This window comes from Novosphingobium sp. Fuku2-ISO-50 (assembly GCF_001519055.1).
GTDB lineage: Bacteria > Pseudomonadota > Alphaproteobacteria > Sphingomonadales > Sphingomonadaceae > Novosphingobium.
The window spans coordinates 169,409-398,902 of sequence record NZ_KQ954285.1 but is presented as its reverse complement, the minus strand read 5'-3'; the positions used below and the strand labels follow the sequence as shown (position 1 = coordinate 398,902).

Below are 229,494 nucleotides of genomic sequence, written 5' to 3'. Positions count from 1 at the left end.
AATCGTCGGCTCGATGAAAAAACCGCCGCTGTCCTTGCGCGCCTGCTCTCCGCCGAGCACCAGGTCGGCGCCCTCGCGCCGGGCATCGGCAATGCGCGACAAGACGCCGTTCATCTGCTTTTCGCTGATGATCGCGCCCAGCCGCGTCGCCGGATCGAGCGGATCGCCGGGACGGATGGTCGCGGCGACCTTGATCAGCCGTTCGACAAATTCGGCATGGATCGAGCGTTGCACCAAAAGGCGCGATCCCGCCGTGCAGACCTGACCCTGATTGTAGAAAATGCCCCAGGCGGCGGCTTCGGCGGCGCGGTCGAGATCGGGCCAGTCGGCAAACACGATGTGCGGCGACTTGCCGCCCAGTTCGAGGCTGACGCGCTTCAGATTGCTGTCTGCCGAATAGCGCAGCAATTGCCGCCCGACCGGGCCGGAGCCGGTGAACGTGATCATGTCGACATCCATGTGGCTCGCCAGCGCCGCGCCCGCCGCCGCGCCGGTGCCGGGCACGACATTGAGCACGCCATCGGGCAGGCCCGCCTCAAGCGCGACTTCGGCAAAGCGCAGCGCGGTCAGCGAGGTCAGCTCCGACGGCTTGACCACCACTGAATTGCCCATGGCGATGGCGGGCGCGATTTTCCACATCGCCATGTGCAGAGGGAAATTCCACGGCACGATCGCGCCGATCACGCCCAAAGGATCATGCAGCGCCCAGGACAGCCGGTCGGGGCCCGAGGGGCCGACTTCGCCGTGGATCTTGTCGATCGCTTCGGCATAATAGCGCAGCGTGCCGAGCGCGAGCGGCACATCGACCGCGCGGGTGTCGCCGATCGGCTTTCCGGCATCGAGCGTTTCGAGCAGGGCGAATTCCTCGGCACGCGCGGCCACCGCGTCGGCGACGCGCAGCAGGATGGCCTTGCGCTGGCGCGGCGCCATCGCCGCCCAGCTGCCCGCTTCGAATCGCGCCCTGGCCGCCGCCACGGCGGCATCGATTTCCGCCGGGCCGCAGGCCGGAAGATCGGTCAGCACTGTGCCTGTCGCGGGGTTTATGCTGGCCAGAACGGCACCGTCGGCGGCGCCCATGCGGCGGCTGCCGATCACGGCAAGCGGCGAAATGTCGGCGGGAAGTGTCGGCATGCGCTCGATAAACTCCGAATCTAAACTGTGATCTTAGCTGGGGCTGTGTCATAATGGTCACGGCCAGAGACGCAATTGCCTTGATGGCACACCGCGCCCGGCGCTTGGCAAAACCGGACGGATTTGCGTCCTTTGGGCCGGTAACAAGGATGTCTGCCCGACTGGACAGCGCGGTGGGCATGACTTATGTGATCACACCATGTCATCGATTGAACAGGCATCGCTGTCCGCGTTTTTGGAAGCGCATCCCGAAGTAGATGGGGTCGAGGCTTTCGTATTCGACCTGGCCGGCGCGCCAAAAGGCAAATGGCTGGCGCGCGACAAGGCGATGAGCGTCGATGCCAAAGGATTGCCGATCCCGCTGTCGATCTTTGCGCAGGATGCCTGGGGCTGCGATGTCGCCGAAGCGGGGCTGGCCTTCGGCACGGGCGATCCCGATGGCGTGGGCTATCCGGTGTCGGGGCGGTTTGCCCTGGTGCCGTGGCTCGAAGGGGCGATGGCGCAGGCCTTCCTGACTTTGCGCGACGGCAGCGGCGCCCCGGCGGACGCCGATCCGCGCGGCGCGCTCGAAGCGATCCTCGGCCGCTATGCCGCGCGCGGGCTGACCCCGGTGGTCGCGGTCGAGCTCGAATTCTATCTCTATCGGCTTGAGCAGGGGGTGCCGGTGCCGCCCGACGGGGCGGGCGCTGCGAGCTGGCGGCGCAACGAGACCTTGTCGACCAGCACGCTGGCCACGCACAAGCGGCTGATCGATGAAATCCTGCATTGCGCGCATGCGATCGGCATTCCCGCCGACGGCGTGATCAGCGAGGCCGGGCCGGGGCAGTTCGAATTGAACATTCTCCATCGCCCCGATGCGCTGGCGATGGCCGACGATGCCATGCTGCTGCGCCGGATCGTGCGCGGTCTTGCGCAAAAACACGGGTTTGGCGCGACCTTCATGGCCAAGCCTTATGGCGAGGCTTCGGGCAGCGGGATGCATATCCATGCCAGCGTGAACGATGCCTCGGGCGCCAATGTGCTGGCCGATGCGATGACCGGCGGCCCCGCGCCGACGCTGTTTCACGCCGTGGCCGGGCTGGTCGCGGCGATGCCCGAAACGATGCTGGCCTTTGCGCCCAATGCCAATTCGTTTCGCCGCTTCCGCCCCGATGCCCATGCCCCCGTTTCGGCGGGATGGGGCCATGACGACCGCTCCGCCGCGATCCGCGTGATCGACGGCAGCAAGGTCGGCGGCGGCGCAAAAGCGACGCGCATCGAACACCGCATTTCCGGCGCGGATGCCAATGCCTATCTCGCGCTCGGCGCGATGCTCGGCGCGATGCTTCAGGGGATCGAGGCAGGGGCCATGCCGCCGCCGCCGCAAGATCCGCTGAATCCGGGCGCGGGCGAGCCGCTTCCGATCGAATGGGGCGCGGCGATCGAACGCTTTGCCGCATCGGACAAGGCCGCCGGAATTTTCGGATCGCGGCTGGTCGACATCATCGTCGCCTGCAAGCGGCAGGACCGCGCTGCTTTCCTTTCGCATATCGACCGTTTCGAGTACGACACTTACCTGGCGCTGTTATAAGGCGCTCTCCCTGGAGACTTTTTCATGAAGATGATTGCAATTGCCGCGCTTGCTCTGCTCGCCCCGGTCGCCGCCCACGCCGAAGACGTTGCTGCCGGTGAGGCCGTGTTTCACCAGTGCACCGCGTGCCACACCATCAAGGCGGGCCAGCCCGGCGTTGCGGCGCCCAATCTGCGCGGCGTTGTGGGGCGCAAGGCCGCTTCGACCGGCTTTGCCTATTCGACCGCGCTCAAGGCTTCGAAGCTGACCTGGGACAAGGCCACGCTCAGCACGTTCCTCAAGGCGCCGCAAAAGCTGGTTCCGGGCACGCGCATGGTGATTGCCGTCACCGACGATGCCAAGCGCGCCAATCTGATCGCCTATCTCGCCACGCTGAAATGATCATCTGACGGGGCCGGGCAGTGACAAAGCTGAGCGAACCGGCTCCGATCAGGCAAGACAATGACGGGCGCGCGCTGCCGCCCTTTGCGGCGCTGCGCGCGTTCGAAGTCCTGGGGCGGGTCGGCGGCATTCGCCGCACCGCCTTGGCACTGGGCATCGATCATACCGTGGTCAGCAGGCACTTGCGCGCGCTGGAGGATTGGCTCGGCGTGCCGCTGGTCGATCGTGCCGGTGGGCGGCTGATGCTGACCGAGGCCGGCCGCGCCTATCATGTGCGGGTTTCGGCGGCGGTGCATGACCTTCTCTCCGCGACGCGCGACGCCATGGCTGCAGGGGCCAGCGAAGGGGTGCGGCTATGGGCGGTGCCCGGCTTTGCCACGCAATGGCTGTCCGACCAACTGGCCGATTTCGAACGCAGCGATCCCGGCTTTGCCGTCGAATTGCGCCCGACCGATGCTTGCGCAAACCTTGCCCAATTCGAAGCCGATGCCGACATCCGTTTTTACGGCGATGACTGGCCGCCGCGACCGGGCGGGCCGGGGCTGCAGGCGCTCGAACTGGCGCGCCCGCCGTTGATGATCGTTGCCAGCCCGGCGCTCGCCGCAACGCTTCGTCTGGATGGGCCCGATGACTTGTTGTCCGCGCCCTTGCTGCACGAGGAACACCATGAACAATGGCGCGCCTGGCTCACGCATAACGGCGTGGCGCCGGAACGGACGCTGACGGGGCCATTGCTGTGGCACGCGCATCTTGCCATTGCCGCCGCGCGGCAGGGGCGGGGACTGGCGCTGGCCAACCGCTATCTCGTCGGGCGCGATCTTGCCGCCGGTGCGCTGGTCGAACTGACCGTGCCGGGAACCAGCCCGGTCACGATCGGCAGTTATTGGTTCGTCGCGCGCGCCGACCGCTGGAGCAGCCCGGCGATTTCCCGCCTGCGCACGTTTCTGCGCCAAAAGGCCCGCGATCAGGGCGCTGTGTTGCCGCTTGCGGTATGACGGCATTGCGGGAATTGCATTGCGCGAAAATTCGGTCTAGGGGCGCGGCCATGTTCGCAAAGCCGATCATTACCATTACCCCGAAACCGGCGCGCGGTGCGTGGTCGGTGTCGGGGGCGTGCACGATCTGACGGCACCCCACCCGGACATCGACCCCGCACACGGACAGGCGGGGTTCTTCTGAAACGAAACGAACCTCGCGCTGCTCCTCACCAGGACAGGAGATAGACGCATGGTTCAAAAGTTTGCCCCCGGACAGCAGCTCAATGTCGGCATCGTCGGCGCGACCGGCCTTGTCGGCACGATGATTCGCGAAATTCTGGCGGAGCGCAAATTTCCGATCGCCACTTTGCGTTTGTTTGCCTCGGCGCGTTCGGCGGGTCGCGTGCTTGACGGCGTGGTGGTCGAAGATGCGGCAACCGCCGATTTTGCCGGGCTCGATGTCGTGCTGTTTTCTGCCGGCGGATCAACCTCGCGCGAGCTTGCGCCCAAGGCGGCGGCGGCGGGCGCGATTGTCATCGACAACAGTTCGGCCTGGCGCTCCGACGACCGCGTGCCGCTGGTCGTGGCCGAAGTGAACCCGCACGCGCTTGCCGATCTGCCGCTCGGGATCGTGGCCAATCCCAATTGCACGACGATGGCGGCCATGCCGGTGCTGCGCCCGCTGCACGATGAAGCCGGGCTCAAGCGGCTGGTGGTTTCGACCTATCAGGCGGTGTCGGGCGGCGGCATTGCCGGGATCGACGTTTTGGCGCGTCAGCTTGCCCATGTCGGCGACAAGGCGCGCGAATTGGCTACCGGCGGGCACGAAGACTTGCTGCCGCAGGCGGAAAAGTGGGCGGTGCCGATGGCGCACAATGTCGTGCCGCTGAACTACGTCCTGGCCGAAGACGGCTATACCGAGGAAGAAATCAAGCTGCGCGATGAAAGCCGCAAGATCCTCGAAATCCCCGAACTGCCCGTTTCGGGGACGTGCGTGCGCGTGCCGGTGTTCACCGGGCATTCGCTGTCGATCAATGCCGAATTCGACCGCCCGATCAGCCCTGAACGCGCGCTCGAACTGCTTGCCGCAGCGCCCGGCGTGGTGATCAGCGAAGTGCCCAACCCGCTCGAAGCCACCGGGCAGGATCCGGTTTTCGTCGGACGCGTGCGCGCCGATCCGACGGTGGCGCATGGGCTGGCGCTGTTTGTCGTCGGTGACAATTTGCGCAAGGGCGCCGCGCTCAACGCGGTGCAGATCGCCGAAGTGCTGCTCGGCTGAAACGAACAGGCGCCGCTCTCGTTCGAGAGCGGCGCCTTGGTATTATCCCATCGTCGGGATGATGAACGCATTGCCCGCAGCGACGGGGCCGCCGTCATCGGGCCAGCGCTGCGTGACGACTTTGGTCTTGGTGAAAAAGCGGATGCTGTCGGTGCCGTACTGGTTGTGATCGCCAAACGCACTGCGCTTCCACCCGCCAAAGCTGTGATAGCTGACGGGAACGGGGATCGGCACATTGATCCCGACCATGCCGACTTCGACCGTTTCGACAAAGCGCCGGGCCGCGCCGCCGTTGCGCGTGAACAGCGCGACGCCGTTGCCGTATTGGTGCTGCGTGGCCAGCGCGATCGCTTCGTCGAGCGCGGCGGCGCGCACGATCTGCAGCACCGGGCCAAAGATTTCGTCCTGATAGGAGCGCATCTTGGGCGTTACGCGGTCAAACAGCGTCGGCCCGACGAAAAAGCCGTTTTCATGCCCCTGCAGCGTGAAACCGCGCCCATCGACGACCAGTTCGGCGCCTTCTTCGACGCCTGCATCGATGTACGACAGGATCTTGGCCTTGTGCTGCGCGGTGATCACCGGGCCGAAATCGGCGTCGCGATCACTCGACACGCCGACGCGCAATCTGGCGATGCCGTCGATCAGCCGGCGACGCAGTTCTTCGGCGGTGTCTTCGCCCACCGGCACGACCACCGGCAGCGCCATGCAGCGTTCGCCCGCCGAGCCAAAGGCCGCGCCGAGGATGTCATTGACTGCGGAATCGAAATCGGCGTCGGGCAGCACGATGCCGTGGTTCTTGGCCCCGCCCATCGCCTGGACCCGCTTGCCGTTTGCCGTTCCGCGCGCATAGACCGCCTGGGCAATGTCGGATGATCCGACAAAGCTGATCGCCTTGACATCGGGATGGTCGAGCAGCGCGTCGACCGAGACCTTGTCGCCATGGACGACTTGCAGCACGCCGTCGGGGAGCCCGGCTTCGGCAAGAAGCTCGGCCAGCCGCACCGGCACGCTCGGCGCGCGTTCGGATGGCTTGAGGATAAAGGCATTGCCCGTCGCCAGCGCGGGGGCCAGCATCCACAGCGGGATCATCGCCGGAAAATTGAACGGGGTGATTCCCGCGACGACGCCCAGCGGGCTGCGCAGCGAATAGACGTCGATGCCGGGCCCGGCGCCATGGGTATAGTCGCCCTTTTGCAGATGCGGCACGCCGCAGCAGAATTCGACGACGTCGAGCCCGCGCTGGATGTCGCCTTTGGCATCGGGGACAGTCTTGCCGTGCTCGCTCGACAAGAGCTCGGCCAGGCTTTCCATGTTCTGTTCGATCAGATCCTTGAAGCGGAACAGCACGCGCGCGCGGCGCTGCGGGTTCATCGCGGCCCAGCCGACTTGTGCCTCCTTGGCGGCGGCGACGGCGGCGGCGATGTCGCTCGTGGCGGCCAGACGCACATGGCGCGCCACTTCGCCGGTCGAGGGATTGTAGACCGGGGCGAGGCGGTCGCCTTGCGGCGCGTGGCTGCGCGCGGCGCCGGCAAAGACGTGTTCGACGATGGTCATGGGATGTCCTTCGGGAGGGAAGCGGAGGTCAGGCCGTCTGGCGCAAAACGGTTGCGAGCTTGTCGAAAATCTCGTGGATCTGCGCTTCGGAGACGATCAGCGGGGGCGACAGCGCGATGATGTCGCCGGTCACGCGGATCAGCAGGCCGGCGTCGAAGGCGCGGTGAAACGCTTCCATCGCGCGCGCGCCGGGCGCGCCTTCGCGCGGGGCCAGCTCGATCCCGGCAACGAGGCCGAGATTGCGGATGTCGATGACCGTGGGAATGTCGCGCAAGGCATGGGCGGCGTCTTCCCACGCTTTGGCAAGGCTTGCCGTGTGGGCAAATGTGCCTTCGTCTTCATAGAGCTTGAGCGTGGCGATCGCCGCCGCCGCCGCCAGCGGATGGCCCGAATAGGTATAGCCGTGCAGGAACTCGATACCGGCGGGCGACTTGTCGATGATCGTGTCGTGGACGTCCCGGCTGGCCGCGACCGCGCCCATCGGCACCGCGCCGTTGGTCAGCCCTTTGGCCATTGTCAGGATGTCGGGCGTCACGCCGAAGTATTCCGCCGCCGTCGCCGTGCCGAGCCGGCCAAACCCGGTGATCACTTCGTCAAAGATCAACAGGATGCCGTATTTGCGCGTGATGTCGCGCAGCCGTTGCAGATAGCCCTGCGGCGGCACGAGCACGCCGGTCGACCCGGCCACCGGCTCGACGATGACCGCCGCGATGGTTTCGGGGCCATGAAGCTGGACCAGTTCTTCGAGCTCGTCGGCCAGATTGCCGTTCGACGGCTGCTGCCCGCGCTGAAAGCGGACGGCATCGGCATGGGTATGGGCGAGGTGATCGGCGCCCCAGACCTGGCTGACAAAGCGACGGCGGTTGCCGCCGATGCCGCCGACCGACATGCCGCCGAAATTGGTGCCGTGATAGCCGCGCTGGCGCCCGATCAGGCGGAAACGCGTGCCTTCGCCGCGCGCGTGGTGATAGGCGAGCGCGATCTTGAGCGCGGTGTCGGCGCTTTCCGAGCCCGAATTGGTAAAGAACACCCGGTCGAGGCCCTGGGGCATGATTTTGGCAACCGCGCTCGCCGCCTGAAACGCCAGCGGATGGGCGAGCTGAAACGTCGGCGCGAAATCGAGCGTCTGCGCGGCTTCGGCAATCGCCGCCGCGATCGGGGCGCGGCCATGCCCGGCATTGACGCACCACAGGCCCGCTGTGCCGTCGAGAATCTGCAACCCGTCGGTCGTGGTGTAATGCATGTCGCGCGCCGAGGCGAACAGGCGCGGATTGGCCTTGAAAAAGCGGTTGTTGGTAAACGGCATCCAGAAATGCGTCATGTCGATGTCGCCCGCTGCGGCGGTCAGCTCTTCGGCGCTGCGGATGTCGAGTTTGGCAATCGTGGCCATGCGGGCTCTCCGGCTTGGGCGCGCAGGATCGCCTGCGCGACAGACACCGCCAGATGCGGCGAAAGTCCCCGATTCAAAAGGCGCAATGGACGCCCGGGTGGTGCTTGAAATGCACCGTTACAGCGGCGGCGCCTGCCAATCCGCGGGCGCCTGGTCGACCATCTGTGTCAGCCAGGCGGAAAACTGGCGCAAGGGGCGAATATCGCCGCTGTCGCGATGCGTGGTCAGATAATAGGCGCCCAGCGAAACCGCGCGAAACGCGGGGTTGCCTGCGCCCAGTTCGATCACGCGCCCGGCGGCAAGGTCTTCGCCCGCCAGAAAGGCATTGGTCAAGGCCACGCCCTGACCGTCGCGCGCGGCGGCCAATGTCATGTGGGCCTGCCACAGCCGCGCGACCGGCGGCGGCAGCGCGGCCCCCGGCCCATGCTCGGAAAACAGCCCGTGCGCGGCAAACCAGATCTGCCATTCGACATCGTCGTCTTCATACGTCAGCGGCAGAGCCAAAAGGTCTGCGGGTTTGTCCACCGTGCGCCCCTTGAGCCAGGGCGCATCGGGGCGCGCCACCGGAAAGACGCGCGGACGAATCACCGGCACGCGCACGATCGCCGGATGTTCGCCGCCGGCAAGATCGCTGTCGCGCCACCAGCGCAGATCGGCATGGGCTTCGTGGCGATTGAGATCGGGCGCGGCGTCCGAGGGGCGTAACGTGACGGCAAGGCCCGGATGGCGCCGACCGAAATCGGGCAGGCGACTGGTCAGCCAGTGATAGGCCAGGCCCGGCATCGACCACACCTGAAGCTGCGCGCCCGAATCGCCGCGCATGCGCTCGGTCGCGCTGCACAATTGATCGAACGCGGGGCCGATCAGGGCGTGGTAATCGGCGCCCGCCGGGGTCAGTCCGCCATGGACCCGGTCGATCAGCGTGGTGCCCAGCCAATCCTCCAGCGCCGCCAGATGGCGGCTGATGATCGCATGGCTGACGCCGAGCGCGGCGGCGGTGCGGCGCACTTTGCCATGGCGGCCAAACGCCTCGAACGCGCGCAAGGCGGAAAAGGGGGGCAAGTGGGGGCGGTCGGTCATGATAAATGGTAACCCTGAATCACCACCTAGCTACCATTTGTCGGCTTAACGACGCAAGCGAGTGGTGCCATAATGTCGCCAGTTTCGGATTCACCCGGTTTCACTTCGTAAAGGCTCTGCCATGACCGACAATGCATCGCTTGCCGCCCGCCGCGACCGCGCCGTTCCGCGCGGCATTGCCTCGTCCACCGCGATCTATGCCGACCGCGCCGAAAATGCCGAGTTGTGGGATGTCGAAGGCCGCCGCTATGTCGATTTTGCCGGCGGTATCGCCGTGCTCAACACCGGCCACCGTCACCCCAAGGTCATGGCCGCTGTCGAAGCGCAGCTGGGCCGGTTTTCGCATACCGCGTTTCAGGTCAGCCCGTATGAAAGCTATATCGAACTGGCCGAGCGGCTGAACGCGCGCGCGCCGTTTTCGGGCGATGCCAAGACGATCTTTTTCACCACCGGCGGTGAAGCCACCGAAAACGCGATCAAGGTCGCGCGCGCGTCAACCGGTCGGTCGGCGGTGATCGCCTTTACCGGCGCATTCCATGGCCGCACGCTGCTCGCTTCGGCGATGACCGGCAAAGTCACGCCCTACAAGCGCAAGATCGGCCCGATGCCGCCCGAAGTGTTCCATGCGCCGTTCCCCACCGGGATCGACGGCAACACTGTCGAACGCAGCCTGACCGCGCTGGCCTATCTGTTTGCCGCCGATGTCGATCCCGAACGCGTCGCGGCAGTGATCGTCGAGCCGGTGCAGGGCGAAGGCGGGTTCCACGTCGCGCCGACCGAATTCCTCGAAGCGCTGCGCGCGCTGGCCGACCAGCATGGCTTCCTGCTGATCGCCGACGAAGTCCAGGCCGGTTTTGGCCGCACCGGCAAGCTGTTCGGCATCGAACACAGCGGTGTCGAGCCCGATCTGGTGTGCATTGCCAAGTCGCTGGCGGGCGGGTTTCCGCTGTCGGGTCTGATCGGCCGCGCGCCGCTGATGGATGCGCTCGATCCGGGCGGTCTGGGCGGCACCTATGGCGGCTCGCCGCTCGGCACTGTCGCCGCGCTTGCCGTGCTCGATGTGATCGACGAGGAAAAGCTGCTCGACCGGTCGACCGCGATCGGCGAACGGATCGGCGCGCGGGTCAAGGCCTTTGCCGCTGCCGGGCTGCCGGTGGCCAATCTGCGCGGGCTTGGCGCGATGGTCGGCTTTGACGTGACCAATGCGGCGGGCGAAACCGACGGCGCCATGGCCAAGGCCGTGACGGTCGCGGCGCTCGAAGCGGGGCTTATCCTGCTGTCGTGCGGCACCAAGGGCGAAACCATCCGCATCCTCGTGCCGCTGACCGCGTCGGATGCGATCATCGACGAAGGGCTCGACATCATCGAAGCCTCGCTCGCCAAAGTCGCCGGAAAGGTCACGGCGTGAACGCGCCGGCCACTCTCGCGGTAAAGTCGCGGCCCGATCTTGCGCGGCCCGACTTGTGGCGCGAGGCGGCGTTCGTCGCAGGCGCGTGGCGCACGTCGGATCGCACGATCGCGGTCGATAATCCCGCGACCGGAGAGGTGATCGGGCATGTCCCCGATTTCGGTGCGGCCGAGGCCGATGAAGCGGTGACCGCCGCCCATGCCGCGTTTGCCGGCTGGCGTGCCAAGACCGGCAAGGAACGCGGCGCCGTGCTGCGGCGCTGGGCCGAACTGATGATGGCCCATGCCGACGATCTGGCGCTGATCATGACGGCCGAACAGGGCAAGCCGCTGGCCGAAGCGCGGGGCGAAGTGGTTTATGCCGCCGCGTTCCTCGAATGGTTTGCCGAAGAGGCGCGCCGGGTGCGCGGCGAAGTGCTGACGCCGCACATGGCCGATCGTCGCCTCGTCGTCACGCGTCAGCCGGTCGGCGTGGTCGGCGCGATCACCCCGTGGAACTTTCCGCTGGCGATGATCACGCGCAAGGCGGGGCCGGCGCTGGCCGTGGGCTGCACGTTCGTGGTCAAGCCGTCCGAGCTGACGCCGTATTCGGCGCTGGCGCTGGCGGTCCTGGCCGAAGAAGCGGGCGTTCCGGCGGGCGTGCTGAGCGTGGTGACGGGCGAAGCCAAAGCCATCGGCGGCGTGCTGACCGGCGATCCGCGCGTGGCGAAATTCACGTTCACCGGATCGACTCCGGTGGGCAAGCTGCTCGCTGCGCAGTGTGCTTCGACGGTCAAGCGGGTCAGTCTCGAACTCGGCGGCAATGCGCCGTTCATCGTGTTCGAGGATGCCGATCTCGATGCGGCGGTCGAAGGCGCGCTGGCGTCGAAATTCCGCAACACCGGCCAGACGTGCGTCTGCGCCAATCGGCTCTACGTCCATGACGCGGTCTATGACGCATTTGCCGAAAAACTGGCGGCGCGGGTTGCGACTTATCGCGTCGGTCATGGTCTTGCCGGTCCGACCGAGCAGGGTCCGCTGATCGACGGGCGGGCCGTTGCCAAAGTCGCGGCGCATGTCGCCGATGCCCTGGCCCATGGTGCGCGCGTGTTGACCGGGGGCGAGCCGCATGCGGCGGGCGACCGCTTCTATCACCCCACGGTGCTGGTCAATGTGGCGCCCGACGCCTTGTTGGTGCGCGAGGAAACTTTCGGTCCGCTCGCCGGGCTGATCCGGTTCAGCGACGAAGCGCAAGCGGTGCATTATGCCAATGACACGCGCGCGGGCCTTGCCGCCTATGTCTACACCGCCAGCGCGCCGCGTCAGTGGCGCCTGATGGAATCGCTCGAATACGGCATGGTCGGGTTCAACACCGGGATCATCTCGACCGAAGTCGCCCCGTTTGGCGGCGTCAAGGAATCCGGGCTGGGCCGCGAAGGTTCGCACCTTGGCCTCGACGACTATCTGGAAATCAAGCTGGCCTGTTTGGCGATTTAACCCGCCGACACCAGGCCTGATCCCGCCCCGGGGCCGCCAGTCGGTCCCGGGGTTTTCCTTTTCAGGCTGGCGCGGTCAGTCGCGCCAGCCAGGCCTGTGCCTGTTTGGGTTCGCCCACGGCTTGCGGGCTGACCGGGCCGCGTGCGGCGAGAAATTCGTGATGAAGCGCGAAAGGTTCCATGTCGAGCTGGTCGCGCGCTGCATCGATGGCTTCGCCAAGCTCGGAGAGATGCTCGATGACCGGCGCTGTTGCTGCGCGCGCGACGCGATCGGCCTTGTGGTCGAACAGGCCCCATTTGCCTGCAGCGGTGACTTTCAGCGCCTCGATCAACGCGGCGGTGTAATCCGCCTCGAGGTCGATGCGGCGGGTATCAAGGCGTTCGAGACGATCAGCTTTGGCCATGGTGTCCGCGCTATACCTCCGGCCGGTCGGCGGCAAGTTCCCGTGTCATACCAAGGTGCGGTGATCCTGACCCATGAGGACGGCTTCTGGCGGTTCACAGCGAGAAGTGGGCGAAGGGGCGATGTGGTTCATCGTTCCGAGCCCACGACGCTGCTGTGGGCCGCCAGAAGCCGCCCGCAGGGCTTCCATTCCCGTCCGCTGGACTTCGGCGGAACGGCTCGACGATGAACCACATCGCCTTCGCCGCTCCTTCTCGCCAGCGAACGGGAATGGAAATCCTCATGGGTCAGGATCAACGCACCTTGGTATCAGGCCCAGGCCCGGTTCCACCCCGGCGATGACCATGCCGCGCGCAATCGCGTGGCGGTCGGGTTCGATCAGCGCGTCGGTCATCGGGTTTCAGGCGCTTGCGAGGGGGCGCGGACATCGTTGCTCGATGCCGGGATACGCGTCCCAACGAAGCAATTGATCGACCGGCCAATACTGTGTAGCGAACCTTATTGCTCGCTTGTCCAACAGTGCAATGCAAGGCTGAATCCCTCAGTGTCGAACCCGTCGCCCGCTTTGGCCATGTCGACCGATGCTGCGGTCAAAGCGATCCTCGATCGAATCTTTTCCACGCGTGAGAGTGTCATGCTGCCATCCCGCGAAATTCTGCTGGGCGGCGGCAACATCCATTGCGTGACTCAACAGCAGCCGGCGTCGCGCGGGGCTGCATAGCCAATGGGGTGCGCGATGCCCTGATGTTGAGGATCGCGGCGTCGATACCCGGGGGGGTGTCGGCGCCGCGATCGAACCATTTTTATCCGATGCGGCTTTATCCGATGCGGCTTTATCCGATGCGACGGGGCGTGAAGGGGTAGGTCTTGCGTTCGATCACTTCCTGCACTGCGCGATGGGCTTCGAGCATGGCGGCGTCGGTGTGCGGGCTGGCGGCGGCGTCACTGTTGGCGATCGAGACGAGGCCAAAGGGTTGGCGCCCGACGACGCAAGGGCGCGTCGGCGTTTCGCTATAGACCCATTCGACCGGGTCATAGAGGCTGTTGTAGGTATAGGCATAGCCGTGCGGCCAGCGGTTGACCGTGATCGCGGCGATGTCGCGCCGCGCGTCGAAGCCGCCGGGGCCGAGCAGCCGCTGCAATTGCGCGCGGGTTTCGCGCTCGAAGGTTTCAAAACTGGTGGCAAGCAGGTCGGCGCGCGCGGCACGGTGCTGATCGCGGCGCGGCAGGCCGGGTTTGGTGCAATATTTGACAAGATGCGCGACGACCGGCTCGTCGGGAGACGAGGCATGAGTCAGCCCACCCAGCGTCGCCGCTTCGGTCAGCCCGACTTCATTGTGAAACATCGTCGGGCAATCGAACCGCGCGACGCCAAGGCTTTTGAACGCGCGCCAGTTGGTCAGCGCGACGCTGGTATAGACGAGCGGGCCTTTGACTCCGTAAGCGAGGGCATCCTTCTGCGCCTGCGGCAATTCGGGCATGATATAGGGGATCATCATGTTCCAGCTGGCGAGGATCACCGCTTTGGCGCGCACTTGCTTCAACGCGCCGCCGTTGATGTAGCGCACGGCGACTTCGTCGGCCTTGGCCGGATCGCCCAGATGTTCGACATGGACGACAATGCTCGACAGGCGGATGCGGGTCGGGCTTTCCGGGCGGTCGAGCGCGTCATAGGCGATGTGCGCCATCCCGAAATCCTCCATCGACCGCGCCCCGGTCGCCGCCGGGATCAGCTTTGCGACGAGCGCGCGGGCGACGGTCGCATTGCCGTCGGGGAAATGGACCGCATCGGGGCCCTCTTTCTGTCGTCCGTGCTGTCCGCCGGGCAAGTCGGCAAACAGCCCTTCGGGCACATCGCCAAGCCCCATGCCGGAAAAGCCGGGATAGCCCTGGACCCAGCCGAACAGCGCGGGCGTGGCATCGCCGCCGACGCAAAACGTGCCGCAGCCCATGTCCTGAAAGAACCAATAGGCCTCTTCGTCGAGCCCCGCCTTGTCGATCAGGAATTCGCGGAACGAATGCCGGGCCAGCCAGTCCTTTTTGGCGGCCACCGACAGGCCGGGCAGGTAATCGGGCTGATCCTTTGCGGTCAGGCGGTGCAGCGCTGCCCTGGCCTTGTCACCGATCGGCGCGGCATCGATCACTTCGGCATTGAAGCCGTAGAAATGCCCCTTGGGCAGGCGCACGACGCTGTCCTTGCCGTGGGTCGCCTTGCCAAATGTCTCGCGGTCAAAGGCAAAGGCGGCGGACAGGCCGAGATCGGCATAGAGATGGCGGTTGGCGGTGTTGGCCGTGCGATAGCGGTCAAGATCGAGGCCAATGTCGTCGAGCACGCTTTTTGCCCAGGGATTATAGCGTTCGGGGCTTTCGATATTGAGCGTGCCGCCGTTGCAGACGATCGTCTTGCCATTGACGACGAATTCGTTGCGCTTGGCATGGCCGCCGAAATCGTCGTGGTTGTCGAGCACGAGCACTTTTTGGCCCGTCCCCATTGCCTTGTGGCCCATCGCCTTGTGGTAAAAATGCGCCGCGCTCAGCCCCGACAGGCCGCCGCCGACGATCACCAGATCATAGACTTCGCCCTGATCCACAGCGCCCGCCAGCGGCAGGGTGCCGTCGCGCAAGGCGTGGGCATTTTCAAACGCGCCGGGGTGTGCGCCGCGCATGCCGGTCCGCGCCGGAGGATAGGGATCGAGGCCCGCCTTTACCGGGCCGACGCCGGTCCCGGTCCCGGTCAGCGCCGCCGCATGCGCAGACAGCCCTCCGGCAAGGCCCGCTGCCACAGCGCCGGTGCCGACGAGCACGCCATTGAGGAAATCGCGTCGCTGGATCGGGGCGGCCATACCCAGCCTGCGGTCTTCGGCGCTATGGTCGGTCATGGTCATGTCCTTGTCGCGGTCGCCGCTCCCTGTTCTGAAAAAGGATGGGTCGCCGTCGTTGTGCGGGATGGGCAAGGTCTCGGTGGTGAGGCATGTTGCGCCGCAAATGCCCCAATACTGTCTGCGAGGGGGGCATACCCTGTCAACGCCACCCGGCACCCTTTTCAGGATCGATGATGACCAAGGACAGCAAATCCGCCAACTTTTTCGGCACCACCGGTGATGCTGCGACACCGCCTCTGCCGCGTATCGACCGCCGCGACTTTCTCGGCGGAGTCAGCGCGGGGACAATCCTGGGGCTGATCGGTGCAGAGCCCGCACAGGCGGCAGGCGCGGCGCCGGTCGCCGCCAGCGCGGCTGGTGGCGGAGCATCTGGTGGCGGAGCATCTGGTGGCGGGGCGGCTGGCCCGGCGGTCTATCCCCCGCTGCGCACGGGTTTGCGCGGGCAGTATCCCGGCAGTTTCGAAGTCGCGCACGATGTTCGCGACGGTGGCTTTTCCGGCCCGGTCAGCGCGGCCGATACCGGCGAACACTATGACCTTGTCGTTGTCGGCGGGGGCATTTCCGGGCTGTCGGCGGCGCATTTCTGGCGCCGTGCGCTGGGTGCCGGGCAGAAAATCCTGATCCTCGACAACCACGACGATTTCGGCGGCCATGCCAAGCGCAACGAATTCCGCGTCGATGGCCGCACGGTGGTTTCCTACGGCGGCACGATGAGCATCGAATCGCCGTTTCCCTATAGCTATACGGCCAAGGGGCTGCTCGCCGAGTTGGGCATCGATCCGACCACGCAGGCCCGCTATGACCGGTCGAACACGGTGTTTGCCGGGATGGGCCGGGGCGTATTCTTCGACAAGGCGCATTTCGGTGCCGACCGACTGGTCGCGGGGCTTGGCAAGCGGCCGTGGGAAGCTGTCTTTGCCGAAGCGCCGCTGTCGCCGACTGCGCGTGCGCAACTGATCCGGCTCCATGTCGAAAAGCGCGACTGGCTGCCCGGCCTCACGCCCGAGGCCCGCGCGCAGGCGCTCAAAAAGATCAGCTACAAGGATTTCCTTGTCCGTCATGTCGGCCTTGGCGAAGAGGCGCTGCGCTATTTCGCGGGGCAGGGCTATCGCAACAACATGCGCGTCGACACCGTTCCGGCGTGGGTCGCGATGCGCAACCATGCGCCGGGTTTCGCCGGCATGGACATCGCCGAGGCGATCGAGGCGGAAAGCGACAATTTCCATTTTCCCGACGGCAATGCCTCGATCGCGCGGTTGCTGGTCAATCGGCTGGTGCCCGATGCCATCCCCGATGCGCGCGACATGGACAGCGTGGTCGCCGCGCGGGCCGACTATGCCCGGCTTGATGTGCCGACCAATCCGGTGCGCATCCGTCTGTCGAGCATAGTCGTGCGAGTCGAGCATTGCGAAGGAGGAGAGACGGGCGTCGTGCCGACGACCGTCGAAAAGGCGGTGCGCGTGGTCTATGCCCGCCCCGACGGCAGCCGGGCCAGCGTCACGGCGGCGGGTGTGGTGCTCGCCTGTTTCAACAATATCATTCCGTTCATGGTGCCCGAATTGCCCGCGCTCCAGCGCGAGGCGCTGCGTTATGCCAGCAAAGTGCCGATGCAGTATACCAGCGTCCTGTTGCGCAATACGCGCGCGCTGCATACGCTGGGCGTGCGCACGATCGAGGCGCCGTTCGGCTATCACAGCGTGCTCTATTGCGATCAGGCGATCACGATCGGCGGCTATGCCGGGCCGGGCAGCATCGATGACCCGGCAGTGGTCAAGCTGATCCGCAATCCCAATGCCCCCGGCCTGCCGCGCCGCGATCAGAACCGCGCCGGGCGCGCCGACATGCTGGCGACGCCGTTTGCGGTCAGCGAGCGCGAAGTGCGCGCACAATTGCAGGCGATGCTGGGCCCGGCGGGCTTTGATCATCATCGCGACATTCTGGCGATCACGGTCAACCGCTGGCCGCACGGCTATGCCTATACGTATGACACGCTGGGCGATCCCGATCTGCCCGAACGCGACCGGCCCCATGTCATCGGTCGCCAGCCGTGGGGGCGGATTGCCATCGCCAATGCAGATTCGGCGGCGCAGGCCTTTACCAATGCCGCGATCGACATGGCGCACCGCGCAGTCGGCGAATTGCTGATCGCGCGCGGCCTGACGTGATGGGCGCGATGCGTGTGCCATGAAGCGGTGCAGAGTCTGTACCAGAATCGGACATTGGCCGGGAAAGGCCTTAAAATCACTGAAAATTAGTATGTTCGGTGTTCAAAGGGGGCAATTGGATGCCGATTCCCGGTGTCCGGCATGTTAACTTAACAATGCCGTAATCATTCGGACAGGTGCCCGGCCCATGACCCGTTTTCCCCTGATCCAGCCGCAGCCGCCCCGTCTCAGCATGCTGGGCGATGGTCTGCGCGCGATCGAGGATCGGCAGATCTACAGCAACGGGGGCCCTGCGGTTCGCGCTTTCGAAGGCGATGTGACCGATCGGCTGTTCGGCGGGCGCGGCGCCTCGCTTGCGGTGTCGAGCGCGACCTCGGGGCTGATGCTGGCGCTGCGTCATGGCGCAGGGGCGCGGGCCAATCGGGGCTGTTTCGCGCTGGTCCCCGCGCTGACTTTTGCGGCGACCGCGCAAGCGGCTGTCTGGGCCGGTCTCGTCCCGCTGATTCACGACATCGATCCCGAAACCTGGGGGTCGGACCCGTCGATCGAAGAGGCGCTGTTGCGGCGTCATGCCGGGCGCGTGGCCGCGATCGTGCCTTATGCGACGTTTGGCCGCACGCTCGATCTCGATCGCTATGCCTGGCTGTCGCGGCGCCACGACGTGGCGGTCGTGATCGATGCCGCCGCCTCGCTTGGCACGCTGGCGGCGGACGGCGATAATTTCGGCGCCGGGGCTGCGATGGCGGTGGTCTATTCGATGCATGCGACCAAGACTTTCGCGACGACCGAAGGCGGCCTCGTCCACAGCGGCGATGGCGCGCTGATCGCGGCGCTGCGACGGATGGCCAATTTCGGCTTTGGCGCGATGCGCAGCGCCGAAATGCCGGGGATGAATGCGAAACTGTCGGAAGTGGGCGGGCTGATGGCTTCGGCCAAGCTGCTGGAAATCGACGGGATCGCCGCCCATCGCGCCGCGCTCGGTGCCTGTTATCGCGCCGAGCTGGCCGAATTCGGGGCCCAGGCCCCTGATGCGGGGCGGCAATGCTTTCAGTTCTGGTCGCTGCTGCTGCCCGAGCGGCTGGCCGACTCGCGCGGCGCGATCATCGCCGGGCTGGCCGCGGCGGGGATCGGCGCGGGGCATTATTTCAGCCCGCACCTGGGGCAGCAGCCTTATTTTCGCAAGGAAGCGCTGATCGAGCCGACGCCCGTCGCCGACGATGTCGCGCGCCGGATCGTGTCGCTGCCGATTACCGACGCGATGACCGAACACGATGTCCGCCTGATCGCCACGCATCTGCGCGCGGTGATCGAAACGCTGTCCATCCATCCGGGAAGCCATGCCATGCCGTCCTCGCATCGCGCCGTTCATGCCACGCTTGTCATCGGAGGGGGCCCGGCGGGCACCGCGCTGCTGACGGCGGCATCGAAGCAAGACCGGCTGCGCGAACTCGCGGCATCGGGGCTGGCGATTGTCGAACGCGCGGCGACGCTGGGCGGGGGCGATCTTGGCAAATATGCGATCCGTTCCGACACGACTGCCGAAACCTTTCTCAGTGCGATCAAGGACAATCCCGAACCCGCGCTGGCCGAGCTGGTCGATCATCCTGCCGGGGTGGGCATGGCGCGCCATGTCGGTGCGCTGGGCGCGCCGCTGACCGAGGCGGGCGACTTGCTCGCGGTGACCGGCGAACGGCTGGCCGAAATCGTCAGTGCCGAAGGCGCGACTCTGCTGACGCGGCACGATGCGGTTTCGGCGCGGCGTACGCCCGCCGGGCTCTGGTCGACGACGGTCCGTCCGCACGGGGGGGCGCCGCGTGAAGTGCTGTCGCGCCATATCGTGCTTGCCACCGGCGGCTATATGGACCTCGATGCGGCACGCGGCGCACCGATCGCGGGGACGACTCTGGGCGATCTGGCGGGCGGGCGGCTGGTTCTTGCCGATGATGTCATGCGCGTCGGCGGGCTGGAGGCGGTTGCCGAGCGGCTGGCCGACGTGCGCGCGCCGCGCATTGCGATCATTGGCGGATCGACCAGCGCGATGGCGACGGCGGTGCGTCTGCTCAAGGGTTCGCTGCCGCTCGGTGCCGAGGCGATCACGGTGCTGCATCGCCGCCCGCTGCATCCGTTCTATCCCTCGCGCGAGGCGGCGCTGGAGGATGGCTTTACCGATTTTACCGAGGCCGACATCTGCCCGGTCAGCGGGTTTGTCTATCGGCTTGGCGGGTTTCGCCTCGAATCGCGCGAGATGGTGTTGCGCGCGCTGGCGATCGGCGGGCGCGTCCCCGATCCGCGCCTCGCGCTGTTTCGCATCGATCGGCATGATGCGGCCGAAACGCGCGCGGTGATCGAGGCGGCCGACCTCGTCATCGCGGCGACTGGCTATCGCCCGCATGCCATGCCGCTGTTCGATGCGGCGGGCGCGCCGATCGCGCTGGCTTGCGATGCCGATGTGCCCGGCCCGCTGGTCGATCGCCATTGCCGCGTGCTTGCCGCCGACGGGTCGGTGGTCGAGGGCGCCTTTGCCATCGGGCTTGCCGCCGGGTTTGTGCCGTGGGGCGCGCTGGGCGGCGAATCCAGTTTTCGCGGCAATGCCAACGGGCTGTGGCTGTGGCAGAACGATGTCGGCCAGATGATTGTCGAACAAGTGCTCGACCGGTCGCGCCAGGCGGCTGCATGACCGCTAGCGGTGCCCCTGCGATCAGCGTGGTCATGGCGGCCTATAACGGCGCCGGGCTGATCGAGGATACCATCGCCAGCGTGCTGGTGCAGGGGTTTGCCGATTTCGAACTGATCGTCGTCGATGACGCATCGACCGATGGCACGCTCGCACGATTGCGTGCGATCGATGATCCGCGTCTTGTCGTGATTGCGGCAGAGACCAACGGCGGGCCGGTCGTTGCGCGCAACCGGGCCTTTGCCGCTGCGCGCGGGGGCTACATCGTCGGGCTCGATCAGGATGACTTGTGCCATCCCGACCGCTTTGCCACGCAGATCGCCCATCTTGAAAACCATCCCGACACGGTGCTGGTGGCGAGCGCGGTCGACTTGCTGGAAAACGGCGCGATCCGACCGCCGCGCGCGCCCTTGCGCACATCGCCCGCGCTGATCGACTGGCGCCTGCAATTCGGCAATCCGCTGGTCTGGTCGTCGGTCATGTTTCGCGCCGATGCCGCGCGTCGGCTCGATGTGTTCGAGCGGGTTGACCGGCGCTATGCCGAGGATTTCGATCTCTATCATCGTCTGGCCGCGCTCGGCAGGCTGGCGCGGATCGACCGGCCGCTGGTCACTTATCGCATGCATCCCGGCGGCGCGTCGCAACGATACCGGCAGGCGATGGACGCCAGCGCTGCGGCGGTTCTGGCCGAGCCCTATGCCGCGCTGTTCGGCGATGAGGCGGACGATGCGGCGCGGCTGGTGCTGACTCATTTCGCCGGAGCCTTGCCTGTTCCCGATCGGGCCACGCTGGCGCGGCTCGATACGATGCTGGGCGCGGTCCATGATCGGTTTTGCGTCGCGCGGAACCTTTCGGCGGCGGACCGGACGCTGATCATGGACGAATATGCCCGGCTGTGGTGGCGGATGGCCGATGCCAGCGTGCGCTCGGGCGCCTTGTCGCTCGATACGGTTACGGCGGCCTGTCCCCAGGGCTTGCGTCCGCGTCATCCATCGTCTCGGCGTGCGATGAGTTCGGCCGTGGTCGGGGGCGTGCGGTCGCTGTTTTCGCGCTGGAAAGCATTCGCGCTGTAAGCGGGATGGTGATGACCGCTCCCGCCCAGCCCGATCCTGCCGATCTGCCCGTGATGCCTGCTGATCTGCCTGCGATGCCTGCCGATCTGCCCGTGATGGACGTGCGCGGTGCGGCGGCATGGGCGATGGCGGGGCAATATCTTGGCTTTGCGGTCCAATTCGCCAGCTCGGTGGTGATTTCGCGCTGGTTTTTGAGCCCTGCGGATCTCGGGCTGTTTTCGATCGCGATGGCGCTCGCGCTGGTAATTGCGGTGATCCAGGATTTCGGCATGGCGCGGCATATCGCGGCCTTGCCCCGGCTCCTGCCCGAAGATCTGGCGCGCTGCGCCTCGGTGTCGCTGCTGTTTGCCACGGCGCTGGCGGGACTGATCGCGGCTTCGGCATTCCCGGCGGCGCGGTTCTATCATTTGCCGGGGCTTGCGCCGATCCTGCTGATCATCGCGGGCAGTTATCTGTTTTCGCCGCTGGCGGTGATGCCTTTGGCGGTGATGAGCCGGACGATGGGATTCCATGGCCATTTCATGGTCAATCTTGGCGGCGCAGTGGTGCAGGGCGCGGTGGCGGTGGGGCTGGCGGCGATGGGCTGGGGCGGGTTGTCGCTCGCCTGGGCGACGCTGGCCGCCGCCGTGGCGCGCGGGGTCATCGCGCAAATGCTGCGCCCGACGCTGCCCTGGCCGTTGCGCTTTGACGGGCTCGCACCGATCCTCGGGTCGGGCTCGCGGCTCAGCCTGATCACGGTGGTCGGCGCGCTGGGCAGCCGCATGCCGGACATGGTCGTCGGGCGGTTTCTGCCCTTGCGCGCGGTCGGTCTGTTCAGCCGCGGGGTCGGGCTGTCGGATCAGTTCCGCATGTTGATCGCAGGCGCGATCGGGCAAGTGTTCTTTCCGGCCTTTGCCCGCATTCGCGATCGCGGCGAACCGCTGGGGCCTGCCTATCTGCGCGTCGTGGCGGGCTATACCGCCGTGCTCTGGCCGGGGATGGCGGGGCTGGCGCTGGCGGCGCGACCGATCGTGCGATTGCTCTATGGCCCGGCCTGGGCGGGGGCGGCGCCGGTGCTGGGCATGGTCGCGCTGCTCGAAGTGGTGCTCTGCGCCTTGCCGCTTCATTGCGATCTGCCGGTGCTGACGGGGCGCGCCGGGCGGCTGGTGGTGCGCAATGTCATCGACACGTTCGCTTCGGTCACGCTGCTGGCGGCGGGCTGTCGCTGGGGGCTGACCGGGGCGGCGGCCTCGCGGCTGGTCTATGCGCTGGTCTGGGTGCTGCTCTATGCCCGGCTGATGGACGAAGTCGTGCGGTTCGATCGCCGCGCGCTGTTTGCGATCTATGCAAAAAGCGCCGGCGCGACGCTTGCGGCGCTGTTGCCGCTGGCGCTGGTCTATGGCCTGTGGGCCTCGCCCGACGCGCTCGGCGCGCCGATGCTGGCGGCGGCGACGGGGCTGGGCGGCATATTGTGGCTGATCGCGCTGCGCATGACGCGTCACCCTGCCTTTGCCGACATTCTGGGCCTCGCGCAGAACGTGATCGCGCTGCCGCGAAGCCGCGCGTCCAAAGCCCTTGCGGACAGCTTGCATCGCCACGGGCGATAGTATGGTATCTCCCTCGAACGAGGAGATGTCCGATGCCGCTCACATTCCGCCATGTTGCGCTTCTTGCCGTGGTGGCCGCGCTTGGCCTTGCCACGACTCAGGTCTATGCCGCCCTGCCTGTCGGGGCGAGCGCGCCGCCGGTGACGACGCAGGCGGTGATCGCGGGCAAACCGTTTGAATTCCGCCTGTCGGAAGCGCTGAAAAAAGGGCCGGTGGTGCTCTATTTCTTCCCGGCGGCATTCACCAGCGGCTGTACGATCGAGGCCCACGACTTTTCCGATGCAACCGCGCAATTTGCCGCCGAAGGCGCGACGGTGATCGGGCTGGCGCATGATCCGATTGAAAAACTGAGCCGCTTTTCGGTAACCGAATGCCGCAACCGCTTTGCCGTCGGCGTCGCGAGCAGCGCGATCATTTCCGCCTACAAAGTCAGGATGCCGGTGCTGTCGATGTCGGATCGCACCAGCTATGTCATTGCGCCCGATGGCAAGATTATCCTGGCCTACAGCGCGCTGAGCCCGGGCGGTCATGTTTCCAGGACTCTGGCCGCGGTAAAAGCCTGGCGCGCGGCGCATCCTTTGCGGTAATCCGGCGTCTTGTCATCGCTGTGATCTCTTCACGAATGACACCGAGGTGATATGTCCGACCCGAAGCCCTGCCTGTGCCATATCGGTCAGGCGGCTGGCCAAGGGGAATGGGACTATGGTTCGCAAATCGAAGGCGGATTACCGGAAAAAACCGGCGCTCATGGCGCTGGCGTTGGGCATGGTTGCCGGGGCGACAACGGCCCATGCGAGCGATCTCGTGCTGACCAATGGCAGGATCTATACGGCGGCGGGCGGCCAATGGGCTCAGGCCATCGCCATTACCGGCGGCACGATTGAAAAAGTCGGCTCCAATGTCGAAGTGCTGAAGACGAAGACGGCCGCGACCCGGGTGGTCGATCTCAAGGGCAAGATGGTCGTTCCGGGATTCACCGACGATCATACCCATATCTGGTTCGGCTCGCTGGCGCTCGACGGTTTCAATTTTTCGACCGAGAACGAAGAGATCACACCCGAGAAGAACCGCGCCGTGTTCATCGCCCGGATCAAGGCCTATGCCAAGGCTCATCCGGCCTATGCGGTCTTGATCGGGCGTGCCGATTTCGGGCGCGGAACCGGTGCGAAATGGGATTTGCCCGCCGCCGACAAGGCCATTCTCGACGAGGCGTCGCCAGACCGGCCTCTGGTCGTTCACAATACCAGCGAACACGCCTTGTGGGTCAATTCGAAGGCGCTGGCGCTGGCCGGGATCGGCGACAAGCCGCTGCCCGACCCGGTGGAGGAGAAATATGTGGTGCGCGATGCCGCCGGGCATCCGACCGGCGTGCTGAACGAGGCTGCGCAGGAAGTGATGGAGCGCGCGCTGCCGCCGATGCCGATCGAGGAAAAGGACCGCATTCTGCGCGTCGGCCTGCATTACATGAACAGTTTCGGCATCACCAGCGCCGCGATCCTGACCGGCGGGCTGGACGATCTCAAGGCGTTCGACGCGCTGCGCAAGCGGGGCGAGCTGACGGTGCGGGTGCGCCAGGGGTTTGCCGCCGTCGCGGTCAATCATCATCTGACGCCCGCGTTCCTCGCCGATCTCGAAACCGCGCGTGCGACGTGGCATGACGACTGGATTTCGGCGAACCTCGTCAAATTCTTCATGGACGGCTATCCGACGGCGCCGCTTTATACGCCGGAGCAATATACCACGATCATTGCCGAACTGGACAAGCGGGGCTTTTCGGTCACGTCGCATGCGCTGACGCCTGCCGGCGCGAAAATGGCGCTCGACGGGTATCAGGCGGTCGAACAGGCCAACGGCCCGCGCGATCGGCGGTTCCGGGTCGAACATGGCGATTCGCTCTATGCGGCGGACCTGCCGCGCTTTGCCAGGCTTGGCGTAGTGGTCAGCTCACAGCCCGCGTTTTGCTGCGGCGGCGCCGATTCCGAGGCGGTCGAAGTGCCCGGCAATCCCTGGAACAGCCTGCTTAAAAGCGGGGCAAAACTGGTGTTCAGCAGCGATTGGCCGTGCTCGTGGCCGCCAAGCCCGCTCGCGGGCATCCAGCAGGCGGTCGAGCGTCGCCAGTACAATATCGATAACGCCAGCGGATCGCGCGACGGACTGCCCAATGACGGCCATCCCGAAGAAGCCGTGACCGCCGAACAGGCGCTGCTCGCCTATACCCGGACTGCGGCCTGGGCGAACGGCACGGAAGGCAAGCTCGGCACGCTGGAGGCGGGCAAGCTCGCCGATCTGGTCGTGCTGTCGCGCGATATTCTGGCGATTCCGGCCGATCAGATCGGCAAGACGAACGTCGAGGCAACCGTGGTCGGCGGACGCGTGGTGTATGGGCAACTGCCCTGAGGCCCTACTCGACAACGATCTGTGTTTTCAGGAGGCGCGCAAGGTCGCGCCTCCGTCAACCTGTCGAAATGGGGATCCCGCGCATGGAAGTGGGCCGCCGCGCTGTGCGCAGCATGCCTCGGCGAAACGCGGGCAGAGGCGCTGATCGCGTGTCGCAGTTCGGTCGATCCGGACAGGGCGTATTTTCATGGGATGAAGTGGTCGGGGAGACAAGATTCGAACTTGCGACCCTCTGGTCCCAAACCAGATGCGCTACCAGGCTGCGCTACTCCCCGACACGAGGCTGCCCTTAGGTTTCCTGCGATTGCGACGCAAGGGAAAAGCGGAAGCCGCCCGCGCCGATGCGCTGACGGCTCCGGTCAGGGTGAAACGGGCTGAATTCAGGCGGCGTCGAGCGCCTGGGCCAGATCGGCGAGGATGTCGTCGATGTGTTCGATCCCGATCGACAGGCGGACATAGCCCGGCGTTACCCCGGTTGCGGCCTGTTCTTCCGCCGAAAGCTGCGAATGCGTGGTCGAGGCGGGATGGATCGCCAGGCTGCGCGCATCGCCGATATTGGCGACGTGATAGAACAGCTTGAGCGCGTTGATGAACGCCTGGCCCGCTTCAAGCCCGCCGGCCAGTTCGAATCCGACAAGGCCGCCCTTGCCGCCCTTCAGATAGGTGTCGACGAGATCCTTTGCCCGGCCGGTGAATTGCGAGGGATGGATCACTTTGGCGACTTTGGGATGTGCCGCAAGGAAGGCGGCGACTTTGACCGCGTTTTCGCTGTGGCGCTCGATCCGCAAGGGCAGCGTCTCGATCCCCTGGATCAACTGAAACGCGTTGAACGGCGACAGCGCCGCGCCGATGTCGCGCAACAGGATGACGCGCGCGCGGATGATATAGGCGATCGGGCCGAGCGGCTTGATGTCGCGGGCCCAGACTGCGCCGTGATAGCTGGCGTCGGGGGTGTTGAGCAGCGGCTGACGCTCGGGAAAGGCTTCCCAGTCGAAATTGCCGCCATCGACGATGACCCCGCCGATCGACGTGCCGTGGCCGCCGATGAATTTGGTGGCGGAATGGACCACGATTGCCGCGCCATGGTCAAACGGGCGGATCAGCAGCGGCGCGGCGGTATTGTCGACGATCAGCGGAATGCCGTATTCACGCCCGATTGCGGCCACTTCGGCAATGGGAAAGGGGATCAGCTTGGGATTGGGCAGCGCTTCGGCGTAATAGGCGCGGGTGCGATCGTCGGTCGCGCGGCGAAACGCCTGCGGGTCGGCCGGATCGACGAAGCGGACTTCGATGCCCAGATCCTTGAGCGTGTTGGCAAACAGGTTCCAGGTGCCGCCGTAAAGGTCGGTCGAGGCCACGATGTTGTCGCCCGCGCGCGCCAGATTGAGCACGGCATAGGTCGACGCCGCCTGCCCCGAAGCGACCGCCAGCGCGGCGACGCCGCCTTCCAATGCGGCAACGCGCTGTTCGAGCACGTCGGTCGTCGGATTGCCGATGCGGGTATAGATATTGCCCAGTTCCTTGAGCGCAAACAGGTTGGCGGCGTGGCCGGTATCGTGGAACTGGTACGATGTCGTCTGGTGGATCGGCACGGCGACCGACCCGGTGGTCGGATCGGCCCGCCATCCGGCATGCAGCACGAGCGTTTCAGGGCGGGCTTGGCTAAGGTCGGTCATGGGTATCGGCTATCCTCTGGCTGATCAGGATCTTTCGCCGATGGGGGGCTGTCGGCGCGACCTTTGTCTACTGTTATGATTGAGAATCACAAGTCCGGAAAGCGGCTCCCCCCCCCGCGCGCGATCTTCCTTGTGGGTAGCGGGCGTTTTTGTGCGTGGTGGGCCCGGCAGGATTTGAACCCGCGACCTAGCCGTTATGAGCGGCCAGCTCTAACCGCTGAGCTACAGGCCCACGCCGGGCAAGCAGGTATCGCCGCCGCGCGGCCTTGGCAAGCGTCGGGGTGCGATCATCGCTGCGCGGCGGCGATGATTTCGGCCAGGCTCGCCGGGGCGATGCCGCGCTTGCGCAAATGGGCAAAGACCGTGCGCCACCAGGCATAGAGCAGATCGAGCGCTTCGCCGTCGCGCACATAGGGGGTGTGGCCGGGGACGAGCGAGGGGCTGTGAAACGAAAACACCAGCACCGGCAGCCGATCGGCCAGCGCGGCGTCGATCGCGCGCAGCGCGGCGTCGACTTCGACCCCTTCGGGCGTCAAGGGCACGCGTTCAAGCAGGCGCAGCCGCGCCAGAACCCCGCGCAGGCGCGGCGTGCGCCACAAGGCATGATAGAGCCAACTGCCATGTCGCCGCAGCAATCCGCAATAGAGCGTGCTGAGCGGCAGTTCCATCAGGCCGGCATCGCGGTCGATCCACCAGGGATGGACCGGGTGGCCGCGAAAATCGGGCCCGCCCTGATCGGTATAGTCGAACTGCGCGCGTATCGAAGTGTCGACGGCAATGCCGCCGTCGGCGATGATCCGCGCGGTATGGGGCCCCACGCCATAGCGCCCGGCGCGATAGACCCGTGGCACACGGCCAAAGGCCTGTTCGATCGTGCGTTTCAGCCCGTCGAACTTTGACCGTTCGAGCGCGGCGGGCAGATTTCCGGCATAGCTGTTGTGGACATTGATGTCCTCTTCGTGCGGCGGGCTGACCCAGGGGTGCAGCTGAATACCGATTTCCGCCTGCCCCCGCATCAGCGCCGGGCCCAGCACATCGGCCAGCCGCGCGTCGCAGGCCACCGGATAGTCGACAAGGTAAATCGGGGCGATGCCGATGTTTTCGCAAAAGGCCTGAAACTTGCCGAGCCAGGGAACATGCGACAGGCCGTGGCCAAAGCGGTCGAACGGCTTGGCCCAGTCGAATTCCTCTTCGGTGTCGACTGTCACGACAAAGCGCGGGCCAAAACCCGGCGCAAACCTTACAAGATCGTCGGGGCCCGGAATATCGCGAATATCCGGCGCACCGCACGCATCAGCCAATGTCGCCCCCTTTCGGTGTCCATGACCCTCGCCACGGCCACGCGATCGCCAGCCACGATCGCTCGCTGTGGCTAGGAAGCGACGGCATTGCGGTCAAGAGCAACCGGAACGGCCAGCGGGAATGTCATGTCGAGAAGCGGGCTGCTGGCGGCCCCCGGACGGTGCAGCGCGCCTCCGGCAGCGCGCAATTCGGCATCGCACAGGCGCAGCGCAAAGCCATGGCCGAGCATACCCATGCCGGGCATGCCGCCGCCCCGCACGACATCGGGCGCAAACAGCTCGGCATCGTCGCGCAGCGCCAGCGCCTGCGGCAAAGTCAGCTTCAGCCGCGCCGCATGGCTGCCCTCGGCGAAATCAAGTGCCAGCGACAGGCGCTCGCCGGGCGCGGCGGCGGTCACCAGCGTCGAAAGCAGGCGCCATAGCGTGCGCTCGGCCTCGTCCGGCGCCATGGCGATCGGCACGGGCCCGCTCGGCACGCTCCAGCGCAGGCGGATTTCGCGCGGGCCGGTCAAAGGTTCGAGCTGCGCCACCATCCGCGTGATGATCGCGGCGAGGTCGGTTTCGCCCGGCTCGATCGTCGTGCGCCCGGTTTCCAGCCGGACCAGCCGCTCGACATCCTCAAACCCGGCAAGCATCCGCGCCGCGTCTGCCGCGATCGACGCGGCCAGGCTGCGGTATTGATGCGGCGTCGGGCCGATCAATTGCTGCTGGATCAGCTCGGCAAAGCCCTGAATGGCGTTGATCGGGGTGCGCAATTCGTGAAGCAACTGGTGCAGCGCATCGGCGCCCGGATTGGGCCGTGGCGCCGTCGCTTCGCGGTCTGCCGACACCGGCACGGGCGGGCGCCGCAGCCGCGCGCGATAGCCGGTAAACTGCCCGCCGTCGGCCCCGAACTGCGGCACCGCATCGATCCGCCAGACCCCGGCGATGCGCGCCGCGCCATCGAGCATGATCCTTCCGGCCAGTATCGGCAGCCGGGCGCGAAACGCGGTCAAAGTGCCGGGATCGACCGAGGCGGCGGCGGCCGGTGTGGCCGCGGCAAAGGGGGCATGGCCGACCAGCATGGCCGGATCGACGCCTTCGGCCGCGATGATCGTGCCGGCGGCGTCGAAGGCGATGTCGATCAGGCCGGCCGGGGCCTCGATCGCCGTGATGTCGGCAAAGGGCAGGGGCTGTTGCCCGGGCAAAGGATGGCCGGGGCGGGGCGCGCCATGGCTTGCCCGGTCAGGGTTCTCGCTGTCGCGGTTGCGGCGAAAGGCCTCGATCCGCCGCACGATCGCGCCGATGCCTTCGCGCGGCACGGCTTCGGCGCGCGGCGGCGATTGGGTCGGCAGCGATACCAGCACGCCTTCGGGGGGGGCATCGGGCGCAATCGTGGCGGCTTCGCCTGCGGGGGCGGAAAGCACGAAATCGTCGACGCCCAACTGATCGAGCAGCGCGAGGACAGGGGGCGACAAGTCGCGGCGATGGCGCAGCGCGCCGCGCGCGTGGATCGGCAGCGCGGGGACCAGCCGCAGCCATTCGTCATCGCCCAGCCGGGCGCGACCGATCGCGGCCAGCGCGGTACGCGGGCCCAGTGTGACGAGATGGGCGACCAGCCGGGGCGAGCGCGGCGTGCACAGCCCGACCAGCACGGCCGCTGCCGCATCGCCGAGTTCGCCATGCAGGCTATCGAGGCGGGCAAGCGCCCGATCATGCGAATCGGTCCATGCCGATGCCGGGGTGCGACCGAGAATGTCGACAAGCTGCCGCGCCTGCGTGTTGCGGCCCGCCCGGCCGGCCGCCTGCGTGCGCAGGACGGTTTCAAGGCGGTCATCGACGATCATGCCTGGTTTCGCTTTACCCGATCTCACTGTGCCTTGCGGCGGTCTTTTCTGCCCCGAAAGCGTCTGTTGCGAGGAGACCCTTGTCCGGGCCCCCTTTGTGGCACAAGCCGGGGGAAACGCTGTGCCGGGGAAAACACTAACAAAATGTGGACGGACGGAAAGGACAACGTTGACTGCGTTGCAATGTGGGACGATTGCGGTAATAGAAAATAAAATTATAGGGATGCAGGATCAGTGGGGTTGAATCTTGCTGTGGGGCGTGGCCTTCGCGGGTTCCGTTCCGAATGTTCCCTGTAATGACGTATGACCTGGTGGCAACGAGGACCATGGCGACACTGGATGCGATTGACCGGCAGCTGCTTGCTGAATTGCAGGACGAAGGCCGGGTTACCAATGTCGAGCTGGCCCAGCGGGTCGGGCTGACCGCGCCGCCATGCCTGCGCCGCGTGCGCGCGCTGGAAGAGGCGGGCGTGATTCGCGGCTATCACGCCGATCTCGACCCGTCGAAGCTGGGCTTTTCGATCACCGTGTTTGCGCTGGTCAGCCTGAAGAGCCAGGCCGAGGAATCGCTGCGCCAGTTCGAGGATCACATGCGCGGCCTGCCCGAAGTGCGCGAATGCCACATGCTCAACGGCGAAATCGACTTCATCCTGAAAATCGTCTCGCGCGATCTGCAAAGCTTTCAGGAATTCCTCACCAGCAAGCTGACGCCTGCGCCCAATGTCGCCAGCGTCAAGACTTCGCTGACCATCCGCACCGCCAAGCAGTTGCCCGGCGTGCCGCTGGAGGATCTGGGGTAGGTTCGGACCGGCGCTCTGGCTCATGCCGGTCCGTGTCGCCGTTGATCGGAATTTCGGGAAATGCTGGAATTTCATTCAGCAATCCAAGGCGTGTGCCAAATTTCGCAAGAGGTGAGCGGGCTATGCGTATCAATCGGATTATCACGATCTGTTCGTTTTTCGCACTGGCCATATCGCTGGGTGTTGGTGTGGCGGAGGCGCGCTCGTCTCGCCATCATCCGCATAATCGCGCTTATCACGCGAGGCGCTATACCTATCATCACCGCTCACGCCATGCGCGTGGAGAAACATGCTGGCGGACGAACCGTCATACTGGCGCGCATTTCCGCATCTGCTGAAATATGATATTCTATATATCAAAGCAGTTTTACTAATTCCGCGTAGCGATGCCTAATTGGTGTGTTTAGTGAGCCGCCGTAATTCCTGCTTGAGGGCTATTGCGCGCGTTATGGCAAGCACGGGTGGGCGCTGTGCCACGCGGTTTCGCGCTGCACGGCGATCCCGGCGCGCAGCAGCAGATCCTCGCGCCCGCGCGCCGCGACGAGTTGTACCCCGATCGGCGCACCTTCGTCGGTTGGTCGCCCGGGCAGGCACAGCGTGGGATGGCCGGAAAGGTTGAATGGCGAGGTATAGGCAATCAGCCGCGCATTTGCCTCAGGGTCCGCCGCCAGTTCGCCCAGCCGTTCCAGCGTTGGCGCGGCATAGGGCTGCACCGGCGCCAAGAGCACGTCGATCTGCCCCAGCGATGCATCCAGCCCGCCTGTCAGCACCATCCGGTCGGCGAGCGCGCGCTGATAGTCCATCGCACTGGCTGCGCGACCGCCGTCGATCAGGCGGCTCAGCGCGGGGCCATATTCGGCCGCACGTGCCGGATAGGTCGCCTCGTGCGCCAAGGCCGCCTCGGTCCCGGCAAGCAGTTCCCAATGGCGGCATGCCGGGGTCAGGTCGGGCAGCGCGATCTCGCGTACTTGTGCCCCCAGTGCGACAAGCGATGCCTGCATCTCGTCCACAGCGCGCACCACGGCCGCATCGCAGCCTTCGCTGTTCCAGTGTGGATCCACGCCCACCACCAGCCCGCGCACATCCGCTTGGTCGGCCGCTCCTGCCACGGACTGCGCCCAACTGGTTGGATCCTCCGGGTCGTGCCCGGCGATCAGGGTGTAGAGCAGTGCCACGTCGCGCGCGCTTCGGGCGATCGGACCGACATGGTCGAGACTTGCCGCCAGTTCGAATGCCCCATGTCGGCTCACCCGGCCCCAGCTGGGCTTCAGTCCGGTCAGGCCGTTGGCCGCGCAAGGGAAACGGATCGAGCCGCCTGTGTCCGACCCCAGCGAGGCAAATGCGAGCCCCGCCGCCACCCCCACGCCCGATCCACTGGAGGAAGCGCCGGTCCACAACGCGTCGCCCCAGGGGTTCACCGGCGCGGCGATGGCCGGGTGATGGATGGCAAAGGCCCCCTCGGTCATCTGCGTCTTGGCAAAGTTGATCGCGCCGGCTTCGCGCAATCGGCGCACCACGGTAGCGTCGCGAGCGGGGCGAAAATCGCGGTGGATCGGCATGCCCGCAGCCGTGGGCAGGTCCGCAGTATGGAACAAGTCCTTCACTGCGACCGGCACACCTTCCAGCACGCCGCCTTGCCCGTTGGCGAGCATCCGGTCCGCCCGCCGCGCCTGCCGCATTGCGCCTTCGCGGTCGATGCAGGCGAAGGCGTGAAGCCCGCCCTCCAGCGAGTCCACCCGCGCCAGAACGTGCTCCATCAGTTCCGCAGCGGACAGCGCGCGCGACGCCAGCAGCGCGGCAACTTCGACCAACTCGCGATAGTGCAGCGGCGCCTGGGTCACGGGGGTCAGCGCCTGCCGCCGACCATGAACGACAGCATCGTCGTCGGCTTTTCGGTACGATTGCGCCACGCATGGCGGGTGCCGTTCTGGATCACCACGTCGCCGGCCTTCAAGTGGCGCACTTCGCCGTCGTCCAGCTCCAGCCAGAGCTCTCCTTCCACGATCACGTCATAATCCACCGTAGCGGTGATGTGCATGCCCGATCCGTCGGGATCGAACGTGTCGGCCAGCCCCGGCAGGAACTCGGCCTGCTCCGCCGCCAGCGCCGCGCCGTCAAAGCCGGGGGACGCGGCCAAGCTGTCGGGTGAAAAGGTCACCACGATCAGGCAGGAGCCGCCCGGACCCGGCAGCACGGAGGTGACTTTCGCCACCGGATCGCCGCCGCCGGCGTCATGGGGGAACTGCGGCACGCCCTCGGTGGCCCAGGCCAGCGTGGTGCGAAAGCCGGGCATGGCGGCAAAATCGTGGGTGTTGGCGACCGGGCCATCGGATACGATGTATGACTTGCCGTTGCGTTCGCCGGTTACGATGCGTCTGACCATGATGAATTCCTCAGGCGGATGGCTGCACCACGACGTTGACGAAACCGCCCGCCCGCTTTTCCGCGACCGAAAGCGCCTCGTTTACCTCGTCGAGAGTGAAGCGTTGATGTTCGAAGACCGAAAGATCGAGAGTACCGGCAGCGGCCATCGCCGCCATCTCCTCCCCTTCGGCCACGCTGAACCACAGCGAGCCGACAAGGCTTACCTGCGCGCACATCAGCGCATGCATGTTGACCGAGATCGGCGCGCTCATGCCGCCCACGTCGACCAGACGGCCGCCGCGGCGCAGCGCACCGATCGTATCGAGCATGGCCTCGGCAGGAGCGCCCGGCCCCAATGTGTCGAGCACCCCGTCCACACCCAGCCCGCCTGTCAGCCGCCGCGCCCAATCGCCCACCGGCTCGGTCCCGGCCACAAGGACCTCGATCCGCGACGGATCGATCGCACGCACCCGCGCCAGGAGATCGGGGTTGCGCGCCACGCCGAGGATCCGCGTGGCGCCCATCGCCCGCGCCAGCAACACCGCGCCCAACCCCAGCGTGCCGCTGGCACCATTGATCAGCACGGTCTTGCCGGGGCCGATGCCGGCCTTGCGCAGGCCCGAATAGGCGGTGCCGAGGTAGCCGAACCGCGCCGCCGCCTCGAAGCTCACCGCCTCGGGCAGCTTGACCAGCCCGTCCGCCGGCGCAGTCGCGTATTCGCAGAACCCGCCATAGGGATAGAGCTTGTAGATTTCCTGCGAGGCGGGGCCGAAGCCGAAGTAGCCCTGGAACGTGAATGCCGGGCAGTTGATCGGTTCGCCCACGCGGCAGGCATGGCAGGATCCGCAGGATCGGCCGGGATTGATGTAAACGCGGTCGCCGGGCGCGATTCCGGTCACCAGCGTTCCCACTTCTTCCACGACACCCGCTGCGTCGAGCCCGTAAATCGCGGGCAGTTCGGGCACGGTCAGATAGGCGCGATCGCCGTAATTGTTCATCACGTTGCGCAAGTTCGGCACCACACCCGCAGCCTTGACTGCGACCACCACGTCGCGTTCGCGCGGACGCGGGCGCTCCATGACATCGATCTCGAACTGTCCGCCCGCCTGGTGAATCCGCGCCGCCCGCATCTTGTTCTCCCGCCGTTGTTTTTCTCGACCTCTGGGCCTGCCTTGCTATGGCGGGCGCACACGAGCCGGGTCAATCGGAGGGCGTAGGGCCAGAGGCGCCTGGTTCTCACTATTTGAAAGCTGCCGTCACGCTCCGGGGCGATGAGCAATCGAAGAGTGCCTTTGCGCAAGTTGCCAAGGCCGGGCCCCGATGGCGACCGCTGCTGCACGATCACCCGCGTCTGGGGCCTCGGCGCCTTATTTCCCTTGCGCCTGTTCGTGGTGGCGGATCACTTCCTGGATGATGAAGCGCAGGAATTTTTCGGAAAATTCGGGGTCGAGCCGGGCGTCTTCGGCCAGCTTGCGCAGGCGGGCGATCTGGCGTTCTTCGCGGCTGCGGTCGCTGGGGGGCAGGTCGTGTTCGGCTTTGTACGCGCCCACCGCCTTGGTGATGCGGAACCGTTCGGCCAGGATGTGAATCATCGCCGCGTCGATGTTGTCGATGCTCTGGCGATAGCCGTCCAGCACTGGGTCGTTGCTCATTCTTTCTCCATCCCGGCGGGCCTGCGCCCCGATCGCTACGCGTGTGACAGGCATGATTTGCCTGTCCGAACGTCTTACTCGCGCAACTTGCGACTTGCCAAGCGCCCACCCACAGGCCAAGCGGACGAGCGATGTCTGCCACGATCCACCCGCTGCCCCGACGGGCCGAACCCTCGCTCCAGCCGCTCATGGCGCTCGTTGCCGAAGGCATGAACAGCGTCAACGCGGTGATCCTTGATCGCATGCAATCGCGCATCCCGCTGATTCCGGCGCTGGCCGGGCATCTCATCGCGGGCGGCGGCAAGCGTATGCGCCCGATGCTGACGCTCGCGGGCGCGGCGCTGGTCGGCTATGGCGGCAGCCGCCATTACAAGCTGGCCGCATCGGTCGAATTCATTCACACCGCAACGCTGCTCCATGACGATGTTGTCGATGGATCGGACATGCGCCGGGGCAAGCAGACCGCCAATATCGTCTATGGCAATCCGGCGACCGTGCTGGTCGGCGATTTCCTGTTCAGCCGCAGCTTTGAACTGATGGTCGAAGACGGCTCGATCAAGGTCTTGCGCATCCTGTCGAACGCGGCTGCCGTGATCACCGAGGGAGAAGTCGATCAACTGGTTGCGCAGCGCCAGATCGAGACCAGCGAAGAACGCTATCTGTCGATCATCAACGGCAAGACCGCCGCGCTGTTTGCCGCCGCCTGCCGCATTGCCGCCGTCGTGGCCGAACGGCCCGAATCGGATGAAGACGCGCTCGATGCCTATGGCCGCAATCTCGGCATCGCGTTTCAGCTTGCCGACGATGCCATCGATTATGATTCCGATGCCGCCGAAATGGGCAAGGAAGCCGGCGACGATTTCCGCGAGGGCAAGATGACCCTGCCGGTGATCCTGGCCTATGCCCGCGGCAACGAGGCCGAACGCGAATTCTGGCGTCAGGCGATTGCCGGCGACCGCAACAGCGACGCCGACCTCGCCCATGCCACCGGCCTGATTCGCAAACACGACGCGGTCCACGCCACCCGCGAACGCGCGCGCCACTATGCGCAGCGCGCGATCGACGCCATTGCCGCATTTCCCTCGGGCGCGGCCAAGGCGGCGATGATCGAGGCGGCGGAATTCGCCGTGGCGCGCCGGTTCTGACCATGTCTGTCCGGGCGCAGCGCCCGGACATGGCTTTCACCCCATCGGGTACATGATCTCGCGGCTGACCTTGTTGACCGCTTTCATCGCCGATTCGGGCAGGACGAGGTCTGCGGCGGCAAAGATCGGATCGAGTTGGTCTTCGCGGGAGACCCCGACGATCGTCGAGGCGACAAAGTCGTGCTGTTTTGACCAGGCGACGGCAAACGTCACCGGATCGAGCCCGTGTTCCCTTGCGATTGCGGCAAAGCGTTCGGCCGAAGCGATCGACTTGTCATTGACGAAGCGGCGCGCCATCGCTTCCTGACGCCCGCCCATCGCCAGATAGTTTGAAAAACGCGCGCCTTCGGGCCGCGCGTCGTTGCTGTACTTGGTCGCGAGGACGCCGCCGGCGATCGGCGAATAGGGGATCAGGCTGATACCTTCCTTGCGGCAGACTTGCGCCAGTTCATCCTCGAAGCGACGGTTGTTGAGGCTGAAATTGTTCTGGATCGTCTGATAGCGCGCCGCGCCCAGTTTTTCCGAAGCGGCGACCGATTTCATCAGCCCCCAGGATGTCTCGTTCGAGCAGCCGTTGATGCGCACTTTGCCCGCGCGGACCAGTTCGTCGAGCACGTCCATCGTTTCCTCGTAAGGCGTGTCGTGGTCGGGCCAGTGCGTCTGGTAAAGGTCGATATAGTCGGTGCCGAGCTTGGTCAGGCTGTCTTCGATCGCGACCATGATATTGCGACGATCGAGCGCGGTCATGCCATGGCGCTTGGGGCTCTTGAACCAGACGTGGCTGGGGCCGGACACTTTGGTCGCCAGGATGATCGCATCGCGCGGCTTGGTTTTCAGCCATTTGCCGACGATGTCTTCGGTCCGGCCGACCCATTTCACATCGGGTGGTACGGGATAGCCTTCGGCAGTGTCGTAGAAATTGATCCCGGCGTCATAGCTGCGGTCGAGAATGCGCAAGGCGGCGGCTTCGTCGGCCTGACTGCCAAAGGTCATCGTGCCCATGCAGATGTCGGACACGACAATGGCTGACGTGCCGAGGCGGCGATGTTGCATCGGGGTATCTCCGAAATGGCGGCTGATGGAGGAGGGGGCGTGCGCAATCAGGTTGCGACTTGCAACCTGATTGCCCGATGTCTGCGCGCCGCGTCAAGGGGCGCCGGTCATCCGGCCTTGTGTCCCAGAGTCCAGACATAGGCGGCGACTTTGCTGATGTCGTCGGCGGACAGATCGGCGCCGCCTTTGGCCGGCATCGGACCCCCGGCATTTTTCGGCGCGGGCACGCCTTTGGTGATCACTCCGGCAAAGCCGCCGACGCTGCCATCGGACCACAGCCATGTCGGGCCGTTCAGCGAGGGGCCCGACGAACTGCCATGCCCGTCGGAGCCGTGGCAGCCGCTGCATGTCCCGCCCTTGATTTCGCCGACAAAGATGCGTCGGCCGGTTTCGATGTCGGCGGGGGTATAGCCGGGGGGGAGCGTCGCGGCGGCGTTTGCCGATGTCTCGGCGGCCTGGGCTGCTTTGGGGGCTGCTTCGGGCGCTGCTTCGGGCGCCGGGGTCAATGGTGCCGCGTGGTCGCCGTGATAGGTGATCCGCCAGATCCGCCCGGCCACGTCGTCGGCGATATAGAGCGCGCCGTCGCTGCCTTGCGCCAGCCCCGCTGGACGATGGGCGGCACGGCCCGGTTCGCGCCAGCCCCCGGCAAAGCCGTCGGCAAAGCGTATCCAGTGGCCCGCCGCCTTGCCGTCGTGCAGGGGCTGAAACACCACCTGATACCCGGCCTGCGGTGCGGGCGCGCGGTTCCACGATCCGTGAAAGGCGATGAACACGCCATTGTCATAAACCGCCGGGAACGTGCCGGAACGCCAGGCAAGCACGTCGTTGGGCGCCCAATGCGCCGGGAAGGCGGCAACCGGGCCTTTTTTCGTGGCGCAGCGGCCCTGCTCGTGGCCATTGCCGCCATATTCCGGCGCAAGGATCAGCTTGCCCGCGACCGGATCGTGATAGCAATAGGGCCAGCCGAAATCGTCGCCCGCGCGGGGCGCCAGCAGTTCTTCGGACGGCAGCTCGACGCCTTGTTCGGTGGTGTAGAGCGTGCCCCAGTTCTGCCCCAGCTGATCGCGGCCATGCTGCACCGCATAGATCCGCCCTGCGGCATCGAGGCTGATCCCGCCGGTGTTGCGGATGCCGGTGGCCCAGCGTTCGGCGGGCGAAATGACCTGATCCGTCTTGTCTGCGCGATAGCGCCAGATTCCGGCGTGCTCGGCCAATTGCGGGCAGGGATCGATGCCTTTCGAGGCGGTGGTGCGGTCCTTTTCCTGGCAACTGTTGGTGGGCGAGCCCATGTTGACCAGCAAATTGCCCTCGGGATCGATGGCAAAGGGATGCATCGGATGATTGCCGTCGAGCGGCATGCCCGACAGGACCACTTGCGTGGGGCCTGTGGGTTCGAGCCGGCCCGGCGCCAGCGGATAGCGCACGATGCGGTCGTTGGCTTCGACATAGAGCGCGCCATGCCACAGCGCGAGACCGTCGCCGCCGGCATTGCCTTGCCCTGCGGTCGGGCCAAAGCGCAGCACCTGATCGGCGCGGCCATCGCCGTCGGTGTCTTTCAGCGCGACGAGGAATGCGCCGACCGCGGGCGGGAAATTGCGATAATAGCGCCCGCTCCAGGTGTTTACATAGAGCGTGCCGTCGGCGGTCATCGCCAGATGGCGGGCATGGCCGATACCATCGGCAAAGACTGTCGCGCAAAAGCCGGGCGGCAGGGTAATCCCGGTTTCGGGCGGGTTGCAGGTCTGGGCGGGGGTGCCGGTGTCTTGGGCGGCGCCATGGCCGGCGATCATCAGCGCGAGGCCGCCCAGCGCGGTCGTGGCAAGGGCGGTAATGGTGATTCTCGCAGCCATCGGTCTGGTCCTGTCGGGAAAGAGGCGGATCACTTGCCTAGTGGTCCGATTCTGACATTTGCTACCGCTCTCGGCTAGGTAGTGCGCAAATGTCAGAATCTTTTCGGACCACTAGAAACTTTTGATTCTAGTGGATTTTCCGTTTTTGACATTTGCGACCGTGCTATCCGGATGGCGGGATGCAAATGTCAAAATCAATCCACTAGCGTAACCGGCGTCAGCTTGAACGGCAATTGCACCGGGGGCGCCTTGTCGGGATTGAACAGGCCCGACAGTTGCCCCTGAACGTACCATCCCGTGCGGCCATGGCTATCGACGCCGGTCGGTTCCTTGATGCCGTCGGCCAATGTTTCGACATGGACGGCGGTGCCCGAAACGCTCAGCCGGGCGATGCGTCCTGCCCCTTCGGCAAGCAGAAAGGTCGTGCTGTCCAGTGCGCGCATGCCGTCGGGCGATTGCAGCGGGCGATCGGGCACCAGCCGGTCGATCGGCCCGGCGTGGCCATCGGCGCCAAGCGCCACGCGATAGAGCGAGCCATCGCGGACATTGTTGACATATAGCGCGCCGTCCGCGCCAAAGGCGAGCCCGTCGAGCCCGCCCTTGCGTCCGGCGGCGTTGAACACCGGGTCTTCGGCCCAGATTTCCAGCGCGACGGCGCCCGGTTTCCAGCGCAACAGGCGCGGCTGGCCGGTGTCGGTGATATAGATGGCGCCATCGGGGCCGAGCGCGAAGTCGTTGCACACCGGGCTGTCGCCGGGCATGGCCAGGCTGATCCGGCCTGTCCCGGTCTTGAGGTCAAAGGCCTTGACCCAGTGGCCCGGATCGGCGCCTGCGACTTTCGTGGCCGGCGCGGGGAAGCTGTTGGTACAAGTCCACAGCAGGCCGTGGCGCGTATCGACAAACACGCCAAACAGCGCGCCGCTGCCGTAAAAGCCCGGCGCGACAAAGCGTTCGATATGGGGTGTGCCCCCTTTGCCGTTGATGCGCACTTTCAGCACGCCGCCGGTCATGCTGCCGACATAAGCGGTGCCATCGGGCGCGATCGACAGGCTTTCGGGATGAAGATGATCGCCGGGCAATACGATCGGTGTCGGGGTTTCGCCCGCATGGGCGGGCAGGCAGGCCATCAGGACCGGCAGCGCTGCGGCAAGCGTCAGGGCAAGGCGACGGCGTGGGGTAAGGGCTGGCATGAGGTTGATCCGGGCTCCCGCAGGGCAATTGCCTGTTTCGCGCCAAGGAACAGGAGAAAGTCCGCCATGCCAAGCGCGGATCGCCAACAAGGGTGTGATGATCGCAATAAAGGGTGTGATGATCGCGAAAAAGGCAGGGCGTTCAGCGGCGTGTGCGCTGCCACAGCCGCCACAGGCAATACCCGGTCGTCGCCGAAGCCGCCCCGATCAGCAGCAGCATGCAGCCCGCGGCAATCCCGCTCAGCACCAGCGAGCGGACGATGTCGGCAACGATGGTGATCGCTGTTTTCAACCTCTGGAAATCCCCGACGTTCGTTTCATGGCCTGTGCGGTTTCATGGCGTGTGCGAAGTGATCCGGCGCAAGTTTTCCCCGGCTTTTGGCGGCCCGGGTCAAATAGGCAATGCATTGTGCAAAGTCGCGCGTCTATAGCCTGGTCTATCACCCTCAGGTTTCACTGCCTTGCAGGCCATTGCAAACAGGATCGTTCGTGCCCTCCCGTTCGTCTCCCCCCCGCTCGTTCGTGCTGTCTTTTAAGCGCTTGTCTCGTCTGTCTGTTCATGCGGGGCTTGCGATTGCCGCGCTGATCGTGGCGGAGGGCGGTGCGCATGCGGCGCCCCGACCTGCAGAACTATCGCCTGCCGTGCCATCGCCTGCCGTATCATCGCCTGCTCCGGCCGCAGCGCCCGGTCCGGCCAATGTGGCGCTGACGTTCGACGATTTGCCGGGTATCGTGCTCAAGCCCGATCAGGCTTATGTCGATGCGACCAATCGCGCGCTGATCGGCAGTCTGAAGCGGTATCACTATCCCGCGATCGGCTTCGTCAACGAGGGCAAGCTCGACGAGATCATCCGCAAGCGCCAGATTGCGGTGCTGCGGCATTGGATGGCTGCCGGGTTCGATCTGGGCAACCATACCTTTTCGCATTCCTCGCCCAACGAGATCGGCGGGCACGGCTATGTCGCGGACATCGCCCGGGGCGAAAAGGTGATCCGTCCGATGATGGAAAACGCGCATCGGCGCCTGCAATGGTTTCGCCATCCCTATCTCGAAACCGGCAACCCCGAAGCGGTCAAGGCGGAAATCAATCGCTGGTTGGGCGGGCATGGCTATCGCATCGCGCCGGTGACGATCGATTGCGACGACTGGGAATTCGCCGAGCCCTATGACAATGCAGTGATGAGCGGCAACAAGGCCGAGGCGCAGCGCATTCGCGGGATCTATCTTGCCTATACCGAGCGCACGATCGGCTGGTATCGCCGCGCGGCGCAGGCGCTGTTCGGGCGTGACATCGCCTATGTCATGCTGTTGCACGACACCCGGCTCAATTCCGACAGCTTCAGCGGACTGGCCGCTATTTTCAACCGCCAGAATCTGCATCCGATTTCGCTGGCCAAGGCCTTGCAGGATCCGGCCTATCGGACGCCGGACGATTACAGCGGCAAGGATGGGATCGAATGGCTTGAGCGCTGGTCGCTGGCGCTGAACAAGGAACTGCCTTGGGACGACTATGAAGACGTGCCCAAGATCATCGAAACCGAATACAACAAGCTCGACAGCCAATAGCCGCCCAAGACCGGCGCCGCCCGCTTACTCACCCCAAACACCCGCGCTTCAAGAAGCGCGGGCAAGGGGGGTGGGGGCACACACGATCAGCGATGCAGCGCGTTGAACGCCGCGGCCAGCGCATGCGCCACCGAACTGCCGGCGATCGGCGCCAACAGCAAAAGCCCCAGATTGATCGCCACGATCAGTCCGACAATGCGTTCGCCGCGTTTGCCCAGCCGGGACTTTCTCGATTCGGGCAGGGGTGTCGGCGGTGGAACCGGCGGCCACTCGTCACGCACGTCAAGAAACATGGTAGCAACCCTTTCAGCAGCGGCACCCGCAATCACCGCGCAAGGCCGGCCGATCGTTGGCACCATCCGTTTTGTTGCGAGCTTTTGCTCGTTATGCATCCCGGTTCAGGCTTGTGCCTGCGCCTGAATCTCCCACTTCGAGCCCGAGAGTAACACACGGATTCGGCGAGTAAATGCCCCTCCTCGCCGGGGCGTGCGTACAATTGTTCGGAAATGGGTGGAAAACTTTGCGGTCGATTGCGGCGCAGGTTCGCGGCTATGGCGCACGGGTGACCGATCTGCCGATCCATGCCGTCCTTGACGATCTTCTTGCCGCGCTGGCCGCAGGGCCGGGGGCAGTGCTGATCGCGCCGCCGGGCGCGGGCAAGACGACGGCGGTGGCCCCGGCCCTGATCCGCCAGCCCTGGTGCCGGGGCACGGTCATCGTGCTCAGCCCGCGGCGCGTCGCCGCGCGCGCGGCCGCCGAACGGATGGCCGAAATGCTGGGCGAACAGGCCGGGCAGACGGTCGGCTATGTCACCCGGCTCGACTCCAGGCGATCCGCCGCCACGCGCATCGTGGTGATGACCGAAGCGATCTTCGTTGCACAGATCCTGTCCGATCCGGACTTGTCGGGAGTCGCGGCGGTCCTGTTTGACGAAGCGCATGAACGCCATCTCGACGCCGATCTCGGTCTGGCGCTGGCGATCGAGGCGCAATCGGTGCTGCGGCCCGACTTGCGGCTGCTGGTCATGTCGGCGACGCTCGACGGCGCGCGCTTTGCGGCTTTGCTCGAACGCGGGGTTCAACATGATGGGCGCGCGCCGGTCCCGGTCATCACAAGCGAAGGCAAGGCCTATCCGCTCGCCATCCGCTGGCTCGGCTGGCGCGCGGATCAGCGGGTCGAGCCGCAAATGGCCGCTGCGATCGTGCGCGCCTGGGGCGAAACCGAAGGCGATCTGCTCGCGTTTCTGCCCGGCGTGCGCGAGATCGAGCGCACCGCCGAGGCGCTGGCCACGCGGCTGCCGCAGGCGCTCGTCCTGCCGCTTCATGGCCAGATCGAACCCGCCGGGCAACGCACCGCGATTCGCCGCGATTCGGCCGGGCGCCGCCGCGTGGTGCTGGCCACGAGCATTGCCGAGACGTCGCTGACGCTCGATGGCGTCTCGGTGGTGATCGATGCCGGGCTTGCCCGACATGCCGAATTCGACAAGGCCGCAGGGGTTACCCGCCTTGTCACCACGCGCGCCAGCCAGGCAGCGGCGGCGCAGCGCGCGGGCCGCGCGGCGAGGCAGGGGCCGGGCGTGGCCTATCGGCTGTGGGAAGAGGCCGGGCATGCCGGGCGCCCCGCTTATGCGCCGCCCGAAATCCTGACGCAGGATCTCGGGCCCCTGGCGCTGACTCTGGCGCAATGGGGCGCGGGCGATGCCGCCGCGATGGCCTGGCTCGATCCGCCGCCGCCCGCAGCGCTCGGCGCGGCGCGCACGATGCTCGCCTCACTCGGCGCTATCGATGCCGGCGGGCAGATCACGCCCCACGGCGCGGCCATGGCGCGTTTGCCGATGGAGCCGGCGCTGGCGCACATGCTGCTGTTCGCCGCCGCACGGGGGCGGCAGACGGGCGCCATGGCCGCGCGGCTGGCGCTGTTGCTGCAGGAACGGGGCCTTGGCGGGCGCAGCGACGATCTCGCGCGGCGGCTTGATTCGTGGAATGCGGATCGTTCGGCCCGCGCCGGGGCGGCGCGCGAGCTGGCGCAGCGCTGGGCGCGGGCCGCCGAACGGCAGGTTGCGGTATCGCAGGAGGTCGATCTGCCGCCCGCCGTGCTGCTGGCCGAGGCCTTTCCCGATCGCATTGCCCGCGCCCGTTCGTCGGGTGGCGAGGAATGGCTGGCTGCCGGTGGGCGCGGCTATCGGCTCGATCCGGCCTCGCCCTTTGTCACGGCGCGCTGGCTGGTGATCGGCGATGCGCAAGGGGACGCGCGCGGGCCCCGGATCACCGCCGCGCTCGCGCTGGATGAGGCGGATCTCCTGCGGTTTCTGCCGCATCGTCTCGAGCAGCGCGCGACGATCGACTGGAATGCGCAAGAGGCCCGGGTCGAAGCGCGGCTCGAACGTCGACTCGGGGCGATCGTCCTGGCGCGGGTGCCCGATCCGGCGCCCGATGGGGCGGCTCTGGCGGAGCGGCTGATCGCGGCGGTGCGCGAGACGGGGCTCGACCTGCTGCCTTTGGGCAAGACCAGCCGCGCCTTGCTCGAACGCGCGCGCTATGCCGGGATCGACGCGCTGGCCGAGGCCGCGCTGCTCGATGACGCCGAGGCCTGGCTCGCTCCCCTGCTTGACGGGCGGCGCGATTGCGGTGTGGCGCCGGGGCGGCTGCACGATGCGCTTTTGGCCCGGCTCGACTGGGGGCAGCGGCAAGAGCTGGATCGGCTTGCTCCGGCGGAATTCCGCACGCCGGCGGGCACCAGCCATCCGATCGATTATGATCACGACGGCGGCCCCACGGTCGAAATGCGCGTGCAGGCGCTGTTTGGGCTCGACCGCCATCCGGTGATCGGCCAGCCGCCGCGCCCTTTGCTTTTGTCGCTGACATCGCCGGGCGGGCGCCCGATCCAGACGACGGCCGACTTGCCCGGATTTTGGCGCGGATCGTGGCGCGATGTGGTCAAGGAGATGAAGGGCCGCTATCCCCGGCACCGCTGGCCCGACACGCCCTGGACCGAAGCGCCGAGTCTCAAGACCCGCAATGCCTTCGAGGCGCAAAAGCGGACCTAGTGGATTGTTTTTGACATTTGCATCCCGCCATCCGGATAGCACGGTCGCAAATGTCAGAATCGGACCACTAGACCAAGGTTATTCGCCTTTGCAGCAACGACGGACTTGATTTGTCCCCTGATTCGGTTGCAAGCGCTTTGGCATGCCCGCACGCATCTATCAGCGCCCGAAAAACGCCATGCAGTCCGGCAAGGCCCGGACTCACGATTGGCTCCTCGAATTTGCACCTGCGGAGGCGAAAAAGCCTGACCCGCTGACCGGCTGGGCCGGTTCGGGCGACACGCAGGCGCAAGTCATCCTCAAATTTGCCAGCGAGGCCGAGGCGCGCGCCTATGCCGATCGCCATGGCATTGCCGTGCATGTCACGCCGACGCCGCCGCGTCGGCTGAAGCTGCAAAGCTACGCGGACAACTTCCGCTAAGCTGGAGCACGCTCTGGGCTTGCATTTCCCGGCGTGCGCGGTCATAGGCGGCGCCGGGAGTCGGGTGGACGTTTGCGTTCGCCAACCTGGTCAGGTCCGGAAGGAAGCAGCCACAACGAGTTGCGGCGGGTCGCCCGGCTCCTTTTTTTCAGCCTGCCGTGATCGGCGGCTGATCTTCATCTGCATCGCTGACAGCCTTGACCCCGCGCTCTCGCGGTGGCTTGGTTCGTGTAGAGTGTCACGCATGTGGAGGGATTGCCCGCGTGCATTCGACTTTCCCCGGCAGAGACGATACCAAGCGCCATGATGGCCGATTCCAGCGACATATTCGGCGAAGCGCCGGACCCAGTTGACGAGTCCCTTTCTGCCGCCGAGCTTGAAGCGGCGGGGCAGGGGGCGATGTTTGGCGATCCGGCGCCTGCGCCCGCGTCCATACCGGCGGCTCAGCCCGCCCCTGTGGGGGCGCCGCCGCAGCCCTATCGGGTGCTGGCGCGCAAGTACCGTTCGCAGACTTTCGCCGAGCTGATCGGGCAAGAGGCCATGGTCCAGACTTTGGCCAACGCCATTCGGCGCGGGCGACTGGCGCATGCCTTTCTGATGACCGGCATTCGCGGAGTGGGCAAGACGTCGACCGCGCGGCTGATCGCCAAGGCGTTGAACTGTGTCGGCCCCGATGGGCAGGGCGGGCCGACGATCGATCCTTGCGGGCAATGCGAGCCGTGCCGCGCGATTGCCGAAGGGCGGCATATCGATGTGATCGAGATGGACGCCGCCAGCCACACCGGCGTCGACGACGTGCGCGAAATCATCGAGGCGGTGCGCTATGCTGCCGTTTCGGCGCGCTACAAGATCTATATCATCGACGAAGTTCACATGCTCAGCCGCAACGCGTTCAACGCCTTGCTGAAAACGCTGGAAGAGCCGCCGGCGCATGTGAAATTCCTGTTTGCCACGACCGAAGTCGACAAGCTGCCGGTAACCGTGCTGTCGCGGTGTCAGCGGTTCGATCTCAAACGGATCGAGGCGCCGGTGCTCGCCGCCCATTTCGCGATGATCTGCGAAAAGGAAGCGGTCAGCGCCGATCCCGAGGCGGTGGCGCTGATCGCGGCGGCAGCCGAAGGCTCGGTGCGCGACGGGCTGTCGATTCTCGACCAGGCGATCAGCCACGCCGACCTTGCCACCGGCGGGGACGGCACGACTCATGTCACCGCCGCGCAAGTGCGCGAGATGCTCGGCCTGGCCGACAAGGCGATGCAGAGCCGGTTGTTCGCGGCTTTGCTGTCGGGCGAAGGGCCCCGGCTGATCGAGGAGATTGCCGGGCAATATGCGCTCGGGATCGAGCCGCTGGCGCTGATGCGGGCGCAGCTCGATCTGGTCCACAAAGTCACGCTGGCGCAAGTTGCGGGCGTGGCCGATGCCCCCGGTGCCGACGAACGCGCCGAGATCGAACGCTGGGCGAAGGCGCTGGGCGCCGGGCAATTGCACCGCCTGTGGCAATTGCTGATGAAAGGCCATGACGAAGTGCGCGTGGCGCCCGACCCGCTTGCGGCGGCGCAGATGGCGCTGCTGCGCACGATGCATGCCGGCGAAATGCCCGATCCCGGCGGACTGGTGAAGCGGATCGAGGGGCTGTTGCGCGAGGCGGCAAGCGCGATCCCGGCGGTCCCGGCAGCTGCCGAAGGGCCCGCGGTCGGCGCGCCCGCGCCGCAAGCGCGCAATCCCCAGGCGATTCTCGCCGATTGGACCACGCTGGTCGAACAAGTCGAGGCCCTGTCGCCTTTGGTCGGATCGACCATGCGGCTGGCCGTGCGGGTGATCCGTCTGGCGCCGGGGTTGCTGACATTCGAGCTTGCGCCGGGATTGCCGGGCGATCCCACGACCGACATCCGTCGCGCGCTCGAAGCGGCGACCGGAGAGCGCTGGCAAGTCGAGCGCGGCGAAGGTAAGGCGGCCCCGAGTCTCGAAGAGGCGCGCGCCGCAAGCGCCGCCGCCGCAGAGGCCGCAATGCACGAAGATCCGCTGGTCAAGGCTGTCATGGCGGCCTTTCCGGATGCGCGGATCGTTGATGAGCCGGGCTCGGCCGAGCCTGGCGCCAGACCTTGGAGCAGGCGCGCATGAAGTCGATGGAAGACATGATCCAGGCAGCCCAGCGGGCCGCCGAAACGATTCAGAAGCAGATGGAAGAGGCGCAAGGGCGCCTTGACACGATCGAAGTCGAAGGCCTTGCCGGCGGCGGTCTGGTGCGCATCCGCGCTTCGGCCAAAGGGCGGGTGATCGGCGTGGCCATCGATGACAGCCTTTTGTCGGTGGCCGACAAGGGCATCCTCGAAGATCTCGTCGCCGCCGCGTTCAACGATGCGCGCGCGCGCGCGGATTCCGCGTCTGCCGGGGAAATGCAGAAAGTGCAGATGGCAGCAGGCATTCCGGCGGGCTTCAAGCTGCCGTTCTGATCCGCTGGTTGGACCCGGCCCGGCGTTACTGTTCCGACAGCGCTGCGGGGCGATGAGCGGAGGCTGCGGCGAGTTGGCCTGAACGCAATCCTTGCGCAAATCTCACTGAATTTTGACGTTCTCGTGCTACAGGCCTAAGCGCGCACGTGCGTAAAGCGGGGGTGGGCCATCGTCTCGCCCCCGAACCGCGCCTGCGTGGGCGTGGCGAAAGGACCAGACTTGATCGTGTTTACGACCGCAATTGCGGTATCTTTGGCCCAGCCTGCTCCCATTGCCGCTTCGAGCGATCCTGCCGCGCGCAACGAAGCGGGCGCCGCAGCGGATCAGGCAGCCGGCGCGCCCGCATCGGTCGCCGCGCCGACCGCGCCCCCGGCGCCCGAGCCCACCCCTTCCGAACCCGCGTCTGCCGAGCCCGTTCCAGCCGCGACGCCGACGGCGGCCCCCGCTCCGGCAGCGGCAGCGGCAGCGCCCGCGCCTGCGCCAAAACCGGCGAATGGTGAAATCGTCGTGTCGGGCGAGCGCCATCTCGACAAGATCGACCCGCTGATGGCGGTCAACAAGGCGTCGTATCAGGCCATGCAAAAGGTCGACGACATCATGATCGCGCCGATCGCGCATGCCTACCGCGACGGCTTGCCGGGCCCGATCCGGATGGGGCTGCACAATTTCCTGTTCAACCTGACCGAGCCGGTCAACGCGATGAACCACTTGCTCCAGCTCCATCCCGGCAAGGCGTTGCAAACGGCGGCGCGGTTCGGGATCAATTCGACGATCGGCATCGGCGGGCTGATCGACGTGGCAAAGAAAAAGCCGTTCAACATTCATTACCGGCCCAACGGGTTTGCCGACACGCTGGGCTATTGGGGGGTCGGCCCCGGCCCCTACATGTTCCTGCCGCTGGTCGGACCGACCACGCTGCGCGATATCATCGGCACGCTGCTCGACAAGGCATTCCTGCCCGGCGTGGTCGGTTACCCGCTGAAAAACCGCTATTACGTTACTGCTTCAGGTATATTGACTACGCTCGATTACCGCGTGGTCATCGACCAGGATCTCGCCCGGGTGCGCCAGACCAGCAGTCCCTATTCGAGCTATCGCCAGATCTATCTGAAAACGCGGTTCGAAGAGATCGAGGCGCTGCACGGGCGCGGGCCGCTGGCCGATGGCGAAACGGGCATGGCGCCGTTTGCCAAGCCGCTGCATCCCGTGCCGGACCAGGCGCCCGCCGCGCCCGCGTCTGCGCCGTCCGCCGCGTCGGCGCCCGCTGCGGTCGCGCCGCCAACCCCTGTGGCGCCGCCGCCGGTGGTCTTCGTGGCCTATCCGGTGGTTCAGTCGCATCCCGTGGTTCAGCCGCTGCCTGCGGACTACAAGCCGCACTCCGGGCACTGAAACGACACCATTCTCAACCGTCTTTGGGGAAAGGGCATTGCGGGCAGGCCGCGGCCATCCCATATCTGGGTCAAGCCCCGCCACGGGCCAAGCGGTTGCGCGATGCTGGTCGCGCGGTCGCCGGATGTCAGGCGGGGGAAAGGAACCGGACTGCAATGCAACATTACCCTCTCCTGCCGCTGCGTGACATCGTGGTTTTCCCCGGCATGGTCGTGCCCCTGTTTGTCGGGCGCGAAAAGTCGGTGGCCGCGCTTGAGGCGGCAATGGGCGGTGCGAAGGACATCTTCCTGCTCGCCCAGCTCGATCCCGGGATCGACGATCCCGATCATGACGACCTTTACGACACCGGTGTGATCGCCAAGGTTCTGCAATTGCTCAAGCTGCCCGACGGCACCGTGCGCGTGCTGGTCGAAGGGCATCAACGCGCCCGGCTTGCCGATCTGGCTGCCGAAACCGGCGCGCATGGCGCGATGCTCGTCGCCGGTGTCGAACCGGTCGAACCGGACGCGCTGACGGGCCCCGAAATTTCCGCGATGATGCGGCAGGTGGTCGAGCAGTTCGGCGAATATGCCAAGCTGTCGAAAAAGCTGCCGCAGGACGCCGGTGCGCAGCTCGGCGAAATCGAGGACGCGGGCAAGCTCGCCGATGCGGTCGCGGCCAATCTTGCGGCCAAAGTCGCGGACAAGCAGTCGGTGCTGTCCGAAAGCGATCCGTTGAAGCGGCTCGAAATGGTGCTCTCGTTCATGGAGGGCGAGCTTGGCGTGCTGCAGGTCGAGCGCAAGATCCGTGGCCGGGTCAAGCGTCAGATGGAAAAGACCCAGCGCGAATATTACCTCAACGAACAGTTGAAGGCGATCCAGTCGGAACTGGGCGGCGGCGACGAAGGCGGCGCCAACGAGATCGACGAACTGGTCGAGCGGATCGAAAAGCTCAAGCTGTCGAAGGACGCGCGCGCCAAGGCGCTGGGCGAGATCAAGAAGCTCAAGGCCATGCAGCCGATGAGCGCCGAAGCGACGGTCATCCGCAACTATCTCGATGTCTTGCTCGGCCTGCCCTGGGGCAAACGCAGCAAGCTGAAAAAGGACATCGGCGCGGCGCAAGCGGTGCTCGATGCCGATCACTATGCGCTCGACAAGGTCAAGGACCGGATCATCGAGTATCTCGCCGTGCAGGCGCGGACCAACAAGCTCAAAGGCCCGATCCTGTGCCTCGTCGGCCCGCCGGGCGTGGGCAAGACGAGCCTGGGCAAATCGATCGCCAAGGCGACCGGGCGGCAATTCATCCGCCAGTCGCTGGGCGGCGTGCGCGACGAAGCGGAAATCCGCGGCCATCGGCGCACCTATATCGGCTCGCTGCCGGGCAAGATCGTGACCAACCTGCGCAAGGCGGAAACGATGAATCCGCTGTTCCTGCTCGATGAAATCGACAAGCTGGGACAGGATTTCCGGGGCGATCCGGCCTCGGCGCTGCTCGAAGTGCTCGATCCCGAACAGAACGCAAAGTTTCAGGATCACTATCTCGAAATCGACGTCGATCTGTCCGACGTGATGTTCGTGTGCACGGCAAACAGCCTCAACCTGCCGCAGGCGCTGCTCGACCGCATGGAGATCATCCGGCTCGAAGGCTACACCGAAGACGAAAAGCTCGAAATCGCGGAACGTCACCTGATTGCCAAGCAAGTGGAGGCGCACGGGTTGAAGTCGGGCGAATTCACGTTGACGTCCGAAGCCTTGCGCGACCTCATCCGCTATTACACGCGGGAGGCCGGGGTGCGCACGCTTGAGCGCGAGATCGCGCGTCTGGCACGCAAGTCGCTGCGCCGCATTCTGGAAGGCAAGGACAAGGCCGTGACGATCACGCCCGAAAACCTTGCCGATTTTGCCGGGGTGCGCAAATTCCGCCATGGCATGTCGGACGAGGAAAACCAGGTCGGCGCGGTCACCGGGCTTGCCTGGACCGAAGTCGGCGGCGAACTGCTGACGATCGAAAGCGTGACCGTTCCGGGCAAGGGCGCGGTTCGCACGACCGGCAAGCTGGGCGAAGTGATGAGCGAAAGCGTCCAGATGGCGTTCAGCTTCGTCAAGGCGCGCGGGCCGAGTTATGGCATCAAGCCTTCGATCTTTCAGCGCAAGGATCTGCACATCCACTTGCCCGAGGGCGCCGTGCCCAAGGACGGGCCGAGCGCAGGCGTCGGCATGGTGACGGCGATGGTCTCGACCCTGACCGGGATTCCGGTGCGCGCGGATGTGGCGATGACGGGCGAAGTCACGCTGCGCGGGCGCGTGCTGGCGATCGGCGGGTTGAAGGAAAAGCTGCTGGCCGCGTTGCGCGGCGGCATCAAGACCGTGCTGATCCCCGAGGAAAACCGCAAGGATCTGGTGGAGATTCCCGCCAACATCCGCGACGGGCTCGAGATCATTCCGGTTTCCCACGTCGATGAAGTTCTGGCTCTTGCGCTGGTCGCGCGGCCCGAACCGATCGAATGGACCGAAGCGGACGATCTGGCCAGCCAACCCACGGCGCAAGTCCCGCCAGGGATCGCGCCCCAGACGGCGCACTGATTCTGCGCGCAATTGTCGGAAAATTGCACCGGGCGCCCATCGGTGGCGCCCGGTGCAGCCTTTTTTGGGGCAGTTTGCACAGTTATCGCGACGCCGCTCGATCACACTCCATCATGAAAACGGCGCGCTTCACCTCTGGGGCAAGCCTTTGCACCTCCGGAATTGCCCGGATTCCGGGGATAAATTCGCCGGATGGCAGTGATTTGCCTTTGACAGTGACGGGGTTTCCCGTTCATGTCCGCCAACCCGTCACATTGATTCCGACGCAACAAGACCTGCACAAAACCAAGTAGGGGGTTCCCGGTATGAACAAGAACGATCTGATCAGTGCTGTTGCCGACGCAAGCGGCCTGACCAAGGGTGATGCGACCAAGGCGGTTGAAGCCGTGTTTGAATCGGTCACCGGTGCGCTGGCCAAGGGCGACGAAGTCCGCCTGGTCGGTTTCGGCACTTTTTCGGTTGCCAAGCGCAAGGCCTCGACCGGTCGTAACCCGCGCACGGGCGAACCGATGTCGATCAAGGCTTCGGCTCAGCCGAAGTTCAAGGCCGGCAAGGGTCTGAAGGACGCCGTCAACTGAGCCTTGCGCGCCGGGTCAGCCGGGCGATTGTGCCCGGCGCCTGACGCACAAAAAACCGCGCCGGGGGGTATCCCTTCCGGCGCGGTTTTTGTTTGCCCGGCAAAAAGCCCAGTCCCAAAAGCCTTCAGTCCCCCAAAAGCCCTCAGTCTGTGCCGCCGGTATCGCGCGTTGCCGCAGCATAGAGCGCGATTGCGGCTGCGTTCGAGACATTGAGGCTTTCGATCTTGCCCGAAATCGGCAGGCGCGCCACCGCGTCGCAATGTTGCAGGACATTGTGGCGGATCCCTTCGCCTTCGGCGCCGAGCACCAGCGCGACGGGGCCTGCGGGCAGGGCAGAGGGAAAGCTTGCCTTGCCCTCGCCATCGAGCGCGATGCGCCAATAGCCCGCTTCGGAAATCGATTCGAGCGCGCGCGCCAGATTGACCACGCGCACCCATGGCACGACTTCCAGCGCGCCCGAGGCTGATTTGGCCAGCGTGCCGGATTCGGGCGGGGCATGGCGGTCTTGCGTGATCACTGCGGCGACATCGAACGCGGCGCAACTGCGCAGGATCGCGCCGACATTGTGCGGGTCGGTGACCTGGTCGAGAATGACCAGCGTGCGCCCTTCGGCTTCGTCGAGCGCATCGCCGAGCGTCAGATCGGGCAGCGGGGCGCAGTCGAGCACCAGCCCCTGATGCGGCGCGTCGCGCGCGACCAGTCGCCCCAGATCGGCGGCTTGCGCATATTCGACCGGCAGCGACGCGGGCAGTTCGGCATCGTGGTGATCGAGCATTTCCTGGATCGCTTCGCGCGTGCCCCACAGTTTTTTGGCGACGCGTTCCGGATTGGTCAGTGCGGCCTCGACGGCGTGGCGGCCCCACAGCCGGATGGCTCCGGCGCTGCCGCGGCCCGATCCGCGTCCGCCATGCATGCGGCCTTCGCGACCGCGCAGCGAGGTTTTGGTCCGACCGCTTTCGTTGACCCCTTCGCGGGTGTTGCGGGAGCGATCGTCTGACGGGCGACGGGGCGAGGCCATGGCGGGGTTGCTTTCGTAAGGAGCTAAAGGATGAAAAATTCCTGCGCCCTGTGCCAGCCCCCCCATTGACAGGCAAGCCCCGCTTCGCCAAAGGAGCGCCTCGCTCGGCTGGTAACGCCGCTTTCGCTTCGGCGAAGGCAGCAAAAGCCAGGTTTCGCAAGAAGCCCGGCACCGGCAAGTCTGGTGTGGACAGGTGGCCGAGTGGTTAATGGCAGCAGACTGTAAATCTGCCCGCGAGAGCGTACGCTAGTTCGAATCTAGCCCTGTCCACCACTAGACTTCCATCATGATCAGGCCCGGCGTTTGGGCCAGGCGGCGCAGGCGGGCAAAGCCTGCGCTCAGCGCGGCAGGGTCGGTCTTGGCGCGGACCAGCATGCCTTCGTAACAGTCGATGATCAGCGCGGCGGTCTCGTCCGCGTCGAGCGCCGGATCGGTTTCGCCGGCTTCGCGCGCGTCTTCGAGCAATCGGGCCAGTTCGGTCTGCCAGAGGGCGAAGACGGCGGCGAGCCGGGAGCGCAAGCCTTCGGTGCGGACCGTCGCGGTCTGCGCCAGCACGCCGTAGAAACAGCCGCCGAGCGGCGTTTCGGCGCGGTGAATGTGTTCCAGCGCGTCGAGCCAGGCGACCAGTCGGTCGAGCGCGGGGCGGGTGCGGTCGGTAAAGATGGCCTGGCGCATCGCGGCATAATGCGCCTGATAGGCATCGAGCACGGCCAACGCAAAGGCCTCCTTGCTGGCGAAGAAATGATAGAACGAGCCCTTGGGCACTCCGGCGGACGATAGAATGCCGCCGATCCCCACCCCGTCATAGCCGTGGCGCAGCATCGCCGAGAGGCCATGCGCGATCAGTCGCGCCCGCGTGTCGTGCGGATCGCCATCCTTTTTGCTTATGCCCGGCATCGTGCTTGTCCCGGCCCTGTTGAATGCGTAGTAGACCGGTCGTCTACTGCGGTTCAGGAACGGGAGCAAGCATTGGTCGGCGGATCGCCCGGGGGGACACACCCAACCAGCCCGCGCGAGCGCCAACGCGGGATCGTGATGGTCGCGGCTTCGGCGGTGCTGTGGAGCACGGCCGGGTTGTTCGTCCGGCTGGCGACGCTTGATACGGCGACTCTGGTCATGTGGCGGTCGCTGTTTGCGGCGCTGACGCTGGGCGGGCTCGCGTTGGCGCGCGGTGGCCCGGCGCGGCTGTGGGCCGTGCGGCGCAGCGGCGGCACGGGCTTGCTGTTCATCGGCACGTCGGTGGTGTCGAGCATCGCCTATGTCCTCTCGCTGCGGCTGACCACGGTGGCCAATGTCATGACGGTCTATGCCGCCTTGCCGTTCGTCGCGACGGCGATCGCGTTCGTGTGGATCCGCGAACGGATCAGTCGCCGCTTTCTGGTCGCGGGCGGGTTGGGCGCGGGCGGGATCATCGCCATGGCCGGAGCGTCGACCGGCGCCGGGGATCTCGCCGGAATTGGCGCTGCGGTGGTCATGACGGCGGGCTTTGCCGTGCAACTGGTGGCGATCCGGCGTTATGGCCGGGTCGATGTCATGGCGCTGAACGCCTGCGCGGCGGCGACTTGCGTCCCGCTGATGGTGCCGTTTGCGAGTATGGCGCTGCCCTCGCCGGTGCAGTTGGTGGCGTGCGCATGTTATGGCGCGATCACCACCGGGTTTGCCTATGTCCTTGCGCTCGAAGGCGGGCGCCGGGTGCCGCCGGGCGAAGTCGGCTTCATCTCGATGCTCGATGTCGTGTTGGGGCCGTTGTGGGTGTGGTTGGCATTCGGCGAACGCCCGGGGGCAATGGTCATCACGGGCGGTGCGGTCGTGCTGGGTTCGGTGGCCTGGTATCTGTGGTCCAGCGACAAGGCGGCTTCTGCAGGCGCTTGACGGCGTATCGCGCGGTTCGCGCGGTTCGTCGTATCCGCCTCGGCGGCGGCGGCGCGGGCTCGCTTCGTTCATCCTGCCGACAACTGCCGCATCGCAGGCCGTGTTTCCGGGGCGGCAGGCATCAGGAAAGGACCGAGCCATGCAACTGACTTCTGGGCAACTGACTTCCGGGCGCGGATTACCGCGCGTGATGCTGGCGGCGACGCTGCTGCCGATAGCCCTGGCCGGATGTGCCACGACCGGATCGGTCAAGCGTGCGCAGGCGAGCGCCGATGTGGCGATGGCCCGCGCCAACGCGGCAGGCGACGCGGCGCAACATGCACAAGGCAGCGCCGATGCGGCATTCGGCGCCGCGCGCCAAGCACAAGGCACGGCTGATGGCGCTGCGACTGCCGCGCAGGGCGCAGGCAGTACCGCGCAACAGGCGCTCGCCGCAGGCCAGGGCGCCGACGGTCGCATCAGCGCGCTCGAGAGCCGCATCCGGCGACTCGAGCGCCGCAAGGCCTACGAAGCGCACATGCGCGCGCGTCATCGCCACCATCACGGCGCGAAGGCCTGTCCGGTCAAGCCCGGGAAATGATCGGCCCGGCGCCGCGCGGGCGACCGTGCGGCGCCGGTCGATGAAACGCGGCTCACCCCGCCGCAATCGGCAAGCGGTTGGGGTGCAGACAGGTCCGACACCCGCCGTACAACGAGGGTGCGAGACCGTCTTTTGCACCCATTCGAAAAAACCGGTCCCACTTATCCGCATGATGCTCTAGAAGCCCGCCATGCCTGGAGACATTTTAGACAACCGGGGTCGTGGGTCAGCCGGTTGGAGCTGGCCCTCGATTCATCCCGAAGGCCGCAAGTTCGGCGCCATTGCCGCGATTGCCGCGGCGGTCATTTTCATTTTCGGCTGGAGCTATATCGCCTGGCCGCTGGTCGCGCTGACATTCGGCATTCTCGCCTTTTTCCGCGATCCGGAACGTGTCACGCCGCGCGATGATGCGTTCATTGTCGCGCCGGCAGATGGCCTGATCACGTTGATTCAGAAAGTGCCGCCGCCGCGCGAGTTGTCGGCCAACGACGGCACCGGGATCACCGGGATGGGGACGGAGCCGGTGACACGGGTATCAATCTTCATGTCGGTGTTCGACGTGCATATCAATCGCGCGCCGATCGGCGGCACCGTGCGCCGGGTGGTCTATATCCCCGGCAAGTTCCTCAATGCCGATCTCGACAAGGCGAGCGAGGAAAACGAGCGGCAGCATTTCCTCATCGAACGCGGTGACGGGCTGCGGATCGGCTTTACCCAGATCGCCGGGCTGATCGCGCGGCGGATCGTGCCGTTCGTCAAGGGGGGCGACATCGTTGCCGTCGGTCAACGCGTCGGCCTGATTCGCTTCGGCAGCCGGGTCGATGTCTATTTGCCCGAAGGCACCGAGCCAAAAGTGCTGATCGGCCAGCGTGTCGTCGCGGGCGAAACCGTGCTGGCCGAATTGGGCCAGGCGCCGTTGATCGAGGGCATCCGCCAGTGAGCGGCAAGGCAAACGCCGATTCGATTGATGATGGCGCGATTGAAGATAGCGCGGAAAACAGCGGGTACGATTTCGGTCGGCGGCCGTTGCCACCCGGACTGACGTTGCGCGGGCTCGTGCCCAATGCGATCACGTCTGCGGCCTTGTGCTGTGGTCTGACCGGGATTCGTTTTGCCATCGGCGGCGATTTCCGCTCGGCGGTGCTCGCGGTGATTCTGGCCGGGATGCTCGATGGTATCGACGGGCGCGTGGCGCGGGCGATGCGTGCGCAATCGCGCTTCGGGGCAGAGCTTGACAGTCTGTCCGATGCGATTGCCTTTGGCGTCGCGCCGGCGCTGATTCTCTATTTGTGGTCGCTGCAACAGATGCCGCGCTTCGGCTGGTTTGCCGCGCTGGCGCTGGCGGTGTGTTGCGCGCTGCGCCTCGCGCGGTTCAACGCGCAGATCGACATGGCCGACCAACCGCACAAGAGCGCAGGCTTTCTGACCGGGGTTCCTGCGCCGGTCGGGGCAGGGCTCGCGCTGATGCCGCTCTATCTGTGGATCGCCAGCGGACGCGACGAGTTCCGCACGCCGATCGGCGTTGCCGTGTGGACCGCGATCATTGCCTTTCTGATGATTTCCAACACGGCCACGCTCGGCTGGACCGGGTTGCGCCCGCGCCGCGCGATCCGGCTGGAAGTCATCGGTCTGATCGGGTTGGTCTTTGCGGCCTTGCTGACCGAGCCCTGGCTGACGCTGGTCGGGGTCTGCGCGGCCTATCTCGCGTTCATTCCGGTCGGCGTCGTGCGCTATCGCCGGTTCAAGCGGCTGCGGGGAGCGTCGCGGGGATAAACGGCTGGCGCACCCGCGCTCCGCGCCGGACCCGAGCAGCGGCTGCGACCGGTTCGGCGACAACCCGCGCCGGCGCGGCGACCGTGCGGGCAACGAGCTTTGGCGCCGGGGCCAAGACGCCTTCGTGGCGCGGCGTCTCGATGATCGTGATCAGATAGGCCCGATCTTCGGCCAGGGAAGCGCGTTCGGCGTTCAACCGGCGCAGCGCGGGCAGCGCATCGCGGATACTGGTGCCGATGACGGCGGCGCTGGCGCATCCGGCAGTGGCGAAAACGAGCGAAGCAAGCACTGCGATCATGGCAATCACCTCCTGAACATCAGGGCTGGCGGGCAGGCCCGGCCAGTCTTCTCGGCGCCGCAGGGTCGGGGCCGGTAACGGGACGCGCATTTCCGCACACGCCGGGGCAGGGCCCTGACGATAATGCCTAAGCACGCATCCCGGGCTTGACACCCTGGGGCATGGCTGTGGATAACCTTCGAAGCGGCCCGTCTTTGCTCATTGCCGCGATGGGCTCTTTGTTCCACTTTTGTTCTGATCCGTCAAGCGTATTTGCTGCGGCCATCCGCAATACCCCTTATGTTTGCCGCAACCCACGGAACAAAGCCTGCTTTTTCAGAACCAAAGTCGAGCAAGCCGGGGCTTTGTCCGGTGGTATTTGCCCCACGACGGACCCATCCCCTTGCAACGGAGCGGCATGTGCGATTCGCCCGGCGGGGTTGCGGTGGGCTTGGCGAGGGGGTGAACGGGCGCGCGAATCGGGGCTGTTTTGCATTTGCGCTGGATTTGCGGGCCGACAGCGGCTAACCGCCCGATCCGTCGCATGATGATTCGGGTGTCCTGAGTCCCGTGCGGCGAAACCCATGTTTCAATTCCACATGGACGGACCACATACCGGTGCCCCACGCGGTGACGCGTCGGGTTCCTTCCGTCCAGAGGCTAAACCGGAAAGGAATTCTCCTATGGCGGCACCTGTCGTCACGATGCAGCAACTGATCGAGGCCGGCGCTCACTTCGGCCACCAGACCCATCGCTGGAACCCGCGGATGAAGCCGTATATCTTCGGCGCCCGCAACGGCATTCACATTCTCGACCTGTCGCAGACCGTTCCGCTGTTTGCCCGCGCGCTCGAATTCATTTCGGCGACCGTGCAGGCCGGTGGCAAGGTTCTGTTCGTCGGCACCAAGCGCCAGGCGCAGGAACCGATCGCCCAGGCCGCGCGCGCTGCGGGTCAGCACTATGTCAACCACCGCTGGCTGGGCGGCATGCTCACCAACTGGAAGACGATCTCGGGCTCGATCAAGCGTTTCAAGACGCTCGAAGAACAGCTTTCGGGCGACACCGCCGGTCTGACCAAGAAGGAAGTGCTTCAGCTGACTCGCGAACGCGACAAGCTTGAGCTGTCGCTGGGCGGCATTCGCGACATGGGCGGCATTCCCGACGTCATGTTCGTGATCGACGCGAACAAGGAAGAGCTGGCGATCAAGGAAGCCAACGTGCTGGGTATTCCGGTCGTGGCGATCCTCGACTCGAACGTTTCGCCGCAGGGCATTGCGTTCCCGATCCCGGCGAACGACGACGCCAGCCGCGCCATCCGCCTCTATTGCGAAGCCGTCGCCGCAGCCGCCACGCGCGGCGGTCGCGATGCCGCGATTGCGTCGGGCGTGGATCTCGGTGCGCTTGACGAGCCGGTCGCCGAAGACGCGATCGAAGCCTGAGAAAGCCGTATCGGACTGCGGTGACGAACCTTTGCGGGTTCGTCACCGAATTGTCCCGCTTTGCGAATACGGGCCGCGGCAGATGTTGCTGCGGCCACACTTGTTTGAACGATGAAGGACGAACGCAATGGCTTATACCGCCGCTGACGTGAAGAACCTGCGCGAGCGCACCGGCGCCGGCATGATGGATTGCAAGAAGGCGCTCGACGAAACCGGCGGCGAATTCGAAGCCGCGGTTGACGCGCTGCGCGCCAAGGGTCTGGCTGCGGCCGCCAAGAAGTCGAGCCGCACCGCCGCCGAAGGCCTCGTCGGCGTGGCCGTCAACGGCACCAAGGGCGTTGCCGTCGAAGTCAATTCGGAAACCGATTTCGTCGCCAAGAACGACCAGTTTCAGGATTTCGTGCGCAAGACCACTCAGGTCGCGCTCGACACGGCGGTTGCCGACATCGAGGCGCTCAAGGCCGCGGCCTATCCCGATGGCGGCACGGTCACTGAAAAGCTGACCAACAATGTCGCCACGATCGGCGAAAACCAGCAACTGCGCCGTCTCAAGCATGTGGCCGTCTCGGCGGGCGTCGTCGTGCCTTATGTGCACAACGCCGCTGCCCCCGGCCTCGGCAAGATCGGCGTGCTCGTCGCGCTTGAATCCGAAGCGGGCGCCGACGTGCTCGAAGCGCTGGGCAAGCAGATCGCGATGCACATCGCTGCCGCTTTCCCGCTGGCGCTGACGGCCGAAGGGCTCGATGCCGAACTGATCGCGCGCGAACGCAAGATCGCCGCGGAAAAGGCTGCCGAAAGCGGCAAGCCCGCAGAAGTCCAGGCCAAGATGGTCGATGGCGCGGTGGCCAAGTATGCCAAGGAAAACGCGCTGTTGTCGCAGCTGTTCGTGATGGACAACAAGACCCCGGTCGCTCAGGTCATCGAAGCTGCCGGCAAAGCTGCGGGCACCAAGATCGCGCTGGTCGACTATGTCCGCTTCCAGCTCGGCGAAGGCATCGAGAAGGAAGAAACCGACTTTGCCGCCGAAGTCGCTGCGGCCGCCGGCCTGAAGTAACACTCTCAGGGGCCGCTTTGCACAAGCGGCCCCCTGGCATCGAAATCCCCGCGTCGGTGCGCCCGTCATTCGGGCCCGCCACGGCGCGGGGATTTTCGCATCCGGAGTTTGCGCGCGCGTCCCTCGGCATGCTTGGGCCTCGGCATGCTTGGGCCTCGGCATGCTTGGGCCTCGGCATGCTTGGGCCTCGGCACGCTTGGGCCTTGGCACGCTTGGCCCGGTGCGTATAAGGGCGCCGTCACGCGTCCCGGAACAGCCGGCCCATAACAACGGAAACCCGATTTCTCATGACCCAGACTTCGACCATGCCCACATTCCGGCGCATATTGCTGAAGCTTTCGGGTGAAGTGCTGATGGGAAGCCAGCCGTTCGGAATCGATACCGATTTCGTCGCCAGCCTGGCCGCCGAGGTCAAGGCGGCCAAGGAAACCGGGCTCGAGCTGTGTCTGGTGATCGGCGGGGGCAACATCTTTCGCGGCATGGCAGGGGCCGCCAAGGGCATGGATCGCGCCCAGGCCGATTACATGGGCATGCTGGCGACGATCATGAACGCGCTCGCGATGCAATCGGCGCTGGAAAAGCTGGGTGTCGATACCCGCGTCCAGTCGGCGATCCAGATGGACGCGGTGTGCGAGCCGGTGATCCGCCGCCGCGCCGAACGCCATCTGCAAAAGGGCCGCGTGGTGATCTTTGCCGCCGGTGTCGGCGCGCCCTATTTTACCACCGATTCCGGCGCGGCGCTGCGTGCGGCGGAAATGCAGTGCGATGCGCTGTTCAAGGGCACCAGCGTCGACGGCGTTTATAATGCCGATCCGAAAAAGGACGCCACCGCGCGCCGCTATGACACGATCGATTATGACACTGTGCTGGCCGACAATCTGAAAGTGATGGACGCCTCGGCTGTGGCGCTGTGCCGCGACAATGCAATACCCATCGTGGTGTTCTCGATCCGGGAGCAGGGCAATCTCGCCCAGGTTCTGGCGGGCCGGGGCACCCAGACCATCGTCAGGAAGGAATGCTGAACCATGGCCAAATATGACAAGGCCGATCTCGAACGGCGCATGAAAGGCGCGGTCGAAGCGCTGAAGCACGACCTGTCCGGGCTGCGCACCGGGCGCGCCAACACCGCTCTGCTCGATCCGATCATGGTCGAAGTCTATGGTCAGCGCATGCCGCTGAACCAGGTGGCAACGGTCTCGGCCCCCGAACCGCGCCTCCTGTCGGTGCAAGTGTGGGACAAGTCGACCGTCGGCCCCGTCGAAAAGGCGATCCGTTCGGCCGGGCTCGGGCTCAATCCGATCAACGACGGCACCACGCTGCGCCTGCCGATTCCCGATCTGACCGAGGAACGCCGCAAGGAGCTGGCCAAGCTCGCCAGCCAATATGCCGAAAAGGCACGCATCGCGATCCGCAATGTCCGCCGCGACGGGATGGAAGCGTTGAAAGCCGATGAGGCCAAGAAGGAAATCTCGGAAGATGATCGCAAGCGCGCCGAAACCGACGTGCAGAAGCTGACCGACGAGATCATCAAGGCTGCCGATGAAGCCGCGTCGGAAAAGGAAAAGGAAATCCTCGGCAAGTGAGCTCTGCGCCGGCCATCGGCGGCAAGCGCGGGCATGAGCCCCGCCATGTCGCGATCATCATGGACGGCAATGGTCGCTGGGCCAAGCGTCGCCACCTGCCGCGCGTGCTGGGCCATCAGCGCGGCGTGGAGGCGGTGCGCCGCACCGTGCGCGCCGGGGTCGAACTGGGCCTGTCGGCGCTGACGCTCTATGCCTTTTCGACCGAGAACTGGCGCCGGCCCGAGGACGAGGTTTCGGCGTTGATGGGGCTGCTCAAGCGTTTCATCATGGCCGACCTCGAAGAGTTCGCGTCGAACAACATCCGACTCAAGATCATCGGCGACATCAGCGCCTTTGCCCCCGACATCATCGAGCTGATCGAACAGGCGCGCGCGCGCACTGCCGACAACACCGGCATGGTCATGGCGATCGCGCTCAATTACGGATCGCAGGACGAAATCGCCCGCGCCGCGCGCGCAGCAGCGGCCAAGGGGGAGATCACCCCCGAAACGATCTCGGCCGAGCTCGATACCGCCGATCTGCCGCCGCTCGATCTGATCATCCGCACCTCGGGCGAAGTGCGCCTGTCGAATTTCCTGATGTGGCAGGCGGCTTATGCCGAAATGCTGTTCCTCGATGTGCTGTGGCCCGATTTCGGGCGCGAGCATCTGGAAGAGGCGATGGCCGAATATGCACGACGGGAGCGACGTTTTGGCGGACGGTGATTCTGTCGTTGCCGCGAAGAAGCGGTCCGACCTGCCGGTGCGAGTCGCCTCGGCGGCGGTGATGCTGACGGTCGCGGGGGCTGCGTTCTGGCTGGGTGGCTGGGCGTTGATCGGTTTCATTGTCGCGATCGGTTTGGGCATATACGCCGAGTGGGCCGCTCTGGTTTTTGCCTTCGAGGCGCGTTTTGCAGTGCGCGCGATATGGCTGGCCGCTGGTCTGGTGTATATCGGGCTGGCTTGCTGCGCGGCTTTGCAATTGCTTGATCCGTCTCCTCGCGGATTGCTCCTTGTCGTCGGTAGCGTGATCGCGGTCGATGTCGGCGCCTATTTTGCGGGCCGCACATTCGGCGGGCCGAAGATTGCTCCGTCGATCAGCCCCTCCAAGACGTGGAGCGGCCTTGGTGGCGCAATCCTTGCTGCCAGTGCCGTCTATATGATGTATGTCTGGACGATATACCGGCATGAACTTGAGATCACGCGGTATGTCATTGCGCATTACGGCGCAGAGGTTGGAAACAAGACCAGCCCACAGTTCCATTGGTTGCTTGCAATCGTGCTTGGAACGGCGACGGCGGTTATCGCGCAATCGGGCGATTTTTTTGAAAGCTGGATGAAGCGCCGGGCAGGGGTCAAGGACTCCGGGCGATTGATCCCCGGGCATGGCGGGTTCTTTGACCGCGCAGACGGCCTGATGGCTGTGCTGTTTGCCAATGGCGTTGTCGCGCTGATCTGGTTTATGAGACCGTGACCATGCGTTCGCTGACCATCCTTGGCGCCACCGGCTCAATCGGCGCTTCGACGCTCGATCTGGTGCGGCGCAATCGCGATGCGTTTCGCATTGTCGCGCTGACCGGGCACAGCAATGTCGTCGCGCTCGCCGCGTTGGCGCGCGAATTCGCGGCGGAAATCGTGGTGATCGGCGATGAGGCGCGGTTGCCCGAATTGCGTGAGGCGCTCGCGGGCAGCGGCATTGTCGCGACCGGCGGTGCCCCGGCGCTGATCGAGGCGGCGCAGCGGCCTGCCGATGTGACCGTGGCGGCGATTGTCGGCTGCGCCGGGCTTGCCCCGACGATGGCAGCGATCGAACAGGGGCGCACGGTCGCGCTGGCCAACAAGGAAGCGCTCGTTTCGGCAGGCGCGGTGATGACGCGCGCGGTGGCGCAGCATGGCACCACGCTGCTGCCGATCGATTCGGAACACAATGCGATTTTCCAGTGTCTGGCGGGCAACGATCCCGCGCATGTGCGCTGGATCACGCTGACCGCGAGCGGCGGGCCGTTTCGCGATTGGGAATTCGGGCGGTTGGCCAAGGCGACTCCGGCCGAGGCGGTGCGCCATCCCAATTGGTCGATGGGCGCCAAGATCAGCGTCGATTCGGCGACGATGATGAACAAGGGCCTCGAATTCATCGAGGCCTGGCATCTGTTTCCGGTGGGCGTGGAGCGGCTGCGCATTCTCGTCCATCCGCAATCGATCGTCCATTCGATGGTCGAATATCGCGACGGGTCCACACTGGCGCAGCTTGGGCCTTCGGACATGCGCGTGCCGATCGCGTCGGCGCTGGCCTGGCCCGCGCGCATGGAAACGCCGTGCGAACCGCTTGATCTCGCCGAAATCGGGACTTTGACCTTTCGCCGCCCCGATGAAGTGCGCTTTCCGGCAACGCGACTGGCGCGTGAGGCGGTGGTTGCCGGCGGTGCGGCGGCGGCGGTGCTCAATGCTGCGAATGAAATTGCAGTCGCCGCGTTCCTTTCGGGACAGATTGGGTTCACCCAGATCGTGCAATGTTGCGAAGACGTGCTAGCCTATGGCCTGCCTTCGTCGCCGCAATGCCTCGAAGAGGTCGTCGCGGTCGATCTGGAGGCGCGCGCCAGGGCGCGCGAAGCCATGGAACTTGTGCCTTGATGGAGCTTTCCCTTTGACGGCGATGCATTCTCCCGGCCTGTTGATTACCCTCGTCGGTTTTGCCCTCGTGCTCGGGCCGCTCGTGTTCATCCATGAATTCGGACATTATCTGGCCGGACGGATGCTCGGCGTGCGCGCGGATGTCTTTTCGATCGGCTTTGGCAAGGAGCTGCTTGGCTGGACCGACCGGCGCGGCACACGGTGGAAACTGTCGGTGCTGCCGCTGGGCGGCTATGTCCAGTTTGCCGGTGACAGCAATCCCGCCGGGCAGCCGAGCGCGGAATGGCTTTCGCTGTCGGCCGATGAACGCGCCAGCACGTTGCAGGGCCGCGCCTTGTGGCAACGCGCGCTGATCGTCGTGGCGGGGCCGGTGACCAATCTCGTGCTCGCGGTGCTGATCCTGTCGGGGTTTGCCTTTGCTTATGGCACGATCATTGTGCCCCCGGTGATCGGGCTGGTCGCGCCGGGGACGGTGGCGGAAAAGGCCGGGCTGAAATCGGGCGACCGGATCGTGTCGCTCAATGGCGCGCCGATCGCGGGCTTTCTCGATATCCGCATGGCGGTCATGCAGCATCCCGGCGAGCGTATGGATGTGGTGCTCGATCGCGCCGGGCATCGCATGACGCTTGGCCTGACGCCGGCAAAGCGCGTCGAAACCGATCGCTTCGGCAACAGCCAGGCGAGCGGCTTTCTCGGCATTGCCCCGTCGCCTGCCTCGATCGAGCGTCGTCCGCTCGGCCCGATCGGCGCATTGGGCGAGGGCCTTTCCGAAACGCGCGACATCATCGGCATGACGATAACCGGGATTCAGCAGATCGTGACCGGTCGGCGCGACACGCGCGAACTGGGCGGGCCGATCAAGATCGCCAAGTATTCGGGCGAGCAACTCGTTTCGGGCTGGCAGAGCTTTGTCGGCTTTATCGCACTGATTTCGATTAACCTGGGGTTCATCAATCTCTTGCCAATCCCGGTGCTTGACGGCGGGCATCTCGCGCTGTTTCTGGCCGAGGCGATCCGCCGCAAGCCGATCAGCCTGCGTGCGCAGGAACTGGCCTTTGGCACCGGGCTCGCGCTGGTGGTGGCGCTGATGCTGTTCGTGACGTTCAACGATGTCAGTGCGCTCAAGCTGTTCGGAGGGTAAGAGCAAAGTCGCCCGTTATGAAAGACGCGCAGGCGTGATCCGCCCCCGGCGGCAAGCCGTTGGTCGGAAAACATGTCGGCGAGAGGTTCCCGGGGACAACTTTTCGGGGAATTTGCGTCGCAATGTCGATCGTTCGCGCCAAGCTTGCTTGCGCGATCCGTCGGCTTCGGGCAGAGGGCAGGCGGATCATGAGCTCGATCTGGTCAGGTGTGTGGCCGGCCTGGTGCGTGGTCTTGGTTTGGGGCCCCTGGGTCGTTGGTCATGGGATTGTCGTTGGCCATGGAAATGCGGCTCTCGCGTGTGGGCCGCTTGAATAGGACGGGATGGCGCTTGGTGATGATTGCAAGGAACGCGTGCCGGACCGCAGCTGGCCAGATGGGCATGACCGCCATGGTCGGTGTGCTTCTGGCAACCAGTTGCCTCGCCGCTTTGCCCGACAGCGCTTTGGCTGCGGCTGACGAAACGGCGCCGACCGCTGATCCGACTGCGGCGCCGACGCCCGCACCGGCAAAGCCGCGTGGCGGTGCGCTCCTGGCCAAGCACCGGACACCCAAGCCCAAGGCTGCCGCGCCTGCCGAGGCTGCACCTGCCAAGGCACAGGCTGCCGTTGATCAGCCTGCCGTCAATCAGCCCGCTGCCAAGGTCAAGGCGGCCAAGGCCAAGCCGGTCAAGGTCGCGCCCGCGAAAGTAGCGGCGGACGAAGCCGCGTCCGCAAAGCCGCTCCGTACCAGGCGTGCCGAGGCGGTGGCGCCCGCTGCCGCCAGGCCCGGCAAGTCGGTGCCGATTTCACTCGATGCCCCGGCGCCCGATGCGCCGCGTGCGCCTGCGGCCCCGGCAGAAGGTGTGCAGACGGTCCGGTCGATCACCATCGACGGTGCGCAGCGGCTCGAATCCGATACCATCCTGTCGTATATCCGCATGCATGTCGGCGATCGCTATACCCAGGCGGGCGCCGACCAGGTGCTCAAGGATCTGTTTGCGACCGAGCTGTTTTCCGACGTTCGCCTGCGCAACGATAACGGCGCGGTGGTGATCGAGGTCAAGGAAAACCCGGTCGTCAACCGGATCATCCTCGAAGGCAACAAGCGGCTGAAGGACGACAAGATCCTTCCCGAAATCAAGCTGGCGGCGCGCCAGATCTTTACCCGGTCGAAAGTCCGCGCCGATGTCACCCGGATCATCGAGCTCTACAAGCGCGAAGGCCGCTTTGCCGCCTCGGTCGAGCCGAAGATGGTGCTGCTCGACCAGAATCGCGTCGACATCGTGTTCGAAGTGACCGAAGGGCCCAAGTCCAAGGTCCGCCAGATCAACATCATCGGCGCGCACAAGTTTTCCGTCACCCAGTTGCGCACGGAAATGGTCACCAAGCAGTCGCGCTCGTTCCGCATTTTTTCGTCGGGTACGAGCTATGACCCCGATCGTCTCGCCTTTGACCAGCAAAAGCTGCGCCAGTTCTACCTGACGCAAGGCTATGCCGATTTCCGCGTCGTTTCGGCGGTCGCCGAACTGACCCCGGACAAGCGCGACTTCATCGTCACTTATGTGGTGGAAGAGGGCAAGCGCTACAAGTTTGGCGATGTGAAAGTCGAAAGCCAGCTGCGCGATTTCAACGGCGATCAGCTGGTCAAGCGACTGTCGATCCACAAGGACCAGTGGTACAACGCCAAGGCGGTCGAAGATACGGTCGACTCGCTGACCGAAACGGTCGGCAGCTTTGGCTATGCCTTCGCCGATGTGCGCCCCGACTTTCAGCGCAACAAGGACAACCTGACGATGTCGGTTACCTTCCGCATTGCGGAAGTGCCGCGCGTCTATGTCGAGCGCATCGATGTCAACGGCAACACGCTGACCGAAGACAAAGTCGTGCGCCGCGAATTCCGCCTGAGCGAAGGCGATGCGTTCAATTCGTATCAGATCAAGCGTTCGTCAAACCGCATCAAGTCGCTGGGCTATTTCCAGGAAAAGTTCGAAATCGAGCAGAAGCCGGGCAGTACCGCCGACCGCGTTGCGCTCGAAGCCAATCTGGAAGAAAAGCCGACCGGTCAGTTGCAGCTTTCGGCGGGCTATTCCAGCCTTGAAAGCTTCATCTTTCAGGCCTCGATCCAGCAGAACAATTTCCGTGGCCGCGGTGAAACGATCGGCACGACTTTCAACTATTCGGCCTATTCCAAGGCGGTCCAGCTCAATTTCACAGAGCCCTATGTTTCGGACAAGAACGTTTCGTTGGGCGTCGATGTCTATCGCCGCGATTCGTCGAGCTTCAACTACTACGGCACCAACCGCAACACGACGTACCAGCAGAACACCACCGGTTTCCAGGTGCGTGCGGGTGTGCCGCTGACCGAATACAGCTCGCTGATCGCGCGCTATACGCTCAATTACGAGCAGGTCACGCTCGACCAGGCGACGTATTACATCAACGGGCAGTGCTCGGTTTACCTCGCCGGGCAATATCTGTGCGACGCGATCGGGGATCGGACCAGTTCGATCATCGGCGCGTCCTATGTCTATGACACGCTCGATAACCGCATGCACCCGACCAAGGGGACGACCTTCATCCTTGGCGGCGATGTGGCGGGGCTGGGCGGGTCGGTCAAATATGCTCGTGCGACGGTCAATGCCTCGCACTATATCCCGGTGGGCCACGGCTTCATCTTTTCGCTGAGGGGCGAGGCCGGGGCGATCCATGCGCTCGAAAACAATGCGCCCAACAGCTACGAAGATCCAGTTCGTCTGACCGACCGTTTCTTCCTTGGCGAACCGCAGATGCGCGGTTTCGACATTCGCGGCGTCGGCCCCCGCGTGTTGCGCAAGTACTATACCAACCCCAGTGCGGTTGGCAGCAGTGCGGTGATTAACGAAGACAAAAACAGCTGGGTCAATGATGCGCTCGGCGGCAAGTATTACTATCTCGGCCATGCCGAAATGGAAATTCCGCTCGGTGCGGGTGCGCGTGAACTCGGCCTGCGGCCCTCGATCTTCATGGACGCGGGCGCTGTGTGGGGGGTGACCTCGCCGCAGACGGTCGGGACCACGACCCTCTATACCGACGCCGTTACCGGGAAATACACGACCAACGCGACGGCTTCGAACGGCACCGCGAACGCGATCGCCCAGAAGTTCGTGGAAGAATTCGTGGGCAACAGCCCGCGGCCGCGTGTCTCGATCGGGGTCGGGGTGAACTGGAACTCACCGTTCGGTCCATTCCGTATCGATATCGCCAAGGCCCTGACCTCGGTCTATGGCGACACACTCAAGACGTTCAGCTTCAACGTGGGAACCCAGTTCTGATGCAACTCCGTCATGTGTCCACCGCGCTGGTCGCGGGTCTTTCGCTTGCCGCTGCTCCTGCGGCTTTTGCCCAGACTGCCGGGGGCATTGTCGTCCCGGGTCTTGGCGTCGCCAACCAGCCGGCAGTGGTCGGCTCTTCGAACGCCTACAAGGCGGCGATGCAGCAGCTGCCGACGGCCTACAAGGCGCAGATCGATCAGGCCAATACGCGCAAGGTCCAGCTCCAGGCCCAGCTCAAGCCGATGTACGAAAAGCTTGATGCCGATGCCAAGGGCGGCAAGACCGACCGTGCCGCGCTTCAGGCCGAATACGCCCAGATCGAACAGATCCAGCAAGCCGGCGAGCACGAGTTGCAGCAGATCGTCGAGCCGGTGAATCTGGCGCGCCAGTATGTGCTCGAACAGATCGGCGACAAGCTTGATGCCGCGACCCAGGCCGCGATGACCAAGCGCAAGATCACCGTCGTGCTCGATGCGCAGTCGGTGCTCAAGGCCGATCAGGCCTATAACCTCAACCAGGACATCCTCGATCAGCTCAATCTGATCGTGCCGTCGGTTGGCGTGACCCCGCCCGCCGGTTGGCTGCCGCGCCAGCAGCGCGAACAGCAGGCGCAGCAGCAGGCCGCCGCCGCCGCCGAAGCCGCGCAGGCCGGTGCCGCCGCGCCCGCGAACAAGAAGTCGCCGCAGGGCCGTTGATCGTTCGATGACCGATACGCAAGCAGGCGAAGCGTCGGCGGTAGCCCCGCTGGCCTTCGATATAACCCGGGTGATGGCGGCGCTGCCGCACCGCTACCCCTTGTTGCTGGTCGACCGTGTGGTTGAACTCGTCGTTGGCGAGCGCATTCACGCGGTCAAGGCCGTCAGCATGAACGAGCAGTTCTTTCAGGGGCATTTCCCGGGACGCCCGATCATGCCCGGCGTGCTCCAGATCGAGGCGCTGGCCCAGGCGGCGGGTGTGCTCGCGGTCGAATCGCTCGGCCTCGCCGGGACGGGCAAGCTGGTCTATTTCATGGCCATCGAAGAGGCGAAGTTTCGCACCCCCGTGCTGCCCGGCTGCTTGCTCGACCTTCATGTCGAATTCACGCAGAAGCGGGCGCGGGTCTGCAAGTTTGCGGGCAAGGCGATGCTGGGTGACAAGATCGCCACCGAGTGCAGCTTTACCGCGATGATCGCCGACGCCTGATGTTGGGTCGCGCTTGCGGGCGGTCTGTCCGTAAGACAAAGACTCATCTCGACATTGCGGCCGCATTCCGTTAGGGGCGCCGCTTCGCATTTCCTGCGGCCGGTCGGAACCGGACGCGCCACGGAGCAGTTGTCATGAAGGCCAATATCCACCCCGACTATCACTTCATCAATGTCCAGATGACCGATGGCACCGTTTTCCAGACCCGTTCGACCTGGGGCAAGGAAGGCGACACGCTGGCGCTCGACATCGATCCGACGTCGCACCCGGCGTGGACTGGCGGCAGCGGTCGCCTGCTCGATCAGGGGGGCCGCGTGGCGCAGTTCAACAAGCGCTTTGGCGGGCTCAGCCTCAAGAAGAGCTGATCCGGCTACCCGGATCAATGGAAAAGGCGGCCGTTGGCCGCCTTTTTTGTTGCATGATCAAAGGGATGGCGAAGAATTCAGACAATTTTGCGCTTTCCTTGGCATTTTTCCCTTTTCATTTCGCCGCCACTTCTGCAAAGGGGCGCCTCTCGTGGCGATCATAGCTCAGTTGGTTAGAGCGCCGGTTTGTGGTACCGGAGGTCGTGGGTTCGAACCCCATTGGTCGCCCCATTTTCCCTTTTGCATTCCTCCACGCCGCTGCTAGGCCACGCGCTGCTGCGTGCGCCTGTTCGCCAGCCTCCTTGTTGCCGGCCTCCTTGTTGCCAGCCTCCTTGTTGGGCGTTCGGCGTGTCCCCCTTTTTGGCGGGTCGCGTTTTGATCTGGCCCGTTGTACGGCTGATCCGACTTGTGGCAGGGCGCAGCTCTGCGAGCGGGCCAAAGCAGGCTCGCCAATCGGGGACTTGTGGCGTTTACATGCACGGTTTTGCCAATCCTGCCCGTTTCCTGCGCATGGCGCGCTGGCTCCTGCCGCTGCTGCTGGTGCCGGGGCTGGTGCTTTCGCTGGGCGCACTCGCCTGGGGAATCGCTTTTGCGCCGCCCGATCATCTGATGGGCGTGACCGTAAAAATCCTGTTCATTCATGTGCCCTGCGTGTGGCTCGGTATGGCCGGTTGGTCGACGATCGCCGTGTCGAGCATTGCCGAGCTGGTCTGGCGCCATCCGCTGGCGGGAATCGCGGCACGTGCGGCGGCTGTGCCGGGCGCGGTGTTTACGGCGCTGGGGCTGGCGACAGGGTCGATCTGGGGGCGTCCCACATGGGGGACATGGTGGGTGTGGGATGGTCGGTTGACCAGCTTTCTCGTGCTGCTGTTTCTCTATTTCGGGTATATCGCTCTGGCCGATGCGGCGCAGCGTGATGCGGCAAGCGGCGGCAGTGCCGGGCGGGTCACGGCCATTTTCGGTCTGGTCGGTGCGATCAATATCCCGATCATCAATCGTTCGGTGGTGTGGTGGAACAGTCTGCATCAGCCGCCTTCGATCACGCTGGGCCGTTCGGCGATCGACGGCACCTATCTTTGGCCGCTGCTGTTGGGCGCGCTGGGTTTTTCGCTGGTGTTCGGGGCGGTGGTGATCGCCCGGATGCGCATGTTGCTCGCCGAAATCCAGACCGAGGCGCGCCTTCGCCGCAAGGCGCTCGGTTGAACAAGAAAATTGGGATCCATGCACGAGAGGCTTGATCAGTGGGAATATGTCTGGGCGGCGCTGGCGATCGGCGTGGTCGGCATGCTGGCGATGGTGAGCTGGTCGCTCATCGCGATGATCCGCGCCGAACGGCGACGCGATAAGGTGCGACGCAAATGAACTCTGAAACGGTGCGGTCGCCGATGATCAAGCCCAAACACCAGCGGCTCGTGCTGGTGATGCTGGCGCTGGCTGCGCTGGTCGGTGCCGGGCTGCTTGCGGCCTGGGCGCTCAGCCGTCAGGCGAGCTATTTTTACATTCCGAGCGAAATCGCCGCGCACGCGCCCGAACAGGGCCGGGCGATTCGGTTGGGCGGGATGGTGCAAAAGGGCTCGATCAAGACCATGCCCGACGGGATCACCATCCATTTCACGGTGACCGACGGCAAGGCGCAAGTTCCGGTGCGGTTTTCCGGGATCACGCCCGATCTGTTTGTCGAAGGGTCCGGCGTCGTTGCCGAAGGGCGGATGGAAGGGGCGACATTTGTCGCTGACAACCTGCTTGCCAAGCATGACGAGAAATACGTCCCGCGCGAAATGAAAGACATGGTTTCCGCGCGGTCCAAGCAAGGGATGGCCCAAACGAAATGATCGCGGAACTGGGTCTGGCCGTCTTGTGGATGGCGGCAGCGCTGGCAGCGTTGCAACTTGTCGCGGGCGCGCTCGCGCTCAGGCCCGAAGGCGGGCAACTCGGCGGTCTGGTGCGTCCGGTGGCGGTGATGCAGGGTGTGCTGGTACTGATCGCCTTTGCTGCGCTCGTCTGGCTGTTCGTGACTACCGATCTGTCGGTCAAACTGGTCGTCGAAAACAGCCATTCGGCCAAGCCGCTGATTTTCAAGATCGCCGGAACCTGGGGCAACCATGAAGGCTCGATGCTGCTGTGGGTGACGATCATGGCGGTTGCGGGCGCGTTCGTGGCAGTGATCGAGCGGCGGCTTGATGAGCGCACGCTGATCGCGACATTGGGCGGTCAGGCGTTCATCAGCCTTGGTTTCTATGCCTTTTTGTTGTTTGCGTCGAACCCGTTTGCCCGGCTTGCGCAACCCGCCGAGGAAGGGCAGGGGCTCAACCCGCTGTTGCAGGACATCGGCCTCGCGTTTCATCCGCCCACGCTTTACGTCGGCTATGTCGGGCTTTCGATTGCTTTTTCATTCGCCATCGGCGCCCTGATTACGCGCAATGTCGGGCCGGCCTTTGCCCGCGCGATGCGCCCGTGGGTGCTCGGCGCCTGGATATTCCTGACGCTGGGGATCACGGCGGGGTCGTATTGGGCCTATTACACGCTCGGCTGGGGCGGCTGGTGGTTCTGGGATCCGGTGGAAAACGCCTCGCTGATGCCGTGGCTGGCGGCGACCGCGCTGCTTCATTCGGTTTCGGTGCTGCAAAGCCGCGACGCCTTGCGCGCCTGGACGGTGATGCTGGGCGTGCTGGCCTTTTCGATGTCGATGGTCGGCACGTTCCTCGTGCGCTCGGGCATCTTGACGTCGGTTCATGCTTTTGCTGTCGATCCGCAGCGCGGTGCGTTCATCCTGGCCCTGCTGGCGATCGACATCGGCGGGGCGCTGGCGCTGTTTACGCTGCGCGTGTCGACCGTGACCGAAGGCGCGCGGTTTTCCCTGCTCAGTCGCGAGGCGAGCCTTGTCTTCAACAATGTCATGCTGTGCGGCATTCTCGGCATTGTCCTGATCGGCACGCTCTATCCGCTGATGACCGAGGCTTATGGGGTCAAGGTTTCGGTCGGGCCGCCCTATTTCAACCCGGTTTCGGCGATCTTTGCCTTTCCGATGCTGGTGGTCATGGCGATCGGGCCGCTCTTGCGCTGGCGCCGCGACCGGTTGACCGGGGACCGCGCCGCGCGCGTGACCTGGCCGCTGGCGGTGTGCGCCGCGCTGGCACTGGCCGTCTTTGTCGGGGTCGAGACTCTGGCCCATCATATCACGTTGCTTCCGGCGCTGGGGCTGGCCTTGGCGAGCGGGTTGTTTCCGGCGAGCTTCCTGCCGCTGGTCGGGCGCAATCTGCGGCGCACGCCGTTGCCGGTCTGGGGCATGGTCGTGGCGCATGCGGGGATCGCCGTCTCGCTGTTCGGCATGGCCAGCGAAAGCGCCTTTTCGGTCGAGCGGTTGGCGGCCCTGACGATCGGCGAATCGCGCGATGTCGGGCCCTGGCAAGTCCGGCTCGATGGGATGATGCCGGTGGCCGGGCCCAACTGGACCGCGCTGCAGGCGAGCGTTTCGACGCGCTATGCCGGGGCTGCGCCGACCGTGCTGCACCCGATGGCGGAAACATTCACCAACCCGCCGGGTACGCGCAACGAATCCGCGCTGCAGACTCGCTGGAACGGACAGCTTTACGTCGTGCTGGGCGAACAGGCGCAGGACGGACGTTGGCAGATGCGGTTCTGGTGGAAGCCGTTTGTGCCGCTGATCTGGGCGGGCGGGGCGATGGTCGGGCTGGGCGGCTTGCTCGCGCTGCTGGGCCGTGTGATGAGCGATCTGCGCCGCCTGATTGCCAAGGACAAGATCGCCTATAGACGCACGAGGCAGGGTCGATGAGCGACAACACCGAAAAACCGCGCAACCGGTTGGCGCTGTGGCTGCCGCTGGCGATATTTGGCGGCCTGTTTGCGCTGTTTGTGCATGGGCTGATGCGTCCGGCAGACAACAATGTGCCCAGCACTTTTGTCGGCAATCCGCTGCCGCAGTTCGATTTGCCCGCGGCGGCGGCCGATCGTCCGGGGCTGGCGACGAGCGCGTTTCGCACCGGCAAGCCGCGGCTGCTCAATGTCTTTGCCAGCTGGTGCGTGCCGTGCGCTGCCGAAGCGCCGCAACTGGCCGCGCTGGCGCAGGCCGGGGTGGATGTAGAGGGGGTGGCGATCCATGATCGTCCCGAGGATCTCGCCCGGTTCCTTGCCAACAACGGCAATCCCTATGCCGCGATCGGCCGCGACGACAAACGCGTGGTGCAGATCGCGATCGGCTCGTCGGGCGTGCCCGAGACGTATGTGATCGATGGCCAGGGCGTGATCCGCTATCAGCATATCGGCGACATTCGGGCCGATGATGTGCCGATGCTGCTCGGCAAGCTGAAAGAGGCGGCATCGAAAGGCGCCGGATCATGAGAGTCGCGTTCCTTGCCGCCATGATGCTCGTCGTTGCCGTGCCGGTCGCCGCGCAGCAGGAGGTGCCGCCCGCGCCCTTCGCCTATCGTCAGTTGCCCGATCCCGATCAGGAAGCGAAGGCCAAGGCGCTGATGGTCACGCTGCGCTGCGTGATGTGCCAGAGCCAGTCGATCGCCGATTCCGACGCGCCGATTGCGGGCGACATGCGCAGCGAAGTGCGCACGCGGATCGCGGCGGGCGAAGATCCCGAACATATCCGCCAGTGGCTGATTGCGCGCTATGGCGATTATGTGACCTATACGCCGCAGATAAAGCCGATCACCTGGCCGCTGTTCGCCGCGCCGGTGATCATTCTGGCGCTGGCCGCGCTGCTCTTGCGCGGGCGTTTCAAGCGCGGCGAGCGGATCGATACGGGAGAGCAGGCATGACCTGGGTACTGATCCTCGGGCTTGCCGCGGTCGTCTTTGCGGTGCTCGTCTTCGTGCTGAAAGTGCCGCGCGCGACTTGGGAAATTGCCGGAGCCGCGCTGTTGTTCGGCCTTGCCGGCTATGCTGTGCAAGGGCACGCGAGCCTGCCCGGCGCGCCCAAGGCGCCGGTCGAGGACCAGCGCGCCGCCGATGCCACGCTTTTGCGCCAGCGACAGCAGATGGGCGACAAATTCGGCGAGGGGCAATCGTGGCTGGTCGTGGCCGACGCGCTTTCGCGTGAGGGGCAATTCCGCGCCGCGGCCGATTTCCTTGGCCGGGCGGTCGCGCAGCATCCCGATGATGCCGATCTGTGGGTCGCGCTGGGCAATGCGCTGATCGGACACAGCGACGGCATGATCACGCCTGCGGCGCAATTCGCCTTGCGCCGCGCGGCAAAGCTGAACCCGGATCATCCCGGCCCGCCGTTCTTCATGGGATTGGCGCTGGCGCAATCGGGGCATCTGGTCGAAGCGCGCGCGATGTGGGCCGACTTGCTCAAGCGATCGCCGCCCAATGCGCCGTTTCGCGGCGATCTCGTCGCGCGGCTGGCGCGGCTCGATCAATTGATCGCGATGAGCGAGGGCAAGGCGGCGCCAAGCGCCGCGCCCGGCGATGGCGTGCCCGCCGATGGCGCGCCCGGCGATGGCGTGCCCGCCGATGCCGTTCCGGCCGATAGCGGTTCTGCCGGAGCGCGTTGAGGCCCCATTGCCCGTGCATCAGGGCGATGCTAAAGCGCCTGGCCGCCGGGACAGGATCCCGTTTCCCGGCGCAACAGGCCGGGGGCCGGGTATCATGAGCACGAATCCAGGCGCGGTCCTCGAATCCGGCGAAGTCCGGGGCGTACAACGACCCATCGGCGAAGGCGGCGGCGGCGCGATGGCCCGGCTGGCGGTCGGCGCGATGGGCGTCGTGTTTGGCGATATCGGCACCAGCCCGCTCTATGCCTTGCGCGATACGTTTGCCGGGCGGCATCGCTTGCCGCTCGATTCGCTGCATATCCACGGCATTGTCAGCCTGATGTTCTGGTCGATGCTGATCATGGTCACGCTGAAATACGTGATCGTGATGATGCGCGCCGACAATCGCGGCGAAGGGGGCAGCCTGGCGCTGCTCGCGCTGATCAACCGCGAAGCCACCGAAAAGCGCTGGGGGCGCGGGGTGATCGTGCTCGGGGTGTTTGCCACGGCGATGTTCTATGGCGATGCGATGATCACGCCGGCGGTCTCGGTGATGGGCGCGATCGAAGGGGTCGCGGTCTATCGCCCCGAATTGCATTATGCCGTGGTGCCGCTGGTGGTGCTGATCCTGATTGTGCTGTTCCTGTTGCAATCGCGCGGCACGGCGCGGCTGGCGTCGTTCTTCGGCCCGATCATGCTGGTCTATTTCGCGACGATCGCGGTGCTCGGGGTCATCAGCATGGCCAGCCATCCGCAAGTTCTGGCGGCGTTGTCGCCGCATTATGCGGTGGTGATGTTCGTCGCCGATCCCTGGCGCGGGTTCCTCGCGATGGGCGCGGCGGTTCTCGCGGTTACCGGGGCCGAGGCGCTGTATGCCGACATGGGCCATTTCGGGCGGACGCCGATCCGGCTGTCGTGGCTGACGGTCGTGTTGCCGGCGCTGGTGCTCAATTATCTGGGGCAGGCGGCGCTGCTGTTGCGCCAGCATGAGGCGCTCGAGAGCCCGTTTTTCCTGCTGGCGCCGCACTGGTTTCAATGGCCTTTGCTGATTCTCGCCAGTCTGGCGGCGATCATCGCGTCGCAGGCGGTGATTTCGGGCGTGTTTTCGGTGACGCAACAGGCGATCCAGCTTGGTTTCATCCCGCGCATGACGATCCGTCATACCAGTCTTGCCGCCGGGCAGATCTATATCCCGGCGATCAATCAGGCCTTGCTGGTCGCGGTGATCGTGCTGGTTCTGGTGTTCCAGCGTTCGACCAACCTGACCGCGACGTATGGCGTTGCGGTGACGGCGGCGATGCTGATCGACAACGTGCTGCTCGCAGTGGTGCTGTTCCGGCTGTGGCATTGGAAGCCGATCTTTGCGGTCCCCCTGCTGACGTTGTTCTTCGTGGTCGACGCGGTCTATCTTGCCGCCAATCTGACCAAAGTGCCCGATGGCGGCTGGGTGCCGCTGGCGATGGGGGTGGTGGTGTTCGTCCTCCTGACCACCTGGTCGCGCGGGCGTGTGCTGATGCGCAAGACCATGGCGGCGAGCGGCATTCCGCTCGAAGTCTTTGCCAAGTCCGCCCATGCCAGCGCGATTCGCGTCCCCGGGACGGCGGTGTTCATGGCCTCTGCCTCGGCGGGCGTGCCCTCGGCGCTGTTGCACAACATGAAGCACAACAAGGTCTTGCACGAACGCATCGTGCTGATGACGGTACAGATCGAGGATACCCCGTTTGTCGATCCGGAAACCCGCGCGGCGGTGCGCGATTTCGGCAACGGGTTCTATCGTCTGAAGCTGCGCTTTGGCTTTCTGGAGGAAACCGACGTGCCCGCCGCGCTCAAGGGGCTGACTCTGGGCGGCGAACCGTTCGACATGATGCGCACCAGCTTCTTCCTGTCGCGCCAGACGCTGCTGGCGTCCGACACGCCGGGCATGGCGGTGTGGCGCGAGAAACTGTTTTCATGGATGTTGCGCAACGCCGCCAGCGCGATGGAATTCTTCCGCCTGCCGACCAACCGCGTCGTCGAACTGGGCAGCCAGATCAAGATCTAGGCAGATCGAGATTTAGGCAGATCAAGATTTAGGCAGAGCAGGATTGCAGCGTGTCGGGCTTCTACGAGCGGATCACGCCAAGATAACGCCCCAGTGTCTGGCTGATTTGGACCATGACGTCAGGCGGCAACTGGCCGAGCGGTTCGGCATGGCGTGCCTCAATCGTGGCGATCTTGGCGGGTCTGACAACGGAGGGGGACGGCAGTCCCGCTTGCGCCAGATCGCCGATCGCATGGTCATCGGGCCAGCGGCGATTTTCCGCGCTGGTTATCATGGCGACCCACAGCAGCGGTTGGCCCTCGCCCAAATCACCATGCGATACCACCAGTGCAGGCCGATGCTGGCGCGTGGCCTTGTCGGTATAGGGAAAAGGGACGCGGACGACGTCGCCCTGTCTGAAGCTAAAGTCCGGCATAGGCCCGTCGATCCGCTGCGCTGTCCCATTCGGAGAACGCCCCGAAAGGGTCGTCGGTCACCTCGCTCGCCATGATTGCGGCGCGTGCCTCGATTTCGTCGATGTGCTCGACGATCGCTTGCCGCGCATAAAAGGTCTTGGTCCGGCCCGTTGCCTTGGCGAGCGCGTCAAGCCTTTGTTCGATTTCAAGCGGAAGCCTGATTGCCAACACGACGATCTCCTGCGTTTGCGCTATACGGATATAGCACGTCCGAGGAATATCGATCTATCGGGTTTTTTCGGGCCGCGCCGACACCGCCCTAATCGTGCGGGGTGGTGGTTTCGGCTTCGTCTTCCGCCGTTTCGCCCATGCCGTGGCGCATCAGCATGGGCAGTTGGGCGAACGTGAAGGCGAACGACAGCGCGGTGACGCCCCAGACCTTGATCGTCAGCCAGGTCGCAAAGCCGCCGTTGTCCTTGTTGAAATAGTGGCGCAACACCTCGTTCAGCACGGCGAGGAACACGAAGAACCACGCCCAGTTGCGCGACAGTTTCAGCCAGCCTTCGTCATTGAGCCCGTCGAACGCCGATTGCAGCAGATCGCGCAGCATGGGGCGGCGAAAGTGCAGGCCGCCGAACAGGATCGCGGCGAACAGGACATAGACGACCGTGGGCTTGATCTGGATCCAGGTCGGATCGCCCAGAAACACGGTCAGCGCGCCAAACCCGATGATCAGTGTCGATGACAGCCACAGCATCGGCGAAATCTTGCCCAGCCGCCATTTCGAAATCACCAGCGCAGCGACCGTGGCGACCATGAACACCACCGTGCTTTTCGTCACGGCGACGGCTGTGCCGATGCCGACATCGCCCCCATTCGGGCTGAAATGGCGATAGGCGAGGAAGAACACCAGCAAAGGGCCGTAATCGACGAGGAGATTGATCCACGACGATGCGGCGGGCTGGTTGGTCTTCGCGTTCACTGGACATCTCCGGCAATGACCCGCGCGACCAGCGCGGGGTCGAACGGGCGCAAATCATCGATCTTTTCGCCGACGCCGATCGCATGGATCGGCAGGCCGTATTGTTCCGCCGCCGCAACCAGCACCCCGCCGCGCGCGGTGCCGTCGAGCTTGGTCATGACGAGCCCGGTGACGCCGGCCACATCGCGAAAGATTTCGATCTGCTGCAAGGCGTTCTGTCCGTTGGTGGCATCGAGCACGAGTACCACGTCATGCGGCGCCGCCGGGTTCAAACGCCCGAGCACGCGGCGGATCTTGGCCAGTTCGTCCATCAGCTCGCGCTTGTTCTGCAACCGCCCGGCAGTATCGACGATCAGGACATCGGTGCCCTGTTCGGTCGCCTGCTTCACCGCATCAAACACGATCGAGGCGGGGTCGCCGCCTTCGGCGCCGGAAATGATCGGCACGCCCAGCCGTTCGGCCCAGACGCGCAATTGCCCGATCGCGGCGGCGCGAAACGTGTCGCCCGCCGCCAGCATGACGCTGTAATCCTGTTCCTGGAACAGATGCGCCAGCTTGGCGATCGTGGTGGTCTTGCCCGATCCGTTGACCCCGATCACCAGGATCACTTGCGGGCGGGGAAAGGCGATGATGTCGAGCGGACGCGCCACGGGTTTGAGAATGGCCTCGATCTCGCCCGCCACGGTCGCGCGCAGGGCCGCTTCGTCGAGCCCGGTTTCGAACCGCCCCGAGGCGAGCCGTTCGCGGATTCGCGCTGCCGCGCGGGGGCCGAGATCCGACGCGATCAGCGCGTCCTCGATATCGTCGAGCTGTTCGTCGGACAGCCGCCCGCCGCCGGTCAGCCCCGCCAGATTGCCGGCGAGGCGTTCCTGCGTCTTGCGCAATCCGCCCAGCAGGCGGTCGCTCCAGGTTTCGCTACTCATGCCAGCAATCCTTCGGTGATCGTCCGGGGCGTCATGGTGACAAGGCTGCCCGCCGCCGTCCCCGGAGGCAGGCGGTAGGGGGCGAATTCGCCCGAATGGCCGGTGCCGTCGCGTTCGGCAAGCACTTCGCGCGGGTGCCCCACCAAAGTCCGCAGCCAGGCTGCGCGCTGGTCCGCCACCGCTGCGCGCAAGGCCCCGGCGCGGGCCCGCACCAGCACCGGATCGACTTGCGGCATGCGCGCCGCCGGGGTGCCGGGGCGCGGCGAATAAGGAAAGATATGGCCGTGAACGATCCGCGCCGCTGCGATCAGGCTGAGGTTGTTGGCGTGCATCGCGTCGGTTTCGGTCGGAAAGCCGGCGATGAGATCGGCGCCGATGGCGATCTGCGGGCGGCGCGCGACCAGCCGCTCGACCAGATCGATCGCCTGCGCGCGGCTGTGGCGGCGTTTCATCCGCTTCAACACCATGTCGTCGCCCGATTGCAGCGAGAGATGGACATGCGGCATGACCCGCGCCTCGCCGGTCAGGATCTCGAACAGGGCATCGTCGATTTCCACCCCGTCGAGCGACGACAGCCGCAGCCGGGGCAGCGTCGGAAACGCCACGAGAATCGCCGCGACCAGATCGCCCAGGCGCGGCGTATCGGGCAAGTCGGCGCCCCATCCGGTGACATCGACTCCGGTCAGCACCACTTCGTTGACGCCGTGCGCGAGATGCGCGGCGATTCGCCGGATCACGTCATCGACCGGGCTCGACACGCCGGCCCCGCGTCCAGCCGGAATGATGCAGAACGTGCAGGCATGGTCGCACCCGGTCTGCACCGGGACAAACGCACGGGTATGATGCATGGAGGCATGATGCGCAGCGGTATGATGGGGTGGAGGCGAAAGGTCGGCGGCAGGCGCCAGCCAGCTTTGCGGGGTCAGCTTGGCCGGATTGGGCACGACCGCATCGACTTCGCCCATCGCGGCAAAGGTATCCGGCTCGATCGTTGCGGCGCACCCGGTGACCACCAGCCGTGCGTCGGGATGTGCGCGGCGCAGCCGGCGCACGGCGCGCCGCGACTGGCGTACCGCTTCGGCGGTGACCGCGCAGGAATTGACCACCACCGTCCGCCCCGCCGCCCCGGCGAGCATGGCGCGGATCGCCTCGCTTTCGGCAAGATTGAGCCGACAGCCGAGCGTGACCACGTCATCAAGCGTCGAATCGGGGGAAACCGGCGCGGTCATGCCGGATAATCGTCCTCGGCAAATGTGCCCTCGAAACTGGTTGCCGCAGGGCCCGTCATGACGATCTCGTCGGTATCGTCCCATTCGATCGCCAGCGGCCCGCCGGGCAGAGTGACCGTGACTTTGCGCCCGGTCAGGCGGCGGCGCATCGCCGCGATGGCCGTGGCGCAGGCCCCGGTGCCGCAGGCGCGCGTCAGCCCGGCGCCGCGTTCCCACACGCGCAAGGCGATCGCATCGGGCCCGGTCAGAGTCGCGACATTGACATTGATGCGCCGCGGAAACAGCGGATCGGTCTCGATCAGCGGCCCGAGCCGGGCCAGATCGACGGCATGGGTATCGGGCACGAAGAACACGACATGCGGATTGCCGACATTGACGGCGACCGGCTCGACCAGATCTTCCCAGCCGACCGGCATGGTCAAGGTATCCATCGCATAGGCGAGCGGAATCTCGTCCCAGCCAAAGCGGGGGCGGCCCATGGCGACGCTGATACCGTTTGTTCCCGCCTTCGCGACGATCGTTCCGCCCAGCGTCTCGATGCGCGTTTCGCCGCCGCGTTCGTCGGCCAGCAGCAGGCCGACCGCGCGGCTGGCATTGCCGCAGGATTCGACTTCGCCGCCGTCCGGATTGAAGATGCGCATGCGCACATCGGCGCTGTCGGAGGGTTCGAGCACGATCAGTTGATCGCAGCCGATCCCGGTCTTGCGGTCGGCGAGCGCGGCGGCGCGGCGCGCTGTCATCGCCAAAGCGCGCACGCGCGCGTCGATCACGACGAAATCGTTGCCGAGGCCATGCATCTTGCGAAAGGGAATGTGCATGGCGCGGGCTAGTAGAACATGCGGCGCCATTTGGAAATCAGCTTCGACGGATCGGGTCGGGCTTGGCCAAGCCTGCCGAATCAGGCCCTGGCGTATCAGGCGCGGTGCCGGTCCTGATCTTCGCACGTTTGGGCAAGCGGGGGTTGGGCAAGCAGATCGCGCTCGGCCAGATCGCGGCGCAAATCGTCGGCATTCATCGGCAGGCCATAGATATGGCCCTGGCCCATGAATGCGCCGAGTTTGCGCAGTTCGGCCAGGATTTCGGGCGTTTCGATGCCTTCTGCGGTGATCGGCAGGGCCATTCCCCGACCTAGCGAGCCGATCGCTTTGACGACTGCCGCGCTGTCGTGGCTTTTGCCGAGGCTGGTGATGAAATTGCGGTCGATCTTGATCCGGTCGAACGGCAAGGCGCGCAGATGGGCAAGGCTCGACGCACTATGGCCGAAATCGTCGAGGCTGATGCGCACGCCCTGATTGCGCAATGAGGTGACCAGCGAACGCACCATCGGCAGGTTTTCGGTCAGGCATGCCTCGGTGATCTCGATGTCGATCCGATTGGGCGGCATGCGCGCTTCGATCAGCAGTTTGAGCAGTCTTTGCGCAAACCACGGATCGCGCAATTGCACCGGCGAAATGTTGATCGCCAGCGTCAGATGCGGCGCCCAGTCGCGCGCATCGATCAGCGCCTGACGGATCAGCGCCTCGGACAATTCGGGCATGACCCCGATCTCTTCGGCAATGGGCACAAAGACATCGGGGCCGATCAGCCCGCGTTCGGGCGAATGCCACCGCGCCAGCATTTCGAGCCCGGCGATCGCGCCGGTCGCGAGATCGATCTGCTTTTCGTAATGGGGGCGGAATTCCCCGCTTTTCACGCCGTGGCGGATCGCCTGTTCGAGCGCGCTACGCGCCAGCATGGCCGCTTCCATGCTCGGGTTGAACCAGCAGTGCCGATTGCGGCCCGCTTTCTTGGCTTGATACATCGCCACATCGGCATGACGCATCAGCGTGTCGGCTGCATCGCCAAACGGCGCCCCGGCATATGCCGGATTGCAGGCAATGCCGATCGAGGCGGTGACGGAGATGGTGTGTTCGCCGCATTCGACCGGCATGGCGATCGCCGTGCCGATCCGCGCGGCAATGTGTTCGGCCTGGGCGATGGCGTCGACGCCGCGCGCAAACGGGACCAGCGCGGCATATTCATCGCCGCCAAGACGCGCCAGCGCGGCATCTTTCGGCAGCATCTCGCGCACACGTCGCGCACACTCGATCAGGACGGCATCGCCGACCTGGTGGCCATGCGAATCGTTGGCGCGCTTGAAACGGTCGAGATCGATCAGGATCGCCGCCAGGCAGCCCCTGTTTTCCGCAGCCGTCGCGATCAGCCGGGGCAGGATCGCGCCCAAACTGCGCCGATTGAGTAGGCCGGTCAGCGAATCGGTATCGGCCAGTTGCAGCGCCGCCATCTCCGCCATGCGACGTGCGGCGATTTCCCGCGTCAGGTCGACATAGCGCCGCCAGCCAAAGATGATCAGCGCGACATTGAGCAGGAGGGCGTTGATCAGCAGCGTGTCGACAGCGGCCTCGCCAAACAGCAGGTGCCGCGCCAGCCTGGTCAACGCCGCTGAACCGGTGGCGACGAACAGGATGATTGCGGCAACGATGATTCCCAGCCCGATCAGATCGCGCTCGGTCCGCGTGGTCCCGGCAGGCATCGAACGGGCCTGGGAACCGGGCTGGAGCGCGCAACAGGCGGGCGCGACCGATCCCGGCGTCCCGACGCTGTCCTGCCAATGCTGGATCTTATGCCCTGGCATTGCTTGCGGTATGCCTCCCCGTTCCTGAATCTATCCGGCAACACCTAAGGGATTCTGCTGAAATTTCGGTTAAGGTCGGCTCGTGCGCCGGTGGGCTGCCGATCGCGAAACCGGTCGCTTGCTAAAATGCCCGTCACGGCTTATGGGCCCGGTTTGAAACAGCCGGGATCGGCTGCTTCGTTGGATTCGCTTTCGGCTCTTGCAGCGGAAATGCCAACGCTGGTCGGCGAGGTTTCGCCCACCGGCGTTTTCGGCGTTTTTGGTTCCGGGGGGCGAAAGAAGGGCAGGAGTGGTGCGGATTGTTCGATAGTCTGTCAGACCGGCTGAGCGGTGTATTCGACCGCCTGCGCGGCCGTGGCGCGCTGTCCGAAGAGGACGTGCGCGCCGCCATGCGCGAGGTGCGCATCGCGTTGCTCGAAGCCGACGTCGCGCTGCCGGTGGTCCGCCGCTTTGTCGATGCCGCGACCGAACAGGCGATCGGTCAGCAAGTCTTGCGCTCGGTCACGCCCGGCCAGCAAGTGGTCAAGATCGTTCACGACGCGCTGGTTGACATGCTCGGCGGCGGAACGGTCGATCTCGATCTGGCCGCGACGCCGCCGGTGGTGATCATGATGGTCGGGCTGCAAGGCTCGGGCAAGACCACCAGCACGGCCAAGATCGCCAAGCTGCTCAAGGAAAAGAGCGGCAAGAAAGTTCTGATGGCCTCGCTCGACGTCAATCGTCCGGCGGCGCAGGAACAGCTCGCCGTGCTGGGCGGGCAAGTCGGGGTGGCGACATTGCCGATCATCGCCGGGCAGCAGCCGGTCGAGATCGCCACGCGCGCGCTTCATGCGGCAAAGCTTCAGGCGGTCGACGTGCTCATGCTCGACACCGCCGGTCGGCTTCACGTCGATCAGGCGCTGATGGACGAGATGAAGGCGGTCAGCGCGATTTCGTCACCGCGCGAAACGCTGCTGGTGGTCGATTCGCTGACCGGGCAGGACGCCGTCAACGTGGCGCAGAATTTCGCTGCGCAAGTTCCGCTGACCGGCGTGGTGCTGACCCGCATGGACGGCGATGCGCGCGGCGGCGCGGCATTGTCGATGCGCGCCGTGACCGGGCAGCCGATCAAGTTCGCCGGGACGGGCGAAAAGCTCGATGCGATCGAAACGTTTGATCCCGAGCGCGTCGCCGGCCGTATTCTCGGCATGGGCGACATCGTCTCGATCGTCGAAAAGGCCGCTGCGGCGGTCAATGCCGATGAAGCCGACCGCCTGGCCCAGCGTATGGCCAAGGGCGAGTTCGACATGAACGACTTGCGCACGCAGCTTCGCCAGATGCAGCGCATGGGCGGTCTTGGCGCGCTGGCCGGGCTGATGCCGGGCATGAAGAAGGCGAAGGCGGCCATGGCCAATTCGGGCATGGATGACCGCGTGCTTCTGCACATGGATGCGATCATCGGCTCGATGACGCCCAAGGAACGCAACAAGCCCGAACTGCTCAATGCCAAGCGCAAGATCCGCGTGGCCAAAGGATCGGGCACGCAAGTGCAGGACGTCAACAAGATCATCAAGATGCACCAGGAAATGGCGCGCGCGATGAAGCAGATCCGCAAGATGGGCGGGCTGAAGGGTCTTGCCGCGATGTTCGGCAAGGGCGGCATGGGCGGGGCGATGCCCGGGCTCGATCAGCAGATGGGGCCGGGCGGGCTTGGCGGTCTCGGCGGCGGGCTTGGTGGTGGCGCAAAGCTGCCCGGGCTTGGCAGCATGCCCTCCAATCTGGGTGATCTGCTCAAGCGCAAATAATTGAAGTTTCACATAATCAGTTTTTGAAATTTGTTGGAAAGGTACAAGTCATGTCTGTTTCTCTGCGTCTGTCGCGCGGCGGTTCGAAGAAGCGCCCTTATTACAAGATCGTCGTTTCCAACAGCCGCGCGCCGCGCGACGGCAAGTACCTGGAACAGGTCGGCACTTACAACCCGCTGCTTGCCAAGGACGATGAAAACCGCGTGCGCATGGTCGAAGACCGCGTGCGCTATTGGCTGGGCGTCGGCGCGCAGCCGACCGACCGCGTTGCCCGTCTGCTCGACAAGGCAGGCATCAAGGAACGCGTTGTCACGCTGAACCCCAACGCGGGCGTCCCCGGCAAGAAGGCCAAGGAACGCGCTGAAGAAAAGGCTGCAAAGCTGGCCGAAGCGCAGGCCGCTGCCGCCGAGCCTGCGGAAGCCTGACACTTGGGCACTGATCGTCCGGTCACGCTGGCAGCCATTGCCGGTGCGCATGGCGTGGCCGGCGAAGTGCGCCTGAAACTGTTTGGCGATGGGGTGGCGACGCTGAAGCGCCACCTCAATCGGGCCGGCGCGTTCAATGGCGGCGGCCTGACGCTGACCGCCGTGCGCGAAGACGGCAAGGGCGGGGCGATTGCCCGGCTCGCCGAATGCCATGATCGCAACGGTGCGGAAGCCTTGCGCGGGACGGCTCTGGCCGTGCCGCGTTCGGCGCTGCCGCCGCTGGGCGAAGGCGAATATTATTACGCCGATCTGATCGGCCTTCCCGCCGTTTCGACCGATGGCGCCGATCTTGGCACCTGCATCGCGGTCGAGAATTTCGGCGCGGGCGACGTGCTCGAAGTGCGTCGGCCCGATGGCAAGACTTTCATGGTGCCGATCCGCGCCGAAGCCGTGCCCGAATGGGATGATACGCGGCTGGTGATCGAGGCCGTCTGGGCCGAAGACTGAGCCGCATCCCCAAAAAGGGGTCGGGCGGGCTTCTTGCTCATAACCCATTGTATTCATGAAATTAAAAACACCGTTCATCCTGACCCTGTCGAAGGATGCGCGCGACCTTGCGGCCTGGCGCACCAACCCCGTGCGGCGCGGGCGTTGACGCGCGCCCTGCGACAGGGTCAGGATGCGCGCTTGGGGTAAGGACGGAGGGCCAGTCGTGCGCGCAAGACCAATGATCGCGGCATTCGCGGCGGCCATCATGGCGGTATCGCCCGCCTCGGCCCAGCCTGCCCCCGCCGCGCTCGAAAGCGTCGAACCGGCGATCGATGCGATCTTTGCGCGCTGGATGGCGGACAATCACGTGCCGGGCATGGTCTTTGGTATCGTTGCCGACGGACATCTCGCCTATGTCCGCGGCATGGGCGTGCAGGACATCGTGGTGCGGCGTCCGGTCGATGGCGACACGCTGTTCCGCATCGCCTCGATGACCAAGGCGTTTACCGCGCTGTCGATCCTGTCGTTGCGCGACAAGGGGCTGCTCAGCCTTGACGATCCGGCGGAAAAGTATGTCCCCGAAATGCGCGGATGGGGCAATGCGACGGCGGATTCGCCCCGGATCACCATTCGCGATCTGCTGCACCATGTCGCCGGCTTCGTCACCGACGATCCCTGGGGCGACCGGCAACAGCCTTTGCCGCAAGAGGATTTCACCCGCCTGCTTGCCGCCGGGGTGCCGTTTGCGCGGGCGCCGGAAATGCGCCACGAATATGCCAATCTCGGCTATGCGATCCTGGGCCGGGTGATCGCCAATGTCACGCATGCGCCCTATCGCACCTATGTCGAAAACACGCTGCTGACCCCGCTCGGCATGACCGCCAGCGGCTATGACGTGTTTGCCCATCCGCGCGATCGACGCGCGATCGGCTATCGCTGGGAAAACGAGACCTGGGCGCAGGAGCCGACCATGGCCGATGGGGCCTTCAACGCGATGGGCGGGCTTGAAGTCAGCGCGCGCGACTATGCCAAATGGCTTGGCTTTCTGCTGTCGGCTTGGCCGCCGCGCGATGATCCCGACGCCGGCCCGGTGCGGCGCGGCACGGTGCGCCAGATTGCCGAAGGGCTCAATTTCCAGTCGGTGTTTCATCGCTACGGCGCCAGCGGGGCGAGCGCCTGCCCCGGCGCGCTGGCCTATGGCATGGGCTGGCGGGTGGTCAGCGATTGCGAGCTTGGCCTGACTCTCAATCATGGCGGCGGCTTTCCCGGCTATGGCAGTCATGTCCTGATGCTGCCCGAATTTGGCGTCGCGCTGTTTGCGCTGACCAACCGGACATATTCCGGCCCGTCGGCGCCGGTGTGGGACAGCGCGGTGCTCCTGTTGCAAAAAGGCCTGCTCAAGCGCCCCGTGGCGCAAGTCTCGCCCGATCTCGCCAGATTTTACGCCGCCGCGCGCGATGTCTGGGCCGATGGCAGTGTCGCGGCGCTGTCGGGCAAAGTCGCGGTCAATTTCGCCATGGATCGCAGCGATGCGAACTGGGCAAAATTCCTCGCCGAAACAAAGGTCGGGGCAGGCCGTTGCGAGACCGCAGCGCCGCTCCGCCCTGACAGCGCGCTGTCGGGCACGTTCGCCTGGGAATGCGCGCGCGGCCGGATCGAAGGCACCGTCCTGCTCGCGCCGACTCGCCCGATCACGCTTCAGGCGCTGCGCTTTGCCTTCGTGCCCGTTGATCGCCCCTGACTCTGGACAAATTGCCCAGGCTGTATATACATGGCGTATATACGGGAGTCGGCTATGGGCCAGGAATACAACGCCAAAAGCTTTCGCTCGGGCAATTCGGTGGCAATCCGCATGCCCGCTGCCTTGGGCATCGAGCCCGGCGCCGACTGGATCGTGGTCGAACAGGCGGACGGTCTGGTATTGCGCCGCAAGGACGCGCCGAAGCGCAAGATCGATGTCAGCGGCTTTGCCGGAAAGGCGCCGGGTATCCGGCTTGCGCCGCGTGAGGATTTCGAGGAACGGCCGAGCGTGATCGCCGCGCGCAAGGCTGCAGGGTTCGAGTGATTCGATACCTGATCGATGCGAATGCCGCAGTCTATGCCATGGATGTGGGGTACGAGCGGTTGACCGCCCGTATCGCGGAGTGCGCGGCGGGCGAAATCGGCATTTCCACGATCAGCTTTGCCGAAGTCGCCTATGGTACTTATGTCGGCAAACCCCCGTCGCCCGAGGTGCTGGACGCATTTATCGATGCCATACCGTTGATCGCGTTCGACGAAGCTGCGGCGCGCGCCTACGCGCGACTGCCGTTCAAACGGGCGCGTTTCGATCGCTTGCTGGCCGCCCATGCGTTGAGCATCGGGGCGACGGTGATCACGGCAAACCTTGCGGATTTCACTGACGTTCCGGGGTTGGCGGTCGAGGACTGGACCCGGTGACCGGCGCTCGACAGTCCGCTCCACACGGGGCATGAGCGCGGCCATGACATTCGCTGCCACCATCCTCACCCTCTATCCCGACATGTTTCCGGGGCCGCTGGGCCACAGTCTTGCCGGGCGTGCCCTGGCCGAGGGGACGTGGTCACTCGATACTGTGCAGATCCGCGATTTTGCCACTGACAAGCATCGTACCGTCGATGACACGCCCGCAGGCGGCGGGGCGGGTATGGTGCTCAAGGTCGATGTGCTGGCGCGGGCCATCGATCATGCGCGCGCCTTGCATCCGGACGCGCCTGTCGTGGCGATGACGCCACGCGGGCACCCGCTGACCCAGGCACGCGTGCGCGAGCTGGCGGCAGGGCCGGGGGTGACCGTGCTGTGCGGGCGGTTTGAAGGGTTTGACGAGCGGATCTTTGCCGGGCGCGATGTCGAAGAGATCGCGGTGGGCGATGTCGTGCTGTCGGGCGGGGAATGTGGGGCGCTGATCCTGCTCGATGCTTGCATTCGGCTGCTTCCCGGCGTAATGGGCGCGGCTTCCAGTGGGCACGAGGAATCGTTTGAAAACGGTCTTCTCGAATACCCCCACTATACCCGACCCAATCTTTGGGAAGGGCGCACGATCCCTGAAGTGCTGCGATCGGGGGATCATGCGAAGATCGCTGCATGGCGTCATGCCATGGCAGAGGTCGATACCCGGCTACGCAGGCCGGACCTTTGGGAACGCCATGGCGGCGTTCGGGTCCAGTCTGCCTCTGGTGCGCAGCATGGAACGACGGACGACAAAAAATGAACCTGATTCAGCAGCTTGAAGCTGAAGCCATTGCCGAGTTCAAGGCAAAGAAGGACATTCCCGCTTTCCGCGCCGGTGATACCGTGCGCGTGGGCGTGCGCGTTGTTGAAGGCGAACGCACCCGCGTTCAGGCCTATGAAGGTGTGGTGATCGCGCGTTCGAACCGTGGCCTCGGCTCGAACTTCACCGTGCGCAAGATCTCGTTCGGCGAAGGTGTGGAACGTGTGTTCCCGCTCTATTCGCCCAACATCGATTCGATCACCGTGGTCCGTCGCGGCGTCGTGCGCCGTGCGAAGCTCTATTATCTGCGCGGTCGTCGCGGCAAGTCGGCGCGTATTGCCGAACGTCGCGATCCCCGGCCCAGCGCCGAGGGTTGACCAGGATGGGCCGTTAAGGCGGCCCATTGCCGACCACGAGACAAACGTGAAAAGGCGTCCTGGCACACCAGCCGGGGCGCCTTTTTGCTGTCCTGCATCGATCTTGCGAGACCACAGATGCGTCCTGCCCCGCTTTTGATGCCTGCCCCGCTGTTGATGATTGCTGCGCTGATGGTCGGCCTCGTGCCTGCCTCGCTTGCCGCCCGGGAGAATGCCGTGTCCCAATCTGCCGCGCCCACACAGATCAGCCTCGAACGCGTCTTTGCCAGTCCGGGCATCGCCGGGGCCGTGCCGCGCGGGGTGCGCCTGTCGCCCGATGGGCGTTTCCTGACCATGCTGAAAAACCGGCCCGACGATCGCACGCGCTATGACTTGTGGGGCTTTGACCGACACAGCGGCACGTGGCGCATGCTGGTCGATTCGGCCCGGCTCGCCAGCGGCAAGGACTTGTCCGAAGCCGCCAAGATGCAGCGCGAGCGCGAACGCATCGGCGAGCTGAAAGGCATTGTCAGCTATGACTGGGCCCCCGATTCGCAAAGCGTGCTGGTCCCGGTCGACGGGCGCCTGTTCCTCGCCCATGTCGCGGGCAAAGAGGCCGGGACAGTCGTGCCGATTGCCGCTGCGCAAGGCGGTGAAGTGCTCAATCCGACGCTGGGGCCCAAAGGCGGGCATATCGCCTTTGTCCGCGACCGGCGGCTGTGGGTCGCCCCGTTGGCGGGCAACGCGATTGCGGTAAGCCCGGCTGAAACCAGCCCCGACGTGCATTGGGGCGAAGCCGAATTCATCGCGCAGGAAGAACTGCACCGCATGGCCGGGACATGGTGGGCGCCCGACGAAACGCGGCTGGCGGTCGAACGCTATGACGAAAGCGGCGTTGGCCTGGTCACCCGCGCGGCGATCGGCGCCGGCGCGACCAGCGTGACGCAGCAGCGCTATCCGGCGGCGGGCGCGGCCAATGCGGTGGTGTCGCTGGCGATCCTGTCGACCGACGGCGAAACCCGCGTCGATGTCGATCTGGGAGCGGACAAGGACATCTATCTCGCCCGCGTCGATTGGGCGCGCGATGGCAAAACGCTCTTTGTACAGCGGCTCAACCGCGCGCAGGACCGGCTCGACATGCTGGCGGTCGATCCCGGGTCGGGCGCCTCGCGCGTGCTGTTTACCGAACATGCCGCGCCCAAAAGCTGGATCAACCTGTCCACCGCCTATCGCTTCCTTGCCGATGGCAGCCTGATCTGGTGGTCCGAACGCGATGGCCATGGGCATCTCTATCGCTTCAAGGGCGGCCAGTGGCAGCGGCTGACTCAGGGCGACTGGGAAGTCACCGCGCTGGTCGCGGTCGATGAAAAGGCCGGGCGCCTGATCCTGACGGGCAATCGCGACGATGTCCTGTCGGGGCAGGTCTATGCGCTTGATCTTGCGCATCCCGACACGCTGACCCCGCTGGGCGATCCGGCCTATGACAACAGCGCCAGCGCCGATGCCGCCGGGCACACGCTGATCGTGACGCGCAATGCCGATGCACAGCCGCCGCAATCCTATCTTGCCGATGCCAAGGGCGAACGCCTGGCATGGATCGAGGAAAACCGCGTCGAGGGGCATCATCCTTATGCGCCCTATCTCGCCGCGCACCGCCCGGCGCAGTTCGGCACGATCAAGGCCGATGACGGCACCGATCTGCACTGGATGATGATCACTCCGCCGCTGGAGCCGGGCAAGCGCTATCCGGTGTTTACCTATCACTATGGCGGCCCTTCGGCGCAAGTCGTGCGGCGCGGCTGGCAGGGCGCGCTGGCGCAAGCGGTCGTGGCCAAGGGCTATATCTGGTTTGCCATCGACAATCGCGGCTCGGCCAATCGCGGCGTCGCTTTCGAAAGCCCGATCTGGCATGCAATGGGCACGGTCGAAGTCGCCGATCAGCTGGCGGGTACGCGCTGGCTCAAGGCGCAACCGTTCGTCGATCCGGCGCGGATCGCCACGTTCGGCTGGTCCTATGGCGGCTATATGACGCTGAAAATGCTGGAAGAGCACCCCGGCGAATGGGCGGCGGGCATTGCGGTCGCGCCGGTGACCCGGTGGGAACTGTATGACACCGCCTATACCGAGCGCTATCTCGGCGATCCGCATGCGCCGGGCGGGGTCTACGATCGCGCCGGGGCGCTGATCGACGCGCCGAAGATCGCCGATCCGCTGTTGGTGATCCATGGCATGGCCGATGACAATGTCGTGCTCGACAACACGACTGCGCTCGCCGCGACGTTGCAGGCGCATGCCGTGCCGTTCGAGATGATGCTCTATCCGGGGCAGACGCATGGTATCGGGGGGCCGAAGATCAGCGTGCACCTCTATGACCGGGTGTTCGATTTCCTTGCCCGTCACGGTGTCGTCGCGGGCGGCCAGTAACATTCGTCCCGGCGCAGGCCGGGGCCAGAGGAGGTACAACGATGGGTTATCGCGTAGCGGTCGTGGGTGCGACGGGTAATGTCGGCCGCGAAATGCTCAACATCCTGGCCGAGCGCCAGTTTCCGATCGACGAGATCGCCGCGCTGGCGTCATCGCGCTCGCAAGGGACCGAGATCGAATTCGGCGAAACCGGCAAGATGCTCAAAGTCCAGAATGTCGAACATTTCGACTTCACCGGCTGGGACATGGCACTGTTTGCCGCAGGCTCCGGCCCGACGAAGATCTATGCGCCCAAGGCCGCCGCGCAGGGCTGCGTGGTGATCGACAATTCGTCGCTCTATCGCATGGACCCCGATGTGCCGCTGGTCGTGCCCGAAGTGAATCCCGATGCGATCGACGGCTACAAGGCGCGCATGATCATCGCCAACCCCAACTGTTCGACCGCACAGCTCGTCGTGGCGTTGAAGCCCTTGCACGATCTCGCCAAGATCAAGCGCGTGGTCGTCGCGACCTATCAGTCGGTGTCGGGCGCGGGCAAGGAAGGCATGGACGAACTGTTCGAGCAGAGCCGGGGCATCTTTGTCGGCGATTCGGTCGATCCGAAGAAGTTCACCAAGCAGATCGCCTTTAACGTGATCCCGCACATCGATGTCTTCCTCGACGATGGTTCGACCAAGGAAGAATGGAAAATGGTGGTCGAAACCAAGAAGATCCTCGATCCCAAGATCAAGGTCGTGGCGACGTGCGTGCGCGTGCCGGTGTTCGTCGGCCATTCCGAAGCGGTCAACATCGAATTCGAAAACGAAATCAGCGCGACCGAAGCACAGGACGTGCTGCGCGAAGCCCCCGGCGTGATGCTCGTCGACAAGCGCGAAGACGGTGGATACGTCACCCCGGTCGAATGCGTCGGCGATTATGCGACCTATGTCAGCCGCGTGCGCGAAGACTCGACCGTCGAAAACGGCCTGACACTGTGGTGCGTGTCGGACAACTTGCGCAAGGGCGCCGCGCTCAACGCCGTCCAGATCGCCGAACTCCTGGGCCGCCGTCACCTCAAAAAGGGCTGATTGACCGGTCCAGAACGAACACGCCCCCCGGCTCGTCATGGCGAAAGCGGGCCGGGGGGATGCCGCGTTCGGCAAGGGCACGGGCGAGCAAGTGGACCGGCTCGTCGCGGCTTTCGTCGCTGAGCGGAAAGACGCCCCAATGGATGGCGAGCGCTTGTCCCGCATCGAGGTCGCGCATCACGCGCACGGCTTCGGCGGGGTTGGTGTGCTGATCGCGCATGAACCAGCGCGGGGCATAGGCGCCGATCGGCAGCAGCGCGACATCGGGCGATCCCAGTCGTTCGCGGATCGCGGCAAACAGGCTGCCGTCGCCATAGCCGGTGTCGCCGGCGAAATAGACCGTGGCATCGCCCGCGCGGATGTGAAAGCCGCACCATAGCGCCATGCGCCGGTCGTAAAACCCGCGCGCCGACCAGTGTTGCGCGGGGACGATGGTCACCTCGACGGCGTGATCGAGGGCGTGCGTGTGCCACCAGTCGCCGGTGGCGATCCGTGCCTTGGGGATGGCGCGGCGGATGATCGTGTCATTGCCGAGCGGGGTCAGGATCAGCGGATCGTGGTGCCGGACCAGCCGTCGCATGGTGGCGATGTCGAGATGGTCATAGTGATTGTGGCTGAGCAGCACGGCGTCGATCGGCGGCAGGTCTTCGAAGCGCACGCCGGGGGCGCAGACGCGTTTGGGCCCGGCGAACCGGACCGGGCTGCACCGCTGCGACCAGACCGGGTCGGTCAGCAGGTTGAGCCCGCCGGTCTGGATCAGCACGGTGGCATGGCCGACCAGCGTGATGCGCGTGCCCTCGGCACGTTCGGGCGGCACACAGGGGTGGACGGGCAGATGGCCGGGCCAGGGTGCGCGGCGCGAGGTGCGGCGCCAGCGGCGGATGTCGGCGAGCGTCTTGTCGGTGGTTTCCGGCGCGTTGTTGAAAAAGCGACCGTCGAAATGGTCGCTGAACGGCCCGTCGTAATAGCGATTTTTGGGCATGGGGCGGGCTACAGGCCCAACGCCGCGCGCTCGCGCTTGAGAATATCGACGCCGGTGCCGATCAGGCGGGCGATCGCTTCAGGGCTTTGCCAGCCGGTGTGCGCGGTCAGCACGGCGTGGGCTGCGCGGCGCATCGGATGATCGGCGGGCAGCGGCTCGGTGCTGAAGACATCGAGCCCGGCACCGGCGAGATGGCCGTCTTCGAGCATGGCGATGACTTCGGCTTCGTCGGTCAGTTCGGCGCGGGCGGTGTTGATGAAGACCGCGCCGCGCTTCATCCGGCGCAAGCGAGCGGCATCGAGGAAGCCTGCGGTTTCGGCCGTGTAGGCAAGGTGGGGCGAGACAATGTCGGCGCGGGCGAGCAGCGTGTCGAGATCGACGTGTTCGACGCCCGGAATGTCGACCGGGCGGCGCGCCCAGACCAGCACTTTGAGGCCGAGCGCCTGGGCGATCCGCGCGACTTCGCCGCCGATCGCGCCGACACCGATCAGGCCGATGGTCTTGCCCGACAATTCGCCGAGCGGCGCACCGGTCCAGTGCCCGGCGCGGATCGAGGCATCTTGCGCGGCGATGTCGCGATAGACCGCAAACAGCAGCGCGATGGTGTGTTCGGCGACGGCGCGGTCGCCATAGCCCTTGATCGTGTGGACCGGAATGCCGCGCGCCACCGCCGCCTCCAGATCGACGAAATTGGCCGCGCCCGTGCCCAGAAACAGGATCTGTCTGAGCGCGGCGCTCGAATCCATCACCGCCGCGCTGATTCGGCTTTCGTTGACGACGATCACCGGATAGCCGGCGACGCGCGCGATCATCGTCGCCTCGTCGGGCTGGCCGATATGGTGCGCGACGAGGCTGTCATCGGCACCGGCGCGCGCAAAGGCCTCGACCAGCAAGTCGGTGGAATCGGCAACAACTGCGAAAGCGGTGGTCATGGGCGTGCTCTCGCTCAATCCGCGAAGCCGGGATCGGTGCGTTCGAGTTCGCGCACCAGCGCGGTCCATTCGGGGACGCCGGTTTCCTGGCCGCCGAAGTTTTCGGTCTGGCGCGCGGTCAATTCGCGGACATGTTCGGGCACCGGGTAGAGCGCCGCGCCGCCGCTCATCGCCGCGATCTGCACCTGGCAGGCGCGTTCGAGATTGTACATCGCCGAAAACGTCTCGGCGATCGTCGGGTATGCGGTCAAAAGACCATGGTTGCGCAGGATCAGCGCGCCATGCGTGCCCATATCGCGCACCAGCCGGGGCTTTTCGTCTTCGAGCAGCGCGATCCCTTCGTAATCGTGGTAGGCAATGCGGTTATGGAATTGCAGCGAATACTGGCTGATCGGCAGCAGTCCCTGCGCCTGACACGCGACCGCGACCCCGGCCACCGTGTGCGTATGCATGACGCAGCCGACATCGTGGCGCGCGCCGTGGACGGCCGAATGGATGACATAGCCCGCCGGATTGACATCGCGCTCCGATGGTTCCTCGTCGATGCGGAACTTGACGAGGCTGCTGGCAGTGACTTCGTGAAACTGATCGCCAAAACGATTGATCAGCAAATCTTCCGTGCCGGGAATCCGCGCCGAGATATGCGTATAGATCACGTCGGTCATGCCGAACTTTGCCGCAAGGCGATAGCACGCGGCGAGGTCATAGCGGGTCTGGCGCTCGGCGTTGTCGAACTTTGCGGCAGGAAGCGAGGCCATCAGCAGGGTTCTCCCAACTGGCGCGACAGCACGCGCCAGCGCGAATTGATTTCGTCGCGATCGACATAGGCACCCTGCAGATGGCGCGAGCCGGTCTGCGGGTCGAATTCGCGTCGTGCATGCATCACGCGGCGGTTGTCAAACGCCCACATATCGCCGGGCGCCAGACGGCGTTCGATGAAATACTTCGGATCGCGCGTCATCGCCTGAAACAGGCGCAGCGCGGCATAAATATCGCCCATTTTTTCCGCCGGGGCGTCGATCGGCCCGCGCAGGAAATTGGCAAAGCGCACTTCGTCGAGATCGCCTTCGTCATTCAGCGCGATGGCCGGTGCGCTCCAGCGGTAATCGGTGCGATCGTCGCGGTTCCAGAAGGCCATCGGCGTGGTGGTGATCGTGGCGAATTCGCCCGGATGGTGCTTGCGCATCGCTTCGCCGATGGCAAAGCCGTCGACAAACACGCTTTCGCCGCCAGTCGCTTCGTTTTGCAGGCAGTGCAGGAATTGTACCCCCGGCTGCAATTCGCGCGTGGGCAAGTCGGTATGCGCGGGCAGGTTGACGCTGGTATAGGCGGCGCTGTCGGCGCGCGGTTTCGACTTCACATCGAACACGCGGCCGAAATTGGTTTCGCGCAAGTGCGAAATTCGCGCAATCGGGCCGAGCAGCGCTTCTTCTTCGACCGGCACGTTGCGGATCAGAGTCAGCCCCGACGACTTGAGCGCGCTGAGCCAGGTCCAGAGCGCGCCGTCGTCGGCCATGATGTCGCCATAGTCGAACGATTGCAGCGCATCGGCATATTCGCGGCCCCAGATGAACGGCTGCGCGCGTGCGGCGTGGCGCTCGGCGCGGCTTTGTGCGTCGGGTGCATGGGCGCGCAGCCAGCCGGGGGCGTAGCGGCTGGCATGACCGTCGGTCCAGCCGATGATCAGATCGCCGGCGGCGCTGATCGCGGCGCTGTGCACGGCAAGATCGGCGGGCGCGTCGGTCACTTCGAACAGTTGTTCGCGCGTCAGCGGCAGGTAGCATTGCGAACAGGGGCAATTGTCGCGCAGGAAAAAGCGGTGAAACGCGGTTTCGCGGCCGTCGCTCCAGCTCACCACGGTATCGTCGCCGCTCAGCGCAACGCCGGCAAGGCTGTGGTCGGTGGCAAACACGCGCCAGTCCTGAACGATTTCAAGCTCGATAGTCATGGGCGTCAGTCCTCTTGATTGGCGCGCGTATGGTCGCCCCAGGGCTTGCGGGAAAAGATCGTTTCCAGCGCCGGCAGGAACGCCTCGATCGGCAGGGTGTCGTAATCGGGATCGAACGCCTTTTGATCCCATGCGTCGGTAAACCGCGCGGTGCGGGCAAAGGCGGGGTGATCGCGGTATTTGTCGCGCGCATGCTTGTCGCCGCCGAAATACTCGGCGTAGAAAAAGCCTTGAAATTCCTCGTGATGTTCGATCATCCAGGCATTGAGCGGGGAAATGTAGGGCGCCATGATCGCGGCAGCCATCGCCCCGTGATTGACCGGGGCGAGCGTGTCGCCGATGTCGTGCAGCAAGGCGCAGACGACCATTTCATCGTCTGCCCCGTCGCGCAGCGCCAGCGTCGCGGTCTGCAGCGAATGGATATAGCGATCGACCGGATAGCCGAGGTCGTGCGTGGCGAGCAGGCGCAGATGCGTGACCAACTGGCCGACCAGCCCGGTCTGGAACGCATCGAACTTTTCGCCGATCGGCTTCCAGTCCTCGGCGGTGGCTTCGTCGAAATGGCGGAACATGAACCGGCGCTCCTTCAGGCAGGCTGCAACAGGCAGGCGGGCTGCAACAGGCGGCGGCGGCTGCCGACGCTGTCGCGGTCGAGATAGCATTGGCGCATGTGGCGCGACCCGGTGGCCAGCGTATAGCCGGTGCGACCGTGCAACAGGCGGTAATTGTCCATCATCAACAGCTCGCCCGGTTGCAGCCGGAATTGGAGCGTGAGCGGCGATGACGGCGCGATCAGCCGCCAGAACGCGGCGCGCGCGGCGTAATAGGCCTCCAGCCGTTCGACCGGCAGTCGCCCGATCATCTCGGTGCGGTTGGAATAGCGGATCTGCACGACTTCGCCCGCGCCGTTGCATTCGATCAGCGGACCGTGGTTTTCCAGAAACGCGGTCTCGTCGTGATAGCGGAAAGTGACATCGGTGGTGACCAGCGTTTCGAACGCCGCCGGATTGTCGCGACGCAGGATCGCGGCGGCATGAAATCCGTCGACCAGCGTCGAATCCCCGCCATCGGCGTCGTTGGTCAGGCAATGCAGCAGGATATAGCCGGGCACCGGCTCGCGATAGGGATTGTCGCTGTGCGGTTCGAGATGACGCGGCGTCATGGTCAGGTCATAGGCATTGGGGATCGCCTTGACATCGGCCACACCGCCCCAGTTGGTGCGGCGGATCGGGCCGATCAGGTCGGCAAATTCCAGCCCCCCGTCCATGTCGAGCGGAACGCCGCGCACCACGGCAAAGCCATAGGCATCGAGCCCGTCGAGCAAGCGCCCGAGCGTTGCCGGATCGCGGCGCAAGTCGGCAAGATCGGCCGCCGGGAAAGCGGCATGATCGAGCGTGCCGTCCCAATGTACATGGCCGCCATGCGCCGGTTCGCCGATGATCGCCCCGGCCAGCCAGGCGGCGGGCAGGCGGGTCGCAAACCCGTCGGAAAAGGTGATCGTGCCATCGAGTTCGGCGGCCGTGACGCGCAGATCGGTCGGGGTTTCGGCGGCTTCTTCCAGCCGTTGCCCGGTGCGCGGATCGAGCACCGCCGCATCGGGCAGGCGCTCGCGCAGCCAGATCGGATGCAGCACCAAGGGCTCTGCCCCGCTGCTGGTGACCTGCAATCGACCCTGCTCGGTGACCTGTAGATCCATGCCGCAATCCCCAGTTGATTCGAGCCCTGATTGATTCGAGCTGTATGATGGCGGGTAGTCTAACTCTGAAACCGCTCTGCTATCGCAGCTTTGCGACATGATGCGCGTATTTTGCGACTTCGGCAAATATACCTTGCCACAGGCCAAAACGGGTTTTGCGCTCACGCGAATCTGTGTTTGTCTCCCGATCCATGAATGTCGCATTCGCTCCGCTGGAGCAGGAAACCTACAGCTTTTACCTCGTGCCGGGCTTTTCCGCGATGGGCTTCGTCGCGGCGATGGAACCCTTGCGCGTGGCCAACCGACTGGCGCAGCGGCCGGTTTTCGCCTGGCGGTTGTTTTCCGCCGACGGTCAGCCGGTCGAAGCCTCGTGCGGGTTGAAAGTCGCCGTCGACGGCCCGCTTGATGAAAATACGCAGACGCTGATCCTGTGCGCCGGGTTCGAACCGCGCCGGGGAATCAGCCGCTCGCTGGTCGCGGCCTTGCGGCGCATGGCGCGGCGCGGTGTCGCGCTCGGTGCGCTCGACACCGGGGCCTATGTCCTGGCCGAGGCGGGGTTGATCCGCGATCAGCCGGTGACGCTGCATTGGGAAGCGGTCCCTGCCTTTCGCGAGGACTATCCCGAGGTGCGCGTGACCGAGGAATTGTTCTGCCTTGGCGAACGGCTGTTTACGTGCGCCGGGGGGACGGCGGCGATCGACATGATGCTCGAACGCATCGCGCTGCGACAGGGGCCGGGCCTTGCGCGCGCGGTGTCGGAACAGTTCATTCACAGCCGCATCCGCAGCCGTGAAGAGCGGCAGCGGCTCGATCTGGGCGCGCGCATCGGTACGCGCGATCCGCGTCTGGTCGCGGTGATCGCGCGGATGGAGGCGGAAATCGAAAGCCCCTGTCGGCTCGAAGACCTCGCCGCCGAGGCAGGGGTCACCCGGCGACAGCTCGAACGGTTGTTCATGGGCCATTTCGGCACGGGCCCGGCGGCCTATTACCGCGCCATCCGGCTGGAGCGCGCGCGCAGTTTCCTTGCCGAAACGAGCCTGTCGCTGATCGAGGTCGCGGTGGCCACCGGCTTTTCGTCAAAGAGCGCAATGGCCCGCGCCTATGTCCAGAAATTTGGCCGCCCGCCCGGCGCAGAACGGGGCCGGTGGAAAACGCCGCCGCTCGCAAACGCCTGAAAGACCACCAGAAGGATCCCCATGGCCGTCACATCCGCCAGCGCGAACCCGATCCGCGACGATGCGAAGATTCCCCTTGCCGTCTGTCTCGGCATTGCCGCTGCCAGCGGGGCGGCGCATCTCGGGATCAACTATACGCCGTTTCTGGTCGGTGGGCTGATCGATCGCTATGGCTTTGGCCCGGCGCAGATGGGCGTGTTTGCCACTGCCGAAACGCTGTCGTTTGCTTGCGCCATGTTCCTGTTTGCCCCGCGCGCGCAAGGGTTTCGTCCCCGGCGCATGGCCCTGGCCGCCAGCGCGCTGATCGCTGCGGTGCAGGCGGTTTCGGCGCTGACCGGGTTCCTGCCGCTGCTGATCGCGGGGCGCGTGGCGACCGGGTTTGGCTATGGCATGCTCAACACGGCGGTCAATGTCGCCGCCGGGCGCACCAGTCAGCCCGCGCGGGCGATTTCGGTCGGCATTTCGCTTCAGGTCTTGCTGTTTGCCGTGATGAACGTGACCATCCCGATGATCGGTGCGGCGGGCGGCGTGGGGGCGATGTTCATCGCGCTGGCGATGATTTCGGGCACTTTGGCGCTGGGCATGCTGCCGCTCTCGGACAAGACGGAATCAGGCAGCCGGGGCGCGCAAGGCGCCGCGCCGATTGTGCCGCCGATGGCGCCGGGCGGCTGGCCGGTGCTGGCGGCGATGGCGCTGTTTGCATTCGGCACGATGGCGATCTGGCCGTTCATGGAGCGTGCGGCCCATGCCATCGGCCTGCCCGCGACCGAATTCGGCCGGTATCAGAGCCTGGGGACGCTGCTGAGTTCGGGGGGCAATTTCGCGCTGACCATGGTGCTCGCGCGGGGCAATCGGCGCGGCTTGCTCGAAGTCGCGCTATTGACGTGCGGGATCACGTGCGCGGTGTTGACCACGGTCGGCAGCCATTGGGTCTTTGCCGCTGCGCTCGTGCTCTATGATGTCAGCTGGTACATCACGTATCCCTTGCTCCTCGGCCTTGCCTACGCGCACGATCCGCACGGGCGGCTGGCGGTCAGGACCACGGGGACATGGCTGGTGGCGCAATCGGGCGGATCGCTGGCCGCCGGGTTCGTGGCGCAGGCGACATCGGGCTATGGCGTGGTCGGCTGTCTCGGCATGGGCACGTGCGCCATGGCGGTCGTCATCGTCATCCGGTTTCAGGCGGGCAAGCGCGCGCAGACCATGCGCGCCCCCCTGCCTTCACATTGAGGGGTGATCAGGCCGCCGCGCCGTCCTCGATCCCCGCATCGGCGATCGCGATATGCGCGCGCTCGGCGACAAGGTCGATCGAGCGGCAGACGAGATAGTAGAACAGCCCCGACACCGGCAGACCGACCAGCATCGACACGTCTGCCCCGCCCAGCATGCGCGCCACCGGGCCGACGAAGACCGGCGTCGAAAAACAGGGCACCATTGCCGCAAAACCGATGAAATAGGCCGAAATCCCGCGCCAGTTCCAACGCCCGTAGATCCCGTCGGGATTGAAGATTTCGCGCACCGAATAGTGCCCGTGGCGGACGAAGAAAAAGTCCACCAGATTGATCGCGGTCCATGGGGTGAACAGATAGATCAGCACCGACAGCAGGTTTTCGATCAATTCGCGCACATTCGCCCCGGCGATCGCCGACAGCCAGGTCGAAGCCACGCCCAGCAGCGCCAGCGCGATCAGCCGCGCGCGCCCCGGATTGGCAATATGGTGAAAACTGTCGAGGATCGACAGCAGCGTCAGCGACCCGCCATAGAGATTGAGCGTGGTGATCGTGACCAGCGAGAGCGATGACAGCACGATCAGCACGGCGCCAAAGCCGGGCCGGACCAGATTGCCGGTTTCCAGCACGGCGCCGACGATCTCGTGCCCGGGGAAGATCGCGACCGCGACATCGCCGACCAGCATCATCCACGCCCCGCCGATGAACGCGCCGATGAACGTCCACCAGAACGAGGCCGCCACGCCCACATCGCGCGGCAGATAGCGCGAATAGTCCGAGACATAGATCGACCATGACAGCTGATACCCGGCAACGGCAAAGAACTGCACGAGGAAGGGGATCGTCGCCCATTTGCCCATGCCCAGTTGCGCCATGCCGTGCCCGAGGATCGCCACCCCGACCGTATAGATCAGCAGCGCCACGATCACCGCCGCCGCCAGTGTCCGTTGCGCGATATGGATCATGTCATAGCCCGCCACGGCAAAGGCCAGCGCCGCCAGGGTGAACGCGCCGAATACGCCGACCAGAGCGCCTTGCGACAGATGCGTGCCGGTCAGATCCTGTACCGCAACGCCGAACACCACTTCGTTGAACACGGTATAGCCGACATACGTCACCAGCGCGAAGCACCAGACCAGCAGCGCGCCGCGATAGCCGAACTGCGGCCGCGACTGGATCATCTGCGGCAGGCCAAGCTCGGGCCCCTGGCTGGAGTGCGAGGCCATGAACAGCGTGCCCATCGCGCACCCGGTCAGGATCGCCAGCACCGACCAGCCGAACCCCAACCCCATCGCCATGCCGATCGCGCCGGTCGCCAGTGTCGCCAGATGGGCATCGCCGCTGAACCAGATCGGCCAGAGGTGCCACACTTTGCCGTGGCGTTCGCTGAGTGGAACGTAATCGATCGAATGGCTTTCAACGAGCTTCATCGGGAGCCTTTGGCGCAAGCGGGATCGCAGGGGCGCAAAAATGCGCCCCAAACGCAATGCATGCCCGACTGCGATCGCAGGCGAAAGGGGGCAGGTGTATTGTGCGGGAAAAAGGCGGGACGCGCGCGCATCGCGCCCTGGCCGCCGGTGGTGCATGGGCGTCGGGTTGACAAACGCCCGGTTCCGAACGAACGCCGGGTGATAGGCGAAAAGCTAGGGTCATATGAATACAGTCGAGCGTCTGAACGCGCGCGGGTCGCTGCGCGGCCTGCTGCACGCCTTTTTGGGCGGACCGTTGGCGCGCGATCGCCTTGCACCGGCGATCGACGTGCCGCCGGGGCGCGATCGGGCGGAGCGGCAAGTCCTGTCTTATGGCGAGCTTGACGCGCTGGCGACGCGGATCGCGCAGCATCTGGTCGGGCGCATGGCCGGGCGCATGGCCGGGCCCATGGCGGGGCGGGCCGGGAGCGAGCCGATTGTCGCGCTGTTGATCGGGCGGACTTCGCCGCTGCTTTATGCGGCACAGATCGGGGTTTTGCGCGCAGGGTGCGCATTTACCTGCCTCGATGCCGCGTTTCCCGACGAGCGCATGGGCGAAATTCTCGACGATGCCGCGCCGGTGGCGGTGCTGGCCGATGCGGACGGGCTCGAACGGCTCGATCGCCTGGGGCTTGCGCCGGGGCTGGTGCTCGATGCTGCGGCGCTGGCGCGCGCGGCGGCGCCCGATGTGGCCTTGCCCGACGATCTGGCGCCCTCGCGGCTGGCTTATGTGATCTATACCTCGGGCACGACCGGCAAGCCCAAGGGGGTGGAGGTCGAACACCGCCATATCGCCAATCTCATCGCCTCGGACCTTGCCGAATTCGGCCTCGGGCCGGGCGACCGCGTGGTGCAGGGGTCGTCTGCCGCATATGATTCCTCGCTGGAGGAAATGTGGCTGGCGCTCGCTTCGGGCGCGACGCTGGTGGTGATGGACGACGCGACGGCGCGGCTTGGCCCCGATGTGGTCGGCTGGTTGCAGGACGAACGCGTTACCGTGTTCTGCCCGCCGCCGACTTTGCTGCGCGCATCGGGCTGTGCCGATCCGCAATCGGCCTTGCCCGATCTGCGCCTGCTCTATGTCGGGGGCGAGGCCTTGCCGCAGGATCTGGCCGATCTGTGGTCTGCCGGGCGGCGCATGGTCAATGGCTATGGCCCGACCGAATGCGCGGTGACGTGCCTGCGCTGCGATGTCGTGCCGGGGCAGCCGGTGGGGATCGGGCGGCCGGTGCCGGGCATGGTGGCCTGGGTGCTTGACGAGGCGCTGAACGAAGTGCCGGCGGGCGCGCATGGTAAACCGGGCGGGCAGAGCGAACCGGGCAGGCAGGGCGAATTGTGCATCGGCGGCGCGGGTGTGGCGCGCGGCTATCGCCATCGCGACGACCTGACGGCCGAAAAATTTGTCGATCATCCCCGGCTGGGGCGGATCTATCGCACCGGCGATCTGGTCGATCGCGATGAAGCCGGCACGGTCTTCTATCACGGGCGGATCGACGCCCAGGTCAAGATTCGCGGCTATCGCGTCGAACTGGGCGAGATCGAGGCGCGGCTGGGCGCGCTGGCAGGCGTGCGTGCGGCGGCGTGCCGGATGCAGCCGAGCGGCAGGGGAAGCGAGCTGGTCGGCTTTGTCGTGCCCGACGATCTGTCGCGCCCGCCAGAGCCCGATCTGTTGCGCGCCGCGCTGGCGCGCAATCTGCCCGGCTATATGGTGCCGGTGCAGATCGGCGTGATCACCGATTTGCCGACCAGTGTCGGGGGCAAGCTCGACCGCGCACGCCTGCCCTTGCTGACTTTGGCCCTCAATGCCGGGTCGCGCCCGATGATTGCGCCGGTCGGCGAGATGGAGGGGCTGATCGCTGCGGCTGTCGCCGATGTGCTGCGCCGCGATGGCGGCGTTTCGGTCGAGGACGATTTCTTTGCCGACCTGGGCGGGGATTCGCTCAGCGCCGCGCTGCTGGTCACGCTGTTGCGCGACGACAGCCGCACCAATTGGGCCACAGTCAGCGACATTTACGAGGCGCGCACCGTGCGTGCGCTGGCGCGGCAGGCGCATGCCCTGTGCGAGGGCGGGCTGGCGCCGCCTGCCGAGCTGGATCAGCCGCGCGTCGGCACGGTGCGCGTGGGGCTGGCCAATGCGGTGCAGATCGGCTGGCTGGCATCAGAGCTGTGCCTGTCGGGCTGGCTCGGCTGGCTGATGGCATTCCGGGTGTTTCCGGCGGTCTACGGTGAGCTGGGGCCGATCGGTCTCGTGGCTGTGATGCCGTTGATCGCGGCGCTGTCGCTGGCGCTGTATCTCCCGTTTTCGGTGATCTTTGCGGTGCTTGTCAAACGCGTGCTGATCGGGCGCTATCGGCCGATCCGTGCGCGGGTGTGGAGCGGGTGGTATCTGCGCCACTGGATCGTGGTGCAGGCCGCGCGGCTGATCCCCTGGCCGCTGCTGCAGGGGTCGGGGCTGCAACAGGGGATCCTGCGTGCGCTCGGCGCGCGGATCGGGCGCGGGGTGCATATCCATCGCGGCGTCGATCTGGTGCGCGGCGGGTGGGATTTGCTCGACATCGGCGATGGCGTGGCGATCGGACAGGACGCGATGATCGGGCTGGCCGATCTCGACCGGGGCGATGTCGTCATCGGGCCGATCGTGCTCGAAGCGGGGGCGACCATGCTGACCCGATCGGGGATCGGCGGCTGGTGCCGGATGGGGCGGGACAGTGTGTTGACCGCGCTGTCGGTGCTCAATCCGGGCATGGCCATTCCCGACGGCGAGATCTGGGACGGGGTGCCGGCAAAATCGGTCGGCCCGTCGCCAGCGTCGCCCGCGCCGGTATCCGATGGCCTGCCGCATGCTGTGTGGGACGTCCTGGCGATGGGCGCCGAAGCGGGGCTTGCCTTTGCAGCCGCGCTGCCGGCGCAAGGGCTGGCGCTGCTGATCTGTGTGGTGACGGGCACGCGTGCGGCCGATCTGTGGCGCTGGGCCTGGCATCCGACGTTTGCCACGCGGGCAGGGGCCGTCGTGCTGATCGTGACCGTGCTGTCGCTGCCGCTGACGCTGGTGTGGACGGCGGTGCTGATGCGGGCGATGGGGCCGGTGCGGCCCGGTCTGGTGTCGCGCTGGAGCCTTGCCTATCTGCGGGCCTGGCTCAAGGCGGGGATGCTGACTCTGGCCGGCGAATGGCTGACCGGGACCGTGTTCTGGCCGCGCTGGCTGCGGCTGGCGGGGATGGACATCGGCGAAAAGTGCGAAATCAGCACGATCACCGATGTCGTGCCCGAATTGGTCGCGATCGGCGCCGAAACCTTCTTTGCCGACGGAATCTATCTTGGCGGCGGGATCGTTCGCCAGGGCACGGTGCGGCTGGGCCATACCCGGATCGGGCGCCTTACGTTTCTGGGCAACCATGTGGTCATTCCGCCCGGCGAACAGCTTCCCGATGACATTCTGATCGGGATTGCCACGCCCGCCCGCGCCACCGAGATCGCGTCGGGCGAGGCGAGGTTCGGCCATCCCAGTTTCGACCTGCCGCGCCGCGAAGTGATCGAAGTCGACCGACGGCTGACGTTCGATCCCTCGCCGATCCGCTATGCCAACCGGGTGTTCTGGGAAGCCTTGCGCTTTGCCCTGCCGGTGCTGCCGATGGTGCTGACGGCGGAATGGTTCATGGCGTTGAGCGCGGCGCGGGGCACGGTCTCGCCGCTGGCCTACGCTGCGCTGGTGATCCCGGCGGTGACGCTGATGCCGCTTGTCGCCTTGTGCCTCGCCGTGCTGGCGCTCAAATGGCTGCTGATCGGGCGGGTCAAGCCGGGGCAGCATGCGTTGTGGTCATGCTGGTGCAGCCGGTGGGACTATGTCTATGTCGCTTGGGCGCGCTATGCCGCGACGATCCTGCGTCGGCTCGAAGGCACATTCCTGTTGCCGGTCTATCTGCGCGCGATGGGGCTGAAAATCGGGCGTCGCGCAGTGCTGGGGCCGCCCTTTGCGCAAGTGGTCGATCCCGACATGATCGAGATCGGCGATCATGCCACGGTCAGCGCGATGTTTCAGGCGCATACTTTTGAAGACCGGGTGTTGAAAGTCGATCGGGTGCGGATCGGTGCGGGGGCAACGCTGTCGCGCGGCACGGTGCCGCTTTATGGCGCGATGATCGACGAGCGCACGCATCTGGGCGCCAACAGCGTGGTGATGAAACGCGAACACCTGCTTCCCGGCCTGCGCTATCAGGGGGTGCCGTCGCGCGCGGTGGGCGAGGAACCGATCCAGGCGCGCTGATGTCGCAAATTGTGTGCGCCTGATCGTAAAACGTGGCCCTTGATGCGGGGCGCGCGGTATCCTCGGCACAAGAGCAACGGACGGACAGAACCCATGAATTACGAACCCTTCATTACGTGCGCGGTGACCGGGTCGGGCGAAACCGCCGACAAGCATCCCGGCCTGCCGATCACGCCGAAACAGATCGCCGCCGCCGCGATCGAGGCCGCCGATGCGGGCGCGGCGATCGCGCATATCCATGTGCGCGATCCCGAAACGGGCAAGGGCGCGCGCGATCCGAAACTCTATCGCGAAGTGGTCGAGCGCATCCGTGATTCGGGCAAGGATGTCATCATCAACCTGACCGCCGGGATGGGCGGCGACATCGTGTTCGGCCCGGGCGAGACTCCGCTGCCGCTCAATCCGGAAGGCACCGACATGGTCGGGCCGCTCGAACGGCTGATCCATGTCGAGGAACTGCTTCCCGAAATCTGCACGATCGATTGCGGCACGATGAACTTTGCCGCAGGCGACTATGTCATGACCAACACGCCGGGCATGCTGCGCGCGATGGCCCAGCGGGTGCAGGAACTGGGCGTGCGGCCCGAACTCGAAGTGTTTGACACGGGCCATCTCGTGTTCGTCAAGCAGCTGATCAAGGAAGGCCTGCTCGACGATCCGGTGATGATCCAGTTGTGCATGGGCATCCCCTATGGCGCGCCCGACGATCCGCTGACGACGATGGCGATGGTGCACCGCATGCCTGCGGGCGCGATTTTCAGCGGCTTTTCGATCGGCCGGATGCAGTTGCCCTATGTGGCGATGGCGGCGCTGGCGGGGGGCAACGTGCGTGTCGGGCTGGAAGACAATCTCTATCTCGGGCGCGGGCAGCTGGCCAGCAACGGCGATCTCGTGTCGCGTGCGCGGCAGATTCTCGAAGGCATGGGCGCGCGCCTGCTCGGCCCGGCCGAAGTGCGCGAAAAGCTCAAGCTGACCAAGCGGTGGGCCTGACCATGAACGAGACCATGAACGATATTTCCACGATCCGCACGATCGGGCTCGTTGGCGGCGGCGTCATTGGCGCGGGCTGGGCCGCGCGTTTTGCACTGGCCGGTTATGACGTGCGCATGTTCGATCCCGATCCCGAAATCGGCCGCAAGGTCGACGCCGTGCTCGGCAACGCGCGCCGTGCGCAGCAGCGGTTGCTGGGCGCCCTGCTTCCGCCCGAAGGCGCCGTGCATATCGCCACGAGCCTTGCCGATGCGGTCGAAAGCGCCGATTTCATTCAGGAAAGCCTGCCCGAAGTCGAAGAGCTGAAGCAGCGCGTACTGGCGCAGATCGAAGCGGCGGCGCGCCCCGGGGTGGTGATCGGCTCGTCGACGTCCGGCCTGTTGCCCAGCCGCCTGCAATCGGGGATGGCGCATCCCGAACGTTTTGTCGTCGGCCATCCGTTCAATCCGGTCTACCTTTTGCCGCTCGTCGAAATCTGCGGCGGCGAAGCGACCAGCCAGGCGACCAAGGATCTGGCTACCGCGCTTTATACGTCGTGCGGGATGCAGCCCTTGCAGGTGCGCGTCGAAATCGACGGGTTCATTGCCGACCGCCTGCTCGAAGCGCTGTGGCGCGAGGCGCTGTGGCTGGTCAATGACGGCGTGGCGACGACGGCGGAAATCGACGATGCGATCCGCTATGGCGCGGGGCTGCGCTGGTCGTTCATGGGCACGTTCCTGACCTATCGGCTGGCCGGTGGCGAAGCGGGCATGCGGCATTTCCTCGCGCAGTTCGGCCCGGCGCTGAAACTGCCCTGGACCAAGCTGGTCGCGTGCGAACTGACCGACGAGCTGACCGACCGGGTCGCCGCGCAGTCCGACGAACAGGCCGCCGGAATCGGCTTGCGCGCCTACGAGCAGAAGCGCGACGACTGTCTGGTCGATGTCATGACCGCGCTCAAGGCCAATGACTTTGCCTCGGGCGCGACGCTCAAGGCCCATGCCGAACGGCTGGCGGCGCGTCAGGCTGTGCCCGAAACCACGGGCGAGGGGCCGCTGCCGCTCTTGTCCACGCATGTCGATGCGGCGTGGATCGATTACAACGGCCACATGACCGAATGGGCCTATTTGAAGCTGTTTGGCGATACCACCGATGCGCTGCTGGCGCGGATCGGGGCCGGGCTCGACTATGTTGCAGCGGGGCATTCGTTCTACACCGTCGAAACCCATTTGCGCCATCTCGGGCAGGCGCGGCTGGGCGAAGCGGTGCGCGTGACCACGCAAATCCTTGGTGCCGATGCCAAGCGGCTGCATATCTTTCACGCCATGACCGGCGCGGACGGCGCCGTGATCGCCACCGCCGAACAGATGCTGGTCCATGTCGATGCCGCTGCCGAACGCAGCGCGGCGATGCTGCCCGCAGTGGCCGAGGCGGTTGCCGCGCTGGCGGCGGCGCATGCCGGGCTTGAGCGTCCGGCAGCGGCGGGGCGCAGCGTCGGCCTGCCCGCAGCCTGAATGCCCAAAGCCTGAAGGCGCAGAAGGAGGGGGGCTGAAAGCGGCCCCCTTCCGCCAGCCTCTGGCGCGTTCGCTCCCGATGCGCCAGAGTGGGCGCCATGTCCGATCCTGCTGCCCGTATCGACCGCAATTTCGCCGCGCGTGTCGACTGGAACCTGTTGCGCACATTTGTCGAGATCGTCCGCGCGGGCGGGATCGGCGCCGCCGCGCGCAAGCTCAATCGTCAGCAACCGACGATCAGTGTCGCGTTGAAGCGGCTGGAAGATCATGTCGGCACGCAATTGCTGCGCCGGTCGGCGGGCGGGGTCGAATTGACCGTTGCGGGCCGCGCGCTCCTGCTGATTTGCGAAGACATGTTCGAAGCGGCGCGGATGGTGCCGCATCAGGTCGCGCAGGCGATGAAGCAGGTCCAGGGGCTGGTCCGCATCCAGATGATCTCGTCGATCGTCTCGCCCGAATTCGATGAAGCGATTGCCACGTTTCGCCGTCGTCATCCCGCGATCCAGATCGAACTGCGCGTATCGCCCTGGCGCGACGTGCTCGAAGCGCTCGAACGCGGCGAAGTCGAAATCGGCGTCGGCTGTGACAGCGGGGTGCGCGTCGGGCTCAATTACGAACCGCTGTTCGTCGAAGTGCAGCAGCTCTATTGCGACCGCAATCACCCGCTCTATGGCCAGCGGATCTCTCGCCTGAACGACTTGCGCGATCAGGGCTTCGTGCTGACCGGCACCGACGAGCTCGACACGATCACCCGCCTGCGCCAGCGCTATGGCCTGGGCACGGTGGTCAACGGCCTGGCCGAAGACGTGCACGAGGCCAAGCGCCTGATCAGCCTGGGGGTGGGGATCGGGTTTCTGCCGGTGCTTGCGGCCGAAGACCTTGTCGCGCGCGATCGGCTCTGGCCGCTTTTGCCGCGCGATGCAGAACCGGCCTATGACATCTATCTCCTCTCGCGGCAGATTCCGACGCGCGACACGCCGACGCAATTGTTCCTTGAAGAGATCCTGCGCCGCCTGCGTGCGCGACCTCATCCATGAGGATGCAGGGCATAGATGATTTCTATGCCCCCAATCACAAATCAGGCTCTAGCGTGATGGCCTGCCGATGGGGCACCTCTCGATCAACCACGACAAAAGGATTCTCTGCCGTGATCCGCTCTTCCCGCCTTGTCCGCTCGCTCGCTCTTGCCGGTCTGTTCGCACTGGCTGCCTGCGGGCATTCGAAAAGCGGGCCCGCCGCCGGGGCTGACGGGATCGCGAGCGAGGCGCCGAAGAAGGACTTTACCATCGGCTGGTCGATCTATGCCGGATGGATGCCCTGGCCTTATGCGCAAGAGGCCGGGATCGTGAAGAAATGGGCCGATAAATACGGCATTTCGATCAAGCTGGTGCAAGTCAACGACTACGTCGAATCGGTCAATCAGTATACCGCAGGCAAGCTTGACGGCGTGGTCGCGACATCGATGGACACGCTGACCATTCCCGCCGCCGGGGGCAAGGATACCTCGGTGGTGATTTTGGGCGACTATTCCGACGGCAACGACGGCGTCGTGCTGAAGAATGCGCATTCGATGGCCGACATCAAGGGCCGCTCGGTCAATCTGGTCGAGCTGTCGGTGTCGCAATATCTCTTGGCGCGCGGGCTCGAAAAGGCCGGGCTCAAGCTGTCGGATGTGAAGCTCGTCAACACCGGCGATGCCGACATCGTCGGCGCCTTTGCCTCGCCGACGGTCAATGCCGTGGTCGCCTGGAACCCGCAATTGTCCGAAGTGAAAAAGGCGCCGGGCGCGACTTTGGTGTTCGACAGCCACCAGATCCCCAACGAGATTCTTGACTGTCTCGCGGTCAGCAGCGCGACGCTCAAGGCCAATCCCGCGCTGGGCAAGGCGCTCGCCGGAATCTGGTATGAAACGATGGCCCTGATGCACAAGGACGATGCCGCCGGAAAGGCAGCGCGCGCACAGATGGCGCATGATGCGGGCAGCACGCCCGACGGCTTTGATGCGCAGCTCAAGACGACGCACCTCTATTACACCGCCGCCGACGCGACCGCTTTGGCCAAGAGCGCCGAGTTGATGACCGTTACCGACCGCGTGCGCCAGTTTGCCTTTGCCAAGGGGCAGTTCGGACCGGGCGCGACTACGGTCGATGCGATCGGGATTGCCTTTCCCGGCGGCAAGACGCTGGGCGATCCGGCCAATGTCAAGCTGCGCTACGATGCGACCTATATGCAGCTCGCCGCCGACGGAAAGCTCTGAGCCCGTTTGCAATCGCACCCTGCGACAAGGAGTGACGCCGCGATGACCCGCCTCATCAATCTGCGGCCCAGCCGACGCGGACGCATCGTGGCCGGGGCCATCCCGATCCTGCTGCTGTGTCTGGCCTATGCGCTGGCCGCCGCGCTGCGCCATGCCGACAATCCGGCGGACAAAGTCCTGCCGACGCTGGGCGCGATGGGCGCGGCGATCTGGCACATGGCGGCGCAAGTCGATCCGGTCACCGGCCAGATCACGCTGCTCGCCGATACGCTGGCCAGCCTGTCCCGGCTGGGCGCGGGGCTGGCGCTGGCGACGGTGTCGGCGCTGGTGATCGGCCTTTTGCTGGGGGTCATGCCGCTCGCGCGCGCGATTCTCGGGCCGATGATCACGGTGATCGCGGTGATCCCGCCGATCGCGGTGCTGCCGATCCTGTTCATCGCGCTGGGGCTGGGCGAAACGGCCAAGATCGCGCTGATCGCGATCGGTATCGCGCCTTACATGACTCGCGATCTGGCGTCGTATGTCGCGGGGCTGCCCGCCGAACAGTTCATCAAGGCGGAAACGCTGGGCGCCAATTCGTGGGTCGTGGCGATCCGGGTCGCCTTGCCGCAGATGATGCCGCGCCTGATCGAAACGCTGCGGCTGTCGATGGGCCCGGCCTGGGTGTTCCTGATCGCGGCAGAGGCGATCGCATCGGATGTCGGGCTCGGCTATCGCATCTTCCTTGTGCGGCGCTATCTCGCGATGGACATCATCCTGCCTTATGTGGCGTGGATTTCGCTGCTGGCGATTGCCGCCGATGCGCTGTTGCAGATGCTGTCGCGCCGAGCCTTTCCCTGGGCCGGGGGAGGCGCACGATGAGCGAGACCGGAAAGCCGCCGCTGCTCGAAATGCGCAATGTCTGGGTCGAATACGGCGACAAAGTCGTGCTCGAACGCGTCGATCTGACCATTGCCGAAGGCGCGTTCGTCTCTGTCGTGGGGCCTTCGGGCGCGGGCAAGAGCACATTCCTGCGGCTGATCCTCGGGCAGGAAGCGCCCAGTCGGGGGCAGATCCTGCTGAATGGAGAGCCGATGCGCGCCGAATGCGGCCCCGATCGCGGGGTGGTGTTTCAACGCTATTCGGTGTTTCCGCATCTGACGGTGATCGGCAATGTGCTGTTCGGGCTCGAATGCGCCGCCGCGCCGATCATGGGGCGCCTGTTTGGCGCGCGCCGCCGTGCCGCGCTGGCCGAGGCCGAAGCCATGCTCGAAGCCGTCGGCCTCACCCATGCGCGCGATCAGTATCCGGCGCAGTTGTCGGGCGGCATGCAACAGCGGCTGGCGCTGGCGCAGGCGCTGGTCAAGCATCCGCGCGTGCTCTTGCTCGACGAACCGTTCGGCGCGCTCGATCCCGGCATTCGCGCCGACATGCACGAACTCGTCAGCCGCCTGTGGCGCGAACACGGGCTGACCGTGATCATGGTCACGCATGACATTACCGAGGCGTTCAAGCTCGGTACGCGCGTGCTCGCTTTCGACAAGCGGCGCCACGATCCCCATGCCCCGCACCGCTACGGTGCCACCGCGACCTACGACGTGCCCTTGTTGCGCAAGGTCAGCGCGGAACCCCATGCGAAGAGCGCCTGAATGACCCAGATTGCCATGACCCGGACTCCCTTGCCGTTCGCCAAAGTCCTGATCGCCAATCGCGGCGCCATCGCCTGCCGCATCATCCGCACCTTGCGCGCCATGGGCATTGCCTCGGTCGCGGTGTTCAGCGAGGCCGATGCCGGATCGCGCCATGTCGCGCTGGCCGACGAGGCGGTGCCGATCGGCCCGGCTCCGGCGGGCGAGAGCTATCTGAACGTCGAGGCGATCCTGGCCGCAGCGAAAGCGACCGGGGCCGAGGCGATCCATCCCGGCTATGGCTTCCTGTCGGAAAACACCGGCTTTGCCGAAGCGTGCGACAGGGCGGGGATCGTCTTCATCGGGCCGACGCAGGATAATATCCGCGCCTTTGGCCTCAAGCATACCGCGCGCGATCTGGCACAGGCGCATGGCGTGCCGCTGGCGCCGGGCTCGGGCCTGTTGACCGATGCCGCAGCGGCGGCGGTCGAGGCGGCGCGGATCGGCTATCCGGTGATCCTCAAGGCCACGGCAGGCGGCGGCGGGATCGGCATGAAAGTCTGCCACGATGAAAGCGAACTGGCCGAGGCCTTTGCCATGGTCGCGCGGCTTGGCGCGGGCAATTTCGGCCATGGCGGGGTGTTTCTCGAACGCTATGTCGCGCGCGCGCGCCATATCGAAGTGCAAGTGTTCGGCGATGGCGAAGGGCATGTCGTCGCGCTGGGCGAGCGCGATTGTTCGCTGCAGCGGCGCAACCAGAAAGTGGTCGAGGAAACCCCGGCGCCGCATTTGCCCGCCGCCACGCGCGCGGCGCTGATCGAGGCGGCGCTGCGGCTGACGTCGGGGGCGAAGTACCGCTCGGCCGGGACGGTCGAATTTCTCTACGATGCGATCCGCGACGATTTCTTCTTTCTGGAAGTCAACACCCGGCTTCAGGTCGAACACGGCGTTACCGAGCAAGTGACCGGCGTCGATCTGGTCGAATGGATGATCCGGGGGGCGGCGGGGGACTTTGCGTTTCTTGACGGCTTCGTCGCTCAGCCGCAGGGCCATTCGATCCAGGTCCGGCTCTATGCCGAAGACCCGTCGCGCGATTTTCAGCCCAGTTCGGGGCGGCTGATCGAAGTGGCGTTTCCCGACGGCGATCGCGCGACGTTGCGGGTCGATGGCTGGGTCGAAAGCGGCAGCGAAGTGCCCGCCTGGTACGACCCGATGCTGGCCAAGCTGATCGTGACGGCGCCGAGCCGCGAAGAAGCGATCGTCGCGCTGCAATCGGCGCTCGATGCGACGCGGCTGGCGGGGATCGAGACCAATCTGCGCTGGCTGCGCGCGGTGGTGCGCGACGACGTGTTTGTCAGCGGGCAGGTTTCGACGCGCGCGCTGGCCGATTTTGCCTGGCAGCCGTCGTCGATCCGCGTGTTGACGGCGGGCGCGGCGACGACGGTGCAGGATTATCCGGGGCGCACCGGGCTGTGGGATGTCGGCGTGCCGCCGTCGGGCCCGATGGATGCGCTGTCGTTCCGGCTGGGCAATCGGCTGCTCGGCAATCCCGAAGGCGCGGCGGGGCTGGAAATCACCGCTGCCGGGCCGGTGCTGCAATTCCTGGGCGCTGCGCGCATCTGCCTGACCGGGGCGGAGTGCGGGGCGACGCTCGACGGCATTGCCGTGCCGCGCTGGACGCCGGTGGCGGTCGCCGCGGGGCAGGTCTTGCGCGTGGGCCGGGTGCAGGGCGGGGGCTTGCGCGCGTGTCTGCTGTTTGCGGGCGGGCTCGATGCGCCGCTCTACCTCGGCAGCCGCAGCGCATTTACCCTGGGCGAATTTGGCGGGCATGCAGGCCGCGCGGTGATGACCGGCGACATGCTGCACCTTTTTGGCGAAGCGACCGGCGCCGAAGCGATGCTGCCCGCAGCGCTGGTGCCGGCCATCGGCCACGAATGGAGCGTGCGCGTGCTCTATGGTCCGCATGGCGCGCCCGATTTCTTTACGCCGGGCGACGTGGCGATGATCTGCGAAACGCCATGGAAAGTGCATTACAATTCAAACCGTACCGGCGTGCGGCTGGTCGGGCCAAAGCCCGAATGGGCGCGGCGCGACGGCGGCGAAGCGGGGCTGCATCCGTCGAACATTCATGACAACGCCTATGCCATCGGCGCGGTCGATTTTACCGGCGACATGCCGATCATCCTCGGCCCCGACGGGCCGTCACTGGGCGGGTTTGTCTGTCCGTTTGTGGTGATCCAGGCCGACTTGTGGAAAGTGGGGCAGCTTTCGCCGGGCGATACCGTGCGCTTTGCGCCGGTTTCCGAAGCCGAAGCGCGCGATGCAGAGCGCGCGCAGGATGCCATGGTGGCAACGCTGGCCGCTCCGGCGCCGTTTACAGGCGAGCGCACACCGCCGACATCGCCCGTGCTCCACACCATTGCCGCCGATGGCGCGCGGCCCACGGCGACCTATCGGCGGCAGGGGGATCGCCATCTGCTGGTCGAATATGGGCCGATCGTGCTCGATCTCGAATTGCGCCTGCGCGTCCATGCGCTGATGATGGAGCTTGACCGGCTGGCGCTGCCCGGAGTGATCGATGTGACGCCGGGCGTGCGCTCGGTGCAGATCCATTACGATGCGCGTCTGTTGAATCAAGGCGCGCTGATGGATGCGCTGATTGCCGCCGAAGAACGGCTGGGCGGGCTCGACGATTTCGCCATCCCCTCGCGCGTGGTGCATCTGCCGCTGTCATGGCAAGACCCGGCGATCTATCAGACCATCGACAAATATATCTGCGCGGTGCGCGACGATGCGCCGTGGTGCCCCGACAACATCGAATTCATCCGCCGCGTCAACGGGCTTGAGACGATCGAGGATGTAAAGCGGATCGTGTTCGATGCCGATTACCTCGTGCTCGGGCTCGGCGATGTCTATCTCGGCGCGCCGGTGGCCACTCCGGTCGATCCGCGTCACCGGCTGGTCACTACCAAATACAATCCGGCGCGGACCTGGACCCCGCCCAATGTCGTGGGCATCGGCGGCGCCTATATGTGTGTCTATGGCATGGAAGGGCCGGGCGGATACCAGTTGTTTGGCCGCACCATTCAGGTGTGGAATACGTGGGTCGGTTCTGGAAAGCAGGCCGATGCGTTTCGGGATGGCAAGCCTTGGCTGCTGCGTTTTTTCGACCGGATCAGGTTCTTCCCGGTCAGCCACGACGAATTGACCGAGTGGCGCCGCGATTTCCCGCTGGGGCGCCGGGCGATTCACATCGAGGAAGGCCTGTTTCGCCTGTCGGATTATCGCGCGTTTCGCGAAACCCATGCCGACAGCATCACCGCGTTTGAAACAACCCGCCAGGCCGCTTTCGACGAAGAGCGCGCGCGCTGGCAGGAAAGCGGCGAATTCGACCGCGTTGCCGCCCTGGTCGAAGCGGGCAGCGGCGCGGGCGGGGACGATGCGGCGATCGACGTGCCGCCAGGGTCCGAACTTGTCGAAGCGCCGTTCGGTGGCAGCGTGTGGAAACTGCTTGCCGGAGAAGGCCGCGCGGTCGCGGCGGGCGAGCCGATTGCGGTGATCGAAGCGATGAAAATGGAATGTCCCGTGGCCAGTCCCTCGGCAGGCGTCGTGCGCCGCGTCTATGTCAGCGAGGGGCAAGTGATCCAGCCCGGTGCCGCCATGCTGGCGATAGAACCGGCATGACCGAGACCGCAACCGCCATCGCCGAGGCCGTATCGAGCGGCACGACGCGCGCCGAAGCCGTGGCCGAAGCCGCACTGGCGCGGATTGCTGCCTATGCCGCGATCCAGCCTGCGGTGTGGATTCACCGCCTGCCCGAAGCCGACGTGCTGGCCATGGCGCGCGCGGTCGATGCGCGGATTGCGGCGGGCGAAGTCCTGCCGCTGGCGGGCGTTCCCTTTGCGATCAAGGACAATATCGATCTGGCGGGCGCGCCGACGACGGCGGGCTGCCCCGATTTCGCTTATGATCCGGCGCGGTCGGCGGGTGTCGTCGCGCGGCTGATCGCGGCGGGCGCGGTGCCCGTGGGCAAGACCAATCTCGACCAGTTTGCCACCGGGCTCAACGGCACGCGCAGCCCTTATGGCGCGCCGGCCTGCGTGTTCAACCGCGCCTATGTCAGTGGCGGGTCCAGCTCGGGCTCGGCGGTCGCGGTCGCGGCGGGGTTGGTGCCGATTTCGCTGGGCACCGATACGGCGGGATCGGGCCGGGTGCCCGCCGCCTTCAACGGGCTGATCGGGTTCAAGCCCACCAAAGGGCGCTGGAGCACCGCCGGGCTGGTCCCCGCTTGCCGGTCGATCGATTGCATCACGGTGTTTGCCCACGATGCCGCCGATGCCGCGCTGGTCGATGCGGTCGTCGCGGGGCATGACGGGGATGATCCGTGGTCGCGGGAAAAGGCGGATCGGGCGCTGGATCTGTCGCGCGTGGGCGTGCCTTTGCCGCATCAGCGCCAGTTTTTCGGCGATGCGGCCTCCGAACGGCTCTATGCCCGGGCGCTCGACCGGCTGGTCGCGATGGGCGCGGAACTGGTCGCAATCGACCTGGCGCCGTTGTCCGAAGCCGCGCGGCTGTTGTATGACGGGCCGTGGGTCGCCGAGCGCACGGCGGCGATTGCCGAATTTCTGGCCGACCATCCCGACAGCATCGATCCCACCGTGCGCACGATCGTCGAGGGCGGTCTTGGGCGCAGCGCGGTCGAGGCGTTCCGGGGCATCTATCGCCTGGCCGAGCTGAAACAACAGGCCGATGCGCTATGGGGCGATATCGACGCGCTGTGTCTGCCGACCGCGCCGACGATCTATCGCCTGGCCGAAATGCGCGCCGCGCCGATCGCGCTCAACAGCAATCTGGGGCTCTATACCAATTTCGTGAACCTGCTCGACATGGCGGCGATTGCGGTTCCGGCGGGCTGGCGCGGCAATGACACCGGCTTTGGCGTGACTCTGATCGGCCCGGCCTGGACCGACCGCGCGCTGATCGCCATGGCCGCGCGCTGGTGCGCAGGCGATCCTTACCCCCATCCCCCGCTCGATCTGGAGACCAAAGTGGAAACCGTGCATCTCGCCGTTGTCGGCGCGCATCTCGAAGGCATGCCGCTGCACTGGCAACTGACCTCGCGCAACGCGCGTCACATCGCCACGACCCAGACCGCGCCGAGCTATCGGCTCTATGCCATGGCCGACAGCGTACCGCCCAAGCCTGCGCTGATTCACGATGCGACGGGGGCGGCCATCGCGGTCGAAGTCTATGAGCTCGACATGGCGGCCTTCGGCAGCTTTGTGGCCGAAGTCCCGCCGCCGCTGGCCATCGGCACGGTCACGCTGGCCGATGGCAGCACGGTCAAGGGCTTCGTCGCCGAACCGCGCGCGATCGTCGGCGCCACCGACATCACCGATCTGGGCGGCTGGCGCGCCTTTATCGCCTCGAAGGCCTGACTTTCCCGCATTGAGCGGCGTGTCCTGCGCTTCGCCTGCCGCTGATGCGGCCGGGCGAAGCGCGTGTGGAAAGGCGCCGTTTGCGCAATTTTACGGATATGGCCGGGCAGGGATTGTTCGGCGCCGTCTGACAAAGCTGGCAGCCTGAAAAACCGATTGGGCGCGCCGCTGTTGGACAATGGACCTTTCATCGCTGTTGCAGATCACCGCGTGAGCGGGCGGATGGCACGCGCGGCGGTTGTTCAACTGTGCCTCGTGCTCGCGATCCTTGCTGCATGCCTGGCTTTGCCGCGCCCGGGCGGTGCGATCCTGCTGATCCCCCTGTTCGCGCCGAGTACCGCGTCTGCCGTGCATGCGGCGGGTGGGGGGCGGATTGCCGTGCTGCGTTCGGGATGGATACCCGGCAGCCTTTTGGTGCGGATCGATGGCGACGTCCCGGCATGGGCTTTCCTGCGCGCTGGCGTGCTGCCGTTGGGCGCGCCCGCCTTGTTCTGCGCATCCGCAGAACCGACCACACCTTGACGAGAAAAGGGACACCTGTCGCCATGAACGAACTGGCCACGTTGCGCCTTCAGGGCGTTCGCATCCTTGCCGGGATTGCCTGGCTCGCCGCGCTGGTGGTGATCGTGTCCGCGCCTTTTGCCGGATCGGGGTTTTTGGCGCCCTTGCTGGCTTTGGCGCTCGTGGTCTTTCCGACACTTGCCGCGCTACGCGGCGCCGCCGACCCGATGACGCGCGTTGCGCTCGGGGCGACGATGCCGTTGTTCTGCGCGGTGCTGCTCTATCAATGGAGCGGCGGGGCGTGGATGATCGACCTGCACATGACTTTTTTTGCCGCGATCGCGGTGCTTGCGGTGCTGGCCGACTGGCGCCCGGTGCTGGCCGGCGCGGCAGTGACCGCCGTGCATCACCTTGCGCTCAACTTTCTTGCTCCGACGCTGGTGTTCGGCGCGGCGAGCGATTTTGGGCGGGTGCTGCTGCATGCCGTGGTCGTGGTGGTCGAAACGGGCGTGCTGGTGCAAATCGCGCTGCAGTTCGAAGTGCTGCTCGTCTCTCGCGCCGCCGCACAGGCTGCCGCTCTGGAGGCCGAACGCGAGGCCGCGCGCGAACGGGCCCAGCGCGGCGCCGAACAGGATCTCGTGGTGACCGCGATTGCCGATGGTTTGCGTCGTCTTGCCGCAGGCGACCTTGGCGGCCACTTTGCGACGGCTTTTCCCCCCGCGTTCGAGCCGCTGCGTATCGATTTCAATCAGGCGCTCGTCGAGCTTGAGGCGCTGGTCGGGCACGTTGTGCGCGCATCGAACCAGATCCGCACCGGCGCCGGCGAGATTCGCGCTGCATCGGAGGATCTGGCGCAACGCACCGAGATCCAGGCGGGCACGGTCGAACACGCCATGAGCACGATTGTCGAACTGGTCGACGTGGCCGGCGCTACGCTGGGCCGCGCGCAGGCCGCCAACGGCGCGATCGTGCAGTCCGGCGAACGCGTGAGAGCCGGGCACGAAGTCGTCGCCTGCGCCATTGCGACGATGGAAAAGATCCAGCATTCCTCCGGAGAAATCGGTCAGATCGTCAGCCTGATCGACGGCATTGCGTTTCAGACCAATCTGCTGGCGCTCAATGCCGGGGTCGAAGCCGCGCGTGCAGGGGATTCGGGCCGTGGTTTTGCGGTGGTCGCCAATGAAGTGCGCGCGCTGGCGCAGCGCAGTGCCGACGCCGCGCGCGACATCAAGACACTGATTACCGCGTCGACCGCGCTGGTCGGGGAAGGTGTCGAGCTTGTCGGGCAAACCGGTCAGGTGCTGCGCGAAGTGGTCGATGATGTCACCACGTTTACCGAGACCGTGGGCGAAATCACCCGCGCCGTGGGCGATACGGCGCGAAATCTCGCGCATGTGCGCGATACGTTTGGTTCGCTCGACAGCGCGACTCAGAAGAACGCCGCGATGGTCGAGGAAAGTCATGCAGCCTTGCGCTCGCTGGCCGAGGAAACCAACGTGCTGGTCGATGCAGTCAGGCGTTTTTCGACCAACGGGCCGCAGATCGGGACGCGCCTCGCGGCGTGATCCATCGGGCATAAATCATATCTATGCCTATCATCGAAAATTGGCGTCTAGCATGATGGGTGGCTGATCGGTCATTCTCCTGTTGCACTGCAAAGCAGCAATGGGGAATCAGGAAATGACGGTAAGCCGTGGGTCGTCGCGCCGGATCGCGCTTTGCGCCGCAACATCGGCCTTTGCGCTTTTGCTGGCGCCCGGCCTTGCCCGCGCCCAGACCGCGCCGGCGAGCCTTGCGGCTCAGCCCGAAGCCCCGGCGGGCGAGGGCGCCGGTGGCGAAATCATCGTTACCGCGCAAAAGCGCAGCGAAGACATCCGCACCGTTCCGATCAGCCTTTCGGTGCTGTCTGGCGCGGCGCTCAAGGATCAGAAGATCGCCAGCTATGACGATCTCAGCCGCGCGGTCCCCGGTGTCGCGTTCAACGCGGTGGCGGGCGAGGAAGGGCGCACCAATATCGTCATTCGCGGGGTCAGCTCGGTCTCGGGCGCCTCGACCGTCGGGCTCTATCTCGACGATGTGTCGATCACCGTGCCCAATCTCTATCGCGACGGCTCGATCGAAGTCCGCCTGCCCGACATCGAGCGTGTCGAAGTGCTGCGCGGGCCGCAGGGCACGCTTTACGGCGACAGCTCCGAAGGCGGCACGATCCGCTATATCACCACGCAGGCCAATCCCGATGCGCTGGGCATGACCGCCACGGCCGATGTTTCGGGCACGAAGCACGGCGGGGTCAATTATAGCGAAAGCGGCATGATCAACCTGCCGCTGGTCAAGGACAAGCTGTCGCTCCACGCCGCCGTCGCCTACCAAAAGGACAGCGGCTGGGTCGATCATTACAACACCGACGGCACGCTGGACAAAAAGGGCGTCAACAGCGCCAACAGCCTGACCGCGCATGTCAGCGCGACCTGGACGCCGGATTCAACGCTGACGATTACCCCGGCGTTCTTTTATCAGCGCGCCAACAACGCCGATAACGCCGCGTTCTATCCCAATATGGGATTGTGGCAGCAGAACAAGGAAGTCGCCGAGCCGAGCCACGACACCGTCGCGCTGGGCAGCCTGACGGTCAAAAAGGCGATGGGTTTTGCCGACCTGACCTCGGTCACGGGGCTCTATGACCGCGTCGCCGCGCGGCAGGAAGACGGGACCTACTTCAACAGCACCGCCTTTGCGCTGTTCTTTCTCGACACGATACCAAGCTATGCGCAGTATCAACCGCAGAACGACAGCATTATCGCCAATCTGCCCTCGGTGGTGAATTATCGCACGCATTACCGCCAGTTCAGCCAGGAACTGCGCCTGTCATCGAACGATACCAGCGCGGCGGCAAGCTGGCTGAAATGGGTCGTCGGCGCCTATTATGCGACGCAAAGCGTGCACAACACCGATTACCAGACGATCAACGGGGTCAATTCCACATTCCAGTCGATCTATGGTGTTCCGCTGGATCAGTCGCTGGTCCAGACCACTTACGGCAACCCGGCTTACGGCACGCCGAACGGTGGTCCGGCGATCCCGCTGTTTCCCAACGACATCGACGAAAGCGACAACCGCACCTATCGGCAGCAGCAATACGCGGTGTTCGGTCAGGTCAGCATCGCTTTTGCCAAGGGTTGGAAGCTCGATCTCGGCGGCCGCTTTTCGGCGGCGCACGAAGACTTCGTCTCGGTCGAAACCGGGTTCTACCAGATCGGCAATCTGGGCTACCAGACCGCCGGGCAACCGGCCGCTGCGCCTTATACGCAGGATGGGACCAGCCAATCGTTCCTGCCCAAGGCGACGCTCTATCACGATCTGTCGCCGACCAGTTCGGTCTATGCTTCTGCGGCCAAGGGTTTTCGCCTGCCCGGACCGACCGGCCCGATCGTGTTTGGCCCGACCTCGGTCTGCGCCGGCGATTTTGCCACGATCGGCCAGAAAAGCCAGCCGACCCAATTCGGTTCGGACAGCCTGTGGTCCTATGAAGTCGGGTCGAAGAACGAATTTCTCGGGCGCCGCATCCGCTTCAACGCCTCGGGCTATCTGACCAACTGGAAGAACATTCAGCAGCAGATCTATCTGCCGACCTGCGGCTATTATTTCACCAGCAATATCGGCAACGCGCGGATCTGGGGCGCCGAAGCCGAAGCCTCGTTCAAGCTGACGCCCAGCCTGTCGCTGTCGGGCACGGCCAGCATCAACAATGCCAAAGTGGTGCAGTCGAACAACCCGATCGACGTTGCCGTCGGTCAGCATCTGATCGATGTGCCCAATGTCACCGCGACGGCGGGCGCCAATTACCTGCACCCGCTGAGCCAGTCGGCGGCGCTCGTCGCCCTGGTCAACTATGCCTATACCGGGCATAGCTACGGCAGCTATCTGCTGACCGACAGCAATTACTACAACCCCGCCTATGGCGTCGTGAATGCCAGCATCGGTGTGCGCTTTGGCCCGCATCAGATCACGCTCTATGCCAAGAACCTGTTCGACAACCAGACGATCATCCAGCGTCCGCAGATCAACACTGTCACCGAAGGCTATACCGTACACCCGCGCACGTTCGGCGTGACGCTCAAGCTGGTCGACTGAGGGAGTGCGAAACCGTGACTGATTCCAGCACTACCGCCGATCCCGCCGGTGCCCGTGCCCACGCGCGGGCCATGGCCGGAACGCGCGTCGAAGCCATGCCGACGATCCCTGCGACCGCCGCGACCGACTTGCCGCCGGGCATCGCGTCCGACGAAGTGGTATGGGACGAAACGATCGCTGCCGGGGGCTATGCTGCGCGCCTGTTGAAGCGCGGCAGTCGGCTGCGGCTCAGCGATGTTCATGGCGATGCGGCCGTTGCCATGCTGGTGTTCAATGCCGAACGCCCGGTCGAGCGGCTCAATGTCGCCGATACGGTCAAAGTGCAGTGGAACGCTTATCTTGGTGCCGGGCGCCTGCTCCTGTCCGACATGGGCCGGGTGATGATGTCGGTGATCGAGGACGATACCAAAGGGCATGACGCCTTTTGCGGCGCGTCGAACCTGGCGTCGAACGCGCGCAAATATGGCGACGGGTTCAACCATGGCGCGCATCCCAATGCGCGCGATCGCTTTGTCATCGCGCTGGCCAAATACGGCATGAACCGGCGCGACATTCATCCGTGCATCACCTGGTTCAAGCCGGTGTCGATTGCCGCCGATGGCGCGATCGAGCTGGATGTCGGCCCGCATCGCGCCGGGCAGCACGTGACGCTGCGCGCGGAAATGGATGTGATCGTCGTGCTCGCCAATTGTCCGCATGTGCGCGATCCGCGTCACGATTATGCGGTGACCCCGGTGCGCGCGACGGCATGGCGGGGCGTGATCACGCCCGAAAACGATCCCGTGCGGCTGGCCACGCCAGAAGGCCTGCGCGCGTTTGAAAATGTCGAAGACTATTACCGGCGGTGAGGTAACTCCATGATTTCCAATACCCCCGTTCCCGATCTGCCCGGCAAGATCGTCCATGACGAAGTCGTCGCGGCGCGCGCGCCCTGGCATCACCTTGTCAAAAAGGGCGAAACGCTGCGCATTGTCGATCTGGAAGGCAATCAGGCGGTCGATTTCCTGATCTATGCCGCTGCCGACGATGCCGAACGCTATAGCGCGCAGGATACCATCGCCGCGCAAGGCAATGTCTATCTGACCACCGGCACGCAGCTCTTGTCCAACGAAGGGCGAGCGATGATGACGATCGGTTCGACCTCGGTCGTGCGCCATGACACGATCGGCGGGGCCTGTTCGTGCGAATCCAATACCTTGCGCTATGGCCATCACACCAAGGCACAGCACGCGTGCGTCGACAATTTCCTGCTCGCCAATGCCGACTATGGCCGGACCAAGCGCGACATGGTGTCGAACATCAATTTTTTCATGAATGTGCCGGTCGAAGCCGACGGTTCGCTCGGCATCGTCGACGGCATTTCGGCGCCCGGCCTGCATGTCGATCTGGTGGCGGACATGGACGTGGTCGTCGTCGTGTCGAACTGCCCGCAGATCAACAATCCGTGCAACGGTTTCAACCCGACTCCCGTCCGGATGATCGTCGCCGCCGGGCAATGAACGGCCATGCCCGGATCAGGTCCGGGCATGGCCTGTCATGATCAGCCCTGCTTTTCGAAAGCGGCAGTGATCGTCAGCTTTACATCATCGCCGATCAGCGGGACGTACTTGGTCACGCCGAATTCCGAGCGCTTGATCGAGCCCGTGGCGGAAAAGCCGATGGTAAAGGCCTTGCTCATCGGGTTGGTGCCGGCGCCGCCGAACGTGGCATCGAGCGCGATCGCCTTGGTCACGCCGTGCAGCGTCAGATTGCCGTCGATATGCGCGGTGTGGGCGCCGGTCTGCGTCACTTTGGTCGCGGTGAAGTGAATTTCGGGATACTTGGCCGCGTCGAGCCAGGTCGGATCCTTCAATTCGCCGTCAAGCACGCTGTTGGTCGTCGAAATCGCCGAGACGGGCAGAGTCACGTCCAGCTTGTCCGCCGCCGCATTGGCCGGATCGAGCGTCAGCGTGCCGGTCGCGCTGGGGATCACGCCATAGAAATCGTTGAAACCCATGTGGTTGATCGAAAAGATCGCCAGCGTGTGATGGCTTTCGACTTTGTAGGTGCCGGCGGGAACCGGGGTTGCCGGGCTGCCGCCCATCTGGGCCTGGGCCGCACCGGGGATGAGCGCAGCGCCAAGCAGCGCGAGAGCAATGGTCTTGGTCATGTGGGGATCCTGTCTTGATGTGATCGGGCAGGGGTATGATGGGACTGGGCCCAAACGAAACGCGACAGCGTGCCGGCAGCGGGTCCGGCGCGATGGTGGGGCAGATGTAGACATAACACGCCATGATGATAATCAGCGTTTAAATCGCTATTCTTTCAACCAGGAGTTGAAAATACCATGGACCGGCTCAGCGGCATCGAAGTCTTTGTCCGCGCCCTGCGGCTGGGCGGATTGTCGGCGGCGGCGCGCGATCTGGGCATGTCGCCGGCCATGGCGGCCAAACATCTCAATGCCCTGGAAGCGCGATTGGGCACGACGCTGGTCAACCGCACCACGCGCCGGTTGGCGCTGACGCAGGCGGGGGCGGACTATTTCGACAAGGCGGAGCGCATTCTGGCCGATCTGCGCGAGGCCGAGGCGGAGGCCGCCTCGCGCGCGGTGGCGGTCGAAGGGCTGTTGCGGGTCAGCGTCGGTGCGACGTTCGGCGTGCGGCATATTGCGCCCCTGATCGCCCGGTTCAACCAGCGCCATCCCGGGGTCACGGTCGAACTGGGCTTGTCGGATCGCTTCGTCGATCTGGTCGAGGAACGCTGGGACGTGGCAATCCGCATCGGTCGCCTTGCCGACAGCCGCCTGATCGCGCGCAAGCTGGCGCAGATGCGCATGGCGATTTGCGCCGCGCCGTCCTATCTCGCGCGGGCGGGCACGCCGCGGACGACGGCTGATCTCGCCACGCACGATTGTCTGGGGTTTACGCTGGCGCAGCCGGGTTGGCGCGAATGGCGGTTTGGCGCCGATGCGCAGATCCGCGTGCCGGTGCGCGGCTCGCTTCATGCCGATAACGGCGAAGCCCTGGCCGAGGCGGCAGTGGCCGGGCTCGGGCTGGTCTATGGCCCGCGTTTCATCACGGCCGATGCTTTGGCCGATGGGCGGCTGGTCGAAGTTGCGCTCGATCAGCCGTTGATGAATCTGGGCGCGGCCTACGCCGTGACACACCCGTCGCGCCGTCCCGCGCTCAAGATCCGCGCATTTGTGGATTTCCTGGCCGAGACGGTCCCCGAACGCGCCTGCGCGTGGTAGGGGCCCGCCGATGACCGAAGCTCCCAAACGTCGCCCGCCGGGCCCTGTAACGCTGTCGCCGCTGACTTTGGCGCTGATCCTGATCGTATTGGCGCTGGCGCTGATCGCGGTGTGGATGGTGGTGCATCAAAAACCCGCCGCGCCTGTCGCGCCGTCCGAAGCCGGTCTGCCGGCCACGACCTGGCCAAACCGCGCGCTGACACCCGGCGCGATCGACCCGGCGGTGAGCGATGGCGCGATCTGCGCGCATGACTGGGCGCCGGGCGACCCGCCGCAAGAGGGCGGGGACATGACCTATTCAAAAGCGGCGCGACACACCTCAAGCCATGTCAAGGATGCGGTCTTTGCCGAATACAATCTGACCAATCCGCATGACGGCGGGCAGTCGTGGGAAATCGATCATCTTGTCCCGCTTTCGCTTGGCGGGCGCGATGTGCAGGAAAACCTCTGGCCTGAAAGCCGCACGGGCGACGGGCTCAACGCCTGGGCCAAGGACCGGCTCGAATTCCGGCTCTATCGCATGGTCTGCGATCCGCCGCCGGGCACGCAGCGTCTGCCGCTGACCGAGGCGCAGACGGCGCTGCGCACCGACTGGGTCGCGGCCTATCGCAAATATTGCGCCAGCGAGGCGGATTGCCCGGCGTTTGGCGGCGATTAATCCCCGCCCCCGACTAATCTGTGCCGTCAACTCCGGCCCAACCGGGCAAGTGCCGCGCTTCCGGCCCGCGCGCGAGCGGCACGGCTTCGATGACGCATTTGTCGAAATGGTCGTCGAGCCGTTCGGCCTTGATCCGGTCGCGGAAGAAATCGGCCCACAGGAATTCGGTATAGGGCGTGGGTGATTTGGCATAGCCGCCCGACCGGCGCACTTCGCCCGCCAGCGAGCGGTAGGGATCGTCGGCAAGGTCGGCGATCGTATGCGGCAATTCGTCGAAATCGCGCCGCCGCCCCCGCGCGTCATAAGGATGCAGCCAGTTGTGCGCATCCATGAAAGCCAGAAAGCGCTTTTTCGGCAGGGTGTCGAGTTTGGCGATGACCGAGACCATGACCTGATCCACCCCTTCCTTGTGCATGGCCAGGGCGAGGTGGTGGTGATCGACGATCCAGGGGGTGCCACCGGGCCCGATCACCGCCGGGATCATGTGCGACCCCAGGAATTTGCCCTCTGCATTGCGCGGGCGGTTGCGCCACTCTTCGCGCTTGGCGCCGACTTCGCGCAAGCCGACGGTCATCTGCGTCGGGCGCAGATCGGTGATCTTTACCGGATGGAGAATGGGGTGAACGGGGTGCGACATTGCCATGATTCAAAAGCTTCCGGCTGTTGGCGTGAAAGGGAATAGCGCCGCGTGCGCGCGGGATCGTTGATCTCGATGAAATTGGGATCTCGATAAAATTGGGCGTGCGTAAAGGGCGGGTCATGGCGCGCGCGCGCGTTCGGCCGCATCGGCGACGCTGAACGTCGATGCATCCGCCAGCGCGCCGAAACCGGCGGCAGACAGCACATCGCGCACCCGATCATGCGCGCGCGCCAGGATCAGGCGGCAGCCGACGCGATCGAGGCTTTGGGAAAATTCGTCCAGCGCGTCGAGCGCGGTCGAATCGAGATCGTCGCTTTCTTCGAGGCTGAGGATCAACACCCGCGCACCGGCGCCACGCGCATCCCGACCGATTTCGCGCAGAACGGTTTCGGCATTGGCAAAGAACAGCGGCGCGTTGGGCCGGAATATCGCGACACCGGGCACCCGCGCGGCATCGTCATGATGGCTGATGTCGACGAAATCGTGGCTGTTGCCGACGCGGCCCAGTTCGCTGGTGACCGGATGCGACCAGCGATAGAGCAATTGCACGATCGACAGCGCGATCGCCGCGAGCATGCCGTTGAGCACGCCGAGCAAGAGCACGCCGATCGCTGCGGCAAAGGCAATCCATTGATCGCGGTGCAGTCGAAACAGCCGCGCGATCGGCGCGGGGCTCAGCGCATGGAGCAGCGCCGATATGACCACTGCGGCCAGGACCGGCTCGGGAATGCGCGCGATCAAGGGCCCGGCGACGAGCACGAGCGCGAGCGTGGCCAGGCTCGCCACGGTCGATGACAGCCGGCTTTTCGCGCCCGACGCGGCATTGGCCGACCCGATCGAAAAGCCCGCGCCGACCGGCATGCCCTGAACCAGCGCGGCGGCGCTGTTGGCAAGGCCGATTGCGGTCAGTTCGCGGTTTGTGGAAACGTCGTCCCCATGCGCCAGCGCGAGGCCGCGGATCGTGCCCCAGCTTTCGGCAAAGATGATCAGCGTCAGCGGCGCCGCCAATTGCGTGATGCGCGCCCAGACGGCCGGATCGCCGGGCAGCGTCAGATGCGGCATGGCGATCGGCGTCGGCCCGACCAGCACGATCCCGCAATGCGCCAGCGGCCCGAACGAGGCCAGCGCAATCCCGGTGGCCATGACGATCAGCGTCGCCGGTATGCCCGGAATGCGGCGCAACAGGACGAGCGCGATCAGCGCGGACAAGCCCAGCGCCAGGCTCGGCCCATGCCATTGCGACGCATGCGAGGCGACGCCCGCCAGCACGAGGCCGATGGTCGATCCCGGCAGCGACAGCCGAAAGAGATGCGGCAATTGCTTGATGATGATCGTCGCCGCCAGGCCAAAGGCAAACCCGCGCAGCACCGGACGCGAGACAAATCCTGCCAGCCCGCCCAGCCGGAACAGCCCGAGCCCGGTAAACATCACCCCGACCATCAGCGTCATCGCCGTGGCCAGGGCATCGGGACTGGCTGCGCCCGGCATTTGCGGTGCGGCGGCCAGGCTGCCCAGTGCGGCGGCCAGGATCGATGCCGACGAGGATGTCGCCGAAACGACGGCAAAACGGCTGCGCCCGACCAGCGCATAGACCAGCCCGCCGATCACCCCGGCGATCAGCGCGCGCCCCGGCGCCAGCCCCGCGATCCCGGCATAGGCCACCGCTTCGGGCACAAGCAGCCCGGCCACCGACAGCCCGGCCAGAATATCGCCCAATCGTGCGTGCCACGCGGTTTCGGTCATGCGGCGCCCTTCGTTCTGCCAACTCGCGCGACCATAGGCGGCAAGACGCCCGGCGCAAGACGACATGCGCCCATGCCACGGAGGTCTTTGCCATGACGGTTCATCTCGGGCTGGCTATGTGGGGCCGGACCCTGCACAAGTGGATCGCCCCGCCCGCCGGAGAACGAACCGCATGTGCTTTTCGGCGACTGCCAGCTTTGTCGCCTCTGGCGTGATAGGAACGATCGGCCTGGCGACATTGCGGCATGTCCGTGAGCCGCAGACCTTGCTTTTCGCAGCCGTGCCGCTGCTGTTTGCGGTTCATCAGCTGTGCGAAGGCTTCGTCTGGCTGGGGCTGGACGGCCGGATCGGCAAGATTGCGTTCGACCATGTGGCGTTCCTGTTCATGATGTATGCGCAAGGCATCCTGCCCTTGCTGATGCCGTTGGCGGTCGTCTTGATGGAACCTGTTGGCTGGCGTCGCCGCGCGATCCTGATCCTGACGTGTATCGGTGCGGTCGTCTGTGTCTGGGATGTCGCCGGGCTGATCGCCTGGCCGAGCCGGACGTTCATTCAGTGCCACTCGATTGCCTATCGCAATCCGCTGACCGGCAATTTCCTGATTTCCTGCCTTTACATTCTCGCCACCTGCGGCGCGCTGCTGCTTTCGACGCATCGCGTGGTCCGGTGGTATGGCCTGCTGAATGTCATCGGGCTGACCATCGTGGAGATCGTCAGGGAATTTGCCTTCGCCTCGGTCTGGTGCTTTTACGCCGCGATCCTGAGTGTCATGCTCTATTGGCAATTCCATCGCGGCAGGATCGACGTGGAAATGCCCAACAGCCTGTCGCCAAGGCTCAGGCCGTTTCTGTTGCCGTGGTTGCGATGGCGTGGTTTTTGAATTTATGGTCCAGACTTGCTAGGGGCCGGTCATGATGGCTCCAAACCCCGCGCAAGATCCCGATTTCGTCGTCATCGACGTGGAAACCGCCTGCGCGCGGGTCAGCAGTATCTGTCAGATCGGCATTGTCGGGTTCAGGGACGGACGGGAAGTTTTCGCATACGAGACGCTGGTCGATCCGTGCGACGAATTCTCCTCGTTCAATATCGGCATTCACGGGATCACCCCGCGGCAGGTCGCCGGCCAACCGACGTTTCGCGACATCCATGCCGTTGTCGACAGCCACTTGCGCGGGCGTATCACGGTCGCCCATTCGGGGTTCGACAAAGGCGCGCTGGCCGCCGCGTGCCGGGTCGGCGAATGCCCCGCGATCGAGGCGAACTGGCTGGACAGCGTTCGCGTTGCCAAGCAGGCTTGGCCCCAGTTGGGCAGCCATCGCCTGAACGTGCTGTCCCGCTTTCTCGGCATAGAGCATCGCCATCATGACGCGCTGAGCGATGCGCGCGCCGCCGGGCTGGTGATCGTCAAGGCCATCGAACACACCGGCATCGACTTGCAGGGCTGGATGGCCAAACCGGCGCAGCCGCGCGCCAAGTCGCCGGCACCGGCGGATACCGGGCCGCTCAAGGGAGAGCGGGTCGCCATCCTGGGCGAACCGCGCGATGGCGCTCTGGCGCGCTACGTCGCCGCAGCGGGTGGACGCGTTGTCGCTGCGGTGGGCGCCACGACGACCATGCTGGTGATCGCCGAACGGCAACCTTACGGACGCTTTGTCGAATCCAGCGAGCCGCATCGCAAGGCGCGGGAACTGCGCGAGGCCGGGCGGCCCATCGTCGTGTTGACCGAGGAAGCGCTTCGCGACCGGCTCATGCAGGGGGTGTGAGGGCGCGGATATTCGCCGATCCGCCAAAACACGGGCCCCGTAATATTACGGATGGCATGCATGGCGGCGCGCCGCCATCGCCTGACGAAGCGGCAGGTGCCTGCGCTGTCCGCCCGGCCAAGGGGGGCGCCGTCTTTCCGCACCCCGCAACTATCGCGAGAAAAGACGGATTGTCTGCCCTACATGGCAAAGGTGTCTGCACGGGAATGATCGGGGCAAGGGGATGATGTCGCGAAAGTCGTCGCTGGATGATGTTCAGGTTTTTGATATTCTTCGCCTGATCATGGAGCATCTGCCGGTCGGCGTGGCGGTGGTCGATCGAGACATGCGCTATCTGGATTGCAGCAGCCGGTGGTTGAGCGACCGCGGCCTTGCCTGCGCGGACGTCATGGGCCGATCGCACGACGAGATTTTCCCGGAAGCCGGTGATGCCTGGCGCGCGATCCATCGCCGGGTGATGACCGGCGAAACGCTGTCCGGCGATGCTGATCCTGCCGAATCCGGCATGGGCCCGGCTGTTCGGGAGCAATGGAAAATGGTGCCTTGGCATCAACGCGGCGGCGAGATCGGGGGCGCCATTCTCTTTTCCCGGATGCGCGACATCGCCGGGGAAACCGCGCGCGCCGGCGATGCCGATGCGGCTGAGGCCATGCTGCGATCGATTCTCGACACTGTGCCCGACGCCATGATCACGATCAGCGAACAAGGCGTGATCCAGTCGTTCAGCGCGGCTGCCGAGCGCCTGTTCGGCTATACGTGCGAAGAAGTTGTCGGGCGGAATGTGGCGATGCTCATGCCCGAACCCGATGCCCATGCTCATGATGACTATCTGGCGCGGTATCGCGAGACCGGAGAGCGGCGTATCATCGGCACGACCCGGCGCGTTTTGGGGCGGCGCAAGGATGGTTCGATTTTTCCGCACGATCTCAACGTCGGCGAAGCGCGCGCAGGGCAATCGCGGGTTTTTACCGGGTTTGTGCGCGACCTTACCGCCGAGGAAGAGGCCGACCGCCGACTGCGCGAGGCACAAGCCGAATTGATCCGGATTTCCCGCGTTTCCGCTGTGGGAACGATGGCGACCGCGCTGGCGCATGAGCTCAATCAGCCGCTCGCCGCGATTGCCAACTATGTGCAGACGTCGGCCGCGCTGTTTTCCGACAATCAGGAAACGACGGTGGCCATGGTGCGCGGCGCGCTTGAAGAGGCCGGGCGCGAGGCATTGCGGGCAGGTGCGATCATCCAGCGCCTGCGGGAATTCATTGCGCGTGGCGATCCCGAACGCGCGATCGTCGCGCCGCTCGCGCTCGCGATCGAGGCTTGCGCGCTTGGCGCGACGGGCGGTGCCTCGCTCGGCATTCGCTGCGATGTCGTGATACCGGACGATCTGCCGCTGCTGATGGTGGACCGGATCCAGATTCAGCAGGTCTTGATCAATCTGATCCGCAATGCCTTTGAAGCGCTCGGCGACGCCGGGATCATCGTTGTCAGCGCACGACGCGATGGCGCCATGATCCGCATGTCGGTAACGGACAACGGGCCGGGCGTTGCCCGCGATCAGCAGGAAGAGGTGTTTCAGCCGTTTGTCAGCAGCAAGACCGCGGGCATGGGGCTGGGGCTTGCCATCTGTCGGACGATTGTCGAAGCGCACGGAGGTCGGTTGTGGTGCGATTCAGCGCCCGGCGGCGGGGGCGCGTTTCATTTCACGGTGCCGATCGCGGAGCGCGGCAATGGTTGAAGACGCTTTTCGCGGGGGTGTCATTCATGTCGTCGATGACGAGGAATCGATTCGCCGCTCGCTCGATTTCCTGTTGCGTGCCGCCGGCTATCGCGTGGAGCGCTGGCCCAATGGCGAGGATTTCCTGAAAGGGGCGGATCGCACCGTGCCCGCCTGTGTCCTGCTCGACATCCGCATGCCGGGTATCGACGGGCTCGAAGTCCAGCAGCGCATGGTGGCGCAAGGGCTCGACTTTCCGGTGATCATGCTGACCGGCCATGGCGATATTACGCTGGCTGTGCGCTCGATGCAGGCCGGGGCTCTGGATTTCATGGAAAAGCCGTTTGATCGCGAAGCGTTGCTGCGTTCCATCGCGGTTGCGGTGCAACAGCTTGGCAATCGCGCGGCCTTGCGCGAACATCAGGGGTGGGCCCGTGTTCAGATCGCCAAGCTGACGATACGCGAACGTGAAGTGCTGGACGGCCTTGCCTGCGGCTATCCCAACAAGACCATCGCCTTTGATCTGGGGATCAGCGCGCGCACCGTGGAAGTGTATCGGGCCAACGTGATGGAGAAGCTCGGGGTGGCCAATTTCGCCGACGCCTTGCGCGTTGCCTTCGGTGCGGGTCTCGGGGATGCGCAGCGGTGGCGCGACGATCATCCGGTGTGCCGCAAATAGCAGCCGGATTTCGCCATGCGCGGGTCACGCGCGCCCCGCGCTCCGGTACATTGCGGATATGACCCATGGCGGGGCAAAGGCACTGTGTCGCCAGCAGGCGCTCGTGGCCAACCTGGCCCCCCGTTTGGTCATTTGAGTGCCTGCGCCTTTTTTGCCCGGAATACGGGCAAGATGCATAGGTGCGGGCTGATGTTGTCGCTGATTTACGTAAGCCGACCGTTGGTTGATCCGGAGGCTCGCGCCAGGGTTCTCGACGATATTCAGGCCGTGTCGATCGCGCGCAATACCGATCTGGGCATCACGGGATTGTTGATCAGCACATCCGGCTATTTCGCCCAGATTCTGGAAGGACCGGAATCCGGTGTCGAGGCCGTGATGGCCCGTATCGCGGTCGATCCGCGCCATCATGAGGTGCGCATCATCCGGCGGTCGGACGTGAGCGAGCGTCGTTTTCCGCATTGGCGGATGGCCCGGTTCGATGGAGAGAGTTTCGGGGCTGTCAGAGTCAATCCGCTGTTGGCAGACTGCCACGCGAGGGGGGACGCCGACGCAATTGCCCGATTCGAACGGCTGATCGATGTCATCGCAATCGGCGGGCCATTATCCTGAGGCACCCATCGGGCCATGCTGCGCAACCGGCAGGGATATTTTTGCGTCGGCACCGACTTGCGCCAGCTTTACCGCCTCCTCGCTCTGTTTGCGGGGGGGCAATTAACCGGGGGGCAATCGACTGGACCTGGAGCAGATACCGCGCCGGGGCGGCGGTCGGTCGGCTCCGGTAACTTACGGATAGGCGGCGGGCCCGGATTGTCCGATAAAATCTCTGGTTTTTGATCCCAGTCAATGACAACTGCTCCCACTCCACTGCGCCGCGCGCGTTCGGGTGGCCAGTAGCCGGTGACAAGGGGTGCATAAGCCGTTCTCGAAAGAGGGGCTGATTGTCATGGCGACGTGTTCTCAATGCCCGGTTCGCGAAAGCTCCATCTGCCACTCGCTGTCGGCGGACGCGCTCGACCGCTTTGGCCGGGCCGGTCGGCGGCAGACTTTGCTGGCCGGTCAGACGCTGATGTGGGAGGGCGAGGATGCGCTGCTGGTCGGCAATGTCGTGGATGGCATCCTGAAGTTGACGGCGTCCTTGTCGGACGGGCGTGACCAGATGCTGGGGATCGCATTTCCCAGCGATTTTATCGGGCGCGCTTTCGGTACGAAAACCCGGCATTCGGTGACAGCGGTGACCGATGCCGAAGTCTGCACCTTTCGGCGATCGGATTTCGACGATCTTGCGCGGCGGCACGCCGATGTTGAGCACGACTTGCTGAAGCGGACGCTCGGCGAGCTCGACCAGATGCGGAAATGGATGCAGGTGCTGGGTAAAATGACGGCGACGGAGCGCGTGGCCGTATTCCTGATCGAAATGGCAGCGCGCCTGTGCCCCGATGTCGAGAGCGAGACGGCGCTGATCCGGTTCACACTGCCGATCGGACGCCAGGATATGGGCGATTTGCTCGGCCTCACGATCGAAACGGTCAGCCGCCAGATCACCAACTTGCGCCAGCGTCAGATCATCGGCACGCCGGACAGACGCTCGATCGTCATTTATGACCGGCGCGCCCTGGCCGCATGCGCGGGCATGGGGTGAGTGCCGCAGCCACGGCTTCCCGGCACAAGGCGGCCTTTACGCTGGATGGCTCCAGCGCTTTGCCTCGGCCAATAACCGGATGACTTCGGCGTCTTCCGTCTGGGTAAAATCGCGGTAATGTGCACCGACCGCATAGAACGGGGTCGGTGACAAAAGGCACACGATCCGGTCGCAAAGCCCGCGAAGTCCGCCAAGCGTATCGGCAGGGGCGACCGGCACGGCAAGCACGATTTGCGCCGGGCCCGCCTTGGCCAGCGCCTGAAGCGCAGCGCGCACCGTGCCGCCGGTCGCAATGCCGTCGTCGACCACGATTGCCGTTCGCCCGCCAAGCGCGGCTGGTGCCCCTGTGTGATAGAGCGTGCGGCGTCGTTCGATCTCGGCCAATTGTCGCGCGATCTCGCCGTCGATGTAGGCCTGGCTGGCGCCGACGGCGCGGGCCGCTCGTTCGTCGATGACCACTTGCGGCGATGCGCCGTCGACCAATGCGCCGATGCCATATTCTTCATGACCGGGCGCGCCGATCTTGCGCACCAGCAGCACATCGAGCGGCGCGGTCAGCTCCCGGGCGACTTCGAATGCCACCGGAACACCGCCGCGAGGCAGCGCGAGCACAACCGGATCATCGAGTTCGAGCGCGGCGACGGCGTGCGCCAAGGCGCGCCCGGCTTCGCGGCGATCGGCAAATCCTTCCCATCGGGTCATGCTTCATCCCCCAGATGGCGCCGTCCCCGACTTCGTCCCCGCCCCGGTCATAGCCCGAACGGCCAGGTCTCGGGCGCGCCATGGGGGCGTTCCCGCCCCAGCGGCGTGACCGCGCGGGTTTCCTCGAACCAGACATACGCGTCGAACTGGTCGGCCAGCACAGCCTCGAAATAATGGCTCAACAGCTCGGATTGCGGCCGATAGACCACGCCGACCGCCCGTTCGAGCAGGCTTTGCGACAGGACATCGGCCAGCCCCCGCCGTTTGGAGCCGCGCCAGTCGGTGAGGCTGCGGGCAAGGCCGGTGCGGCGAAACGCTTCTTCCCAACTGTGTCGGCGTGCCGGGCGAAGCTCCATCACCCGCATCTCCGCGCCCCAGTCCGACGCGGCGGCAACCGTTCCGCGATCGGTTCCAAAGCCGATCAGAACGGCTTCGTCGCCATAGGCGGCGCGGACCAGTTCGCCGATGTTGAATTCTCCGCGCCACCCCATGGCAGTGGCCGACGCATTGCCGACATGCGAATTGTGCGCCCAGATCACGGCGCGGGCATCCTTGCGAAAGGCCATGAGCCTTTGCACCGTGTCGAACATGTGCCGGTCGCGCAGGTTCCAGCTGGCGGCTCCGCCCCGGTACATGGCGCGGTAATAGCTTTCGGCGGCGCGTACGATCCGCGCGTTCTGTTCGGCATCGAAATAGCTGTCGCCGTCTTGCGCGATCAGATGCATCCGCTGGTGCAGCAAGTCGCGCAATTGGGCCACGATCGCGTCTTCACAACCGACGAGGTGGCCATGCTCGATCGCTTGTCCATAGCGCTGCGGCTCGTCCTGCCACGGCAGCAACTGGCCATAGCGATGGCGCGCTTCTGCGGCGGCCGCCGGATCGTGCGCATCGAGATAGGCGATGACGGCATGGATGGATTCGCCCAGGCTGTAGACATCGAGGCCGCGCATGGTCGCCCGGTCGGCTTCGGGCAGGGCGGCATTGTGCCCGCGCAACCAGTCTGCAAAGTCCAGCACGTCTTCATTGCGCCACATCCACGTCGGAAACCGCACGAAGGGTTGGCCCACGCGCGGACGCGGGGCATTGTGGCGGACATAGTCGTCGATTCGTCCGATGTCGGGCCAGTCGCCCTCGACAGCGACGATATTGAAGCCGTGATGCTCGATGAGCCGACGCGTGATCGCCGCGCGGGCTGCGTAGAATTCATGCGTGCCGTGCGTTGCCTCGCCCAACAGGACGATCCGGGCATCGCCGAAGCGATCGAAGGGGACGGCGAAGTCCGGCGCCTCGACAACCGGCAGAATTTCGGCCGCATCGCGCAATCGTCCGATCAGCGCCGCCCGTTCGGGGGCCATCGGGTCGTCGAGTGCCATCCCTTTTCCCGCATCGGTCATGGGGCGTCTTCCTCCGAAATTGAGTCAACCTGTCGGGTGCATTCGGTTTTCAGCCGGAATTCCATGTGACCCCATGCACGGGGCCATTCTCGGGCTTAGCGCAATGCAGTGCCACCTCTATCCGTTTAGTTACGGAGTGCATGCCCAGGATGATCGGTATCATAATGAACAGGAGTATGTTGAAATGTATCTGAGATATATTTCGTAAAAATCACCATCGAGTGATGTCCGACGGAGAATGATCATGAACCAATGTTCTGCAGTATCGACCGACGGCGACAAGCTTTGTCATTGCGGCAGTTGTGGCTGCCGTATCGATGAAGGGCATGACGTTGCGGCCAAGATGTTTCATCTTGCTCTATGCGCAAAGCATGATGTTTTGAAGAAAAAGATGGAGAAGCTGATCGAGCAAAAAATCGGCGACCATTTGGACGCCATTGCCGAGGTCGCGGTCGAGGCCGTCATCGACAGAATGGAACGCATGGCAGCCAAAAAGCACGCTTCGCATCAGTTCGAAGAAAAAATGATGGACACTCTCAGGAACGACTGAGTTCCATGAATTACCCGTCGTGCCGGCCGACCGGAACGACCGCTTGATCGCCACGGCGTTACGCCGCTGTCGTGATTGCAAGCTGTTGGGAAGCGGGGACGGAATCGAAAAATTCCACTATGATTTTGATTTTAAATATTTAAATTAAAAACCATTTTTAACTGGCCCCCAATTAAGCCCCCCAGTGCGCCGGGTGAAAGCCAAAAGATCGCGGATGGTTGGCCTATCGTCCGTCCAAAAGGACGATATTCCTCATCCCAACCTTTTGGCCAAAGCCGCACTTGCTCATGGCCGGACGACGGCTGCCAGACTGATCCTCTAATCTCGGGCGTGGGTTCTGCGGTCAAGACTGGGGTAGCCGCGCCAAGGCAGCGACACATAGAGCTCCTGCACGATCGCGAACCTCTCATCGAATGGCGGCAGGTCGGATAATTCCAGCTTGAGGGTATCCCAGTCCGCGCGGGCGCGGCGTACGACCTCGGGGTCATCGATGGAGGTGGCAGTTGGCTCGATCCTGCGGGTGCGGCACTTCTCGATCAACGTCGCCAGAATCTTCGCCCTGTCGTCGTCCATGAGGGCGTTGCCCGCGACAAGAAAGGCGATGTCATAGACATCCTGGCGCCGATAGCGGTTTCGCACCGGCTGCTGGAGCAAGGCTCTGAATTTTTCGGCAATGATCTCATGGAGGGTGAATGCCCTGACGGCCACGCCGGCATCTGCCAGATTCAACTCCTGAAAGGCATAAACCTGGTCGCGGAAGCTGATTTCCATATCGAGCACGCGGGATGCCTGCCCGGCCTCGAACCGCTTTTCCTCCGCTGTGCCGCGTCGGGCGGAGCCAATCCGAACCAACAGCGCCGGAAAATCATGATCCTCAAAGTTTCGAGCCTTGGGCATCTTTTTCACCGATTGCACCCGGCACAGCAAATCAAGATATCCAAGGGTTATAGCTGTTCTCGGGAGCAAGCCATTCAGCTCGTTGACCACCAGCTTGGCAAAGGCCTCGGGATCGGCGTTGGCGCTGAAATCAACATCACCGGTCACCCGCTCGCTTTTGAAGGCCAAGGCCATCACCGCGCCACCCTTGAGGACCAGTGCCTTCTTTAGGTCTGGCGCAATACCGATCGACGCCAACACAATCTCTGTGACCTGGCGATCGCGATAGCGGTCGGGATTGGGACGCGCCGCCTCAACCCATGCGCGCACGTCAACATCGACAATCTCGATTCCTGCACCATCGGGAGCCTCGTCGATGTCATACATTGAGAGAAATCATCCATCTTTCAGAATAGGTCGGACCATACGGGGCATCCGGATTGAGTTTTCTCGACCCGCCGCGCTGGGCATATTGCTGCCACGCGTTAATTCTGTCGTCCTCTATTTCTAGAACCTCCGTCAGAATATAGCCTGCCCGTACCTTTACTATTTTTGCTTCGAAGCAATCGACTGCCTGGATGATTTGCGGCGCCCACTGCTCTGCTTCATGGTTCCAGATGTCGAGCACATGGTGGATGCCTCCGCAAAGAGCGGGCTCTGCCAGCATATCCACGAAGGTTCGACCAATCGATGCAATTTGAGTGCGCTCACCGGCGACCGGGATGGGCTGCGCTGGATGACTGGATTCATGCACAATGACGGGGCGGCGGCGAACCACTCCTTTGAACCCCAACCTTACCAGGGCAGGGTGCTCGGTAGGGAGCTGCTCCCCCAAATCCGCTTGTAACTTCCGATCACGAAGCCCGTTCCAGATCGATCGGATCGGCGTTGTTAGGTGGAGAGCTTCAGGGCTGCGATCCGTAAGCCCATAGCGCTGCATCGCAGACAGGTGAGACACATAGCAGAACGGATCGGCGATACATGCGATCTCTTCTGCTGATCCGGCTCGCGTTGATTGCACTACTCGCCAAACGCCGGAGCGAAAATCTACGTCTGGAGCTATGGTTCGGCGCGCGCCCAAACGATTGATTGCGTTTCGCGCACGGGTCCGATCCCACTCCAATGGAAGCCTTTTTAAGGGCTCGCCCTTCCATTCCTTCTTGGCAAAAAGCTGCTGGCCTAGGACAAAAAACTCATAATCGGTGACGATTGGGGCGTCCCGTTCGAGCAATGCGTTTTCAAGGCCGTCGGTGAAGTTCATGCAGCGCCTAATGATATATGTCCTAAGGACATATATCATTAGGCGCTAGATGTAAACCCTGCGAATTTTTATTCGGAGGCGTGCTCAAGGGGGCTTGACTAATGCGATAGTGAACCACATATGTCCTTAGGACATATGTGGTTCACTATCAGAGTTAACTCCGCGCAATCCCAAGCGGTCCAATGGACTCGGAGACGACAGCCCCCCTATTCTGCGTGCGAAGTACCGTCGGTCAGCGCATGGTCGAGCTCGTGAAGCTATCGCACGATCCGAATGTGGGCGGCAAGTGAACAGTGTAAAGTACGGCGAGATCAAGCTTCGCCCAGCTGAGTGCCTCGAAGGGATATAAATGCCAAAGAAATGGCCGCCCAGATAGGGGCGGCCGCCTGGCTATGCCGCCTCCTGCACATTGTCGGGGTTAGCCAATTGGTGGAGATAGGCAATGACCCGCTCCGCATGGGCGGCGGCCTGGACGATGGCGCGGGTGTCGTTTTGCAGCACCTTGATCCAACTTGCGATATAGCTGGCATGGTCGGGGCGTGGCTCGTTGGCCAGGCCAAGATCGGCGGCAAGGAAAGCCGCGCCCAGCTCGGCGACAAGCTCCTCGCGAGCATAGCCTTCATCGCCCCATTTTTCCCGCCCGAACGATCGATCAAGGCGGCTCTCGTGGCGAGTCCAATGGACTGTCTCATGACCCCTTGTGCTGTAATAGCCGTGCGCATCGTGGAAGGCCGCGAAGGGTGGAAGCTGGATGCGATCGACTGATGGCATATAATAGGCACGGTCGCCGCCGTGGTTTACAGTCGCGGGGATGCTGGCAAAGAATGCCTCGGCGGCTGCGATGCGCTCCACCTCTGGCATGGGTTCTGGCACGATGTGGAACCGGTCGGGTACGCACAGAGGGGAAGACATATCTCGGTAAGCCGACGCATGCTTTCGATGACGGCGAGCGCCTGATGCGACAAGGGCACGGCATGGGCTTTACAGGTTCAGCCTCGCGCACGCTCGCGTAGCGGGATGATATCTGCGCCTTTGCGCAGCGTTTCCAGATGGTCGCCCCACCATTGCGCCATGTCCACGCGTTCCTGCCAATGCGCCCCGCGATGGTATGCTGCGCGCACAGCATCCTTGTCCTTGTGCGCCAAGGCCCGTTCGATCGCGTCGGGCGACCACCTGCCCGATTCGTTCAGCAGCGTACTGGCCATCGCGCGAAATCCGTGCGCGGTCATTTCGTCGCCGGAATAGCCCAGTCGCCGCAGCGCCGCGTTGATGGTGTTTTCGGACATCGGGCGAGTGTAAGTGCGGATCGACGGGAAAACATAACGCCCGTCACCAGTCAGGCTGCGTGCCTGTTCCAGCAGCGCTAGCGATTGCGTGGACAGCGGAACAACGTGTTCCATCCGTCCCTTCATCTTGTCCGGCGGGATGCGCCAGACGGCGGCGTCAACGTCGATTTCGCTCCATTCGGCTTGGCGAAGTTCGCCGGGGCGCACGAACACGAGCGCGGACAGTTGCAGCGCGATCTTGGTGATCGGACTGCCTTCATAGCCATCCATCGCACGCAGCAACTCGCCCGCCTTCTTCGGTTCAAGGATGGCAGCGTGGTGCTTGGCTTTGTGGCTGGTCAACGCGCCGCGCAGATCGCGCGTCGGGTCGGATTTGGCCAGTTGGTTGGCGATGGCGAAGCGAAATACCTGACTGGAAAATTGAATGGCGCGGTGTGCGGCTTCGGTTCGTCCGGTCGTTTCGTATTTGCGGACGGCTTCCAGCATTTCGAACGGTTCGATTTCGGCAATCGGACGCTGGCCGATGGCGCGTTCGACCAGTTTCAGCAGCCATTCCTGCTTGGTCACGGTCGCGTCGGCGCGTCCCTCGCGCTTGCACTTGTCGATGTAGGTCCGGGCCACGGCGGCGAACGAGTTTGCCGCGCTGACTTTGGCAATGTGGGCATCGCGACGCTTCTTTTCGGCGGGATCGATACCCTTGGCCAGCAATGTCCGCGCATCGTCTCGCAATGCACGCGCGTCTTTCAGGCTAACATCGGGATAGGTGCCAAGGCCCAGCTTCCTTTCGACCTTCTTGGGATTGCCCTGTTCGTCCCGGCCATCGACCCGGAACTTGAACCGCCAAAGCATTCCGCCCGATGGCTGCACGAGCAGGAACAGCCCTTTTTCATCGGCCAGCTTATAGGGCTTCGCCTTCGGCTTCGCATTGCGAATTGCAGTGGATGTAAGCGCCATTGGGGGCCACGCCTTTTTGCCTAATTTAAGTGGCCCCCGCTGTGGCCCCCAAAATCACCCGATTGTGGGCGAGCAATGGCGAACACCGGCGATTAAGCCAGTGGCATTAATGGCAGATTTCCGGGGTTTTTGCAACTCTTGGCGGGCTTCGGCGAACAGGCCGATGGTGCCCGGGGACGGAATCGAACCGCCGACACCGTGATTTTCAGTCACGTGCTCTACCAACTGAGCTACCCGGGCATCGCGCGATAGGGCCGGTCTGTGGCGGCGCCGTCGCGATGGAAGCGCGCCTATGGCGAAGCACGGGGGGCTTGTCCAGCCCCAACGTGACAGATTTTTTCAGATGCCGTCCTCGTCGCCGTCCGGGCGGGCGGCGGGTGGGCCGGGAATGGTGTAGCCTTCGTCGAGCCAGCGCAGCAGGTCGCGGTCGCGGCAACGCGGCGAACAGAACGGGGCGAAGTCGGGCGCGCGCGGCTTGCCGCAGATCGGGCAAACGCGCGGACGTTCTGGAGAAATGCTCATGGCGCTATCGCCTGCGCGAAACCGCCGTGGAGGGCAAGCCCCACGCGCGCCTCGCGCCGGATCGATCGACCGCTGCGGCGGGCCAGTTCGTCCTCCAGCGCGGGGCTGATCGCGGCAAGGACGTCAGGATGGGCGACCAGCAGCAGCGCGCCCGGCTCGGCCACGCGCTCGGCGCGGCGCAGCAGGGCATAGGCGGCGGCGCGTGCGGGATGAAACGCCATGCGCGCGATCAGCGAGGGGCGGACGAGTCGGCTGATCAGCTGGACAAAGCCAAATCCGTTCATGCCGGTGCGTTCGCCGCGCCAGCCCGATGCCGCCAGCGCCAGATCGAGCGCGGCATCGACTGCCTGGCGCTCGGCGCGCGATTCGAGCCCGGGGAAATCGATCCCCACCGATCCGGCGATGTCGAACCGCGCAAGCGATGCGGCAAGCGCCGGGACGGCTGCGTGGGCCAGCGGCAGCAAGGGCGGCGGGCCGTCGATGTCGATCAGCGTCATCGCCGGAGTCGGGCTGATCGTCAGCAGACCGCCGGGGAAATCGACGATCCCGGTCTGCGCCTGTTCGATCAGGTCGTCCCAGCCTGCCGTGTCAAAGCTGCGGTCGAGCGTGCCGAGCGCGCGCACGGGGATGCCGCTATCGGCCAGCGTTGCGGCGAGCGACGGTGCGGGGCAGGGCGCTGCGTCGCCCGCCGGGCGGCACTGCATCAATTTGAAGCGGCCCTGTTCGGCCAGAGCGGCGCGCGTGATCCGCACCATCAGCGTGGCGCCGTGGGTCAGGCCGGGGGGCAGCGCGTCGATCGTGGCGATCGTGCCGTCGGGCAAGCGCACCGCGCCGCGTCGTGAACCGGGATGGCGATGGTCGAGCCGTGCGGGGGCGACCGCGCCAGCGCGCCATGGTTCGCGCCAGCACACGCGCGCGGCGAGGATGGTGTGATCGTCAACGCAGATCGCGCGATCTTCGCCGATCCCCGTTTCGATAAACCATTCAGGCCCCGAGTGTTCAGGCAAGCCGTACTCCGGCGGCAAGCAGCAGGCGGCGGGCTTCGTAAAGCGGCAGGCCGACAACGCCCGAATGGCTTCCCGCGAGCCAGGCGCAAAAGCCTTCGGCGCTGCCCTGGATGGCATAGCCGCCCGCTTTGCCGTGCCATTCGCCGCTGGCGATATAGGCGTCGATTTCGGCCGGAGTCAGTCGTTTGAAACGGACCACGGTCTCGCTCAACGCTTCGCGCAAGTGCCCGTCGGGGGTGATCACCGCGATCGCCGAAAAGACACGATGGCGGCGGCCCGACAGCAGCGTCAGGCATTGGCGGGCGGTGGCCTCGTCCTCGGCCTTGGGCAGGATACGCGCGCCGAGGCCGACCACGGTATCGCCGGCCAGGATCACCGCATCTGGGCGCAGCGCGGCGGCCGCGCGCGCCTTTTCGGCGGCGAGGCGCACGGCATGGGCGCGCGGGCGTTCGCTGCGCTGCGGGGTTTCGTCTATATCGGCGGGCGCGACGGCATCGGGTACGACGCCGATGCGCGCGAGCAGGTCGCGACGACGCGGGCTGGCCGAAGCCAGCACCAGCGGCGTGCGCGGGGCGTCGGCGTGATCCTGCTTCGGATCAAGGGGCGCCGCAGGAGGCATGCGGTTGCCGCTCAATAAGAGCCGGGGCCGCCGCGACCGGGCATGAAGCGATAGGTGATACGACCCTTGGTAAGGTCATAGGGGGTGAGTTCGACCAGCACTTCGTCGCCGACGAGCACGCGGATGCGGTTCTTGCGCATCTTTCCGGCCGTGTGGCCGAGAATTTCGTGGTCGTTTTCGAGACGGACGCGGAACATCGCGTTGGGCAGCAGTTCGACCACCGTCCCGCGCATTTCGAGGAGTTCTTCTTTCGCCATCGGCGGTTTGCGATGCCTTGTTCTGTTTTGAGCATCCGGCGAAAGAATCGACCGGAACTCGAAATCATGGGACAAATGAGGTTCGATGCGGTGTGCAGGTGATGCGCCGCGCGTGGCGCCCATAACTCGTGTGCGGCAAAAAGGAAAGCCCGCTGCGTATCGGCGTGGCCCCAGCCCCCTTCCAAGCCCCTGTCCAACACGCCCCGTTATTGCCGGGCGAGCCGACGGGCGACAAAATGTTACCAATTGTCCATTGCCCATTCGTGGTGCATTTCGCAAGGGCACACGGCCCTCCTTGCCCCCCGGGAAAGCTATGTCCTCCGCCGTCATCCTGCTTCCCGCCGTTGTCGTCGGCCTCGCTTTGGGCGGCCCGTCTGCGCAAGCGCAGCAGACGCCGGACGCGCCGACTGCGGTTGCACCCCAACCCCAACCTGCTCCGGCGCCTGCGGCCGATTCCGGCGATACCGATGAAATTTCGGTCAATGGCGACAAGATCCTCAAGGCCAATGCGCAAGGGCTCGACAAAAAGGGAGAAATTCTCGTCGTCGCGCACCGCATCAAGGGGCAAGTCGAAACCGAACAGCCGCCGATCGTGACTCTGGATGAGGAAGACATCGCCAGTTACGGCGTGTCGTCGATTCAGGAACTCGTCGCTGCGCTCGTGCCGCAGACGGGCACCGGGCGCGGGCGGGGCGATGGTACGCCGGTGTTTTTGCTCAACGGCATGCGCGTGTCGAATTTTCGCGAAATTCGCGGGCTTCCGCCCGAAGCGATCCGCCGGGTCGAGATACTGCCCGAAGAAGTCGCCCTGAAATACGGATTTCGTCCCGATCAGCGCGTGGTCAATTTCATCCTCAAGGACCATTTCCAAGGATTCAATGACGAAGGTCAGCTCAATGTGCCCGCGCGCGGCGGCTATACCGATCTGCGCGACGAAGCGACCGGGGTGCGCATCGATCAGGGCGCGCGCGTCAATGTGACCGGCACCTATGACCGCCAGACGCCCGAGACCGAGGCCGCGCGCGACATCATCCAGTCGACGCCGGTCGCCGCGGGCGCGCCCGATCCGGCCAAATTCCGCACGCTGCAGGCGGGCACGAGCACCGCGACTCTCAATGCCACCGTGGCGCGGCCGCTCGGGCTGGGCGCGGGGCTGACGATCAACGGCCTGATCGAGCGCGATTCGAGCGACGCGCTCAACGGGATCAAGGCGACCGAGCCGTTGCTCGGGCTGCTGGCGTCAAGCCGCACGACCACCGGCTCGATCGGGTTGGGGCTCAATCGCCCGCTCGGCACATGGTTGCTGTCTGCGACCCTGGACGGCAGCCATGTCTATTCGTCCAGTTCGACCGATTTGCCGTCCGCGCTCCAGCCGCAAATCAGCGATACCACGACCGACACCGCGACGACGCTGGTGACGGTGAGCGGCATGCCCGCGCGTTTGGCCGCAGGCGATGTCGGGCTGACGCTGAAAACCGGCTATGTCTGGTCGTCTTTCGCCGGCAGCGGTACGAACGAGGCGACAGACGCGCGGCTGCGGCGCGGCGATCTGCAAGCCGGTTTCAGCCTCGATGTGCCGATTGCCAGCCGCAAGAATCATGTGCTCGAAGCGATCGGCGATCTCTCGCTCAATCTGAATGTCGAGGCGCACACGCTGTCGGATTTCGGTCACCTGATCGATCTGGGTTCGGGCCTGACGTGGAAGCCGACTGCGCGCCTGGCATTGTCGGGCTCGTATATCGGCACCCAGGTCGCGCCCGGTTTTTCCAATCTGGCCGCGCCCAGCGTGGCGACGCCGGGCGTTTCGGTCTATGACTTCGTGCGCGGCGAGACGGTGCTGGCGACGGTCGTTTCGGGCGGCAATCCGGGGCTTTTGCGCGAAAATCAGCATGACCTGAAATTTGCCGGGAACTGGACCCTGCCGTTTGGCGGCGGCAACGATACGCTGGTGGTCGAATATTTCCGCAACCATTCGGACAATGCGACGAGCACGTTTCCCTTGCTGACGGCGGCGGTGCAGGCGGCTTATGCCGATCGCATCAGGCGCGATGCCGATGGGCAGATCGCGTGGATCGACGAAACCCCGGTGACTTTGGCGATGACGCGCAGTTCGCGCATCCGCACCACGCTCAATCTCGCGGGAAATTTCGGCAAGCCCGATCCGGCGATGGCGCAGCGGCGCGGTTTTGGCATGCGCGGGCCCGGTGGTCCCGGCGGTCCTCCGCCGGGTGGCGGGTTTGGCCATGGACCGGGCGGTGGAGGTGGAGGCGGGGGCGGGGGCTTTGGCGGGGGCGGGCGTGGCCCGGGCGGTCCTCCGCCGGGCGGTCCGCCGCCATCGGACGGGCGCGGGCGGTGGAACCTGTCGCTCGCCTACAGCTATGAATTCTATAACACCGCGCAATTGGCCCCGGGCGGCCCGGTGCTCGATCAGTTGCGCGGCGATGCGCTGACCGGAACCGGGGTCGCGCGCCATACCGTCAATCTCGACGCGGGCGGGTTCTATCGCGGCTTTGGCTTGCGCCTCAATGGCAGCTATGCGAGCCCGACCCATGTCAATTCCAGCGGTCAGCCCGGCGATCTGCCGCTCGATTTCGGATCGCTGGCCACGCTCAATGTGCGGCTGTTTGTCGATCTTGGCCGGATGCCGGGCGTGGTGAAAAAATTCGCGTTCCTGAAAGGATCGCGCCTGTCGCTGGGCGTTAACAATCTGTTCGACGGGCAGCAGAAAGTGACCAATTCTGCGGGCGTGACGCCGCTGCGGTATCAGGCGGGCTATCTGGATCCGACCGGGCGCCTGCTCAAGCTGGAACTGCGCAAACAGTTCTGAGCATCAATAGACGCGACGGCCCTGGACGAATTCCCGGGCGTGGCGCAGTTGACGGTCGCTTTCGAGCGATTCGAAATGATCGTGGATGGCGCGCAGGCGAACGACGTCATCCTTGGCGACCGGCTCATCGAAACACAGCCCGAATCGCGCGCCGCGCCGCCAGACCACCGTGCCAAACGCTTCGACGCCGTTGACCATCAGCACGGCCGAATCGCCAACCGGTGGCGCCTCTTTGGCCACGGTCACACAGGCCCCGGTTTGCGACAGGTCATCCAGCTGGCAGGGCTCGTGCCCGGTGACCAGAATGACCTTGCCCGGCAGGCCAAGCCGCACCCGCGCCGCCTGACGACGACCGGCTGAGCGGGTTGCATGCCCGAATTGGTAAATTTGCGTGGTCACGTCCGCGAGGTTAACCCGCACGTCGTTAAGCGCGGCGCGCCCGCCCGATCCGGTCTATTGCGTAGCGCGGGTCTCGCGTGGGTGCTGGCCAAGCGGGGTCGGAGTCCCTATCTGGAATGGCCCATGGCCCGTTCTTCCTCGCGACCGCCCGCCCCGCCCGTTTTGCCCGACGATGCCCCTGCCGGTCGCACCCCGGCGGGCGCGATGGCCTCGCCGCATGGCGCGGAACGCTTTAACGAAGACAAGGCGACTTATGTCCTGCGCGGGGCGGATCAGCCCGATCTCGATCGCGGGGTCGCAGTTCTGCGTGATGTGATCGCGACCTTGAAGCCGGTCCCCGGGGTCTATCGCATGATCGATGCACGCGGTGACGTGCTCTATGTCGGCAAGGCGCGCGCCTTGAAAAACCGCGTCGCCAATTACGTGCAGGTCGATCGCCTGCCCAATCGGCTGCGCCGCATGGTCAGCCTGACGCGATCGATGACGATCGTCACGACCAATTCCGAGGCCGAGGCGCTGTTGCTCGAAGCGCAGCTGATCAAGCGCTATCGCCCGGCCTACAATGTCCTGCTGCGCGATGACAAATCGTTTCCCTTCATTCTCTTGCGATCCGATCATGGCTATCCCCGGCTGATGAAGCATCGCGGCGCGCGCCGGGCCAAGGGCAATTATTATGGCCCCTTTGCCAGCGCCGGGTCGGTCAACACGACGATCAACGCCTTGCAGAAACTGTTCCTCCTGCGCAGTTGCAACGACGGCTTCATGGCGCGGCGCGACCGGCCTTGCCTGCTTTATCAGATCAAGCGATGCAGCGCGCCTTGCGTCGGGCGGATCAGCGAGGCCGACTATGCCGAACTGGTGCGTCAGGCGAAGGATTTCCTTGGCGGCAAATCGAGCGCGGTCCAGCGCGAAATCGAGACGCAGATGGCCGCCGCCGCCGAAGCGCTCGATTTCGAACGCGCGGCGGTGATGCGCGACCGGCTGCGCGCGGCGACATTCATTCAGGGCAGCCAGGCGATCAATGCCGAAGGCGTCGGCAATGCCGATGTCTTTGCCATGGCGATCAAGGGCGGGCAGGTCGCGATTCAGGCGTTTTTCATCCGGGGCGGGCAAAACTGGGGCCATCGCGCCTTTTTCCCCAGCCACACCGAAGGGCACGATGACGGCGAAGTGATGACGCTGTTTCTGGCGCAATTCTATGAAGACGTGCCGCCGCCGCGCCTGATCCTGGTCGACCGCGACTTGCCCGAAGCGGTGCTGCTGGCCGAAGCGTTGCAGGGCGCGGCAGGCGGGAAAGTCGAAATCTCCGTGCCCCAGCGCGGCGATCGCCGCCGCCTGATGGAACAGGCGCAGCGCAATGCCGACGAAGCGCTCGACCGGCGCATGGCCGAGACCGGGACAAAGGCGAAGATCTTTCGCGAGCTGGCCGATTTCCTCGAACTCGGCGATCCGCCCGATCGCATCGAGATCTATGACAACAGCCATATCATGGGCTCCAATGCGGTCGGCGCGATGGTCGTCGCCGGGCCGGAAGGCTTTCGCAAGGGGCAATACCGCAAGTTCAATATCAAGCGGCCCGAGACCGAGCCGGGCGACGATTTCGGCATGATGCGCGAAGTCATGAGCCGCCGCTTTGCCCGTGCGCAAGAAGAAGACCCCGACCGCGATCGCGGGATGTGGCCCGATCTCGTGCTGATCGACGGCGGCAAGGGGCAGATGACCGCCGTGCGCGAAACGCTGGAAGAGCTCGGGATCGAGGATGTCGCGCTGATCGCGGTGTCAAAGGGTCCCGACCGCAATGCCGGGCGCGAACATTTTCATTTCCCCGACGGGCGCGAAAAGCTGCTGCCGCTGAATTCGCCCCTGCTGTTCCATTTGCAGCTCTTGCGCGATGAGGCGCACCGCTTTGCCATCGGCGCGCATCGCGCCAAACGCAGCCGGGCGATCACCGCCAGCCCGCTCGACGAAGTCCCCGGCATCGGCCCCGCGCGCAAACGGGCGCTGTTGCTGCATTTCGGCACGGCGAGCAAAGTCCGCGCGGCCAGCCTCGAAGACCTGCAACGCGCGCCCGGTGTCAGCGTGGCTGTCGCACAGACGGTCTACGATTTCTATCACCCGTCGGGTTAGGGCCGATTCGGCGCGCCGGAGGCGTCAAACCATTGCTGTCGGTTTGTCCCAACCGTCCCGGTTCGATGCGGATTTCGGGCGTTGCGCGATGACTTGCCCCATTCATCCGATCAGTCGCGGCAAAATTAGGGTCTGGGTAACCTGTTCCTTTCAGGGCAATGTTACCATGCTTCTATAGGTCTTTGTGCCAGTGGGTGGTTCGACCGTTACGGCGGGGACCGTGTGGTGGTGCGGCGCATGGACGCGAAAGGGGGGGCAATGTCTGGCAAGCCAGGAACTGTTGCGGTTGCGCTGGGCGCGATCATGCTGGCGTTGGCAGGGCCCGGCGCGGCCATGGCGCAGGCGGTGGTTTCGACCGGGGTGGGCACGCCGTTCGAACTCGCTTTCTGGCAATCGATCGACAGCAGCAACGACCCTTCGCTTTATGAATCCTATCTGACGCGGTTTCCCAACGGCACGTTTGGCGAGATCGCGCGGGCCAAGATCATCACACTGCGCGGGCGCATGGCCCAAAATCCGACCTCTTCACCGACCGCCAGCCCGGCGTTGACCGTGCCGGTGGCCCCTGCCGCGCCGTCCGCTGCAACGGTTGCGCCGGTCGCTCCGCCGACCGTTCCCGCCCCGGTCCCTGCCGCGCTTCCCGCAGTCCCGGCAGCGCTTCCTGCGGCGCCGCCGGTGGTCGCCGTGGCTGTCGAGCCCGCTGCCGCTGCAGCGCCGCCTTCGGGAAACACGCTGGGGCAGTTGCTGGCCGCGCTGGCCAATAGCCAGACCACGGGCGGGGCGGGCGCGCCGAATGCGGCGTCAGCCCCGGCATCCGCCCCGGCGTCCGCAGTGGTTCAGCCGGTCGCGATGGTCTCTCCGGCGGCGCCCGTCGCACTGCATCCGACCACCGCCGGGTTTGTCCTGCCGCCGCAACCGGCGCTGTCCCCCGTGCCGCAGGTGGCGTTGCCGCCCAGTTTCTGTTCGGCCGAGGCGCGCAATGCGTTTCACGACACGGTCTATGCCCCGTCGGTGAATACCGCGCGGCAGAACAACGAGGCGGCGGCGGACTATCTGCGCCGTTTGCAGGCGCTGTATGACCAATATCAGCTGAGCCACGATCCCGACACGATGAACGCCATCGTCGGCGCGGCGCGGACCTATGGCCAGGTCGCGCAGACCACGTTTGCGATGCAGGCGGCGCTGGTGCGGCAATTTCCGGCGCTGATGGCGGTGCCGGTGGTCCCTTGCGCGCAGCCGACGCAGCCCCCCGCGACGACGCTTGCCAAATGAGCCTTGGCCAAATGAGCCTTGGCCAAATGAGGCGCGGCGTCGGCCTGGTTGCGGCGGCGCTCGCGCTGATCCTTGCCGGGACTGCCGATGCGGCCTGTATCGAAGCGCCGGTGGTCGGCGCCGCGCGGCTGCACGAATTCGAAATGCTGATGATGGACGTATCGTTGCGCTGTACGCGCATCGGCGTGGCGATGCAGCCGCATTACGACAGCATGATCGGCGTGCATCGTTCGCTGTTCGACGGCGCGGCGCAACGGCTGCAACGCTTTTTCGCCACCGATGCCGTGGCCGATGCGCATCATCGCGGGCTCTATGACCGCTATGCCACGATGATCGCCAATCGCTATGGCGGGGGCAATACCAGCCTCGATACCTGCCACGTGTTCGATGCGGTCGCGGTCGAAGTGGCGCGCGCGGGCGACGGCGGGCGCATGCTCGGCGCCGTGGCGCAGGCAATGATCGCGCACCCCCTGCTGGAAGCGGCGACCTGCCCGGCCAAGCCTTAGGCTTTCGATGCAGAAGGCGGCACCGGCCCGCCTTGTCAGTTTTTCGCCGCAACCGGCCGGATCAGCCCTTCCTGCGCGACGCTGGCGACATGGCGCCCGTCGCGGGTAAAGATCTGCCCGCGATTGAACCCGCGCGCGCGACCGGCCCACGGGCTGTCGCAGGCATAGAGCAGCCATTCGTCGGCGCGGAAATCGTCGTGAAACCACAATGCGTGGTCAAGGCTGACCCCCATGACATTGCCGATGATCCAGCTCAGCCCATGGGGCAGGGTGCTCGTGCCGAGCAGGCTCATGTCGCTGGCATAGGCGAGCACCGCGCGATGGATGCGCGGATCGTCGGGCAGCGGCGCGACCGTGCGAAACCATGTGTGCGATTTCGCTTCCTGCGGGGCCGGGTTCATCCAGTGGCGCGGCTCTGCCGGGCGTTGTTCGATCGGGCGCGGGCGCAGCATCATGGCGCGCTTGTCCGCGGGCAGTTCGTCGACATGCGCCGCGCGCAGATCCGCCTCGCTCGGCAGATCTTCGGGCGGGGGAACATCGGGCATCGCAGCGGCGTGACAGGCGCCCTCTTCGCGCCGGTGAAACGAAGCGACCAGCGTCAGGATCGGCTTGTCCGCCTGACTGGCGACCACGCGCCGATTGGCAAAGCTGCCCCCGTCAAGATCGCGCAGGACATGAAGCGCAACGTCCTGCGTCTCGTCGCCGCCGCGCAGGAAATAGGCATGCAGCGAATGAACCGGCCGATCCTCGCCCACGGTCCGCTCTGCCGCGACCAGCGCCTGCGCAATCACCTGCCCGCCAAACATGCGCCCCGTGCCGCCCTGCCGATTGTGCCCGACAAAGCTGTCGGTGCCGGCGGGATCGAGATGGAGCAGGCGCAACAGCCCATCGACAAGCTGTTCGGGCGAGGGCGTTTCGGGTGTGGGGTCAGTCATCGCCGTGCGTTGTGACGCGGCCTGCCGTTTACGTCAACGGCAGAGGTGCGATGGACGACGCCCGGCCGAAGGGCTGCCTGCATCACACATCGCCCGCTGCACTAATATATATTTTGAAATCAATACCGCGCGCCCTTTTCGTCATTCCCGCGAAGGCGGGAATCCAGTCGCCCTAACGTCTTGATGATACGTCGAAATCTGGATTCCCGCCTGCGCGGGAATGACGAACGAAAGTGGAACGTGTAATTGCCATAGGCCGAACGGACGGGGTGGGCAGGCCTCCCTTTCACTCCCTCCTTGCAACAGCAGTTTGGCTTCCCGGAAAAACGCCCGCCCACCATGTCGAACAAACGCCCGCTTATCATGCGGCACAAATACCCGCTCGTCCTGAGCCCGTCGAAGGACGCGCGCGACATGCGATCAGGGGACACGGGCCAGTGCGCCGAGCAGGCCTCCGCGCGCGTCCGTCGACAGATCAAGGATGAGCGGACTTGGATTTGACCGTTTGGCCGGTGTTGATGTCGGGTGCAAAGGTTTCATCCACATGCCGTGATCGTCAGGTCCGCGAAATGGGCAAACTGTCCCCCGATCCCCTGCCGTCCTCGGCTTAGCCCCTAAATTTCGGCCATCTATTGTAGCCAATGGCGGGGTCATTGGCCCGAAATTCAACTATCGCTCGGCGCTCCATCTCATAAACTTCAGCCTTGCTCGCCCCTTCGGACTCCCAAATTATGTTCCGCGTGATCGTAAAACTATATCGCTCTTCACGGGTATAATCCGCAGCAATTAGGGTGCTGGATGCGCTGCCAAAATAGTTTATGCTGTCGGTAATATCCTGCCCGATATATATTTTTCCATTAGGGTACGTGATCCGGTAAATAACCTTCAATCCATCTTCTCCTGAATTCCGGGGAAGGTATACTCAATACCCCCCCCATACAAAACCCCGCCCGGTGGGGCCGGGCGGGGTTCGTATTTGCCGGATTGCTCCGGCAAAAATCCTACATGGCGTGGCTGGCCAGTGCTGCGAGGAGCAGCAGGGCGACGATGTTGGTGATCTTGATCATCGGGTTGACGGCGGGGCCGGCGGTGTCCTTGTAGGGATCGCCGACCGTGTCGCCGGTCACCGCCGCCTTGTGCGCGTCGGAGCCTTTGCCGCCGTGGTGGCCGTCTTCGATGTATTTCTTGGCGTTGTCCCACGCCCCGCCGCCCGATGTCATCGACAGCGCGACGAACAGCCCGCTGACGATTACCCCGAGCAACAGCGCGCCCAGCGCGGCAAAGCCGTTTGACCGGCCCGCCGCGGCGGTGATTACGAAATAGACCACGACCGGCGCCAGCACCGGCAGCAGCGAGGGCACGATCATTTCCTTGATCGCCGCCTTGGTCACCAGATCGACCGTGCGCGCATAGTCGGGGCGGCTGGTCCCGGCCATGATCCCCGGATTGTTGGCAAACTGATCGCGCACGTCGACGACGACATCGCCCGCGGCACGGCCCACCGCCGTCATCCCCATCGCCCCGAACAGATAGGGCAACAGCGCGCCGAGCAGCAGCCCGACGATAACGTATGGGTTTTCAAGGCTGAAATCGACTTTCAGAGTCGGGAAGAATTCCCGCAAGTCGGTGGTATAGGCGGCAAACAGGACGAGCGCGGCGAGGCCCGCCGATCCGATGGCATAGCCCTTGGTCACCGCCTTGGTGGTGTTGCCCACGGCGTCGAGCGCATCGGTCTTTTCGCGCACGCTGTCGTCGAGCCCGGCCATTTCGGCAATGCCCCCGGCATTGTCGGTCACCGGGCCATAGGCGTCGAGCGCCACGACCATCCCGGCCAGCGCCAGCATCGCGGTCGCCGCATAGGCGATCCCGATCAATCCGGCGAGCTGATAGGAAATGACGATCCCGGCGCAGATCACCAGCGTCGGCAGCGCGGTCGCTTCGAGGCTGATCGCGAGGCCCTGGATGACATTGGTGCCATGGCCGGTGATCGAGGCCTTGGCGATCGAGCGCACCGGGCGATAGGCGGTGCCGGTGTAATATTCGGTGATCCAGATGATCAGCCCGGTAATGGCAAGGCCGACCAGCGCGCAATAGAACAGCGTGCGCCCGGTAAACGCGGCAGACCCGATCGGGGTGTTCATGTCGCCGAGCGTATACGTGATCGCAAACCAGATTGCCGGGATCGACAGGACCGTGGTGACCAGAAAGCCCTTGTACATCGCGCCCATGATGTTGTTCGAACTGCCCAGGCGCACGAAGAACGTGCCGATGATCGAGGTGACGATACACACCCCGCCGATCAGCAGCGGCAGGCTCATCAACGGCATCAGCAGATGGCCCAGCCCTTTGACGAGCAGCGCGGTCAGCACCATCGTCGCGCCGATGGTCACGACATACGTCTCGAACAAGTCGGCGGCCATCCCGGCGCAATCGCCGACATTGTCGCCGACATTGTCGGCAATGACGGCGGGGTTGCGTGGGTCGTCTTCGGGAATGCCCGCTTCGACTTTGCCGACGAGATCGGCGCCGACGTCGGCGGCCTTGGTAAAGATGCCGCCGCCAAGACGGGCAAAGATCGACACGAGCGAAGCGCCCAGTGCCAAAGCCGTCAGCGCGGTGATCACGATCCGCTTGTCGGGATCATATCCGGCAGGCCCGGTCAGATACCAGAAAAAGCCCGCAATCGCGATCAGGGCAAGCCCGGCGACGAGCATCCCGGTAATCGCCCCGGCGCGAAAGGCCAGAGTCAGCCCCGCCTGAAGCCCGTTTTGCGCGGCAGCGGCCGTGCGCACATTGGCCCGCACCGAGACATTCATGCCGATGAAACCGGCCGCACCCGACAGCGTCGCGCCGATCACAAAGCCGATCGCGGCCACAGGGCCCAGAAACGCGAACACGATACCCGCAACGATCACGCCGACGACGGCAATGGCGGTATACTGACGCTTCAGATAGGCCTGTGCGCCTTCCTGAATGGCGCCGGCGATGTCCTGCATGGTCTGATTGCCGGCGGGGGATCCCAACACCCAACGACCGGCGAGAAAACCGTAGACGATGGCCAGCAAGGCCAGACCTATGGAAATTTCAACAAGGCTCACAGTGGCATCCCCCTTTTCTGCCCGGTGCGTGCCTACCTTTCGGCCCTTCCGAAAGACGGGTGCGGCGGCGGGTTCCTTTCTTTGCGAAAGGCCCATCGAAGCTAGGGGATTATTGTCTTGCGGCAAGCATTTCCTTGCGCAAGGTCAATGGCTTGGCTAATCGTGCCAATAACCGAGGCGGCCCTTCGGCGGCGCACCATCAAGTAACACGCTGTCCCCGCAAAATTCTTCTGCTCGCCCTATTGCATATGCGAGACAAGGGGGGCACTGATTTGGCGGCAATGTAAACAGCAGTTCGTAATCATCGCCCCATGCCATCGCTTCGCGGCGGCGCGAATTGGGCAGCGATTCAGGGACCGGCACGGCGGCGGAATCGATCGCCAGCGTGACCTGACTGGCCAGCGCCATCCGCTGCGCATCGATCAGCAATCCATCGGACAAGTCCATCATCGCGCCGACCAGCGGGGCCAGCGCGATGCCTTCGGCCAGGCGCGGGCAGGGGCGGCGATAGGCGCTCGTATCGATACCGGCGTTTCCGTCACGCAGCGCTTCGAACCCCAGCATCGCCGCGCCGACCGGCCCGGTGACCCACAGCACTTCGCCCGGTCGTGCCCCGTCGCGCGCCGGGACCGGGCGATGCGTCGCGCGGCCCAGCGCGGTCAGCCCGTGGCTGCGCCCGCCCGCCGGGGCCGAGACGGTATCGCCGCCCAGCAGCGGCACGCCGAAGGCGCTCAGCGCGTCGCCCAGCCCTTGCGCAAAGCGCGCATCGTCGGGCCCGAGCATATAGCCGAGCAAGACGCCGACCGGCTCCGCCCCTTTGGCGGCAAGGTCCGACAGATTGGTCGCGACCAGTTTCCAGGCAATGTCGGCTTCGTCCTGCCCCGGCAGCCAGTGGACGCCTTCGACCATCATGTCGTGCGTGACGATCAGCGTCTCGTTGCCAAAGGCGATGACCGCCGCGTCGTCGACCAGCGCGCGCGCCGCCGGGTCGACCGCCAGCGCGCGCATCATGTCGATGAATTTCTCTTCGCCCGATGCCATCATTCTCCCGTGAAGCGCGGCGCCCGTTTGTCAAGGATCGCGGCGACCGCTTCGGCATGATCGCGCGTTTCGTGGGCGATGGCCTGAAACGCGGCGGACAGTTCGAGCACGTCGTGCGCGCGGCCATGCTGCGCCTCGCGCAACAGTTTCTTGGTCAGGCGCAGCGCGCGCGGCGGATTGGCGGCGATTTCCTCGGCAATGCCGATCGCGGTGGGCAGCAGATCGTCGGCGGGGACGACCGTCCCGACCAGGCCGATCGACTGCGCATAAGCCGCGTCGAACGTGCGCCCGGTCAGAAACAGTTCGGCAGCGAGCGAATAGCCGATGATGCGTTGCAGCGTCCATGCGCCGCCGTCGCCGGGCACGATCCCGACCTTGATGAAGCTGGCGGCCATTTTTGCGCTGTCGGCGGCGACGCGGATGTCGCACAGGCAGGCCAGATCGAGCCCGAGCCCGATGGCATGGCCATTGATCGCCGCGATCATCGGAATTTCGCAATCGAGCATGGCGCGCACCGCGCGCTGGACCCCGCGCCGGTAATTGGTGCGGGTCGAATCCGGCTGATCGAGCACGCCGATCCCCTGGCGCGTCTGCATCCCCTTGATATTGCCGCCGCTCGAAAAGGCGCGACCCGCCCCGGTCAGCACGATTGCCGAAACCTGGCGGTCGTTGCCGAGCGCGAAGAACGTGTCGACGATCGTGTCGCAATCGTCGAGCGTGCCGATCGCGTTGAGCGCTTCGGGCCGGTTCATCGTCAGAATGGCGACGCGACCGCGCCGCTCGACGGTCAGAAACGGGGCGGTGGTCGTCATGGCTCTTGCCTCTTGTTCTTAAGCTTTCGGTTAAATCGGGGTGCCACAGCGCGCGGTGTGACGCAAATGATCGCGCATGCACGAGTGGCTTGACCGATGGCGATCGGCTCCTTAATCGGTCAGTTAAATAGAAATGAGCCAGAGGAGTCGTAAGGGAAATGGGGACGGCCTATATCGTGGACGCCGTGCGCACCGCCGGTGGGCGACGCAACGGACGGCTGGCCGGGGTTCACCCGGTCGATCTGGCGGCGCTGACTCTCGATGCTCTGGTCCGTCGTACCGGGATCGATCCCGCCGCGATCGACGACGTGATCATGGGCTGTGTCAGCCAGGGCGGCGAACAGGCCGGGCAAGTCGGCCGCAATGCCGTGCTCGCGGCAAAGCTTTTGCCCGAATCGACTCCGGCCGTGACGATCGATCGCCAGTGCGGCTCTTCGCAACAGGCGATCCAGTTCGCCGCGCAGGCGGTCATGTCCGGGGTGCAGGACGTGGTCATTGCCGCCGGTGTCGAAAGCATGACGCGCGTGCCGATGGGCAGTACCGCGATGTTCCATGCGAAAGAGGGGCTGGGCACCTACAAATCGCCCGGTCTCGAAGCGAAATATCCCGGCGTGACCTGGTCGCAGTTCATGGGCGCCGAAATGATCGTCCAAAAGCATGGCTTTACCAAGGATCAGATCGACCGGTTCGCGCTGGCCAGCCATCTCAAGGCGATCGCTGCGACCGAGGCGGGCGCCTTTGCCGACGAAATCGTGCCGGTCGGGATCGATACCCCCGAAGGCCACGCGCTGCATATGATCGATGAAGGCATCCGCTTTGACGCCACGCTCGAAAGTATTGCCGGGGTCAAGTTGCTGAGCCCCGGCGGCGCGCTGACTGCGGCGAGTTCGAGCCAGATCTGCGATGGCGCCAGCGCCGCGCTGGTCGTGTCGGAAGCCGCGCTCAAGCGGTATGACCTGGCTCCGCTGGCGCGCATCCACACGATGACCGTGACGGCGGGCGACCCGGTGATCATGCTCGAAGAGCCGCTGTTTGCCACCGACAAGGCGCTGGCGCGCGCCGGGCTGAAAATCGGCGACATCGACCTTTATGAAGTCAACGAGGCGTTCGCTTCGGTGCCGATGGCCTGGCTGAAGCACACGGGCGCCGATCCCGACCGGCTCAATGTCAATGGCGGGGCGATCGCGCTTGGCCATCCGCTGGGCGCATCGGGCGCGAAGCTGATGTCGACATTGCTCTACGCGTTGAAGGCGCGGGGGCTCAAGTATGGTTTGCAGACGATGTGCGAAGGCGGCGGCGTCGCCAACGTGACCATCGTCGAACTGGTTTGACATAACGTTTTGGGACAGAGGATTTTTCGATGAAACTTGAATCCGGCATTTCCGCCGTCGTGACCGGCGGCGCTTCGGGCCTGGGCGCGGCAACGGCGCGCGCGCTGGCTGCCAAAGGGGTGAAAGTCGCCATCTTTGACCTTAACAAGGACAAGGGCGAAGCGATCGCCGCCGAGCTTGGCGGGGTGTTCTGTGAAGTCAACGTGACCAGCGAGGAAAGCGTCGACGCCGGCTTTGCCAAGGCGCGCGCGGCCAATGGCCAGGAACGCATCCTGATCAATTGCGCGGGCACGGGCAACGCCATCAAGACCGCCAGCCGGTCAAAGGAAACGGGCGAAATCAAGCATTTCCCGCTCGATGCCTTTAACGCGATCATCCAGATCAACCTGGTCGGCACGTTTCGCTGCATCGCCAAGTCGGCGGCCGGGATGATGACGCTCGATCCGATCGGGGAATTTGGCGAACGCGGCGCGATCGTCAACACCGCCTCGGTCGCGGCCGAAGACGGCCAGATCGGCCAGGCCGCCTATTCCGCATCGAAGGGCGGCGTTGTCGGCATGACGTTGCCGATCGCGCGCGATCTGATGAACGAAGGCATTCGCGTCAACACCATCCTGCCGGGCATTTTCAACACGCCGCTGCTCCAGGGCGCGCCGGAAAACGTCAAGGCCGCGCTGGCCGCGTCGGTGCCGTTTCCCAAGCGCCTCGGTCAGCCCGAGGAATATGCCGCGCTTGCGCTGTGCATGATCGAAACCGGCTATTTCAACGGCGAAGACGTGCGCCTCGACGGCGCGATCCGCATGGCGCCGCGGTAAATTTCATGTCCTGGGGGCACGTCACAAGGCGGCCCCCATTGTTCCGGGGAGAGCGATCGGTGGGCGAGTATCGGCAAATCCTGTTCGACGTGGCCGATGGCGTGGCCACGATCACGTTGAATCGTCCCGACAAGATGAACGCCTTTACCGGCACGATGATGCAGGAAATGTGCGACGCGTTCGATCGCACCGACGCCGATGATGCGATCCGCGCAGTCATCGTCACCGGCCACGGCTCCCGCGCCTTTTGCGCCGGGGCCGACCTCACCCCCGAAGACGGCAAGCAGGTTTTTGCCAGCGGCGATACCGTCTCCGACTTGTCCGATCCGCGCGTGCGCGACAGCGGCGGGCTGCTGACACTGCGCATCTATCGCTCGAAAAAGCCCGTCATCGGCGCGATCAACGGCGCAGCGGTAGGCATTGGCGCGACGATGCAATTGCCGATGGATATTCGCCTGGCCAGCACCACGGCGCGCTTTGGCTTTGTCTTTGCCCGGCGCGGGATCGTGCCCGAGGCGGCGTCGAGCTGGTTTTTGCCGCGCATTGTCGGCCTGCCGCAGGCGCTGGAATGGTGCATCACCGGGCGCGTGTTTGACGCCGCAGAAGCCTTGCGCGGCGGGCTGGTGCGTTCGCTCCATGCGCCGGAGGATCTTTTGCCCGCGGCACGGGCGCTGGCGCGCGAAATTGCCGATAACACCAGTGCGGTTTGCGTGGCGATGACGCGCGCGATGTTGTGGCACAATCCGCAATTCGATCACCCGATGTTCGCGCATCAGGTTGACAGCCGGGCGATCTACACGCTTTCGCGCGGATCCGATGCCAAAGAAGGGATTGCCAGTTTTCTGGAAAAGCGCACACCGCGCTACCCGGCGCGCGTTTCTTCGGATATGCCGCCGTTTTATCCTTGGTGGGAAGAACCGGGTTGGGAATGAACGAGATCGAACAGACTGCGACGCCTGCGGCGCCTGAAAGCCGCGAAGATGGGGGCGAACAGCAGGGCGCGCGCGAGCTTCTGCTCGAAACCGCGTCGCAGATCATGCGCGAAGGCGATCAGGTCGACATTTCGTTGTCGGAACTGTCGCTGCGCTCGGGGCTGAACTCGGCGCTGGTCAAATACTATTTCGGCAACAAGGCGGGCATGCTCAAGGCCTTGCTCGACCGCGACATGGTCACGATCATCCGCTCGGTCGATGCGCTGCTCGCCAAGGACGACATGCCGCCCGAGGCAAAGCTGCGGCGGCATATCGGCAAGTGCATCGATACCTATTATGCCTACCCGTACCTCAACCGTCTGTTGATGCGCCTGGTGCGCGACAGCGACGAGGGAGAGGCGCGCCGGATTGCCGACAAGTACCTGACGCCGCTCGGCGTGGCCTACGAACGCCTGATCCAGGCCGGGGTCAAAGAGGGGATCTTTCGTCCGGTCGATCCGCAATTGTTCTATTTCACCGTGACCGGGGCGGCCGACCGCTTCTTTTCGGCGCGGCTGGTGCTGCGCCATTGCTATGGCCAGGACACGCTGACCGAAGAGCTGCGCGACCGCTATCGCGAACACACGGTCGATTTCATCATGGCCGGGATTCTTGCGCACAAGGAGTGAAGGCTGCCGTTTCGGTTGTTTTGTTTCTCTTGCAACCGTTCGCGCAATCGATAATGTCGCGAGCGATGCCCGGTTCGAAAAATCGTCTCGCTGATTTCCTGCCTTACCGCATGGCCGTCACTTCCATTGCGGTGTCCGGGCATATTGCCGGCGAATACGGCGATCGGTTTGGCCTGAAGGTTCCCGAATGGCGGATCATGGCGATTCTGGGCGATGCGGGCGCACAGACGCAGCGCGATCTGGTGCGCGCGACGCTGATGGACAAAGTGGCGGTCAATCGGGCGTGCAAGGCGCTGGACGATCGCGGCTATCTGCGGCGCAGCCCCAATGCCGCCGACGGTCGGTCGCATCATCTCGAACTGACCGGGGAAGGCCGCGCGCTCTACGAACAGATCTGGCCGCAGGCTTATGCCGCCTATGAACGGATTTTTGCCGTTCTGACCCCGCGCGAGATCGAACATTTGCGCGAATTGCTCGACAAATTGCTGCAATCGGCGCGGCGCGTCGATGCCGAAGCGGTCGCACGGGCGGGCTGACCCCGCCCCGCGCAGATAAGCCTGGGGCGGATCAGGATGTCACATCTTCCGGTGGAGGAAGTTGTCGCTGATCGAACAGGCAGCCGGGCCCAGGATGACGACGAACAGCGTCGGCAGAATGAACAGGATCAGCGGGACGGTCATGATCGCAGGCAGGCGGGCCGCCTTTTCCTCGGCGCGCATCATGCGTTCGTTGCGGAATTCGGCGGACAGCACGCGCAGCGCAGAGGCCAGCGGCGTGCCATAGCGTTCGGTCTGGATCATCGTCGTGGTGACCCCCTTCATCGCTTCGAGATTGACGCGATAGGCCAGGTTTTCGAACGCACTGCGCCGGTCGGTCAGAAACGACAGTTCGATCGCGGTCAGCGAGAATTCATCGCCGAGTTCGGGATAGGCGCGGCCCAGTTCGCGCGCAACGCGGCCAAAGGCGGCGTCGACGGTCAGGCCCGCTTCGGCGCAGATCACCAGCAGGTCGAGCGCGTCGGGAAGGCCTTTGCGGATCTCCTTGGTGCGCTTGCTGACCAGATTGGCGACCCAGATGTCGGGCAGCTTGTAGCCAAACCCGAGCAGTAGGGCAAAAGCGCCGAATCGCTTGTAATCGGGCCAGTTGGGGAAATAGTTCATCCCGTAAATGACCATCGCGGCCAGGCCGCCGATGACGATCGGGCCAATCATCCGGCCCATGATGATCGCGACGCCCCATTCCTTTTTGCGGATGCCCGCTTGCGCCAGTTTCTGCTGCGCAACGGACAACTGGCTGTCCTGCAGCACGCGCAGGCGCTGCAGGATCGAGCGGATGCGATCGGTGGTCTCGTTGCGCCGCACGATGCTGGCGCGTTTGCGGCTGGCGGCAACGACGATCCCGGCCTTGAGTTCTTCGCGCCGCTCGTTGAGCGCCTTGACCCGCTTGGCCATGGGGTCGCGGATCGTGACCGCAGCATAGATTGCCAGCAGCACGAAGGCGGCGGCCAGACCGGCAAGAACCGAGCCGACGGCAATGACATCGACGCCCAGCAACGTGGGGTGATGCGTGACAGGAACGGCGGAAAATGCGCTCATGGCCTCGGTCTCAGATTTCGAAGTTGATCATGCGGGACATGATGAAAGCCCCGAGCGACAGCCAGATAAATGCCCCGATCCCGGCAATGATAAGGCGTTCGTCAATGAAAAAACGCCCCATATAGGTCGGATTGATCGAATAGATCAGGAAGAACACGATGAACGGTAGCGAGCCGATGATATAGGCAGAAGCCTTTGATTCCGAGCTCATCGCCTTGATTTTCAGCTTCATCTGCGCCCGCTTGCGCAGCACGTCGGCCAGGTTCGCCAGCGTTTCGGCCAGGTTGCCCCCGGTTTCGCGCTGAATCGCGAGCGTGATGCAGAAAAAGCTGAATTCCGCCAGATCGAGCCGGTTGGCCGTTTCCTGCAGCGAATCTTCCATGGTCCGGCCAAGTCTGATGCGGTCGGTGACCAGCTTGAACTCTTCAGCCACCGGGCCGGGCAGTTCGTTGGCGACCACTGTCAGCGTCTCGCTGATCGGCAGGCCGGATCGAAGGCCGCGCGTCAGCAGTTCGAGCGCGTCGGGAAAGCGGGTGATGAAGGCGTTGATCCGCCGACCGATCTGATAGTTGACCACCAGGTGCGGCAGTCCCGCGCCGATCACGATGCCGATGGCCAGCCCGAGCAGCATCGAGCCGCTTTTCAACCCGATGAGCAAGGCAAGGGCCAAAGTCAGGCCAAGGCTGGAATAGATATATTGCTGAACGGTCCAGCCCTTGCCGGTGCGCAACAGGCGCAGTCGCAATGCTTCGCTGCGCGATTGCGACCCGGCGACTTTGTAGCTTGTGGGCTTGCGCTGGGCGACTGCCTTGCGGAACTGCGCCTCGACTTTGTCGACGGCATTTTCGGAATGGCGCAGCTTGATCGCCTGCAACCGGCGCGAGCTTTCGCGCTTTGCGTTCGGCCCGGTAAACGCGATCGCCAGCAGGCCCAGCAGGAACACCGCGCCAAAGACCAGAATCATGATGGGCAAGGACTGCATCGCGGGACCTGCGGTTGGTGGCAAAAGGGTGTTTGCGGGTTGGTGTCAATCAGCGGGGGCTGGCTGGATCAGGCGGGGACTCCCGGCTTGGATTTGGACAGGAGTTTCTTGATGGCAAAGCGATCGAGCAGCGAGCCGGAGCCCTTGGGGGCTTCGGACTCGGTCTGGCTCCGGGCCGGCTTTTTGCCTCCTTTGACGCCATGGGCAGGGGCGGCCGCTTCGCGTTCGCCTTCGCTGGCGATGATCGCATCGGCGATCGCGCGTATCGCATGCGTCGCCTTGGCCGTGCGGTTGGCGCCGACAAAGGTCTGGCCCAGCTTGGCCGCATTCGCCGCCGCCTTGAAATCGACCGGGATGGCAAAGTTCAACTTGCGCTCGATCGAGGTTTCGAAGTCGCTGCGGCTGATTTCGCCGACGCCCGAAGCCACTTTGTTGGCGACCATCAGGACATGCGCATGGGGTGCATTCGATTTGAGCCACGACAGGATGCGGATCCCGTCGCGTGCGCCGGCCAGCGTCAGTTCGGTCACGACCACGACGACTTGCATGTTGGCCAGCAATTGCGGGAAATTGATCAGCATGTTGCGCGGCAGATCGACCACCGTCGCTTCGAAAGAGTGGCGGAATTCCTCGATCAACTGCACAAATGCCGTGCCATCGGTCAGCAGCGGGGCGCTGATCGGGGCTTCGGCGGACAGGATCGCCAGATTGTCGTTGGCGCGGATCATTGCGCGCTCGATGAACAGCCCGTCGATGCGGCTGGGATTGTCGATCGCATCGGTCAGGCCGCGCCCCGGTTCGAGATCGAGCGTCAGCGCGCCGGTGCCGAAATGAACGTCGAGATCGAGCAGCGCGGTCGGCATCTTGTGATCCGCGCTGAGCATCCAGGCGAGCGAGGTGGCGATCGTCGATGCACCGACACCGCCGCGCGTGCCGACCACGGCAGTCGCGATATGGCGCTTGGTCGCAGCGCCGTCGGCGCCGCGCGGGCTGGCAAAGATCGACTGCGCCTGGACCAGCGTGTCGCGCAAGTGTCCCGGCGACAGCGGCTTGAGCAGATAGTCCTGGATCCCCGACGCGACGAGGTCGCGATAGAGACGCACGTCGTTGACCTGGCCGACGGCGATGACCACCGTGCCCGGTTCGCACACTTCGGCCAGCGCGTTGATGTCGTTGAGCGGATCGCCGCTTTCCGACAAGTCGACCATCAGGATCGCCGGGCTGGCCGTGATCGCCAGCGACTGAATGGCGTTTCTGAGGCCGCCCTTCATGACCTTTTCAGGCGGCCAGCCCATGTCGATAGCCACCGAGCGCAGGGTATCGAGCGTGACATCATCGCACACGAAGGCCGAAAAGATGTCGCGGTTGCCGGTTTTCCAAGGCGCGTTCATCGCGTGAAGTCCTTATATGCTTGCTGCCCGAAGGAATGGCTTATTGTGTGGCCTGCTGTTTCAGCGCCTGCGCTCCGGTCGGGCCCTTGGTGCGGTAGGCCTCGATCGCCTTGGTGTTGGTCTGCACGACGGTGTCGCCGCTGCCGCTCTGGCCGTGGACGAGGTCTTCCTTGTTGGCGACCATCGCCGCCAGATTGGAACTGACCGCGCAGCCATAGTTGCGCGATGTGCCATTGGTGTAATTGGCATCCGAATGTCCCGACCAGTCGGGGCATCCCGGCACACTGGCCGTGGCGCGAGACACCACGACGCGAACCGATCCGGCGGGGATCGCGCCCTCGGTCACCGGGGCAACCTGATCGAGGATCAGCCCGAATTGTGCCGCTGCGGCTTCGACTGCGGCATGGGTGGCGCCGACTTCGGCGGGATCATCCAGCGCGATATGGTCGCCATACTTGAGCCCCAGCGCACCGAACCAGTCCTTCAACCGATGCTGTTGCACCGGGTCGAGCCCGCCATTGGGCAAGGGCGTCAGATCAAAGGTGTAATTGGTATGTTCGACCACCGGCTGATGCACGTTGTCGAGTGTGCGGTTGGTCGGCATGCCGCCGCAACCGGCGAGCATGAGGCCGATCCCGAGCGCAAGCGCGCCGGTGCCGAGGCGCAGGGCCCCAAACCTGCGGGTATGGCGGGCAGAAAGGGCCGCAACGGGATGATGCTTGGGCGTCATGACGGTTTCGCCTTTCACTGGATGCTGAAGCCGGGCTGCGCATCGGCGCTGGCCTCGCGCTTGCCCTTGGCGCGCGCCCTGTTGGCGGCGTCGGGGTCGGCGGCGTCGGGTGTGGCTGCGCCGATCTTCGGCCGGTCTGCCGGTGGGGCAGGCGGGGTCGAGGATTGCGTTGCCGGCTTTTCGGTCGGCATGGGCCGGGTCGCGCCCTTGCTGTCGACGCTTTCCTGATTGCCGAGCAATTGCTGCACCGCGTCCGCGCTCTTGAAGCCGTCGGTGGGCAAGTGGATCTGGTTCGCTTCGACCGGATTGACCAGGTACGGCGTGACCACGATGACCAGCTCGGTCTCACCCTTCTGGAACGCGGTCGAACGGAACAGCGACCCGAGCACCGGTATGTCGCCAGCGCCCGGCATCTTGGTGATCGTGTTGGAGCTGGTGTTCTTGAGCAACCCGGCAATCATGAAGCTTTGTCCCGAGCCCAGTTCGACCGTGGTTTCCGCGCGGCGCACAGACAGCCCCGGGATCGAGTATCCGCTGATCGTCACGGCGCCCTCGGTCGTCAGTTCGGACACTTCGGGCCGCACGCGCAGCGAGATCCGACCGTTGGCAAGCACCGTCGGCGTATAGGACAGGCTGACCCCGTATTTCTTGAATTCGACCGAGACCGTGCCGAGGCCGGAGCTCATCGGAATAGGGTATTCCCCGCCTGCCAGAAATTCGGCGGTTTCGCCCGACAGCGCGGTCAGATTGGGCTCGGCCAGCGTCGTGACCAGACCGATCGTTTCGCCAAGGTTGAGCGTACCGAGCAGATCGAGCCCGAGCAGATGGCCTGCGGCTGCCAGCGTGGTGCCGGTGCCTGTGGCCGGGACCGATGTGCCCTGCGTGGTGGTCACTGCGCCGGTAATCGGATTGGTGTAGGTGGTGGTCACCGCGCTGGTGTTGACACCCATCGGCTGGCCCGGTGCGAAATAGGTCGAAGTGCTGCCCTGACCGATGCCGTACTGGAACCCGTTGGATGAGTTGATGGTGGACAGGTTCGAGCTGATATTGCGGGTCAGCGAGCGGCTGACTTCGGCGATCTTGACGCTCAGGTTGACCTGCAGCGGGGTCGCCATTTTCAGCCGGCTGATCACATTGGTTTTTTCGCCGACGAAGGCTTTGACCAGACGTTCTGCTTCGGCGGCATCTTCGGGCGCGGCGACCGTGCCGGTCAGCAGCACGGTGTTGTTCATCGTCGCCGTGGCGATATGCGCATCGGGCATGGCAAGGTGCAGCATCTGGTCGATGCTGTCGAGATTGTTGCCGACCCGGATATTGGCCGACCACACGATTTCGCCGCGCGAATTGCTGGCATAGATGGTGGTTTCGCCGCCTGCCTTGCCAAAGACATAGAGCTGATTGCCCGATTTGACCTGAACATCGGCGATGGTGTCATTGGCGACAAACACGTCCGACATCGTGGCGGGCAGGGTGACCAGTTCGCCGCGACCGATGCCGAGCGCCAGCGAACGGGCCGGGGCGGTGACGCCCGGTGTGCCGAGCAGCATGGGCGGCGTGGCATTGGCGTGCCGCTGGGGCAGACCATGGGGCTTCGCGTGCAGCGGTTTTGCCGCCAGCGGGGCGACAAGCGCCGGCAGGGCGGCGATCACCGCCACGCTCAGCGCCGAAGATACGAAACGCAGTTTCATCGTCTTGCCTTTCGCGCGGATGTCGTTCGCGTCGGTAACAGCCGGGATGGCGGGCCCCTTGAGGCTGATCGGACAGGTGCGGCGATGCATGATCAGAACACTCCCATCGGGCCGATCGGCACGATCCGGGGCATCGGCGCAACCGGTACCTCGACCGTTTCCTTGCCGCGGGTGATGCGCACCGATTGGCCATGGTGAACCGCGATCCCGGCAGGCGCGCCCGGCGTCGGCGCACCCGTCACGGCATGAACGTTTTCATTGACGCCGTTGATCGCATTGGCCGAAGGCATCGTCTTGCGCTGGAACCGCGATACGTCGCCACCGGTGACAAAGCTGGTGTTCTTGTCGACAGGCTTGGTGATCGCGGCCTTGAGCAGGCGATCTTCTTCCTGCTTGCTCGCGCCGTTGGGCACTTTGACCTGGCCCGAGGCGACGGCCTGTTCGAGTTCGGCCGAATTGTCGGCGATCGAGCGCAGCGAGAGGCTGATCGTGCCGATCGATTCGGCAACCGACAGTTCCTCGGCAATCTTGGGCGTGGTTTCCACGGTCACCAGACTGAAACCCTTGACGCGGGTGTGCCCGTCGACAGTTTCCTGATCGGTCGACTGGTCGGTTGCCAGCACGCGCAAATTCTTGAGGATCGTTTCGGTCGCGCGCAGCGGCTGGCTTTCGCCTTCACCCTTGACCGACTGGGTCAAGAGCAGATCGACATGGTCGCCGGGGAAGACAAACCCGGCAACGCCGGTGCGGCTGCTGACCGGAATGGTGACGGCGCGCATGCCGGGCCCGAGCGCGGCGGCGAGAAAGCCGCGGTCGCCGGGCGCAACCAGCGAACCGGTCGTTACCGGCTGGCCCGCAGTGATCGGGTTCTTGACGACCGTGCCAAGCAGCTTGGCCATGTCGATCTTGTCCTGCAGGAAATAGGCGTCCTGCACGAGATCCTTGGGCCAGGGCTGAAAGGACACCGAATCCGCTGTGATGATCGTGCCCACCGGCAAAGCCCGCTGGGCCACCAGAACTTTGGGGCCTTCCATCAATTTGGCCGCAGCCGCTGCCTGCGGCGCACTGCCGCCGATCAGCAAGGCCCGTGCGAGCAGGCTCGTGGCTAGAGCCACGAACAAGGCTCCGACCAGCAAAAACAGCTTCTTCCTGTCCATGGCTCTCGTATCCCGCCCTTAATCCGAACCTGCTATCAATCGGCCAAATTGGTTAAGATTGGCCTAGTCGTGCGTTGCCGCGTGTATCGTGCCGTTACGGACGGTTTTGCACCGGCCAGACGGTTGTATCTGCATGGCTATTGGCCGCGCCCGGGCCGCAGCAACGGCTGCGCAGCGGGGCCCTGACCATGGAACACGACATGGGCCTGCCCCGGATTGGGCCCCGGATTGGGGGTGCCCCAGGCGATCCCATCGTGCCAGTGGGCAACGTCGGCGCTGGCCAGTGTCCACAGACCCGCCAGCGCGATCGCCACCCCATAAGGAATTTTCAGCCGACCGGTCTGGCGGCGCGTCACGTGCCACATGCCCAGCACCACGGTCAGCACGCCGCCCGCGATGGCCATGACCAACAACAGGCGAAGGAACAGAACCGCCGGAAGCCACAGTGCCAGCGCGGTCAAAAGCTTGACATCGCCGCCCCCCATGGCGCGGATCGCGAACAGGCCGGCCAGCACCATAAAGGTTGCCAGCGCAAGACCGACCTGCATGACCATTCCCGGCCATAACGACAGTCCCGTTGCCCACCAGAACAGCGGTGCGCCCAACGCAATTGCGGCGTTGAGCCAGTTGTCGATCTGGCGGCGGCGGATGTCGGTGAATGCGGCAACCAGCAGCGCGATTGCCAAGGCCCCCACCAGTCCGTAAACGATCCATGTTCCCTGCATGACGGGTCTTATGCGGGACAATCACTTACTAAACGGTAACCAACATCCGTCGCGGATTTCGGCGCGGATTTCGGCGAAGAGGCAGGCATTGGCGGATACCCCCCATCCCAAGGCCCCGGAAACGGTGCGCCGCGCCATCCCGGATCATGCGCTGGAATCGGTGTGGCGCGCGCCGGATCGGTTTGCCATCCGTCGCATCGACTGGTCCGGTCGGCAGCGTGATGACGAGGCGCCGCGCGGCTCCTTGCTGTTCCTCCCCGGACGCGCGGATTTCTACGAGAAATATCTCGAAACGCTTGACGGCTGGCACCGCCAGGGTTGGCGCGTGACAGCGCTGGACTGGCGCTGGCAGGCCGGATCGGGGCGCTATCATCGCGATGCCAGGATCGGCGGAACGCGCGATTTTGCCACATGGGTCAATGATTTGGCCGATTTCTGGGCGACCTGGGCCGCAGCCAGCCCGGGGCCGCGCGTGTTGGTCGGGCATTCGATGGGCGGGCACCTTGCCCTGCGCGCCGTGGCCGAGGCAAAAGTGCGCCCCGATGCACTCGTGCTGAGCGCGCCGATGCTGGGTTTCGTGACCCCCGTTCCCGAACGGCTGCAACCGGCATTCGCGCGGTTCATGTGCCGAATTGGTGATGGCGCGCGCCCGGCGTGGAAAGATGGCGAGCGCCCCGGCGACAGCGCTGCCAAGCGTGGCCTGTCGTTGACACACGATGCCGACCGCTATGCCGACGAAGCGTGGTGGCGCGAGCACAGGCCGGAACTGGATCTGGGCCCGGCAAGCTGGGACTGGGTGCGCAAGGCCAGCGAATCGGTAATGCGACTGGCCGAGCCCGGCCTGATCGAATCGATCGACGTGCCGGTTTTGACGTTGGCGGCGCGCCATGATGCGCTGGTATCATGGCCGGCGACTGCCCGCGCGGTGGCCAGGCTGCCGCATGGCGAACTGGTCGAATTCGGTCGCGAAGCTGCCCACGAATTGCTGCGCGAGGCCGATCCGGTGCGCGAGCGCGTGCTTGCACAGATCGATTGTTTCCTCGATCGCGTAGCGCCACCCCGTTTCCCTTCCTGACCTGAGACCCGAATTCATGACCGACATTCCCGTTGCCGCGCCGCAAGACCTCGATTCGCCGTTCGACATCGTCATTGTCGGGGCGGGCATGGCCGGGGCCAGCCTTGCCGCCGAATGTGCGAGCACGGGCAGGGCTCGCGTGCTGATGGTCGAAGCCGAGGATGCCCCCGGCTATCACACGACCGGGCGCTCGGCGGCGTTCTGGGAGGAAAGCTATGGCGGGCCGGGCGTCGTTCCGCTGACTCTGGCGTCGGGCGCGTTCCTTGCCGAGGGTGGATTTCTTGCCCCCCGCGCCGGGCTGACGATCGGTCGGGCCGAAGATCGGGAACGAATCGAGGGATTTGTCGATCGCTTTGCCGCGCTCGGCGTTGATGTCCGGCTGATGGATCGGGCGCAGATTGCCGCGCAAGTGCCGGGCTTGCGACCGGAATGGTGCTTTGGCGCGTATGAGGCGCGCGGCGCGGACATCGATGTCGCCGGGTTGCATCAGTATTATCTGGCGCTGGCGCGGCGATCGGGCAGCGTGCTCAAGGTCCGTGCGCGGATCGAGACGATTGCGCGCGACGGCGCCGGTTGGCAATTGGCCTGGCCGGGCGGGAGCGTGCGCGGCGCGATCATCGTCAATGCCGCAGGCGCCTGGGCCGACGGGGTGGCCGCGCTGGCGGGCGCTGCGCCGCGCGGCATTACCCCCTTGCGCCGCACGATCGTGCAATTGCGCACCGATCCCTTGCCGCCCGCGGACATGCCGCTGACATTCGGGATCGACGAGGATTTCTATTTCAAGCCGCAGAGCGGGCGCCTGCTGGTCTCGCCCCACGACGAAACCCCCGATGTCGCGCATGATGTCGCGCCCGAAGAGATCGATGTGGCGATTGCCGTCGATCGCATGGAGCATGTGCTCGACTGGCGCATTGCCGCGCTCGAACGGCGCTGGGCGGGATTGCGCAGTTTTTCGCCCGATCGTCTGCCGGTCTATGGCTTCGATGCGCAGGTGCCCGGCTTTTTCTGGTTCGCCGGGCAGGGCGGATTCGGCATCCAGACCGCGCCGGCGGCGGCGCGGCTGGGGGCGCAACTGGTGCTTGGCCTTGGCCGCGACGCGATGACCGAGACGCTTGACGCCGAACGGTATGCGCCGGGCCGGTTTTAGCGGCGGGTCAGGCCGCCTTGGCCGCGTCGCTGGCGAGTTTGTCGACGCGCTCGTTTTCGACGTGGCCGTCGTGACCCTTGACCCAGATCCATTCGACTTTGTGCGGTCGCGCGGCTTCGACCAGCGCGCGCCACAAGTCTTCGTTCTTGACCGGCTTGTTGTCGGCGGTCTTCCAGCCCTTTTTGACCCAGCCGAACATCCATTTGGTCATGCCGTCGATGACATAGCGGCTGTCGGTGTGCAGTTTTACCGCGCACGGTTCGCGCAGCGCCTGAAGCGCGCGCAGCACGGCCGTCATTTCCATGCGGTTGTTGGTGGTCGCCGGGTCAGAGCCGGACAGCTCCTTTTCGGTAGCTCCAGCGCGCAACAATGCGCCCCAGCCGCCTTTGCCCGGATTGCCCTTGCATGCACCGTCGGTAAAAATCTCAATCGTTTTCAATCAAAAAGTCCCGTGTTGTCGCGATAGAACGTGAGCCGATGGGCCAGCGGCAAGGGATCCTTGCGCGTGACCAGCGCATCGGCCGGCGTGTTGATCCAGTCATAGGCGCGGCTCATCATGAAGCGCATCGCCGCCCCTTGCGCCAGAAGCGGCAGCGCGGCGCGTTCGGCGGCGGACAGCGGACGCACCGCTTCATAGCCTTCGATCATCGCGCGCGACAGGTCTTCGCGAAACGTGCCGTCGACCGTGTCCCAGCACCAGGCGAGATGCGTCACGGCAAGATCATAGGCGGTGATGTCGTTGCAGGCGAAATAGAAATCGATCAGGCCGGTGATCGTGTCGCCAAGCACCAGCACATTGTCGGGAAACAGGTCGGCATGGATCACCCCTTGCGGCAAATCGGTCGGCCAGGCTTTGGCAAGGCGGGGCAATTCCTCGGCAACCAGCCGCGCGAACGCGGGATCGATCGCAGCCAGCCCGGTCTCGCCGCAGGCCTCTGCGAGGCGGCGCCATTCGGCGATGCCCATGCCGTTGGCGCGCGTCGCGGGAAAATCGGCCGCTGCCTGATGCAGATGGGCCAGCTCGCCGCCGACCGCGCGCGCCTGGCCGGGGGTCGGCACGCTGACCGAAACGCCCGGCAGAAATTCGATCAGCGCCACGGCCTTGTCGCCGATCCGGCGGTACAGCGCGCCGTCGCGATCATGGATCGTGCGCGGCACCGGGCAGCCGTTGGCCGACAAGTGATCGAGCAATGACAGGAAATAGGGCAATTCGACGATGTCGATGCGGAATTCGTACATCGTCAGGATATAGCGCGCGCCGGTCCCGTCGCGGCCGGTGGTCTCGATCAGCCAGTTGCTGTTCGAAACGCCCTCGGCAATGCCTTTGGCGCTGACCAGCGTGCCGACGTCATAGTTCGCGATCAGCGCGGCCATCGCCTCTGCGCCGAGGTGGGTATAGACTGCCATTGTCGTCCGCTTTCACTCGACCGGCATGCTGTCGAGCAACTGCCTGGGAAGCTTGAACACCATGTGTTCTTCGGCGGTGGTCACGGTTTCGGTGGTGATGGCGCGAAACTGCGCCAGCCGATCGATCACTTCGCGCACGAGCGCTTCGGGCGCGGAGGCGCCGGCGGTCACCCCGATCGTGGTCACGCCGTCGAGCCAGTCGGCGGTGATTTCGTCGGCGCGCTGAATCAACTGGCCGCGTGCGCCGCCGCGCTGGGCCACTTCGACCAGCCGCAGCGAATTGGAACTGTTGGGCGCGCCGATCACCAGGATCAGGTCGCAGGCTTCGGCAATGGCCTTGACCGCAGCCTGGCGGTTCGAGGTGGCATAGCAGATGTCTTCGGCACGCGGGCCGACGATGCCCGGATAGCGGACTTTCAACGCGGCAATGATCGCGGCGGTATCGTCGACCGAAAGCGTCGTCTGCGTCAGATAGGCCAGCGGCAGATCCGCAGGCAGGTCGAGCGTGGCGACATCCTCGACGGTTTCGACGAGCGAAATGTCGCCTTGCGCCACCTGGCCCATCGTGCCGATCACTTCGGGATGGCCGCGATGACCGATGAACAGGATGTGGCGCCCCGCCTCGACCTGCCGTTCGGCCTGACGATGGACCTTGCTGACCAGGGGGCACGTCGCATCAAGCCAGTCGAGCCCGCGCGCGGTGGCATCGGCGGGCACGCTTTTGGGCACGCCATGCGCGGAAAACACGACCGGCGCGCCATCGGGCACGTTGTCCAGTTCTTCGACAAAGACCGCGCCCTTGGCTTTCAGCCCGTCGACGACATAGCGGTTATGGACGATTTCGTGGCGGACATAGACCGGCGCGCCATAGCGGGTGATGGCCCGCTCGACGATTTCGATCGCGCGGTCGACGCCTGCGCAAAAACCGCGCGGCGCCGCGATCAGCACGTGCAACGGTTGGGTCGACGCGATGGCGTCCTGTGCCGGATGATGGGTCATGAGCAAGGCCCTTAGCAGCGGTGGGGGCGTCTCACAAATGCCGATCTCAACCTGTCCCCGGCCGCAACCTGTCGCCACCGCAACCTGTCATTGCCCAAAGCGACGGGGCTGGCTAGAGAGGGGGCGGCAGGCGCGCGGCGTCCGCCCGATACGAAGCCCGATACGACGATAGACAAGCCCTAAGGATTGCGCGCCCCGATGTTCGCCAAACTTCCCCGACTTGCCCGGAACGGCGCGCTTGTTTCGCTGCCCCTCATGGTATCGATGCTGGCGCTGGCCGGTTGTTCCAAGAATCATGGCGAACTGGTGGTCGACGATACCGTCGGCGTGACCGCGCTGCGCAGCCCGTGCCCGATCGTCGAAATTCCCGAGATGACCGGCGATGTCACCGTGATGGCCCCCGGCCGCGCCGATGCCAGGGCGATCGACACGGTCGCCGTGATCACCAATTTGCGCAGCCACTGCAACGACGTCATGCGCCTGCCGCAATTGACGACGCATGTCGATTTCGACGTGGTGGCCCGGCGCACCGATACGCATGGCGCGCGTCATATCGATTTTCCCTATTTCTCGGTGGTCCAGCGCGCCGGCACGTCGATTGTCGCCAAGCACGTCGCGACCGTCGGGGTCGATTTTGCCGATGGGCAGGCCCGCGCGGTGGCACACGGTACGGCGACGACTCTGGTCAGCCGCGACGAAGCCTCGCTGCCCGCGCCGATCCGTGCGCGCCTGACGCGCAAGCGCAAGGCGGGCGATGCCGACGCGGCGGTCGATCCGCTGTCGCTGCCCGAAGTCAAGGCGGCGCTGGCCAAGGCGACGTTCGAAGTGCTGATCGGGTTTCAGCTGACCGACCGGCAACTGGCCTACAACGCCACCCGATGAGCGCGTCTGCGATCGGCGGAATGGCGCCGGTCCCGATCCAATTGGGGCCCTCGTGCGCGGCACGGGGGCTTTCCTTGCTGCATGATTATCCGCTATTGCCGCATTCGAGACCAAATTCATGACCGACACAGCACCTGACAGCGTGATCACCCCTGACTTCAATGCAGGGCGGGCGCTATTCGCCGAATTCGCCGCCGTCATCGATGGCGCGCTCGATGCGCTCGTAGCCGCGGGCTCTTTGCCTGCGGGTCTGTCGCGCGGCGCCGTGACGACCGAGCCGCCGCGCGATCCCGCGCATGGCGATCTGGCCACCAATGCGGCGATGGTGCTGGCCAAGCCTGCGGGCACCAATCCGCGCGCGCTGGCCGGCGTGCTGATCGCCGAGCTGGTCAAGGATCCGCGTGTTACCGGGGCGGAAATCGCCGGGCCCGGCTTCATCAATCTGCGCCTGACGCCCGCCACCTGGCTTGGCGAATTGCGCCTGATCGCGCGGGCGGGCGATGACTATGGCCGTTCGACGCTTGGCCACGGCAGCGTGGTCAATGTCGAATATGTCTCGGCCAATCCGACCGGGCCGATGCACATGGGGCATTGCCGGGGCGCGGTCGTGGGCGATGCCTTGGCGACATTGCTGGCCTTTGCCGGGCACAAGGTCATTCGCGAATACTATATCAACGATGCCGGCGGGCAGGTCGATGTGCTCGCCCGCTCGGTGCATATCCGCTATCGCGAAGCGCTGGGCGAAGCGGTCGGCGACATTCCCGAAGGGCTGTATCCGGGCGATTATCTGGTCCCCGTCGGGCAGGCGCTCGCCGCCGAATTCGGCGATCGCTATGCCGCCGCGCCCGAATCCGACTGGCTGATCGCATTCCGCACGCGCGCGGTTGCGGCGATGATGGCGATGATCCGCGACGATCTCGCGCTGCTGGGCATTCACCACGACGTGTTCAGCTCCGAAGCCGAATTGCAGGCGGCGGGCAAGCCGGCCAAGGCCGAAGCCTGGCTGCGCGCGCACGATCTGGTCTATGACGGCCTGCTCGAAGCGCCCAAGGGCAAAGTCGCCGAAGACTGGGAGCCGGTCGAGCTGCCGCTGTTCCGTTCGACCCGGTTTGGCGACGATCAGGATCGCCCGATCCGCAAATCCGACGGAAGCTGGACCTATTTCGGCGCCGATCTCGCCTATCATTTCCAAAAGGCGGAAACCGCCGACGCGCTGGTCGACATCTGGGGCGCCGATCATGCGGGGACGGTCAAGCGGATCAAGGCGGCGGTCGCCGCGCTGACCGGCGCCGCCGGGGGCACGCCCAAGCCGTTCGAAGTCAAGCTGGTGCAGATGGTCCAGCTGCTGCGCGATGGTCAGCCGGTCAAGATGTCGAAGCGCGCGGGGACATTTGTCACGCTCGCCGATGTCGTGCGCGAAGTGGGCCGCGATGTCGTGCGCTTCACCATGCTGACGCGCAAACCCGACGCGCAGATGGATTTCGATTTCGCCAAAGTGGTCGAAGCCTCGAAGGACAATCCGGTGTTCTATGTGCAATATTGCCATGCCCGGGTCTGTTCGACGTTGCGCAAGGCGGCGGCCGAAGGGCTCGCTCCGGGCGATGCCGTGCTCGATCGGCTGGGCGAAGAAGAACTGGCGCTGGTGCGCCTCGCCGCGCAGTTCCCGCGCGTGATCGAAAGTGCGGCCCAGGCGCGCGAACCGCATCGTGTGGCATTCTTTATTAACGATCTTGCCGCAGGGTTCCATGCGTATTGGAACATCGGCAATGACCGGCCCGAAAAGCGCTACATCGTTGCCGGCGATGACGCACTGACTGCCGCGCGGCTCTTCCTCGCGACGCAGATCGGGCAGGTCATCAAGAACGGGCTCGCCATCCTGGGTGTGACGGCAGCCGAAGAATTGTAACACCCGCGCGAAGCAAGGGAACACGGGGTCGATGCACGCAGACGAACACGGCGAAGCCGAAACCGCGCAGAACGGACCGTTTCATGGCGACGAAGCGCATGAAGCTGCGCCATCGCTCGATCTGGGCGAGGAAGAACGCCTGCCCTGGCTGGAAAGCGCCGACGATTTCGAGGCGGAGCAGGCCAAGCGCGGCCATCACCGCCTGATCGCGGCGGCGGTTGTCGCGCTGATCGTGCTCGCGTTGCTGGTCGACGGGATCTACTGGCTGACTCATCGCGGCGGCTCGGCCAAGCCTGCCGACGGCAGCCTGATCGAAGCGAGCAAGGAACCCTACAAAATCGCGCCGGGCGATCCGGGCGGCAAGAAATTTGCCGGTACGGGCGATTCGAGCTTCAAGGTCAGCCAGGGCGAACACCCCGATGCCAGCCTGGCCGGCAGCGCGGGCACGACCCCGCCGCCTGCTGCCGCGCCATCGCCTACGCCTTCGGCAGCCGCAAAAGAGCCCGCGCATGAAGCTTCTCCGGCCAAGCCTGCCGGAGGCGGTGTCGCGGTTCAGGTCGGCGCCTATTCGAGCAATGCCCTGGCCGAAGCGGGCTGGGCGCGGCTGACTGCCGGGCACGACTTGCTCAAGGGGCTGGGCCATCGCGTGGTCGAGGGCAAGGCGGACATCGGCACGGTCTATCGTCTGCAGGCGCTGGCCTCCGACGGCAGCGCGGCGACGAGCCTGTGCAGTCATCTCGAAGCCGATGGTGTAAAGTGCCAGGTCAAGCGCTGATCTTTTTCCCCCGCCGGTTCAAGCCTCGCGCTTGCCGACGGGGCGGCCTTTGCGCCATGTTAGATCGATCATGCTACCGGCAATATTTGGCCTTTCCGGCCCCGTCCTGACCGCCGAAGAGCGCGCTTTCTTTCGCGATGCCGATCCGGCCGGCTATATCCTGTTTGGCCGCAATGTGGTCGATCGGGCGCAGTTGCGCGCGTTGACCGATGATTTGCGCGCGCTTCACGGGCGCGCGCAGACGTTCATCTGCATCGATCAGGAAGGTGGCCGCGTGGCGCGGATGAAGCCGCCGCAATGGGGCCCTTATCCGCCGCAAGGGGTGTTTGCCCGGCTCTATGACCTTGCGCCGGTCAGCGCGATCGAGGCCGCGCGCGCCAATGCCGAAGCGCTCGGGCTCGATCTGGCCGAAGCCGGGATCACGGTCGATTGCCTGCCCTTGCTCGATGTGCGCCAGCCCGGCGCGGATGACGTGATCGGCGACCGCGCTTTGGGCACCGAGCCGATGCGCGTTGCCGCCTTGGGCCGCGCCGTGCTCGACGGGCTTGCCCGCGCGGGCGTGACCGGCGTGGTCAAACATATCCCCGGCCATGGTCGCGCGACTGCCGACAGCCACAAGGCGCTGCCGACCGTGACCGCCGAGGGCGTCGATCTCGAAACCGATCTCGCCCCGTTTCGTGCGCTGGCCGATGCGAAAGCGGCAATGACCGCGCATGTCCGCTTTACCGCGTGGGACGACAGCGCGCCGGCCACTTTGTCGGCGCGGGTGATCGGCGATGTGGTGCGCGGTGCGATCGGGTTTTCCGGGCTGCTGCTGTCCGACGATTTGGACATGGAGGCGCTGACCGGCACGATTCCCGAACGCGCGGCGCGCGCGCAGGCGGCGGGCTGCGACCTTGCGCTCAATTGCTGGGCGCGGATGGACGACATGATCGGCATTGCCGCCGCGCTCGCACCGATGAGCGACGACAGCGCGGCACGACTGGCGCGCGCGCTGGAGGCGACCGACATTGCCCCCGTCGATCTGGCCGAACGCCACGGCGCACTGGTGGCCCGGCGCGATGCGCTGCTGGCGCTGGTGGAATGAGCGAAGCGCCGCCTGTTCTTCAGACCGACGACGAGGCGGACTGGCTACCGATCGCTTCGGCGCCGGGCGGTGATGATGCGCTCTATCTCGAACTCGATGGCTGGGAAGGGCCGCTTGATCTGCTGCTCGATCTCGCGCGGCGGCAAAAGGTCGATCTGCGCCGGATCTCGATCCTCGACCTGGTCGATCAGTACCTCGTCTATATCAACCGCGCTTGTGCGCTGCGGCTTGAGCTTGCGGCGGACTATCTGGTGATGGCCGCCTGGCTGGCCTATCTCAAATCGCTGCTGCTGCTGCCGCGCGATCCGGAAATGCAGCCGAGCCCGGAAGAACTGGCGCTGCGGCTGCAATTGCGGCTGCAACGGCTGGGTGCGATGCGCGAGGCGGCGTCGCGGTTGATGGCGCGCGACCGGCTGGGCCGCGACGTGTTTATGCGCGGCGCGCCCGAAGGGATCAGCATCGACCGCAAGGCGCGCTGGATCGTCGGGCTGTACGACGTGATTCAGGGCTATGGCACGATCAAGGCGCGCAATGCGCCGGTGGTGCATATCGTCCGCGAACGCCCGGTGATCACGCTCGAAGCCGCGCTTGAACGCGTGGCGCGGCTGCTGGGCGTGGCGCGCGACTGGGTCGATCTGCGCGCCTTTCTGCCGCGTGTAGAGCCGGGTGCCGATCCCCGGCTGACTCGCTCGGCTTTGGCCTCGAGCTTTGCCGCCGCGCTGGAACTGGCCAAGCAGGGCCGGGCCGAACTGGCGCAAGACGATGTGTTCGGGCCTTTGCGCTTGCGCGCGGCACAGGCGCATGCGGTATGACCGGGGCCGAATGACCGGGGCCGGGGATGATCTGGTGCGCGCGGTCGAGGCGACGCTGTTTGCGTCCGAGACCCCGCTCACGCCCGAAGAGATCAGCCGCCATCTCGGCGGCGCCATGGTGCGCGGGGCGCTCGAATCGCTTGTCGCGCACTATGCCGGGCGCGGGGTCGAACTCGTCGAGCGCGGCGGGCGCTGGCATTTCCAGACCGCGCCCGACCTCGCGCATCTTTTGCGGCGCGAACGCGAAGAGCCGCGCCGACTGTCGCGCGCGGGCGTGGAGGCGCTGGCGATCATTGCCTATCACGAGCCGGTCAGCCGCGCCGAGATCGAGGCGATTCGCGGGGTGCAGACCGCGCGCGGCACGCTCGACGTGTTGATGGAGGCGGGCTGGGTGCGCATTGCCGGGCGCCGCGAAGGGCCGGGGCGACCGACGATCTATGCCACGACGCCGGCGTTCCTTGCGCATTTCGGTCTGACCTCGCGCCGCGATCTGCCGGGGATAGACGAATTGCGCGCCGCCGGGCTGCTCGATCCGATCGATGCGGCCTATGCCGCGCTGACCGGCGAAACCGACGAATAGCCGCACCCTTTCGACAAGAGGCGCAATTTGTATCGCCCTTGCGTCTGGCGGTTGGCGCAAAAAGCGCCTATCTGGAGCGCAAGAAGGAGATTTACGATGGGTGGCCTGTCTCTACCGCACCTGATTGTTCTGGCGTTGGTGGTCCTGATTCTGTTCGGTCGCGGCCGGATTTCCGACATGATGGGCGATTTCGGCAAGGGCATCAAAAGCTTCAAGGAAGGCATGGCCGACGAAAACAATCGTCCGGTAACGCCGCCTCCGTCGCAGCTTCCCACGTCGCAGCTTCCCACGTCGCAGGCTCCTCAGGCCCCCGCTCCGACGGTGCAGCCGCCTGCGGCCCAGCCGGTTTCCGGCGAACATCAGGGCCCGACCGGCGCTGCATGAGCTGTCTTGTGCGCGCTGATTGCCGGCTGGCCTGACCCATGTTCGATATAGCCCCTTCCGAATTCCTGCTGATTGCGATCGTGGCCGTGGTGGTCATCGGGCCCAAGGACTTGCCGATGGCGTTGCGCACGGCGGGCCGGTGGATCGCGCGCGTCCGGCGCGTGTCAAACCATTTCAAGGCCGGCGTCGAAACCATGATCCGCGAGGCGGAAATGGAAGAGATGGAGCGCAAGTGGCGCGAGCAGAATGCCGCGATCATGGCCGCCACCCCGGTCGTCGATCCGGCTGCGCTGCCGATGGTGGAGCATGGCCCCCTCGAGCATCCGCCCGTGGAACATCCGCCAATCGATCCGCTTGTCGCCGCGCACGCCCCGACGGAACCGATGCACGAACTGCCCGCACCTTCCGCGCCCGAGGCTCCCGCCGCCACGCATCCTGACCATACGGCATGATCAACGACATCGACCAGACGCAGGCCCCGCTGCTCGACCACTTGCTCGAACTTCGCACGCGCCTGTTGCGCGCGATCTATGCACTGGTGATCGCCTTTGCCGTGTGCCTCTATTTCGCCAACGATATTCTGGGCATTCTGATCATTCCCCTGGCGCGCGCCTTTCCGCAAGGCACCGGGCGGCTGATCTATACCAAGCTCTACGGCGCGTTTTTCGTCGAGATCAAGGTGGCGCTGTTTGCCGCCACGCTTGTCAGCTTTCCGGTGATCGCCAACCAGCTTTGGGCGTTCATCGCGCCCGGTCTCTATGCGCGCGAAAAAAAGGCGTTTCTGCCGTTTTTGATCGCGACGCCGTTGCTGTTTTCGCTGGGTGCCAGTCTGGCGTATTTCGTAGTCATGCCGACCGCATTTCGCTGGTTCATCGGCTTTCAGGGGATGCACGGCGGGCTGCAACTCGAAGCGTTGCCGGGGGTCGAGGAATATCTCAACCTGGTGATGCAGTTCATCCTCGCGTTTGGCGGCAGTTTCCTGTTGCCCGTGCTGCTGATGCTGCTCAACCGCGCGGGCATCCTGTCGCGCGATCAGCTGGTCGCGGCGCGGCGCTATGTCATTGTCGGGATCGTTGCGCTGGCCGCGCTGATTACCCCGCCCGATGTCGTGTCGCAGTTGATGCTGGCGATCCCGCTGATGATCCTGTTCGAAGGCACGCTGATCGTCATGCGCTTTGCCGAAGCGAAAGACGCCCGCGAACGGGCCGAGGGCGAAGCGGACGAAAGCCAGCCGGCGGCCTGAGCGCCCCTGACCCCGGTCAAGGCTTGGGAGGGGGCGCCTCTTTTTGCGTCTTTGCATCGATCGGCGCTTCTGCATCGTACGTCTTGCCGCCGCCGACCCAGGTCTGCAGCACTTTGGTCTTGCGGATTGCTTCGGGGGCGGCGCTCATCGGATCGGTGTCGACCAGAATGAAATCGGCGCGCAGGCCCGGTGCGATGCGACCGAACCGCGTTTCGGCAAAGCCTGCCCACGCCGCGGCACTGGTATAGCCGGCAAGCGCGGTCAGCCGATCGACGCGTTCCTGCGGTTGCCAGCCGCCGTCGGGCGCGCCGGTTTCGTCCTGCCGGGTCAGCGCGACGGCCAGCCCGGTCCACGGATCGGGGCGTTCGACCGGCGTATCCGACCCGAATGCCAGCACCGCGCCCTCGCGCTTCAGGCTGGCCCAGGCATAGGCCCCGCGCAAGCGGTCGGGGCCCAGCCGCGCTTCGGCCATCTGGCGGTCAGAGGTCTGGTGGACCGGCTGCATCGAGGCGACAATGCCGCCATGCGCGGCAATTCCGGCCACCAGCGGCCAATCGGCGGGATCGATGATCTGCGCATGTTCGATGCGCCAGCGGCGGTCGCCGCCATAAGTATGGCCAAGGTCGGTGATCGTGGTCAGCAATGTGGCATTGGCCTTGTCGCCAATGGCATGGACGGCGACCTGGTATCCGTCCATCGCCGCCCGGCTCATCAGATTGCCCAGTTGCGTTTCGGTCAGTTGCGGCAGGCCGCTGGTGCCGGGATGATCGGTATAAGGGGCCTTGAGCCAGGCCCCGCGCGATCCGAGCGCGCCATCGGCATAGAGTTTGACACCGCCCATGTGCAGGCGGTCGGCATAGAGCCACAGCGTCGGGCCGGTCCCGCCGATCGCCGCCATCGTCTCGGTGCCCTGGGCATAGACCATGATCCGCACATAAAGCCGGTTGGCATCGCCCGCGCGGCGAAAGGCCAGCCATTCGTTGATTTCGGTGCCCATGTCGGCCACCGCGGTAATCCCGCGTCGGGCAAAATCGGCCTCGGCGGTGGCCAGCGCGAGATCGAGGTCGCGCGGTGTCGGCGTCGGCACCGCCTTGTCGACCAGCGTTCGCGCATGATCGACCAGCACCCCGGCGGGGCGCCCGTCGGCCAGGCGCTCGATCGATCCGCCATCGGGCGTGACCGTGGTGGCGCTGACCCCGGCTGCGCGCAACGCCGCGCTGTTGGCCCAGCCGGCATGGCCGTCGGCGCGGTCGAGCCAGACCGGGCGGTCGGGCACGATCCGGTCAAGCTCTGCCGCCGTGGGAAAGCGGCCCAGATGCCAGCGTTCCTGATTCCAGCCGTTGCCGATGATCCATGGCCGTTCGGGATGCGCCTTGGCATAGGCCGCAATCTTGCCCAGCGCATCGTCGAGCGAGGTGGTGTCCGACAGATCGAGCGTGAGCAGCGCAAAGCCTGTCGCGATGACATGGGTATGGGCATCGATCATGCCGGGCAACAGGACGCGTCCTTTGCCGTCGATATGATACTGATAGCCCTTGCGTCCCTGTTTCGGCCGCTTGTCGCCGGGGGCATAGACCGCCTTGATCACCCCGGCATCGTCGAACAGAAAGGCGCCGAACGTCTTCAGCGCGCCGTCGGGGCCGATCGTTTCGCCCCTGACATTGTCGACCAGCGTATCGGCCTGGGCCGGTGGCGAAAGCGCAAGGAGGCCTGCCGCCAGTGCGAACCGCTTCAATTCCCGCCCCTCCGGGGCAGGCGCCGGATGAGCGCGCTGGTATCCTGTCGCCCGCCGCCCATCGCCTGGACATCGGCATAGAACTGATCGAGCAGCGCGGTGATCGGCACGCTCGCGCCCAGATTGCGCGCTTCCTCGATGGCCAGGCCAAGATCCTTGCGCATCCAGTCGATGGCAAAGCCAAAGTCGAATTCGTCGCGCGCCATCGTGTCGAAACGGTTGTCCATCTGCCACGATTGCGCCGCGCCGCCGCTGATCGCTTCGAACAGCGTGTCGAGATCGAGCCGCGCGTTCTGGGCAAAGCGGATCGCTTCGGACAGCCCGGCGATCGTCCCGGCAAGGCACATCTGATTGGCCATCTTGGCAGTCTGGCCCGCGCCCGATTTGCCGACATGGACCACGCGCTTGGCATAGGCGGACAGGATCGGGCGCGCCGCATCGACCGCCTTTTCGCTGCCGCCGCACATGATCGACAGCGTGCCCGCCTCTGCGCCCGATTGCCCGCCGGTTACCGGGGCATCGACGCACAGCAGTTCCTTGTCGCGCCCTTCGACGGCGATCTGGCGCGCAATCCGCGCCGAGACCGTCGTGTGGTCGATAAACACCCCGCCGCGCCGCAGCGTGCGGAATGCGCCATTGGGGCCGAGCACGACATCGGCAAGATCATCGTCATTGCCGACGCAGGTGATCACTGCGTCGGCGCCTTCGGCGGCTTCGGCAGGGCTGGCGGCGACGCGGGGGGAAAGCTCGGGATTGGCCGCCAGCCAGGCTTGTGCACGCGCCGGGGTGCGGTTGTAGATGGTCAGGCGGTGCCCCGCCTGGCCAAGGTGACGGGCCATGCAGGATCCCATCACGCCAAGGCCGATGAAAGAGATGGCGAGCGGTGCGGTCGTTTCGGTCATGACTGACGTGTTTAACCGGTTTGCCGTCGCTTGCCAGTCCGTTTGAAGGGGCGATCGCGCTTGTCGGGGGCGAAGGCAGCAGCTAGCGCTTTGGCATGATCCAATCCGCTGCATCGCCCCACCCGCGCTCGATGATGTCGCACCCCCTTGCGCAGGTTCTGTTCTGGCTGGCGTCCGCCTTCGCCGTGACGATGGCGCTCTTGCCGCATCCGCCGCACATGCCGATGGATGCGCTGGGTGACAAATTTGAACACATGCTGGCTTTTGCCACGCTGACTTTGCTCGCCGCTTTCGCATTTCCGGATGCGCCGCGCTGGCGCATTGCCGAGCGACTGTCGTTCCTTGGCGCGCTGATCGAGGTGACGCAGTCGATCCCGTCGCTCCATCGCGATTGCGACATTCGCGACTGGATTGCCGATACTGTGGCGATCGCGGTCATGACCGGGCTGATCGCGCTGGCGCAATTTGGTCGCGATCGGTCAAGAAACCGCCCTTGAAGCCCGTTCCCATCGCGCGCTCTTTGGATTAGGGGCGTGCAGATGACAGCTCCTGCTTTTTCCGAAACCGTCCCCAGCCTGACCCTTGACGATGTGCGAGTCGCCGCGACGCGCATTGCCGGGCAAGTCGTTCGCACGCCGACGATGCACAGCAAGACGCTGAGCGCGATGACCGGGGCGGAAATCTGGCTGAAATTCGAAAACCTGCAATTCACCGCCGCATACAAGGAGCGCGGCGCGCTCAACGCGCTGTTGCAATTGACCGAGGAGCAGCGCCGGCGCGGGGTGATCGCCGCTTCGGCCGGGAACCATGCGCAAGGGCTGTCGTACCATGGCACGCGCCTAGGTGTGCCGGTCACGATCGTGATGCCGCGCACCACGCCGACGGTAAAGATCATGCAGACCGAAAGCGTCGGCGGCACGGTCGTGCTCGAAGGCGAAACCTTTGACGAGGCTTATGCCCATGCCCGTTCGATGGAGCGGCAGATGGGGCTGACCTTCGTCCATCCGTTCGATGATCCGCATGTCGCGGCGGGGCAGGGCACCGTGGCGCTCGAAATGCTCGAAGACGTGCCCGATCTCGACATGCTGGCGGTGCCGATCGGCGGCGGCGGGCTGTTGACCGGGATGGGCACGGCGGCGCGCGGGATCAATCCGAATATCGGCCTGATCGGCGTGCAGGCGCTGTTGTTCCCGTCGATGTTCGACAAGCTGAAGCATGAAGACCTGCCCTGCGGCGGCGATACGCTGGCCGAAGGCATCGCGGTCAAGGAGCCGGGCACGTTTACCTCGGCGGTTCTGGCGGGGCTGGTCGATGACATCGTGCTGGTCGACGAAGCCCATCTCGAACAGGCGGTCTCGCTGTTGTTGCAGATCGAAAAGACCGTCGTCGAAGGTGCGGGCGCGGCAGGGCTGGCCGCGGTCATCGCCAATCGCGAAATTTTTGCCGGGCACAAAGTCGGCATCGTGTTGACCGGCGGCAATATCGACACGCGCCTGCTCGCCAATGTGCTCCTGCGCGATCTGGCGCGCTCGGGGCGGCTCGGTCGGCTGCGCATCACGCTGCAGGATCGCCCCGGCGCCCTGTTCAAGGTGGTCGAGGAATTCAACCGTCATCAGGTCAACATCCTCGAAGTCTGGCACCAGCGCATCTTTACCTCGCTGCCCGCCAAGGGCCTGACTGCCGAGATCGAATGCGAGGCGCGCGATCGCGACCAGATCGACCGCCTGGTCGAAGCGCTGCGCGCGCGCGGCTACGAGCTGGAACAAGTCGAACTGGGATAATCTTTACGTCTCGCCTTGCGGCTGTCCTGCGCCGGGACAGCGGCGAAGCGACGGGGCACGCAGCGCCGATTTTGGATGAGCAAGCCCTGTTCCGAGTGTGATTTTCGTGGTTAAAGTCCTTTAACCGCGTCGGCGGGTGCGGCATTGTCGCAGGCGTTGGCAGATGCCGGGCTCTTCCGGCAGCAGCAAAGGACATTGGCCGTCTCGTGAGCGCCCCGGTTCGCTTCCCCCGCTTTTTCGTCACCAGCCCCGGCCCGTGCCCCTATTTGCCGGGCCGGACCGAGCGCAAGGTGTTTACCGAGCTGAAAGGCGCCAATTCCGACGAGCTCAACGACGCGCTCAGCCGGATCGGTTTTCGCCGCAGCCAGACGGTCGCCTATCGACCGAGCTGCGACGGGTGTACGGCATGCGTTTCGGTGCGCGTCGCGGCGCGCGAGTTTCGCGCTTCGTCCAGCCAGCGTCGAACCGCGAAGCAGAATGCCGACCTGATCGTCTCGGTGTGCAAGCCCTGGTCGACTCCGGAACAGTATGAGCTGCTTCAGGCCTATTTGTCGGTGCGTCATCCCGGCGGTGGCATGGCAACGATGGATGAGGTCGACTTTGCCGACATGGTGGAGCATACACCGGTACGCAGTTATGTCGTCGAATATCGGGAGCCCAATGTCGATGGCTCTCCTGGTCGATTGGTCGGGGCGTGCCTGACCGATCATCAGGGGGACGGGCTCTCGATGGTTTACAGTTTTTACGATCCTCATCATCCGACGCGGACCGGGCTTGGCACTTATATCATTCTCGATCACATCCGGCACGCGAACGACATCGGCCTGCCCTATGTCTATCTCGGCTATTGGGTCGAAGGATCGTCATGCATGCAATACAAGGTCCGCTTCCGGCCTATGGAGCGGCTCGGCCGCGACGGCTGGGAACGATTCGACCCTGTCGAACAGGCGGTTGCCATCGATCGTCTCGGCGCCGGTTCCCGCATCGCCGAGGATGCCGGAAAGGATGGCCTTATCACGGCCTGTTCGCGCGCCTGAGCCGGTGACCGATTTCCGGAATGCCGGGTCGGTCTGCCTTTGGGCGCTCATCGCCGCGCTGGTGTCGGTTCCGGCAGAGGCGCAGACGCAGCCGACCGATCCTGCGTTGACCGCGCTGATCCCCGACAGCGCGGTCGCCGATCCCCAGCAATGGGCGCTCGATACCGACGCCGCGCATCATGCGCCCGATCCGCAAAGCCTGCCCGATGTCACCTGGCTTGACGGCCATGACGGCATCGCGCCGGTCTCCGGGGCTGCTGCGGGGGCGATTCCGGGGTCGGCCATTCCGGGGTTGACCATCGCCTGGCCCGACACCTTTGAGGTGCCCCCGGTCGAACTGCTGAGCCCCGATCCCGACATTGCCGACGTGGCCAGCGTCACGCGCGAAGCCGGCGCGGCGCTTGACGTTGCCATGCCGCGCGGCGGCTGGCGGGGGCCGCTGGGTGCCGATGCGGTGGTCCGCCATGCCGGGCCGGGGATCGATCTCGTTTTCCCGCATGATACGGCGCTGCCCGAAATGGACGATCTGCTCGATCGTTTTGACGAACTGTCGTCGCTGCGCACGCTCGGACGGGGGGATGACAACCTTGCGCAGATGTCGCGGCGCGCGCAGGACGATGTCGGCGTGTTGATCCAGATCTTGCGGGTCTATGGCTATTACGATGCCGAAGTCAGCCAGAATCTGGTCGGGCTTTCGGCGGCGGCGATCGCTGTGCAACCGTCTGCGCCCACGGTCAAAGCGCATGGGCCGACGCCGCCGGCGGCGACCGTGCGGTTCGAAATCGTGCCCGGCCCGCGCTATCCGCTTGCGGCGATCGACCTTGGCGACATTGCGCGCAGCCCCGATCAGACCGCGCTGATCACCGCCTTTGCGCTCAAGACCGGCGATCCGGCCAACACCGAGACGATCCTCGCTGCACGCGGGCGGTTGATCGATCAGCTCGGGCATATCGGTTATGCCTTTGCCAAAGTCGGCGATCCCGCCTTGTCCGTCGATCACGAAGCGTTGAACGCCGATCTTGCGCTTCCGGTCACGACCGGGGGCAAATATGTCTTTGGTCAGGTAACCAGCTCGCTGCCTCGCTTCATCAACGCGCGACATTTGCAACGCATGGCCCGCTTCCGTCGGGGCAAGACCTTTGATCACCGTCTGGTCGACGATTTCCGTCAGGCCGTGCTGTCGACGGGGATCGTCGGCGGGGTCACGATCGCTCCGCGCGAAGTGAGCCCGCCCACTGCCGCCGCGCCGGGGATTGCCGATCTCGATGTCACGCTGACCAAGGGGCCGCAGCATTCGGTGACCGCGCAGATCGGCCAGTCGAGCGGCCAGGGGTTCTATGTCGAGGGCAGTTGGGAAGATCGCAACATGTTTCCGCCCGAAGGCATGGTGCGTGTGCGCGGGGTGCTCGGCACGCGCGACGAACTTGCCGGGCTGACTTTCCGTCGCAGCAATTTCCTTGCGCGCGATCAGGCATTTACGGCTGATCTTTACGCTCAGGTGCAAAACACCGACGCCTATGACGCGCATACGCTGTCGGCGACCGCCAGCCTGAGCAAACAGAGCACGCTGATCTTTCAGAAGCGATGGGCATGGTCGCTGGAGATCGAGGCGATCGCGACCAGGGAACTGGCCGCAGGCTCGGCGCCGGGTACGCCGTTTACCGCCTATTTCATCGGCGCCTTGCCGATGACGCTGGCCTATGACGGCAGCAACAATCTGCTCGATCCGGTGCGCGGCATTCGCATCGCGGGCACCGTGTCGCCCGCCATCTCGATTCAGGACGGGCCGCGTTCGTCCTATGTCATGACTCAGTTCGACGCGAGCGCCTATCAGCCGGTGTCCAAGCTGGTCGTGCTGGCCGGGCGGGTGCGTCTCGCCTCGATCAGCGGCACCTCGATCGACAATATCGCCCCGTCGCAGCGGCTCTATGCCGGTGGCGGGGCCTCGATCCGGGGCTATGCCTATCAGGCGGTGGGGCCACGCGATTCGAGCAACAATCCGCTTGGCGGCCTGTCGGTCAGCGAATTCTCGCTCGAGGCGCGGGTGCGTACCGGGCTGTTCAACGGGGCGTTCAGCGTGGTGCCGTTTCTCGATGGGGGCATGACGGGCACGACACCCACGCCGACGATGCGCGGGGCCAAATTCGGCGCGGGCATCGGCGTGCGCTACAAGACCACATTCGGGCCGATCCGTATCGACATCGGCACCCCGCTCAATCCCTATCCGCACGACAGCCGGATCGGCGTGTATATCGCGCTGGGGCAGGCATTCTGATGAGCGAGACCGCGCCCCCGCCCCCATCCTCCCCGCAGGAACCGCCCCGCAGGCGGACCTGGGCTGCGGCGGCGCTGCGGCTGGCCGGGCTGATCGCGCTCGGGCTTGCCGCGATGATCGCCTTCGGGCTGCTCGTGCTCGATTCGCCGCTGGGGCATCGGCTGGTGACCGACCGGATCGCCGCGCTGAAATTGCAGACCGGGCTGGTGATCACGATCGGGCGGATCGACGGGTCGCTGTTCGGCACGTCGCAATTGCACAACGTGGTGTTCTCCGATCCCGCCGGGCGGTTCATGAATGTGCCCGACATCGAGCTGGACTGGCGCCCGTTGCCGGCGCTGCGGCTGCTTGCCGGCTTGGGCGGCGGGCTCGATATCCGTAACCTGACGCTGCATCGCGGGCTTTTGCTGCGGGCGCCCCGGCTCAATCCCACCGATCCCACCGCGCCGATCCTGCCTGATTTCGACATCCGGATCGATCGCTTCCGCGTCGACGGGTTGACCGTGGCGCCGGGGCTGGCGGGGGCAAAGCGGCGCATCGATCTCGCCGCGCGCGCCGACATTCATCGCGGGCGCCTGCTCCTGTCGTGCGGCGGACGGCTGGGCGGGCGTGATCGCCTGTCGCTGCATCTCGACAGCGAGCCCGACCGCGACCGTTTTTCACTCAATCTCGACTATCGCGCGCCGCGTGACGGGCTGCTTGCCGGGCTGACCGGTGTGCATCACGGTATTGTCGCGCGGATCGGCGGCGCGGGGCGCTTTTCGCAATGGCACGGCTGGGTTCTGGCCGAAGCTGACGGGAAGCGCATGGCAGGCGGGCTGGTCGACAATCGTGCGGGGCAATACCGTCTTGTCGCGCTGCTGCGTCCGGCGGCGGCCATCGCAGGGCTCCCCGCGCAATTGGCCGGGGATCGGCTGGCCGTGACTTATGCCGGGTCGTTTGTCGATGCGCGGCTCGCCGGGCGCTATCACCTCGCCAATGCGCTGGCGCGCCTCGACGGGCAGGGCGCGATCGATCTGGCAAAAAACCGCGCCGACGCGTTGGCGCTGACGCTGCGGCTGGTGCGGCCGGACCTTTTGCCCGCAGACTGGCGCGCATCGGTTCAGCCGGGCCCGGCGGTGCTGACCGCGCGGCTCGACGGCGCCTTTACCGATCTTGCCATCCGCCACGATCTGGCGCTGACCCGGCTTGCGGCGGGTACGGCGCGGTTTGACGGCCTGCATGGCGCAGGGGTCGCGCATTGGCGCATGACCCGGCAGGGCGGGCGGCTCGACGTGCCCCTCGCGGTCAGCGTTGCGCGGGTCGATACCGGGACGCCATGGCTTGACCAACGGCTCGCCGGGGCGCGGCTGACCGGGGCGCTCGGCTTTGACGGCACCACGCTGTCGGGCGATGGCTGGCATCTGGCGGGGCGCGGCGTGACGGCCGATCTCGTGCTCAAGGGCGATGTCCGGCGCGGCGGCTATGCGCTGGCCGGGCGGGTTGATACGCATGGTTTTGGCGTGCCGCAGCTGGGGACGCTCGATGCGACGGGCAAAGGCGTGCTCGTGGCGGGGCGGGGCATTCCCTGGACGCTGGCGGTCAATTATGCGGGCAATGCCGGGCACTTTGCCAATGCCGGGCTGAGCGCCTTTGCCGGGCAAACCGCGCATCTGGCGGGCAGCCTGCATTGGGGGGCGCTGCGCCCGCTGCAATTTGCCGACATGCGGATTTCCTCGCCGCGCGTGACGATGACGGTCAAGGGCAGCTACGGCCCCGACGGAAAGCTCGATCTTGCGACCGAGGGCCGCCATGCCGACTATGGCGCTTTTGATGCGCAAGCGATGATCGATCGCGGCACAACCCGCGCAGAGGCCCATCTGGCCGACCCTGTGCCTGCGGCCGGGGTCAAGGCGGTCACGCTTGCGCTCGCGAGTGCGCCGGGCGGGTATCATCTGGATGCAAAGGGCGATTCGCGGCTTGGCCCGATCGCGGCGGCGATCGATTTCAGCATTCCTTCCGATCCGCGTCCCGGCGATCCGGCGCGGATGACGTTGTCGGATGTGCGCGTGTTCGATACCCGGCTGAGCGGAACGCTGGCGTTTGGCGCGGACGGGCTCGACGGCGATCTGACACTGGCAGGCGGCGGGCTCGACGGCACGATCCATCTGGCCGGGCGCAAGGGCGCGCCGGGCGAGGGGGGGCAAGCGGTCGATGCGGCGATCAACGCCCATGCGGCAAAGTTCGGCGGGGACAAGCCGATCACCATCGGGCAGGCCAAAGTCACGCTCAAGGGCCTGTTTTCGGCGGGCGATGCCACGCTCGACGGCTCGCTCCAGGCACAAGGGGTCGCGGTCGGCGGGCTGTTTATCGGTCGGCTGATCGCCGATGCGACAGTGGTCAACGGCTCGGGCTCGATTACGGCCTCGCTTGCCGGGCGGCGCGGCACGCGCTTTGCCTTGCAGGGCACCGCCGCCTTTGCGCCCGACCGGGTGATCGCCTATGTCGCGGGCGATTACGCCGGAAATGCGATCACCATGCCGCGCCGCGCGATCCTGACACGCGATGGCGATGGCTGGCGGCTGGAGCCGAGCCAGATCAGCTTCGGCAGCGGCGCGGTGATCGCCAGCGGGCGGATCGGGGCCATCGCCTTTGCCGGAAGCGAGACCGAATTGCATGTCGCGGTGTCGCGCATGCCCTTGTCGGCGCTCGACATCGTCTATGCGAACCTCGGCCTTGGCGGCTATGCTTCGGGCGTGATCGATTATCAGAACGATCACACCGGCGCGCCGGCAGGGCACGCCGCGCTGGCGGTTACGGGGATGACCCGATCGGGCCTGGTGCTGACGTCGCGCCCGCTCGATCTGGCGCTGGTGGCAAAGCTTGACGAACGCGCGGTTCAGGTGCGCGCGGTGGCGCGCGAGGGCAAGGCGCCGCGCATGCGGCTGGAAGCACTGGTCTCCGATTTGCCGCGCGGCGGAACGATGATCGAGCGCGTGCGCGGCGGTCGGCTGCGCGGACAATTGCGCTATGCCGGGCCGGCCGATGCCTTGTGGCGGCTGGCGGCGATCGATGCCTTCGATCTGACCGGGCCGGTCGGTGTGGCCGCCGATGTTTCCGGCACGATCGACAATCCGGTGTTGACCGGCGCGGTTGCCAGCCACGGCATGCGCGCGCAAAGCGCGATCAGCGGGTCCGATGTCCAGAACATCGATCTCGTCGGCAGCTTCAGCGGGGCGCATTTGTCGCTGGCGCACTTTACCGGAACGACGGCCAACGGCGGACGCATTGCCGGCAGCGGATCGATCGATTTCAGCGACGTGTCGTCACAACGGCCGAAAGTCGACATTCGCCTTGGCGCGACGAACGCCGAACTGGTCAATCGTCCGGAAATGGGCGCGACGATCACCGGGCCGATGCGTATCGTTTCCGACGGGCAGGGCGGCACTGTTGCCGGGCGGCTGCGGATCGATCGTGCCCGCTGGGTGCTGGGCCGTACCGCCGCAGCGCAAGGCTTGCCGACAATCGCGGTGACCGAGCGCAACACGCCCGCCGATGTCGCGCCGCCGCCGCCGCGCGGCGCGCCATGGAAACTGCTGATCGATGCCACCGGCGCGAACCGGATCGACGTGCGCGGCATGGGGCTTGAAAGCGAGTGGCAGACCGACGTGCGCGTGCGCGGCGACACCACGACGCCGCAAGTCTTTGGCAGCGCCGAAGTGATCCGGGGCAGCTATGAATTCGCGGGAAAGCGGTTCGATCTGACGCGCGGGCGGATCCGCTTCAACGGGGAAACCCCGATCGATCCGCAGCTCGACATCGTCGCCACCGGCGATGCCAACGACATTTCCGCAACGATCAGCATCGCCGGATCGTCGCAGCACCCGCAGATCACATTTGCCTCGACCCCTGCGTTGCCCGAAGAAGAACTGCTCAGCCGTATCCTGTTCGGCAGCTCGATTTCGCAGATTTCCGCGCCCGAGGCGATTCAGCTTGCCTCGGCGCTGGCTGCCTTGCGCGGGGGCGGCGGGCTGGATCCGATCAACAAGCTGCGCGGCGCGATCGGGCTCGATCGGCTGCGCGTGTTGAGCGCAGACCCCACCATCGGGCGCGGCACGGCGGTAGCGGTGGGCAAATACCTCGGGCGCAAATTCTACGTCGAACTGGTCACCGACGGGCACGGCTACAGTGCAAGCTCGATCGAATTTCGCCTGACCCGCTGGCTGTCGCTGCTCGGCACGATCTCCACGGTCTATGATGAATCGATCAGCCTGAAATTCACCAAGGATTATTGACGGTGATCCTTTCAGTGGTGCGCAATCACCACTGACACCAAAAATTACAATTCGCGGCGCAACGGAGTCACTGTGATGTCATAGCGTCATGGCTGAACTGCCATGGTGATTGCAATCGACCCCGTACTGCCCATCTGCGACCTCACCCAAAGCTATGCGCCTGTGGGCGGGGGAGGTATCGGCACGTATTTGCGTGAAAAGCGCGACTATGTGCTGTCGAACAGCGACTTTCGGCTGGTGCAGATCGTGCCCGGGCCGGTGGATCGGGTGATCGAGAACGGCCGCCACGTCTGGGTCGAGATCGGTGCCGAACAGGTTCGCGGGAGCCCGAATTATCGGTTCATTACCCGCACATCGGCGGTGCGCGCGGTGCTCGAACAATACCGCCCGCAAATCATCGAATCGCAATGCCCGTGGGTCTTGCCCTGGACGGCGATCAACTATCGCCGCGCGCATCCCGATACCGCGCTGGTTGCCGGTTATCACACCGACTTTCCCAATACCCACGTCTATCGCGTCGGTGCATCGCTGTTTGGCGATTTCGTCGCGCGGGGGTTGCGTCGCCTGTCGGCCAGCTATGCCGAACGGACCTATCGCGAATTCGACCGGGTCTATACGCTGGGGCAGGATATGCGCTCGATGCTGGCGCAATATCAGGTGCCGCATGTCGATGTCCTGTCGCTGGGCGTCGATGCCGAAACATTTCATCCCGCGCGGCGCGATCCAGGGCTTCGCGCCGAACTGGGTCTTCCCGAAACCGGGCCGCTGCTGGCTTATGCCGGGCGCATCGACAACGAAAAGCGCGCCGATCGCCTGCTTTCGATGTTTCGCCAGTTACCGCCCGAGCTTGGCGCGTCGATGATCCTGATCGGCGACGGCAAGCTGCGTGCGCCTATCGCGGAAGCTGTGCGCGGCCTGCCGGTGGTCTTGCCCGGCTATTGCGCCGATCGGGCGCAACTGGCCCGGTTGCTGGCCTCTGCGGATGTCTATGTCTCGGCGATGGCCGATGAAACCTTTGGCCTTTCGGTGCTTGAGGCACAGGCCTGCGGGCTGCCGGTGGTCGGATTTGCATCGGGCGCCATGGTGCACCGGGTGCCGCGCGGGCTTGGCGAGCTGGTCGAACTCGACGATGTGGCAGGTATGGCCCGTGCGGTGGCCGCCGTTTGGCATGGCGATCCGCACGCGATGGGCCGCCGCGCCCGGGCGCATGTCACGGCGCGTTTTTCGTGGGACCAGACGTTTGAGACGCTGTTTGGCGAAGTCTATCCGCGCGCGCTGGTCGCATCACGGCGGCGTCAGCACAAGCCGGGCTGGTTCCGGCGCAGCGATGCGCAGCAAGTGCTGGCGGGGCATCTGAGATAAAGCAACGGGGGGCGCGTGAAGCGCCCCCCGCCGATGTCTTGCGCGTTAGATGTCTTACGCGTTTACAATGGTCTTCACTTCCATGAAGTCCTTCAGCCCGTGGCGACCGCCTTCGCGACCGTTGCCCGACTGCTTGTAGCCGCCAAACGAGCCGCCCTTGACGCCGCCCCACTGGTTCACCGCGACGAGCCCTGCGCGCAGCTTGCCGACCACGCCCTTGGCCGCTTCCGGATCGCCGGTAACGGTCGCCGACAGGCCGTAGACGGTCCGGTTGGCCAGTTCGATCGCTTCGTCGAGCGTATTGTAGGTGGTGATCGTCGCGACGGGGCCAAAGGTTTCCTCGTGGAAAATGGTCATGTCGGGAGTCACGTCGGAAAAGACCGTCGGGCGGATGTAATAGCCGCGGTTGAAGCTGTCGGGCAGGCCGGGGCCGCCCTGGAGCAGGCTCGCGCCTTCCTCGATCGACTTTTCGATCAGGCCCTGCACTTTGGTCCATTGCGCCTTGTTGACGACCGGGCCGATGTGCCCGCCTTCTTCGGCCGGATTACCGACTTTGACAGCGGCGAAATAGTCGCGGACGAAAGCTTCGGCTTCGGCCTTGCGCGCGGCAGGAACGAGGATCCGGGTCGGGGCGATGCAGCTTTGGCCGGTGTTGGCGACAATGCCCTGCAACGTTCCGGGCAGGTTGGCGGCGAAATCGGCATCTTCGAGCACGAGGTTGGGCGACTTGCCGCCCAGTTCCTGATGCACGCGCTTGACGGTGTCGGCGGCATTCTTGGCGATCTGAATGCCGGCGCGGGTCGAGCCGGTAAAGCTGACCATATCGACATCGGCATGCTTGGTCAGCGCGACGCCGACGCCCAGGCCATCGCCCTGAACGAGGTTGAACACGCCCGGCGGCACGCCTGCTGCATCAAGCACTTCGGCAAAGATCACCGCGTTCGACGGGCATTCTTCCGAAGGCTTGAGAATGACGGTGTTGCCCGCGAGAATGCAGGGCGCGATCTTGGCGCAGATCTGGTTGAGCGGCCAGTTCCAGGGGGTGATCGCGGCCACGACGCCGATCGGTTCATAGACGATGCGCGCATTGGCGCCGGGAACCGGCTCGTCCCAGTCAAACCCGTCGAGCGCTTCGAGCGTGCCGAGCAGATAGCCGATGCCGGCACCGGTCTGCGCGGTGGCGGCAAAGCTGATCGGCGCGCCCATTTCCTCGCTGATGACGTGCGCGAAGTCGGGGATCCGCTTCTTGTATTCGGCGATGATCCGCGTCAGCAGCGCGGCGCGTTCTTCGAGCGATGTCTGGCTATAGCTGGCAAAGGCGCGCTTGGCGGCGGCAACCGCCTTGTCCACGTCGGTCTCGCTGCCGAGCGTGATCGCGGCGCAGGGTTCTTCGGTTGCAGGGTTGATCACTTCGTAGCGGCGACCGCCTTCGCTAGCCACCCACTGCCCGTCGATATAGTGTTTCAAGAGTTCGCGCATGATTCCTCCGACGGCGCGAGTCTTGCTGCGCCGTTCATCAGCCACTGTGGCGTGGCGCGCCCAAAAAGCAAGATGGGTGGCAGGTTGCAACCGGCTTATGGCGGTCGGACGAGTGCTGTACCGGCCCACTCGGTATTTTCCGCTATGGTTGTTCCCCGTCGGGACTAACCATTTGTTCGCAAAGGATCGCTTATCCGGGGGGCATGGGCCTCGCACATTTCCGGCGCCATGATGCGGAGCGGCAGATCGCTACCGGGCTTCGCACCGGCTGGATTGCGCTGGCCACATTTCTGGGGTTGATCGCGCTGTCGGCGGCACTGGTTGCGGCCTTCGAACATGCCATCGTGGTCGCCGACGATCTCGCGCGCGACGATGAACGCCAGCGCGTGCAGCGCTTTCTGGCTCGTGCGATGGAGGCCGATGTCGCGGCCGAAATGGGCCTGATCAACTGGGACGAGGCGGCGCGCCGCGTCCGTGATCATGCCATGGCCAAGCGCTGCTCGGCGCGGGATACGGGCTGGCTCGATCGCGAATTCGGCCATTATGCCTGGACCACCTATGGCACCGATCAGGCGTTCCTCGTGCGCCCCGACGGCACCCTGGTGCGCGCCTGGGAAAGGGGCAATCCGGTCGATGATGCACGGTATCGGCCTTTGCGCGCGCAGATCATGCGCCTGATCGCGGCCAGCACGGCCCCCGGGCAGACGATCGGCGTTGCGACCGGGATGATGCGCCTGATCGACGGCCGCCAGTGGCCGGTCGACCGGGCGGGGATGATCCTGCCGCGTTGGGCCGGGGGGCTGATGCGCGCGTCGGGCCGGGTCGACATGGTGACGGCGGCCTCGATCGTGCCCGACCGCGATGCCGCGCTGCTGACTCCGCCGCCGATCTACTTCGTGACCATGCAGGGACTCGAACCTGCGGTCATCACCCGGATGCGCCGCGATCTGCTGTTGCCCGATCTGGGCCTTGCCCTCGAGCGCGGGCAGTCTTCGGGCGATAATGTGGTGCCTCTCGCAGCGATCGACGGCAGCCCGCTCGCCTGGATCCGGTGGACCGCGAAAAGTCCGGGGCCGACGATCGTGCGGAGCACTGCGCCCATGCTGTTGGCCTGGATACTTCTGTTTCTGGGCGTGCTGATCGGGGGCAGTGTGGTGTTGCGGCGGACACGGCGCACTGCGCGCGAATTGCTGGCGAGCGAGGCGCAGGCGCGGCACAATGCGTTGCACGATGGCATGTCGGGCCTGCCCAACCGCGTTCATTGCACGCAGCGGCTGCGTCATGAACTGGCCGCGTGCATCGCCGGTGAAGTGCGCGGCGACGTGTTTGTCGCCTACATCGATCTCGACGGCTTCAAAGTGGTCAACGATACGCTGGGCCATCATGTCGGCGATGAACTGGTGCGTCAGGTCGCCCTGCGGCTGCGCGCGATGCTTCCCGCCGGCGATTTCATCGCCCGGTTTGGCGGCGACGAATTCGTCGTGTTGCGCCGGGGCGAAGGCGGCCGGGCGATGGCCGACCGGTTCGGCGGGCAAATCATGGATGTGCTGCGCGAGCCATTCGTGATCTCGGGCAATTCGATCGACATCACGTGTTCGTGCGGTATCAGCTGGGGCCCGGCGCAAAGCGAAGACCCGGGCGAGCTTTTGCGTCGTGCCGACATCGCGCTCTATCGCGCCAAGCAGCGCGGGCGTTCGCGCTATTGCCGCTTTACGCGCGACATGGATGCCGGTGTGAAGCTGCGGCTCGATCTGGAAATGGAGCTGCGCCGGGCGATTGCGCGCGAGGAACTGTCGGTCGCCTATCAGCCGCTCGTCGGTGTCGGCGGAAATCGGCGAAGTGGCGAGATCCTTGGCGTCGAGGCGCTGTTGCGCTGGCAGCATCCCGAACGCGGGGCGATCCGGCCCGACTTGTTCGTCCCGATCGCAGAGCAGGGCGGGTTGATGATCCCGCTCGGCAACTGGATGTTGCGCCACGTTTTCAGCGAATGCCGCAATTGGCCGGCATGCGACATTTCGGTCAATCTGTCGCCGATCCAGATCATGGCGGGCGATTTTACGGCGACGATGGCGGGGCTCGTCGCCGAGACCGGAATCGATCCGGGGCGGGTGGTGCTGGAAATCACCGAAGGGGTCATGCTCGATCGGTCGGAGCATGTCATGACCGTGTTGCGCGAATTGGGCCGGATGGGTTTTCGCATCGCGCTCGACGACTTCGGCAACGGCTATTCGAGCCTGAGCTATTTGCGCCTGTTTCAGTTCGAACGAATCAAGATCGACCGTTCATTCGTGTCGAACATCGAAACCGATGCCGACGCGCTGGCGATCTTGCGCGCAATCGCCTCGCTTGGCCAAAGCCTGCGCATGAAAGTCGTCGCCGAAGGGGTCGAAACCGATACGCAGCTGCGCTTGGTACAAGCCGCAGGCTGCGAGATGGTGCAGGGCTATCTGTTCTGGAAACCGATGCCGGCAGAGGAACTGCTGCCGCTGCTCGGTCCGGCGCAGGGGGCCGAAGTGCGCCGCTCAGCCTGAGCGGGGCGCAGGATCAAGCGATTCAACCGGCGTCGGTATCGCTGTCGCTGGCCTTGCTGGCGGTTTCGGTAGCCGGGTAGATGAAGCCGAAAGCGGGCGAAGGGCGCAGACCGAGCGAGGCGGTCGGGCCGTACCACACGCGGACTTGCGACCAGTCGCCGGCGTCGGACACGTCGACGGCCATGACGCCCTTTTCGACCGCGCCGGGGCGCGACCAGTTGGCATGGCTGATCAGGACGTGGCGTTCATCGATCACTTTGCTGACCACCGCGACATGGCCCATCGGCATCGCGTGGGTCGCGCGGAATGCCAGGACGGCACCTTTGCGCGGGGCATTGCCACGGGCATAGACGCCCTCTGCATGGCCCCACCAATCGCGCGCATTTCCCGAAAGCTGCACTGCGGAAGCCTGACGCGCATAAGCCACGCACTGCAGCCGGGCATGGGCTGCGGCGGGAACCGCGACCGCGCTGGCAAGAGCGAGAAGGCCGGTGACAGTGCGGAGGAGAGGTGAACGCTGCATGAGCGCATTCCTAAGGATTTGAGCTGATTCGCAAACCCCGCGGCGGTTCGGTTCGCCGCTCGCGCCCAACCGTTCGTCCCGTCGCGCGGCGCCTTGTGGAAAACCGGTGCGCATTTGTGTGCGCCGCAACGAAAAGGGCGCCCGGACCAGTGTCCGGGCGCCCGTTCGGCACCCCTTTGTGGGGGTGCGCAGTGCCTCTTTGATCAGGCGCTGTAGTACATGTCGAATTCGACCGCCGACGGGGTCGTTTCCCAACGCGACACTTCGGGCCACTTCAGCTCGATATAGGCATCGATCTGGTCCTTGGTGAACACGCCGCCTTCGAGCAGGAATTCATAGTCGGCTTCGAGCGAGTCGAGAGCTTCGCGCAGGCTGGCGCAGACGGTCGGAACCAGCGACAGTTCTTCCGGCGGAAGGTCGTAGAGGTTCTTGTCCATGGCTTCGCCCGGGTGGATCTTGTTCTTGATCCCGTCGAGACCGGCCATCAGCATCGCCGCGTAGGCGAGGTAGGGGTTGGCCATCGCGTCGGGGAAACGGAATTCCACGCGCTTGGCCTTGGCGCCCGCGCCATAGGGGATGCGGCACGAAGCCGAACGGTTGCGTGCCGAATAAGCCAGCAGCACCGGCGCTTCAAAGCCCGGCACCAGCCGCTTGTAGCTGTTGGTGGTCGGGTTGGTGAACGCGTTCAGCGCCTTGGCATGCTTGACCACGCCGCCGATGAAATAGAGGCACATGTCCGACAGACCGGCATAGCCGTTGCCGGCAAACAGCGGCTTGCCTTCGTTCCAGATCGACATGTGGGTGTGCATGCCCGACCCGTTGTCGGCCTTGATCGGCTTGGGCATGAAAGTCGCGGTCTTGCCATAGGCCTGCGCGACCTGATGCACGACATACTTGTAGACCTGCATGCGGTCGGCGGTCTGGACCAGCGTGCCGAAAGTCAGGCCGAGTTCGTGCTGGGCCGAGGCCACTTCATGGTGATGCTTGTCGCAGGGCAGGCCCATGTCGAGCATCGTGCGGACCATTTCGCCACGGATATCGACCAGGCTGTCGACCGGCGCGACGGGGAAATAGCCGCCCTTGGCGCGCGGACGGTGGGCCATGTTGCCCGCTTCGTAGACGCGGTTCGAATTGGTCGGCAGCTCGATGTCGTCGATCTTGAAGCCGTTGCCGTCATAGTCGTCATAGAAGCGCACATCGTCAAAGACGAAGAATTCGGCTTCGGGACCGACATAGATGGTGTCGCCGATGCCGGTCGCCTTGAGATAGGCTTCGGCGCGCTTGGCGGTCGAACGCGGGTCGCGCGAATAAAGCTCGCCGGTCGAAGGCTCGACGACGTCGCAATTGATGATCAGCATCGGCGAGGCCGAGAACGGATCGACATAGATCGCATCGAGGTCGGGCTTGAGGATCATGTCCGATTCGTTGATGGCCTTCCAGCCCTCGATCGACGAACCGTCGAACATCAGGCCGTTTTCCAGCTCATCTTCGCCGAGCACCGAAGCAACCATGGTAAGATGCTGCCACTTGCCCTTGGGATCGGTGAAGCGCAGGTCGACCCACTCGATCTCCTCGTCCTTGATCTGGGCGACAATGTCCTTAGCTGTTGCCATTGCTGGTCCTTCTGGTTGCCCCTTGCGGCGGGGCTTTGACATGATGCGGGGTAATCAAGCGGGTTTGCCGCAGTGTGGCCGGTCCCCACCCTGCCACGCGGCGCAAGCACCCCCGGCGCGCCCTTTTTGCAAGGGGCACGCCAAAAGGGGCAATCAGATCGCGTCGTCGTCGCGTTCGCCGGTGCGGATGCGCAGCGCGCTTTCGACGGGAATGACAAAGATCTTGCCATCGCCGATGCGCCCGGTCTGGGCCGCCTGCGCAATCGCTTCGACCACCCGGTCGACCAGCGAATCGGCAACGACGACTTCAAGTTTCACTTTGGGCAGGAAGTCGACGACGTATTCGGCGCCGCGGTACAACTCGGTATGGCCTTTTTGTCGGCCAAAGCCCTTCGCCTCGGTTACGGTAATGCCGGATGCGCCCACTTCGTGCAGCGCTTCCTTCACTTCGTCCAGCTTGAAGGGCTTGATGATCGCTTCGACCTTCTTCACTCGATCTGACCCCTGCGAGCCGTCCCGCTTCAACCAGCGCACCTTTGGGTCGGTGTCTGGCGAACCGGATACGGCGGTTTTTCCCGGCGGCGTGTCGCATACCTAGAATCGTGCCACGCCCAATCATTGGTTCCTAGGCCATCGCCGGGCTTCGCGAAAGTCGCAAAATGCGAGGGGACGGCAAGATAAGAACGGACTGTGGCCATTTGACATTACGCAAATTACGCCCGACTTTGCGAAAAGTGCATAATATTTACGCAACCGCTGCTTAATTATTGGGCATGCGCTGTCTTTGCTGTCGCGATCACAGATAGGGCGGGAAATGGCGTCCCATCGGGCTGAGCGTGAAAATCTCGTGGCCCTGCTCGGTGATTCCGATCGAATGTTCGAACTGCGCCGACAGCGACCGATCGCGCGTGACCGCCGTCCAGCCATCCTCGAGGATCTTTACCCCCGGCTTGCCGAGATTGATCATCGGCTCGATGGTGAAGATCATGCCGGGCTTCAGTTCCGGGCCGGTCCCGGCGCGGGCGGCATGGACCACTTCGGGCGCGTCATGGAACAGGCGGCCAAGTCCGTGACCGCAGAAATCGCGCACCACGCCATAGCGAAAGCGTTCGGCATGGGCCTGGATCGCTGCGCCGATGTCGCCGAGCCGGGCGCCGGGGCGCGCTGCGTCGATGCCGATCATCAGGCATTCATACGTCACTTCGACCAGCCGTCGCGCCTTGAGCGGGACATCGCCGACAAGATACATGCGGCTCGAATCGCCGTGCCAGCCGTCGAGCAGCGGGGTTACGTCGATATTGACGATGTCGCCATCGCGCAGCGTGCGGTCGGACGGGATGCCGTGGCACACCACATGGTTGATCGAGATGCAGCACGAATGGGTATAGCCGCGATAGCCCAGCGTCGCGGGCAGCGCGCCCGCCGCCAGCGTCATCTCGCGCACGACATCGTCCAGATCGGCCATCACCGCGCCGGGCACCGCCAAAGGCGCCAGCGCATCGAGGATTTCGGCAGCAAGGCGGCCCGCCTTGCGCATGCCTTCAAAGGCGGCGGGGCCATGCAGCTTGATCGTGCCGTCGCGGGGCTGAAGTTCGGTCTCGTCAGCGATTACATATTCGGTCATCGCCCCAATGTAGCGTGGCCGGGGCGTTCTGGCGAGGGGGGCTTGCACCACTTTCCGCTCGCATAGGCGGCCATCGTGCGGCAAGACTTCGCAGATGACCGACCGCCATGCACTGATCCAGCCTGATCGCGGGCAAAAAGCCATTTCGATCCACCTCGTTGCCAGGGGCGGGCTCGATGCGCTGCTGCGATCGCTTGGCGAAAGTCCGCGTGCCGCGATCGCCGCGCAGAAGTTCGAGGCCGGGCCGGGCGAAGTGGCGATTGTGCCCGATGGCAACGGCTGGTTCGCGCTTGCCGGGACAGAGGAGGGCGACCAGCTCGGGACCTGGGCGCTGGCGCGGCTGGCCGAAGTCCTGCCGGGCGGAACCTATCGCATCGCGCCGCATGCTTCGGCAGGTGGCGCGGCGCTGCCCCGGATGAGCGCGGCTCTGGTCGGCTGGGTCTGTGCGCAATATCGTTTTGATCGCTACAAGACCGATGGCGCCGTCATGGAGCCGCGCGTGTTGCTGACCAGGGAAGCCAAAGCGATTGCCCCCGCGCTGGCGGAGGCGGGCGCGATCGGGCTGGTGCGCGATCTCGTCAACACGCCTGCCGAAGACATGGGGCCCGCGCAGCTTGAAACCGAGGCGCGGGCGCTTGCGAAAACCTTTGGCGCGGAGATCCACGTCGTTTCCGGCGATGCGCTCGAACGCGATTATCCGATGATCCATGCCGTGGGCCGCGCCGCATCGCGCCATCATGCGCCGCGCCTGATCGAGCTGGAATGGGGCGATCCGAAACACCCGCGCGTCGGCGTGGTCGGCAAAGGCGTGTGCTTCGACAGCGGCGGGCTCGATTTGAAGACCGGTTCGGGCATGGCGCTGATGAAAAAGGACATGGGCGGCGCGGCCCATGCGCTGGCGCTGGCGCGGCTGGTGATGGAACACGCGCTGCCGGTGCGGCTGCATCTGCTGATCCCGGCGGTCGAGAATGCGGTTGCCGGCAATGCCATGCGTCCGGGCGACATCTTGCGTTCGCGCAAGGGATGTTCGGTCGAAGTGACCAACACCGACGCCGAAGGGCGGCTGATCCTGGGCGACGCGCTGACCCGTGCGAGCGAGGCGAGCCCTGAACTGCTGATCGATTTTGCCACGCTGACCGGCGCGGCGCGCGTGGCGCTGGGCCCCGATCTGCCGGCGGTGTTCGCGCGCAAGGATGAAACCGCCGCTGCGCTCGCCGCTGCCGGAGCAAAAGCCGATGACCCGGTCTGGCGTCTGCCGCTCCACGACGGCTATCGCGAATATCTCAAATCGGATGTTGCCGACATGGTCAATGCCCATGCCAACGGCTTTGCCGGGGCGAGCGTTGCGGCGCTGTTTCTCGACCGGTTTGTCGGCGAAGGCATCGACTGGGTCCATTACGATACATTCGCCTGGCGCCCGGTGGCAAAGCCCGGTCGGCCCAAAGGGGGCGAGGCGCTGGGCCTGCGCGCCGCCTGGGGGCTGCTGATGTCGCGCCATGGCGGGAGCCACGCGGCTTGAACCCGGCGGCTATTTCCCCTACGCGCCCCGCTTTGCCTTTGCTGGACACCGGACCCTTGAGCGCTGACCTGTTGCCTGCCGATCTGACCGCGAATCTCACGCGGCGCGATTTTCCTCTCGCGCATCCGTCCGAGGTGTTCGACCCGTTGCGCCGTCCGGTGCGCGGCGATCTGGCGCATATCCGCTGTGCCGGGCGCATTTTCGTGCCGCATTATGCCGTGCCGATGCCGCATCGCGTGATCGCGGGCGGTGCGGCGCTGTTGCGCAGCCTGCGTCGGGATGCCGAAGTTCTGACCGATCTTGCGCCGGGCGATGTGTTCAACGTGCTCGATATCGCCGGCGGCTGGGCCTGGGGGCAAGTGGGCGATGACGGGCTGGTCGGCTATGTGCCGATGACCGCGCTGGAGGCAGCATGACGACCGGTGTTTTCATTGACGGCGCGGCGGGCACCACCGGGCTGGAAATCGCCGCGCGGCTGGCGGGGCGGAGCGAATTTTCGCTGATCACGCTCGCCGATGACCGGCGCAAGGATGCGCAGGCGCGCGCCGAGGCGCTCAATGACGCCGATGTCGTGATCCTGTGCCTGCCCGACGATGCCGCGCGCGAAGCGGTGGCGCTGATCGCCAACGACCGGACCCGCGTGATCGATGCCTCGACCGCGCATCGCGTTGCCGAGGGCTGGACTTATGGCTTTCCCGAAGTGATCGGGCGCGACACTGTCGCCGCGGCCAAGCGGATCGCCAATCCGGGGTGCTATCCCACCGGCTTCATCGCGCTGGTGGCGCCGCTGGTGCGGGCCGGGCTGTTGCCCGTCGCCTGGCCTTATACGTGCCATGCGGTGTCGGGCTATTCGGGCGGCGGCAAGGCGCTGATCGAACGTTTCGCGCGTGAGCCCGGGATTGCCTGGCGCGGCTATGCGCTTGAATTCGGGCACAAGCATGTCCCCGAGATGCAGGCTTATGCGCATCTCGCGCTTGCGCCGCTGTTTGCGCCCGCCGTGGTTGCGGCCTATCGCGGCATGGTCGTCGAAGTGCCGCTGGCGCTGTCGATCATTCCCGGCGCGCCCGATCCGGCGCTGCTGCGCGATGCCTTGCGGGCGTTCTATGCCGGTTCGCCGGTTGTCAGCGTTGCCGATGATCTGCCCGAAGGGGGCGAGATCGTGCTGCGCGAAGGTGCCCCGGCATGGGACGGCCTGCGCCTTCATGTCATTGCCAGCGCGGACGGCAGCCAGGCACGGCTGGTCGCCGAACTCGACAATCTGGGCAAAGGCGCGAGCGGCGCTGCGGTGCAGAGCCTCAATCTGATCAGCGGCCTGCCCGAAACGGCGGGGCTGGTGCTCTAGGACTAAGGCAGTACGGGCAGCGGCGGCTTTTCCGCGCCGGGCAGCGCGGCGCCCATCGCACGCGCCAGCGTCGGGGCGATCGCGCGCATGTCCACTTCGCCAAGGTCGCGCGCTTTGGCAATGCCGGGCCCCGCGATCAGGAATGCCGAGCGCATTTCGGGCGCGGCGGGGAAATAGCCGTGCATCCCCTTGTAGGCCGCAGACGGCAGCGTGAGCGGCAGGCCGCTTGACAGGAATGGAGCTGCGACCGCGCCGATCTTGAGATTGACATAGAACACCGCGCGCGGGTTTCCGCCTGCCGCCGCAATCGCCGGTTCGGCAATGACTTGCGCGATATGCGCCGCAGGGTTTGCCGCCAGCCGTTCGAGCAGATTGCCGACTTTGGCACGCAGGCCTGCGTCTTCGGGATGGGCGAGCACGATCGCGAACGAGCCGCCGGTGGCCCAGGGCGTCGCTTCCCAGCCGCTGATCTTGCCCCCGGCATCGATCGTCACCAGCCCGGCATCGATGAACGGGCGATAGAGGTTGATCGCGGTATCGGCGGGGGCAAAGCCATGGTCGCTGACCACGGCAATGACCGCATCGGGATGAAACTGGCGCTCGATCGCGATGATGTCTCCGACCAGACCGTCGATCGTTTCGAGCGTCTTGCGCGCTTCGGCCGAGCCCGGCCCGGTCAGGTGCTGCTGATGATCGAGCGAGGCCAGATAGACGGTCAGAAAGCCGGGCTGGTGATGGCGGATCAGCGATTGCGCAAAGCCCGTGCGCAGCTTGTCGCCGCCGAGCGTTTCGTCCTTGCCGTCGGCATAGCCTTCGCGCCGCGCCGCTTCGAGTTCGGCGACAAGGCCCGGCGTGGCCAGCGCGCGCACCAGTTTGCGGTCGTCGGGATGGCCGGTGCGCCAGATCTGCGGCAGGTTCCAGGTGACATGCGCCGCGCCGACCGAAACCGGCCAATGCACGTTGCCCGTGGTCAGCCGCGCGCGAAAGGCCGCGTCCCACAGCGTTTCGGCCTTGTTGTCCTCGGCATACCAGTACCAGCCGTCATCATTGATATGCATCGGGTCGAACGTGGTGTTGGCGACGATTCCGTGATGCGCGGGTGAAACCCCGGTGATCAGCGTGGTGTGGCTGGGGTATGTCAGCGTCGGCAAGACGCCGACGACGCCGCGGGCATAGCTGCCATTGGCCAGAAACGCCGCAAGGTTGGGCAGGTTCAGCCCGCGCTGGCGTGCATCGATCACATCGGCGGGGCGCAGCCCGTCGATCGAAATGAGCAGGACCGGGCGGGCAAGCGCGGGCAGGGGCACCAGCGCAAGCAAGGCAAGCAGGCAGGCAACCACGCGCCCGAACCAGCGGGTCATGCTCTGTTGCGGCATCGTGATTCGCTCCTGCACCATGGCTTCGATCCGATGCATTCAGCAAAAAGGCCCGCCTGCCAAGGGGCAAGCGGGCCTTTTGCAGAGCGGGTCGACCGGCTCAGTCTTCGGGAGCGATCGTCACCTTGAGGCCGTCGAGCGCGTCGGTGATCGCCAGCTGGCACGACAGGCGCGACGTGCCGTCGCGATATTCCGAGCTGTCGAGCAGGTCGTTTTCGTCTTCGCTCATCGGCGAAAGCTTGTCGGCGAAGGCGGGGTCGACGAACACGTGGCACGTCGCGCACGAGCAGCAGCCACCGCACAACGCCAGAAGCTCGTCAAAGCCGTTGTCGCGGATCGCTTCCATCACCGTGGTCCCGGTGGTGGCATCAATGGTCTTTTCTTCGCCCGCGCGGTTTACGACAGTCAGCTTCGGCATGGTCCCAGATCTCCGCTTTCGCAAACGCGCGCTTTCGGCAAATTCGTCGGCCGACGCCACGCGTGCTTGTCCCTCTTTGGGCCGGGCTGCTATCGCTCCTGCGTGTCTTTGGCAAGCCTGCCCGATGCGCGAGAATAAAAGGATGGCCGGATGGGAATAGTCGAAGGGGGGCGAGCATCATGGGGCTGACCGCCGAACAGCTTCGCTGCGGGCTCGATCATGTCGGGCGGACCAGTGCGCCGCTGGCCGATGCGATTGCCCGAGTCGGCTATCCCGAACCGCGCATTCGCGCGCGCGGCTGGCACACCTTGCTGCGCACGATTGTCGGGCAGCAAGTCAGCGTGGCCGCTGCCGCCTCGGTCTGGGCACGGCTCGAAGCCCTTCTCGGAACCGGGATGGCGCCCGATGCCGTGCTGAAGGCCTCGTTTGACGATCTGCGTGCCTGCGGCCTGTCGCGGCAAAAACAGGGCTATGCCCGATCTCTGTGCGAGCTGGTCGCAGATGGCGCGGTCGATTTCGAAGGGTTGCCCGACGACGATGAGGCGGCCATCGAATTGCTGACCCGGATCAAGGGGATCGGCCGCTGGTCGGCAGAGATCTATTTGCTGTTTGCCGAAGGGCGGCCCGATATCTGGCCCGCAGGCGATCTGGCGGTGCAGGCGGGGCTGGCGAAATTGCTCGCGCTTGAGGCCCGGCCCGATGAGCGCAGCACGCGCGCGCTGGGCGAAATCTGGCGCCCGCATCGCGGCGCGGTCGCGATCTTTACCTGGCATTGCTATAACAACCCGGCGCTTTGAAACGGCGCGGCGCTGTGTCAAACTCGTTTCAAATCGAAACGGGATGGGGCATTATGGTGGACAGGACGGCGGGCGCTGCAAAGGCAATTTTCATCACCGGCGGCGGGTCGGGAATCGGTCGCGCCGTGGCACGGAAATTTGCCGCCGAGGGCTGGTTTGTCGGGCTCGGCGACATCAGCGAGGAGGGTATGGGCGGCACGCGCGCGCTTTTGCCCGAAGGTCGCTGCTTTACCGTCCGCTTCGACGTGCGCGACCGGGGGCAGTGGGATGAGGCGCTGGCCGCTTTTGCCGCCGAGGCGGGCGGTATCGATGTCCTGTTCAACAATGCCGGCATTCCCATCGGCGGCGCGCTGGCCGACCTTGCCCCCGAAGAGATCGAGCGCGTGCTCGACATCAATCTCAAGGGCGTGATCTTTGGCGCGCAGGCGGCCTATCCCTGGCTCAAGGCGCGCGCGCCGGGATCGTGCCTGCTCAATACGGCGAGCGCGGCGGGCATTTATGGCGTGCCGGGCGGGGCGGTCTATTCGGCGACCAAGTTCGGCGTGCGCTCGATCACCGAATCGCTCGATGGCGAATGGGCCGCCGACGGCATTGCCGTGCGCGACCTGATGCCGGGGTTCATCGAGACGCCGCTGCTGGATATTGCGCCCAATCGCAAGAGCAATGAACTGATCCGCGACCGGGTCGGGACTGCTGGCCTTGAAATCACCCCGGTCGATGTCGTGGCCGAGGCGGCGTGGGACGCGGTTCATGGCGAACGACTGCATACGCTGGTTGGCAAGACGGCCCGTTCGGCGCAATTTGCCTCGCGCTTTCTGCCCGGCATGCTTCGCCGCCGCAATCGCACGGCGGGCCGTCCTCTCGGTTAGACGCCGAAGCTGTCGATCGCCCCGGCCAGCGCCAGATCGCGCGTCGACAGTCCGCCGGCGTCGTGCGTGGTCAGGCGAATTTCGACGCGGTTGTAGACGTTGAACCATTCCGGGTGATGGTCGGCCTTTTCGGCGACGATCGCGACGCGCGCCATGAATCCGAAAGCCTGGGCAAAATCGGCGAAAATCAGCGTGCGTTCGATGGCCAGGCCGTCTTCGCTCAGTATCCAGCGAGGCAAGTCTGCGAGCGCGCGGTCGCGTTCGGCTTCGGTCAGTCGTGTGATGGCCATGGCTCCTTGTTCTCCCGCTGCTTGTTCGATCCGCCTGTTTCCCCTATCGGCTGCGCGGATGCAACCATGCCGCCTTTTTGCCGAAGAGCTTGCCTGTCGCCGGGGCGATCGGCTGTTGTTGCGCAGGGTCGGCTTTCGCCTGGTTGCAGGCGATGCGCTGCACCTTGCCGGGCCGAACGGGATCGGCAAATCGAGCCTCTTGCGCATCCTTGCCGGGCTGATGCGGCCTTATGCCGGGCGGATCGATGCGAGCGGCACGATTGCCCTGTCCGACGAACGTCTGCCGCTCGATGCGCACCGCCCGCTGGGCGCGGCGCTCGATTTCTGGCGTCGGCTTGACGGAGCCGGGGCGCAAAGCTCGGATTTCGGGCTGGAAGACCTGCACGACGTGCCGGTGCGCTATCTTTCGACCGGGCAGCGCAAGCGCGCGGCGCTGGCGTGTCTGTCGGCGAGCGGCACGGGCATCTGGCTGCTCGATGAGCCGCTCAACGGGCTCGACGCGTATTGGGCCGGCGTCGCGCAGGCCGCGATCGAGGCGCATCGTGCAAGCGGCGGGATCGCGGTGATCGCTTCGCATCAGCCGCTCGATCTCAAAGGGCTGGTCGTGCTGCCGCTGCTGGATCATCTGCCATGAGCCGTACTGCCATGAGCGTTACCGGGCGCCAGCTTTGGCTGATTTTTCGGCGCGATTGCGGGCTTTTGCTCGGTGGTGCGCGCGGGCGCGGCGGGGCGACTTTGCCGCTGCTGTTCTTTCTGTCGGTGGCGATGCTGTATCCTTTTGCGGTGGGGCCCGATGTGCGGCTGCTGGCGCGGACCGGGGCGGGGGTGATCTGGGTCGCGGCCCTGCTCGCGGCGATCCTGCCTTTGGATCGGCTGGTCGAGCCCGATGTCGAGACCGGCTTTTTTGACCAGTGGGCCTTGCGCGGGCTGTCCGAAGAAGCGGTCATGCTGGTGCGGATCGTGGCGCACTGGCTGTGTTTTGGTGTGCCGTTGATGCTGGCGACGCCGATTGCGGCGGGGCTCTTGTCGCTCGAAGGCACGCAATTGGTGCGGCTCGAGCTGGGATTGCTGGCCGGGACGCCCGGGCTGGCGGCAATCGGGGTGACGATCGCGGCGCTGACGGCGGGTCTGCGCGCCGGGGCGGCACTGGGCGGCCTGCTGCTGATTCCGCTGGCGGTGCCGCTGCTGATCTTTGGCGCGGGGTCTTTGCAACCGGGCGGCGAAGACGGGCTGGCTCTGCTGGCGGCGGCGAGCCTTGTCGCGGTGGCTGTCGCGCCGTTTGCCGCAGGGGCCGCGATCCGCGCTGCCAGAGAGTGACGCGAATAGCGGGGCTATTGCGGCCAGAGTGCATTTTACGTTGCCGATGCCGCAGGTCTTTTCTACCTGTTCGGCTATGACCCTGACGCCCGCGCTCCACGACACGCTTTCGCTTATCGGCAACACGCCGCTGGTCCTGCTCAAAGGGCCGAGCGAGGCGGCCGGGGCAGAGATCTACGGCAAGTGCGAATTTGCCAACCCCGGCGCTTCGGTCAAGGACCGCGCCGCCTTGTGGATCGTGCGCGATGCCGAACAACGCGGGAGCCTTGCGCCGGGCGGAACGATCGTCGAAGGGACGGCGGGCAATACCGGGATCGGGTTGGCGCTGGTGGCCAATGCGCTCGGCTATCGCACCGTGATCGTCATGCCCGAGACGCAGTCGCGCGAAAAGATGGACACGCTGCGTGCGCTGCGCGCCGAACTGGTGCTGGTGGCCGCCGCGCCGTTTTCCAATCCGGGCCATTTTGTCCATACCAGCCGCCGCATTGCCGAGGAAACCGAAGGCGCGATCTGGGCCAACCAGTTCGACAATATCGCCAATCGCCGCGCCCATATCGAAAGCACCGCGCCCGAAATCTGGGAGCAGATGGAGGGGCGGATCGACGGCTTCACTTGCGCGGCGGGCACCGGCGGCACGCTGGCAGGCACCGGGCTGGGGCTCAAGGCGTTTGACGAAAGCGTCACCGTCGCGCTGACCGATCCGCATGGCGCCGCGCTTTACAACTATTATGCCCATGGCGAGCTCAAGGCCGAAGGCAGCTCGGTCGCCGAAGGGATCGGGCAGGGGCGGATCACTGCCAATCTCGAAGGCGCGCCGATCGACACGCAATTCCGCATGTCCGATGAAGAGGGGCTCTACTGGGTGCGACGCCTGCTCGCCGAGGAAGGGTTGTGCCTTGGCCTGTCGAGCGGGATCAATGTCGCAGGCGCAGTCGCCCTGGCCAAGGCGCTCGGGCCGGGCAGCCGGGTGGTGACGATCCTGTGCGACACCGGGTTTCGCTATTTGTCGAGCCTCTACAATCCGGCCTGGCTCGAAGCAAAGGGCCTGCCGGTCTTCCCCTGGCTCTCCGCTTAGGCTAAAACCATCGGCATGGCCTTGCTCGGCAAGACATCCGAACGATTGAAGCGCATGCGCACTCGTTCTTCCGGCTTTGTCGGCGCGGTGGGTGATTCCGCCGCCGATGGTGTGTCAGGCGCTCTGCAAAATGGTCCGATGCCCGGTTTTCCGGGCTCGCGCGAATTGCGCGCGCAGGCGGTGCATCGGCTGCAAGTCGGGATATTCGGGCTGGCGACGATGCTCTTGCTGGTCAGTCTTGCCAGCGTGATCATGCAGCGGGTCAAGACCGCCGACCGCAGCGCCGTGGCCGCAGCGCCGAACGGCGCGGCCAGCGCGTCGCCCGCCAACGATCCGCTGGTCGATCTGGGCGTCGCTCCGGAAGTTCCCGTGGGCGGCAATGCCCCCGCGCACAAGCCTGCCAAGCCCGAATCCGCGCACTGACCCCAAACTCCTGACCCTGCCTCACTGACCCCGCGCTGACTGCGCGCATTCGCGCAAGGGACGGGAAAATACGGGACGGGGCATCGCTGACGCGCGCCCGGTCTCGGTTGGAGGCGCCGACTTCTGCGGAATTCCGATCCTTTTCGCCGAGTCGCGGTTGCGCGGGGTCCTGTTTGCGCAGTTTGCGGGAAAATGCGGGACAATCGCTGCACCAGCGTCTCCACCATTTCGACAGATTCAGGGATTCCCATGCTTTTGCGGTATTTGCATGGTTAGCGCAGTGTTGCGGAACTCTGTTTGTGCGGGGCGATAGCACGCAACAGATCACGTAGAATCAACGGGATTCCGCTTAGTCCCGTAATTTCCCGTTGTAGCCCGCATTATCCCACGATAAGACTGTGCCATCGGGACGAAATCCTTGCCGCATCCCTGGGGGATGAACCGCCGCGCCATGCGCGCGGCGGGGCGGAGGATTTTTGCCTTGTGAGTTTATTTTTTTGCTGCGCGGCCCCGGTTGGCCCGCGCGAAATGGGGGCAGTGGGTGACGGGTTCGCCGTCAAATTACTGGGGACAGGGCTTTTCGCCGCGTGGCGACAAGAGCCGCTTTGTCTTGCCCGCCGACTTCCGCGCCGCTGTCCTTGCCGCCTCGGGCAATACCCCGACACTGTGCCTCGACAAACATCACAAGCTGCCCTGCCTCGTCGGTTTTGGCCTGTCCCGTGCCGAATCCTTTGCCGGGCAGATCCTGCATGAAGAACGCATTGCGCTTGAACGCGGCGAACCGTTCGATGCCGACGAGCGCGCCGCGCAGCTTTACGGCTTTTTGCGCACGAAGTTCGACGACTCGGGCCGCTTCATTCTGCCCGACCATCTCGCCGAACAGGCGCAAGTGGGCGAGGCGCTCTATTTTCATGGCGGCGGCGGCCATTTCACCATCTGGGCGCCCGACGTGCTGTTTGCCATGGGGTCCGGCTGGGACAGCGCCAAGGCGACGTGCCGCGCGTTGATGGCCGAAACGGCCGCGCGCGGTCCGGGGCGGAGGGCGCGCAAATGACTGGTCCGCACATGAATGCCCCGCATATTCCCGTCCTGCTCGACGAAGTGCTCGCCGCGCTGGCTCCGGCGCCGGGCATGGTCATCGCCGACGGCACATTTGGCGCGGGCGGCTATTCGCGCGCCTTGATGGCGGCGGGCGCGCGGGTTCACGGTTTCGATCGCGATCCCGACGCGATTGCCGCCGGCAGCGCTCTGCCCGAAGCCGCCGGGCCCGATGCCGCGCTGATCCTGCATCACCGCCGCTTTTCCGAACTGGCCGAAGCGCTGCGCGAGGCCGGGGTGACCTCGGTCGACGGCGTGGTGCTCGATATTGGCGTCAGCTCGATGCAGCTGGACCAGGCCGAGCGCGGTTTTGCCTTTTCCACCGACGGCCCGCTCGACATGCGCATGGGCCGCGAGGGCGAGAGCGCGGCGGATTTCCTCAACACCGCCGACGAAGCGGACATTGCCGACGTGCTTTACCGCTATGGCGAAGAGCGCCAGTCGCGGCGGATCGCCCGCGCGGTGATTGCCGCGCGCCCGCTGAGCACGACGCGCCAGTTTGCCGAAGTCGTGCGTCGCGCGCTCGGCTGGCGCCCCGGTGCGCCCAAGGATCCGGCGACGCGCAGTTTTCAGGCCGTGCGCATCCATATCAATGGCGAGCTCGATGAACTGGCCGCCGCGCTGTCCGCTGCCGAGGCCGTGCTTGCCCCGGGCGGGCGGCTCGCGGTGGTGACCTTTCACAGCCTCGAAGACCGCATGGTCAAACAGTTCCTGCGCGAAGCGTCGGGCATGGTGCCCGGCGGATCGCGCCACTTGCCCGAACAGGCGCACAAGGCTGCGCCGGTTTTCGGCAAGCCCTCTCCGGCAATCCGGCCGGGCGAGGAAGAGCTGGCGCGCAACCCGCGCGCGCGTTCCGCCACTTTGCGCTGGGCCATCCGCAGCGATGCCCCCGCGCGCAATCCGAGGGATCTTGCGGCATGATGGTCACCGCCCGACGCCTGCGCTCGATTGGCTGGATGGCCACGCTGGTGGTCTGCGTTGCGCTGGTCATGGTGCTGGCGTTCCGCGTCAACGCGCTGCGCAGCCAGGTACACCAGTCCGACGCGAAGATCGTCGCGCTCAAGCAAGAGACGATGTACCTCGAAACCGAATTCGAAACCCGCGCCAATCAGCAGCAGCTGAAAAACTGGAACGATGTCGAATTCGGCTATGTCGCGCCGGTGGCCACGCAATATCTCGACAACGAGCGCGAGCTTGCCTCTTATGCCAAGCCGGTCGAAGCGGGGGCGCCCGCGCCGATCCGCGTGGCCAGCGCGGATGACGCGGTGGTCGCGGCAGCGGCGTTTCCGGCCATGGTTTCGCCCCTGACCGGTCGCCCGGTCAGCGAGGCGAGCGATGCGGTCGATCATGTGGCGGTAACCGCCCCGGTTGCGCACGATGACAGCGATGCGCCGCGGCCCGCCCACAAGGTTGCGGCGGCGTCCGGCCTTGCCGGGCTGGGCGATCGCCTTGCCACGGTGCATCACGCGGCCCGCGACAGCGCGAAAACGCCCGCGCACAAAGTCGCCGCGAAGGGCCTCGCAGCCAAGGACAAAGGCAGCAAGGCCAGGGACGCCAAGGCGCTTGCCGCGAAGAAAGCAGCCGGGCAAAAGGTCAAGAGCGCGCGGGCACCGGTGGAAAAGTCGCCGTCGCGGGCTTTTGCCGGGCGTGCGGTGCGGCCAAAGGATCGTTTTGCCAGTGCCGACCGGACCAGTGCTGTTGGGCATCGCCATGCAGGGAACGGCACGCCGCTGATCAAGCTTGCCTTGAAGGATGCAAAGACGGTCAAGTGAACGCCACCAGCCCTCCGGGAGCCCCCAACGCCAGCAGGCCGAGCGCGATCGGGCCCAGTGCCATTTCCGGAGCCACCGCGACCGGCCGCCTTTATCTTGCCAATTTGCGTCAGCGCTCGTTGCAGACCGCGCGAAAGCGTCTGATGTGGGTCGTGGTCGGCTTTGTCTTTTTCACACTGACCGCGTTCGTGCGCATCGGGCAATTGGGCTTTGTGTCGCAGACGCCGGACCATGGCGCCGCCGCCGATGCGCTGGTGCCGCCGCGCGCCGAAATCACCGATCGCAACGGCGTGCCGTTGGCGCGCGCGTTTCCCGCCTATTCGTTGTGGTTCAATCCCAAGGCGCTGGGCCCCAAGGGCCAGCCGCTGGTCAAGACGCCCGAGGAAGTCGCCCGCGCGCTCGTGCAGATCTTTCCCGACGAGGATTATGCCGACCTGTTTGCCAAGCTCAAGGCGGGCAAGCCGACCTATCTGCGCCGCCGCGTCCTGCCCGAAGAAGCCAACAAGATCTTTGCGCTGGGCGAGCCCGCGCTCGAATTCCCGCGTGAGACGCAGCGGTTCTATCCGCAGGGCTCGCTTGCCGCCCACGTCCTCGGCTATGTCGATGAAGAAGGCCATGGCAAGCTGGGCATGGAAGAAGTGCTCGATGCGCGGCTGATCGATCCGGCGCACCGGGCCGAGCCGGTGGCGCTGTCGATCGATGCCCGGGCGCAAGGCGCGATGGAAGACGAGCTGTCGCGCGGCATGCTTGAAACCCATGCCAAAGGTGCCGCGGGGATCATCCTCGACGTCGATACCGGCGAAGTCATCGCGCTCGCCTCGCTGCCCAGTTTCGATCCCAACCGGGGCGATCTGGCGCGCAATGCGCTGGTGTTCAATCGCGCTTCGAACCAGGTCTATGAACTGGGTTCGACGTTCAAGCCGTTTACCATCGCTTCGGCGATCGATGCCGGCGTGGTCACCGACATGGCCGTGCGCTATCCGGCAACCCCGCTCAAGATCGACGGCTTCACCATTCACGACAGCCACGCATTCGGCGCCTCGCTCAATGTGCCCGAGGCGCTGATCCATTCGTCGAACATCGTAACCGCGCAAGTCGCCGACAAGCTGGGCGGGCAGCGCCTGCGCGATACGATGATCGCGCTGGGCATGAATGCGCGCCCGACGATCGAATTGCCGGCCAAGGGTTTCCCGATCTGGCCCAAGGGCGAATGGCCGCGCCTGCGCACGATGACGGTCAGCTATGGCCACGGGATCGCGGTCACGCCGCTGCACCTTGCGGCGGGCTATGCCGCGCTGGTCAATGGCGGAATCTGGCGTCCGACGACGCTGTTCAAAGTCGATCCGGCGCATGCACCGGAAGGGCGCCGCGTGTTTCAGGCATCGACCAGTGCGCGCATCCGGCAGCTCCTGCGCCTGATCGTGGTCGACGGAACCGGCAAAAAGGCCGACGCGTCGGGCTTTCGCGTCGGCGGCAAGACCGGCTCGGCGGAAAAGGCGGGCAGCCACGGATCGGGCTATCGCAACAAGACCGCGATCATCGCCACATTCGCCGCCGCTTTTCCGATGGACCGACCGCGCTATGTCGTCATCGCCATGCTCGATGAGCCGCAGGCGACGCAGTTGACGTCGGGCCAGCGCACCGCTGCGTGGAACACCGCGCCGGTCGTCAGCCGCGTCATCGCGCGTACCGGCCCCTTGCTCGGCGTGGTGCCCGATGGCAGGCGCGATGTCGACGTGTCCGACCTGACGCCGCTGGTGGCCAACGGAGATGGGGAATGAAGCTCGCAGGATTGCTTGCCGAAGCCGGTATCGAGGGAAACGCGGTGGATCCGGGCGCCAATGTGACCGGCTTTGCCATCGATCATCGCAAAGTCGCGCCGGGCACGGTGTTCGGCGCCTTTCCCGGTACGCGCGTCAATGGCGAGGATTTTATCCCGGCCGCGATTGCCGCCGGTGCGATTGCTGTGGTGGCGCGGCCGGGTGCAAAAGTCGAAGGCGCGGTGCATATCGCGTCGGACGAACCGCGCCGGACGTTCGCGGCGATCGCGGCGCGGTTCTTTACCCCCGTGCCCGCAACGATCGTCGCGGTGACCGGGACCAACGGCAAGACTTCGACCGTCGAAATGACGCGCCAGATCTGGCGCATGGCCGGGCATCGCGCCGCCTCGATCGGTACGCTGGGCGTGACCACGGCGGACGAAAGCATCTCGACCGGGCTGACCACGCCGGACATCGTCACTTTCCTTGCCAATGTTTCGGGGCTGGCGCGCGAGGGGATCAGCCATCTGGCCTATGAGGCGTCAAGCCACGGGCTGGATCAGTATCGCAACGAAGGGCTGACGGTCGCAGCGGGGGCCTTTACCAATCTGTCGCGCGATCACCTTGATTATCACACCACGTTCGAAGCCTATTTCGCGGCCAAGATGCGCCTGTTCGACGAGGTCGTCGCCGATGACGGCGCGGCGGTGGTCTGGGCCGATGACGAATGGTCGGCGCGGGCGATCGGCCATGCGCGCGCGCGCGGCCTGCGCCTGGTGACCGTGGGGGCGGCGGGCGAGACGATCCGGCTGACCGCGCGCACGCCGACGCTGCTCGGGCAAACGCTCGACCTCGTTTACGAAGGGCGGCAGCGCACGCTGACGCTGCCGTTGATCGGGGCCTATCAGGCGGCCAATGCGCTCGTCTCGGCGGGGCTCGTGCTGGCGACCGGCGGCGATGCGGAGCGCACGTTCGAGGCGTTGACGCGGTTGCAGCCGGTGCGCGGACGGCTCGAACGCGCCGCGATCAGCGCGGCCGGAGCGCCGGTCTATGTCGATTACGCGCATACCCCCGACGCGCTGACGGCGGCTTGCGAGGCGCTGCGCCCGCATGTGAAAGGGCGGCTGATCCTGGTATTCGGCGCGGGCGGCGATCGCGATCCGGGCAAGCGCGCGCCGATGGGCGCGGCGGCGGTTGCCGGAGCGGATGTCGCTATCGTTACCGACGACAATCCGCGCGGCGAAGACCCGGCGGCGATTCGTGGCGAGATTCTGGCCGGATGCGCAGGGCGCGCGCGCGACATTGGCGACCGGCGGGCGGCGATTGCGGCGGCGATTGCCGAGGCACGGGCCGGCGACATCGTGCTGATCGCGGGCAAGGGACACGAACAGGGGCAGATCATCGGACGGGGCGAGGCCATGCGCATCCTGCCGTTCGATGATGTCGCCGTAGCGCGGGAGTCTACAGGATGAGCGCCATTCTCGACTGGCCGATCGAAGCGTCCGACAGGCACGGAACGGCCTTGTGGACCGCCTCGGAGATTGCCGAAGCGACCGGGGGCAGCGTCGCAGGCGGCGATTTCGCCGTATCGGGCGCCGCGACCGACAGCCGCGAAGTCATGGACGGCGACTTGTTCATCGCGCTTTTGGGCGAGGCCGCCGACGGCCATCGCTTTGTCGACGGTGCTTTCGCGAAAGGGGCGGCGGGCGCGCTGGTCGATCGCGCGGTGGCGCATCCCCATGTCCTTGTCGGCGATACCACGCTCGCGCTCGATGCGCTGGGTCGCACGGCGCGGGCGCGGATCGATGCCGAAGCGCGGGTGATCGGGGTGACCGGGTCGGCGGGCAAGACCGGGGTCAAGGAAGCGCTCTATGCCGCGCTCGACCGGTCGAGCCGGGGGCAGGCGCATCGCTCGGTCAAAAGCTACAACAACCATGTCGGCGTGCCGCTCAGTCTCGTGCGGATGCCCGCGCGCACGCGGTTCGGCATTTTCGAAATGGGCATGAACCATGCGGGCGAACTGGCCGCGCTGACCCGGCTGGTGCGCCCGCATGTCGCAGTGGTGACGACGATCGCGCCTGCACATATCGGCCATTTTTCGGGCGAAGCGGCGATTGCCGAGGCCAAGGCGGAAATCTTCGAAGGGCTTGAGCCGGGCGGCACCGCGATCATTCCGGCAGACAGCCCGCATGTCGAAGTTCTGGCCGCAGCGGCCGGGCGCCATGCCGCGCGGGTGGTTCGCTTCGGGACCGGCGCCGATGCCGATGTCCGGCTGATCGACGCGCTTCCAACGGCGGGCGGGGGCACGCTGGTCACGACCGAATTTGCCGCGAGCACCGGTATGGCGCGCAAGCTGTGCTATACCGTTTCGCAACCCGGCGCGCATTGGGCGGTCAATTCGCTGGCCGTCATGGCGGCGGTTGCGGCGGTGGGCGGCGATCTGGGCGCGGCGGGGCTGGCGCTGGCCGAATTGCCCGATCTTGCCGGGCGCGGCGCGCGCCACCGGATTTTTGCCGAAGACGGCGACGGATCGGGCAGCGCGCTGCTGATCGATGAAAGCTATAATGCCAATCCCGCCTCGATGCGCGCGACGATCGCGCAATTGGGGGCCACTCCGGCGCGGCGTCGGCTTGCCGTGCTGGGCGCGATGAAAGAACTGGGCGAGGCGGGCGAGCGCTATCATGCCGCGCTGGCCGAGCCGCTGGTCGCGGCGGGCGTGGCGCGCGTTTTGCTGGTCGGCGCGGAAATGGCAGCATTGGCCGATGCGCTGGGGAAAATCGAGCGATCATCGCTTGCCGCCGGGATCGAGTTCGTCCACGTGCCCGGCGCCGCTGCGGCTGCCGAAATCGTGGCTTCGCCCGATTGGGCGCCGCAAGGCGGCGATGCGATCCTGATCAAGGGGTCCAATTCGGTCGGGCTCGGCGTGCTGGTCAAGGCGCTGACGCAGCGCGGGGCGAACACATCTGATGGTCGGCTGGCGACCGGGGACGTTTGAATGTTGTATATTATCGCGCAGTGGCTTCATTTCGAAGGGCTGACCAACCTCATTCGCTATCAGTCGTTCCGTTCGGGCGCGGCGCTGCTGACTGCGCTGACGATCGGCCTGTTCATCGGTCCGCGCTTCATCGACATGTTGCGCATGCGCCAGGGCAAGGGGCAGCCGATCCGCGCCGACGGGCCGCAGACTCACCTTGCCAAGCGCGGCACGCCGACGATGGGCGGGCTGATGATCGTGATCGCGCTGTCGGTGGCGCTGTTGCTGTGGATGGATCTCAATAGTCGTTATGTCTGGGCCTGTCTGGTGGTGACGCTGGGCTTTGGCCTGATCGGCTTTCTCGACGATTATGACAAAGTGACCAAGTATGCGCACAAAGGCGTGCCGGCCAAGGCGCGTCTGCTGGGCGAATTCATCATTGCCGGGATCGCGGTTGCGCTGGTGACCACCCAGACCAATCTCTATGTCCCGGTGTTCAGCAATCTTTATATCCCGATGGGGCCGTTCTATTACCTGTTTGCCGCATTCGTCATTGTCGGCGCGGGCAATGCGGTCAATCTGACCGACGGGCTCGACGGGCTGGCGATCATGCCGGTGATCATCGCGGCGGGCACTTTCGCGATCATCGCCTATCTCGCCGGGCGCGCCGACTATGCGCATTATCTCGGCATTCCGCATGTTCCCAAGGCGGGCGAACTGGCGATCTTTTGCGCGGCGGTGATGGGCGCGGGGCTGGCATTCCTGTGGTTCAACGCGCCGCCGGCGGCGGTGTTCATGGGCGATACCGGCAGCCTTGCGCTCGGCGGCACGCTGGGCGTGATCGCGGTTTCGGTGCATCACGAGATCGTGCTGGCGATTGTCGGCGGGCTGTTTGTGATGGAGGCGGTTTCGGTCATCGTTCAGGTCTTCGTTTACAAGCGGACCGGGCGGCGGGTGTTCCGCATGGCGCCGATTCACCATCATTTCGAACAGCTCGGCTGGCAGGAATCGACTGTGGTGATCCGTTTCTGGATCGTCTCGATCGTGCTGGCGCTGCTCGGCCTGGCCACGCTCAAGGTAAGGTGACGGCCGCATGATCACTTCTTCGCGCTTTGCCGGCCAACGCTTTGCGGTGCTGGGTCTTGCCCGTTCGGGGCTGGCCAGCGTCGAAAGCCTGCTGGCCGGCGGCGCCGAAGTGACCGCGTGGGACAGCCGTGAAGAAGCCCGCGCGCATGTTGCCGGGCGCGCGACACTGGCCGATCCTTTGACGATCGACCTGACCGGGTTTGCAGGTGTCGTGGTGTCGCCCGGCGTGCCGCTCAACCGCCATCCGATCGCCGCGCACGCCGCGCGCTTTGCTGTGCGGGTGATCGGCGACATCGAATTGTTTGCGCAAATCCGCCCCGATCTGCCGGCGCATCGTGTGGTCGGCATTACCGGAACCAACGGCAAATCGACGACCACCGCGCTGGTCCATCACTTGTGCCGCGCCGCCGGGATGCCGACGCGGATGGGGGGCAATATCGGCCTGCCGGTGCTCGGCGAAGAGGCGCTGGCGGCGGGCGGGGTCTATGTGCTCGAATTGTCGAGCTATCAGATCGACCTCACGCATTCGCTCGCCTGCGATGTCGCGGTGCTGATCAATCTCAGCCCCGATCATCTCGACCGCTATGACGGCTTTGCCGGGTATGCCGCGTCCAAGGCGCGGTTGTTTGCCATGCAGGGCGAGGGGCAGGACGCGATTTTCGGGCGCAGCGATCCCGATACGCTGGCCATCGCCACGCGTGTCGCGGCAGAGCGCGGCTCGGCGCATGTGCATATCCCCGATCCGGCAGAGCTGTCGGGTCAGGCCGACTGGCCCTCGTTGCAAGGGCCGCACAATCTTGAAAATGCGGCGATTGCCGTCGCCGTGGCGCAAGTGCTGGGGATTGACGAAGCGGTGTGGCGTCCGGCGCTGGCCAGCTTTGTCGGCCTGCCGCATCGCATGGAGCGCGTGGCGGAGGCGAACGGCGTCTTGTTCGTCAACGACAGCAAGGCGACCAATCCCGCCTCGACCGCGCCTGCGCTGGCCGCTTATCCGCGTATTCACTGGATTTGCGGCGGATTGCCCAAAGCCGACAATCTCGACGAATGCGCCGGTGGATTCAGCCATGTCGTCGCGGCCTATACCATCGGCGAGGCGGGGCCGCGCTTTGCCGAAATCCTTGAGCCGCTGATGCCCGTTACACGCAGCGAAATGCTGTGTGATGCCGTGCGTCAGGCGATGGCGGCGGCGCAGCCGGGCGATGTGATCATGCTGTCGCCTGCTTGCGCCAGCTTTGACCAGTTCCGCGATTTCGAAGCGCGCGGCGATGCCTTTCGCCAGATTGTCATGACGTTGATCGCCGACCGCGATGCGGCCTGTCCCGAAGTAGGGGGCAGTTCCTGATGGCCGGTGCCTCGACCACCACGCGCGCCGTTCCCGTGCAGACCCGCGATGGCGGGGTGCGCGTGATCGGTCGCGCCAATCGCTATCGCCGCAGCCGGCGCAGCGAGCTGGTGATCTGGTGGCGCGAAATCGATCGGGTCCTGCTCGGGCTGGTCATGGCGCTGGTGGTGATCGGCGCGATCGCGGTTGCCGCCGCCTCGCCCGCCAGTTCGCATCGGCTGTCGACGCCGCAAAAATCGCTGAGCGATCTGCATTTTTTCTGGCTGCACTTGCGCTGGTTGGGGGTCGGGCTGTTGACGATGTTCCTCGCCTCGCTCCTGCCCAAGGAAACCGCGCGGCGGCTGGCAATCATTCTGGCGGCGGCGATGATCGTCGGTCTGGTGCTCGTGCCGCTGGTCGGGACCGAAGTCAAAGGGGCGCGGCGCTGGCTCAATGTCGGAATCAGCCTGCAACCGTCCGAATTTCTGAAGCCCGGTTTTGCCATTGCGCTGGCATGGGTCTTGTCGTGGCGCGCGCGCGATCCGAAAATCCCGGTCATGGGGATTTCCGTGGCGCTGATCGTCGTGGTGTTCGGCCTGCTGATGGCGCAGCCCGATTTCGGTTCGGCCGTGCTCTATCTCGGCGTGTGGTTCGTGCTGGTGTGCCTTTCGGGCCTGTCGAGCCGCAAGATTCTTGTCGTCTTCGGCGGGGGGCCTCTGGTGCTCTTGCTGGCCTATCTGTTCTACCCCAACGCGACGCACCGTATCGACGCCTTCCTGTCGGGCGGCAGCGAATTCGATCAGGTCGATCTGGCCATGCGCACGCTGCTCAATGGCGGCTGGGCCGGAACCGGGCTGTGGCTCGGCACGCGCAAGATGGCGCTGCCCGAGGCGCATACCGACTATATCTTTTCGGTGATCGGCGAAGAATTCGGGCTCATCGCGTGCGCCGTGGTGGTCATGCTCTATTGCGCGATCGTGATGCGCGTGCTGCTGCGCCTGCTCGATGAGGACGACTTGTTTACCGTGCTGGCCGCTGCCGGGCTGACCGCGCAGCTGGCCGGGCAGGCGTTCATCAACATTCTTGTCAACCTGCAACTGTTTCCGTCCAAGGGGATGACGCTGCCGCTGATCAGCTATGGCGGGTCTTCGACGATCGCCTTGTTGCTCGGCGTGGGCTTCCTGCTCGCCATTACCCGCCGCAACCCCTATCTGTCGCGCGAAACGTTCGATCCAAAGGAACGCCTTGCGCCATGACTGTCTCGCGCCATTTCGTGCTCGCTGCCGGGGGGACCGGCGGCCATCTGATTCCCGCCTTTGCGCTTGCCACAGAGCTGGAACGGCGCGGTCACCATGTCGCGCTGGTCACCGACGATCGCGGCGCGCGCATTCCGGGCAAGCCCGATTTCCTGCCCGCGCATGTCCTGCCCGCCGGGCGGCTGGGCAAAAACCCGCTGACCACGATCAAGGGGCTGCGCGCGATCTGGCAGGGGCGGGCGATGGCGCTGCGCCTGTTTGAAAGCTTTCAGCCATCGTGCGTGGTCGGATTTGGCGGCTATCCGGCGCTGCCCGCGCTGCTCGCGGCGCAAAGCGCGCAGATCCCGACAGTGATTCACGAACAGAATGCCGTGCTGGGCCGGGTCAATCGCCTGCTCGCACGCCGGGTCAACGCGATTGCCACGGCCTATCGCGATGTCGACCGGCTCGATGCGAAATGGTCGGGCAAAGTGCATCTCGTCGGCAATCCGGTGCGCGCCGAAGTGCTTTCGCTGCGCAAGGAGCCGTTTCCACCGCTCGATGAAGACGGCTTGCTGCGCGTGCTGGTCACCGGCGGCAGCCAGGGCGCCTCGATCCTTGCAGAGGTCGTGCCCGATGGTCTGGCGATGTTGCCGCCCGCGCTGTGCCATCGCCTGCAAGTGACGCAGCAGTGTCGGCCCGAAGACATCGAGGCAGTGCGCGCGCGCTATGCCGCGCATCAGATTCCGGCGGAACTGGGCACGTATTTCGAGGATATGGAAAACCGTCTGGCCGAAACGCATCTGTTCATCGGTCGCTCGGGCGCTTCGACGATTGCCGAGCTGACTGCGGTCGGCCGTCCCGGCATTCTCGTGCCGCTGCCGATCGCCACCGACGATCATCAGGCGGCCAATGCGCGCGATCTGGTCAAGGCGGGCGGGGCGCGGGCGATTCGCCAATCGGGCTTTACGCCAAAGGAACTGGCCAAGCAGGTCCAGGCGATCGCGCTCAATCCCGAATCGCTTGCCAATGCGGCCCATGCTGCGTGGAACTGCGGCTTTCCCGATGCTGCGGGCGATCTGGCCGATCTTGTCGAAAGCTTTGGCCGCGCGCCGATCATGGATGTCATTCGAATGAAAAGCGCACCTGCGCATGCCGGTTTTGCCCCAGCAACCGCCGGGTCCGCGCGGGAGGATGCACGATGAAGGGCGTCGGCATCGACATCGGCACGATCCATTTCGTCGGGATCGGCGGCATCGGCATGTCGGGCATTGCCGAAGTCATGCACAACATGGGCTATTCGGTGCAGGGCTCGGACATTGCCGAAAGCTATGTCGTCGAAGGCCTGCGCGCGCGCGGGATCACGGTGATGATCGGGCACAACGCCGCCAATGTCGCAGGCGCGGCAGTGGTCGTCACCTCGACGGCGGTACGGCGCGACAATCCCGAAGTGCTGGCCGCGCTCGAAGCGCGCATCCCGGTGGTGCGCCGCGCCGAAATGCTGGCCGAGCTGATGCGGCTGAAAAATACCGTTGCCGTGGCGGGCACGCATGGCAAGACCACGACGACCTCGATGGTTGCCTGCCTGCTCGATGCGGGCGGGGTCGATCCGACCGTGATCAACGGCGGGATCATCAATTCCTATGGCTCGAACGCGCGATTGGGCGACAGCGACTGGATGGTGGTCGAAGCCGATGAAAGCGATGGCTCGTTCCTGCGGCTCGACGGCACGATCGCGGTCGTCACCAATATCGATCCCGAACATCTCGATCACTATGGCAGCTTTGACCGGGTGAAGGCGGCGTTTGTCGAATTCATCGAAAACGTGCCGTTCTATGGCGCGGCGATGCTGTGCATCGATCATCCGGTGGTCCAGGCGATCATCCCGATGGTGCGCGACCGCCGCGTGATCACGTATGGTTTTTCGGCGCAGGCCGACGTGCGCGGCGAAGCGGTCACCCCGGTCCCCGGCGGCAACCGCTTTACCGTCGTGCTGCGCCGTCGCGACGGTACGTTTCACCGCATCGAAGACATTCATTTGCCCATGCCCGGGCGCCACAATGTCCAGAACGCGCTCGCCGCGATTGCCGTGGCGCGCGAAATGGGCGTGCCCGACGAGGTCATTCGCGGCGGCTTTGCCAAATTCGGCGGGGTCAAGCGGCGCTTTACCAAAGTCGGCGAGATCGCGCTCGATGGCGGCGTGGCCACGGTGATCGACGACTATGGCCATCACCCGGTCGAAATCCGCGCGGTGCTCGCAGCCGCCCGCGAAGGCGCGCGCGGGCGCGTGATCGCCGTGGTTCAGCCGCACCGGTATACCCGGCTGCGCGATCACATGGAGGATTTCCAGGGCGCCTTCAACGACGCCGACGTGGTGTTCGCAGCCCCGGTCTATGCGGCAGGCGAAGCCCCGATCGAAGGCGTAAATGCCGAAGTCCTGGTCGAAGGGATCAAGGCGCGCGGCCACCGCAGCGCGCATTGCATCGCCGGGGCCGACGCGCTGGCCCGCGAACTCGCCGCCATTGTGCGCGCCGATGACATGGTGGTGTGCCTCGGCGCGGGCGACATCACGCGGTGGGCCGCCGGTCTGGCCGATGCGGTCCGGCGCGAACAGGGGGCGGCATGATCACCCCGCGTGGCCGGCTGACGGCACAGGCGCCGCTGGCTCCACTGGTCTGGTTCAAGGCCGGCGGTGTCGCGCAATGGCTGTTCGAGCCAGCCGATGCCGACGATCTGGGCGCCTTTCTCGCGTCGCTTGCGCCCGATGTGCCGGTCATGGCGCTGGGGCTCGGGTCAAACCTGATCGTGCGCGATGGCGGCGTGCCGGGGGTCGTGGTGCGGCTGGGCAAGAGCTTTGCCGGGGTGCGCGCGATCGACGCGGTCACGCTGGACTGCGGCGGCGGCGCCTCGGGCGTGCTGGTGTCTTCGACCGCGCGCGACAAAGGCATTGCCGGGCTGGAATTCCTGCGCTCGATTCCGGGCACGGTCGGCGGCTTCGTGCGGATGAACGGCGGCGCCTATGGCCGCGAGGTCAAGGATGTGCTGGTCGATTGCGACGTGGTGATGCGGTCGGGCGCGCGGGCGACGCTGTCGGCGGCCGAGCTTGGCTACAGCTATCGCCATTCGGACCTGGCCGAGGGCGCGGTGGTGGTGGCCGCGCGGTTTCGTGGGGCTCCCGGCGATCCGGCGACGATTCAGGCGGAAATGGACCGCATTGCCGCCGCGCGCGAGGCTTCGCAACCGCTGCGCACGAAGACCGGCGGCTCGACCTTCAAGAATCCCGATGGGCACAAGGCGTGGGAACTGGTCGATCGCGCCGGGTGTCGGGGCTTGACGCTGGGCGGCGCGCAAGTCAGCGACAAACATACGAACTTCCTTATCAACACCGGGGATGCCACGAGCGCCGAGATCGAGGCGCTGGGCGAACTGGTGCGCGACAAAGTGCGCGCCGCGACCGGCGTCGATCTGGAATGGGAAATCAAGCGGGTGGGTTCCCCCGCCAAGGATGGTGACGCGTGAGCCTGCCCAAACTTCATGTCGCCGTCCTGATGGGCGGCTGGTCGAGCGAGCGGCCGGTTTCGCTGATGAGCGGCGAAGGCGTCGCCCGCGCGCTCGAAGCGCGCGGCCATCGCGTCACGCGGATCGACATGGGGCGCGATGTCGCGCAAGCGCTGGCGCAAACCGCGCCCGATGTGGTGTTCAACGCGCTGCACGGCACGCCCGGCGAAGACGGCACGGTGCAGGGCATGATGGACCTGATGGGGCTGACTTATACCCATTCGGGGCTCGCCGCCTCGGTCATCGCCATCGACAAGGAACTGACCAAGCAGGCGCTTGTGCCCCACGGCATTCCCATGCCCGGCGGGCGCGTGGTGCATACTGCCGAGATTTTCGAACACGATCCGCTGCCGCGTCCTTATGTGCTGAAGCCGGTCAACGAAGGCTCTTCGGTCGGCGTTGCGATCGTTACGGCCGAGGGCAATTACGGCAATCCCGTCGCGCGCGATGCCGTCGGCCCGTGGCAGCAATTCGATCACTTGCTGGCCGAACCGTTCATTCGCGGGCGCGAGCTGACCACCGCGGTCCTGGGCGATCGCGCGCTCATGGTCACCGAGCTGCGGCCCAAATCGGGCTTTTATGACTTCGATGCCAAATATACCGACGGCATGACCGATCACATCTGCCCGGCGGACATTCCCGAAGACGTGGCCGAAGCGTGCAAGGACATTGCGCTGCGCGCGCATCGCCTGCTCGGCTGTCGCGGCACCAGCCGCAGCGATTTCCGCTGGGACGACGAACGCGGGATCGACGGGCTGTTCCTGCTCGAAGTGAACACCCAGCCGGGGATGACGCCGTTGAGCCTCGTGCCCGAACAGGCGCGCGCGCTCGGCATGGACTACGGCGATCTCGTCGAGACGATCATTGCCGAAGCTCTCGAACGAAAAGGGATCCGCTGAGATGGCCCAGACGATCCGGCGCGGCGGCAAAGGCGTGCGGCGCGCGGCAGCGACGCGCAGCGCCAAGACCCGCGTCGCCACCGCGCGCAAGCAGACCGGCAATATCGTCGGGCAGGCGGTGCGCTGGCTGCCGTTTTCGGACGAGACGCTGCACAAACTGATGATCGCGGGGATCGTCGGCGGTGTGCTGGGCGTCGCGGCGATCGGCGCGGTGGCCGCCGGTGTGCCCTCGATGATCGAACAGGACATCGCCGGGCTGGCCGGACAGGCCGGGTTCAAGGTCAAGCGGGTCGAAGTGCGCGGGGTCAACCGCATGAACGAGCTCGTCATTTACGAAA

At 65.2% G+C, this 229,494-nt stretch carries 204 protein-coding genes, 5 tRNA genes, 1 other RNA gene and 1 pseudogene (2 of these 211 only partly in view); 135 read left to right on the top strand and 76 right to left on the bottom strand.

The features are described 5' to 3' along the window. A protein-coding gene (locus AQZ50_RS01825; protein WP_067741730.1) for an aldehyde dehydrogenase crosses the window boundary here: on the bottom strand, positions 1-1,131 show its 5' portion. The gene continues 339 nt to the left of window position 1, outside the view; the window shows 1,131 of its 1,470 coding nt (coding positions 1-1,131); it begins with the start codon at positions 1,129-1,131; its stop codon lies off the left edge, out of view. Positions 1,132-1,330: 199 nt separating this feature from the next. Here AQZ50_RS01825 and AQZ50_RS01820 point away from each other — a divergent pair, with 199 nt between their 5' ends. From AQZ50_RS01820 to AQZ50_RS01805, 4 genes are all read left to right on the top strand, one after another. Beyond that, positions 1,331-2,701: a glutamine synthetase family protein gene (locus AQZ50_RS01820; protein WP_067741728.1), complete on the top strand. Its 1,371-nt coding sequence runs from the start codon at positions 1,331-1,333 to the stop codon at positions 2,699-2,701. A gap of 24 nt (positions 2,702-2,725) precedes the next feature. Continuing rightward, complete coding sequence (locus tag AQZ50_RS01815) at positions 2,726-3,082, top strand: c-type cytochrome (RefSeq protein ID WP_067741726.1); 357 nt, start codon at positions 2,726-2,728, stop codon at positions 3,080-3,082. Between the two features lie 20 nt (positions 3,083-3,102). After that, on the top strand, positions 3,103-4,077 hold the full coding sequence (locus AQZ50_RS01810; RefSeq protein ID WP_067741723.1) for a LysR substrate-binding domain-containing protein: 975 nt from the start codon (positions 3,103-3,105) through the stop codon (positions 4,075-4,077). 232 nt (positions 4,078-4,309) lie between these two features. Further along, positions 4,310-5,338: an aspartate-semialdehyde dehydrogenase gene (locus AQZ50_RS01805; protein WP_067741720.1), complete on the top strand. Its 1,029-nt coding sequence runs from the start codon at positions 4,310-4,312 to the stop codon at positions 5,336-5,338. Between the two features lie 42 nt (positions 5,339-5,380). Here AQZ50_RS01805 and AQZ50_RS01800 read toward each other — a convergent pair whose 3' ends face one another. The 3 genes from AQZ50_RS01800 to AQZ50_RS01790 all read right to left on the bottom strand — a co-directional run bounded on the left by AQZ50_RS01800 (position 5,381) and on the right by AQZ50_RS01790 (position 9,362). Next, positions 5,381-6,892 (bottom strand): CoA-acylating methylmalonate-semialdehyde dehydrogenase, encoded by a 1,512-nt coding sequence (locus AQZ50_RS01800; RefSeq protein ID WP_067741717.1) that lies wholly within the window; start codon positions 6,890-6,892, stop codon positions 5,381-5,383. Positions 6,893-6,920: 28 nt separating this feature from the next. Next, on the bottom strand, positions 6,921-8,282 hold the full coding sequence (locus AQZ50_RS01795) for an omega-aminotransferase AptA (RefSeq protein ID WP_067741714.1): 1,362 nt from the start codon (positions 8,280-8,282) through the stop codon (positions 6,921-6,923). Between the two features lie 117 nt (positions 8,283-8,399). Beyond that, positions 8,400-9,362 carry a LysR substrate-binding domain-containing protein gene (locus AQZ50_RS01790; RefSeq protein WP_067741711.1) on the bottom strand — a complete coding sequence of 321 codons (963 nt, stop codon included), beginning with the start codon at positions 9,360-9,362 and terminating at the stop codon, positions 8,400-8,402. Positions 9,363-9,483: 121 nt separating this feature from the next. Between AQZ50_RS01790 and gabT the strand changes: the two genes are divergently transcribed. Together gabT and AQZ50_RS01780 are read left to right on the top strand one after the other, a co-directional pair. Next, a complete protein-coding gene (gene gabT, locus AQZ50_RS01785) occupies positions 9,484-10,770 on the top strand; it encodes a 4-aminobutyrate--2-oxoglutarate transaminase (protein WP_067741708.1) in 1,287 nt (428 codons plus the stop codon). Further along, on the top strand, positions 10,767-12,245 hold the full coding sequence (locus AQZ50_RS01780; RefSeq protein WP_067741705.1) for an NAD-dependent succinate-semialdehyde dehydrogenase: 1,479 nt from the start codon (positions 10,767-10,769) through the stop codon (positions 12,243-12,245). Before gabT ends, AQZ50_RS01780 begins: the two co-directional genes overlap by 4 nt. Before the next feature lie 61 nt (positions 12,246-12,306). On the opposite strand, the gene AQZ50_RS01775 is transcribed toward AQZ50_RS01780, so the two are convergent. After that, entirely contained in the window at positions 12,307-12,648 is a 342-nt protein-coding gene (locus AQZ50_RS01775) for a hypothetical protein (protein WP_067741703.1), read from the bottom strand. A gap of 570 nt (positions 12,649-13,218) precedes the next feature. Here AQZ50_RS01775 and AQZ50_RS21215 point away from each other — a divergent pair. After that, positions 13,219-13,368 carry an agmatine deiminase family protein gene (locus AQZ50_RS21215; protein WP_082703346.1) on the top strand — a complete coding sequence of 50 codons (150 nt, stop codon included), beginning with the start codon at positions 13,219-13,221 and terminating at the stop codon, positions 13,366-13,368. Between the two features lie 112 nt (positions 13,369-13,480). Here AQZ50_RS21215 and AQZ50_RS01770 read toward each other — a convergent pair whose 3' ends face one another. After that, positions 13,481-15,526 (bottom strand): NAD(P)-binding protein, encoded by a 2,046-nt coding sequence (locus tag AQZ50_RS01770; protein ID WP_067742372.1) that lies wholly within the window; start codon positions 15,524-15,526, stop codon positions 13,481-13,483. A gap of 176 nt (positions 15,527-15,702) precedes the next feature. Here AQZ50_RS01770 and AQZ50_RS01765 point away from each other — a divergent pair, with 176 nt between their 5' ends. From AQZ50_RS01765 to AQZ50_RS01740, 6 genes are all read left to right on the top strand, one after another. Further along, entirely contained in the window at positions 15,703-17,694 is a 1,992-nt protein-coding gene (locus AQZ50_RS01765; RefSeq protein WP_082703370.1) for an NAD(P)-binding protein, read from the top strand. 187 nt (positions 17,695-17,881) lie between these two features. Then, positions 17,882-20,371, top strand: a complete 2,490-nt coding sequence (locus AQZ50_RS01760; protein WP_067741700.1) for a DegT/DnrJ/EryC1/StrS family aminotransferase — start codon at positions 17,882-17,884, stop codon at positions 20,369-20,371. Then, entirely contained in the window at positions 20,368-21,441 is a 1,074-nt protein-coding gene (locus AQZ50_RS01755) for a glycosyltransferase family 2 protein (RefSeq protein WP_082703345.1), read from the top strand. The genes AQZ50_RS01760 and AQZ50_RS01755 overlap by 4 nt, the downstream gene beginning before the upstream one ends. 11 nt (positions 21,442-21,452) lie before the next feature. Beyond that, positions 21,453-23,027, top strand: a complete 1,575-nt coding sequence (locus tag AQZ50_RS01750) for an oligosaccharide flippase family protein (RefSeq protein WP_231730060.1) — start codon at positions 21,453-21,455, stop codon at positions 23,025-23,027. Between the two features lie 32 nt (positions 23,028-23,059). Next, positions 23,060-23,614: a peroxiredoxin gene (locus AQZ50_RS01745; protein ID WP_067741694.1), complete on the top strand. Its 555-nt coding sequence runs from the start codon at positions 23,060-23,062 to the stop codon at positions 23,612-23,614. 115 nt (positions 23,615-23,729) lie between these two features. Further along, entirely contained in the window at positions 23,730-25,424 is a 1,695-nt protein-coding gene (locus tag AQZ50_RS01740) for an amidohydrolase (RefSeq protein WP_067741691.1), read from the top strand. A 198-nt stretch (positions 25,425-25,622) separates the two neighbouring features. Here the strand turns inward: AQZ50_RS01740 and AQZ50_RS01735 are convergent. The 5 genes from AQZ50_RS01735 to AQZ50_RS01715 all read right to left on the bottom strand — a co-directional run bounded on the left by AQZ50_RS01735 (position 25,623) and on the right by AQZ50_RS01715 (position 30,227). Next, positions 25,623-25,699: transfer RNA gene (locus tag AQZ50_RS01735), tRNA-Pro, on the bottom strand. Positions 25,700-25,804: 105 nt separating this feature from the next. Continuing rightward, entirely contained in the window at positions 25,805-27,100 is a 1,296-nt protein-coding gene (locus AQZ50_RS01730) for an O-acetylhomoserine aminocarboxypropyltransferase/cysteine synthase family protein (protein ID WP_067741688.1), read from the bottom strand. Between the two features lie 156 nt (positions 27,101-27,256). Continuing rightward, positions 27,257-27,332, bottom strand: a tRNA-Ile gene (locus AQZ50_RS01725). Positions 27,333-27,387: 55 nt separating this feature from the next. Further along, on the bottom strand, positions 27,388-28,401 hold the full coding sequence (locus AQZ50_RS01720) for a polysaccharide deacetylase family protein (protein ID WP_067741685.1): 1,014 nt from the start codon (positions 28,399-28,401) through the stop codon (positions 27,388-27,390). 71 nt (positions 28,402-28,472) lie between these two features. After that, the gene (locus tag AQZ50_RS01715; protein ID WP_067741682.1) at positions 28,473-30,227 is read right to left on the bottom strand and encodes a sensor histidine kinase; all 1,755 of its coding nucleotides are present in this window, start codon (positions 30,225-30,227) and stop codon (positions 28,473-28,475) included. 326 nt (positions 30,228-30,553) lie between these two features. On the opposite strand from AQZ50_RS01715, the gene AQZ50_RS01710 reads away from it, so the two are divergent. Beyond that, positions 30,554-31,027, top strand: a complete 474-nt coding sequence (locus AQZ50_RS01710; protein WP_067741679.1) for an Lrp/AsnC family transcriptional regulator — start codon at positions 30,554-30,556, stop codon at positions 31,025-31,027. Positions 31,028-31,473: 446 nt separating this feature from the next. Here AQZ50_RS01710 and AQZ50_RS01705 read toward each other — a convergent pair whose 3' ends face one another. The 4 genes from AQZ50_RS01705 to AQZ50_RS01690 all read right to left on the bottom strand — a co-directional run bounded on the left by AQZ50_RS01705 (position 31,474) and on the right by AQZ50_RS01690 (position 35,043). Further along, complete coding sequence (locus AQZ50_RS01705) at positions 31,474-32,868, bottom strand: amidase (protein WP_067741676.1); 1,395 nt, start codon at positions 32,866-32,868, stop codon at positions 31,474-31,476. A gap of 5 nt (positions 32,869-32,873) precedes the next feature. Then, positions 32,874-33,410 (bottom strand): cupin domain-containing protein, encoded by a 537-nt coding sequence (locus tag AQZ50_RS01700; RefSeq protein ID WP_067741674.1) that lies wholly within the window; start codon positions 33,408-33,410, stop codon positions 32,874-32,876. Between the two features lie 10 nt (positions 33,411-33,420). Continuing rightward, positions 33,421-34,521 (bottom strand): alcohol dehydrogenase catalytic domain-containing protein, encoded by a 1,101-nt coding sequence (locus AQZ50_RS01695; RefSeq protein WP_067741672.1) that lies wholly within the window; start codon positions 34,519-34,521, stop codon positions 33,421-33,423. A gap of 237 nt (positions 34,522-34,758) precedes the next feature. Further along, the gene (locus tag AQZ50_RS01690; RefSeq protein ID WP_067741670.1) at positions 34,759-35,043 is read right to left on the bottom strand and encodes a chorismate mutase; all 285 of its coding nucleotides are present in this window, start codon (positions 35,041-35,043) and stop codon (positions 34,759-34,761) included. A gap of 131 nt (positions 35,044-35,174) precedes the next feature. On the opposite strand from AQZ50_RS01690, the gene AQZ50_RS01685 reads away from it, so the two are divergent. Next, the gene (locus tag AQZ50_RS01685) at positions 35,175-36,188 is read left to right on the top strand and encodes a polyprenyl synthetase family protein (RefSeq protein WP_067741667.1); all 1,014 of its coding nucleotides are present in this window, start codon (positions 35,175-35,177) and stop codon (positions 36,186-36,188) included. 36 nt (positions 36,189-36,224) lie between these two features. Here AQZ50_RS01685 and AQZ50_RS01680 read toward each other — a convergent pair whose 3' ends face one another. The 4 genes from AQZ50_RS01680 to AQZ50_RS20705 form a co-directional block, all read right to left on the bottom strand. After that, the gene (locus AQZ50_RS01680) at positions 36,225-37,241 is read right to left on the bottom strand and encodes an aldo/keto reductase (RefSeq protein ID WP_067741664.1); all 1,017 of its coding nucleotides are present in this window, start codon (positions 37,239-37,241) and stop codon (positions 36,225-36,227) included. Between the two features lie 107 nt (positions 37,242-37,348). Next, positions 37,349-39,091 (bottom strand): c-type cytochrome, encoded by a 1,743-nt coding sequence (locus AQZ50_RS01675; RefSeq protein WP_067741661.1) that lies wholly within the window; start codon positions 39,089-39,091, stop codon positions 37,349-37,351. A gap of 194 nt (positions 39,092-39,285) precedes the next feature. Further along, positions 39,286-40,281: an SMP-30/gluconolactonase/LRE family protein gene (locus AQZ50_RS01670; RefSeq protein ID WP_082703344.1), complete on the bottom strand. Its 996-nt coding sequence runs from the start codon at positions 40,279-40,281 to the stop codon at positions 39,286-39,288. 142 nt (positions 40,282-40,423) lie between these two features. Next, complete coding sequence (locus tag AQZ50_RS20705; protein WP_197412350.1) at positions 40,424-40,573, bottom strand: hypothetical protein; 150 nt, start codon at positions 40,571-40,573, stop codon at positions 40,424-40,426. Positions 40,574-40,923: 350 nt separating this feature from the next. On the opposite strand from AQZ50_RS20705, the gene AQZ50_RS01665 reads away from it, so the two are divergent. Further along, entirely contained in the window at positions 40,924-41,847 is a 924-nt protein-coding gene (locus AQZ50_RS01665; RefSeq protein WP_067742361.1) for a polysaccharide deacetylase family protein, read from the top strand. 86 nt (positions 41,848-41,933) lie between these two features. Here AQZ50_RS01665 and AQZ50_RS01660 read toward each other — a convergent pair whose 3' ends face one another. Continuing rightward, positions 41,934-42,140 (bottom strand): hypothetical protein, encoded by a 207-nt coding sequence (locus AQZ50_RS01660; RefSeq protein ID WP_067741658.1) that lies wholly within the window; start codon positions 42,138-42,140, stop codon positions 41,934-41,936. Between the two features lie 269 nt (positions 42,141-42,409). On the opposite strand from AQZ50_RS01660, the gene hrpB reads away from it, so the two are divergent. From hrpB to AQZ50_RS01620, 8 genes are all read left to right on the top strand, one after another. Further along, a complete protein-coding gene (hrpB, locus tag AQZ50_RS01655) occupies positions 42,410-44,893 on the top strand; it encodes an ATP-dependent helicase HrpB (RefSeq protein ID WP_067742357.1) in 2,484 nt (827 codons plus the stop codon). Between the two features lie 142 nt (positions 44,894-45,035). Then, complete coding sequence (locus tag AQZ50_RS01650) at positions 45,036-45,314, top strand: ETC complex I subunit (RefSeq protein ID WP_067741653.1); 279 nt, start codon at positions 45,036-45,038, stop codon at positions 45,312-45,314. A gap of 53 nt (positions 45,315-45,367) precedes the next feature. Further along, positions 45,368-45,462, top strand: an RNA gene (gene ffs / locus AQZ50_RS01645) — signal recognition particle sRNA small type. A gap of 155 nt (positions 45,463-45,617) precedes the next feature. Continuing rightward, complete coding sequence (locus tag AQZ50_RS01640; protein WP_067741651.1) at positions 45,618-47,432, top strand: DNA polymerase III subunit gamma/tau; 1,815 nt, start codon at positions 45,618-45,620, stop codon at positions 47,430-47,432. Further along, positions 47,429-47,764, top strand: a complete 336-nt coding sequence (locus tag AQZ50_RS01635) for a YbaB/EbfC family nucleoid-associated protein (RefSeq protein ID WP_067741648.1) — start codon at positions 47,429-47,431, stop codon at positions 47,762-47,764. Before AQZ50_RS01640 ends, AQZ50_RS01635 begins: the two co-directional genes overlap by 4 nt. 225 nt (positions 47,765-47,989) lie before the next feature. Continuing rightward, a complete protein-coding gene (locus AQZ50_RS01630; protein WP_231730059.1) occupies positions 47,990-49,153 on the top strand; it encodes an MlaA family lipoprotein in 1,164 nt (387 codons plus the stop codon). 155 nt (positions 49,154-49,308) lie between these two features. Further along, positions 49,309-51,714: an endopeptidase La gene (gene lon, locus AQZ50_RS01625; RefSeq protein ID WP_067741645.1), complete on the top strand. Its 2,406-nt coding sequence runs from the start codon at positions 49,309-49,311 to the stop codon at positions 51,712-51,714. A gap of 305 nt (positions 51,715-52,019) precedes the next feature. Next, a complete protein-coding gene (locus AQZ50_RS01620) occupies positions 52,020-52,292 on the top strand; it encodes an HU family DNA-binding protein (protein ID WP_067741642.1) in 273 nt (90 codons plus the stop codon). 142 nt (positions 52,293-52,434) lie between these two features. On the opposite strand, the gene rlmB is transcribed toward AQZ50_RS01620, so the two are convergent. Beyond that, a complete protein-coding gene (gene rlmB / locus AQZ50_RS01615) occupies positions 52,435-53,310 on the bottom strand; it encodes a 23S rRNA (guanosine(2251)-2'-O)-methyltransferase RlmB (RefSeq protein ID WP_067741639.1) in 876 nt (291 codons plus the stop codon). Between the two features lie 187 nt (positions 53,311-53,497). On the opposite strand from rlmB, the gene AQZ50_RS01610 reads away from it, so the two are divergent. Further along, positions 53,498-53,583, top strand: a tRNA-Tyr gene (locus AQZ50_RS01610). On the opposite strand, the gene AQZ50_RS01605 is transcribed toward AQZ50_RS01610, so the two are convergent. After that, positions 53,584-54,207, bottom strand: a complete 624-nt coding sequence (locus tag AQZ50_RS01605; RefSeq protein ID WP_067741636.1) for a TetR/AcrR family transcriptional regulator — start codon at positions 54,205-54,207, stop codon at positions 53,584-53,586. Between the two features lie 138 nt (positions 54,208-54,345). Between AQZ50_RS01605 and AQZ50_RS01600 the strand changes: the two genes are divergently transcribed. The 4 genes from AQZ50_RS01600 (at position 54,346) to AQZ50_RS01585 (ending at position 57,535) form a co-directional block, all read left to right on the top strand. Further along, positions 54,346-55,182 carry a DMT family transporter gene (locus AQZ50_RS01600; RefSeq protein WP_082703341.1) on the top strand — a complete coding sequence of 279 codons (837 nt, stop codon included), beginning with the start codon at positions 54,346-54,348 and terminating at the stop codon, positions 55,180-55,182. A 139-nt stretch (positions 55,183-55,321) separates the two neighbouring features. Further along, a complete protein-coding gene (locus tag AQZ50_RS01595; RefSeq protein ID WP_231730058.1) occupies positions 55,322-55,762 on the top strand; it encodes a hypothetical protein in 441 nt (146 codons plus the stop codon). A gap of 190 nt (positions 55,763-55,952) precedes the next feature. Further along, positions 55,953-56,702, top strand: a complete 750-nt coding sequence (locus tag AQZ50_RS01590; protein ID WP_067741630.1) for a phosphatidylserine decarboxylase — start codon at positions 55,953-55,955, stop codon at positions 56,700-56,702. Beyond that, complete coding sequence (locus AQZ50_RS01585; RefSeq protein WP_067741626.1) at positions 56,699-57,535, top strand: CDP-alcohol phosphatidyltransferase family protein; 837 nt, start codon at positions 56,699-56,701, stop codon at positions 57,533-57,535. The genes AQZ50_RS01590 and AQZ50_RS01585 overlap by 4 nt, the downstream gene beginning before the upstream one ends. On the opposite strand, the gene AQZ50_RS01580 is transcribed toward AQZ50_RS01585, so the two are convergent. Next, on the bottom strand, positions 57,504-57,833 hold the full coding sequence (locus AQZ50_RS01580; RefSeq protein ID WP_067741623.1) for a hypothetical protein: 330 nt from the start codon (positions 57,831-57,833) through the stop codon (positions 57,504-57,506). The two genes, AQZ50_RS01585 and AQZ50_RS01580, sit on opposite strands and share 32 nt — an antisense overlap. Positions 57,834-58,495: 662 nt before the next feature. Between AQZ50_RS01580 and rpsB the strand changes: the two genes are divergently transcribed. From rpsB to AQZ50_RS01480, 21 genes are all read left to right on the top strand, one after another. Beyond that, positions 58,496-59,251: a 30S ribosomal protein S2 gene (gene rpsB, locus AQZ50_RS01575; protein ID WP_067741620.1), complete on the top strand. Its 756-nt coding sequence runs from the start codon at positions 58,496-58,498 to the stop codon at positions 59,249-59,251. A 127-nt stretch (positions 59,252-59,378) separates the two neighbouring features. Continuing rightward, on the top strand, positions 59,379-60,305 hold the full coding sequence (tsf, locus tag AQZ50_RS01570; RefSeq protein WP_067741617.1) for a translation elongation factor Ts: 927 nt from the start codon (positions 59,379-59,381) through the stop codon (positions 60,303-60,305). 287 nt (positions 60,306-60,592) lie between these two features. Continuing rightward, on the top strand, positions 60,593-61,327 hold the full coding sequence (pyrH, locus tag AQZ50_RS01565) for a UMP kinase (RefSeq protein WP_067741614.1): 735 nt from the start codon (positions 60,593-60,595) through the stop codon (positions 61,325-61,327). Between the two features lie 3 nt (positions 61,328-61,330). Next, positions 61,331-61,888 carry a ribosome recycling factor gene (frr, locus tag AQZ50_RS01560; RefSeq protein ID WP_067741610.1) on the top strand — a complete coding sequence of 186 codons (558 nt, stop codon included), beginning with the start codon at positions 61,331-61,333 and terminating at the stop codon, positions 61,886-61,888. 59 nt (positions 61,889-61,947) lie between these two features. Beyond that, positions 61,948-62,592, top strand: coding sequence for a polyprenyl diphosphate synthase (gene uppS, locus AQZ50_RS01555; RefSeq protein ID WP_067742349.1), 645 nt, complete (start codon positions 61,948-61,950; stop codon positions 62,590-62,592). Continuing rightward, complete coding sequence (locus tag AQZ50_RS01550) at positions 62,558-63,340, top strand: phosphatidate cytidylyltransferase (RefSeq protein ID WP_067741607.1); 783 nt, start codon at positions 62,558-62,560, stop codon at positions 63,338-63,340. Before uppS ends, AQZ50_RS01550 begins: the two co-directional genes overlap by 35 nt. 2 nt (positions 63,341-63,342) lie before the next feature. After that, positions 63,343-64,497 carry a 1-deoxy-D-xylulose-5-phosphate reductoisomerase gene (locus AQZ50_RS01545; protein WP_067741604.1) on the top strand — a complete coding sequence of 385 codons (1,155 nt, stop codon included), beginning with the start codon at positions 63,343-63,345 and terminating at the stop codon, positions 64,495-64,497. Between the two features lie 22 nt (positions 64,498-64,519). Beyond that, positions 64,520-65,638, top strand: coding sequence for an RIP metalloprotease RseP (gene rseP / locus AQZ50_RS01540; RefSeq protein ID WP_067741601.1), 1,119 nt, complete (start codon positions 64,520-64,522; stop codon positions 65,636-65,638). A 390-nt stretch (positions 65,639-66,028) separates the two neighbouring features. Further along, positions 66,029-68,929: an outer membrane protein assembly factor BamA gene (gene bamA / locus AQZ50_RS01535; RefSeq protein ID WP_156427208.1), complete on the top strand. Its 2,901-nt coding sequence runs from the start codon at positions 66,029-66,031 to the stop codon at positions 68,927-68,929. Further along, positions 68,929-69,624: an OmpH family outer membrane protein gene (locus AQZ50_RS01530; RefSeq protein WP_067741595.1), complete on the top strand. Its 696-nt coding sequence runs from the start codon at positions 68,929-68,931 to the stop codon at positions 69,622-69,624. Before bamA ends, AQZ50_RS01530 begins: the two co-directional genes overlap by 1 nt. Before the next feature lie 7 nt (positions 69,625-69,631). Beyond that, positions 69,632-70,111, top strand: coding sequence for a 3-hydroxyacyl-ACP dehydratase FabZ (gene fabZ / locus AQZ50_RS01525; protein ID WP_067741592.1), 480 nt, complete (start codon positions 69,632-69,634; stop codon positions 70,109-70,111). A 134-nt stretch (positions 70,112-70,245) separates the two neighbouring features. Further along, on the top strand, positions 70,246-70,476 hold the full coding sequence (gene rpmE / locus AQZ50_RS01520; protein ID WP_067741589.1) for a 50S ribosomal protein L31: 231 nt from the start codon (positions 70,246-70,248) through the stop codon (positions 70,474-70,476). 154 nt (positions 70,477-70,630) lie between these two features. Next, positions 70,631-70,707, top strand: a tRNA-His gene (locus AQZ50_RS01515). 243 nt (positions 70,708-70,950) lie between these two features. Further along, positions 70,951-71,679 carry a heme ABC transporter permease CcmC gene (gene ccmC / locus AQZ50_RS01510; protein WP_067741586.1) on the top strand — a complete coding sequence of 243 codons (729 nt, stop codon included), beginning with the start codon at positions 70,951-70,953 and terminating at the stop codon, positions 71,677-71,679. Between the two features lie 18 nt (positions 71,680-71,697). Further along, positions 71,698-71,838 carry a hypothetical protein gene (locus tag AQZ50_RS20700; protein ID WP_197412349.1) on the top strand — a complete coding sequence of 47 codons (141 nt, stop codon included), beginning with the start codon at positions 71,698-71,700 and terminating at the stop codon, positions 71,836-71,838. Beyond that, positions 71,835-72,308 carry a cytochrome c maturation protein CcmE gene (gene ccmE, locus AQZ50_RS01505; RefSeq protein ID WP_082703339.1) on the top strand — a complete coding sequence of 158 codons (474 nt, stop codon included), beginning with the start codon at positions 71,835-71,837 and terminating at the stop codon, positions 72,306-72,308. Before AQZ50_RS20700 ends, ccmE begins: the two co-directional genes overlap by 4 nt. Next, positions 72,305-74,269 carry a heme lyase CcmF/NrfE family subunit gene (locus AQZ50_RS01500; RefSeq protein ID WP_067741584.1) on the top strand — a complete coding sequence of 655 codons (1,965 nt, stop codon included), beginning with the start codon at positions 72,305-72,307 and terminating at the stop codon, positions 74,267-74,269. Before ccmE ends, AQZ50_RS01500 begins: the two co-directional genes overlap by 4 nt. Beyond that, positions 74,266-74,835, top strand: a complete 570-nt coding sequence (locus tag AQZ50_RS01495; RefSeq protein WP_067741581.1) for a DsbE family thiol:disulfide interchange protein — start codon at positions 74,266-74,268, stop codon at positions 74,833-74,835. Before AQZ50_RS01500 ends, AQZ50_RS01495 begins: the two co-directional genes overlap by 4 nt. Then, positions 74,832-75,263 carry a cytochrome c-type biogenesis protein gene (locus AQZ50_RS01490; RefSeq protein ID WP_067741578.1) on the top strand — a complete coding sequence of 144 codons (432 nt, stop codon included), beginning with the start codon at positions 74,832-74,834 and terminating at the stop codon, positions 75,261-75,263. The genes AQZ50_RS01495 and AQZ50_RS01490 overlap by 4 nt, the downstream gene beginning before the upstream one ends. Continuing rightward, complete coding sequence (locus AQZ50_RS01485; protein ID WP_082703338.1) at positions 75,260-76,000, top strand: tetratricopeptide repeat protein; 741 nt, start codon at positions 75,260-75,262, stop codon at positions 75,998-76,000. The genes AQZ50_RS01490 and AQZ50_RS01485 overlap by 4 nt, the downstream gene beginning before the upstream one ends. 202 nt (positions 76,001-76,202) lie before the next feature. Next, a complete protein-coding gene (locus AQZ50_RS01480) occupies positions 76,203-78,020 on the top strand; it encodes a potassium transporter Kup (protein WP_067742343.1) in 1,818 nt (605 codons plus the stop codon). A gap of 61 nt (positions 78,021-78,081) precedes the next feature. On the opposite strand, the gene AQZ50_RS01475 is transcribed toward AQZ50_RS01480, so the two are convergent. The 7 genes from AQZ50_RS01475 to AQZ50_RS01445 all read right to left on the bottom strand — a co-directional run bounded on the left by AQZ50_RS01475 (position 78,082) and on the right by AQZ50_RS01445 (position 84,184). Beyond that, the gene (locus tag AQZ50_RS01475; RefSeq protein ID WP_067741575.1) at positions 78,082-78,435 is read right to left on the bottom strand and encodes a type II toxin-antitoxin system PemK/MazF family toxin; all 354 of its coding nucleotides are present in this window, start codon (positions 78,433-78,435) and stop codon (positions 78,082-78,084) included. Continuing rightward, entirely contained in the window at positions 78,422-78,646 is a 225-nt protein-coding gene (locus tag AQZ50_RS19925) for a type II toxin-antitoxin system RelB family antitoxin (RefSeq protein ID WP_082703337.1), read from the bottom strand. The genes AQZ50_RS01475 and AQZ50_RS19925 overlap by 14 nt, the downstream gene beginning before the upstream one ends. A gap of 88 nt (positions 78,647-78,734) precedes the next feature. Then, positions 78,735-79,397: an inner membrane-spanning protein YciB gene (locus AQZ50_RS01465; RefSeq protein ID WP_067741573.1), complete on the bottom strand. Its 663-nt coding sequence runs from the start codon at positions 79,395-79,397 to the stop codon at positions 78,735-78,737. Beyond that, entirely contained in the window at positions 79,394-80,320 is a 927-nt protein-coding gene (ftsY, locus tag AQZ50_RS01460) for a signal recognition particle-docking protein FtsY (RefSeq protein ID WP_067741571.1), read from the bottom strand. The genes AQZ50_RS01465 and ftsY overlap by 4 nt, the downstream gene beginning before the upstream one ends. After that, positions 80,317-81,549 carry a MiaB/RimO family radical SAM methylthiotransferase gene (locus tag AQZ50_RS01455; RefSeq protein ID WP_067741569.1) on the bottom strand — a complete coding sequence of 411 codons (1,233 nt, stop codon included), beginning with the start codon at positions 81,547-81,549 and terminating at the stop codon, positions 80,317-80,319. Before AQZ50_RS01455 ends, ftsY begins: the two co-directional genes overlap by 4 nt. Further along, positions 81,546-82,367: a diaminopimelate epimerase gene (dapF, locus tag AQZ50_RS01450; protein WP_067741566.1), complete on the bottom strand. Its 822-nt coding sequence runs from the start codon at positions 82,365-82,367 to the stop codon at positions 81,546-81,548. Before dapF ends, AQZ50_RS01455 begins: the two co-directional genes overlap by 4 nt. Before the next feature lie 95 nt (positions 82,368-82,462). Beyond that, positions 82,463-84,184 (bottom strand): putative bifunctional diguanylate cyclase/phosphodiesterase, encoded by a 1,722-nt coding sequence (locus AQZ50_RS01445; protein WP_231730057.1) that lies wholly within the window; start codon positions 84,182-84,184, stop codon positions 82,463-82,465. A 299-nt stretch (positions 84,185-84,483) separates the two neighbouring features. Between AQZ50_RS01445 and ffh the strand changes: the two genes are divergently transcribed. From ffh to AQZ50_RS01395, 10 genes are all read left to right on the top strand, one after another. After that, the gene (gene ffh / locus AQZ50_RS01440) at positions 84,484-85,968 is read left to right on the top strand and encodes a signal recognition particle protein (protein WP_067741561.1); all 1,485 of its coding nucleotides are present in this window, start codon (positions 84,484-84,486) and stop codon (positions 85,966-85,968) included. Positions 85,969-86,018: 50 nt separating this feature from the next. Then, complete coding sequence (gene rpsP / locus AQZ50_RS01435) at positions 86,019-86,393, top strand: 30S ribosomal protein S16 (RefSeq protein WP_067741552.1); 375 nt, start codon at positions 86,019-86,021, stop codon at positions 86,391-86,393. 3 nt (positions 86,394-86,396) lie between these two features. Next, positions 86,397-86,900 (top strand): ribosome maturation factor RimM, encoded by a 504-nt coding sequence (gene rimM / locus AQZ50_RS01430; protein ID WP_067741549.1) that lies wholly within the window; start codon positions 86,397-86,399, stop codon positions 86,898-86,900. A 220-nt stretch (positions 86,901-87,120) separates the two neighbouring features. Next, the gene (locus AQZ50_RS01425; RefSeq protein ID WP_067741546.1) at positions 87,121-88,623 is read left to right on the top strand and encodes a serine hydrolase domain-containing protein; all 1,503 of its coding nucleotides are present in this window, start codon (positions 87,121-87,123) and stop codon (positions 88,621-88,623) included. 54 nt (positions 88,624-88,677) lie between these two features. Continuing rightward, positions 88,678-88,947: an AbrB/MazE/SpoVT family DNA-binding domain-containing protein gene (locus AQZ50_RS01420; protein ID WP_067741544.1), complete on the top strand. Its 270-nt coding sequence runs from the start codon at positions 88,678-88,680 to the stop codon at positions 88,945-88,947. After that, entirely contained in the window at positions 88,944-89,321 is a 378-nt protein-coding gene (locus AQZ50_RS01415) for a type II toxin-antitoxin system VapC family toxin (RefSeq protein WP_082703336.1), read from the top strand. Before AQZ50_RS01420 ends, AQZ50_RS01415 begins: the two co-directional genes overlap by 4 nt. Before the next feature lie 43 nt (positions 89,322-89,364). Continuing rightward, the gene (gene trmD, locus AQZ50_RS01410; RefSeq protein ID WP_067742340.1) at positions 89,365-90,111 is read left to right on the top strand and encodes a tRNA (guanosine(37)-N1)-methyltransferase TrmD; all 747 of its coding nucleotides are present in this window, start codon (positions 89,365-89,367) and stop codon (positions 90,109-90,111) included. After that, on the top strand, positions 90,108-90,488 hold the full coding sequence (rplS, locus tag AQZ50_RS01405) for a 50S ribosomal protein L19 (RefSeq protein WP_067741542.1): 381 nt from the start codon (positions 90,108-90,110) through the stop codon (positions 90,486-90,488). Before trmD ends, rplS begins: the two co-directional genes overlap by 4 nt. 117 nt (positions 90,489-90,605) lie before the next feature. After that, the gene (locus tag AQZ50_RS01400; RefSeq protein ID WP_067741540.1) at positions 90,606-92,891 is read left to right on the top strand and encodes a S9 family peptidase; all 2,286 of its coding nucleotides are present in this window, start codon (positions 90,606-90,608) and stop codon (positions 92,889-92,891) included. 41 nt (positions 92,892-92,932) lie between these two features. Beyond that, entirely contained in the window at positions 92,933-93,958 is a 1,026-nt protein-coding gene (locus tag AQZ50_RS01395; RefSeq protein WP_067741538.1) for an aspartate-semialdehyde dehydrogenase, read from the top strand. Here AQZ50_RS01395 and AQZ50_RS01390 read toward each other — a convergent pair. From AQZ50_RS01390 to AQZ50_RS01365, 6 genes are read right to left on the bottom strand one after another with little or no spacing between them, the layout of a single operon-like run. Then, positions 93,945-94,940 (bottom strand): MBL fold metallo-hydrolase, encoded by a 996-nt coding sequence (locus AQZ50_RS01390; RefSeq protein WP_067741531.1) that lies wholly within the window; start codon positions 94,938-94,940, stop codon positions 93,945-93,947. The two genes, AQZ50_RS01395 and AQZ50_RS01390, sit on opposite strands and share 14 nt — an antisense overlap. Before the next feature lie 8 nt (positions 94,941-94,948). Then, positions 94,949-95,872: a 2-hydroxyacid dehydrogenase gene (locus AQZ50_RS01385; RefSeq protein WP_231730056.1), complete on the bottom strand. Its 924-nt coding sequence runs from the start codon at positions 95,870-95,872 to the stop codon at positions 94,949-94,951. A 14-nt stretch (positions 95,873-95,886) separates the two neighbouring features. Continuing rightward, positions 95,887-96,630: a class II aldolase/adducin family protein gene (locus AQZ50_RS01380; RefSeq protein WP_067741528.1), complete on the bottom strand. Its 744-nt coding sequence runs from the start codon at positions 96,628-96,630 to the stop codon at positions 95,887-95,889. After that, the gene (locus AQZ50_RS01375) at positions 96,630-97,820 is read right to left on the bottom strand and encodes a TauD/TfdA family dioxygenase (protein ID WP_067741526.1); all 1,191 of its coding nucleotides are present in this window, start codon (positions 97,818-97,820) and stop codon (positions 96,630-96,632) included. Before AQZ50_RS01375 ends, AQZ50_RS01380 begins: the two co-directional genes overlap by 1 nt. A gap of 5 nt (positions 97,821-97,825) precedes the next feature. Then, entirely contained in the window at positions 97,826-98,392 is a 567-nt protein-coding gene (locus AQZ50_RS01370; RefSeq protein ID WP_067741524.1) for an HD domain-containing protein, read from the bottom strand. Between the two features lie 14 nt (positions 98,393-98,406). Further along, positions 98,407-99,516, bottom strand: a complete 1,110-nt coding sequence (locus tag AQZ50_RS01365; RefSeq protein ID WP_067741521.1) for a TauD/TfdA family dioxygenase — start codon at positions 99,514-99,516, stop codon at positions 98,407-98,409. Positions 99,517-99,707: 191 nt separating this feature from the next. Here AQZ50_RS01365 and AQZ50_RS01360 point away from each other — a divergent pair, with 191 nt between their 5' ends. Continuing rightward, positions 99,708-100,691 (top strand): GlxA family transcriptional regulator, encoded by a 984-nt coding sequence (locus AQZ50_RS01360; protein WP_067741519.1) that lies wholly within the window; start codon positions 99,708-99,710, stop codon positions 100,689-100,691. 21 nt (positions 100,692-100,712) lie between these two features. After that, a complete protein-coding gene (locus AQZ50_RS01355; RefSeq protein ID WP_067741517.1) occupies positions 100,713-101,921 on the top strand; it encodes an MFS transporter in 1,209 nt (402 codons plus the stop codon). 7 nt (positions 101,922-101,928) lie between these two features. Here the strand turns inward: AQZ50_RS01355 and AQZ50_RS01350 are convergent, their stop codons facing one another. Continuing rightward, complete coding sequence (locus AQZ50_RS01350; protein WP_067741515.1) at positions 101,929-103,350, bottom strand: purine-cytosine permease family protein; 1,422 nt, start codon at positions 103,348-103,350, stop codon at positions 101,929-101,931. 223 nt (positions 103,351-103,573) lie between these two features. On the opposite strand from AQZ50_RS01350, the gene AQZ50_RS01345 reads away from it, so the two are divergent. The 14 genes from AQZ50_RS01345 (at position 103,574) to AQZ50_RS01280 (ending at position 125,569) form a co-directional block, all read left to right on the top strand. Further along, complete coding sequence (locus AQZ50_RS01345; RefSeq protein WP_067741512.1) at positions 103,574-107,653, top strand: non-ribosomal peptide synthetase; 4,080 nt, start codon at positions 103,574-103,576, stop codon at positions 107,651-107,653. 93 nt (positions 107,654-107,746) lie between these two features. Then, the gene (locus AQZ50_RS01340; RefSeq protein WP_067741509.1) at positions 107,747-108,643 is read left to right on the top strand and encodes a beta-keto acid cleavage family enzyme; all 897 of its coding nucleotides are present in this window, start codon (positions 107,747-107,749) and stop codon (positions 108,641-108,643) included. 14 nt (positions 108,644-108,657) lie between these two features. After that, the gene (locus AQZ50_RS01335) at positions 108,658-110,136 is read left to right on the top strand and encodes a carnitine 3-dehydrogenase (RefSeq protein WP_231730055.1); all 1,479 of its coding nucleotides are present in this window, start codon (positions 108,658-108,660) and stop codon (positions 110,134-110,136) included. 98 nt (positions 110,137-110,234) lie between these two features. Beyond that, positions 110,235-111,173: a LysR family transcriptional regulator gene (locus AQZ50_RS01330; protein WP_067741503.1), complete on the top strand. Its 939-nt coding sequence runs from the start codon at positions 110,235-110,237 to the stop codon at positions 111,171-111,173. Positions 111,174-111,283: 110 nt separating this feature from the next. After that, complete coding sequence (locus tag AQZ50_RS01325) at positions 111,284-112,393, top strand: putative urea ABC transporter substrate-binding protein (protein WP_067741500.1); 1,110 nt, start codon at positions 111,284-111,286, stop codon at positions 112,391-112,393. A gap of 42 nt (positions 112,394-112,435) precedes the next feature. After that, positions 112,436-113,254, top strand: a complete 819-nt coding sequence (locus tag AQZ50_RS01320; RefSeq protein ID WP_067741497.1) for an ABC transporter permease — start codon at positions 112,436-112,438, stop codon at positions 113,252-113,254. Next, entirely contained in the window at positions 113,251-114,021 is a 771-nt protein-coding gene (locus tag AQZ50_RS01315) for an ABC transporter ATP-binding protein (RefSeq protein ID WP_067741494.1), read from the top strand. Before AQZ50_RS01320 ends, AQZ50_RS01315 begins: the two co-directional genes overlap by 4 nt. After that, the gene (gene uca / locus AQZ50_RS01310; protein ID WP_231730054.1) at positions 114,022-117,684 is read left to right on the top strand and encodes an urea carboxylase; all 3,663 of its coding nucleotides are present in this window, start codon (positions 114,022-114,024) and stop codon (positions 117,682-117,684) included. Then, positions 117,681-119,438 carry an allophanate hydrolase gene (atzF, locus tag AQZ50_RS01305; RefSeq protein ID WP_067741492.1) on the top strand — a complete coding sequence of 586 codons (1,758 nt, stop codon included), beginning with the start codon at positions 117,681-117,683 and terminating at the stop codon, positions 119,436-119,438. The genes uca and atzF overlap by 4 nt, the downstream gene beginning before the upstream one ends. A gap of 156 nt (positions 119,439-119,594) precedes the next feature. Next, complete coding sequence (locus AQZ50_RS20695; RefSeq protein WP_231730053.1) at positions 119,595-119,960, top strand: hypothetical protein; 366 nt, start codon at positions 119,595-119,597, stop codon at positions 119,958-119,960. Between the two features lie 23 nt (positions 119,961-119,983). Beyond that, positions 119,984-121,504 carry a methyl-accepting chemotaxis protein gene (locus AQZ50_RS01295; RefSeq protein WP_067741488.1) on the top strand — a complete coding sequence of 507 codons (1,521 nt, stop codon included), beginning with the start codon at positions 119,984-119,986 and terminating at the stop codon, positions 121,502-121,504. Between the two features lie 115 nt (positions 121,505-121,619). Continuing rightward, positions 121,620-124,070, top strand: a complete 2,451-nt coding sequence (locus tag AQZ50_RS01290) for a TonB-dependent receptor (protein WP_156427191.1) — start codon at positions 121,620-121,622, stop codon at positions 124,068-124,070. Positions 124,071-124,141: 71 nt separating this feature from the next. Further along, complete coding sequence (locus AQZ50_RS01285; protein WP_067741481.1) at positions 124,142-124,918, top strand: urea amidolyase associated protein UAAP1; 777 nt, start codon at positions 124,142-124,144, stop codon at positions 124,916-124,918. A gap of 9 nt (positions 124,919-124,927) precedes the next feature. Beyond that, on the top strand, positions 124,928-125,569 hold the full coding sequence (locus AQZ50_RS01280) for an urea amidolyase associated protein UAAP2 (protein ID WP_067741478.1): 642 nt from the start codon (positions 124,928-124,930) through the stop codon (positions 125,567-125,569). 41 nt (positions 125,570-125,610) lie between these two features. Here AQZ50_RS01280 and AQZ50_RS01275 read toward each other — a convergent pair whose 3' ends face one another. Then, the gene (locus tag AQZ50_RS01275; protein WP_067741475.1) at positions 125,611-126,219 is read right to left on the bottom strand and encodes a YceI family protein; all 609 of its coding nucleotides are present in this window, start codon (positions 126,217-126,219) and stop codon (positions 125,611-125,613) included. A gap of 177 nt (positions 126,220-126,396) precedes the next feature. On the opposite strand from AQZ50_RS01275, the gene AQZ50_RS01270 reads away from it, so the two are divergent. Further along, positions 126,397-127,299, top strand: a complete 903-nt coding sequence (locus AQZ50_RS01270) for a LysR family transcriptional regulator (RefSeq protein ID WP_067741472.1) — start codon at positions 126,397-126,399, stop codon at positions 127,297-127,299. 10 nt (positions 127,300-127,309) lie between these two features. Then, positions 127,310-127,957, top strand: coding sequence for an HNH endonuclease (locus AQZ50_RS01265; RefSeq protein ID WP_067741470.1), 648 nt, complete (start codon positions 127,310-127,312; stop codon positions 127,955-127,957). 13 nt (positions 127,958-127,970) lie between these two features. Here AQZ50_RS01265 and AQZ50_RS01260 read toward each other — a convergent pair whose 3' ends face one another. Both AQZ50_RS01260 and AQZ50_RS01255 read right to left on the bottom strand, forming a co-directional pair. Beyond that, positions 127,971-128,600, bottom strand: coding sequence for a ParB-like protein (locus tag AQZ50_RS01260; protein ID WP_231730052.1), 630 nt, complete (start codon positions 128,598-128,600; stop codon positions 127,971-127,973). A 114-nt stretch (positions 128,601-128,714) separates the two neighbouring features. Then, a complete protein-coding gene (locus AQZ50_RS01255; RefSeq protein ID WP_231730051.1) occupies positions 128,715-130,406 on the bottom strand; it encodes a SulP family inorganic anion transporter in 1,692 nt (563 codons plus the stop codon). Positions 130,407-130,512: 106 nt separating this feature from the next. On the opposite strand from AQZ50_RS01255, the gene AQZ50_RS01250 reads away from it, so the two are divergent. From AQZ50_RS01250 to AQZ50_RS01225, 6 genes are all read left to right on the top strand, one after another. Next, entirely contained in the window at positions 130,513-131,220 is a 708-nt protein-coding gene (locus tag AQZ50_RS01250; RefSeq protein ID WP_067741465.1) for a DUF6629 family protein, read from the top strand. A 31-nt stretch (positions 131,221-131,251) separates the two neighbouring features. Further along, entirely contained in the window at positions 131,252-132,103 is an 852-nt protein-coding gene (locus AQZ50_RS01245; protein WP_231730050.1) for a 3'-5' exonuclease, read from the top strand. Positions 132,104-132,329: 226 nt separating this feature from the next. Next, the gene (locus tag AQZ50_RS01240) at positions 132,330-133,838 is read left to right on the top strand and encodes a PAS domain S-box protein (RefSeq protein WP_197412347.1); all 1,509 of its coding nucleotides are present in this window, start codon (positions 132,330-132,332) and stop codon (positions 133,836-133,838) included. Then, positions 133,831-134,496 (top strand): response regulator transcription factor, encoded by a 666-nt coding sequence (locus tag AQZ50_RS01235; RefSeq protein WP_067741457.1) that lies wholly within the window; start codon positions 133,831-133,833, stop codon positions 134,494-134,496. Before AQZ50_RS01240 ends, AQZ50_RS01235 begins: the two co-directional genes overlap by 8 nt. A gap of 189 nt (positions 134,497-134,685) precedes the next feature. Continuing rightward, a complete protein-coding gene (locus AQZ50_RS01230; protein WP_067741454.1) occupies positions 134,686-135,105 on the top strand; it encodes a BLUF domain-containing protein in 420 nt (139 codons plus the stop codon). A gap of 334 nt (positions 135,106-135,439) precedes the next feature. Further along, the gene (locus tag AQZ50_RS01225) at positions 135,440-136,135 is read left to right on the top strand and encodes a Crp/Fnr family transcriptional regulator (RefSeq protein WP_067741452.1); all 696 of its coding nucleotides are present in this window, start codon (positions 135,440-135,442) and stop codon (positions 136,133-136,135) included. 36 nt (positions 136,136-136,171) lie between these two features. Here AQZ50_RS01225 and AQZ50_RS01220 read toward each other — a convergent pair whose 3' ends face one another. Together AQZ50_RS01220 and AQZ50_RS01215 are read right to left on the bottom strand one after the other, a co-directional pair. Further along, complete coding sequence (locus tag AQZ50_RS01220) at positions 136,172-136,837, bottom strand: phosphoribosyltransferase (protein WP_067741450.1); 666 nt, start codon at positions 136,835-136,837, stop codon at positions 136,172-136,174. 47 nt (positions 136,838-136,884) lie between these two features. Continuing rightward, positions 136,885-138,231, bottom strand: coding sequence for an erythromycin esterase family protein (locus AQZ50_RS01215; protein ID WP_231730049.1), 1,347 nt, complete (start codon positions 138,229-138,231; stop codon positions 136,885-136,887). A gap of 244 nt (positions 138,232-138,475) precedes the next feature. On the opposite strand from AQZ50_RS01215, the gene AQZ50_RS01210 reads away from it, so the two are divergent. After that, positions 138,476-138,781 carry a hypothetical protein gene (locus AQZ50_RS01210; protein WP_156427190.1) on the top strand — a complete coding sequence of 102 codons (306 nt, stop codon included), beginning with the start codon at positions 138,476-138,478 and terminating at the stop codon, positions 138,779-138,781. Positions 138,782-139,099: 318 nt separating this feature from the next. Here the strand turns inward: AQZ50_RS01210 and AQZ50_RS01205 are convergent, their stop codons facing one another. The 9 genes from AQZ50_RS01205 to infA all read right to left on the bottom strand — a co-directional run bounded on the left by AQZ50_RS01205 (position 139,100) and on the right by infA (position 145,563). Then, positions 139,100-140,044, bottom strand: coding sequence for a nucleotidyl transferase AbiEii/AbiGii toxin family protein (locus tag AQZ50_RS01205; protein ID WP_067741446.1), 945 nt, complete (start codon positions 140,042-140,044; stop codon positions 139,100-139,102). Further along, positions 140,037-140,918, bottom strand: a complete 882-nt coding sequence (locus AQZ50_RS01200; protein ID WP_067742328.1) for a type IV toxin-antitoxin system AbiEi family antitoxin domain-containing protein — start codon at positions 140,916-140,918, stop codon at positions 140,037-140,039. Before AQZ50_RS01200 ends, AQZ50_RS01205 begins: the two co-directional genes overlap by 8 nt. 390 nt (positions 140,919-141,308) lie before the next feature. Continuing rightward, a complete protein-coding gene (locus AQZ50_RS01195) occupies positions 141,309-141,830 on the bottom strand; it encodes an ArdC family protein (protein ID WP_231730048.1) in 522 nt (173 codons plus the stop codon). Between the two features lie 77 nt (positions 141,831-141,907). Beyond that, positions 141,908-143,158 (bottom strand): tyrosine-type recombinase/integrase, encoded by a 1,251-nt coding sequence (locus AQZ50_RS01190; RefSeq protein ID WP_067741443.1) that lies wholly within the window; start codon positions 143,156-143,158, stop codon positions 141,908-141,910. Positions 143,159-143,322: 164 nt separating this feature from the next. Further along, a tRNA-Phe gene (locus AQZ50_RS01185) sits at positions 143,323-143,398 on the bottom strand. 99 nt (positions 143,399-143,497) lie between these two features. Beyond that, on the bottom strand, positions 143,498-143,680 hold the full coding sequence (locus tag AQZ50_RS01180) for a DNA gyrase inhibitor YacG (protein ID WP_067741440.1): 183 nt from the start codon (positions 143,678-143,680) through the stop codon (positions 143,498-143,500). Then, the gene (locus tag AQZ50_RS01175) at positions 143,677-144,687 is read right to left on the bottom strand and encodes a ribonuclease (protein WP_067741437.1); all 1,011 of its coding nucleotides are present in this window, start codon (positions 144,685-144,687) and stop codon (positions 143,677-143,679) included. The genes AQZ50_RS01180 and AQZ50_RS01175 overlap by 4 nt, the downstream gene beginning before the upstream one ends. Then, a complete protein-coding gene (locus AQZ50_RS01170; protein ID WP_067741434.1) occupies positions 144,680-145,306 on the bottom strand; it encodes a Maf family protein in 627 nt (208 codons plus the stop codon). Before AQZ50_RS01170 ends, AQZ50_RS01175 begins: the two co-directional genes overlap by 8 nt. Before the next feature lie 11 nt (positions 145,307-145,317). Beyond that, positions 145,318-145,563, bottom strand: a complete 246-nt coding sequence (infA, locus tag AQZ50_RS01165; RefSeq protein ID WP_008071722.1) for a translation initiation factor IF-1 — start codon at positions 145,561-145,563, stop codon at positions 145,318-145,320. 313 nt (positions 145,564-145,876) lie between these two features. Between infA and AQZ50_RS20690 the strand changes: the two genes are divergently transcribed. Continuing rightward, positions 145,877-148,390 (top strand): TonB-dependent receptor, encoded by a 2,514-nt coding sequence (locus AQZ50_RS20690; protein WP_231730047.1) that lies wholly within the window; start codon positions 145,877-145,879, stop codon positions 148,388-148,390. Positions 148,391-148,393: 3 nt separating this feature from the next. On the opposite strand, the gene AQZ50_RS01155 is transcribed toward AQZ50_RS20690, so the two are convergent. After that, complete coding sequence (locus tag AQZ50_RS01155; protein WP_082703331.1) at positions 148,394-148,789, bottom strand: PilZ domain-containing protein; 396 nt, start codon at positions 148,787-148,789, stop codon at positions 148,394-148,396. A 204-nt stretch (positions 148,790-148,993) separates the two neighbouring features. Between AQZ50_RS01155 and uvrC the strand changes: the two genes are divergently transcribed. The 3 genes from uvrC (at position 148,994) to AQZ50_RS01140 (ending at position 152,694) form a co-directional block, all read left to right on the top strand. Then, the gene (uvrC, locus tag AQZ50_RS01150) at positions 148,994-150,916 is read left to right on the top strand and encodes an excinuclease ABC subunit UvrC (RefSeq protein WP_067742324.1); all 1,923 of its coding nucleotides are present in this window, start codon (positions 148,994-148,996) and stop codon (positions 150,914-150,916) included. 258 nt (positions 150,917-151,174) lie between these two features. Further along, the gene (locus AQZ50_RS01145) at positions 151,175-152,188 is read left to right on the top strand and encodes a hypothetical protein (RefSeq protein WP_067741428.1); all 1,014 of its coding nucleotides are present in this window, start codon (positions 151,175-151,177) and stop codon (positions 152,186-152,188) included. Positions 152,189-152,214: 26 nt separating this feature from the next. Continuing rightward, positions 152,215-152,694 carry a hypothetical protein gene (locus tag AQZ50_RS01140; protein ID WP_067741426.1) on the top strand — a complete coding sequence of 160 codons (480 nt, stop codon included), beginning with the start codon at positions 152,215-152,217 and terminating at the stop codon, positions 152,692-152,694. A 35-nt stretch (positions 152,695-152,729) separates the two neighbouring features. Here AQZ50_RS01140 and AQZ50_RS01135 read toward each other — a convergent pair whose 3' ends face one another. The 4 genes from AQZ50_RS01135 to AQZ50_RS01115 all read right to left on the bottom strand — a co-directional run bounded on the left by AQZ50_RS01135 (position 152,730) and on the right by AQZ50_RS01115 (position 158,580). Continuing rightward, on the bottom strand, positions 152,730-153,629 hold the full coding sequence (locus AQZ50_RS01135; RefSeq protein WP_067741424.1) for an acyl-CoA thioesterase: 900 nt from the start codon (positions 153,627-153,629) through the stop codon (positions 152,730-152,732). Positions 153,630-154,630: 1,001 nt separating this feature from the next. Continuing rightward, on the bottom strand, positions 154,631-156,727 hold the full coding sequence (locus tag AQZ50_RS01125; protein ID WP_067742319.1) for a sodium-translocating pyrophosphatase: 2,097 nt from the start codon (positions 156,725-156,727) through the stop codon (positions 154,631-154,633). Between the two features lie 156 nt (positions 156,728-156,883). Beyond that, complete coding sequence (gene thiL / locus AQZ50_RS01120) at positions 156,884-157,771, bottom strand: thiamine-phosphate kinase (protein ID WP_067741419.1); 888 nt, start codon at positions 157,769-157,771, stop codon at positions 156,884-156,886. Next, positions 157,768-158,580, bottom strand: coding sequence for a crotonase/enoyl-CoA hydratase family protein (locus tag AQZ50_RS01115; protein WP_067741416.1), 813 nt, complete (start codon positions 158,578-158,580; stop codon positions 157,768-157,770). Before AQZ50_RS01115 ends, thiL begins: the two co-directional genes overlap by 4 nt. Before the next feature lie 158 nt (positions 158,581-158,738). Between AQZ50_RS01115 and AQZ50_RS01110 the strand changes: the two genes are divergently transcribed. From AQZ50_RS01110 to AQZ50_RS01090, 5 genes are all read left to right on the top strand, one after another. Continuing rightward, a complete protein-coding gene (locus tag AQZ50_RS01110; RefSeq protein WP_067741413.1) occupies positions 158,739-159,911 on the top strand; it encodes an acetyl-CoA C-acetyltransferase in 1,173 nt (390 codons plus the stop codon). A gap of 29 nt (positions 159,912-159,940) precedes the next feature. Continuing rightward, positions 159,941-160,726: an SDR family NAD(P)-dependent oxidoreductase gene (locus tag AQZ50_RS01105; protein ID WP_067741410.1), complete on the top strand. Its 786-nt coding sequence runs from the start codon at positions 159,941-159,943 to the stop codon at positions 160,724-160,726. 59 nt (positions 160,727-160,785) lie between these two features. Next, positions 160,786-161,658 (top strand): crotonase/enoyl-CoA hydratase family protein, encoded by an 873-nt coding sequence (locus AQZ50_RS01100; protein ID WP_067741408.1) that lies wholly within the window; start codon positions 160,786-160,788, stop codon positions 161,656-161,658. After that, positions 161,655-162,326 carry a TetR family transcriptional regulator gene (locus AQZ50_RS01095; protein ID WP_067741406.1) on the top strand — a complete coding sequence of 224 codons (672 nt, stop codon included), beginning with the start codon at positions 161,655-161,657 and terminating at the stop codon, positions 162,324-162,326. The genes AQZ50_RS01100 and AQZ50_RS01095 overlap by 4 nt, the downstream gene beginning before the upstream one ends. Before the next feature lie 110 nt (positions 162,327-162,436). After that, positions 162,437-162,862, top strand: coding sequence for a MarR family winged helix-turn-helix transcriptional regulator (locus tag AQZ50_RS01090; protein WP_231730046.1), 426 nt, complete (start codon positions 162,437-162,439; stop codon positions 162,860-162,862). A 39-nt stretch (positions 162,863-162,901) separates the two neighbouring features. Here the strand turns inward: AQZ50_RS01090 and AQZ50_RS01085 are convergent, their stop codons facing one another. The 7 genes and pseudogenes from AQZ50_RS01085 to AQZ50_RS01055 form a co-directional block, all read right to left on the bottom strand. Further along, positions 162,902-163,921, bottom strand: coding sequence for a type II secretion system F family protein (locus AQZ50_RS01085; RefSeq protein WP_067741404.1), 1,020 nt, complete (start codon positions 163,919-163,921; stop codon positions 162,902-162,904). A 10-nt stretch (positions 163,922-163,931) separates the two neighbouring features. Next, positions 163,932-164,903, bottom strand: coding sequence for a type II secretion system F family protein (locus AQZ50_RS01080; protein WP_067741402.1), 972 nt, complete (start codon positions 164,901-164,903; stop codon positions 163,932-163,934). 68 nt (positions 164,904-164,971) lie between these two features. Further along, the gene (locus tag AQZ50_RS01075; protein ID WP_067741399.1) at positions 164,972-166,294 is read right to left on the bottom strand and encodes a pilus assembly protein CpaE; all 1,323 of its coding nucleotides are present in this window, start codon (positions 166,292-166,294) and stop codon (positions 164,972-164,974) included. Between the two features lie 40 nt (positions 166,295-166,334). Continuing rightward, positions 166,335-167,024, bottom strand: a complete 690-nt coding sequence (locus tag AQZ50_RS01070; RefSeq protein WP_082703366.1) for a CpaD family pilus assembly protein — start codon at positions 167,022-167,024, stop codon at positions 166,335-166,337. Between the two features lie 14 nt (positions 167,025-167,038). Beyond that, the gene (locus AQZ50_RS01065) at positions 167,039-168,712 is read right to left on the bottom strand and encodes a type II and III secretion system protein family protein (RefSeq protein ID WP_067742303.1); all 1,674 of its coding nucleotides are present in this window, start codon (positions 168,710-168,712) and stop codon (positions 167,039-167,041) included. A gap of 92 nt (positions 168,713-168,804) precedes the next feature. Then, positions 168,805-169,869 (bottom strand): Flp pilus assembly protein CpaB, encoded by a 1,065-nt coding sequence (cpaB, locus tag AQZ50_RS01060; protein WP_067741395.1) that lies wholly within the window; start codon positions 169,867-169,869, stop codon positions 168,805-168,807. A 257-nt stretch (positions 169,870-170,126) separates the two neighbouring features. After that, positions 170,127-170,594 (bottom strand): annotated as a pseudogene (locus tag AQZ50_RS01055) (prepilin peptidase); the annotation flags it as partial. A gap of 88 nt (positions 170,595-170,682) precedes the next feature. Between AQZ50_RS01055 and AQZ50_RS01050 the strand changes: the two are divergent. Further along, entirely contained in the window at positions 170,683-171,669 is a 987-nt protein-coding gene (locus tag AQZ50_RS01050) for an alpha/beta hydrolase (protein ID WP_231730045.1), read from the top strand. Between the two features lie 16 nt (positions 171,670-171,685). Further along, positions 171,686-172,816, top strand: coding sequence for an NAD(P)/FAD-dependent oxidoreductase (locus AQZ50_RS01045; RefSeq protein ID WP_067741392.1), 1,131 nt, complete (start codon positions 171,686-171,688; stop codon positions 172,814-172,816). A gap of 7 nt (positions 172,817-172,823) precedes the next feature. Here the strand turns inward: AQZ50_RS01045 and rnhA are convergent, their stop codons facing one another. The 3 genes from rnhA to ispH are packed head-to-tail and all read right to left on the bottom strand — an operon-like array spanning position 172,824 to position 175,222. Continuing rightward, on the bottom strand, positions 172,824-173,255 hold the full coding sequence (gene rnhA, locus AQZ50_RS01040) for a ribonuclease HI (RefSeq protein WP_067741389.1): 432 nt from the start codon (positions 173,253-173,255) through the stop codon (positions 172,824-172,826). Beyond that, complete coding sequence (gene thrB / locus AQZ50_RS01035; protein WP_067741386.1) at positions 173,252-174,223, bottom strand: homoserine kinase; 972 nt, start codon at positions 174,221-174,223, stop codon at positions 173,252-173,254. Before thrB ends, rnhA begins: the two co-directional genes overlap by 4 nt. Before the next feature lie 12 nt (positions 174,224-174,235). Then, the gene (gene ispH / locus AQZ50_RS01030) at positions 174,236-175,222 is read right to left on the bottom strand and encodes a 4-hydroxy-3-methylbut-2-enyl diphosphate reductase (protein WP_067741384.1); all 987 of its coding nucleotides are present in this window, start codon (positions 175,220-175,222) and stop codon (positions 174,236-174,238) included. A 198-nt stretch (positions 175,223-175,420) separates the two neighbouring features. Here ispH and AQZ50_RS01025 point away from each other — a divergent pair, with 198 nt between their 5' ends. From AQZ50_RS01025 to tatC, 9 genes are all read left to right on the top strand, one after another. Further along, positions 175,421-176,104, top strand: coding sequence for a hypothetical protein (locus AQZ50_RS01025; protein WP_067741382.1), 684 nt, complete (start codon positions 175,421-175,423; stop codon positions 176,102-176,104). Positions 176,105-176,222: 118 nt separating this feature from the next. After that, a complete protein-coding gene (argS, locus tag AQZ50_RS01020; protein ID WP_067741380.1) occupies positions 176,223-178,010 on the top strand; it encodes an arginine--tRNA ligase in 1,788 nt (595 codons plus the stop codon). A gap of 31 nt (positions 178,011-178,041) precedes the next feature. After that, positions 178,042-178,785 carry an SPOR domain-containing protein gene (locus AQZ50_RS01015; RefSeq protein WP_067741378.1) on the top strand — a complete coding sequence of 248 codons (744 nt, stop codon included), beginning with the start codon at positions 178,042-178,044 and terminating at the stop codon, positions 178,783-178,785. 70 nt (positions 178,786-178,855) lie between these two features. Further along, positions 178,856-179,872, top strand: a complete 1,017-nt coding sequence (gene nagZ, locus AQZ50_RS01010) for a beta-N-acetylhexosaminidase (RefSeq protein WP_067741375.1) — start codon at positions 178,856-178,858, stop codon at positions 179,870-179,872. After that, positions 179,869-180,684, top strand: a complete 816-nt coding sequence (locus AQZ50_RS01005) for a segregation and condensation protein A (protein ID WP_067741373.1) — start codon at positions 179,869-179,871, stop codon at positions 180,682-180,684. Before nagZ ends, AQZ50_RS01005 begins: the two co-directional genes overlap by 4 nt. Before the next feature lie 10 nt (positions 180,685-180,694). Continuing rightward, positions 180,695-181,264 carry an SMC-Scp complex subunit ScpB gene (gene scpB / locus AQZ50_RS01000; RefSeq protein WP_067741370.1) on the top strand — a complete coding sequence of 190 codons (570 nt, stop codon included), beginning with the start codon at positions 180,695-180,697 and terminating at the stop codon, positions 181,262-181,264. 96 nt (positions 181,265-181,360) lie between these two features. Beyond that, positions 181,361-181,648 carry a Sec-independent protein translocase subunit TatA gene (locus AQZ50_RS00995; RefSeq protein ID WP_067741367.1) on the top strand — a complete coding sequence of 96 codons (288 nt, stop codon included), beginning with the start codon at positions 181,361-181,363 and terminating at the stop codon, positions 181,646-181,648. Positions 181,649-181,686: 38 nt separating this feature from the next. Next, on the top strand, positions 181,687-182,100 hold the full coding sequence (gene tatB / locus AQZ50_RS00990) for a Sec-independent protein translocase protein TatB (protein ID WP_067741364.1): 414 nt from the start codon (positions 181,687-181,689) through the stop codon (positions 182,098-182,100). Beyond that, entirely contained in the window at positions 182,097-182,891 is a 795-nt protein-coding gene (gene tatC, locus AQZ50_RS00985; protein WP_067741362.1) for a twin-arginine translocase subunit TatC, read from the top strand. Before tatB ends, tatC begins: the two co-directional genes overlap by 4 nt. A gap of 16 nt (positions 182,892-182,907) precedes the next feature. Here tatC and AQZ50_RS00980 read toward each other — a convergent pair whose 3' ends face one another. Then, positions 182,908-184,626, bottom strand: a complete 1,719-nt coding sequence (locus AQZ50_RS00980) for an amidohydrolase (protein WP_067741359.1) — start codon at positions 184,624-184,626, stop codon at positions 182,908-182,910. Then, on the bottom strand, positions 184,623-185,528 hold the full coding sequence (locus AQZ50_RS00975) for an NAD(P)-dependent oxidoreductase (RefSeq protein WP_067741356.1): 906 nt from the start codon (positions 185,526-185,528) through the stop codon (positions 184,623-184,625). The genes AQZ50_RS00980 and AQZ50_RS00975 overlap by 4 nt, the downstream gene beginning before the upstream one ends. Positions 185,529-185,623: 95 nt before the next feature. Between AQZ50_RS00975 and AQZ50_RS00970 the strand changes: the two genes are divergently transcribed. The 6 genes from AQZ50_RS00970 (at position 185,624) to AQZ50_RS00945 (ending at position 196,257) form a co-directional block, all read left to right on the top strand. Then, positions 185,624-186,025, top strand: a complete 402-nt coding sequence (locus AQZ50_RS00970; RefSeq protein ID WP_067741353.1) for a VanZ family protein — start codon at positions 185,624-185,626, stop codon at positions 186,023-186,025. A 42-nt stretch (positions 186,026-186,067) separates the two neighbouring features. Next, the gene (locus tag AQZ50_RS00965) at positions 186,068-187,309 is read left to right on the top strand and encodes a threonine ammonia-lyase (RefSeq protein WP_067741349.1); all 1,242 of its coding nucleotides are present in this window, start codon (positions 186,068-186,070) and stop codon (positions 187,307-187,309) included. Positions 187,310-187,515: 206 nt separating this feature from the next. Further along, on the top strand, positions 187,516-188,346 hold the full coding sequence (locus AQZ50_RS00960) for an arginyltransferase (RefSeq protein ID WP_067741346.1): 831 nt from the start codon (positions 187,516-187,518) through the stop codon (positions 188,344-188,346). Between the two features lie 4 nt (positions 188,347-188,350). Further along, the gene (locus tag AQZ50_RS00955) at positions 188,351-190,621 is read left to right on the top strand and encodes an autotransporter assembly complex protein TamA (RefSeq protein WP_231730044.1); all 2,271 of its coding nucleotides are present in this window, start codon (positions 188,351-188,353) and stop codon (positions 190,619-190,621) included. Beyond that, a complete protein-coding gene (locus AQZ50_RS00950) occupies positions 190,621-194,895 on the top strand; it encodes a translocation/assembly module TamB domain-containing protein (protein WP_067741344.1) in 4,275 nt (1,424 codons plus the stop codon). The genes AQZ50_RS00955 and AQZ50_RS00950 overlap by 1 nt, the downstream gene beginning before the upstream one ends. A gap of 102 nt (positions 194,896-194,997) precedes the next feature. Then, positions 194,998-196,257 (top strand): glycosyltransferase, encoded by a 1,260-nt coding sequence (locus AQZ50_RS00945; protein WP_067741342.1) that lies wholly within the window; start codon positions 194,998-195,000, stop codon positions 196,255-196,257. A gap of 54 nt (positions 196,258-196,311) precedes the next feature. On the opposite strand, the gene AQZ50_RS00940 is transcribed toward AQZ50_RS00945, so the two are convergent. Next, on the bottom strand, positions 196,312-197,736 hold the full coding sequence (locus AQZ50_RS00940) for an aldehyde dehydrogenase family protein (RefSeq protein WP_067741340.1): 1,425 nt from the start codon (positions 197,734-197,736) through the stop codon (positions 196,312-196,314). A 203-nt stretch (positions 197,737-197,939) separates the two neighbouring features. On the opposite strand from AQZ50_RS00940, the gene AQZ50_RS00935 reads away from it, so the two are divergent. Continuing rightward, positions 197,940-200,267 (top strand): putative bifunctional diguanylate cyclase/phosphodiesterase, encoded by a 2,328-nt coding sequence (locus AQZ50_RS00935; protein ID WP_067741337.1) that lies wholly within the window; start codon positions 197,940-197,942, stop codon positions 200,265-200,267. A 22-nt stretch (positions 200,268-200,289) separates the two neighbouring features. On the opposite strand, the gene AQZ50_RS00930 is transcribed toward AQZ50_RS00935, so the two are convergent. From AQZ50_RS00930 to map, 4 genes are all read right to left on the bottom strand, one after another. Continuing rightward, entirely contained in the window at positions 200,290-200,790 is a 501-nt protein-coding gene (locus AQZ50_RS00930) for a CHAP domain-containing protein (RefSeq protein ID WP_067741334.1), read from the bottom strand. Between the two features lie 203 nt (positions 200,791-200,993). Then, positions 200,994-202,403: a type I glutamate--ammonia ligase gene (glnA, locus tag AQZ50_RS00925; RefSeq protein WP_067741331.1), complete on the bottom strand. Its 1,410-nt coding sequence runs from the start codon at positions 202,401-202,403 to the stop codon at positions 200,994-200,996. A gap of 153 nt (positions 202,404-202,556) precedes the next feature. Next, the gene (locus tag AQZ50_RS00920) at positions 202,557-202,895 is read right to left on the bottom strand and encodes a P-II family nitrogen regulator (protein WP_067741328.1); all 339 of its coding nucleotides are present in this window, start codon (positions 202,893-202,895) and stop codon (positions 202,557-202,559) included. 304 nt (positions 202,896-203,199) lie between these two features. Beyond that, entirely contained in the window at positions 203,200-204,027 is an 828-nt protein-coding gene (gene map, locus AQZ50_RS00915; protein WP_067741326.1) for a type I methionyl aminopeptidase, read from the bottom strand. Positions 204,028-204,121: 94 nt separating this feature from the next. Here map and AQZ50_RS00910 point away from each other — a divergent pair, with 94 nt between their 5' ends. Genes AQZ50_RS00910 through argC form a run of 3 tightly spaced genes read left to right on the top strand, consistent with a single transcriptional unit; the run spans position 204,122 to position 206,888 of the window. Further along, positions 204,122-205,546 carry a leucyl aminopeptidase family protein gene (locus AQZ50_RS00910; protein WP_067741324.1) on the top strand — a complete coding sequence of 475 codons (1,425 nt, stop codon included), beginning with the start codon at positions 204,122-204,124 and terminating at the stop codon, positions 205,544-205,546. 56 nt (positions 205,547-205,602) lie between these two features. Beyond that, positions 205,603-205,962, top strand: a complete 360-nt coding sequence (locus tag AQZ50_RS20855; RefSeq protein ID WP_067742295.1) for an SH3 domain-containing protein — start codon at positions 205,603-205,605, stop codon at positions 205,960-205,962. Next, the gene (gene argC, locus AQZ50_RS00900) at positions 205,959-206,888 is read left to right on the top strand and encodes an N-acetyl-gamma-glutamyl-phosphate reductase (protein WP_067741322.1); all 930 of its coding nucleotides are present in this window, start codon (positions 205,959-205,961) and stop codon (positions 206,886-206,888) included. Before AQZ50_RS20855 ends, argC begins: the two co-directional genes overlap by 4 nt. 2 nt (positions 206,889-206,890) lie before the next feature. On the opposite strand, the gene AQZ50_RS00895 is transcribed toward argC, so the two are convergent. Both AQZ50_RS00895 and AQZ50_RS00890 read right to left on the bottom strand, forming a co-directional pair. After that, positions 206,891-208,264: an alkaline phosphatase family protein gene (locus AQZ50_RS00895; protein ID WP_067742292.1), complete on the bottom strand. Its 1,374-nt coding sequence runs from the start codon at positions 208,262-208,264 to the stop codon at positions 206,891-206,893. 100 nt (positions 208,265-208,364) lie between these two features. Continuing rightward, positions 208,365-208,682, bottom strand: a complete 318-nt coding sequence (locus AQZ50_RS00890; protein ID WP_067741320.1) for a 2Fe-2S iron-sulfur cluster-binding protein — start codon at positions 208,680-208,682, stop codon at positions 208,365-208,367. Positions 208,683-208,861: 179 nt separating this feature from the next. Here AQZ50_RS00890 and AQZ50_RS00885 point away from each other — a divergent pair, with 179 nt between their 5' ends. Together AQZ50_RS00885 and AQZ50_RS00880 are read left to right on the top strand one after the other, a co-directional pair. Then, positions 208,862-209,479: a DNA-3-methyladenine glycosylase family protein gene (locus AQZ50_RS00885; protein ID WP_067741317.1), complete on the top strand. Its 618-nt coding sequence runs from the start codon at positions 208,862-208,864 to the stop codon at positions 209,477-209,479. A 56-nt stretch (positions 209,480-209,535) separates the two neighbouring features. After that, positions 209,536-210,348, top strand: coding sequence for an SDR family oxidoreductase (locus AQZ50_RS00880; RefSeq protein ID WP_231730043.1), 813 nt, complete (start codon positions 209,536-209,538; stop codon positions 210,346-210,348). Here the strand turns inward: AQZ50_RS00880 and AQZ50_RS00875 are convergent. Beyond that, positions 210,345-210,638 (bottom strand): 4a-hydroxytetrahydrobiopterin dehydratase, encoded by a 294-nt coding sequence (locus AQZ50_RS00875; protein ID WP_067741314.1) that lies wholly within the window; start codon positions 210,636-210,638, stop codon positions 210,345-210,347. The genes AQZ50_RS00880 and AQZ50_RS00875 overlap by 4 nt on opposite strands. Before the next feature lie 58 nt (positions 210,639-210,696). Between AQZ50_RS00875 and ccmA the strand changes: the two genes are divergently transcribed. From ccmA to AQZ50_RS00785, 18 genes are all read left to right on the top strand, one after another. Then, a complete protein-coding gene (ccmA, locus tag AQZ50_RS00870; RefSeq protein ID WP_067741311.1) occupies positions 210,697-211,272 on the top strand; it encodes a heme ABC exporter ATP-binding protein CcmA in 576 nt (191 codons plus the stop codon). Positions 211,273-211,283: 11 nt separating this feature from the next. Next, entirely contained in the window at positions 211,284-211,955 is a 672-nt protein-coding gene (gene ccmB / locus AQZ50_RS00865) for a heme exporter protein CcmB (RefSeq protein WP_067741309.1), read from the top strand. 76 nt (positions 211,956-212,031) lie between these two features. Continuing rightward, entirely contained in the window at positions 212,032-213,030 is a 999-nt protein-coding gene (locus AQZ50_RS00860) for a cysteine synthase A (protein WP_067741306.1), read from the top strand. Between the two features lie 54 nt (positions 213,031-213,084). Then, a complete protein-coding gene (locus AQZ50_RS00855) occupies positions 213,085-213,453 on the top strand; it encodes a hypothetical protein (RefSeq protein WP_231730042.1) in 369 nt (122 codons plus the stop codon). 541 nt (positions 213,454-213,994) lie between these two features. Further along, entirely contained in the window at positions 213,995-214,507 is a 513-nt protein-coding gene (locus tag AQZ50_RS00850; RefSeq protein ID WP_231730041.1) for a division/cell wall cluster transcriptional repressor MraZ, read from the top strand. Continuing rightward, positions 214,504-215,472, top strand: a complete 969-nt coding sequence (gene rsmH, locus AQZ50_RS00845; protein WP_067742287.1) for a 16S rRNA (cytosine(1402)-N(4))-methyltransferase RsmH — start codon at positions 214,504-214,506, stop codon at positions 215,470-215,472. The genes AQZ50_RS00850 and rsmH overlap by 4 nt, the downstream gene beginning before the upstream one ends. Further along, complete coding sequence (locus AQZ50_RS00840) at positions 215,469-216,323, top strand: hypothetical protein (RefSeq protein WP_067741299.1); 855 nt, start codon at positions 215,469-215,471, stop codon at positions 216,321-216,323. The genes rsmH and AQZ50_RS00840 overlap by 4 nt, the downstream gene beginning before the upstream one ends. Before the next feature lie 143 nt (positions 216,324-216,466). After that, the gene (locus AQZ50_RS00835; protein WP_231730077.1) at positions 216,467-218,104 is read left to right on the top strand and encodes a peptidoglycan D,D-transpeptidase FtsI family protein; all 1,638 of its coding nucleotides are present in this window, start codon (positions 216,467-216,469) and stop codon (positions 218,102-218,104) included. Beyond that, on the top strand, positions 218,101-219,555 hold the full coding sequence (locus AQZ50_RS00830; protein WP_067741296.1) for a UDP-N-acetylmuramoyl-L-alanyl-D-glutamate--2,6-diaminopimelate ligase: 1,455 nt from the start codon (positions 218,101-218,103) through the stop codon (positions 219,553-219,555). Before AQZ50_RS00835 ends, AQZ50_RS00830 begins: the two co-directional genes overlap by 4 nt. Continuing rightward, positions 219,552-221,078, top strand: coding sequence for a UDP-N-acetylmuramoyl-tripeptide--D-alanyl-D-alanine ligase (gene murF, locus AQZ50_RS00825; RefSeq protein ID WP_067741293.1), 1,527 nt, complete (start codon positions 219,552-219,554; stop codon positions 221,076-221,078). Before AQZ50_RS00830 ends, murF begins: the two co-directional genes overlap by 4 nt. Further along, complete coding sequence (gene mraY / locus AQZ50_RS00820; RefSeq protein WP_067741289.1) at positions 221,079-222,143, top strand: phospho-N-acetylmuramoyl-pentapeptide-transferase; 1,065 nt, start codon at positions 221,079-221,081, stop codon at positions 222,141-222,143. Between the two features lie 7 nt (positions 222,144-222,150). After that, the gene (gene murD / locus AQZ50_RS00815; protein WP_067741286.1) at positions 222,151-223,485 is read left to right on the top strand and encodes a UDP-N-acetylmuramoyl-L-alanine--D-glutamate ligase; all 1,335 of its coding nucleotides are present in this window, start codon (positions 222,151-222,153) and stop codon (positions 223,483-223,485) included. Then, positions 223,485-224,720, top strand: coding sequence for an FtsW/RodA/SpoVE family cell cycle protein (locus tag AQZ50_RS00810; protein WP_082703326.1), 1,236 nt, complete (start codon positions 223,485-223,487; stop codon positions 224,718-224,720). The genes murD and AQZ50_RS00810 overlap by 1 nt, the downstream gene beginning before the upstream one ends. Then, on the top strand, positions 224,717-225,904 hold the full coding sequence (gene murG, locus AQZ50_RS00805) for an undecaprenyldiphospho-muramoylpentapeptide beta-N-acetylglucosaminyltransferase (RefSeq protein WP_067741283.1): 1,188 nt from the start codon (positions 224,717-224,719) through the stop codon (positions 225,902-225,904). The genes AQZ50_RS00810 and murG overlap by 4 nt, the downstream gene beginning before the upstream one ends. After that, positions 225,901-227,325 (top strand): UDP-N-acetylmuramate--L-alanine ligase, encoded by a 1,425-nt coding sequence (murC, locus tag AQZ50_RS00800; protein WP_067741281.1) that lies wholly within the window; start codon positions 225,901-225,903, stop codon positions 227,323-227,325. Before murG ends, murC begins: the two co-directional genes overlap by 4 nt. Beyond that, positions 227,322-228,218 (top strand): UDP-N-acetylmuramate dehydrogenase, encoded by an 897-nt coding sequence (gene murB, locus AQZ50_RS00795; protein WP_067741278.1) that lies wholly within the window; start codon positions 227,322-227,324, stop codon positions 228,216-228,218. The genes murC and murB overlap by 4 nt, the downstream gene beginning before the upstream one ends. Next, positions 228,215-229,156, top strand: a complete 942-nt coding sequence (locus tag AQZ50_RS00790; RefSeq protein WP_067741275.1) for a D-alanine--D-alanine ligase — start codon at positions 228,215-228,217, stop codon at positions 229,154-229,156. Before murB ends, AQZ50_RS00790 begins: the two co-directional genes overlap by 4 nt. Before the next feature lies 1 nt (position 229,157). Beyond that, on the top strand, positions 229,158-229,494 hold the 5' portion of the coding sequence (locus AQZ50_RS00785; RefSeq protein WP_082703325.1) for a cell division protein FtsQ/DivIB. The gene runs 695 nt beyond the window's last position; only the first 337 of its 1,032 coding nucleotides appear in the window; the start codon lies at positions 229,158-229,160; the stop codon falls past the right edge of the window.

Bases quoted from the DNA above. Each gene is read 5' to 3' on its own strand.
- AQZ50_RS01385 (WP_231730056.1), bottom strand. From the start codon at position 95,872: ATGACCACCGCTTTCGCAGTTGTTGCCGATTCCACCGACTTGCTGGTC.
- lon (WP_067741645.1), top strand. From the start codon at position 49,309: ATGCAACATTACCCTCTCCTGCCGCTGCGTGACATCGTGGTTTTCCCC.
- tatC (WP_067741362.1), top strand. From the start codon at position 182,097: ATGATCAACGACATCGACCAGACGCAGGCCCCGCTGCTCGACCACTTG.
- ftsY (WP_067741571.1), bottom strand. From the start codon at position 80,320: ATGAGTAGCGAAACCTGGAGCGACCGCCTGCTGGGCGGATTGCGCAAG.
- AQZ50_RS01335 (WP_231730055.1), top strand. From the start codon at position 108,658: ATGAACGATATTTCCACGATCCGCACGATCGGGCTCGTTGGCGGCGGC.
- infA (WP_008071722.1), bottom strand. From the start codon at position 145,563: ATGGCGAAAGAAGAACTCCTCGAAATGCGCGGGACGGTGGTCGAACTG.
- bamA (WP_156427208.1), top strand. From the start codon at position 66,029: ATGGTCGGTGTGCTTCTGGCAACCAGTTGCCTCGCCGCTTTGCCCGAC.
- rseP (WP_067741601.1), top strand. From the start codon at position 64,520: ATGCATTCTCCCGGCCTGTTGATTACCCTCGTCGGTTTTGCCCTCGTG.
- AQZ50_RS00810 (WP_082703326.1), top strand. From the start codon at position 223,485: ATGGCCGGTGCCTCGACCACCACGCGCGCCGTTCCCGTGCAGACCCGC.
- scpB (WP_067741370.1), top strand. From the start codon at position 180,695: ATGACCGGGGCCGGGGATGATCTGGTGCGCGCGGTCGAGGCGACGCTG.
- AQZ50_RS01240 (WP_197412347.1), top strand. From the start codon at position 132,330: ATGTCGCGAAAGTCGTCGCTGGATGATGTTCAGGTTTTTGATATTCTT.
- AQZ50_RS00970 (WP_067741353.1), top strand. From the start codon at position 185,624: ATGATCCAATCCGCTGCATCGCCCCACCCGCGCTCGATGATGTCGCAC.
- AQZ50_RS01005 (WP_067741373.1), top strand. From the start codon at position 179,869: ATGAGCGAAGCGCCGCCTGTTCTTCAGACCGACGACGAGGCGGACTGG.
- AQZ50_RS00935 (WP_067741337.1), top strand. From the start codon at position 197,940: ATGGGCCTCGCACATTTCCGGCGCCATGATGCGGAGCGGCAGATCGCT.
- AQZ50_RS00835 (WP_231730077.1), top strand. From the start codon at position 216,467: ATGTGGGTCGTGGTCGGCTTTGTCTTTTTCACACTGACCGCGTTCGTG.
- AQZ50_RS01025 (WP_067741382.1), top strand. From the start codon at position 175,421: ATGTTCGCCAAACTTCCCCGACTTGCCCGGAACGGCGCGCTTGTTTCG.
- tatB (WP_067741364.1), top strand. From the start codon at position 181,687: ATGTTCGATATAGCCCCTTCCGAATTCCTGCTGATTGCGATCGTGGCC.
- AQZ50_RS01245 (WP_231730050.1), top strand. From the start codon at position 131,252: ATGATGGCTCCAAACCCCGCGCAAGATCCCGATTTCGTCGTCATCGAC.
- AQZ50_RS01805 (WP_067741720.1), top strand. From the start codon at position 4,310: ATGGTTCAAAAGTTTGCCCCCGGACAGCAGCTCAATGTCGGCATCGTC.
- AQZ50_RS01070 (WP_082703366.1), bottom strand. From the start codon at position 167,024: ATGACGCCCAAGCATCATCCCGTTGCGGCCCTTTCTGCCCGCCATACC.
- AQZ50_RS01390 (WP_067741531.1), bottom strand. From the start codon at position 94,940: ATGCCCAAAAATCGCTATTACGACGGGCCGTTCAGCGACCATTTCGAC.
- AQZ50_RS01200 (WP_067742328.1), bottom strand. From the start codon at position 140,918: ATGAACTTCACCGACGGCCTTGAAAACGCATTGCTCGAACGGGACGCC.
- AQZ50_RS01675 (WP_067741661.1), bottom strand. From the start codon at position 39,091: ATGGCTGCGAGAATCACCATTACCGCCCTTGCCACGACCGCGCTGGGC.
- AQZ50_RS01400 (WP_067741540.1), top strand. From the start codon at position 90,606: ATGCGTCCTGCCCCGCTTTTGATGCCTGCCCCGCTGTTGATGATTGCT.
- murC (WP_067741281.1), top strand. From the start codon at position 225,901: ATGAAGGGCGTCGGCATCGACATCGGCACGATCCATTTCGTCGGGATC.
- AQZ50_RS01265 (WP_067741470.1), top strand. From the start codon at position 127,310: ATGACCGAAGCTCCCAAACGTCGCCCGCCGGGCCCTGTAACGCTGTCG.
- AQZ50_RS01260 (WP_231730052.1), bottom strand. From the start codon at position 128,600: ATGGCAATGTCGCACCCCGTTCACCCCATTCTCCATCCGGTAAAGATC.
- AQZ50_RS01800 (WP_067741717.1), bottom strand. From the start codon at position 6,892: ATGACCATCGTCGAACACGTCTTTGCCGGCGCCGCGCGCAGCCACGCG.
- AQZ50_RS01420 (WP_067741544.1), top strand. From the start codon at position 88,678: ATGGGCCAGGAATACAACGCCAAAAGCTTTCGCTCGGGCAATTCGGTG.
- AQZ50_RS00890 (WP_067741320.1), bottom strand. From the start codon at position 208,682: ATGCCGAAGCTGACTGTCGTAAACCGCGCGGGCGAAGAAAAGACCATT.
- ccmE (WP_082703339.1), top strand. From the start codon at position 71,835: ATGAACTCTGAAACGGTGCGGTCGCCGATGATCAAGCCCAAACACCAG.
- AQZ50_RS01275 (WP_067741475.1), bottom strand. From the start codon at position 126,219: ATGACCAAGACCATTGCTCTCGCGCTGCTTGGCGCTGCGCTCATCCCC.
- AQZ50_RS01650 (WP_067741653.1), top strand. From the start codon at position 45,036: ATGCCCGCACGCATCTATCAGCGCCCGAAAAACGCCATGCAGTCCGGC.
- uca (WP_231730054.1), top strand. From the start codon at position 114,022: ATGACCCAGATTGCCATGACCCGGACTCCCTTGCCGTTCGCCAAAGTC.
- AQZ50_RS00895 (WP_067742292.1), bottom strand. From the start codon at position 208,264: ATGCCGCAACAGAGCATGACCCGCTGGTTCGGGCGCGTGGTTGCCTGC.
- AQZ50_RS01480 (WP_067742343.1), top strand. From the start codon at position 76,203: ATGGGCGTCGTGTTTGGCGATATCGGCACCAGCCCGCTCTATGCCTTG.
- murF (WP_067741293.1), top strand. From the start codon at position 219,552: ATGAGCGCCATTCTCGACTGGCCGATCGAAGCGTCCGACAGGCACGGA.
- AQZ50_RS00875 (WP_067741314.1), bottom strand. From the start codon at position 210,638: ATGGCCATCACACGACTGACCGAAGCCGAACGCGACCGCGCGCTCGCA.
- AQZ50_RS01290 (WP_156427191.1), top strand. From the start codon at position 121,620: ATGACGGTAAGCCGTGGGTCGTCGCGCCGGATCGCGCTTTGCGCCGCA.
- AQZ50_RS01075 (WP_067741399.1), bottom strand. From the start codon at position 166,294: ATGAACGCGCCTTGGAAAACCGGCAACCGCGACATCTTTTCGGCCTTC.
- AQZ50_RS01280 (WP_067741478.1), top strand. From the start codon at position 124,928: ATGATTTCCAATACCCCCGTTCCCGATCTGCCCGGCAAGATCGTCCAT.
- AQZ50_RS01045 (WP_067741392.1), top strand. From the start codon at position 171,686: ATGACCGACATTCCCGTTGCCGCGCCGCAAGACCTCGATTCGCCGTTC.
- AQZ50_RS01490 (WP_067741578.1), top strand. From the start codon at position 74,832: ATGAGAGTCGCGTTCCTTGCCGCCATGATGCTCGTCGTTGCCGTGCCG.
- AQZ50_RS01115 (WP_067741416.1), bottom strand. From the start codon at position 158,580: ATGACGACCACCGCCCCGTTTCTGACCGTCGAGCGGCGCGGTCGCGTC.
- AQZ50_RS01110 (WP_067741413.1), top strand. From the start codon at position 158,739: ATGGGGACGGCCTATATCGTGGACGCCGTGCGCACCGCCGGTGGGCGA.
- AQZ50_RS01350 (WP_067741515.1), bottom strand. From the start codon at position 103,350: ATGAAGCTCGTTGAAAGCCATTCGATCGATTACGTTCCACTCAGCGAA.
- pyrH (WP_067741614.1), top strand. From the start codon at position 60,593: ATGACCCAGACTTCGACCATGCCCACATTCCGGCGCATATTGCTGAAG.
- murB (WP_067741278.1), top strand. From the start codon at position 227,322: ATGATCACCCCGCGTGGCCGGCTGACGGCACAGGCGCCGCTGGCTCCA.
- AQZ50_RS01605 (WP_067741636.1), bottom strand. From the start codon at position 54,207: ATGCCGGGCATAAGCAAAAAGGATGGCGATCCGCACGACACGCGGGCG.
- ccmB (WP_067741309.1), top strand. From the start codon at position 211,284: ATGAGCGTTACCGGGCGCCAGCTTTGGCTGATTTTTCGGCGCGATTGC.
- thiL (WP_067741419.1), bottom strand. From the start codon at position 157,771: ATGATGGCATCGGGCGAAGAGAAATTCATCGACATGATGCGCGCGCTG.
- tsf (WP_067741617.1), top strand. From the start codon at position 59,379: ATGGCTTATACCGCCGCTGACGTGAAGAACCTGCGCGAGCGCACCGGC.
- AQZ50_RS01550 (WP_067741607.1), top strand. From the start codon at position 62,558: ATGCACGACGGGAGCGACGTTTTGGCGGACGGTGATTCTGTCGTTGCC.
- rpsP (WP_067741552.1), top strand. From the start codon at position 86,019: ATGTCTGTTTCTCTGCGTCTGTCGCGCGGCGGTTCGAAGAAGCGCCCT.
- AQZ50_RS00975 (WP_067741356.1), bottom strand. From the start codon at position 185,528: ATGACCGAAACGACCGCACCGCTCGCCATCTCTTTCATCGGCCTTGGC.
- AQZ50_RS01495 (WP_067741581.1), top strand. From the start codon at position 74,266: ATGAGCGACAACACCGAAAAACCGCGCAACCGGTTGGCGCTGTGGCTG.
- rsmH (WP_067742287.1), top strand. From the start codon at position 214,504: ATGACTGGTCCGCACATGAATGCCCCGCATATTCCCGTCCTGCTCGAC.
- AQZ50_RS01195 (WP_231730048.1), bottom strand. From the start codon at position 141,830: ATGTCTTCCCCTCTGTGCGTACCCGACCGGTTCCACATCGTGCCAGAA.
- nagZ (WP_067741375.1), top strand. From the start codon at position 178,856: ATGCTACCGGCAATATTTGGCCTTTCCGGCCCCGTCCTGACCGCCGAA.
- AQZ50_RS01145 (WP_067741428.1), top strand. From the start codon at position 151,175: ATGTCTGGCAAGCCAGGAACTGTTGCGGTTGCGCTGGGCGCGATCATG.
- AQZ50_RS01230 (WP_067741454.1), top strand. From the start codon at position 134,686: ATGTTGTCGCTGATTTACGTAAGCCGACCGTTGGTTGATCCGGAGGCT.
- AQZ50_RS20690 (WP_231730047.1), top strand. From the start codon at position 145,877: ATGTCCTCCGCCGTCATCCTGCTTCCCGCCGTTGTCGTCGGCCTCGCT.
- AQZ50_RS01425 (WP_067741546.1), top strand. From the start codon at position 87,121: ATGATCGCGGCATTCGCGGCGGCCATCATGGCGGTATCGCCCGCCTCG.
- AQZ50_RS01680 (WP_067741664.1), bottom strand. From the start codon at position 37,241: ATGCAACATCGCCGCCTCGGCACGTCAGCCATTGTCGTGTCCGACATC.
- AQZ50_RS01620 (WP_067741642.1), top strand. From the start codon at position 52,020: ATGAACAAGAACGATCTGATCAGTGCTGTTGCCGACGCAAGCGGCCTG.
- ccmA (WP_067741311.1), top strand. From the start codon at position 210,697: ATGCAACCATGCCGCCTTTTTGCCGAAGAGCTTGCCTGTCGCCGGGGC.
- AQZ50_RS01205 (WP_067741446.1), bottom strand. From the start codon at position 140,044: ATGTATGACATCGACGAGGCTCCCGATGGTGCAGGAATCGAGATTGTC.
- AQZ50_RS01455 (WP_067741569.1), bottom strand. From the start codon at position 81,549: ATGACCGCGCCGGTTTCCCCCGATTCGACGCTTGATGACGTGGTCACG.
- AQZ50_RS01445 (WP_231730057.1), bottom strand. From the start codon at position 84,184: ATGCCAGGGCATAAGATCCAGCATTGGCAGGACAGCGTCGGGACGCCG.
- atzF (WP_067741492.1), top strand. From the start codon at position 117,681: ATGACCGAGACCGCAACCGCCATCGCCGAGGCCGTATCGAGCGGCACG.
- AQZ50_RS01375 (WP_067741526.1), bottom strand. From the start codon at position 97,820: ATGACTATCGAGCTTGAAATCGTTCAGGACTGGCGCGTGTTTGCCACC.
- AQZ50_RS00995 (WP_067741367.1), top strand. From the start codon at position 181,361: ATGGGTGGCCTGTCTCTACCGCACCTGATTGTTCTGGCGTTGGTGGTC.
- AQZ50_RS00940 (WP_067741340.1), bottom strand. From the start codon at position 197,736: ATGCGCGAACTCTTGAAACACTATATCGACGGGCAGTGGGTGGCTAGC.
- argS (WP_067741380.1), top strand. From the start codon at position 176,223: ATGACCGACACAGCACCTGACAGCGTGATCACCCCTGACTTCAATGCA.
- AQZ50_RS01580 (WP_067741623.1), bottom strand. From the start codon at position 57,833: ATGATCGCAGTGCTTGCTTCGCTCGTTTTCGCCACTGCCGGATGCGCC.
- AQZ50_RS01500 (WP_067741584.1), top strand. From the start codon at position 72,305: ATGATCGCGGAACTGGGTCTGGCCGTCTTGTGGATGGCGGCAGCGCTG.
- AQZ50_RS01790 (WP_067741711.1), bottom strand. From the start codon at position 9,362: ATGACCGACCGCCCCCACTTGCCCCCCTTTTCCGCCTTGCGCGCGTTC.
- AQZ50_RS01340 (WP_067741509.1), top strand. From the start codon at position 107,747: ATGAATTACGAACCCTTCATTACGTGCGCGGTGACCGGGTCGGGCGAA.
- murG (WP_067741283.1), top strand. From the start codon at position 224,717: ATGACTGTCTCGCGCCATTTCGTGCTCGCTGCCGGGGGGACCGGCGGC.
- AQZ50_RS01695 (WP_067741672.1), bottom strand. From the start codon at position 34,521: ATGCGGGCGGCGCGGATTCACCAGGCGGGCGGACAGTTCGAGATCGAT.
- AQZ50_RS01135 (WP_067741424.1), bottom strand. From the start codon at position 153,629: ATGACTGACCCCACACCCGAAACGCCCTCGCCCGAACAGCTTGTCGAT.
- AQZ50_RS01090 (WP_231730046.1), top strand. From the start codon at position 162,437: ATGGCCGTCACTTCCATTGCGGTGTCCGGGCATATTGCCGGCGAATAC.
- AQZ50_RS01170 (WP_067741434.1), bottom strand. From the start codon at position 145,306: ATGCCTCCTGCGGCGCCCCTTGATCCGAAGCAGGATCACGCCGACGCC.
- AQZ50_RS01635 (WP_067741648.1), top strand. From the start codon at position 47,429: ATGAAGTCGATGGAAGACATGATCCAGGCAGCCCAGCGGGCCGCCGAA.
- uvrC (WP_067742324.1), top strand. From the start codon at position 148,994: ATGGCCTCGCCGCATGGCGCGGAACGCTTTAACGAAGACAAGGCGACT.
- AQZ50_RS01755 (WP_082703345.1), top strand. From the start codon at position 20,368: ATGACCGCTAGCGGTGCCCCTGCGATCAGCGTGGTCATGGCGGCCTAT.
- trmD (WP_067742340.1), top strand. From the start codon at position 89,365: ATGACATTCGCTGCCACCATCCTCACCCTCTATCCCGACATGTTTCCG.
- AQZ50_RS01710 (WP_067741679.1), top strand. From the start codon at position 30,554: ATGGCGACACTGGATGCGATTGACCGGCAGCTGCTTGCTGAATTGCAG.
- AQZ50_RS01330 (WP_067741503.1), top strand. From the start codon at position 110,235: ATGTCCGATCCTGCTGCCCGTATCGACCGCAATTTCGCCGCGCGTGTC.
- AQZ50_RS01485 (WP_082703338.1), top strand. From the start codon at position 75,260: ATGACCTGGGTACTGATCCTCGGGCTTGCCGCGGTCGTCTTTGCGGTG.
- AQZ50_RS01595 (WP_231730058.1), top strand. From the start codon at position 55,322: ATGCAACTGACTTCTGGGCAACTGACTTCCGGGCGCGGATTACCGCGC.
- AQZ50_RS01220 (WP_067741450.1), bottom strand. From the start codon at position 136,837: ATGACCCGATGGGAAGGATTTGCCGATCGCCGCGAAGCCGGGCGCGCC.
- map (WP_067741326.1), bottom strand. From the start codon at position 204,027: ATGACCGAATATGTAATCGCTGACGAGACCGAACTTCAGCCCCGCGAC.
- AQZ50_RS01685 (WP_067741667.1), top strand. From the start codon at position 35,175: ATGTCTGCCACGATCCACCCGCTGCCCCGACGGGCCGAACCCTCGCTC.
- AQZ50_RS00965 (WP_067741349.1), top strand. From the start codon at position 186,068: ATGACAGCTCCTGCTTTTTCCGAAACCGTCCCCAGCCTGACCCTTGAC.
- AQZ50_RS01295 (WP_067741488.1), top strand. From the start codon at position 119,984: ATGAACGAACTGGCCACGTTGCGCCTTCAGGGCGTTCGCATCCTTGCC.
- AQZ50_RS01235 (WP_067741457.1), top strand. From the start codon at position 133,831: ATGGTTGAAGACGCTTTTCGCGGGGGTGTCATTCATGTCGTCGATGAC.
- argC (WP_067741322.1), top strand. From the start codon at position 205,959: ATGACGACCGGTGTTTTCATTGACGGCGCGGCGGGCACCACCGGGCTG.
- AQZ50_RS01315 (WP_067741494.1), top strand. From the start codon at position 113,251: ATGAGCGAGACCGGAAAGCCGCCGCTGCTCGAAATGCGCAATGTCTGG.
- AQZ50_RS01285 (WP_067741481.1), top strand. From the start codon at position 124,142: ATGGCCGGAACGCGCGTCGAAGCCATGCCGACGATCCCTGCGACCGCC.
- AQZ50_RS00855 (WP_231730042.1), top strand. From the start codon at position 213,085: ATGCGCACTCGTTCTTCCGGCTTTGTCGGCGCGGTGGGTGATTCCGCC.
- AQZ50_RS01190 (WP_067741443.1), bottom strand. From the start codon at position 143,158: ATGGCGCTTACATCCACTGCAATTCGCAATGCGAAGCCGAAGGCGAAG.
- AQZ50_RS01590 (WP_067741630.1), top strand. From the start codon at position 55,953: ATGCCTGGAGACATTTTAGACAACCGGGGTCGTGGGTCAGCCGGTTGG.
- AQZ50_RS01715 (WP_067741682.1), bottom strand. From the start codon at position 30,227: ATGATCGTCGATGACCGCCTTGAAACCGTCCTGCGCACGCAGGCGGCC.
- ispH (WP_067741384.1), bottom strand. From the start codon at position 175,222: ATGACCCATCATCCGGCACAGGACGCCATCGCGTCGACCCAACCGTTG.
- AQZ50_RS01370 (WP_067741524.1), bottom strand. From the start codon at position 98,392: ATGTTCCGCCATTTCGACGAAGCCACCGCCGAGGACTGGAAGCCGATC.
- AQZ50_RS00945 (WP_067741342.1), top strand. From the start codon at position 194,998: ATGGTGATTGCAATCGACCCCGTACTGCCCATCTGCGACCTCACCCAA.
- AQZ50_RS01320 (WP_067741497.1), top strand. From the start codon at position 112,436: ATGACCCGCCTCATCAATCTGCGGCCCAGCCGACGCGGACGCATCGTG.
- cpaB (WP_067741395.1), bottom strand. From the start codon at position 169,869: ATGGACAGGAAGAAGCTGTTTTTGCTGGTCGGAGCCTTGTTCGTGGCT.
- AQZ50_RS01775 (WP_067741703.1), bottom strand. From the start codon at position 12,648: ATGGCCAAAGCTGATCGTCTCGAACGCCTTGATACCCGCCGCATCGAC.
- AQZ50_RS01210 (WP_156427190.1), top strand. From the start codon at position 138,476: ATGAACCAATGTTCTGCAGTATCGACCGACGGCGACAAGCTTTGTCAT.
- AQZ50_RS01065 (WP_067742303.1), bottom strand. From the start codon at position 168,712: ATGAAACTGCGTTTCGTATCTTCGGCGCTGAGCGTGGCGGTGATCGCC.
- AQZ50_RS01015 (WP_067741378.1), top strand. From the start codon at position 178,042: ATGCACGCAGACGAACACGGCGAAGCCGAAACCGCGCAGAACGGACCG.
- AQZ50_RS01180 (WP_067741440.1), bottom strand. From the start codon at position 143,680: ATGAGCATTTCTCCAGAACGTCCGCGCGTTTGCCCGATCTGCGGCAAG.
- AQZ50_RS00950 (WP_067741344.1), top strand. From the start codon at position 190,621: ATGAGCGAGACCGCGCCCCCGCCCCCATCCTCCCCGCAGGAACCGCCC.
- AQZ50_RS01530 (WP_067741595.1), top strand. From the start codon at position 68,929: ATGCAACTCCGTCATGTGTCCACCGCGCTGGTCGCGGGTCTTTCGCTT.
- AQZ50_RS01250 (WP_067741465.1), top strand. From the start codon at position 130,513: ATGTGCTTTTCGGCGACTGCCAGCTTTGTCGCCTCTGGCGTGATAGGA.
- AQZ50_RS01750 (WP_231730060.1), top strand. From the start codon at position 21,453: ATGACCGCTCCCGCCCAGCCCGATCCTGCCGATCTGCCCGTGATGCCT.
- AQZ50_RS20700 (WP_197412349.1), top strand. From the start codon at position 71,698: ATGCACGAGAGGCTTGATCAGTGGGAATATGTCTGGGCGGCGCTGGCG.
- rlmB (WP_067741639.1), bottom strand. From the start codon at position 53,310: ATGGCCTCGCCCCGTCGCCCGTCAGACGATCGCTCCCGCAACACCCGC.
- AQZ50_RS01795 (WP_067741714.1), bottom strand. From the start codon at position 8,282: ATGGCCACGATTGCCAAACTCGACATCCGCAGCGCCGAAGAGCTGACC.
- AQZ50_RS00860 (WP_067741306.1), top strand. From the start codon at position 212,032: ATGACCCTGACGCCCGCGCTCCACGACACGCTTTCGCTTATCGGCAAC.
- rpmE (WP_067741589.1), top strand. From the start codon at position 70,246: ATGAAGGCCAATATCCACCCCGACTATCACTTCATCAATGTCCAGATG.
- AQZ50_RS00830 (WP_067741296.1), top strand. From the start codon at position 218,101: ATGAAGCTCGCAGGATTGCTTGCCGAAGCCGGTATCGAGGGAAACGCG.
- AQZ50_RS00930 (WP_067741334.1), bottom strand. From the start codon at position 200,790: ATGCAGCGTTCACCTCTCCTCCGCACTGTCACCGGCCTTCTCGCTCTT.
- frr (WP_067741610.1), top strand. From the start codon at position 61,331: ATGGCCAAATATGACAAGGCCGATCTCGAACGGCGCATGAAAGGCGCG.
- fabZ (WP_067741592.1), top strand. From the start codon at position 69,632: ATGACCGATACGCAAGCAGGCGAAGCGTCGGCGGTAGCCCCGCTGGCC.
- AQZ50_RS01365 (WP_067741521.1), bottom strand. From the start codon at position 99,516: ATGGATCTACAGGTCACCGAGCAGGGTCGATTGCAGGTCACCAGCAGC.
- AQZ50_RS01140 (WP_067741426.1), top strand. From the start codon at position 152,215: ATGAGGCGCGGCGTCGGCCTGGTTGCGGCGGCGCTCGCGCTGATCCTT.
- AQZ50_RS01760 (WP_067741700.1), top strand. From the start codon at position 17,882: ATGACCCGTTTTCCCCTGATCCAGCCGCAGCCGCCCCGTCTCAGCATG.
- AQZ50_RS01395 (WP_067741538.1), top strand. From the start codon at position 92,933: ATGGGTTATCGCGTAGCGGTCGTGGGTGCGACGGGTAATGTCGGCCGC.
- AQZ50_RS01545 (WP_067741604.1), top strand. From the start codon at position 63,343: ATGCGTTCGCTGACCATCCTTGGCGCCACCGGCTCAATCGGCGCTTCG.
- gabT (WP_067741708.1), top strand. From the start codon at position 9,484: ATGACCGACAATGCATCGCTTGCCGCCCGCCGCGACCGCGCCGTTCCG.
- uppS (WP_067742349.1), top strand. From the start codon at position 61,948: ATGGACGGCAATGGTCGCTGGGCCAAGCGTCGCCACCTGCCGCGCGTG.
- AQZ50_RS00840 (WP_067741299.1), top strand. From the start codon at position 215,469: ATGATGGTCACCGCCCGACGCCTGCGCTCGATTGGCTGGATGGCCACG.
- AQZ50_RS01380 (WP_067741528.1), bottom strand. From the start codon at position 96,630: ATGGCCTCGCTTCCTGCCGCAAAGTTCGACAACGCCGAGCGCCAGACC.
- AQZ50_RS00885 (WP_067741317.1), top strand. From the start codon at position 208,862: ATGGGGCTGACCGCCGAACAGCTTCGCTGCGGGCTCGATCATGTCGGG.
- AQZ50_RS01640 (WP_067741651.1), top strand. From the start codon at position 45,618: ATGATGGCCGATTCCAGCGACATATTCGGCGAAGCGCCGGACCCAGTT.
- AQZ50_RS01745 (WP_067741694.1), top strand. From the start codon at position 23,060: ATGCCGCTCACATTCCGCCATGTTGCGCTTCTTGCCGTGGTGGCCGCG.
- thrB (WP_067741386.1), bottom strand. From the start codon at position 174,223: ATGGCAGTCTATACCCACCTCGGCGCAGAGGCGATGGCCGCGCTGATC.
- AQZ50_RS01815 (WP_067741726.1), top strand. From the start codon at position 2,726: ATGAAGATGATTGCAATTGCCGCGCTTGCTCTGCTCGCCCCGGTCGCC.
- AQZ50_RS01225 (WP_067741452.1), top strand. From the start codon at position 135,440: ATGGCGACGTGTTCTCAATGCCCGGTTCGCGAAAGCTCCATCTGCCAC.
- AQZ50_RS01095 (WP_067741406.1), top strand. From the start codon at position 161,655: ATGAACGAGATCGAACAGACTGCGACGCCTGCGGCGCCTGAAAGCCGC.
- AQZ50_RS01255 (WP_231730051.1), bottom strand. From the start codon at position 130,406: ATGTCGTCTTGCGCCGGGCGTCTTGCCGCCTATGGTCGCGCGAGTTGG.
- AQZ50_RS01085 (WP_067741404.1), bottom strand. From the start codon at position 163,921: ATGAGCGCATTTTCCGCCGTTCCTGTCACGCATCACCCCACGTTGCTG.
- AQZ50_RS21215 (WP_082703346.1), top strand. From the start codon at position 13,219: ATGTCGACCGATGCTGCGGTCAAAGCGATCCTCGATCGAATCTTTTCC.
- AQZ50_RS01670 (WP_082703344.1), bottom strand. From the start codon at position 40,281: ATGCCAGCCCTTACCCCACGCCGTCGCCTTGCCCTGACGCTTGCCGCA.
- AQZ50_RS01475 (WP_067741575.1), bottom strand. From the start codon at position 78,435: ATGCCGGACTTTAGCTTCAGACAGGGCGACGTCGTCCGCGTCCCTTTT.
- AQZ50_RS01740 (WP_067741691.1), top strand. From the start codon at position 23,730: ATGGTTCGCAAATCGAAGGCGGATTACCGGAAAAAACCGGCGCTCATG.
- AQZ50_RS01820 (WP_067741728.1), top strand. From the start codon at position 1,331: ATGTCATCGATTGAACAGGCATCGCTGTCCGCGTTTTTGGAAGCGCAT.
- AQZ50_RS01660 (WP_067741658.1), bottom strand. From the start codon at position 42,140: ATGTTTCTTGACGTGCGTGACGAGTGGCCGCCGGTTCCACCGCCGACA.
- AQZ50_RS01215 (WP_231730049.1), bottom strand. From the start codon at position 138,231: ATGACCGATGCGGGAAAAGGGATGGCACTCGACGACCCGATGGCCCCC.
- glnA (WP_067741331.1), bottom strand. From the start codon at position 202,403: ATGGCAACAGCTAAGGACATTGTCGCCCAGATCAAGGACGAGGAGATC.
- AQZ50_RS01765 (WP_082703370.1), top strand. From the start codon at position 15,703: ATGACCAAGGACAGCAAATCCGCCAACTTTTTCGGCACCACCGGTGAT.
- ccmC (WP_067741586.1), top strand. From the start codon at position 70,951: ATGCACGGTTTTGCCAATCCTGCCCGTTTCCTGCGCATGGCGCGCTGG.
- AQZ50_RS01690 (WP_067741670.1), bottom strand. From the start codon at position 35,043: ATGAGCAACGACCCAGTGCTGGACGGCTATCGCCAGAGCATCGACAAC.
- dapF (WP_067741566.1), bottom strand. From the start codon at position 82,367: ATGCACATTCCCTTTCGCAAGATGCATGGCCTCGGCAACGATTTCGTC.
- AQZ50_RS01700 (WP_067741674.1), bottom strand. From the start codon at position 33,410: ATGGTCAGACGCATCGTAACCGGCGAACGCAACGGCAAGTCATACATC.
- rpsB (WP_067741620.1), top strand. From the start codon at position 58,496: ATGGCGGCACCTGTCGTCACGATGCAGCAACTGATCGAGGCCGGCGCT.
- AQZ50_RS01080 (WP_067741402.1), bottom strand. From the start codon at position 164,903: ATGCAGTCCTTGCCCATCATGATTCTGGTCTTTGGCGCGGTGTTCCTG.
- AQZ50_RS01270 (WP_067741472.1), top strand. From the start codon at position 126,397: ATGGACCGGCTCAGCGGCATCGAAGTCTTTGTCCGCGCCCTGCGGCTG.
- rplS (WP_067741542.1), top strand. From the start codon at position 90,108: ATGAACCTGATTCAGCAGCTTGAAGCTGAAGCCATTGCCGAGTTCAAG.
- AQZ50_RS01600 (WP_082703341.1), top strand. From the start codon at position 54,346: ATGGTCGCGGCTTCGGCGGTGCTGTGGAGCACGGCCGGGTTGTTCGTC.
- murD (WP_067741286.1), top strand. From the start codon at position 222,151: ATGATCACTTCTTCGCGCTTTGCCGGCCAACGCTTTGCGGTGCTGGGT.
- AQZ50_RS01105 (WP_067741410.1), top strand. From the start codon at position 159,941: ATGAAACTTGAATCCGGCATTTCCGCCGTCGTGACCGGCGGCGCTTCG.
- AQZ50_RS01360 (WP_067741519.1), top strand. From the start codon at position 99,708: ATGAATGTCGCATTCGCTCCGCTGGAGCAGGAAACCTACAGCTTTTAC.
- AQZ50_RS01345 (WP_067741512.1), top strand. From the start codon at position 103,574: ATGAATACAGTCGAGCGTCTGAACGCGCGCGGGTCGCTGCGCGGCCTG.
- AQZ50_RS01730 (WP_067741688.1), bottom strand. From the start codon at position 27,100: ATGACCGACCTTAGCCAAGCCCGCCCTGAAACGCTCGTGCTGCATGCC.
- AQZ50_RS01355 (WP_067741517.1), top strand. From the start codon at position 100,713: ATGGCCGTCACATCCGCCAGCGCGAACCCGATCCGCGACGATGCGAAG.
- AQZ50_RS00910 (WP_067741324.1), top strand. From the start codon at position 204,122: ATGACCGACCGCCATGCACTGATCCAGCCTGATCGCGGGCAAAAAGCC.
- AQZ50_RS01770 (WP_067742372.1), bottom strand. From the start codon at position 15,526: ATGACCGACCATAGCGCCGAAGACCGCAGGCTGGGTATGGCCGCCCCG.
- mraY (WP_067741289.1), top strand. From the start codon at position 221,079: ATGTTGTATATTATCGCGCAGTGGCTTCATTTCGAAGGGCTGACCAAC.